Consider the following 225,285-nt stretch of genomic DNA (forward strand, 5'->3'; position numbering starts at 1 on the left):
GCTGCGGCTTGTCCTTCAGCTTGTCGAACAGGCGCTGGGCCGGCGCGGTGAAATCGGTGGCGTTCGCGGGCGCGTATTCCTCGTGCACCACGACAGCCTTGCTGCCGGTGGTCTTGAGTGCTTCCTTGCCGGCTTCGATGGCGTCGCGGCCGAACGCGTAGTCCTGGGTCAGGAAGCCGATGCTGCCGCTCTTGAAGGTGCTGGCGGCGGCCAGCGCGTCCTGCATCGAGCTGCGCGCGGTGCGGAAGACGTACTTGTTCCACTTTTCCTGGGTAATGGCATCGGCGACGGCCGGCTCGACGATCAGCACTTTCTTGTATTCCTTCGCCACCGGCAGCATGGCGATCGCCGAGCCGGAGGAGGTGGTGCCGACCGCGATATCGACCTTGTCGTCGCCGTAGGCTTCGGCCAGCAGGGTGCGGCCCAGGTCCGGCTTGGACTGGTCGTCCTTGACGATCACCTTGATCTTGCGGCCGTTGATCTGCATGGTGCCGCCAGTGAGGTATTCGAGGCCCATCATGAAGCCGGTCTCGGTTTCCTTGGCATAGGCCTCGAGCGGGCCGGTCTTGCCGGCGATGAGGGCGATCTTGATGTCTTTGCCCTGTGCGTACACGCCGGGCGCGGCGCTCGCTGCGAACGCCGCCATGATGGCAATGGACAGCGGTTTGATCAGGTAATTCATGTCGGTCTCCTTGTGATTCTCTTTACGGTAGCTTGGCCAGGAAGGCGCGGATCGCGCCAAGCGCCTCCGGCTCGGTGAGCATGGGCGCGTGGCCGACGTTCGGTACTTCCGCGTACTGCAGTTCCGGCGCCGCCTTGCGCATCCAGCTGGCCTGTTCGGGTTCGACCAGGTCGGACAGCGCGCCGCGCACCAGCAGGGTGGGACGGCGCCGCGCCAGCCGGCGGAAGGCCATGCGCGCGGCCAGCGAGGTCGGACGCAGTTTGCCGGTCTGGATCGCGGTCGCGATATTCGGATCGTAACGCAGCGCCAGCTGGCCGTCATCCTTCTGTTCAAACGCGCGGCGCGCCCACTTGCCCCATTCCTCGTCCGAGTTGTCGGGGAAGGCGCAGGCGTTGATGTCGCGCAGGTAGGCGGCGGCGTCGTCCCAGTTCGCGAGTTCGTTGCAGCGGCCCGCATAGCCGGCGATGCGCTGCAGACCGCGCACCGACAGCACCGGGCCGACGTCGTTCAGGACGGCGGCGGCGATCAGGTCGAGACGGCGCGCCGCCAGGGTCATGGTGATCAGGCCGCCCATCGAAGTGCCGACGAACACGGCGCGGGCCAGGCCCAGCGCCTCCATCAGCCTGATGATGTCGCCGGCATAGACCATCGGGTTGTAGTTGGCGGGGTTGGGATCGCGCGCCGAGTGGCCGCGGCCGCGCACGTCGACCGCGATCACGCGCCGGCCCATGGCGGCGACGAGCGGCGCCAGTTCGTCAAAGTCGGCAGAATTGCGCGTCAGGCCGTGGATGCAGATGACGGGCAGCCTGGCCGTCACCTTCGCATCTGCGCCGGCATCGACGGTCGCGGGATAGTCGCGTGCATACAGCGCCAGCCCATCGCTGCTCGTGTAGCGGATTGCAGTAAAAGTGGACACGCTGGCTGTCATCCTGTGAGTCGTTCTGGTCGGCCGGAGCCGTGTCAATAGGCTGCACCCGTCCCGGCCGGCGCATCGGGGGCGCCGGCCAGGCGGTACTGCCAGGGTACCCGTTACGGGCTTAGAAGCGGTACTCGAGCGTTGCCGAGATCTGGCGCGGATTGCCGTAGAACGCGGTCAGGGTACCTTCGTTGCCCAGGGTCGGGAACAGGTAGCCACCGGTGCGGTAATGCTTGTCGCTCAGGTTCTTGCCATGCAGCCCGGCGCGGACCTTGCCATCGAGGCGGGTCCAGACGATGCTCGCGTCATACAGCTTGTACGATTCCTGGTCCAGCGCGGACGCCGTCTCGAACTGGGCGGTCGCGCCCTTGTACGAGGCGCTGCCGATCAGCGACCACTTGCCGGAGTAGCCGGCGATCGCCATCGGAATGTCGTAGTTGAAGCGCAGGTTGGCCGAGTTGCGCGGGGTATTCTGGAAGGTGCGCTGGGCGGCCACGTTGACGCCGCCCGCGAAGTATTCCTTGTACTCTGCGTCGATATAGCTGTACATGCCCGCGATCATGAAGTTCGGGGTGATGTTGGCGATGGCTTCCAGCTCCGCACCCTTGATCTTGGCCTTGCCGGCGTTGGTGGTCACGCCGGCGAAGCTGTCGTCGCGGCCGTCGCCGTTGGTGTCGATCGCCACCGAACCCGGGATTTGAACGTCCTGGTAGTCGCTGAAGAAGACCGCGGCGTTGGTGGTGATGCGGCCGCCGTTGAAGGCCGACTTCAGGCCCAGCTCATAGGTCTCGATCGTCTCGGGGGCATAGCCGGCGCGCGCCACCGACAGCGGGATGCGGGTGCCGACGACGTTCAGGCGCGGATCGAAGCCGCCGCCCTTGAAGCCTTCGGAGTAGGACGCGTACACGTTGTGGTCGGGGTTGATCTTGTAGTTCAGGGCGATGCGCGGGGTGAACTTCTTGTCCTCGCGCTTGAGCTGGCCGCCACGCAGGTCGGTGTCGGTGCGGAACAGTACGGCGCCTGCATTGCCCAGGCCGGGGCTGCCGTTGGCGCCCAGGTAGATCTGGCGCAGCACTTCGGCTTCGCGCTTGTCGACAGTATAGCGGCCGCCCAGCGACACGCTGAACGCATCGGTGACGTTGTAGCTGCCGTCGGCGTAGATGGCCCAGGCCTTGGTGTCGACGTCGCCCATCGTATAGGTCGACGTCGGCACGGCGCCGCCGAGGATGGTGTCGAACTTGTTGAAGGCGTTGGCATCGATGTAGTAGACGCCGGCCACGCCCTGGAGACGGTCCCCGGTATAGGTCAGGTTGAATTCCTGGCTGAACTGCTTGTTGGTGTACAGGGCTGGCACTTCCATGTCGACCACTGCGAGCGAGTCGAAGTCGATCGGTGCGTACGATTTGTCCTTGCGCGAAGCCGTGATCGACTTGAAGGACCAGTCGCTGTTCATCTGGTATTCGACCGTCGCCGAGACACCGTGCGCCTTCACTTGCTGGTCGTGGTTCAGGGCGCGCATCAGGTTGGCGCGGGTGTCGAAGACGTTGCTCAGGATCGGGGCGCCGCTGGTGCGTCCGACGGTCAGGCGGTGACCGTTCCTCGGGCTGGAATCGTCCTGGGTGTAGTCGCCGGCGATGCGGATGAACAGGTCCGGGGTCGGGGTGAATTCGGCCGACAGGCGCGCTGCGCTGACGTCCTTGTCGTAGTTGTCGCCGCCAGTGGTCAGGTTCTTGCCGAAGCCGTCGCGATTGAAGCGGGCGATGGTGCCGCCGATGCGTGCCGTTTCCGACACCGGAGTGCTGGCGGTGGCAACGACCTCGGCCTGGCCGTATTCGCCGACAGTGGCACGGATGCGCGCATCAGGTTGCGGCGCCAGCTTGCGGGTCACGTACTTGACGGCGCCGCCGATGGTGTTGCGGCCGTACAGCGTGCCCTGGGGGCCGCGCAGCACTTCGATGCGTTCGACGTCGTAGATGTCGGCGACGGCGGCCTGTGGGCGCGCCAGGTAGATGTCGTCGATGTAGATGCCGACGCCGGACTCGAAGCCGGCCAGCGGGTCGGCCTGGCCGACGCCGCGGATGAAGGCGGTCAGGGTCGAGTTGGTGGCGCGCGAGGACTTCAGGGTGGTATTTGGCAGGGCCAGTGCGAGTGCCGTAATGTCCGGCGTCGCGGTCTTCGACAGCTGGTCGGCGCTGAACGCGGTGACCGAGACCGGAACGTCCTGCAGGGTTTCTTCGCGCCGGCGGGCGGTCACCACCACCTTGTTGACGCCTTCTTCGGCGCTCGCCACCGGTGGGGCGCCGGTCGCCTCCTGGGCATGGACCACGTTGCCGCCCGAAAGGACGAGCAGGGCCACCGCAGACTGGATGGCGGGGTTCAGCAGCTTCAGTTTGTTCCTGGTCAGACGCATTCTTGTCTCCTAATTTTTGTAAGCGGCATGCGTTCAGTTTTTCGCACGCTCGAAGTGTGCCTCGGTTGGGTTTGGTTAGATAGTCAACAATCGCTCACCCCGTTGTGCAAAAATGCACAGCTCGCTGCACATGCATAGTGCGTGTCCTGGCGAGGGTGAACGATCGCGGCGCACCGTTTGTGCGCTGCCGCATGGAAAACCGTCCAAATGATTGCAGGGGGAATGTGCACTAGTGCACAACTCAGTGCACAATATGAGAATGTTGATCTCAAACAAGCTCCCATGAATACGCTGCCCGAGTGGACCGACCTGCGTTTCTTCCTCGAGCTGGCCCGCGCCGGCACCCTGTCGGGCGCCTCGCGCCGGCTGGAAGTGGAGCACACGACCGTGGCGCGCCGCATCGACCGCCTCGAAGCGCAGCTCGGTTCGACCCTGTTCGATCGGTCGCGCGAGGGCTACGAGCTGACCGAGGTGGGGCAGGCGCTGCTGCCGCATGCCGAAGCGATGGAAGGCGCGGCGCTGGCCGCGGCCGAGCAGATCGGCGGGGCGGAAGTAGCGGCCCACGGCGTGGTGCGGCTTGGGGTGCCGGAAGTATTCGGGGTGAGGGTGGTGGCTCCGCTGCTGGCCGACCTGCTGGCCCAGCACCCGGACCTGTCGATCGACCTATTGAACCTGCCGCGCTTTGCCAACCTGGCCAACCGCGAGGCCGATCTGGGCGTCATGCTCGACCCGCCCACCACTGGCCGCTACATGGTCACGCGCCTGGCTTCCTTTCACTTCTACCTGTACGCCTCGCCGATCTACCTGGCGCGCCATCCGCCGATCCGCACCCAGGCCGACCTGGTGCGTCACGACTTCGTCGACTACGTGCAGGACCGCCTGGCCAGCCGCGAGCTCTCCTACCTCAACGAACTCGGATTCACGCCGCGACGCCGTATCTGCTGCTCGGGCATGACGGGACAGCTGGAAGCGGCCTCGCTCGGCATGGGCCTGATGATGGCGCCGCCGTACGCGGTGCCGGATGACGGGCGCCTGGTGCGGGTGCTGCCGGGCTTCCAGGCCGAGCGCTCTTTCTGGCTGGCCGCGCCGACCGACCTGTACCGCCTGCGGCGGGTAAAGGTGGTGTGGAACCTGCTGCGCGAATGCGCGGAGAGCCATCCGGACCTGTTCGTGGCCGGGTAGGGACACTGGGCCACGACAGGCGGCGTTGCCGTGCGCGCGTTCAGCGGGTGCCGGAACAGTGCCTGCGGTGTTTCCTGCATTATTTGGAAGCGTGGTCGGCATAGCCGACCACGCTACGGTATGCTCCTCATATCTTGACTGAGCATGACTTGAACCATCCACGTCGGGAGGGTAGCGAACAAGGGCCGGGTTTGCATGATGCGGCCCGGCCTTTTGCTTTTTCAGCCTCGCGGGCCTGGCAAGCTATCGCCGGCCGGGCGCTGCCTCATCCGGGCTGCTTGCTCCCGCTGCTCGAGCAGCGCACCCGTGCCGGTAACCGGGTCGATCGCCTTGATGAGCGCGTTGATGCGCTCGGTTGGAACGCTGGGACCCAAGCAGCCGGTATAGATTTCGACGCTCTTGTTGCGGTATCCCCGGCCCCGGCTCAGGCTCACAAGGATGGTCGACATGTCGGTGGCGAGTAACTCGCAGCCGTCGGCCGCTTCACTATAGCGGTCGCGCATCTCGTCGAGGCGCGCGTCGCGCAGCGCTTTCGCGATCTGCGCCAGGCCTTGATCATCGATGCGGGATTCGTGAGCGCCACCCGTGTGCTCGAAGCTTGGGCCGGAATGGCGCACCCGGCCATCGGAAAAAATCTTGACTTCGAAGACGGGGCAGTTGAACAGACAGGCCGTTTGCTCCACCGTGAGCGCATCGAAGTCCGTGAGCGGCCGCGCTGCCCTGCGCCCGCGAGGGCCGGCATCCGAGCAGGCGCACAGCAGTAAGGCTGCTGCAACAACGATCGATGTGCGGGATGATCTCATCGTTTTCTACCCATGCCGAGCGGCGGACAAGTCGCCGAACCTGGCAAGGATATGCCAGACCTTTTTCAGCTGCTGCGGATCGTCGCGCCCCTTGATACCCGCGTGCCCCAGACAAGCAGGATCGAGCCACCCATCGCGCACCAGCCGCATACCGAGATTGACGATCTCCTGTCCACGGTAATTGGTATGCTGCCGCAAGGCGTCCAGGGACAGGCGAAATCCCGGATGCCATTCGAGTGCGCAGGGCAGGCGCCGGGCCAGTTGCTCGACCTGCGTGCCGCGGTAGCAGGGATCGAGCACCAGTGCCTCCACATCGTCCGCCAGCCGCAGCGGACCGTGTATGTGGGCTTCGACGTAGTCGTCGAGCCGGTCCCTGTCGTCGCCGAGAGCGTGGGCCACCAGGTCACAGCGCTCGTGCACACCGAAGTGGACCGGCTCGAACACGCTGTCCGGATAGCAGAAGCTGGCGCGCTCCGCGAGCTCGGGCCGGAGCCGGAAATGGGCCGAACCGAAACGCGGCGAAGCCCCTGTGGCCCGTCCCAGGTGATTCAGCGCGCCGTACTTCGGCCGCCGGTCTGGCAGGGCCTCGTCGTAGGCGCTGCTAAACATCCGGCTCTCCCAGCGCCAGCGATCGCCCCCCACGTGCGCCGTCAAGCCGCCATTGCTGGTGCCCGTTTCGAACTGCGAGCGGTACAGGCCTTCGGTCGCCAGGACCTGCAGGATCGGGATACCGCCGTGCAGGCGGTCCGGATGGAAGTTCAGCGTGATGCGCAGGCTGCGATCGAGCGGCCCGCCGGCGCTCGCGCCGCGCACGAAGGCGAGGGCGCGGGCCTCGCAAGAATCGGGAACAGGAGTCCAGGAAGACATCGGGTCGTGAGCTCGGTGCTGAAGCTGGGGATGATTCACACTATACTGCTTGTTCAGCTGAGACCGAACAGGAGAGCCTCGCCCATGCATCCAGTCCTGCGCCCCTTTAGCCACGGTGATTGCGACGGCGTCAACCATGTGGCACAGGCGGCCTTTGCCCAGTATCAGAATCTCTATCAGGACTGGCCTTCGTTCAATGAAGGAATCGGTCGCATGGCGGCCCTGGCGGACAGCGCAGAGCTGCTGGTGTGCGAGGTCGATGGCAAGATCGCAGGCGCGGTGGTGCATGTCGGCCCGGGCCGGCCGCGCAGCACGATCTTTCCCGAAGACTGGTCAGTCATCCGCATGCTGGTGGTGGCGCCGGCATATCGCGGCCACGGCATCGGACGGCGGCTGGTGGCCGCCTGCCTGCGCGCAGCCCAGCGTGACGGCGCCCCAATGGTGGGCCTGCACACCAGTCCCATCATGGCGTCGGCGCTGCGCATGTACCTTGGCCTCGGATTTACGCGCGACCGCGACCTCGACCCGATCCGCGGGGTGGCCTACGGCCGCTACGTGCTGCCGGCGGCAAAACTGGAGGCGGCGCTGGGCAAGCTCTCCGGCGAGACTTAATCGGCCTTCCAGGTCTGCACTTCCGAGATCAGCTGCTTGCTCAAGACCTCGTTGTCGCCCCCGAAGCGGTCGCCGTTATGCAGGGTGACCGCGACGATGCCTGAATCGACATCCATCTCGAGCTGGCTGTAGAAGTTGAAGACGTAGCCGCCATGTCCCACCAGGCGCTTGCCGTTGACCGTGCGCAGCCAGGTGCCGAATCCATAATCGGTGGCTTTCCCGTTCGGCAGGACGTAGCTGGTGTTCATCCGCTTCACACCGGCCGGTGACACCAGCTTCCCCGGCTGCAGCGCCAGCATGAAGGCCGCCAAATCGTCGACGGTGCTTACCAGGCCGCCGGCAGCATAGAAGTTGCTTGACGCGAGGGGCCAGGCAGCCGCAGGGCCGCTGCGGTAGCCCGTCACCAGGCCCGCGATCACCTGGCTGTCGCTGCCTTCGCGCGTGTGCAGGAGTTCCAGCGGCCTGAAGATGCGGCGTTCCAGGAAAGCGTAGTAGCCTTCGCCGGATACCTTTTCGATGACCAGGCCGAGCAGGTTGTAGCCCGTATTGTTGTAAGCGAAGCTGGTCCCCGGCACGTTCTCGAGGGGGCGGGTGCGCACCGGGTCGACCAGCTCCGCGGGCGTATGTTCGAGCCGCGCGGTGGTGCGCCAGTAGCCCGAGTCCATCGACAGGTTCGGGATGCCGCTGGTATGGGTCAGCAGGTGTTCGATCGTGACCTTGTCCCACTGGGGCGGGGCGTCCGGCAAGTAGCGCTTGACCGGCGCATCCAGGACGACCTTGCCGTCGTCGACCAGCAGCATGATGGCAGTCGCGGTGAACAGCTTGGTGGTCGAGCCGATGCGAAACACATGCTCGGGACGCGCCACGACGCCCAGTTCGAGGTTCGCCATGCCGTAGGCCTTGCGCAGGATGGGACGGCCGTCCTTGACGACCAGCGCCGCCACGCCCGGCAGCTCCGGCTTGAAGCGCGCAGCGATGATGCGGTCGAGCGATTGTACGAGTGCGGCCGGTTCGTCCGGCGCCGCCGGCGCGGCAAGGGAAAAACACAGCAGCAGTGCGAGCAGAAAATGAGGGCGCTTCATGCGGGGTCACGCTTGTCGGGGAACCGGCACGATAGCACGCCGGCGCGAGCCAAAATGCGTGGATTTCCACCGCTGGCGGATCAGGCGCCGGCGTGGCCGCCCAGTCCCTGGCGTGTCAGGATACGGGCCAGGTCGCCCTGGAAGGCGCTGAAATCGATACTTTTCTCGACGAAGCCGGAGGCGCCCAGCATGCGTGTCCGCACCTGGTCCGATCCGCTGCGCGATCCGGACAGCACGATGATCGGAATATCGGACAGGAAGGGCTTGGACGAGAGCTCCTTGAGCACTTCGAAGCCATCGACCTTGGGCAGCGCCAGGTCGAGCAGGATGAGGTCGAAGTCATGGTCGCAATGCAGCGCCTGCAGGGCCTGTTCGCCATCCGACACGACCACCACCTCGACATTGCAGTCGCACAGGCGAAGGGCCTGCTGCGTCAGTTCCGCATCGAGGAAATGGTCATCGACGACCAATGCTTTTGTTTTCATGTGGCGCATGTTACGTGAATTGCAGGATTGTGTCGCCACTTCACACTTGCGGCCATCTCCGTCGGGCTAAGGCGCCTCCTTGAACGGACTGCGCTCGTTCAGTTCGTCCAGGTAGTCGTCGATGCCGCCTTTCTCGCGCCCCAGGAAGCGCTCGATCGCATCGGCGAAGGAGGGGTGCGCCAGCCAGTGCGCCGACCAGGTACGGGTCGGCAGGAAGCCGCGCGCCATCTTGTGCTCGCCCTGGGCCCCGCCTTCGAAGGTCTTGATGCCCTGTTCGATGCAGAATTCCAGCGGCTGGTAGTAGGAGGCCTCGAAGTGCAGGCAGGGCACGTGTTCCAGCTCTCCCCAGTAGCGACCGAACAGCGTGCGCTCGTTGTGGATCACCAGCGAGGCGGCGATGTCGCGCCCCGCGCGCGAGGCGATGACGAGCAGGATGTTGTCCGGCATGGTGCTGCCTATGCGCCGGAAGAAGTCGAGGTTCAGGTAGGGCGTCGAATAATGCGCCTTGTAGGTGTGGCGATAGCAGCGGTTGAACAGGACCCAGTCGGCATCGAGCGCATCGCGTCCGCGCACCCGGCGCAAGGTCACACCGGCCTCGCGCACCTTTCTCCGTTCGGCGCGGATGTTCTTGCGTTTTTTCTGCTCCAGGGTTGCAAGGAAGTCTTCGAACGTGGCGTATCCCCCGTTCAGCCAGTGGAACTGCACGCCGCTGCGCAGCATGAAGCCCGCCTCCTGCAGCTGCTGCGCCTGTTCTTCGGGCGGGAACAGCACGTGGGTGGACGAGACTTCGGTCGCGCCCTGGGTCGCGACCAGCACGTCGACCAGGGCGCTTCTCGCCTGCGCATCGCGCGCAAGAAGGCGCGGGCCGGCGACTGGCGTGAACGGAATCGCCGACAGCAGCTTCGGGTAGTACTCGAGGCCGTGCCGGTGGTAGGCATCGGCCCAGGCCCAGTCGAACACGTACTCGCCGTAGGAATGACCCTTGACGTAGAGGGGCAGGGCAGCCGCCAGGAGCTCGCCGTCGAACAGCGCGATGAACTGCGGCTGCCAGCCCGATTCCGGCGCCGCGCTGCCCGACTCGTGCAGCGCATCCAGGAAAGCATAGGACAGGAAGGGATTGGGGTCGTCCTGTGCATTGACCAGCGCGTCCCACTGCGTCTGGCCAATCTCGGACAGGGAGGAAACGATATGCGTGCGATAATTCAAAATGACATCCCTAACGAATTGATGAGCGACGACGCTGCGAAAGTCTCACCAATGAACAAGCAATTCTTCAATCTCTACACGCACCACTTCGCCCGCGTCGCGGTGGCCATCCCGCGCGTGCGCATCGCCGACCCGGCCTTCAACGTCGACCAGACGCTTAGCCTGGCGCGCCAGGCAGCCGATGAGGGCGCCGTGCTGGTGGCCTTCCCCGAGCTGGGCATCTCGGCCTACAGCTGCGAAGACCTGTTCCACCAGCGTGCGCTGCTCGACGGCTGCCTGGCCGGCCTGGCGAGGATCATCGAGGCCTCGAAGGCGCTGCCGCTGGCGCTGGTCGTCGGGCTGCCGCTCAAGGTGAACCACCAGCTCTTCAATTGCGCCGCCGTGGTGGCGAATGGCCGCGTGCTGGGCGTGGTGCCCAAGAGCTTCCTGCCTAATTATGGCGAGTTTTACGAATCCCGGCAGTTCAGTGCGGCCGATTGCGCGGCAGTCGAGCAAATCGAGCTGTTCGGCGCCACCGTGCCTTTTGGCCCGGCGCTGCTGTTCGAGGTCGAGAACCTGCCGTTGTTCCGCTTCCACGTCGAGATCTGCGAAGACGTCTGGGTGCCGATCCCGCCGTCCTCGTTTGCCGCCATGGCCGGCGCCACGGTGCTGGTCAACCTGTCGGCCTCGAACGTCGTGGTGGGCAAGAGCGGCTACCGCCACCAGCTGGTGAGCCAGCAGTCGGCGCGCTGCCTGGCCGCGTATCTCTACACCTCGGCCGGCTTCGGCGAATCGACCAACGACATGGCCTGGGACGGCCAGTCGCTGATCTACGAGAAGGGCGAGCTGCTGGCCGAGTCGGCGCGCTTCAGCGACGATTCGCACGTGATCTTCGCCGACGTCGACCTCGACCGCCTGTCCAACGAACGCATGCACGCGACCACCTTCGCGCAATCGGTGCGCCGCCACGCGGACGAGGTGGCGAAGTTCCGGCTGGTGCAGTTCAGCCTCGACCTGCCTTTGGCGCGCGACATGCCGCTCGCCCGCACGGTCGAGCGCTTCCCCTACGTGCCGTCCGATCAGGCGCGCCGGGACGAGCGCTGCCTCGAGGTCTACAACATCCAGGTGCAGGCCCTGATCCAGCGCCTCTCTAGCACCAACATCAAGAAGGTGGTGATCGGGGTGTCGGGCGGCTTGGACTCGACCCATGCGCTGCTGGTCTGCGCCAAGGCCATGGACCGCCTTGGCCTGCCGCGCACGAATATCCTCGCCTATACCATGCCGGGCTTCGCCACCAGCGAACGCACGCTGCAGCAGGCGAACGACCTGATGCGCGTGGTCGGCTGCAGCGCCCAGCTGATCGACATCCGCCCGAGCTGCATCCAGATGCTCAAGGACCTGGGCCACCCCTACGTGGAAGGCAAGGCGGAATACGACATCACCTTCGAGAACGTGCAGGCGGGCGAGCGCACCAACCACCTGTTCCGGCTGGCGAACTTCCATAACGGGATCGTGATCGGCACCGGCGACCTGTCCGAACTGGCGCTGGGCTGGTGCACCTACGGCGTGGGCGACCACATGTCGCACTACAACGTGAATGCCAGCGTGCCCAAGACCCTGATCTCCTACCTGGTGCGCTGGGTGGCCGAGACCGGCGCGGTGGTGGAGAATGGCGCCGACGTGCTGCTCAAGATCCTCGACACCGAGATCAGCCCCGAGCTGGTGCCGGGCGGGGACAAGGACGGCAAGCCGGCCCAGATCACCGAAAACACCATCGGCCCGTACGAGCTGCAGGACTTCAACCTGTACTACACGCTTCGCTACGGCTTCAAGCCGAGCAAGGTCGCCTTCCTGTCGTACTCGGCCTGGCATGACCGCGAGCAGGGCCGGTGGCCGAACGCGGCCGGCGTGCGCAACCAATACGAGCTGGCAGCGATCAAAAAGAACCTGGGCATCTTCCTGTGGCGCTTCTTCAAGACCAGCCAGTTCAAGCGCACCTGCGTGCCGAACGGGCCCAAGGTCGGCAACGGCGGCTCGCTGTCCCCGCGCGGCGACTGGCGCGCACCGTCGGATTCCGAAGCCACCGTGTGGATGGATGACCTGAACAATATTCCTGATTGACTGACTGTTTGAGAGAGAAAACAACATGAAACAGATTACCTGCGTGATCAAACCCTTCAAGCTCGACGAAGTGCGCGAGGCGCTGGCCGATGTCAACGTCACCGGCCTGACCGTGACGGAGGTAAAAGGCTTCGGCCGCCAGAAGGGGCACACCGAGCTGTATCGCGGCGCCGAGTACGTGGTCGACTTCCTGCCGAAGGTGAAGATCGAAGTGGTGGTGGACGACGGCATGGCCGACCGGGTGGTCGACGCCATCATCAAGGCGGCCCGTACCGGCAAGATCGGCGACGGCAAGATCTTCGTGCAGAACGTGGAGCAGGTGATCCGCATCCGTACCGGAGAAACCGGAGCCGACGCCGTCTAAAGCCGTTTCCACGGTCGCACCCGGGCCACGCACGGGCCCGGGGCGCATTCCTTGTAGGCCTATTCTTGCTTGAAGACTAGCCGGCGTCCCAAATCGGGCGACTGCTGAGTCGGGTTACTATGTATTTGGCAATATCAAAATGATATCAAATGCGTAGTAGCTCTTACGAAAGCAGGAAATGAGCGACCTGGAAAAAATCCATACCGGCATCCCCGAACTCGACCTTGTCCTGCGCGGCGGCCTGCCGAAGCAGCGTATCCACCTGATCGAAGGCCGTCCCGGCTCCGGCAAGACCACGCTCGGCCTGCGCTTCCTCATCGATGGCGCCGAAAAGGGCGAGAAATGCCTGTACGTCTCGCTGTCCGAAACCATCGAGGAATTGCGCGCCACGGCATTCAGCCACCATTGGGCCTTGGACGGCATCGTGCTGCGCGAAGTCGTGCCGTCCGAAGTCGAGCCGGGACGCCAGCAAAGCGTCCTGTTTCCCTCGGAAGTGGAACTCGGCCAGACCATCGCCGCGATTACCGATGCAGTGCGGGAGGCCGCACCCGCACGCGTCGTGATCGACTCGATGTCCGAACTGCGCATGGTGGCCGACGACCCGATGCGCTACCGGCGCCAGATCGTCGCCCTCAAGCGCTTCCTGCTCCAGCAGCCGAACTGCACGACGCTGCTGATGGACGACCTGACCGACGACCCGCGCCAGTACGACCTGCAGGGCACGGTGCATGGGGTGATCACGCTGGAACAGCGCGAACGCGAATTCGGCGCCGCACGCCGGCGCATGCGGGTAGTCAAGATGCGTGGCGCCGAATTCCAGAGCGGCTGGCACGATTTCGCCATCACCGAGCGCGAAGTCTTCGTGTTTCCCAGCCTGATCGCCGACGAACACAAGGGCGAGCGCCCGCGCGACACCATCACCAGCAATATCCCGGCGCTCGACAGCATGCTCGGCGGCGGACTGGCGCGCGGCACTTCGGTGATGATCCTGGGACCGACCGGTGTCGGCAAGTCCTCGCTGGCGCTGCAGTACGCGAACGTGGCGGCCGAACGCAAGGAGCATGTCGCCTACTTCGCCTTCGACGAAACGAAGGAAACCCTGCTCGATCGCGCCAACGGCCTGTCGATGCGCGCGGCGGACGCCATCACGGAAGGCACCATTTTCTGGGAACGCATCAATCCCTCGCGCATCTCGCCGGGTGAATTCATCTGGAAGGTGCGGCGCCAGGTCGAGGACCAGGGGGCGGCCGTGGTCATCATCGACAGCCTGAACTCCTACCTCGAGACCATGCACGAGGAAAAGGCCTTGATGCTCCAGATGCACGAGCTATTGAGCTATCTGTCGAACCAGGGCGTGCTGTCGATCCTGATCGTCGGGCAGAGCGGACTGCTGCAGGACGTGGGCGATCCCCTCGACGTCGCCTTCATCAGCGATACCGTGATCCTGATGCGCTACTTCGAAGCCGAAGGCGACGTACGCAAGGCGATCTCGATCGTCAAGAAGCGGCCGGGCCGCCACGAGACAAGCATCCGCGAGTTTTCCCTGACCAGCACCGGCGTGGCCGTCGGGCCGCAACTGGAAGGCTTCGAGGGCGTGCTGACCGGGGTGCCGCGCCTGACGCCGGAAGGCCCTGAGACGACGGCCGGACCATGACCGATCCGCGCAAACCCGATGCCGCGGTGGTCGTCGCGGTCTGTGCGCCATTCGGCTACGACGAGACAGCCTTGTCGGAACTGCTGAACGAGTGGGGCGCACAGGCGCGGCCTTGCACGGACGGCGCCCAGCTGGCTGCCGCCGTGGCCGACCCTGGCGTGTGGCTGCTGCTGCTGACCGACGATGCGCTGGAGACGCACGCCACGCCCCTGGCTGCCGCGCTGCAGGCCCAGCCGGCATGGTCGGACATGCCGCTGATCGTGCTCAGCGCGCAGGCGAACAGCGGAGGCTCGCACCAGCAGTGGGCTTTCCTGCGACAGTTCGCGAACATCACGGTGCTGGGCCGTCCGGGCTCCGCCTACGTATTGCGTTCGGCGTTCGACGCCGCCTGCAGGGCGCGCGCCTGGCAGTTCACGGTGCGCGAGCAGATGCATACCCTGAAGGCGGCAGCCGGGCTGCTGGAAGAGCGGGTATTGGAGCGCACCGCCGAACTGTATGCCGAAGTGGAAACCCGCAAGCGCGTTGAAAGCGCGTTGAACGAATCGCGCAAGCTGGAAGCGATCGGACGCCTGACGGGCGGCGTGGCCCACGACTTCAACAACCTGCTGCAGGTGATCCAGGGCTCGACGACACTGCTGCCGCTGGTCGAGCCGGGCAGCGAGCGCTACCAGCGCGCCCTGCATGCGATCCAGCGCGCCGCCTCGCGCGGCGCAAAGCTGACGCACCAGCTGCTCGCGTTCGGACGGCGCCAGGCCCTGGCCGGCGGCGCGATCGATGTCGCCCGCCAGCTGGAAGAGATGCAGGATTTGCTGCAGCAGTCGGTGCGCGAGCGGATCCCGCTGACGCTGCAGGTCGAGCCGGGGCTGTGGCTGGCCGAGGCCGACCCGACCCAGCTCGAAGTGGCGCTGCTCAATCTTGCGGTGAATGCCAGGGACGCGATGCCGCAGGGCGGGACGCTGCACATCGGGGCGCGCAACCTGGTCCTGCCGTCGGCCGACGCGCCGGGGGTGGAGCTCAGCGGCGACTTCATCTGGGTGACGGTGGCCGACAGCGGCAGCGGCATGCCGCCCGAGGTGGTGCGCCAGGCCTTCGATCCCTTCTTCACGACCAAGCCGGTAGGCTCCGGGACCGGCCTGGGCCTGAGCCAGGTGTATGGCTTCGCGCGCCAGTCCGGCGGCACGGCCTGGATCGACAGCTCGCCCGCGGGCACGACGGTGTCGATCCTGCTGCCGCGCAGCACGGCCGGCGTGGTGACGGAGCGCGACGATACGACATCCGCGGCGCCGCTGGTCGCGGGCATGCGCGTGCTGTACGTCGAGGACGACCCCGAGGTGGCGGATGCCACCATCGAACTGCTCGGGAACCTCGGTTGCGAGCCGACCCTGGCGCGCGATGCGGCGCAGGCCTTGCAGCACACCCTGAGCGATTTCGACCTGGTGTTTTCCGACGTGGTCATGCCCGGACCGATGGACGGCATCGGCCTGGCGCGCCAGATTCGCTCACTGTACCCGGACATGCCGGTGCTGCTGGCAAGCGGCTACGTGGTGGCGCCGGAGCGCCTGCAGGGCATGCACATCAGCGTGCTGGCCAAGCCCTATACGCAGGAAGAGCTGCGCCGTGCGCTGACGCGCCTGCTGGCGCAGCGGTCCTAGCGGCCCATCCGCAAGTCGAACTTCCAGGTGATCAGGCGCAGCCCGCTGATGAACAGCGCGCTCGACCACAGCGCGAAGTCGTGCGCCACGCCGTATTTGCCCATCAGGAGGAACAGCCAGTTCCCGAGGAAGGCGCAGATCGCATAGGGCTTCCCGTCGCGGAACACCATCGGCACCTCGTTGCAGACGATGTCGCGCAGCACGCCGCCGAAGATCCCGGTGATCACGCCCATCATCGAGGCAATGAAGATTGGCATGTTGGCGTCCAGCGCGGCCGAGGTGCCGGCGATCGAGAACAGGCCCAGGCCGACCGCATCGGCGATCACGATCAGGCGCTCGGAAACGATTTGGCGCAGGGTGCGGATCAGGGGTGAGGCAACCAGGGCCAGCACGAAGATCAGGATCGCGTATTCCTGGTGAATGACCCAGAACAGCGGCCGGCGGTCGAGCAGGATGTCGCGCAGGGTACCGCCGCCGAAGGCCGCGATGAACGCGACCGTAAAGACGCCCACCAGGTCCATGCGCTTGCGCCGCGCTTCGATGAAGCCGGAGAAGGCGCCGACCAGGATCGCCATGATTTCAATGAACTTGATGAGGGTCATGCGGTAACGGAGAGCGGAGGTGTTGCTAGACTACCATGCCGCTCGGCATTTACGGAATGTCCCGTTGACACGTAGGGTGGGCGGGTTTTCCCGCCCACGGGGCGAGCGTCGGCGGCAAGATCATCGCGCACGAGATCGGAGCCGATCACCGCGTGGGCGGAGATCCGCCCACCCTACAAGAGCGGAAGCCGCACCGAGAAGACGACCTCGTTCCCATCATGGCTGTACGCGATCTCGCCATGATGCTCGCGCACGATCTGCTGCGCGATGTACAGGCCCAGCCCCATCCCCGTGCGGTTGCGCGGGTTGTGCAGCGAGGCGCGCTTGAAGGGATTGAACAGGGTGGCTGCGATGTCGGGCGGAATCGGCGCGCCAGCATTGCTGACCTCGACCACCGCCTGCCTGCCTTCCGTGCGTACGCATACGCGCACCGGTTTGCCGACTTCGCCGTGGTGGCGCGCATTGCTCAGCAGGTTGGACAGCACCTGAGCCAGGCGGCCGCTGTCGGCATTCACCCGGGCCGGATCGTCGCACGTAAGCTGGAAGGGGATGGTCGGGTAGGCCATGCGCGCTTCGTCCATCAGGTCTTCCACCAGCGCGGTCAGGTCGACCGGCTCGAGCGTCACGCCCAGGCCCAGGCCGCCGTCGATGCGGCTCATGTCCAGTACCTGGGTAATCATGCGCTGCATGCGGCTGGTCGAGGACTGGATGCGCTTGCCGAGGGTCGGCTGGGCGCTGCCTTTTTCCAGCACCATGCCGGCCATGTTGATCGAGTGGAGCGGATCGCGCAGGTCGTGGCCGAGCATGGCCAGCAGCTGGGCGCGGGTGGCTTCCGTCTGCGCGCGGCGCGCGGTCATCACGCGCACCAGCTCGGCGAGCGTCAGGCGCGAGTTGGCGAGGATGGTCGCCTCCCACGGATGCGCATGGCCGCGCACGGTCTCGTACCAGGCGTCGAAGGAGCCGCGCGGCGTCAGGCGCTCGCCCAGCGGACCGAAGACAGTGGTCTTCTCGGGACGGCCGCCCCAGGCGACCTGCTCGATCTGCTCGACGCGCAACAGCACGTTCCAGCCGTTGGCCGGCGGGTCGAAGGGCAGGGCCATCAGGCCGACCCATTTGCCGAGTCTGTCGCGGATCGCTTCGGGCCAGTCGTCCAGTTTTTCGCGCACCACCAGGTCATGCGTTCCTTCGGGCAGCGAGGCGATGATGGCCTCCGCCAGTTCGGGCGCAACGTCGCCGCGCACCTGCACCTTGTGGAAGTAGCTGGTGAGCTGGGCCTGGGCCTGGGTAGCGGCCAGGATCGCGTCGGAGAAACGGTCGAAGGTCTCGAGCGGGTCGTCTTCCAGCAGCAGGTCTTCGACCAGCTTGGTGCGGGTCGCGGCGGCGCGCTCGATCACCACGGTTTCCTGGCGCGACTCGATGCTGTGGATGGTCGAAGCCATCACCTGGGCCAGCACGTCCGCCGCCATGCGGATCGAATAGGGCACCAGCCTGCGCGACATGTGGTGGCAGGCGATCAGGCCCCACAGGCGGCCGTTGATGACGATCGACACGCTCATCGAGGCGCCCACGCCCATGTTCTTCAGGTATTCGATGTGGACCGGCGAGACGCTGCGCAGCACCCCGTGGCTCATGTCGAGCGGCAGCGCATCCGGTGCGCCCAGCAGGGGCACCATGGTGTCGTTGACGTCGATGATCGAACGCAGGGTATTCAGGACGTACAGGCGGCGCGCCTGGGCCGGGATATCCGAGGCCGGGTAGCGCTGGCCCAGGTAGGGGACGATGTCCTCGCGCCGGCTCTCCGCCACCACGTCGCCGCTGTCGTCGGGGCGGAAACGGTAGGCCATGACGCGGTCGAAACCGGTGAATTCGCGGATCTGGCCGACGGCGATCGACAACAGGTCTTCAATGGTCTTCTGGCGGCGCAGACGGTCGATCGATGCATGGGCCTTCACGGCGAAGCGCGCCACCTCGTCGGCGCTGACGTCGCGCTGTTCGAATTCAGCCACGATGCGTCCGAAGGCGGCATGCACGATGCAGTCGTAGTCGGCGTCATTCACGCAGACCGGCACCATCGACGGCGTCACTTCGGCGTCGCCGGGGCCGACATAATCGAGCAGGAGTTCGAGCGCGGCAGGAGGCAGGTCGAGCGAGGCATACGGCGCGCCGAGTTCGAGCGCCAGGCCCAGCATCGCAGGCGCGTTCGCGCTCCAGCCTTCGAGCAGACCGTCGGCGGTAAAGAAGAGGAGGGCGCCGTGCGGCTGGACCGAACCCGGGATGTGGATCGGCTCATCGGCGCAATTGAGCAGGTCGACCTGGCGGCCGTGCTCCATGGGCATCACGGAAGTACCCTTCAATTCGCCACCATTCCCTTCTCATCAATTCCGGCAAATACCGGAGAGCGCATTTTACAGATATTACGTCAATGGACACATCTTATTGTTGCGTCCATGTTGCACTCCGTACGCGCGCTCACTCAAGAAGAGCAGAACGCAACAGCACGATGAGGGCGCCGTGGCCACCATCTTTCTTGCCTGCTACGCAGAAAGCGACGACTTCGTTCATCTGCACCAGCCAGCTGTGCACGATTCCGCGCAGCACTGGTTCGCCTTTCGGCGAGCCATAGCCGATGCCGTGCACGATGCGCACGCAGCGCACGCCGCGGCGGTTGGCGCGGTGGAGAAAATCGGTGACGGCGTCGCGCGCCTGGTCGCGGTTCATGCCGTGCAGGTCGAGTTCATCCTGTACCGGCCAGTGGCGCTTGCGCAGCTTCTTGACCACGTCCGGGCCGACGCCCGGTTGGGCATAGCTCAGGGAAGGGTCTTCGTCGAGCAGGCCGTCGACGTCGAACAGGTCGGACAGCGACTCGCGCAGCACCGCCTGGATTTCCTCTTCCTCGGTCAGGGGCGTGCCCGGCTTGCGGTCCTGGAAGCTGCGTTCGGACGCCACGTAGACCGGACGATAGACGTAGCGGTCCGATTCAGGCAGCTTCTTCACCCCCTGCATCGCGCCGCGAAATTCCACGGCGCGTTCCTTGGCGATCCGCTCGCGCTTTTCGCGCTCGGCCTGTTCGATGGCGCGCTGGCGCTCGTCTTCCTTGAGCTTGTCGCGCAAGCCCTTCAGTTCAGAGAAATCCTTCATGCCCACCATCGTACAGCTGCTCCTTATTTCGGGTCGTCTTCCAGCGCTTCCAGATAGCGCTGCGCATCGAGCGCGGCCATGCAGCCAGTGCCCGAGCTGGTGATGGCCTGGCGGTAGATGTGGTCCTGCACGTCGCCGGCCGCGAACACGCCCGGCACGTTGGTGGCGGTGGCCATGCCCTCGGTGCCGGAGCGGGTCAGGATGTAGCCGTTCTTCATCTCGAGCTGGCCTTCGAAGATGCCGGTGTTCGGCTTGTGGCCGATCGCCACGAACAGGCCGTGCACGCTCAGGTCCCTGGTTTCGCCGGTGCCGGTCGACTTGATGCGCAGGCCGGTCACGCCGCCGTCGTCGCCCAGCACCTCGTCCAGGGTGTGGTTCAGTTCCAACACAATCTTGCCTTCGCTAACCTTGTGCATCAGGCGGTCGACCAGGATCGGCTCGGCGCGGAACTTGTCGCGGCGATGGATCACGGTCACCTTGGAGGCGATGCCGGCCAGGTACAGGGCTTCCTCGACCGCGGTGTTGCCGCCGCCGATGACCGCCACTTCCTGGTTGCGGTAGAAGAAACCGTCGCAGGTGGCACAGGCCGACACGCCCTTGCCCATGAAGGCCTGTTCCGACGGCAGGCCGAGGTACTGGGCCGAGGCGCCGGTGGCGATGATCAGGGCGTCGCAGGTGTACTCGTTGCTGTCGCCGACCAGGCGGATCGGCTTTTCGTTCAGGTAGGTCGTGTGGATGTGGTCGAACACGATATCAGTGTTGAAACGCTCCGCATGCTGCAGCAGGCGCTGCATCAGTTCCGGACCCTGCACGCCCAGCGGGTCGCCCGGCCAGTTCTCGACGTCGGTCGTGGTCATCAGCTGGCCGCCCTGTTCGACGCCGGTCACCAGCATCGGCTTCAGGTTGGCGCGCGCGGCATAGACGGCGGCGCTGTAGCCGGCAGGACCGGAACCGAGAATGAGGACTTTGGCGTGTTTGGTAGTAGTCATGAAAGGCTTCAAGAAAGATGGAACGTCGGATGAACAGACGGAAACTGGGGACGGGTCTAACAGGAATCAAGGCCCGGTTTGCAACACTGGATTATAGACGATGATGCATACGAGCATGAATCGCAGGCCAGCCCAGCCGTATATGGCTTAGAATGGGGGGATTGTTGATAGCGAACACTTCTGTTTCGCTTTCCGTGGTCACTTAAGTAATAAATTCGGCAGCACCGAGCAATGAGCAAGAATAGCCAAGCCAGTACGTCAGGATACACCCGCACTGCGCAATCCACCCGCGTCGCCCGCCAGCCTCTGCCCGGGCGGCTTTCGCGCCTCCTCATGGAAGCGCGCTGGATCGCCATGGCCGTCGCCTTCCTGTATTTCGTGCTTATTTTATTAAGCTACAACAAGGGCGATCCGGGTTGGTCGCATGCCAACGCGGTGCCGAAGATCGCCAACCTGGGCGGCAAGGCGGGCGCCTGGATGTCCGACCTGCTGCTGTTCATCTTCGGCTTTTCCGCCTGGTGGTGGGGTGTGATCTTCCTGCGCGGCGTCTGGAAGGGCTGGCGCCGCCTGACCGACCGGCTCGGCCCGGCGGACGAGGAAGCGCCTCACGCCGGCGAGATGTACGTGCGCTGGACCGGCTTCGCGATCATGTTCGCCGGCAGCCTGGGCCTGGAATACCTGCGCATGTGGTCCTGGAACGTCGAGCTGCCGCGCGCCGCCGGCGGCGTGCTGGGCCAGGTGATCGGCCATTCGGCCCACGTCGCCTTCGGCTTCACCGGCGCGACCCTGCTGCTCCTGCTGCTGTTCGGCCTGGGCTTTTCGCTGTTCTTCCAGGTGTCCTGGCTGGCCGTGGCCGAGCGCATCGGCGAGTCGGTCGAGAACACCATCGACTGGTTCCGCCTGCGCATGGAAGACATCGAGGACCGCAGGCAGGGCGAAGCCGCCGCCGTCAAGCGCGACGAGCTGGTGGTGACCGAGCGCCAGAAGTACACCGAAAAGCACCCGGCCCCGCCGCCGATCGTGAAGGCCGAGCCGATGCTGGAAACGCGCGCGGAATCGCGTCCTGAGCCGCGTCCTGAACCGGTCATCCTGCCGCCGTCCACGCCGGAGTCGCTGGCCATGCCGCTGGTCCAGGCCGCGAGCGCGCCATCGATCAAGATCGAGCCGCAGATGACCAGCGTGCCCAAGTCCGAGCGCGCCCAGAAGGAAATGCAGACCCCGCTGTTCCAGGAACTGGCGGGCGAGGGCGGCCTGCCGCCGCTGGCCCTGCTCGACGAAGCGCCGCCGGCGCAGGAGATGGTGTCGGTCGAGACCCTGGAATTCACCAGCCGCCTGATCGAGAAGAAGCTGTCCGACTTCGGCGTCGAAGCCAAGGTCGTCGCCGCCTATCCGGGCCCGGTCGTGACCCGTTACGAGATCGAGCCCGCCACCGGCGTGAAGGGCAGCCAGATCGTCAACCTGGCGCGCGACCTGGCGCGTTCGCTGTCCCTGACCTCGATCCGCGTGGTCGAGACCATCCCGGGCAAGAACTACATGGCGCTCGAGCTGCCGAATCCGAAGCGCCAGATCGTGCGCCTGTCGGAAATCGTCGGCTCCAAGGTGTATGGCGACAGTGCTTCCGCACTGACGGTCGCGCTGGGCAAGGACATCGCCGGCAAGCCGGTCTGCGCCGACCTGGCCAAGATGCCGCACCTGCTGGTGGCGGGTACCACCGGCTCGGGTAAATCGGTGGGCATCAACGCGACCATCCTGTCGCTGCTCTACAAGTCCGATCCGGCCGATGTGCGCCTGATCCTGATCGACCCGAAGATGCTGGAGATGTCGGTCTACGAGGGCATCCCGCACCTGCTGGCGCCGGTCGTGACCGACATGCGCCAGGCCGGCCACGCGCTGAACTGGGCGGTGAACGAGATGGAGCGCCGCTACAAGCTGATGTCGAAGCTGGGCGTGCGTAACCTGGCCGGCTACAACGGCAAGATCTCCGACGCGGCCAAGCGCGAAGAACACATCCCGAACCCGTTCTCGATCATGCCGGACAATCCCGAGCCGCTCGAGAAGCTGCCGACCATCGTCATCATCATCGACGAGCTGGCCGACCTGATGATGGTCGTCGGTAAGAAGGTGGAAGAGCTGATCGCCCGTATCGCCCAGAAGGCGCGCGCGGCCGGCATCCACCTGATCCTGGCGACCCAGCGTCCGTCGGTGGACGTGATCACGGGCCTGATCAAGGCAAACATCCCGACCCGTATCGCGTTCCAGGTCTCGTCCAAGATCGACTCGCGCACCATTCTCGACCAGATGGGCGCCGAAACCCTGCTCGGCATGGGCGACATGCTCTACATGCCGCCGGGGACCGGCCTGCCGATCCGCGTGCACGGCGCCTTCGTGTCGGACGACGAAGTGCATCGAGTTGTAAAACATCTCCAGTCGCTCGGTGAACCGAACTATATTGAAGGCATTCTCGAAGGCGGTACGCTGGAAGAGGGCAATGCCGAAGGCATCCCGGCGGGCGAGGGCGGCGGCGAATCCGATGCGCTCTACGACCAGGCCGTGGCCGTGGTGCTCAAGAACCGCAAGGCCTCGATCTCGCTGGTCCAGCGCCACCTGCGCATCGGCTACAACCGCGCGGCCCGCCTGATCGAGCAGATGGAGCAGAGCGGTCTGGTGTCGCCGATGCAGTCGAACGGCAACCGCGACATCCTCGTTCCCGCCACCACCGCCGAATAACCACGCTCATCGCTGTTCGTAGGGTGGGCGGGTCTCCCGCCCACGCGTTCAGCGTACGGTGAGGGACTCAAATAAGAGGAATGACAATGAAATTCACGACCCAAGTTATCGCAGCACTGTTCGCCACCGCAGCCATCTCGAGCGCCGCCCACGCCGGCGCCCTCGACCAGTTCAAATCCTTCGTTGCCGGCACCAAGTCCGCCAAGGGCGAATTCACCCAGCAGCAGCTCACCAAGTCCAAGAGCGGCAAGGTGGCCCCGGTCTCGAGCGGCAGCTTCGTGTTCGCCCGCCCTGGCAAATTCATCTGGACCTACCAGAAGCCGTACCAACAGCTGCTGCAGGCCGATGGCGACACCCTCTACATCTACGACAAGGACCTGAACCAGGTCAGCACCCGCAAACTCGGCAACGCGCTGGGTTCCTCTCCGGCCGCTATCCTGTTCGGCAGCAACGACCTGGAAAAGAACTTCACGCTGAGCGAAGCCGGCGAGCGCGACGGCGCCGAATGGCTGACCGCGGTCCCGAAGACCAAGGACACCACCTTCGAGCAGATCGGCATCGGCCTGAAGGGCGGGGTGCCGGTGGCGATGGAACTGAAGGACCAGTTTGGCCAGGTGTCGCTGCTGAAGTTCACCAGCTTCCAGCGCAACCCGGCCCTCGGCGCCCAGCAGTTCAAGTTCGAGGTGCCGAAGGGCGCCGACGTCGTCAGCCAGTAAGAAACAGAACAAGGGGACCCTTTGACGCCTCGCTTTTCCCTGGGCGCCGTGCTGGCGCTCGTCCTTGCCGCGCCGCTGGCCGCCGCGGCTGCCCAGCCTCCCGTGTGCGCCAAGCCCGAGTGGCCCCAGGAGGCGCGCCGCTACGAACTCGAAGGCGTCACCACGCTGAAGTTCAGGATCGATCCGCAAGGCCGTCCTATCGAGTCCACGGTGGCGCGATCGAGCAACTGGGAGCTACTCGACCAGGCCTCCATCCAGGCCTTGTCTACCTGCGTGTTCCCGGCCGAGACGGTGCAGAGGGTGCAGGGCAAGACGGTGCCGCTGCAGTTCGTCTGGAAGCTGGAGGGCAGCAGCCGCGTGCCGCCGCTCTTCACGGAAGGCAGCTGCGCACCGTCCGAGCGTTTCTCCCGCTTTGCCCCGCTCCAACGCGGCGCGCCTGGCGAGGGTGGCGTGCTGGTGCGGCTGCTGGTGCGGGGTGACGGTGTGCCTTACGGCGTCAAGGCCGAAGCGGGCGGCGCCGATCCGGAACTGGCGCAGGCGGCGATTGCGTACGCGCAGAGCTGCCGGTTCGCCTATCCCAAAACCGGCGGCGCGCCTGGAAGCCCGGTCACCGGCCGGGTCCTGCTCAAGCAATAGAAGGCCGCGCCCCGCACTCCTCGAGCCTGGGCGCGCGAGGCCTTGGTCCACCTGGACCAGACATCCTGGATCATCAGGACGGGTGCGGCGTTCTTCATGAGGCGGCTCCGGCATGGAAACGCCCGATGATATGACCGGGTTGCGCGGCTGGCCTGCCTTGTCGCGCCTGCCGCCATACGGCGCATCGGCTACACTACGCGCATGCACAAGCATTCACACCTTTTCGCCTTTGCCTTGACCGTCCCGGGAGCGCGTCATGGATGACCTGTTCAAGACCGAGCCATCGCCACCGCTGGCCGAGGCGCTGCGTCCGCGCACCATCGACGAGGTGATCGGCCAGAGCCACCTGCTCGGTCCCGGCAAGCCGCTCAATCTCGTGTTCAAGTCCGGCAAGCCGCACTCGATGATCCTGTGGGGCCCGCCCGGCGTCGGCAAGACCACGCTGGCGCGCCTGACGGCCTACGCCTTCGATTGCGAATTCATCGCGCTGTCGGCCGTCCTGTCGGGCGTGAAGGACATCCGCGCCGCCGTCGAACAGGCGGAGCAGTACCTGGCGCGCGGCAAGCACACCATCCTGTTCATCGACGAGATCCACCGCTTCAATAAATCGCAGCAGGATGCGCTGCTGCCCTTCGTCGAGTCGGGCCTCGTGACCCTGATCGGCGCCACCACCGAGAATCCTTCGTTCGAGGTCAACTCTGCATTGCTGTCGCGCTCCCAGGTCTACGTGCTCAAGGCCTTGACCGACGACGAGATGCGCCAGTTGCTCAAGCGCGCCCAGGACCGCGTGCTGCAGCACCTGACGTTCGAGGAGCTGGCGGTCGACACCCTGATCGGCTATGCCGATGGCGACGCGCGCCGTTTCCTCAACCTGCTCGAACAGACCAAGACCTCGGCCGATACCTCGGGCGTCACCACCATCACCCGGGACTTCGTCGAGAACGCCCTGACGCTCAATGCGCGCCGCTTCGACAAGGGCGGCGACAACTTCTACGACCAGATCTCAGCCCTGCACAAGTCGGTGCGCGGCTCGCATCCGGACGCGGCCCTGTACTGGCTGTGCCGCATGCTCGACGGCGGCGCAGACGCCAAGTACCTGTCGCGCCGCATCGTGCGCATGGCCTGGGAAGACATCGGCCTGGCCGACCCGCGCGCGCTCCAGATCGCCAATGACGCTGCGACCACCTACGAACGCCTCGGTTCGCCGGAAGGCGAGCTGGCGCTGGGCCAGGCCGTCATCTATCTCGCGATCGCGGCCAAGAGCAATGCCGGCTACAACGCCTTCAATGCCGCCATGGCCTTTGTGCGCAAGGACAAGTCGCGCGAGGTCCCGGTCCATCTGCGCAATGCACCGACCAAGCTGATGAAGGAACTCGGCTACGGCCACGAGTACCGCTACGCGCATGACGAACCGCACGCGTATGCGGCCGGTGAAACCTACCTTCCCGAAGGGATGCGTGAACCCGGCTGGTACCAGCCGGTGCCGCGCGGCGTCGAGTCGAAAGTGGCCGAGAAACTGGCCTTCCTGCGCAGCCTCGACGAGGACGCGCGCAAGGACGGGAACGGCTGAATCCCTCTGCAGTGTGCGGCCGGGGCGCGGTTTTCGACGCTTCGTCGCGCATTGCGCACGCTTCCTCCTGCTTTTCTGCGGCCAGTCCGCGCTTTGCGCATTCCAGCCCCTGTTTTTGGCGCTTCATCGCATGTCGATGGCGATGCTCCCGGTCGATTGGTAAAGTTCAACCATACCGAATCACTTTTGACCCCAAGGAGCACACCATGAACATCCGCAAAAACTTCGAAGCCGTCTTCATCACTGCCGCCGCCCTGGGCCTGGTCGCCAGCTACGCCACCGCCGCCGCCCGTCCTGTCGAAGTGGTGCAGCCTGCCACTGCGACCCTGGTCGATTCGACCGTGCACGTGGTCGTCGTCAAGGCGCCGCGCCTGTCCGTCGCAGAGAAAGCCGGCCTGAAGTAATGCAGCGCAGGGCTGCGCGAGGCCCGGGACGAGGGTAGATCAAACCCTTGGCCAATCTCGCGAGGAGAATTAGCAGAAAACTGCGGTCGGCTTGGTACAATTGTGTTTTCGACATACGCAAGCGTCCCCGACATGATTGACATCCAACTTCTCCGCAAAGACATCGACAACGTCGCCGCGCGCCTGGCGACCCGCAAGTTCCAGCTCGACGTGGCTGCCTTCAACGCCCTCGAAGCCGAACGCAAAGCGATCCAGACGCGCACCGAAGAACTGCAGGGCAAGCGCAACTCGCTGTCCAAGCAGATCGGCATGATGAAGGGCAAGGGCGAGGACACCAGCGCCGTGATGGCGGAAGTGGCCGGCCTGGGCGACGAGCTGAAGGCCAACGAAGTCAAGCTGGCCGAAGTGCAGGACAAGATGGCGCGCTTCATGGAAGCGGTGCCGAACCTGCCGCACGAAAGCACCCCGCAGGGCACGGACGAGTCGGGCAACGTCGAAGTGCGCAAGGTGGGTACGCCGCGCAGCTTCGATTTCGAGGTCAGGGACCACGTCGACATCGGCGAAAAGCTGGGCCTGGACTTCGACACCGCCACCAAGCTGACCGGCTCGCGCTTCTCGATGATGAAGGGCGGCATGGCGCGCCTGCACCGCGCGCTGGCGCAGTACATGCTCGACACCCATACCGGCAAGCATGGCTACACCGAGTGCTACACCCCATATATGGTCAACGCCGATTCGCTGCACGGCACCGGCCAGCTGCCCAAGTTCGAAGCCGACCTGTTCTCGGTGAAGAAGGGCGGCGCGGAAGGCGAGGGCGAGAACTTCTACCTGATCCCGACTTCGGAAGTGTCGCTGACCAACGTGGTGCGCGGCGAGATCGTGGCGCTCGACCAGCTGCCCCTGAAGATGACCGCGCACACCCCGTGCTTCCGCTCGGAAGCCGGCAGCTACGGCCGCGACACCCGCGGCATGATTCGCCAGCACCAGTTCGACAAGGTCGAGCTCGTGCAGGTCGTGCATCCGGAAACGTCGTACGCAGCGCTGGAAGAGATGGTCGGCCAGGCCGAGTTCATCCTGACCTCGCTGGGCCTGCCGTACCGCGTGATGCAGCTGTGCACCGGCGACATGGGCTTCTCGGCCGCCAAGACCTACGACCTGGAAGTCTGGCTGCCGGCGCAGAACACCTACCGCGAGATCTCGTCGCTGTCGAACTGCGAAGCCTTCCAGGCACGCCGCATGCAGGCCCGTTTCCGCAATGCGGCCGGCAAGCCGGAGCTGCTGCACACTCTGAACGGTTCCGGCTTGGCAGTCGGCCGCACGCTGGTGGCGGTGCTGGAGAACTACCAGCAGGCGGATGGCAGTGTGATCATTCCGGAAGTGCTGCGTCCGTACATGGGCGGGCTGGAGCGTCTGGCGCCAGCTGCCTGAAGAGCAGTTTTTTAAATTACTCTTCCGTTTTCGCAAGAGCATCGCTATAATGCGTGCTCTCGCAGACAAGCGACCGCAGCACCGATTTAGGAGAGGTGGCAGAGTGGTCGAATGTACCTGACTCGAAATCAGGCGTACGGGTGACCGTACCGTGGGTTCGAATCCCACCCTCTCCGCCAAGAAAATGAAAAGGGCCCCATCGGGGCCCTTTTTATTTTTGTGGCGGAGAGGAGTAAGGCCCCTGCGGGCCTTGCGCGTGGGATTCGAAGCCGTGCGCATACTTGCGCACGGGCGGCCCGCGGAACGTGGGCGAATCCATGCTTGCTCAGCCAGCTGGGCCAACCGGAGTCGAAATTGCGTTGCTCTTATGTGAAATATTATTTCGCGCCAATTCTCTCTTCCCGAAATGCCACACAGCCGCTATAATGCGGCCTCGCTTACGGCGACCACGCAGCACCGATTCAGGAGAGGTGGCAGAGTGGTCGAATGTACCTGACTCGAAATCAGGCGTACGGGTGACCGTACCGTGGGTTCGAATCCCACCCTCTCCGCCAGCAGTACTGAAAAGGCCCTCGCACTGAGGGCCTTTTCTTTTTCTGAGTGCATTCAACGACCTCCCGTTCGGCATTGCGTTCCCGCCATACGGTTGAGCACGGTCAGACCCGCTCCGTTTAGCCCCGAATTCCTTTCCAACCGAACTCATCTGTCAGCCATTCGTCAGTTGTCCAGCCGAGGATCGATCTGTCATCCACGCACCATCTTGGTGCAATTTGGCAATCCATCCAGGAGGAAAACATGGCTACCCGCAGCTCCCTGCGCAGTTCCCGCCTTCCTTGCCGCAGCGCGCTCGCGCTCGCGGTCGGCGCCGCCTTGCTGTCCGCATGCCACTGGCCGGGTGGCGGACGCGTCGATGAACTCAACAACCTGCGCGGCCCGACGCAGGACCTGACGATCGAGCTGCGCGAAGGGACCAACATGGCGGCCGCGCCGTCGCCCGACGGCCGCCAGATCGTGTTCTCGGCGCAGGGCGCCCTGTGGATCATCCCGGCCAGCGGCGGCGAGGCCAGGCGCATTACCGACTGGCGCGTCGAGCCGACCGCGCCGGTGTGGTCGCCCGACGGCAGGCGCATCGCCTTCCAGAACTACACACCGGAAGGGAACTTCCACATCTGGACCATCTCGCCGGACGGCCGCAACATCCGCGAGCACACCACCGGCCCTTACGATGACCGCGAGCCGGCCTGGCTGCCCGACGGCAGCGGCCTGGTGTTCTCGTCCGACCGCAGCGGCGACGGCCAGTACAAGATCTGGCGCGTGGGCGTGAACGGCGGGGCGCCGGTGCAAATCACGACCGGACCGGGCGCCGAGAGCAACCCAGTGGTCTCGCCCGACGGCACGCGCCTGGCTTATGTCGACGGCGCCAACGTCGTCACCGCGCCGATCGGCGGCGGCGCGCCGACCGTGGTTGCCCCCGGCACCGCCCCGGCATGGACTCCGAGCGGCAGCGCGCTGGTCTACCAGGACGCGGCGCGCCAGCTGGTGGTGGGCGGCGCGGTGGTCACGAACAACGAGGACATCTTCCCGTTCCCGGTGCGCTTCCTCCCTGATGGTCGCTTCCTGTACACGGCCGATGGCCGTATCCGCATCCGCGACGCGGCCGGCGCCAACCCGAGCGACGTCAACTTCCGCGCCCAACTCAGGCTGCGCCGGCCGGTGCTGGGCGTGCAGGGCAAGGACCGCGGCTTCGACAACTTCAACCTGCGCCATGCGAAGGGCATCAGTGCCCCCGTTCTGTCGCCGGACGGCCGCAGCATCGCTTTCGTCGCCCTGAACGACGTCTGGACCATGCGCATCGGCGCAGACCCGGTGCGACTGACCAATGACCCGGATCGCGACCTGAACCCGCAGTGGACCGCCGACGGCCGCGCGGTCTACTTCTCGTCCGAGCGCAACAACGCCGGCCAGCTGGCGGTCGACCAGGTCGAGGTCGCAACCGGCGCCCGCACGCGGCTGGCGGCCATCCCGGGCCGCTCGATGGCCACGCCCAAGATCTCGCCGGACGGCGGCCGCATCGCCTACACCACGCTCTCGGGCCAGCTCGAGATCTGGAACCGCGCCACCGGCACGCCGGAGGTGATCCTGGCATCAAGCAGCACCCAGGTCAGCACGCCGCAGTGGACCCCGGACGGGCAGCGCATCCTCCTGGTCGACAACGAGCGCATCAACAATCGCTTCCGCGAGGGCTACAACAAGCTGCGCGTGATCGACCTGGCCAGCCGCACCGGCACCTTCTACCAGGTCGCGCCGGCGCCGCGCCAGATCGCCGAGCGCGACGAGGGCGCCGCCGTGCTCGCGCCGGACGGCACCCGGGTCGCCTTCATCATGGACTCGCGCCTGTACGTGATCCCGGTCGACGCCAGCGGCGCCCCGACCGGGCCGGCGCGCCGCGTCACCGAGGACATCGCCGACCTGCCGTCCTGGGGCGGCGACTCGCGCACCATCCTGTACAAGTCGGCCGAACGGGTACGCACCGTGCGCGTGGACGGCAGCGGCACGCGCGAGATCCCGGTCAAGCTGGAGTGGCGCCAGGCCGTGCCCGCGGGCCGCACCCTGATCCATGCCGGCCGCCTGTGGGACGGCGTCGGGACCAGCCTGCGCCACGACGTCGACATCGTGGTCGAGGGCAACCGCATCGTGTCGGTTGCCCCGCATACCGACCACCCGGCGAACCTCACGGTGGTCGATGCCGGCGGCCTGACCGTGATGCCGGGCCTGATCGAGACCCACCTGCACCCGCTGACCTTGTACCAGGGCGGCCAGTTCGGCCAGATCGCCCAGCTGATGCTGTCCTACGGGATCACCACGGCGCAGTCGGTGGCCGGGCCGCTGCACCAGAGCGTCGAGCTGCGCGAGGCGCTGGAAGCCGGCAACCTGCTCGGGCCGCGCCTGTTCGTCTCGCCGCCGCTGTGGGAGGGCAACCGCCTGTTCTACAGCTTCGCGCGCACCCTGCGCACGCCCGGCATCGCCGAACTGGAAATCTACAAGGCCAAGCGTTTCGACGCCGACTTCCTGAAGAGCTACGTGCGCGCGCCGATCCCGATCATGGAGCGCATCGCGCAAGGGGCGCTCGACCTGCGCGTGCCGAGCGGCACCCACATGGTGCAGCCGGGGGCAGCCACGGGACTGGCCGGCACCACCCACCTGTCGGCCACCCAGCGCATGGGCTATGGCTGGTCGAAATCCTTCGCGCGCGCCATCACCTACCAGGATGCGGCCGACATCTACGGCAAGGGCGACTTCCGCCTGATCGACACGCTGTTTTCGAGCAGCGCGCTGGCCGGCCTCGACCCGGGCATCGCGCTCGATCCGCGCTTCATCCTGGTGCCGCCCAACTTCGTGCCCGGCCTGCAGAACGCGCAGCCGCCCACCGCGGCGCAACTGGCGACCATCATCAACGACGCCACCCAGCAAGCCAAGGTGCGCGCGGCCGGCGCGCTGGTGGCCAACGGCACCGATTCGCCGCTGGTGGTGCCGGGCATTTCGCTGCACCTGAACATGCGCGGGGCCGCGCTGGTGGAGGGTAACCTGCAGGCGCTGTATTCGGTGACGCGCGACGCCGCCCGCATCGCCCTGGTGGGCGAGGACCTGGGCACGGTGGAGGGGGGCAAGCTGGCCGACCTGATCGCCGTGGGCGGCGACCCGCTGCAGGACCTGCGCGCCGCCGCCGACGTGCGCTTCGTGGTCAAGAACGGCCGGGTGATTCCGCTGGCCGAGATCCTGGCCCCGGCGCGCACGCCGCAGCAGCTGCAGGCGCGCGAGCAGGCGCTGGCGGCGCACAAGAAGCTGTGCCGCGAGCAGCCGCAGCAGTGCGAAGCGGAAGGAGGGCACGCGCACTGAACTGACCTGATCGACGCATGACATGGGGCCGGTTGTGCCGCAACTGGCCCCATTACAATTTGTTTCCAAATTGCATAAACCGAGCGGGGATGTTTGCTATTCTGTACAAGCTGCTTTCGCAACCAATAGTCACCATCCGACACCATGCGCCTGCTGATCCTGCTCTGTCTTCTGCTGTCGCCACTGGCCCAGTCTGCAACCCGGGCCATCTACGAACAGGATGGGGATCCCGGCCGGCTCGTGTTCGAGATCGCCGACAACGGCGACTTCCGCGCCGGCGCGCCGGACGGCCGCCAGTACCGGCTCGTGCTGGCCGGTGAAAGTTACCAGGTGGCGGAACTTGGTGGCAGGCCGGTCGTCGCGCGGCTGGCGGACATCGAAGCGGCCTTGCGGGCGAATGCCAACGATGCCGGCAGCGGCATCATGCGTGCCCTCAGCGCCATACCCGCATTCACCCCACAGCGCATCGTGCACAAGGGCCCGATCGAGATCAATGGCTGGAGCGGCGAGGTCTACAACATCCGCGGCGCGGAATGGGAATTCGACCGCTACGGCTCCGTGCGGGATCCGGAGGGCGCGCCATATTATGTCGTCAGCCGCGACCCGACCCTGCGCCAGGTCGGCCCGGCCCTGCTGGCCTTCACCGCCGGCGAACTCGCCTTCGGGCGCCATCTGCTGGCCGAGAACGCGAGCCGGCTGCTGCTCGATACGCTGCAGCAGCTGGCCGCGCGCGGCACGCTGATCGAAAGCAGCGAGAACGGACTGCAGTTGATGCAGGCCGAGCAGGCCGCCATCGATCCGGCGCGCCTGGCCCTGCCGGCGCCGCCGCTGTCGCGGGAGGCCGTGGCGGCGCTGGTGCGTGAACGGCGCAGCCCGTTCCGGGCCATCGTCGCGCCCTAGGCACGCGATTTAGCGTTGCGCCACCCGTGAGGTGAGCGCCACCCGCTGCGCGATGCGCGGATCAGGAACATAGGTCATCAGCATGTCGTCGCCGTCGCGGCCGCGGTTGAAGTCCATCGTCACGTTGCCGTCGCCGGACGCGAAACCATAGGTCGACACCCGGACCAGGCGCATCGGTCCCTGCTTGTCGATGGTGGCGTCGATGTGGCGCGCGCCTGTGCGCACGCGCAGGTACCAGCCGTTCGACATCTCATAATTGCCGGTGATTTTTTCCGCCTGGCGCTGCTTGATGCGCTCGGGGGTGGCGCGCGCGCTCACCTGCACCGTGGAGCCTGGCGCGGTATCGGGCGGCGGGTAGGGCATGCTGTTCTGAGCGGCTGCGCCGGCGGCGAGCGCGAGCAGCGATGCGGGAAGCAGGAAGGACAGGGGACGCATGATCGTTCCTCCATAGAGCGGCTGATCGAGTGATCCAGTCTAGGGCGGCGACGCTGTCCCGCAAGGGTTCACGCGCCGCCCATCACTAAACTGTCTCAGTCCGCAGGAACCCAGATCGGCAGGAAATGATTCAAAACGCCGTGGCCACTGCCAGGCCTTGAATCGCGTTTGCGCCCGTTCCAGCCTACCTGGCGGGGTCGAGCAGGCCGCGCGCCTTCAGCCACTCTTCCGCGCGGCGCGGCCACTGCGAGGCCGTACCAAGCCCGTCCCGCATCCCCATCCCATGCGCGCCGTGCTCGAACAGGTACATCTCCGCCGGTACCTTGTTACGCGTGAGCGCCTGGTAGAACAGGATACTGTTCTCGACCGGCACCGAGGCGTCTTCCTGGGTATGGACCAGCAGGGTAGGCGGGGTCTGCGGCGTCACCTGGCGTTCCATCGACATCAACTGCACCTCTGCCGCCTTCGGCGCCGCGCCCAGCAGCGCCTTGCGCGAACCGGCATGCACAGCCGGGCCGTCCATTGCGATCACCGGATACATCAGCATCAGGAAGTCGGGCCGGGCGCTGACAGCATCCAGCTGCGCACCCGTGCGCCCCAGTGGATGGTCGAACAGGGTGCCCGCACTGGCCGCCAGGTGGCCGCCGGCCGAACTGCCCATCACGCCGATGCGATCGGGACGGACATTGAAGCGCGCCGCCTGCGAGCGCACCAGCCGGACGGCGCGCAGCACATCCTGCAGCGGCGCGGGGTGGCTGAATTCCTGCTGGCGGTAGGTGAGCACGAAGCTGGTTACGCCCAGGGTCCCGAGCCAGTGCGCGTATTGCTCGCCCTCGCGCCGGGTCGACTGGCGCACGTAGCCGCCACCCGGGCAGATGATGACCGCCGTGCCGTTGGCGCGGTCCACTGCAGCCGGATAGACCGTCAGGGTCGGCTCGGTGATATTGGTGGTGCGGCCATCTTCGTCGACGCGGTTGGGACCAAGTTCGGGCTTGGCACCGGGCACTCCTTCGGGCCACAATGGCAGCATCTGCGGGCCTGCGGTGGCTGCGGCTGTGGAAATCGGGCCGGCAGCGGCCAATGCGAGTGCGGCAGCCAGCTGGGTCATCGTGCGTCTCCTGTGTTCATTCATCGACTGTCCTCATATGGTAAAGCGTTCTAGTCCCGGCCTTATTCTCGCATCCGCAGCGCTGCTGGTGGGCTGCGCCACGCCTGGCGTGCAACCGTTCGACCGCGCGAACGCGCTGGACGCTGTCACGACGCCGGCGGCCGACGCCGCGGCGCTCTGGTCGCGGGATGCTGCCGGGGTAATCCACCTTGCCGGCAAGCCTTCCGGCTTCATCGCGACCCGCGCCAGCTACGCCAACTACCGCATGCATCTCGAATGGCGCTGGCCGGGCAAGCCAGGCAACGCGGGCGTGCTGCTGCATGTGGCGTCCGGCCCCAGAGATGGCGTGTGGCCGCTCAGCATACAGGTGCAGACCAAGCACGGTTTCGCCGGCGACGTGCTGCCGATGGCAGGGGCCAGCTTCGCCGAAACGCTCACCAGCGCACCCGGCGCCTACCCGGCGATCAAGGGACGGCTCGGTGCCAACAGCGAGCGGCCGGCGGGCGAATGGAACAGCGCCGATATCCTCAGCCGCGATGGCGTGATCGAGGTCACGGTGAATGGCGTGCCACAGAACCGGGTGACTGCGGCCGATCCACGCGCGGGACGCATCGGCTTCCAGCTCGAAGGCGCCCCCTATGAACTGCGCAATATCAGGATCACGCCGCTGCCATGATCATCTCCTCCGCCACCGACTTTCGCGAAGCGGCGCGCCGGCGCCTGCCGCCTTTTCTCTTTCACTACCTGGACGGCGGCGCCGGCGCCGAGCAGACCCTGCGCGCCAACGTCGACGACCTGCAGAAGGTCAGGCTGCGCCAGCGTGTCCTGCGCGGTTCCGAGCAACTGGACCTGGGCGTGCAGTGGTTCGGCCAGGACTATGCGCTGCCGATCGCACTGGCGCCGATCGGCCTGGCCGGCATGTATGCGCGGCGCGGCGAGGTGCAGGCGGTGCGCGCGGCCTGCCGCAGCAGGATCCCCTTCATCCAGTCCACGGTCTCGGTGTGCCCCCTGTCCGAAGTGGCGGCGCAGGCGGATCGTCCGATCTGGTTCCAGCTTTATGTGCTGAAGGACCGCGGCTTCATGCGCGACGTGATGCGGCGCGCCTGGGAGCTGGGCGCGACCACGCTGGTGTTTACGGTCGACATGCCGGTGCCGGGGGCGCGCTACCGCGACGCCCATAGCGGCATGAGCGGCCCGAACGGACCGCTGCGGCGCGTGCTGCAGGCAATGATGCATCCGCGCTGGGCCTGGGACGTGGGCGTGCTCGGACGCCCGCACGACCTCGGGAACATCTCGGCCTACCGCGGCAGCGCGACCGGGCTGGCCGACTACATCGGCTGGCTGGGCGCGAACTTCGATCCGGGCATCGCCTGGGCCGATTTGCAGTGGATCCGCGACGAGTGGAAGGGCAAATTGATCCTCAAGGGCATCCTCGACCCGGAGGACGCACGCGACGCACTGGCCTTCGGCGCCGACGGCATCGTGGTGTCGAACCACGGCGGACGCCAGCTCGATGGTGCGCCGTCCACCGCGCAGGCGCTGCCCGCCATCGCGGCCGAGGTGAAGGGCAGGATGGCGATCTTCGCCGACGGCGGCGTGCGCACCGGTACCGACGTCTTCCGCATGCTGGCGCTGGGCGCCGACGGCGTCCTGATCGGCCGCGCTTTCATCTACGCGCTGGCCACGCAGGGCCAGCTCGGGGTCGAGCGTCTGCTGGCGATCATGGAGAAGGACCTGCGCACCAACATGGTCCTTACCGGCGTGCAGAAGGTAGGCGACATCGGCCCGCATCTGTTGGCGCCCTAGAGCGCCTGACAAAACCCAAAAGTTGCGCTGGAGGCAACAGCTGCGTACACTGAGCCGTTCAAAAGTTTGCTATCGGCCAGAAGCGGAAGTTACGGAGCCAGGAGCCATGATGACCAATGAATCACCCAAACGCTGCGGGATATGCAGGCGTGTTCTCGATATCCCTGCAGATCCGCTTTCAGTCGACTGTGGCGGTGACTGCTGGGGGTGTGTCGGAGAATTTGAGGCAGAGGCAGACGGTTGGCCTGAGTCACTTGCACAGGTGCGCAAGGAATATGAAGCAGGTCTGCGTCCTGATTGGATCGATCCGGCTAAACGTTGATGTTGCAGTCATCCTAAGGTCCGCTTCGGGTCGGAAGCGGACGCAGCTTAACGTCTGCAACCGGCCAGAAGCGGACGTTCCATGTGTGCAGCAATGCTGATTTTTAATCGACATTAAAATTCCAATACCCGATCGAAATTCATGCACATCCAAATTGATTATCGTCTCACTGGGAGTGGCTGGGCGGAATGCATGTTGTCGTCAGATGGACAGACCTGCCTGCTAACAGCGTCATATTTGTCTGACGCGCTAAGAAATCTTGTTTTGGCGGCCAACGGTGTGTTGGCAGGTTTTTCAGCGTTGACGTTCAGCTTTGACGAAGAGCCAGGCGAATTTCGATGGGTAATTACCACGGTAAGGCCAAACGAGATTCAGGTTGAAGTCTTGCAGTTTCCTGAACTCTGGGGCGGGCGGCCCAATGCAGAGGGCAGTTTGCTGTACCTGTCGTCTTGCCGTCCGGCCGTGTTCGCCAAAGCTGTTGCAGATGCCGCTCAGCGCGTCCTGGACACGTACGGTGAAAGCGGATATCTCGAAAAATGGCACGAGCATCCGTTCCCGATGACTCAATACACTGACCTGATGAGTGCAATCGCGCAGTCGGGTGGGGATTAGCGCATATGTCCGCTTCGGGTCGATACCAAAAGTACTCGACTACATCCTGATCGGGCGTCCGTCACTGCAAAGTCAGGCGCCCTTAGGCGCCGTCCTTGCGCCCGCGGGCGTCAAGGCCCGCCAGCACGTCGATCGGCAGCGGAAACACGATGGTGGACGACTTGTCGCCGGCAATCGCCCCCAGCGTCTGGAGGTAGCGCAGCTGCATCGCGCCCGGCTGGCGCGACAGCACCAGCGCGGCCTGCTGCAGCTTTTCGGAAGCCTGCAGCTCGCCTTCCGCATGGATCACCTTGGCCCGCCGTTCGCGCTCGGCCTCGGCCTGGCGCGCGATGGCGCGCACCATCGATTCGTCCAGGTCGACGTGCTTGATCTCGACATTGGCCACCTTGATGCCCCAAGCGTCGGTCTGGGCGTCCAGCACCTGCTGGATGTCGATGTTGAGGCGCTCGCGTTCGGCCAGCATCTCGTCCAGCTCGTGCTTGCCCAGCACCGCGCGCAGCGTGGTCTGGGCCAGCTGGCTGGTCGCTTCCATGAAGTTGGCGACCTGGATGATGGCGCGCTCCGGATCGACCACGCGGAAGTACAGCACCGCGTTGACCTTGACCGAGACGTTGTCGCGCGAGATCACGTCCTGGGTCGGCACGTCGAGCACGATGGTGCGCAGGTCGACCCGCACCATCTGCTGCAGCACCGGGATGATGATCACCAGGCCGGGTCCCTTGACGCCCCAGAAGCGCCCCAGCTGGAACACCACGGCGCGTTCGTACTCGCGCAGGATGCGGATCGCCGACACCAGCAGCGCCAGCACCAGGAACAGGATGGCGCCCAGGCCGATGCCGAATCCCGTCATGATGGCGCCACCTTGCCGCCGTCCGCCGGCACGACTTCCAGCGTCAGGCCGTCCCTGCCGATGATGCGCACCTGTTGTTGCGCCGCCAGGGGCGTGCTGCTGACGGCCCGCCACAGCTCGCCCTCCACGCGGACCCAGGCATCGTTCGCGCGGCGCGGTCCGGTCTGCTCGACCGTGCACAGCATGCCGATCAGGCCCGCCGCGCCGCTCGTCACCGGACGGCGCCGGGTCTTCACAGCCAGGCGCACCGTGCCGAACAGGAGCAGGGCGCTGGCGGTGGCCAGGGTGCCGACCAGGCCGGGCGGGATGCCGTAGCCGGGCAGCTCGGTATCGATCAGCATCAGCGCGCCGGCGACAAAGGCCGCGATGCCGCCCAGTCCAAGGATGCCGAAGCTGGGCAGGAAGGCTTCGGCGCCCATGAAGGCCAGGCCCAGCACGATCAGGGCCAGGCCCGCGTAGTTCACCGGCAGCAGCTGCAGGGCGTACAGGCCCAGCAACAGGCAGATCGCCCCGATCACGCCCGGCGCCACCGCGCCCGGATTCATGAACTCGAACACCAGCCCATACAGGCCGACCGTCATCAGGAGCAGGGCGACGCTGGGATTGGCGATCGCCCCCAGCGCATTGGTGCGCCAGTCGGGCGTGAAGGACACCGTCGCCGCGCCGCTGGTGTGCAGGACCCGTGGCTGGCCCAGCACCTTGAGGCTACGGCCCTCGAGGCTGGCGAGCAGGGTCGGGAGGTCGGGGGCGAGCACGTCGATTACCTGCAGCTTGAGGGCGTCGTCGGCGCTGAGGCTGACCGATTCGCGCACGGCGCGCTCGGCCCAGTCGGCATTGCGACCGCGCAGCTGGGCCAGGCTGCGCAGGTAGGCGGCGGCGTCGTTGGTCGCCTTGGCCGCTGAGGGCGAGGGCTGTTTCGGGGCGTCCTTGCCGGCGTCGCCCGGCGGTGCCAGCCCGACCTCGACCGGCGTCGCGGCGCCGACGTTGGTGCCCGGCGCCATGGCCGCGACGTGGCTCGCGTACAGGATGTAGGTGCCGGCGCTCGCGGCGCGCGCCCCGCTGGGCGCAACCCAGGTGGCGACCGGCACGGGCGAAGCCAGGATGGCCTTGATCACGGTGCGCATCGAGGTGTCGAGGCCGCCGGGGGTATCCATGCGCAGGATCAGCAGGCCGTGCCCCAGCGCGGCCGAGCGTTCGATGCTGCGCACCACATGGTCGGCACTGGCGGGACCGATGGCGCCGTCGATGTCGAGCAGGCCGACCGCCGGCGGGGCGGCGGCGGCGGGCAGCAGTGCGACGATCAAGAGAATGATCGCGGCCCCGGCCGATGCGAGGGTGTGGCGCAAGATGGTCTCCTCCCGTTCATGTGCTTGGACAGCACATCCGGGCCGGGTGTTCCGGAAGCGGCCATGGCGCCCCATGCTAAGATGCAAGGTCACGCAATGCCGCATCGGATCAACGCAGTGAAACACAGCTTATTCCTGTTCGACCTGGACGACACCCTGCTCGATTTCCGGGCCTCCGAACAGCTCTCCTTCGACCGCACCATGGAGGCACTGGGCCTGGCGGGCGAAGTCGAGGGCCTGTTCCAGCAATACCAGGCGATCAACCTGGCCCTGTGGCGCGCCTTCGAGGCGGGCAGCGTGTCGAAGGAGGTGCTGAAAGTGGAGCGCTTCCGCCGCACTTTCGCCGACAACGGCCTGGACCTGGACCCGGAGGCGGCCAGCCGGCTGTACCTCGAATCGCTGTCCGAGACCGTGGTGCTGGTCGACGGCGCCCAGCGCCTGTGCGCGGAACTGAGCGCCATCGGCGAGATCGGCATCATCACCAACGGCGTGCACCACATCCAGCACCGGCGCATCGCCAGCTCCGGGCTGGGCGAGCACATTGCCTTCGTCGCGACCTCGGAAGCCTGCGGCCACGCCAAGCCGGACAGCCGCTTCTTCGAATACACCACCGGCATGGCGCGCCGCTTCGCCAGGCACGAGACCATCATCGTCGGCGACCGCCTGGATGCCGACATCCTCGGCGCCAACCGCTTCGGCATCGACAGCTGCTGGTTCAATCCGGGGCGCCTGGCCAACGACACGCAGGCGCTGCCCAGCGTCGAGGTGGCCAGCCTGCACGAGGTCGTACCCGCCCTGCGCGCGCTGGCGGCCGACTAGGGGGCGTGCCTGCGTAGCAGGGCGGTGCTATGCTCGGGCAAACAACCCGGGAGACGACCATGCAGAGCGCACCTGCCGCAAGAAACCACGACGACCTCGGCAAACTGATCCTGCGCGTCGTTCTCGCGCTCCTGCTGCTGTTCCATGGTCTGTCGAAGATCGGCGGCGGCGTCGGCTTCATCGAAGGCATGCTGCAAAAAGCCGGCTTGCCGGCCATCTTCGCCTATGGCGTGTACGTCGGCGAAGTGCTGGCGCCGCTGCTGCTCCTGGTCGGCCTGTTCACCCGCGCGGCGGCGGCTGTGGTCGCGGTCAACATGGTGGTGGCGCTGCTGCTGGTGCATACCGGCGAATTCTTCTCGCTCTCGGACACCGGCGGCTGGGCCCTGGAACTGCAGGGCATGTACCTGGGCAGCGCGATCGCCCTGGTCTTCCTCGGCGCGGGCCGCTTCAGCCTTGGCGGCCTCAAAGGGCGCTGGAATTAGGTAAACGCTTAACTCATCTTTTGACACCCGAGAATTGGCAATGTTATATTGCTCGGAATGATGTGGTAACGTTTCCAACCGGGAGAGCAGATGAAGACGAGACGACAGGCCATCCAGATGCTGTGTGCCGCCACCCTGGCGCCTGCGCTGATGGGACACGGGGCGCAGGCCGCAACAGCCAACACATGGCAGGTGGTGACCACGGCCAAGGACAGCGGCAAGCGCTTCGATGCGCAGGCGCTGCCTGAAGCGACAGCCTCGGGCCAGCCGCTGGAAACCGAAGTCGCCGTGTTCGTCGACAGCAGCAAGCGCTTCCAACAGGTGTTCGGCTTCGGCGGCGCCGTCACCGACGCGGTGGCCGAGGTGTACGCCAAACTGACGCCGGGCGCGCAGAAGGACTTCCTCACCGCCTATTTCGATCCGCGCCAGGGCCTGGGCTACAACGTGGTCCGCACCACCATCCACAGCTCGGACTTCAGCAGCGGCAGCTACACCTATGTGAAGGAGGGCGACCGCTCGCTCGCTTCCTTCAGCATCGAACACGACATGCAGCACCGGGTGCCGCTGCTGCGCCAGGCGCTGGCGGCGACCAAGGCGCACGGCAGCCAGCTGCGGGTGTTCGCCAGCCCGTGGAGCGCCCCGGCCTGGATGAAGACCAACAACAACATGCTGCGCGGCGGCAGCCTGAACCCGGGCGACCGCGCGCTGTGGGCCCAGTACTATGTGAAGTTCGTGCAGGCCTATGAAAAGGCGGGCATCCCGATCTGGGGCCTGTCGGTGCAGAACGAGCCGATGGCGACCCAGCGCTGGGAATCGATGATCTACACCGCCGAGGAAGAAACCCGCTTCCTGGGCGACCACCTGGGGCCGGCCTTGACGAAGGCGGGCCTGGGCGACAAGAAGATCGTGGTCTGGGACCACAACCGCGACCTGCTGCCGCAGCGCGCCGCCCACATCCTGTCCGATCCGAAAGCGCGGCCCTATGTCTGGGGCGTGGGCTTCCACTGGTACGAGACCTGGACCAAGGGCGAGCCGATGCACGCCAACGTGGCGGCCGTGCACGAAGCTTACCCGGAGATCAACCTGCTGCTGACCGAAGCGACGGTGGAGAAGTTCGATCCAGCCAAACTGCAGCACTGGGCCAACGGCGAGCGCTACGGCAGCGAGATCATCGCCGACCTGAACGCCGGCGCAGTGGGCTGGATCGACTGGAACATGCTGCTCGACAGCCGCGGCGGCCCCAACCACGTGGGCAACTTCTGCTTCGCGCCCCTGCATGCCAGCGACGACGGCCAGCTGGTATACACCCCGAGTTATGCCTACCTGGGCCACTTCACCCGCTACATCAAGCCGGGCGCCCGTCGCGTGAGCGCAGCCAGCAGCCGCAGCGTGCTGGCTACCACCGCCTTCCGCAACACGGACGGGAGCCTCGCGATCGTGGTGATGAACAAGACGGACCAGGCCCAGAAATACCGGCTGATCGTGGATCGCAAGGAAGTGACCGTGGACATTCCCGCCCACGCGATCCAGACGGTTCTGCGTTAGCGCATAGCGACTGTTTTACGTCCGTTAGCAGTAAAACCGTCGCACCGGCGAAGGCCGGTGCCCAAGTTCGTCGGGTACTAGTACGCATGCAAAACTGGCCGGAACAATGCCAGTGGCATTGTTCCGGCCTTCGCCGGAAGTCGTAGGCGCCAGTGGCGCGTACGACGTTTTTGGGCCGCGGGCCGGGGAACTCAACGCTTGATGGCGTGCAGCCACACCGCCGCGATCCGCTCCACTTCTTCGTAACCCGGTTCGCCCAGCTGGCCGCTGAAGATGTCCGGGTCCAGTTCCTCGTAGCTCCAGTGGTCGCACTGTGCCTCCAGGTCCGGACGGATGGCTTCCAGAAAGTCGTCGACCGGCCCCGCAATCGCCACTCCCGTGTACAGCATCAGGTTGCCGCCGCGGCGCAGGTGGGCCAGGCTCTCACGCACGATGCGCACCGACAGCTCGGCGCCGCGCATGCCGCCGCCATGGCGGTAGGGGAGCTCGCTCGGGTCCAGCACATAGGGCGGGTTCGACACTACCAGGTCGAACTCGCCATCCAGTCCGGCGAACAGGTCGCTGTGGCGCGCCTCCAGGTTATCCAGCCCGGCCAGGCGCGCATTCACCACCGTCAGCGCCAGCGCCCGGGTATTGATGTCGGCCCCGATCACCTCGGCATGCGGGAACTGGCGCGCGATCGCCAGCGCGCCGGCGCCGCCGCCGCAGCCGATATCCACGGCCCGGGTCGGTCCCGCGGCCAGCCAGGGAAAGGCGCGCCCCATGGTGCCGACAAAACGGTAGGTGTCCGGTCCGAAGAACACAGAATCGTCGTCGTCGGTCGGGTAGGCCGAGTGAAACACCAGCATCTCGCCCAGGGTTGACGCGCGCAGCGTCGAGCGCAGCAGGGCGCCATCGGGCTCCACGATCCGCGCCTCCCGCATCAGGCCCAGCAGTTCGGGATCGACATCGGCGGGCGCGAACGGCCGGCTCCAGCCGAAGATGCCGCGCAGGTCGATCGCGCGTTCGTTGCCGGGGCGGCGGTTGATGCGGCGGTGGGTGGACGGGGTGACCGTGATAAAACGGTAGTCGTGCGCGCGCAGGTAGCGTCCGACGGCGAGCAGGGCGTTGGCGTGTGGGCTAGTCATGCCGTGCAGCGTCGCATGCCGGGGGCTGCGGCGCTGTGCGTCACCGCACGTAGAGAACAGCTTGGCTCTAGGAAATTTCCTCCGCTATGTGAGCATGCGAACAGTTTGAATCCCGGCCGCCCCACATACTCGATCGCACAATGGGCTTCCGGGAGAGGGAACATGGCGAGCAGGGACGGTATCGAAGCAGGTGGCGGACGCGTCGAACGTGAGATTGCGCGCGAGCGCCACGAACGGGCATTGCATGACGAGGCGCGCGCCGGCTTGAGCGCGCTGGAAGAAGAATTCCGCATCAAGGATGCGCGCGAGCGCGCCGACACGGGCATGCTGAAGCGGCACCCCGGGCGCTAACGAGGAGATCGAGGATGAAATGGGAAGGCGAACGCCAGAGCGATAACGTGGAAGACCGCCGCGGCGGCGGCGGGGGCTTCGGGGGTATCGGCGCCGGCAAGGTCGGCATCGGCACCCTGGTCATTGCCCTGGTCGGCGGCGCCATCTTCGGCGTCGATCCCGGCACCATCCTGGCGCTGCTGAGCGGCGGTGGCGGCCCGGTCCCGGTGCAGCAGGCGCCGCGCGCCGAGCCCGCCAACGATCCCGAAACCCGCTTCGTGCGCGCCACCCTGGGCTCGACCGAGGATGCCTGGGCCGCCCTGTTTTCAAGCCAGGGCGCGCAATACCAGCCGGCGCGCCTGGTGCTGTTCGAGAACGCTACCGGCACCGCCTGCGGCACCGGCCGCAGCGCCACCGGTCCCTTCTATTGCCCGGCCGACCGCCAGGTCTACATCGACCTGAGCTTCTTCCGCCTGATGGAGCAGCGCTTCAAGGTGGAGGGCGAATTCGCCCAGGCCTACGTGATCGCCCACGAGGTCGGCCACCACGTGCAGAACCTGCTGGGCATTTCCGACCAGGTCCACAACGCCCAGCGCAGCATGTCCGAAACCGAGGGCAACCGCCTGTCGGTGCGCCTCGAGCTGCAGGCCGACTGCTTCGCCGGCATCTGGGCCAACCAGCGCCGCCAGATCATCGAGCCGGGCGACGTCGAGGCCGCGCTGGCGGCCGCCACCGCGATCGGCGACGACGCCCTGCAACGCCAGTCGCAGGGCACGGTGGTGCCGGATTCGTTTACCCACGGCAGTTCGGCGCAGCGCGTGCGCTGGTTCCGGCGCGGACTGGAAAGCGGCAGCGTGGAGCAGTGCAATACCTTCGAGGCGCGCCAACTGTAAGGCGCCTTTGTAGGAGAAGTTCCCGTTGAGCGGCGGGGTCGACCCAAAGTCAGCAAAAATGCCCCGTTCGTTTCCGTGCGCGTATCGCAATCCTTGAAGTTTTGACATAACGTGAATGCACATATGCCTGCCGAGCCGGCAGGCGCCGTGAATCCGTTCTGAACATTATCGAGGAGGAGTTATGCTGGCAATGAACTACCGCGGGCCCTATCGCGTCCGTGCCGATCACAAGCCCGACCCCGTCATCGAGCACCCGGGCGACGCCATCGTGCGCGTCACCCGGTCCTGCATCTGCGGCTCGGACCTGCACCTGTACCATGGCCTGGTGCCCGACACCCGCGTCGGCCACACCTTCGGCCACGAGTTCATCGGCGTGGTGGAAGAGGTGGGCCCCGGTGTCCAGAACCTGAAAGTCGGCCAAAAGGTGCTGGTGCCGTTCAACCTGTTCTGCGGTTCCTGCTTCTTCTGCGACCGCGAACTGTACGGCAATTGCCACAATACGAATCCACAAGCCACCGCCGTCGGCGGGATCTACGGCTACTCGCACACGGCCGGCGGCTACGACGGCGGCCAGGCCGAGCTGGTGCGCGTGCCGATGGCCGACGTCGGCCCGATGGTGATCCCCGACGACATCCACGACGACGATGCGGTGCTGCTCACCGACGCGGTGCCGACTGGCTACCAGGCGGCGGAAATGGGCGACATCAAGGAAGGCGACACGGTGGTCGTGTTCGGCGCCGGGCCGGTCGGCATCTTCGCCGCCAAGTCGGCCTGGCTGATGGGAGCAGGGCGCGTGATCGTGGTCGACCACATCGAATACCGCCTCGAGTTCGTCAAGCGCTACGCCCAGTGCGAAGTGATCAACTTCAAGGAAGTGCAGGACATGGCCCTGCACATCAAGAAGATGACCGACTGGATGGGTGCCGACGTCTGCATCGACGCGGTCGGCTGCGAAGCATCGGGCAGCGCCATGCAGACCATCACTGGCCGCTACACCATGATGCAGGCCGGCGCCGCCACCGTGCTGCACTGGTGCATCAACTCGGTGCGCAAGGGCGGCAACGTGTCGATCGTCGGCGTCTATGGTCCGACCTTCAATGCGGTCCCGATCGGCAATGCCCTGAACAAGGGCCTGACCCTGCGCATGAACCAGGCCAGCGTCAAGCGCCACCTGCCGCGCCTGATCGAGCACATCCGCGAAGGACGCCTGAACCCGAAGGAAATCATCACGCACCGCGTGCCACTGGAAGAGGTGTCGGATGCCTATCACATCTTCTCGGGCAAGCTCGACAACTGCATCAAGACCATCCTGATCCCGCCGAACGCGAACCAGGTAAAAGCGGTCTCGGCCAGCGCACTGCATTAAGGAGCGAACATGGAACCACGCAGCGATATCCAGGAACACCACCATCACGGACACGACCACGATCACGACCACGGCCACCTGCAGCATCACCCGAGCCAGGGCCACATCGCGCCGCGTCGTCCCTCGCGCCAGGAACTGCAGCACATCAACGGCTGGGGCGCCGACCTCGACCGCAAGAACCGCCCCGCCGTGCCGATGGAGCGCACTCCGCCGCGCTACACTCCCCAGCTGGAGGGCGACCCGGTACAGCAGCAGGAAAAAGTGGAAGTGCTGGTCTCGCCTGAGCGTCCGGGCATCACCCAGATCTTCGGCACCGTGCAGCCGCCTTCGGGACTGTCGGGCATGATCCGGCGCCTGGCTTTCAAGTCCACCGAGAACGATCTTCGCCACTGGCTGCTCCTGCTGCTGGCGGATCGCGTCAACGTGGTCGAAGGCGTGGCCGAGGACCTGGCGCGCGGGCACATCCCGAACGTGCTGGGCGAGATGGGCATCAAGGCCGAGCTGAAGCACAACCCGGCCGGGTTGGCCAAGAAGGCCCTGATCACCACCGCCGTGGTCGGCGCCGCCTGGTACCTGCTAAAGGGCCGTGACCGTCACGAAAGCCGCTATGACGGCGACCGTTACGACGGCGACCGTTACTACCGTTAAGCAGCTTCCCTGGAAGGCAAAGGACGCCGCGCCGCTTCTGCGGCCGGCGTCTTGCGCTTTGCCGGCTTGCGGCGGAACTTCAGCCACACCACCAGGCCGGTGACGAAGAACAGCAGCGGCGTCAAGCCCACCACGCTGATCAGGATACGCCCGGCCAGGCCGAAGGCTTCGCCGGTGTGCAGCGGGTAGAGCAGGCTAACGAACCAGTCGCCGCCCCTTGCCGCCAGCGGATCGATGGTGCGCAGCACCGCGCCGCTGCCGGCGTCGACACTCACCCGGGTGGCGCCGGCGCCGTGGCGCAATTCTCCCGGCTGGCGCACCCTGATTTCATACGGCTGTTCAGGCTTCCCGGGAAGGCCGATGCGCGAGACCCGCCCTTGCGGATAACGCGCTTGCGCCGCCGCCATCGCCACGCCCGCATCGATGCGCGGCGCATCCTTGCTACTTGCGTTCGTGAGCTTCCCGCTTTTTGTCAGCGGCGCCACCGCGCGGATCGCCGGCGTGACCCAGTCCGGCATGTTGAAGTACACCCCCGAGAAGGCCAGCACCAGCAATACCGGCGCCACGTAGAAACCGGCCGCGCGGTGCAGCTGGAAGCTGAATTTCGGCCAGTTGCCACCCCGCCGCACGGAGATCGCGTGCCAGAACGCGGACAGGGTCATTTTCGGCCACCACACCACGATGCCGGTCAGCGTCAGCAGCAGCAAGGCCACGCCCTGCACCGCGATGATTAGCTTGCCCGCGTCGCCAACCATCAGGTAGCGGTGCAGGTGAAACAGCGTCGGCATCAGGAGCGGGCGCGAGAATCCTGCTTCGCCCCAGTTGCGTTCTCCCAGCACCGCGAGATTCGCCGGGTCGACCATCACCTGGCGCGTCACGCCCTGGCTCCAGCTGGAGTCCGGCTTCTCCGGCCGGTACCAGGCCACGTAGACGTCCCCGTGCACCTCCGGCAGGAACAGGGTGTCCGGCCTTCCGTAGGCCGGGTCGCCCGCCAGCCGCGCCGCCACCGCCGCCACGTGGGCGGGCGAGGGCCGCGCCTCGGCGCCAGGCACCATGCCGGGTGGCGGCGCCACCTGCAGCAATCCCGGATTGAGCCAGGCGTCGAGCTCGTGGCGCCAGCCGATCACGGTGCCGGTCAGGCCCTGCAGGACGAGAATGGTGCCGAAGACCAGGCCGGCCCACAGGTGAATGGTGCGGATGAGTGCTTTCATGTACGCGATGATAACCGAAATGAGAATGATTCCTATTGTGTCTTTAGGTGAGAATCGTTATCATTTGCGAGTCTTTACAACAAGAAAAACTTATTTGCCCATGATGCACAAGATGAAACCGCTTGCCGGCGCCGTGGCGGCTGCCTGCCTCCTGATGACGGCGCCGCAGGCAGCGGCCTGGCAGGAACAGCCCAGGGAAAACGAAGGGGAGCTGGCCTCGGTGGTGGTCACCGCCACCCGCACCGCCAAGGCCGTGGACCGGATCCCGGGCGCGGTCTCGGTGATCACCCAGCAGGAACTCGCCACCCAGTACCTGATCGCGGACGACCCCTCGCAGGCGCTGGCGACCTATGTGCCCGGCTATGCGCCGAGCCGCCAGAAGATGACCTCGACCGGCGAATCGCTGCGCGGCCGCCAACCGCTGATCCTGTTCGACGGCATTCCGCAATCGAACCCGCTGCGCGCCGGCATGCGCGAGGGCTATTTCGCCGACAGCGCCATCATCGAACGCATCGAGGTCATCAACGGCGCCTCGGCCATGCAGGGCATGGGCGCCACCGGCGGCATCATCAACTACATCACCAAGACCCCGCGCACCGAAGGCACGACCTACACCGTCAACACCCGCCTGGCCAGCCAGTTCGAATCGGATAGCCTGGACTGGAAGACCGGCCTGACCGTCAGCCACAAGTCGGGCGACGTCGACGTGCTGGCCTTTGCCAGCGTGCAGCGCCGCGGCATGGGCTACGACGGCAGCGGACGCCCCCTGGGCATCGATGCGGTGCAGGGCGACACCATGGATTCGCACGGCAACGACCTGTTCCTGAAGATCGGCAGGAACTTCGGCAACCAGCGCCTGCAGCTGACGCTGAACCGCTTCGACCTGGCCGGCGACGGCGACTACCGCAGCGTGCCAGGCAACCTGGCCGAGGGCATCCCGACCAGTTCCGCGCCCGGCACGCCGATCGGCATGCCGCCACGTAACAAGGTGCGCAGCGCCAGCCTCGACTACCGTCACCATGAGCTGGCCGGCGGCAGCCTGGCCGTGCAGCTGTTCGGCCATGAATTCTCGGCGCTGTACGGCGCCACCAATACGTCCACCTTCCAGGACCGCGCGCTCGCCCCGATCGGCACCCTGTGGGACCAGTCCCAGGTGGTGACCGACAAGCGCGGCGCCCGCATCACCTGGGCCCGCCCGGACCTGTTGGTCCAGGGCCTGGAACTGACGGCCGGCCTCGACTGGCTGAAGGACAATCCGCAGCAGCGCCTGGCCGGGACCGGCCGCACCTGGGTGCCCGAACTAAAGTTCCGTTCGCTCGCGCCCTTCGCCCAGCTCGAATACGAGTTCGGCCCGGTGACCGTGCGCGGCGGCGTGCGCTTCGAGGACGCCAAGCTCGACGTCGACACCTACACCACCCTGGCCGCCTATGGCAGCCGGCGGGTGGAGGGCGGCTCCGCCGAGTTCTCGAAATCGGTGAAGAACATCGGCGCGGTGTGGCGCTTCGCTCCGGGATGGTCGGTGTTCGCCGGCAGCTCGGAAGGCTTCGGCCTGCCGGACGCCGGCCTGGTGCTGCGCGGTGTGGCGGTGCCGAACCAGTCGGTCTCCAGCCTGATCAGCCTGCAGCCCATCGTCACCCGCAACAACGAAGTCGGCATCAACTGGCGCGGTCATCAAGGCCAGCTCGGCCTGTCGCGCTACGATTCGCGCTCCAAGCTCGGCAGCGTAATCCGGATCACCTCGGCCGGCATCGGCCTGGTCGAGCGCGTGCCGACCACGGTCAAGGGCTGGGAAGCGAATGCCGAATGGCGTCCGAACAAGGACTGGAGCGTGTTCGGCACCTGGGCCACCCTGGATGGCAAGACCGCCGCCAGCCAGGGCGCGCCGATGGACCTCGACCTGGGCGCGCGCTCGCAGGGCCCGGACAAGTCGGTGCTGGGCGCCAACTGGCGCTTCAGGCCACAGGCCCAGCTGCGCCTGCAGGCCACCCACCTGCGCGACCGCGACATCAACATCGGCCGCCGCGTCGGTACCAGCAACCTCGAAGAGCATTTCAAGGGCTACACCCTGGTCGATGCCGCTGCCACCTGGGACACGCAGTACGGCCGCTTCGGCCTGAGCGTCGAGAACCTGTTCGACAAGCAGTACGTCGGCTACTACTCGCAGTCCGCATCCGCGGTGGACGTGAACGCCACCTATGCCGGGCGCGGGCGCACCCTGGCGCTGAGCTGGAGCCGCAGCTTCTGATCAGCCCGCATAAGGGTTGCGTTCAAGCAAATCCTTTCTGCTGAGCTCGTCCAAACTGTCCGAGGCGCGGTCCATGTCTGGACCGCGTCCTCACGGACGGAGACGAGATGAACCCGCACACCACTTTTCCGGCAGCGCTGCTCGGCGCCGCCTTGCTGTTTGCGCAGCCGCTGGCCGCTGCGCCCATGATGAGCCCGCCCACGACGCTGAGCGCCAGCGCGAAATCCTCCGTGCTGGCCCAGCTGACGGCGGCCCGCCAGGCCAAGGGGCTCGACGCCGACCACCACTACCGCATCACCTCCCAGCATCCGGGCGCGAACGGCACCCAGATCCTGCGCGCCGCCCACACCTGGAAAGGCGTGCGCGTGTTCGGTTCCGATTCGGTGATCGTGCTCGACAGCTCCGCCAAGGTGCTGTCCGAGTCCGCCTCCGAGCGCCGCCAGCACCTGGGCACGGGCACCGCCAATCGCCTGGGTGCGCTGACCGCCAGCTTCAGCGTGCAGCCCCAGATCAACAGCAAGGCGGCGATTTCCAGCGCGCTCGGTTCGCTGGCGACGAGCGTCGGCCAGAATGCGGTGCACGTGGTCAAGCCGACGGCCGAACTGGTGATCTATCCGGTGATGCGCCTGCAGCGCGTGGTCGGCGCCGGCGCCAAGGAAGAGGCGGAACTGAACGCCCTGGACGTGCAGGACGTGGTCGAGCGCTACGAGCTGGCCTACCTGGTGCGCACCCGCATGCGCCTGGGGGAGCAGCCGATCTACTTCGACACCATCGTCAGCGCCCGCGACGGCGCCGTGCTCGACCAGTGGAGCATGCTGCAGACCGTGGTGGGCGTGGGTAAAAGCCAGTACAACGGCGAAGTCCCGATCAGCACCAGCCTGGTGAACGGCAGCTACCAGATGCTCGACCCCGAGCGCGGCAAGGGCGGCACCTTCGGCGCGATGGCGATCACCAACGCCAACAACAGCAGCAGCGCCGGCAAGGTCTACACCAATGCCACCAACGTCTGGGGCGACGGCAAGCAGTTCGTCGAGGGCGGCAGCACCACGGGCCCGAACGGCCAGACCGCGGCGGTGAACGCGATGTGGGGCCTGATGAACACCTACGACGCGCACAAGAACGTGCTGGGCTGGCTGGCGCTGGACGGCAAGAACACGTCCACCTACATCGCCGCCCACGTCAACCGCGGCTACGACAACGCCTACTACAGCGACACCTGCCGCTGCATGTTCATCGGCGACGGCACCTATTTCACCAGCCTGGGCGCGATCGACGTGGTCGGCCACGAAATGGGGCACGGCATCACGGCCGCCACCTCGGACCTGATCTATTCGGGCGAGTCGGGCGGCCTGAACGAATCGAGCTCGGACATCTCTGGCGAGGTGGTGGAAGCCTATGCGCGCGCCGGCGGCAAGGGGGATAAGTTCCCGGAGGAGGGCAACGACTGGCAGCTCGGCACGGAGATCAGCAAGAACGCCACACCGCTGCGCTGGATGTACCGTCCAAGCAAGGACGGCAGCAGCCCGGACGCCTGGAGCACCTCGCTACGCCGCCTCGACGTGCACTACAGCAGCGGTCCAAACAACCGGATGTTCTATTTCCTGGCGCGCGGTTCAAAGGCCGACAGCGCCGGCGACCACTACAGCAAGTACCTGGTGAAGCAGCCCGCGGCGATGAGCGGCATCGGCACGGACAAGGCCTTCCGTATCTGGTTCCATGCGAACACGACCAAGTTCAACTCGTCCACCAACTACGCCGATGCACGCGCCAAGATGATCCTGGCGGCCGAGGAGCTATACGGCAAGGACAGCCGCGAGGTGGTCGCCGTGCAGCGCGCCTATGCCGCTATCAACGTCGGCCCGGACATCGACGAGCCGGGCGCGATCGCGACGCCCCGTTAGGGACCGGCGTCGCTCAGCAGCGGGAAGGGGTTGAGCGGCGTTCCTTTCCACCACTGCTTTTCGGGCGTCAGCTCGAACACGGCAAAGTGCAGGTGCGGCGCGTTCGGGTCGGAGTTGCCGGTCACGCCGACATAACCGAGTACGTCGCCGCGCTTGATGTCCATGCCCTCCTTGATGCCGTCGGCGTAGCGGTCCAGGTGCGCGTAGTAATACGCGTACTTCTCGCTCGGATCGAACTGGTACAGCGTCGTGCCGCCCGGCTTGCTGGTGAACAGCTTGGCGACCTTGCCGTCGGCCGCCGCCAGCACCGGCGTGCCTTTCGGCGCCATGATGTCGAGGGCTTCGTGCTGGCGCTGGTTGCCGCGCGGCTGGTCGTAGGTGTCGCTGAGGCTGGCGAGCTTGATGCCTTGCACCGGCACTGCCAGCTTGCCGTGGACGGCGGTGGCGGCGGCATCGGCCGGCGCCTGCGGCGACCCCGACGGGACTGATGACATGGCCGGACGTAGCGGCAGGTCGACGTCGCTCAGGTCGGCCTGCACCACCGGCGGTCCCGGCAGCTGCGGTTCGATCTGCGAGGCAGGAATCCCCGCCGGCGGCGCCGTGCTGGCCGCCACCGGGGCCGGCTCGTCAGGCACGGCGCGCAGAATCACGAACAGACCACCGGCGCCGACCAGCACGCCGAGCACGAAGCTCATCAGCCATTTCATCTCATCCTCCGTCGGGTTTAGGTCAGGTTCAGCTCTCCAGCACGACCTCGAGGCCGGCGCTGACCGCGCCCGCCACTTCGGCGGCGCTCCAGTTGGTCAGGCGGATGCAGCCGTGCGATTCGGTCTTGCCCACGTGGGCCGGCACCGGGGTGCCGTGGATGCCGTAGTGTTCCTTGGACAGGTCGATCCAGACCACGCCCACTGGATTGTTCGGTCCGGCGGCGATCTTCGCCTTCTTGTCGCCCGGCTCGGCATCCCAGAACAGCTTCGGGTTGTAGTTGTAGGTCGGGTTGGCGTGCACGCTGTTGATCTTCCAGGTGCCGATCGGCAGCGGGTCGTTGGAGCTGCCGGTCGAGACCGGATACTGGGCGAGCAGGGCGCCGCCGGCGTCGTACAGCTGCAGCACCTTCGGGCCTTCCTTGACCACTACCTTGGCCGCCTTTGCCAGCGGCTGCTTGCCGTGCACGTTCGGCACCACGATCTGTTCGCCGGCGCGGCCCAGGTTCTTGCCCGGATTGAGGCGTTCGATGAGGGCCGGGCTCGCGTGGAACTTCTCGCCCAGACCCTCGGTCACACTCGCATAACCGAGTTCAGGCAGCTTGGCCTTGTCCATCATGTCTTCCGGGATCGGGCGGAAGGGGCCGGCCACGTCGGCTTCCGCCAGCGTGTAGGTGACCAGGTGCGGGGTGTTGTCGCCGTTCAGGGCGTTCCAGGTTGCCTCGTCCAGCTTGCCGGTAACGGGCAGCTTGCGGGTCGCCTGGAAGCTGCTCAGCGCCTGGCGCATGTTCGAGCCGTAGGCGCCGTCGATCTCGCCTGGCGAAAAGTAGGCGCGGTCGAGCAGGACCTGGGCGCGCAGGTTGCGTTCGAATTCGGCCTGCTTGGCAGCGGCCGGGTTGACTGGGGCGCCGGCTTGCGCGGGAAGCTGTCCCGGCTGCTGGACGGCGGGCGCCTGCTGTTGTTGGGCCGGAGCCGGCGCGGCCTGCTGTGCCTGGGCCAGGGGGAGGGCGCCCAGCAGGGCGACGACGAGGGGAAGCGCGTGCGATTTGTTCATTTTGGTTTCCTGCAATGCTTACGTTTGGAAACCTCAGATTAGTTCTGCGCCAGGTGTGGGTCTGTGCGTGAACGAACTCAAGGGAGCGGGGCCAAGGGCGCTACAATCGCGGCCATGACCAGCCACACCATCCTGCTGCATCCGGCCGAACTCGGCTTCGAGGCGGACGCGGAGACCAGCATCCTGCACGCTGCGGAAAGCGCCGGCATCGAACTGCCCAGTTCCTGCCGCAACGGCACCTGCCGCACCTGCATCTGCCGGGTTCGCAGCGGCCAGGCGCGCCACCTGATCGAGTGGCCGGGCCTCTCCTTTGATGAAAAACGCGAAGGCTGGATCCTGCCCTGCGTGGCGGTGGCCACAAGCGATCTCGAGCTCGAGACGCCGCTGGCGCGCCGCCTCGTGTTCGACTAGCGCGGCGTGCGGCCCAGCGCCGCCTCGATGACCTCCAGTACCTGCGGCCAGGCGGGCGAGGTGGCGGCTACTTCGTCGTAATGGCTGGCGCCGGGCAGGATCACCACGGTGGCGGCATCGCCCGCCTTGCGCGCCCGCGCCGCGTAGTCGTGCGCCACGCGCGGCGGCGAGATCGTGTCGAGTTCGCCCGTAACGAGCCAGGTGCGGCTGCCGTTGGGCATCAGTTCGGCGGCATTGGTGTCGACGAAGACGTCGGGCCGGGTCGGGCTTGGGGTGCCGGCCAGCTCGGCGGTGTCGCGGCCGCAGCTGGACTTGATCAGGGCCGCTTCGTTGCGCAGGTCGGCCAGGCCGCCGAGGCTGACCACGCTCGGTACCGGCAGGGGATTCGCGCGGTACAAGGGGCTGCTTGCCGGAATCCGGCTACGGCCCGCCATCCACTGCACCAGCTGCCCGCCCGCCGAGTGGCCGACGGCCACCATCCGCTTCAGGTCGAGCGGATGCTGCTTCGCCTGCGCGGCCAGCAGCTCGAGGGCCGCGTGCATGTCCTGGTAGGTGCCCGGATAGCCGCCGCCCGGTTCGTCGCTGCGGCGGTATTCGACATTCCAGACCGCAATGCCGCGCTCTTGCAGTGCGCCCGCCATGTTGCGGAGCTGGGTGATGCCGCCGAACTTGCTGGTCCAGCAGCCGCCGTGCACCAGCACCGCCACCGGGAATGGACCTTTGCCGGTCGGCAGGAACAGTTCGGCGTATTGCGAGGGCGCCTCGCCATAGGGAAGGCGCGCGGTTGGCGCAGGGCCGCTCAGGGCCAGGTAGTCGTCAAGTTTCATCGGGGTGGCAGCAAGGGCACTGTGAATGCTGCCCGCGCACAGGGCGGCCAGCAGCAGGGGACGGAGATTCATGGTTGCCGGAAAAGTAGTCGAGGGCTCACTATAGCCGAGGAAAGCGGCTCCCGCACGATTGAAAACCCGGCAAGCACATTCATGCTAGCCTGCACGCAAAGCAACCACGTTGACAAGGAGGAGTGCAATGAGCCAATCGAAATCAGGCGCTAGCCAGACCAACAAGCAGTCGGACAACATGTCCGAGGAAGACCTGGCCAAGCAGCGCGCAGGCAAGAGCGACAAGAGCAGCCACGACCACATGTCGCGCGTGAAAGCCGGCAAAGGCGAGGGCGCAGGCGGCGGCGCCAAGCAGAAGGCGCGCCGCTGAGCGAGTCCCATGCGCCGCCACGCGGCGGCGCTTACCCCACACCGAGAGGTTGACCATGACCATGCTTGCGCAAAACAGGCTGCACGGCTCATCCCCCGTGCAGGCCCACAGTACCCCGGAGCCGGACATGCCGGACCAGAAACCGACGCCCGACCCGCGCCCGCCGGTGCCGGACGACGTACCCGATCCCGTCAACGCGCCCGTCGAGGAGCCGCGTTATCCCGAGCCGCCGATTCGCGCGGACTGAGTCTTGTGAAATTCGTAGGGTGGGCGGCTTGTGAATCGTGCCACTGGCACGATTCACCCCACGCGGTGATTGCTGCCTGATGCTCCGTCGCGGCTGTGCTGGCGCCTCTTGACCGCGTGGGCGGGAAGACCCGCCCACCCTACGGGTATGGAATTGGAGTAGTGGAATTCAGCTGCGGGGAGTGTCTTGCGTACCAGCAGGCTGCTGGCCGGCCTGCCCACCCGATGGCGGCAGCGGCGGGATCTCGCGGATCATTTCTTCAGTTTCCAGTTCGCCGGGCGATTTTTCACCGCTGCCGATGTCTGCTTCGTGGTACACGTTGGGGCCCTTGGCCGCGGGATCGGGCTTGAGCGTGGGGTCGTTCATGGTAATGCTCCGGTTGATGATCAGTGTCGCAAGATCGTAACAGGAGCATGCCGGCGTTGGCGCGCGGCAGGGCTTCCGATCCATGTCATATCCCTGACAACATCGCCTGCCTATAATTGTCGGACGCTTAAGCAGCACCCACGCCGGAGGACATCATGGGCCATACCTTGTACAACACGATCTACCTGGGCCGCAGCCCGCTGTTCTACTCGCGCCGCGCGCAGCTGGTGCTGGCGCTCGGCGTGGCTGCGGGGGCCGGCCTCGGCTGGCTGGCACTGCGCGCGCTGCGCTAAGCACCTATAACTTGCCCTCGGCCTGCGCCGCAGGTACCATGGCGCCCCCTGGCCGAGAAGCGAGCAAATGAAGAACGAACAATTAACGACGGACGAATACGACGCCCTGGAACTGGTACGCCGCGGCGTGAAGCGCGACAACCCGGGCGCCTGCGTGGGCCGCAACCTCAAGCGCCTGTCGGGCATCAAGCTGATGGAGACCACCCGCGACGGGCGTATCGTGTTGACGGAGAAGGGGCAGCAGATGCTGTTCCTGCGCCGCTGCGTGAAATCGCTGACGGCGCTGGCGGACGATCCGCAAGCAGTGCTGGATGCGGACGTGGCGCGCTTCCTGAGCCTCAAGTCGCATATCGCGCCGCGCGAGGAAGGCGGCTATGTCCTGACCGACAAGGGCCGCGAAACGCTCGACGACATCAAGCGCCAGCAGCAAGAGCGCCGCTGAACGCGATCGGGGTTTGGTAGGGTGGTCGGGTTTCCCGACCGCGCGTTCAACAGACGGCGGCTCAGCCGTGACGCTTGCTTAGGCGAACGCGCGGTCGGCCAAGCGTGATCTAGTCCACTGGACTAGATCACCCCTACAAACCATATGAATATCAGTTTGCGCGGCGGCGGTTCGGATACACCAGCACCCGCACCGCCACTTCCGCCGGCACATTCATCGTCGCCAGGAACTCGGCTGCGCGCTGCAGGCCAAGCGTCGGGATCGAGGCCACCGCCTGGTTGATCAGGTCGCGGGTGCGGATGTCGGTGCGCTGCCGGCGGACGTTGCCCGATTCGGCCGCCACGCCGGAGACCGAGGCCAGTTCGCCAGTGTCATTCATGATCATAAAATATCCGTATGTCCGGGGTTGCTAAAGAGACACGGCTATTTTAAAGCCATCAATATTGAAAAGGCCACAACTAAATGGCCTAAAAACTATTTTTCTACGGAAATTTGCGGCAAATCATGCCGGAACCATATCCGGTGTTGCGTCCGGGGCAGTCTGGGGAGCTTCCAGGCGTGCTGGCGGCAGCGCGCGGCGCTGGAGCAGCAGCTGTTCGAACTCCTCGGCCGCCAGCGGCTTGCTGAAGAAATAGCCCTGCATTTCGTCGCAACCATGGCTGCGCAGGTAGTCGAGCTGCTCCGCCGTTTCCACGCCTTCCGCGATCACCGCCAGCTTCAGGTTGTGGGCCAGCGCGATGATCGAGGTGACAATGGCGGCGTCGTTGGCGTCGTGGGTGATGTCGGCAACGAAGGAGCGGTCGATCTTCAGCACGTCGATCGGGAAGCGCGACAGGTAGGACAGGCTCGAGTAGCCGGTGCCGAAGTCGTCGATCGACAGGTTCACTCCCAGCGACTTCATGCGGTGCAGCAGTTCCACCGCAGGCGTCACGTCGCTCATGAACAGGCTTTCCGTCAGTTCGATCTCGAGGCACTCGGGGTCGAGCATGGTGTCTTGCAGCACCGCTTCCAGGCCGGCGATCAGGTCGGCGGCGCCGAACTGGCGCGCCGACAGGTTGACCGCCACCCGCAGGCGGCCCAGGCCGGCATCCTGCCAGGCCTTGTTCTGGGCACAGGCGGTGCGCAGCACCCAGGCGCCAATCTGCACGATCAGGCCGGTTTCCTCGGCGATGGCGATGAAGCGGCCAGGCGGGACCATGCCCAGTTCCGGATGGCGCCAGCGGATCAGCGCTTCCATGCCCACGATCTGGCCGCTCTTCAGATCCACCTGCGGCTGGTAGTGCAGCACGAATTCGTTGCGGTCGAGGGCGTTGCGCAGCGCGCTTTCGATGCGCACGCGTTCCATCGACTCTTCGTTCATCGCGGGCGTGTAGAACTGGAAGTTATTGCGCCCCATCTTCTTGGCGCTGTACATCGCAATGTCGGCATGCTCGATCAGACTCTCGGCCGGCGTGCCTTCGCTCGGGTAGACGGCCACGCCGATCGAGCAGGTGACGAAGAATTCCTTGGTGCCGAGCATCACCGGCTGGGCCACCGAATCCATCACGCGCTGCACGATCTCGGGTGCGAGCGGCTCGTCGTGGTGCTCGGACAGGATCACGACGAATTCGTCGCCCGACAGGCGCGCCACGGTATCGGTGTCGCGCAGCGAGCCGGTCAGGCGCGCCGCCACCGTCATCAGGAGCACGTCGCCGGCCTTGTGGCCCATCGAGTCGTTGACGAACTTGAAGCGGTCGAGGTCGATCAGCATCACCCACATCGGGCGTCCGCTGCGGTTGGCATAGGCAATCGCCTGGCTGAGGCGGTCCTGCAGCAGCGAGCGGTTGGGCAGGCCGGTCAGCACGTCGTGCTGGGCCACGTGGTGCACGCGCTGCTCGGTCAGCTTGCGTTCGGTGATGTCGCTGCCGGTGCCGCGGTAGCCGATCAAGGCGCCGGAGTCGTCGAACACTGGCTGGCCGTTAACGCAGAACCAGCGGGTGTCGCCGTGTTCGTCGACGACCTGGTATTCGAGGTTGGCGAAGGGCTCGTGCGCCTTGACCTGGGCGATGTGGGCGCGCCCGGCTTCGCTGTCCAGCAATGCGGGCACGTATTCCCAGCGCGTCTTGCCCAGCACCGTTTCGATGGCGACGCCGGCCTTTTCGGTAAAGCCCCCGGTGACCATGGTAAAGCGCAGCTCGCGGTCCTGTTCCCAGTACCAGTCGGACGACATCGACACCAGCTGGCGGAAGCGCTGCTCGCTTTGCTGCAGGGCGCGCTCGGCGCGCTCGCGCGCGGCCATGTCCTCGACCAGGCGGCGGTTGGTACGGCGCAAGTCCGCGGTGCGCTGGCGCACCAGTTGCTGCACCTTGCGTGCGCGCCGGCCGGAAGCCTGTACGAAGGCCGTGCCGAGCAAGGTCATCAGGATGCCGCCGACCAGCAGGGCGGTGGACGCCATGTGGTCCTGCAGGAAGGGACGCGGGGCGCTGGCCACCTCGATGCGCCAGGGCTTGCCGGCGATGTGCAGCAGCTTGCTGCCGTGGCCGTTATGGCCGGGCGACATGAAACCGGCCAGCCAGCCCGTCTCGCGCTTACGGGTGTCGCCGGTCGAGAACATCAGCTTTTCCGGCGCCGGGAACTCGCCGGCATAGACCGACACGAAGATGTCGCTCGCCGTTTCGCGCGGATCGAGCAGGCCGGTATTGGCGAGCGAGGCGCGCACCAGTTCGGGGCCGCGGATCACGACCGCGGTATCGCCTGCCAGCATGCCCTGGCGGTCCAGCACCGGCATGACCAGCTCGAAGGCCGGCTGCTGGCGCTCGTCCTGCGCCAGCTGGAACAGATCGGTGGCCGCGGCGCGGCCTTCGCCACGCGCGACCGCGAGCGCACTCATGACCTGCACGTTCTCGGTGATGTTCAGGCCGAAGGCGCGTTCGTTGCCGGCCATCGGCTCGATGTAGTCGACGATGTGATAGCGGGCGCGCAGCGGCGCCGGCACCAGTGTGCTGTCCTGCAGTTCAGTGAACACCGTGCCCGGCAGGATGCGCTGCAGCTCGCTTTCGACGGCTGCGCGCTGCTCTCCCGGGACGGAGCGGTGGAAATTGAAGGCCTGGATATAGCGGTGGCGCTGCAGCAGGGCGGCCGTGAAATCGCGAAACTGCTCGCGGCTCACCGGTTCGCCGCGCGCGAACAGCTGGTTGGTGACGGTCAGTACCTCGACCGCCTGGTCGATCCCCTGGCGCACCGCCGCCACGCGCTCGTCGGCGCGCTGGGCGAAGGCGAGCGCCATGTTGTCGTACTCGAGATGGCCGACTCCCAGGAACAGGGCGCCGGACGCGGCCAGGCCGCCCCCGAGCGTGAGGGCTGCCGCAAGAGTCAGCGACAGGGGGAGGCGGCGCGGCATGGATGGGTCCAGAATTCCATAAAGAAGGCTTGCCAGCAGGCATCAATACGCGAAGTGTGTCACATCCCCATGCTGTTGGGCAAACAAAAAATGGGAGAGGCCCGTCAAACGACGGTGTTCACGGCGCCCTCTGCGCCAGCCAGGCGACCACCAGGCGGGCCAGCAGACGGTTGAGCAGGGAGAGTCCGAGTCCGCGGTTGTACAGGCTGTCGCGCAGGACCTGCAGGGGGCGGCTCGGGGCGGCGCCGGGCGCCGCCGGGCGCTGCCCGAACACGATCTGGTTGTTGCCGGCCATGCCGGCCAGCCAGCACGCATGACCGTCAAAGGCGGCGCGCAAACGTTGCACCGCAGTCACATAGTCAGGATCATAAGTAAAGATGTTGATGGCCAGTACGCCGCCGGGGCGCAGCAGCCGCCGGCAATCGGCATAGAAGGCGGCGCTCGACAGGCCAGGGGGCAGGCCGCTCGCGTCGAAGCCGTCCACCAGCAGCACGTCGGCGCCGGCGGCCGGCGCCTGCGCCAGCCAGGCCGCCGCATCGCAGTGCAGCACCCGCAGGCGCGCGTCGTCCGGCGGCACCAGGAACTGCTCGCGCAGCGCGATCACGTCGGCGCGCACTTCCAGCACCGTGATGCGGGTGTGCGGGAAATGGCGGTAGCAGAACTTGACGAGCGAACCGCCGCCCAGTCCCACCATGACGATGTGACGCGGGTGCGGCACCAGGAGCGCGAAGCACATCATGGCGCGCGCATACGACAGCACCAGGGCGTCCGGGCGCGACAGCCGCATCTCGCTCTGGATGTCGCCTGGCGTGAATTCGAGCGTGCGGCGGTCGCCTCGGGTCGAGACGATCGGCGGCGGCAGCTCGGAGGGTAGAGACATGGCCTCCAGTATAGTGGAGCCATGGCAGCTTGTTGTACGGCATGGCTTTCTGATAAGCTGACCGCTCGACAAAGGAAACCCGCATGTTCCTGGACCATCCTTCCATCACCGCCACCAATGCCCAGACCGAGCCCGATCGTCTGGAGCGCCTGCAGCGCGTGTACGGGTATGCGATGGCCCTGGCCGACAGCGCCGGCAACACCGGCTTCGTCGACAAACTGACCCAGCTGCACGACCACAAGGGCACCTTGATCGTGTTCTGGCACGCGCCGCCCACCAGCGAGGAGCAGGCGTATTTCAGCCGGGCCTGGGCCAGCAAGATCGGCGACGGCACTGCCCTGGTCGAACACGAGTACTGATTGCGATTGACGAAATGACGAACCTGGACGCAAGCACGATGGTGCTGGTACTGGCCCTGGGCAACCTGGCCCTGTGCGCAGTGCTGACCTTTTTCGACCACGGACCGGTGCGTCCGCCAGCCCTTGCCGCCTGGGCGCTGTCGAAGCAGGTGCAGGCCGGCGCCTGGACCCTGCTGGTGCTGGGCGGCCTGGGCGTAGTGCCGGAATCGCTGGCGCTGCCGGGCGGCTACGCGCTGCTGTTCGCTGGCGTCGCCATCGAGGCCGGGGCGGCATGGGAAGAGGCGGGCCGCCATGGCTGGCGCCGTCCTACGCTGCTGGCCGGCGGGCTCGCGATCCTGGCCTTCTTCATCTGCTACCTGATCGACGAGCAGGGCCTGCGCAGCCTGGCCGCTTCGCTGCTGCTCGGCGTGCTCTACCTGAACGTCGCCGCAGCGCTCGGTTCCGGCTGGCGCCAGGCCAGCCTGCTGCAGCGCTTCCTGGCTCTCCTGACCGCCGCGCTGGCGCTGGTGGTCGCGGCGCGCGGCCTGTCGGTGCTGCTGCTGCCGGGCGGCTGGCGCTGGCTCTCCAGCGAACTGCTGCGCCAGCTCTCCAGCGCCGCGCTGTATGGCCTCATGCTGGTCAACGGCTTCGGCATGCTGCTGCTGGGGCGCGAACGCATCGGGCGCGAACTGGCGCGGCTGGAGGTAGTCGACCCGCTCACCAATGTGCCGAACCGCCGTGGTTTCTTCAATGCGCTGGGCCCGTGGATGGCGCTGGCGCGCCGTCCCGGCCTGCCCACCGCCTTGGTGGTGCTGGACCTCGACCAGTTCAAGCGCGTCAACGACGGCTACGGCCACCCGGCCGGCGACGCCGTGCTGCGCCACGTGGTGGAGCTGTGCAAGCGCCAGCTGCGCGATTCCGACCTGGTCGGGCGCCTGGTGGGCGTCGAGTTCGCGATCCTGCTGCCGCGTACCAACCTGGACGAGGCGACCCTGGTGGCGGAGCGCATCCGCGCGGCGATCGCCAGTTCGCCGGTCAAGAGCGAGCGCGCCATGATCGCCATGACGGCCAGCTTTGGCGTGACCGTGATCCGCCCCGAGGACAGCACGGTAACCCTGTTCCAGCGCGCCGACGATGCGCTGCGCGCGGCCAAGGGGGCGGGGCGCAACCGCGTCAGCCAAGCGGTGGCGGCGCCGGTCGAGGCCTGAGCCTCCCGCTCCCGGACGCCGGCCTGCGTGACAATCCGCGTATTTCCCGGCTGTTCGTTCTGGTAACTTCGAGCAAGGTCAATCAGGGTCAGGTCTGACAATCGGACACGACCTCAACATACGTCCTGAATTAATGCAGAGATCGTGTCCTGATGTCAGACCTGACCCTGGGTAGACCGGTAAATGGCAAGCCGGGAATAGGCACTAAACATCCAAGAAGGGCTGTCTTGATATGGGCGTTCGCATCATTTTCAGGAGCAGTGTGCTGGCTTTGCTCCTGCTGGCATCCGCCGCCAGTGCGGAGCCGGTGAAATACTCGCCGCCTGACCAGGCCTTCGAAGTGGTCTTCCCCGCCAAGCCGGAGTGCAGCGCACGAAATGTAGAAGTTATGGGCAGAACAGTCGTCATGCATGTCTGCTCGTATGCGAACGTTGAAGCACAACTCTTCTATAGCGTGGACTTTTACGATGGGCTGCTGGTGCCGAAGCACGTGCGCTCCGTCGACTTACTGAAGGGGGCGATGATTGGTGCCGCAGCGAGCACGAACTCCACGATTGTAGAAAGTCACAGCGTGGAAATCGGAGGATTTCCCGCTCTCGAGAGCGTGATGCGTGATCGGAGCGGCTTGATCTCGCTGTCGCAGTTTGTATTAGCGGACCAGCGCCTGTTTTCCATCCATTTTGCCGGATGGCCGAACCGTGTTCCGAAAGAGGCCGTCCGGGTCTTTATGGAGTCGTTCAAGATCAACGCCCGGCCATGAATAAAACATGTCATTGCCCCACCCATGGCCAGCAAGGTATTGGACTCGTGTGTACCCATGTCGCTCACGCAATCGACGCGGGTGAGCGGGGCGGATTCTTCTGGGGAGACCAGACCGACCTCGCGCGGCCGGATGCCTGGTGCAAGGCCTGCGAGGACAGGCTCGTCGCTCTTGCCGGCAGCAATGCCGACGCATGGTTCAAGGAAGCGGGCTTCAAGATTTTCTGCTGCCTCTGCTGGGATGAGGCGAAGCAGGTCTGCGGTGGGTTTTCCGTATAGCTCGGCGCGTTCACGATAAGGATTGCATGTTTAACTTCCTCCATCCCAGGCCCGTCGTCGACGGACGCGCGGTCGCCGTCAAGATCGTGCAGCAGAAGGGCGCAGACCGGCACGATACGCGCACGCTGATCGTGGCTACGCCAGGCGCCGATCCAATCAATCCTCCTCCAGCGGACGGGCACTCCGAGAAAGTGGTCGGTGTGAACGGGGCAACCGTGGTCAAGTCCGGCGTTTGAGCATCGCCCATCATCAGGCTGGCACGGCCGCCCACGCACGGATCAAGCGCCCATGATGCACAGTCCTCATTCCGACCATACAGCAGCGCACAAGCGCCGCCCCAGGTGCGCGCTGCTCGTGCTCCTTTTCCTGATAGCGGGGATATTCCTGCTGATGTACTTCGAGGGCCGTTTTATCTTCCGCTACGCCGAGGCCTACACCAGGTTTCTATTCGTGTCGTGGCTCCTGATCACACCGTATGTGCTCTATCGCATGACGGCTGCTTCCGTTTTTGCGACCAGGCTCGCAGACCAATATCCGACCAGATGGTTGCGAAAGTGGGTTGCCATGCTACTCTCGGCATCATTGGCAGTTGTCTTCGTGTGCTTGGCCCCGCTCGGGTGGATCTTCGCAATGGCGGCGTGGTCGGCTGCGGACGTACACCAGACAAGTGCCACCGCGATCAAGGTTGGAGAGTACTCCCGGCGAAAGGGCTGCGATCAGGTGGCGACCTTGAGGTTCAGGTCAGTCGACAAGGAGACCTGCCTGGACGCCCTTTATCCTCCATCCGCGATGCGCCCGGGCCAGCTTCTGGATGTCGGTATTGCTCCCTCGCCGGTCGGGTTTCTGATCGTTTCGATCAAGGCTGCCGGCCTCGATTCGTGACACGACCCGATCGGCTGCGTCACATTCCCGTCATATCGCCGACGTATCCTGCCGCAATTCGCAGCAGGACAGCCATGATTCCTCACTTTACCGATTCCCCTCGCTACGCCGCCGTCGAACTCGGCTCCGACAGTTTCCGCCTGCACGTCGGACGCATCGAGCACGATGAACTGGTGCTGGAAGCGACTTTGAACGAGCGCGTCGCGCTGGCTGCGTCCTTCGAAGACGACGGCAGCCTGTGCGAAGCGGCGATGCGGCGCGCGCTGGGCTGCCTGCGCGAGTTCGCCGATACGCTGGACGCGTGGCGCCCGCAGGCGGTGAGGGTGGTTGCCACCGCCGCGCTGCGGATGGCGCGCAATGCCCCGGTGTTCCTGCCGGCTGCCGAGCAGGCGCTGCGCCGTCCGATCGAACTGGTCGCAGGTGGCGAGACCGGCCGCCTGGTCTACCTGGGCGTGGCCAGCACGCTGGATGCCGCCGACGCACCTGGCGGCGCGGCGCGCCTGGTGATCGACATCGGCGCCGCCTCGACCGAACTGGTGCTGGGCCGCGGATCCCATATCGAGCGCGTCGAATCCTTCCCGATCGGCGCGGTGCGCCAGAGCCTGAGCTTCTTCGCCGATGGCCACATCGACGCCGCCGGTTTCGACGCCGCGGTGCGCTCGGCGCGCAGCCGCTTCGCGGACTCGGTGCTGTCCGGGCGCGGCTGGGCGCTGGCCTATGGCGCCTGCGGCACCGTGCGCGCGCTGAGCGAGATCGCGCGCGAGGACGGGATCGACGGCGGCTGCCTGAGCGCCGCCTGCCTGGGCATCCTGCGCGAACGCTTCCTGCAGGCCGGCCACGTGGCGCGGGTACGCCTGGCCTGGCCGGCGGCCGCACGCGTCCCCCATCTGGCCGGGGGCCTGGCCCTGCTGACTGCCCTGGTAGAAGAGTGCGGCCTGCTGGAAGTGGAACCGGTCCATGCCGGCCTGCGGGTCGGCGCGCTGTGGGACCTGCACCGGCGCGCGACTCCTGACGCGGCGCCTTCACCCCCAGCATGGGGGCGGCCAGGGGCGGATTGTCGTTTTCAGGGTTAAAGCCCCGTTTTTACTGTTGTTTGGAAACATCTAATGGCATACTTCCATTGTTCGTTCAACCACGTTTGCCATTGCTTTCCATGCGCCGCTTTCTCTTGTTCGCGTTGGCCGCCTGTAGCGCGGCGGCCCAGGCCGCGCCCGGCGAGCGCATCACCCTGTGCTTCGAGCGCCAGGAAGTGCGCCCGTGGCGCACGCTCGATGGCGGGGGATTGAATTTCGAGCTCTTGAGCGAAGCTGCCAGGCGCACCGGGGTCAGCTTCGACTTCCAGAGCATGCCCTGGAAGCGCTGCCTCGAGCAGCTCAAGGCGAACCAGGTGGGTGGGGCGTTCGCCGTCAGCTTCAGCCGCGACCGGATGTCGCTCGGCGCCTATCCCGGCGTGAGCGGCAACGAAGCCGAGCCGCAGGCCGACGCCTCCAAGCGCATGCATACCGATACCTATGTGCTGGCGCGTCTGCGCGGCAGCCGCGTCGAGTGGGACGGCAAGACCTTCCGCAACCTCGACGGGCGCATCGGCTTCCAGCTCGGCTACTCGGTGGGCGACTTCCTGCGCGCCCAGGGTGTGCAGACCGACGACGGCAGCCAGCGTTCCGATGAACTGGTGCAGAAGCTGATCGCGGGCCGGCTGGCCGGCGCCGCGCTGGGCGGGAACGATGCCGCGCGCCTGATGCGCGGGCCCTACGGCAAGCGGCTCGAACTGCTGCCGGTACCGCTGGTCGAAAAGCCGTATTTCCTGGTGCTGTCGAGCGCCCTGGCGTCGAGCCGGCCACAATTGGTCGCGCGCCTGTGGGAAGCGATCGAAGCGGTGCGCAACAGCCCGGCCTACCGCAAGCGCGAGCAGCAGGCCACCAGCATGCGTCCGGGGGCGGCCTATTAGCCGCCGCAGGGCCCGGGTGCGCGTGGTGCCGCGCCGCCTGGTCGAGAACTGGCGCCAGAACATCGTGTTCCGGCTCGGCGCCGGGATCGTGCTCGCGGTCGCGCTGTCGACCGGCGTCTTCACCACTTACACCCTGCATACCCTGCGCCTGGACGCCGACGCCCGCCTGCAGGAGCGCATCGAGCGCCAGGCCAAGGTGCTGGAGCAGGCGCTGGCCCGGCCCCTGTTCGACATCAACAGCGCCGCCGTCAACTCGGTGGTGGACGCGCTCGGCGCGACCCCCGAGGTGCAGACCCTGCGCGTGCTGGCGCCGGACGGCAGCCTGATCGCGGCGCTCGGCAACCGCGACGACGCCGAGGCCGACCTGCGCCTGCGCCGCCGCATCACCTACAACGACGGCACCCGCACCTATTCGGTCGGGGCGATCGAGCTGGCCTTCTCGCGCGAGCAGATCGACCAGGACCTGCGCAGCCAGATCGTGCACACGGCCGCCGCCAACATCCTGCTCACGCTGGCCATCGTCGGCTGCGTGTTCCTGGTGGGGCGCCGCATGTCGCAGCCCTTCGCCGACATCCAGGACGCGCTCGAGAAGCTGGCGCGTGGCGAGACCGACATCCGCCTGTCCGGCATCGGCCGGCGCGACCAGGTCGGGCGCCTGTCGTCCGCGGTGCGCAGTTTCCGCGACACCCTGAACCGGCTGCGCCAGGCCGAGCAGGTGACCAACGGCCTGCTGCGCGAAAAAAGCCGCATCGAGCAGCAGCTGCGCGAACTGAACGAAGACCTGGAACAGAAGATCGCCGCCCGCACCGAGGAACTGACGCAGTCGAACCTGCGCGCGGAAGCGGCCAACGTCGCCAAGTCCGAATTCCTGGCCAACATGAGCCACGAGATCCGCACGCCGATGAGCGCGATCATCGGCATGGCCTATCTGGCGCTGCGCACCGACCTCAATCCGAAGCAGCAGGACTACGTCGGCAAGATTCACCGCGCGGCGCTGTCGCTGCTGGGGATCATCAACGACATCCTCGACTTTTCCAAGATCGAGGCCGGCAAGCTCGACGTCGAGCAGGTGCCGTTCTGCCTCGACGAGGTGCTCGGCAACGTGGCCAGCGTGACCAGCCAGCGCGCCGCCGACAAGCGCCTCGAATACCTGTTCCACGTGCCGCATGCGGTGCCGCGCAAGCTCGTGGGCGACCCGCTGCGCCTGGGCCAGGTCTTGATCAACCTGGTCAACAACGCCGTCAAGTTCACGCCGGCCGGCGAGCTGCAGCTGTCCTGCATTCCGCTCAAGGGGGCGGAGCCGGGGCGCGTCAAGCTGCGCTTCGCGGTACGCGACACCGGCATCGGCATCGCCGACGAACAGCAGGCCAAGCTGTTCCGCGCCTTCAGCCAGGCCAACGGCTCGACCACGCGGGAATACGGCGGCACCGGCCTCGGCCTGTCGATCTCGCAGCAGCTGGTGGGCCTGATGGGCGGACGGATCGCGGTCGACAGCGCGCCCGGCGCCGGTTCGACCTTCCACTTCGACCTCGATTTTGCCCTGTCCGGCGAGCCGGAATCGACGCTGGTCGCACCGTCAGAACTGACCGGCGCGCGGGTGCTGGTGGTGGACGACAGCGCGCTGGCGCGCGCCATCCTGCGCGAAGCGCTGGCGGCGCTGCCGCTGCGGGTGGAGTGCGCCTCGGACGCGCGCCACGCGGAAGGTGCGATCATTGCCGCCGACGCCGCCGGCATGCCGTACCGCCTGGTGCTGACCGACTGCACCATGCCGCGCATGGATGGCATCGAGCTGGTGCGCCGCATCACCTCGAACAAGGACCTGTGCGCGCCGCCGCTGACCGTCTTGGTAACGGCCTTCGGGCGCGAAGACGTGCAGGCCAGTGCGGAAGAGGCAGGCGTCAACGGCTTCCTGTTCAAGCCCTTCGTGCAGTCGGCATTGTCGAATACCCTGGCTGGCCTGTTCAGCAACGCGCCCGCCGGCGCGGCCGGCGCCGGTGTGGTGCGCGCCCAGCAGCACGGGGCGCGCGTGCTGGTGGTGGAAGACAACCTGGTCAACCAGCAGATCGCGCGCGAACTGCTCGAGGCCCAGGGCGTGGACGTGGACGTCGCCTCGACCGGCCACCAGGCCCTGGAAAAGCTGGCGGCGGCGGGCCCGGGCGGCTACCGCCTGGTCCTGATGGACCTCGAGATGCCGCAGCTGGACGGCCACGAAGCCACCGTCGAACTGCGCAAGGATCCACGCTTCGATGACCTGCCGATCGTCGCGATGACGGCCCACGCGCTGTCCGAGATCCGGGAGCGCTGCCTGAACGAGGGCATGCAGGACTACATCACCAAGCCGGTCGATCCGGAAAAGCTGTATGCGACGCTGGCGCGCTGGATGGGCAAGGCGATGCCGGCGCGGGCGGCGCTGCCGGCGCCCGACCTGGCGCCGCTGCCCGGCCTGGTCGGCATCGATTCGGCCTTCGGCCTGAGGAACGTGGGCGGCAACAGCGCCCTGTATGTGGAGCTGCTGGACCGCTTCCGCGCTTCCCAGCGCGACGCCGGCTGCAGCATCCGCAGCGACCTCGATGGCGGCCGCCTGCGCGAGGTCGCCAGCCGCGCCCATGCGCTGCGTGGCGTGGCCGGCAACATCGGCGCGCGCGACGTGATGTCGCTGGCCCAGGAGATCGAAGAGCAGGCGGTACGCAGCGCGCCGCACGACCCCTCGCTCGACCGCAGCGTCGGCGCGCTGGAACGCGCGCTCGCCGACCTGATGGATTCGCTCGACACGTATTTCGCCAACGCCCCCGAAGTACCGGCCGCCGCGCCGGCATCCGGCGGCCAGGACAACACGCTTGACGCCGCCCAGGCCGTGGCCCAGCTGGAAAGCCTGCTGGCCGAGTTCTCGGGCGAAGCCACCGACTATTTCGACACCGTGCGCGCTCCGCTGGGCCGCCTGCTCGGCCCGGGTGCGCTGGCGCGCCTCGAGGCGCACCTGTCGCGTTACGAATTCGAAGAAGCGCGCCAGGTGCTGGCCCAGGCCAACGGCGCTTCTTCCTCCATTGCGGAACACATATGAGCGCAGCCCTGAAGGACAAGCAGGCATACCGGCCGACGATCCTGATCGTCGACGACACGCCGGACAACATCATGCTGCTGTCGCGCCTGCTGAAGGACAAGTACAACACCAAGGTGGCCACCAACGGCAGCACCGCGCTGCAGGTCGCCGCGGCCACGCCCGACCTCGACCTGATCCTGCTGGACGTGATGATGCCCGGGATGGACGGCTACGAGACCTGCCGCCAGCTGAAGGCCAACCCGGCCACCACCGACATCCCGGTGATCTTCCTGACCGCCAAGAACCAGATCGAGGACGAAGCCATGGGCCTGTCGGTGGGCGCGGTGGACTACCTCGGCAAACCGATCAGCCCGCCGATCCTGTTCGCGCGCGTGTCGACCCACCTGACCCTGCGCGCGGCGCGCAAGCTCCTGCAGGAGCACAACCAGAACCTCGAACGCATGGTCGAGCAGCGCACCGCCCAGCTGCTGCTGATGCAGGAAGCCCTGATCCTGGCGATGGCCTCGATGGCGGAAATGCGCGATGGGAAGGTCTACGCCAAGAGCGCCAACCACATCCGCCGCACCCAGAATTACATGCGCGCGCTGGCGATGAAGCTGCGCAGCCACCCGCGTTTCGCCGCCAGCCTGACCGACGAGAACATCGAGCTGATGTACAAGACGGCGCCGCTGCACGATATCGGCAAGGTCGCGATCCCCGACCACATCCTGCAGAAGCAGGGCAAGCTCGACCCCGAGGAATTCGAGGTCATGAAGCTGCACGCGGCCTATGGGCGCGATACCATCATGCTGGCCGAGAAGCACCTGGGCGGCACCAACAGCTTCCTGATGTTCGCACGCGAGATTGCGCACTCGCACCAGGAGAAGTGGGACGGCAGCGGCTATCCGGAAAACCTGAGCGGCGAGGAGATCCCGCTCGCGGCGCGCCTGATGGCCGTGGCCGACGTCTACGACGCGCTGATCTCGCGCCGCGTGTACAAGCCGCCGTTCTCGCACGAGCAGTCGCTCGAGATCATGCGCCAGGGCCGCGGCAGCCATTTCGATCCGGACGTACTCGACGCCTTCTTCACGCTCGAGACCGAATTCGCCCGCATCGCGCAGGAATTCGCGGACGAGGAAGAGGCCGGCGAGTAGGGTGGGCGGGTTTCCCGCCCACGCGGTGATTGCTAGCGGCTTCGCTCTCGCGCCGGATAATCTTGCAGCAACCTATCACTGCGTAGGCGGCATAGCGTGAACTGGTCCACCGGACCAGTTCACCCCTACGTTCGTTTGAGCTGCGCCTTGGCATGCGCGGGGCATATCGACTATATTGTTTAGTTCGTTGAACAATGGAGTCCGTAATGCCCAGGAAGTCAGCTGCCGTTCCGGCGGCAGCAAAGGGAGCCGCGCGCGCAAAAGCCGCGCCGGCAAAGGCCGCGAAGCCCGCGGCGAAACCGGCGGTCAAACCCGCAAAAGCAGCCAAACCCAGCGTCAAGAGCGCCGTCAAGGCGGCCGCGAAAACGCTGGCTGCACCCGCGCCCAAGCGCGCCGCGCGCAAGGCGGCGTCAAGCCCGGTGCGCGAGCCAACACCGAGCAGCACGCGTCCGGTGCTGGTACGCGACAGCTTCACCATGCCCGAGCAGGAATACGCCGTGCTTGCCGACGTCAAGCAGGCCTGCCTGCGCGCCGGCATCGACGTCAAGAAGAGCGAACTGCTGCGCATCGGCGTGGCCCTGCTGGGCCAGGTCGATATCGCTACCCTCAAGTCGGTGCTGGCGGCGCTGCCCCAGCTCAAGACCGGCCGGCCTCCAGCCGCGTCCTAGCGCGTCCTGCGCCACGACGCGGCCGTGGACCGGTGGCGCTAGTGGATCGAGGCGCTGGTCAGTTCCTTCAGTTCGCGGATCGGGATGTTCGATTTCTCGTGCATGCGCAGCAGGATGGTCGCGCCGACGTTCAGCTTGCGATGGCGGATCTTGCTGATGATCGGCGGCTGCACCTCGAGGACCCGGCACAGCTCGGCGTCATTCTTGAGTTGCATGCGCTCGATCAGGGTGTCGAGCAGTTTGTTGGGCACGAAGCTCGACGGCTCCAGGGCACGAGCCCGGTGCATCGCGGCGAGCATTTCCTGTTTTTTCTGTCGTACGCTCATGTTGCTTCTCCGAATATGTAAACATGGATTCGGGACAGATCGACTTGTTCTGGAAATACACCCCGGCCTCTTGTGAGAAGGTTTTGGTGGCGGGTCGTTGTGATATTACTACGATTGCGCTCCACACGATTTACGAATTGAGCGTAACAAACCGTAAGTTCGTTCTTTCCGCGAGGAATTTACGCTAATTTCAATCCGGAACGGGTCAGGAGCAGCACCTGGTCGGCCATGGCCGCTGCGGCGTGCGAATGGGTGACCATGATGGCGCCGGCGCCGCTGGCGCGCGTTTCGCGCCGCAGCAGCGACAGGATGCCCTCGGCCGTTTCGGGATCGAGGTTGCCGGTCGGTTCGTCGGCCAGCAGCAGGGCGGGGCGGTGCACCAGCGCGCGCGCAATGGCCACGCGCTGCAGCTCGCCGCCGGATAGCTGGCGCGGGAAATCGGCGCCGCGGCCCTGCAGGCCGACGGCGTCCAGCATCTCGTCCGCACGCGCATCGGGCGCGCGGTTCAGCAGCAGCGGCAGCGCCACGTTCTGGCGCAGCGTCAGGTGCGGCAGCACGTGGAAGGCCTGGAAGATGAAACCCATGCGGGTGCGGCGCAGGCGCGTCGCGGCGTCGTCGTCGAGGGCCGACATGGGCGTGCCGTCCACGATCACCTGGCCGCCATCCGGCGCGTCCAGCCCCGCGATGATGTTCAGCAGGGTCGACTTGCCGACGCCCGACTCGCCCATGATGGCCACGAACTCGCCGGCGCGAAAGCTGTGCGACAGCTGCGACAGCACGGTGCGCCCGCCGTAGGACTTGCTTAAGTTGTCGAGTACGAGCATGGTGGTCCTTCTCTAGCGTGTGAGGGCGCGGCGCAGGGCGAAGCTGGCGCCATCCACGGCTGCGACCAGCAGCAGCATGGCGACGATCACGGTGGCCGCGCTCTGCATCTGGAACAGCGACAGGTGGTACTTCAGCATCTGTCCCAGGCCGCCGGCGCCGACCACGCCCAGCACGGCGGCGGCGCGGATGTTGTTCTCCCAGCGGTACAGGGTGTAGGACAGCATCTGCGGCAGGGCCTGCGGCAGGGTAGCGTACAGGAAGGCGGCGAGCGGCGCGGCGCCATTGGTGCGCAGGCTGCTTTCCGGCAGCGGCTCGACGTTCTCGAGGGCGTCGGCAAACAGGCGTCCCAGCACGCCGCTGGTGTGGGCGGCCAGCGCCAGCGTGCCGGCAAACGGCCCCAGGCCGGCCGCGACCAGCAGCAGCGCGGCCCACACCAGTTCGGGAATCGAGCGCAGGATGTTGAGCAGCACCCGGGTCGCGCCGCGCGAGGCGCGGCCCAGGCGGCCAGCGGCCGGCAGCGCCAGCAGCAGGCCACCGATCACGGCCAGCAGGGTCCCCACCAGCGACATGGCCAGGGTTTCCCACAGCGCCCCCAGGGTCTTGCTGAGAAATGCCGGGCTGGTCTCGGGCGGCGTGAAGCCGGCCAGGAATTCGCTGGCCGAGCCGAGCGCTTCCGGGGTGAAGAAGGCCGACCACTCTAGCTGCAAGGAGGCGAAGCTGGCCACCACCAGGGCAAGCAGGGCGGCCAGCAGCAGCGGGGTGCCGATGTTGCGCGGCGGCGGAGGCTGCAGCTTCGGCTTCATCCCAGCCTCCGGCGCAGCAGCTTCGAGACCAGGTCGGCCAGGGCGACCAGCAGCACGAACACGATCAGCATGGTCGACACTTCGCCGCCCGCCATCATCTTGGTCGATTCTTCCATGCGCTGGCCCAGGCCGCCGGCGCCGACGAAGCCCATCACCGCCGAACCGCGGATCGCGCACTCCCAGCGGTAGACGGTATAGGACACCAGTTCGGCCGCCGATTCGGGCAGCGCGCCATACAGCAGCGCCGGCAGACGCCCGCTGCCGTTGGCCAGCAGACTCTCCAGCGCGTGCGCGTCCGAGGATTCGAGGATCTCGGCATAGACCTTGGCCAGCATGCCGCAATAGGTCAGGGCGATGGCGAGCACGCCGGCGGTCGGCCCGAGGCCGACGATACGCACGAACAGCAGCGCCCATACCAGTTCCGGCACGCTCCTGAGCAGCACCAGCACCCAGCGCGCCAGCTGGCGCACCAGCATGGCGAGCGGACGCATGCGCCCGGTGCCGAGGCGCGAAATCGACAGGCGCTCGGTAATCAGCATGGTGGCGGGAATTGCGCCCAACAGGGCCAGCGTCAAGCCGGCGGTGGCAATCGCCACCGTCTGCCAGGTCTCGCGCAGCACCAGCATGAGGAATTCAGCCTCCGTCGCCGGATGCAGGAAGTCGGACAGGAAGCCCCAGGCAGCCGCCAGGCTTTGCGGGTCGAACAGCAGCCAGGGCTTGAACTCGCTCGCCGTGAGCATCGGCCACAGCAGCAGCAGGCACACGACGGTGGCCGTGACGCGGCCGCGCCAGGCCGGGTCCGGATGCGCAGCCCCCTTCAGTGCCGCCATCAGAAACAGGCGCCCACGGCGATGCGGTCGGGCGATTCGTGCGGGTGCTCAGGGTGCGGCTGCACGTTCTCGTTGTCGTAGAGCGCGGCGATCATGGCGTCGCTCACCTGTTCGCGCGGCGCGTCGAACACAATGCGGCCGTCGCGCAGGCCGACCAGGCGCGGGAAGTGGGCGCGCGCCATCTCGACCTGGTGCAGGCTGCATACCAGCGAGGCATTGCGCGCCGCCGCTTCCTGCTGCAGCGTGGTCAAGGTGTGCTGGGCCAGGGCCGGGTCGAGCGCGGAGATCGGCTCGTCCACCAGCAGGGCTTCGGCGTTGGAGAGCAGCAGGCGCGCCAGGCCGCAGCGCTGGCGCTCGCCGCCCGACAGGCGGTCGACGCGCGCATACAGCTTGTCGCCCAGGCCGAAGCGCGACAGGGCGGCATGCGCCGCGTCCGGGTCGCTCGGGCGCACCAGCGAAGCAAAAGCCTGCCACAGGCTCATGTGCGGCAGGCGGGCCGCCAGCACCGCCGTGACGACGCGCTGGCGCGGCGGCAGCGGCGGGGTCTGCGGCGCCAGGAACAGGCGCGCGCGCAGGCGGTGGCGCTCGGCCTGGCTCAAGGTCCACGGGTCCTGCTCGAAGGCGGTGAAACTGCCCTCGGCCGGCTGGTGGGCGCAGGCGAGGGTGGCGAGCAGGGTGGTCTTGCCGGCCCCCGAAGGGCCGATCAGGGCCAGCTGCTCGCCGGGTGCGACGACCAGGTCGAGGTCGACCAGGGCGGGGGCCGCATGCCGGGCGGCCGCCAAATGCCGTACCGTGAGTTTCTCGAGCCGGAAGCTCATCGACTACCTTTGCTTACTTCAGCAGGCCGGCGTTGCGCGCCGCCGCTTCGATCGCGCCGTAGTTGGCGGTCTTGGTCGGAATGAACTTGGTGGCGCGCTGCAGTTCCAGGATCTGCTTGCCTTCCGGAGTCGATTCGTCGAGCGCCAGGAAAGCGTCCGTGATCTTCTTCTGCAGGGCCGGGTTCATGTCGCTGCGCACGGTCCAGTTGTAGTCGTAGTAGCCCGGGGTGGTGTAGAACACGCGCACCACCTTCGGATCGACCTTCTTGGCTTCGACCAGCTTTTCCCACACCGAGATGTTGAGGGCGCCGGCATCGACCTTGCCGCCCGCGACCGCGGCCACGGTGGCGTCATGCGCGCCCGAGAAGGCGATGCGCTTGAGGTCGGTGTCTGGGTTGATCTTCGCGCCCAGCAGGAAGGAACGCGGCATCAGGTGGCCCGAGGTCGAGGATTCCGAACCGAAGGACAGGGTCTTGCCCTTCAGGTCCGCCAGGCCGTTGATGGCGGGATTGGTGGTGATGAAGACCGAGCGGAACTTCTCGTCCTCGGCACGCTGCACCAGCGGCGTGACTTGTCCCTTGCTGCGCACATTGGCCTGTACGAAGGTGAAGCCGCCGAACCAGACCATGTCGATTTTGCCGTTGATCAGGCCTTCGACCGAAGCGGCGTAGTCGGTGACCGGGGTGAATTCGACCTTCAGGCCGGTTGCCTTGGCCAGGTAGTCGCCCAGCGGCTTGAACTTGCGCTGCAGTTCGGTCGGCGCCTCGTCGGGGATGGCGGAAACGCGCAGCACGCCCGGGGTATTCTGGGCATAGGCGCCGCCGGCGGCGGCAAACATCAGGCCGGCAGTGGCGGTTGCAGCGAACAGGTTTTTCAGGACACGCGAAGGCGAGAACAGGGTCATGGCGGCTTTCTTCTTGATTATTGGCTGAGTGATTGAACTTTGGAAATAGGTGAACCGGAGTAGTAACGCCTGTACGGCAGGCGGAAACGGCACATGACTGAATTCCGCTATCATGGCAAAAACTGCAACTCGAGTTCCAGGTCCAAGGTCTGACATCCTATGCCCTGGCGCATGGTGCGCCGTGGCGGCACGAATGATAACGCTTATGTACATCTCCTGCACGCAAGACCGGCCTCGCGCCGCCAATGCCCACGTGGCCGACGAGCTGCAGGCCGGCCTGGAAGCGATCGACCCCTGGATTTCGCCCAAATTCCTGTACGATGCCCTCGGTTCGAAACTCTTCGAAGCGATCTGCGAATTGCCCGAGTACTACCCGACCCGCACCGAGGCCGCCATTTTCGCGCGCCATGGCGCCGAGATCGCCCGGGTGGCGGGCAGCGGGGCGACGCTGATCGACCTGGGCGCCGGCAACTGTGCCAAGGCGGCTTCGCTGTTCCCCTTGCTTGCCCCAAGCCAGTACGTGGCGGTCGACATCTCGGCCGAGTTCCTGTGCGACTCCCTGGAACGCCTGCGCCAGCGCTTTCCGCATATCGCCATGGAAGGGCTGGGCATGGACTTTTCCAACAGATTCGAATTGCCCGAGCAGGTCGGCAGCGAGCGGCGCCTGTTCTTTTATCCGGGCTCTTCGATCGGCAACTTCACCCCGGAAGAAGCGCAAGGCTTCCTGCGCCGCCTGCGCGCCCAATGCGGCCCCGATGGCGGCGTGCTCCTGGGCGTGGACCTGGCCAAGGACAAGGATGTGCTCGACGCTGCCTACGACGACGCGCTCGGGGTGACCGGCGCCTTCAACCTGAATGTCCTGCGCCATGTGAACCGCCTGATCGATGCCGACTTCGATATCCGTGCCTGGCGCCACCACGGCTTCTACAACCCCGCACGCGGACGCGTCGAGATGCATCTGGAGGCGGTGCACCGTCAGGAAGTGCACTGGAAGGGCGGTGCGCGCGTGTTCGAGGCCGGCGATACCATCCACACCGAGAACAGCTACAAGTACCAGCAGGCCGATGCGATCGCGCTGCTGGAGCGTTCCGGGTTCGAGGCCACCCGCGTGTGGACCGACCCGCAGCGCTGGTTCGCGGTGATCCACGCACAGGCAATCGGCTGATGGGCATCGGGCAGCGCGAAGACCTCCTGCACGCTTTTCAACGGGTGCGCCGGCGCTCGCTCGAGATCGCCGCGCCGCTGTCTGCCGAGGATTGCTGCGCGCAATCGATGCCGGACGCCAGCCCGATCAAGTGGCATCTGGCGCACACCACCTGGTTTTTCGAGACCTTCATCCTGGAAGCGCATGAAGCGGGGTTCGCGCCTTTCCACCCGGCCTTCCGGGTGCTGTTCAACTCCTACTACAACGGCATCGGCGCCAAGCACCCGCGGCCGCAGCGCGGCCTGCTCACGCGGCCCTCGCTGGACGAGGTGCGCGCCTACCGCGCCGACGTGGACGGACGCATCGCGCGCCTGCTGGCCATCGGTGCACCGATACAGGGCCTGGTCGAACTCGGCCTGCAGCACGAGCAGCAGCACCAGGAGCTGATGCTCACCGACCTCAAGCACCTGCTGGGCTGCAATCCCCTGTACCCTGCCTATACCGTGCAGGCGATGGAGAGGGGCGCACCGCCGCCAGAGCTGTCGTGGATTGCTTTCGAGGGCGGCCTGGCCGAAATCGGTTATGGCGGCAGTGGCTTCTGCTTCGACAACGAGCTGCCGCGCCACCGCACCTATCTCGCACCCTTCGAGCTGGCGTCGCGCCTGGTGACGAACGGCGAGTACCGCGAGTTCGTCGAAGCCGGGGGCTACCGCGACCCGGCACTGTGGCTAGCCGAGGGCTGGGACCGCGTGTGCGCGGGCGAGATCACGCATCCGCTGTACCGGGTCGCAGGCGAGGAGGGCTGGCAGGAATTCACCCTGCACGGACTACAGCTGCTCGATCCGGCACGCCCTGTCACGCATGTGTCGCTGTACGAGGCCGACGCCTATGCGCGCTGGCGCGGCGCGCGCCTGCCGACGGAAAGCGAGTGGGAATTCGCCGCGCGCCAGGCGCAACTGGGCGCTGGCGCCCTGCATCCGGAAGCGGCCGACGGCGAAGGCCTGCTGCAGATGTTCGGGGCCTGCTGGCAGTGGACCGCCAGCAGCTATGCGCCTTATCCCGGCTATGCGCCGGCCGCCGGCGCCATCGGCGAGTACAACGGCAAGTTCATGGTCAACCAGTACGTGCTGCGCGGCTCGTCCTGCGCCACGCCCGAGGGCCATGCAAGACCCAGCTATCGCAACTTCTTCCCGGCCGGAGCGCGCTGGCAGTTCACCGGGATCAGGCTGGCCCGATGAGCCGGCGCCGTAGCTGGCGCGAGCGCCTGATGGACCAGCGCGCGAACGCCTGGATCCTGGCCCACCCGCTGGCCTTTGCCCTCCAGGTCGTGCGCGGCTTTCGCGCCAACCAGGGCCTGCTGCTGGCCGGCGCCGTCGCCTATTACGCGCTGCTCTCGATCGTGCCCTTCCTGATGCTGGTCGTGGTGGCGCTGTCGCACTTCATCGACCAGGCCGAGCTGCTGGAGACCCTGCAGCGCTACCTGGGCCTGCTGGTGCCGGGGCAGGTGGGGCCGCTGGTGGAGGAAGTCGCGCATTTCCTCGAGAACCGCGACCTGATCACCTGGCTGCTGGGCGCCACCATGCTGTTTTTCAGTTCGCTCGCCTTTACCGTGCTGGAAAACGCGATGAGCGTGATCTTCATCCACCGGGTAGCGGTGCGGCGCCGCCACTTCCTGGTGTCGGCCGTGCTCCCGTATTGCTACATCCTGGCGCTCGGCTTCGGGGTCATGATCGTCACCCTGGTGGCCGGCACGCTGGAAGTGATGGGCGAGGAGAGCGTCTGGCTGTTCGGCTACCAGTGGTCGCTCGGCGGCGTATCCGGGGTGCTGCTCTACCTGCTGGGACTGTTCGGCGAAATCCTGGTGCTGACCTCGATCTACCTGGTGATGCCGGTCGGACGCCTGTCGATCTGGCATGCGACCGTGGGCGGGGTCAGCGCGGCCCTGTTGTGGGAACTCGCGCGCCACGTGCTGGTCTGGTACTTCTCGACCCTGTCGCAGGTGAACGTGGTGTACGGCTCGATGACCACGGCGATCGTCGTCATGTTCAGCCTCGAGATTGCTGCCACCCTGCTGCTGCTGGGCGCCCAGGTGATCGCCGAGTACGAACGCGTCGGGCACGGCCAGGCCGACCGGCCGCCCCAGCCCATGGTCATGGAGCCGCCTGCCTGAGCACCGCGTAGGAGTGTGCTTGCGCTGGGTCAATTACTCTACGTGAAGGAGTGGCACAGTATGGCCTTGCGCGGCCGACTTGGCCTGGCTCAATCGGACGCGCGGTCAACCTCATCGGGAGATGCCATGAGCGAGCTAGTTGCCATTGTCCTGCCCCTGCCGATCGCCATTGCGCTGGTCTTTGTCCTGATCGTGATGCTGGCGCTGAGCGCGGTCGCGCTGTCCTTCCGCAGGCCGGCGCCGGTGCGCGCGCCCAGCCTTGATGCCGGCGAAACGTCCCGGCCGGCCGCGCCGCACGGCGAAGCCTGACCCGCGGCGTTCCGGCGCGGCGCCGGGACTGGACGGTCGCGCCGGCGCATCGGCTACACTGCCCGGCATGGCTCACTTCTACCTTTGCTGGGAACTCGGCGGCGGCCTCGGACACGCCGGCCGCCTCAAGTCGATCGCGCTGCCGCTGCGCGCACGCGGCCACACGGTTAGCCTGGTCCTGCGCGACCTGGTGCTCACGCGGCGTCAGCTAGCGGGCCTGGACATGCCCATGTTCCAGGCGCCCGTCTGGCTGCACCGCACCGCCGGCCTGCCGCCGGACCAGGCCAGCCTGGCCGAGATCCTGCTCGCCTGCGGCTACCTGGACGCGGACGCGCTGGCCGGCCTGTGCGAGGGCTGGCGTGGACTGTTCATGCAGGGGCGGCCCGGCCTCGTGATCGCCGATTACGCGCCTACCGCCATCCTGGCGGCGCGCAGCCTCGGCCTGGCCAGCGCGGCGCTCGGCCCTGGCTTCTACATGCCGCCGGCGGGAGAAGCCTTGCCGCCGCTGCGCGGCTGGGAAGCGCCGCCGGCAGCGCGCCTGCGCGCAACCGAAACGCGCCTCCTGGACAGCGCCAACCGCGTGCTGGCGGGGCACGGCGCGGCGCCGTTCGGCCACGGGGCCGACCTGCTGCTGGGCGAACATCCATTCCTGTGCACCTGGCCGGAACTCGACCACTACGGCCGCAGCGGCGGCGGGCCCTGGCTGGGTCCGAACCTGCCGCCGCCGGCAAGCGGCCGTGCCGCGTTCCCGGCAGGCGAAGGTCCGCGCGTGTTCGCCTATCTGCGCCGCGCCATTCCCGAGTCTGGCGAGGTGCTGGCGGCGCTGGTGCGCCAGGGCTGCCGGGTGCTGTGTTACATGCCGGACGTGGCGGCCGGCGCGCCGGCGCCGGTGGACAGTCCCCTGGTGACGTATGCGCCGACGCCGGTGGCGCTGCCGGAGGCGCTGGCGCAGTGCGCCTTGGTGGTGAGCCATGCGGGCGAAGCGCTGGTGGCGCAGTCCTTGCTGGCGGGGCGGCCGCTCCTGCTGCTGCCGCATGCGGCGGAAAGCTTCCTGATGGCGCGCCGCGTGGCGCAGCTGGGCGCGGGTATCAATGCGATGGCGGCGCCGCGCCCGCGCGACTGGGATGGGATGGTGGCGCGCCTGCTGGGCGAACCGGCCTGGCGCGATGCCGCGGCCGGCTTTGCGCGGCGCTATGCCGGCTACGATCCGCAGCAGCAGGCGGCGGCGCTGGCGGACTGTTTCGAAGCGCTGGCGGCGCGGGCGTGAAAGCCGCGCCTGGAGCGATTTACGCGACCGTGACGCGCGGCGCGCCCGCTTCCATGCGGCCAATGACGGCTGCATCGCCGAAGCCTTCGCGTGCGAACAGGGCCAGCACCTCGTCGACGCTGGCGGGATCGCAGGAGGCCAGCAGGCCGCCCGAGGTTTGTGGGTCGGTCAGCAGGGCGCGCTGGGATGGCGTGATGGCGGCACCGAGGTCCACGTCCTTGCCGTAGGCGTCCCAGTTGCGGCCGGATGCGCCGGTGAAGAAACCATCCTGGGCCAGCTGCAGCACGCCGGGCAGCAGCGGCACCTTGTCCATGTCGAGCGTCGCCGAGAGCTGCGCCCCGCGCGCCAGTTCCAGCAGGTGGCCCAGCAGGCCAAAGCCGGTGACGTCGGTCAGCGCGTGCACGCCCGGCATGTCGGCCAGCAGTCGGCCCGGCTTGTTCAATTTGGTGGTATTGGCGATCATGGCTGCGTAGCCTTCCGCGCCCAGCGCATCCTTTTTCAGTGCGGCCGACAGCACGCCCACGCCGAGCGGCTTGCCCAGTACCAGCACGTCGCCGGCGCGCGCGTCCGCATTGCGCTTGACCTTGGACGGATGCACCAGGCCCATCACCACCAGGCCGTAGATCGGCTCGACCGAATCGATGGTGTGGCCGCCCGCGATCGGAATGCCGGCATCGGCGCACACGGATTCGCCGCCGCGGATGATCTGGCCGATGGTCTCCAGCGGCAGCTTATTCACCGGCATGCCGACCAGGGCCAGCGCCATGATCGGGGTGCCGCCCATCGCGTACACGTCGGAGATCGCATTGGTGGCGGCGATGCGGCCGAAGTCGAAGGGGTCGTCGACGATCGGCATGAAGAAGTCGGTGGTGGCGATCAGGGCCTGCTCGTCGTTGAGCTTGTACACGGCGGCGTCGTCGGCGGTCTCGATGCCGACCATCAGCTCTTTCGGTACCGGGAAACCGGCCGATTTGCTCAGGATTTCGGACAGCACGCCCGGCGCGATCTTGCAGCCGCAGCCGCCGCCGTGCGAGAACGAAGTCAGTTTGATGGGTTGTTCTGGCATGGTGCTCATCGAGGTCTTCCGTATGTGTCAGGTTGAAGGAGCAGATTATCCACCAAGTCACGCAGCGCCGCTTGCTCGACGCTCGGGGCGAACAGGGCGGCGCGCGCGGCGCACTGCCGGCGTAGCAGGGCGTCGAACCCCGCATCCTCAATGATCCGGTCGATCAGCCGTGCCAGCGCGGCCGCGTCGCCCGGCGCGAAATAACCTCCGTAGTCCTCGCCCAGCATGCCGCGGTTGCCGTTGATATCGGATGCGAGCACGGGGACGCCGCTGGTGACGGCTTCGATGATCACATTGGCGCCGCCTTCCATGCTGGACGTGATCGCCATCGCCCGGCAGCGCTTGAGGCGCTGGCGCGCGGCCGCGTGGGGCAGGGCGCCCAGCCAGCGGTAGCGCGAGTTGGCGGCTTGCGCCGCGCGCGCAGCCTCGCCCAGCGCCGGGTCGAGCGCGCCGCCGATGTGCAGCAGGCGTGCCGCAGGATGCGTCACCAGTTCGGCGGCGCGAATGAAGGTCAGCGGATCTTTTTCCGCGCGCAGGTGGCCGACCATCGCAATGGCGAAGCAGCGTGGAATGGCGGCGCGCGGGTAGGGGCGCAGGCTGGGCGCCGACTGGTAGATCACGCGCGCCTTGGTACGTGATGCATGCGGCAGTAGCGCAAGTCCGGCCGGCTGCAGCAGCACCAGGGCATGGGCGCGCGCCAGCGAGGCCTGGGCGTCCGGGTCGACGGCGATGTCGCGATACAGGTCGGTACCGGTCAATACCAGCACCGAAGCCTTGTCGGGGTGGGCGTCGCTGAAGGCGGCAAGCGCGGCGGCCGAGCGGCGCGCATGCAGGGCGATCAACAGGTCGGGCGCCGGCTGTTCCGGCGTCCAGCCGCCTGCCAGCGTTACCCCATGCGAGCCGCGCAAGAAGCGCGCCCAGCGGCTGGCAGTCTGCCAGTTACCGTTGTTGTCGCGTTCACTGGCGGGGCTGACGATGAGGATGTGCTTGCGCACTGCCGGGTTCTCCAGAAATGGAGCGCGATTATACCGGCTGCGCGTCTCAAACGCGGGACGCGGGGAGATCGCAGATCCGACCGGACCGCGCAGCACCTGCTGGCGAATTGTTTTTCCTGAAGGAACGATCTATTCTCTGCTAGTGTGAAGGCTAATCCCAAGGAGGATGGCAATGGTCGACGCTGGTCTGCTCCTGATCTTTAGCGCATGCGCATGGTTGGTTCTCTATGGTAACTGCTTTGGGCTATTCAACTACTCGAAAAAAGTTCAGGCCAAATTCGACAGTCTGCTGGCGAAACAAAAAAACGGGGAGAACCTGAGTTCGGTGGAGCGGGGCGAGCTGCAATATTACAAGTTGAACGAGTTCCTCGACAAATCGAGCTACTGCCTTTTAGTCGCCGGGCTGGCGTGCCTACTCATGTCTTTAATTTTTCAATAGCACAAGTGCTCAGATGACTTTGCGGAGGCCTGCATGAAACTGCGTGACGCATTCGGTCTGCTGTGCATTGCGGCCAGCCTCTCGCTCGGGGTGGCGGCGTGGACCGTCAACGCGCACGCCTGGGCTTTCGTGGCCGTGGTGCTGTTTGTGGCGGGAATACTGCTGTTGTGGCGGCGCGAGCGCGAGGATGCCATCCATGACGCGACTGCGGACCTGCATACCGAGGGGCTCGGGTCGCGGATTGGTAGCCGCCGCGCCCAGCGCGGGGATGACGGGGACGGGATCGATATCGGCGACAGCGGCGATTGAGGAGTTTGCGCCGCACGCAAAAAAAAATGGCTGCTCGCAGGCAGCCATTTTCATTGAGATTTCAGCGATCAGTAATCGCCGAAGGTGCGGCGGGCGCCGTCGGCCGAGCGCGGATGCGCCGACTTGCTGTAGCCGCCTTCACGCTTTTCGCCATAGCGCGCGCCTTCCGGGCGATTGCCGCGGTAGCCGCCTTCACGCGGAGCGCCGGTCGGCGCTGCGTCACGGCGGTAGCCGCCTTCACGCTGCGGACGGTCGCCGTAGCCACCTTCGCGCGGGGCGCTGTAAGCTTCGCGCGGACCGCGGTCGGCGTAACGGCTTTCCGCCGGACGTGCGTAACCGGCTTCACGCGGCGCACGGTCGCCGTAGCCACCTTCGCGCTGCGGACGATCGCCGTAGCCGCCTTCACGCGGCGCACGGTCGCCGTAACCCGGCTTGGCGAAGCTGCGCTGGCCCGGCTTGTGCGCGTTGCGGCCGTCGCCCGGCTTCCAGCCCGGACGGCTGGCCGAACGGGTTGGGGCGGCGCGCTTCGGCTCGAAGCCTTCCACCACGTCGACCGGGATCGACTGCTTGGTGAAGCGCTCGATGCGGCGCACGTTCATGTTCTCGGCGTGGTTCACCAGCGAGATCGCGATGCCGTTGCGGCCTGCGCGGCCGGTACGGCCGATGCGGTGCACGTAGTCCTCCGGGAACTTCGGCAGGTCGTAGTTCACCACGTGGGTGATGTTCGGCACGTCGATGCCGCGGGCGGCGACGTCGGTCGCCACCAGCACGCGCACCTGGCCGCGGCGCAGGCTGTCCAGGGTGCGGTTGCGCGCGCCCTGGTGCATGTCGCCGTGCAGGGCGGCGGCCGCGAAGCCGGCGATGTTCAGGCGGTCGGCGATCATGTCGGCGTCGCGCTTGGTCGCGGTGAACACCACGGCTTGGTCCAGGCTCTCGTCACGCAGCAGGTGGTCGAGCAGGCGGTTCTTGTGCGACAGGTCGTCGACAAAGTGCACCTTCTGCACGATGTTCTCGTGGCGGTTGGTGGCGCTGGCGATCTGGATCACCAGCGGATCCTTGGTGATGCGGCGCGCCATGTTGCCCACCACGCCGTCCAACGTGGCCGAGAACAGCATGGTCTGGCGGCTGTCCGGGGTCGCTTCGACGATCTTCTCGATGTCTTCGATGAAGCCCATGTCCAGCATGCGGTCGGCTTCGTCCAGGACCAGGATCTCGAGCTGCGAGAAGTTGATCTTGCCCGACTCCATGTGGTCGATCAGGCGGCCCGGGGTCGCCACCAGGATTTCCGGATTCTTCGACAGCAGCTGCATCTGCTTCGGGTAGGGCATGCCGCCCAGGATCGACACAGCGCGGATGCGGCGCATGTCGGAGGTGTATTGTTCGGTCGCGGTGGTCACCTGCAGGGCCAGTTCGCGGGTAGGGGTCAGGACCAGCATCTTCGGCTGGGCCGGGGTAAAGCGGACGCGTTCGCCACGGGCGCGCGCCGACTGCGCATTCTGCGCAGGGGTGCGGGCGGCTTGCGGAGCGGGCTCCATGTTGGCCAGCTTGTTCAGGGCCGGCAGCATGAATGCCGCGGTCTTGCCCGAGCCGGTCTGCGAGGACACCAGCAGGTCACGGCCGGCGATGCCGGCAGGGATCGCCTGCTCCTGCACCGGGGTCGGCTTGGTGTAGCCGGCGGCGGCAACTGCCTTGACGAGCGACGCGTGTAAACCTAGTGCTTCAAAACTCATGTGTACTTTTACTTTCGGAATAAATCATGATCGCGCGGTCGATATGACGAGCGCAAAATAGCAACGCGAACCAACACTACGAAATGACTCAGAACTGAAAAGAAATTTCGGCACAAAAGCTTTGCGCCGGGACGGTGTCTGGATGCTGACACGCAGGGCGGGAGGGCTTTTTTGAAAGGGCGATCACTGTCGCCAAGGCTTGCGATGCTGCTAGTGGTACTGCTTCGGTGAACTGCTGCGTCCTGTCTGTTCGGACTGCTTATTGCAGCGCACAAACGACATCATACATCAGAAAAGAAAAGTCTGCACGCGGCCACATCGATGTGCGGCCGGCGCAGGAGGCAGATTAAGCCCGCTCTAAGGCGAGCTTGACTGTTTGATCAGCGCTGCTTGCGCTTGGACGAGGTGTTGCGTGCGATGCGGTTCTTCGAGGAGGTCGCGGCCTTGGCCTTGTAGCGCGAGGTCGAGGCCTTCACGCGCGGGCTGCGTTCCGCTTCGAATGCCACCACGGCGTTGTCGATGATGTTTTCGGCGATGTCGCCGGCGTTCGAGGCCGACACCTTCGGCACCAGGATGGTCGAACCGGCAGTGACGGTCGACTTGGCCGGGATGTTGTTGGCCTGGCGGATAACTTCCGGGGTGGTGCCGAACTTCGATGCCAGGGCGGCAATGCTGGTACGGGCGCTGGTGATCTTGTGCGTGGTCCAGCTCGACAGTTCGCGGCCCCACTGGGCCAGGTTCAGCTGGAACTTCTCGGCATTCGCCTTCGGCAGCAGGATCTTGGTCTTTTCGCCGCCGGTGATGACCGGCTTCTTGAATTGCGGGTTGAGTGCCTTGAATTCGTCGAGCGACATTTCCGCCAGCTGGGCGGCGACGGCGACGTCGATGTCGCTGGTCTTGTCGATGGCGGTGAAGTAGGGCTGGTTGTCGATCGCCGGCAGGGCCACGTTGTACTGGGCCGGGTTGGCGATGATGTTCTTGACCGCCTGCAGCTTTGGTACGTAGTTGCGGGTCTCGGCAGGCATCAGCTCGGCCAGGCTCTCGAAGTCGGTCGGCTTGCCGAGCGCCTGGTTCTTCTTGACGATGCGCTGGATATTGCCTTCGCCCCAGTTATAGGCCGCCAGGGCCAGCTGCCAGTCGCCGAACATGGTGTACAGGCGCTGCAGGTAGCTCAGGGCTGCATCGGTCGAGGCCAGCACGCCGCGGCGCTCGTCCTTGAACATGTTCTGCTTCAGGTCGTAGTCCTTGCCGGTGCCCGGCACGAACTGCCACAGGCCGGCCGCGTCCGCGGTCGACAGGGCTTGCGGATTGAATGCGGACTCGATCACCGGCAGCAGGGCCAGTTCGGTCGGCATGCCGCGTTTTTCGAGTTCCTGCACGATGTGATACAGGTAGGGCGAGGCACGGCCCGAGATGCGCTTGAGGCTGTCCGGACGGGCGCTGTAGGCCTGGGTATGGCGCTGCACCAGGCTGTTGTCGATGTCGGGAATGGCGTAGCCGCTTCGGATACGGCCCCAGACGTCGGTTTCCTTGTACTCGTCGGCCTTCAGCAGGCTCGGCGCCAGCGGGGCGGTCGAGCGGGCGTTGAGGGCGCTTGGGGACGCGGATGGCGCATTATCCATCGCGTGGGTGAGCGGGGAGGTGGCCAGGAGTGCCAGCGCGGCAGTCGCTACGGTCTTGCGGATCATGTCGTGCATCGCTTTCCAATGTTGCGTTCGAGAACGAACGTACTGGTCAAGAGGGCAGTGTACGTAGTCATGCATGAGTCAGTCAAGGCACCGTTACAAATTTCTTTCCGGCGTTCATATATGTAAATTGCCATCATGAAAACGGAAATTGCCGGGAAATGCGCGCTTGTTGGCAGGAGATTGCGGCAGAGGTCAGTCAGCGCGCAGGACCCGGTATGCTCATCCGTTTTCCCGTAGCCTAGCGCTAGAGGGGTGTCAATCTATGAGGGCACGCAAAGTGTGCGTACAATCCGGCTTCCGCCCCTGGCGTTTTGATATGAAGCTGTCATCCATGAGTAATGCAAACCCGCATGCCGACGACGATGCGATCGTCGCCGCCACCCGCCGCTGGCTGGAAAAGGCCGTCATCGGCCTGAACCTGTGCCCCTTCGCCAAGTCCGTCTACGTGAAGGAGCAGGTGCGCTACGTCGTCTCGAACGCGACCACGCCCGAAGCCCTGCTCGAGCAGCTCATGGAAGAGCTGCAGTACCTGTCCGACACCCCGGCCGAGCAGGTCGACACGACCCTCCTGATCCATCCCTTCGTCCTCGGAGACTTCGAGGACTACAACGAATTCCTGGACGTGGCCGATGCGGCGGTGGAAGACATGCAGCTGGATGGCGAGCTGCAGGTGGCAAGCTTCCACCCGCGCTACCAGTTCGCGGACACCGACGTGAACGACATCTCGAACTACACCAACCGCGCACCGTATCCGATCCTGCACCTGCTGCGCGAGGACAGCATCGACCGCGCGGTCGAGGCCTTCCCTGAGGCGGCCGAGATCTTCGAGAAGAATATCGACACCATGGAAAAGCTCGGCCTTGACGGCTGGGACAAGCTCGATGTCGGCCCCGCGCGCTGAGGGCGGCGGGCCGGCTCGTCCGGACACGCCCTGCGTGGCGGTGTGCTCGACCACCTTCGACGAGATCTGCCGCGGCTGCGGCAGGACCGTGGCCGAGGTGGCGCAGTGGGTGTCGATGAGCGCCGAGGAGAAGGAAAGGGTGTGGGTACGGATCCTGGCGCAGGGCTACCCGCGCCGGAATACGTGACCGGCTATCACAGACCCAGGTAATCCCGCTTCCCGACCGGCACCCCGTTGTGGCGCAGGATCGCGTACGCGGTCGTCACGTGGAAGAAGAAGTTCGGCAGCACGAAGCTGGTGAGATAGTCGTCGCCGCGCTCGAAGTGGCGCGCGCGTTCGCCGGCGCCGTGGGTAATGGCACGTTCGCTGGCCGCATCGAAGGCCTCGCGCGGCAGCGACTCGATGAAGCCGAGGGTCTTGGTGATGCGTTGCTGCAGTTCGGCGAAGCTCTGTTCATTGTCCTCGTAGCGCGGCACTTCCTGGCCGGCCAGACGCGCGCTCGCGCCCTTGGCGAAATCGGTGGCGATCAGGACCTGGCCCACCAGCGGAAACATGTCAGGGTACAGGCGCGCCTGCAGCAGGGCGTTCGGGTCGATCTTGTGCTGCTGGGCGTGGGCCTCGGCTTTTTCCAGCACACCCGCCAGGGCGCGCAGCATCTTCTGGAACACCGGAATCGATGCGGAATACATGGACAGGCTCATAGTTTCTCCTTCGAAAGATTCAATCATAACAAGTCTTGTCGCGTCCTGCCGACACCCGTAAAGACGACGACCGGGTGCGGCATGCTATTTGCTGACTCTTGGTCATACGGGGTGCATAATCGGGTTATCAATTGCCATACGTAAATCCCTGCCGCTGGCAGGGTGCAGCCCGACTACCGATGTCCTTGCCCCGATTTTCACTTCGCCGCCTGCCCGCCAGGCTGCGCGAGCTATACGGCCGCTCGATCTACGGCGCGCTGCTGCTGGTGGTCTTCTTCGGGCTGGCGGTGCCGGCGCTGGTGGGCGGCTATGTGCTGCTCGGGGTCCACGAGCGCGAGTCGAGCGCCCGTACCCTCAACGACGCCCTGCAGCGCAACGCCGACTTGCTGGCGCTCGGCATCCAGGAATCATTATGGGACATGAACCTGGAAGCCGCACGCGCGCTGGCCGATTCCTTCATGCGCGATCCGGCCGTGGTGCACGTGGCGGTGCGCGACCTGGCGCAGAATGAGCTCATCAACCGGCGTGCATTGCTGTTGCCGGGTGCGCGCGCCTACCGCGCCGAGCGGACCATCGTGGTGCGCGGGCAAACCATCGGCCACGTGGCGATCGAGATGGGCGACTATTATTACCAGCAGGAGTTGCGCACCAAGCAGCGCAACTACGCGCTGGTGCTGGCGCTCCAGCTGGTGGTGTCGCTGCTCTTGATCGCCCTACTGTTCAAGCGCCGCCTGCTCTCGCCCCTGCGCACGCTCACCAGCTTCTCCGACCGGCTGGCGCGCGGCGACTTCGATACCCCGCTGGCGCTGCCGGCCCACGACGAGCTGGGGCGCCTGGGCACCCAGATGGAGGGAATGCGCACCGCGATCGGCCAGCTGTTCGCCGACATCGGCCGGCGCGAGGAGCAGTTCCGCACCATCGTCACCCAGGTGCCGGGGGCCGTGTTCCGCGCCCGGCCGGGCGGCCACATCGACTTCGTCAGCGACGCCATCGAGGAGATCTCGGGCTATGCCGCCGAGCGCTTCATGCTGGCCACCACCGACGACTGGGCCGACATCATCCATCCCGAAGACCGCCGCATGCACCGCCACGTAGTGCGCGATGCGCTGCAGGCGGGCAGTCCCTACGAGGTTGAATACCGCATCATCGACGCCGGCGGCATCGAGCGCTGGGTGCTCGAGAGCGGCCAGCCACTGGGCGAAGCCGGCAGCGCGGAATTCCGCGTCGACGGCATCATCTACGACATCAGCGAACGCAAGCACGACGAGATGCGCATCGAAGCCCTGCTGACCGAGCAGGGCGCGATCCTGGACAACGTCATGTTCGGGGTGCTGTTCGTGCGCGAGCGCCGCATCGTCTCGGCCAACCGGCGCAGCGAAGAACTGTTCGGCTACGGCGAAGGGGAAATGGTGGGCCGCTCGACCGAGATCCTGTTCCCGGGCCGCGCCGAGTACGAGCGCCTGTGGCTGGAAAAATATCCGAGGCTCGCCAGCGGCACCGACGCCGGCGAGGAGATCCAGTTCCGCCGCGGCGACGGCAGCGTGTTCTGGCTCCTGGTCAGCGGCTGCGCGCTGGACACGGCGCGCCCGAACGAAGGCAGTATCTGGGTGTTCGCCGACATCACCGAGCGCAAGCTGGCCGAGGAAAAGCTGCGCCTGTCCGCCACGGTGCTCGAGCACATCGCCGACGGCGTGATGGTGCTCGACCCGGCCGGGCGCATCGTCGCCACCAACCCGGCCTTCACCCAGATCACCGGCTACACCGAGCGCGAGGCCCTGGGCCAGCAATCGAGCCTGACGCGCGCCGGCCGCCATGACGAAGGCTTCTACCAGCAGCTGTGGGGCGACCTGGCCGACACCGGCTTCTGGCGCGGCGAAAGCTGGCAGACCCGCAAGAACGGCGAGGTCTACCTCGAATGGCTTACCGCCTCTGCCGTGCGCAACGACGCCGACGAGGTCACCCACTACGTCTGCGTGTTCAGCGACATCACCAAGGTCAAGGAATCGCAGGAAAAGCTCGATCACCTGGCCCATCACGACCCCCTGACCGGGCTGCCGAACCGGCTGCTGTTCCACGACCGCCTTCAGCACGCGATGGCACGCGCCGGGCGCGAGGGACAGGAGCTGGCGGTCTTGTTCATCGACCTGGACCGCTTCAAGAACGTCAACGACACCCTCGGCCACCACGTGGGCGACGAGCTGCTCAAGCAGGTCGCCGGGGCGCTGACGCGCTGCCTGCGCGAGGGCGACACGCTGGCGCGCCTGGGCGGCGACGAATTCATCGTGCTGCTGGAAGACATCGACGGCGCCTTCGGCGCGATCCAGGTGGCGGAAAAGCTCATGCACCTGTTCGGGCAGCCGCTCACCGTGGCCGGCCACGAGCTGTTCGTCACCGGCAGCGTGGGCATCAGCCTGTATCCGCAGGACGCCACCGACCTGAACATGCTGGTGCGGAACGCCGACGTCGCGATGTACCAGGCCAAGGCGCGCGGCCGCAACGGCTACCAGTTCTACGCGCCCTCGATGAGCGGCGAAGGCGTCGAGCGCCTGCGCCTGGAGACCCTGCTGCGCCGCGCGATCGAGAAGAACGAGATCTACCTGGCCTACCAGCCGCAGGTCGAGATCGAGAGCGGGCGCCTGGTCGGGGTCGAGGCCCTGGTGCGCTGGGCCAGCCCGGAACTGGGCAACGTGCCGCCGGTGCGCTTTGTCCCGGTGGCCGAGGACACCGGTTTCATCAACCAGCTGGGCCAGTGGGTGCTGGCCGAAGCCTGCCGCCAGATGCGGGCCTGGGACGATGCCGGGCTGCGGGTGCCGAAGATGGCGGTCAACCTGTCGGTGCGCCAGTTCGAGCGCGGCAGCATTGCGCCGACCGTGGCCGCGGTGCTGCAGGAGACCGGCCTGGCCGCCGACCGCCTGCAGCTTGAAGTGACCGAGTCGGTGATCATGAATACCGGCGACGCGCTGGAGCACATCAACGACCTGCGCGCGATCGGCGTGGGCCTGGCGATCGACGACTTCGGCACCGGCTATTCCTCGCTGGCCTACCTGAGCCAGCTGCCGGTGCAGACCCTCAAGATCGACCGCAGCTTCATTCAGGACATCTCGGTCGATGCCAACGACGAGGCGATCGCGGTGGCCATCATCCAGCTCGGCAAGAGCCTGGGCCTGGCGGTGGTGGCCGAAGGCGTCGAGAACGAAGAGCAGGCCGGCTTCCTGCTGCGCCACGGCTGCCGCCTGGCCCAGGGCTATCTCTACAGCCGCCCGGCGGCCCCAGGCGATATACTGGCGCATTGGAGACTGGTAGAGGAACAGCGACACGATGAATCGAACGATGCCGGCGCAGCCGAAGCAAGCCAGGCCTGAGGAAGCGGTGAAGGGGCGCGGCCTGACGCGCCGCCGCTTCCTGCTGGGCGGCGTGCTCGCCGGCGGCGCGCTGCTGGTCGGCTGGGGCGTCCAGCCGCCGCGCCAGCGCCTGCATACGGCGCATCCGCTGGCGGTCGGAGACGATGCCGTGGCGCTGAATGGCTGGATCGCGATCGGGCCCGACGGCACGGTCTCGGTGGTGGTGCCGCGCAGCGAGATGGGGCAGGGCGTGCATACCGCGCTGCCGATGCTGGTGGCCGAGGAGCTCGACCTTCCGCTCGACCGCGTGCGTATCGTGCAGGCGCCGATCGACAAGATCTTCGCCAACCTCACGGTGCTGCGCGAAAACCTGCCCTTCCATCCCGACGATACCGGCAGCACGCGCCAGGGTGCGCAGTGGCTGATGGCCAAGCTGGGACGCGAACTGGGCATCATGTTCACCGGCGGCTCCACCAGCGTGAAGGATGCCTGGATCCCGATGCGTGAAGCGGGCGCGGTGGCGCGCGCCATGCTGGTCAAGGCCGCGGCCGAGCAGTGGCGGGTGCCGGTGGCGCGCCTGCGCACCGAGGACGGCTTCGTTCTGGATGCGAGTGGGCGGCGCCTGGGCTACGGCGCGCTTGCCGCAGAAGCGGCGCGCGTGGGCGCAGGCATCGGGGCCGGCGACGTGCGCCTGAAGGAGCCGCGCGATTTCCGCCTGATCGGCAAACCCCTGGCGCGCCTGGACAGCCGCGCCAAGGTCGACGGCAGCGCGCGCTTCGGCATCGATGCGCGCGTGCCCGGCATGCTCTACGCGGCCGTGAAGACGGCGCCCATGGTCGGCGTCGTCCTGACCGATTACGAACGCACCGCGGCCTCGATGCCGGGCGTGCTGAAACTGGTGCAGACGCCGGGCCTGGGCGACGAAAACAGCGGCATCGGCGCCGGCGTCGCCGTACTCGCCACCAGCTGGTGGCAGGCCAGACAGGCGCTGGAAGCCTTGCGGGTCACCTGGGTAGGCGTCGACACCGAGAGGCTCTCCAGCGAGACCGTGTTCGAGGGTTTCGCGCGCGCGCTCGACGGGGAAAGCGGCTATGTGTACCACGAAAGCGGCACCCAGGACGTGGCTGGCGTGGCGCTGACGGTGTCCGCTGAATACCGCGCTCCTTTTCTCGCGCATGCGGCGATGGAACCTATTAACTGCACCGCCCAGGTCGTCGATGGCAAGGTGCGCCTGTGGGCCTCGACCCAGGTGCCGAGCGTTGCGGTGGACGTGGCGGCGCGCACTGCCGGCGTCGACCGCGACGACGTGGCGATCGAGGTGATGCTGCTGGGCGGCGGCTTCGGGCGCCGGCTGGAGGTCGACATGGTGGCGCAGGCGGTCGCGGTGGCGATGGCGGCGGACGGCAAGCCGGTGCAGCTGATCTGGACCCGCGAACAGGACATCCAGAACGACGTTTACCGCCCGGCCGCGCTGGCGCGCTTTCGCGCCCACCTCGACGCAGCCGGGAACATCCTGGCCTGGGACAACAAGTCTGCCAGCGGCGCCATCGGCCACCAGTACTTCCCGCGCAACCTCGGGCTCCCCGGCGTGGGGCCGGACAAGACCACGGCCGAGGGCGAATACGACATGCAGTATGCGATCGCCAACCAGCGCATCGCCCACGTGATCGTGGACAGCAAGGTGGCGCTGGGCTACTGGCGCTCTGTGGGACACTCGCACAATGCCTTCTTCAAGGAGGGCTTCCTCGACGAGGTCGCGCACGCGGCCAAACGCGACGGCGTGGAATTCCGGCGCGCCCTGCTCAAGGAACACCCGCGTGCGCTGGCGGTGCTGAACGCGGCGGTGGCGCGCGCCGGCCAGCCGCAAGCGGGGCGCGCCCACGGCGTGGCGCTGCACCGCTCATTCGGAAGTACGGTGGCCCAGGTGGCCGAAGTGTCGGTGGAAGGCACGACGATCCGCGTGCACCGCGTGGTGTGCGCGATCGATTGCGGACTGGTGGTGAATCCGAATATCGTGGCCCAGCAGGTGGAATCCGGCGTGCTGTTCGGCCTGTCCGCCGCGCTGCATGGCGAGATCACGATCAAGGAGGGGCGGGTAGAGCAGTCGAACTTCGGCGACTACCCGGTGCTGCGCATGAACGAGGCGCCGCATGTCGAAACCATCATCATGCCGAGTGCAGAGCATCCGGAAGGCGTCGGCGAACCGGCAGTGCCGCCGATTGCGCCGGCCGTGGCGTCGGCAGTGTTCAAGCTTACGGGGCAGCGCCTGCGCAGCCTGCCGCTGCGCTTGGCGTAGGGTGGGCGGGGTGTTTCAGGCCAGTGGCCTGAAACACGAACGCCCACGCGGTCGGCTGACACTAGATCTGACGACGCGACTGCTCAATCGAGAACCATCACCGCGTGGGCGGAGAATCCGCCCACCCTACGCAGCGAGCAGCACGCGCAGGTTGCAGTCGCGCTGCCAGCCGCGCCGCTCTTCGCTGGACGCGGCCAGGCGCGCGAGCTCGTCGAGCGTGGCGGCGGCCTGCGCCTGCACCAGGCGATCGGCCACGGCGCCGTCGGGCAGCATGGTGCCGAAGAAGGCGACCGTATCGCCGCGCTGCACCAGCAGGGTAGGGAAATTTTCCACGTCCAGGTCGCCGACCACGTCGGCCTGGTCTTCGATGTCGATCCAGACGAAGGTCTTGTCCGGGTGGCGCGTGGCCAGTTCCTCGAAGGTGGCGCGGTAGGACGAGCAGGTGCCGCACCAGGCGGCGCACAGGCAGGCGACCATCAAGCTGTCGCCGTCGATGGCGGCGGCAATGGCGGCGCGGTTGTCGGAATCCAGGGTCAGGCTTTGCATGTGCCGGATTGTACCGTGTGTTGTGGCCGCGCGCCGTGGCAGCGACGTGGCCGAGGCTCGGCCGAGCAGGTAAAATAACGCCATGCCCAAGATTCTCGCCATCGAAACCTCGTCCGAGCTCGCGTCCTGCGCGCTGCTCGACGGGGACCACGTCATCGCCCGTTCCACTTCCGGCGTGCGCACCCATTCGCAATCGGTCCTGCCCATGGTGCAGGAACTGCTGGGCGAAGCCGGCATCCAGCTGGCCGACTGCGACGCGGTCGCGTTTGGCGCCGGTCCCGGCTCCTTCACGGGCGTGCGCACCGCCTGCGGCGTGGCCCAGGGCCTGGCCTTCGGCGCCAGTCTGCCGGTGCTGCCGCTGGTGACACTCGAGGCGATGGCGGAAAGCTGCCGCGCACGTACCGGGGCAACCGAGGTGCTGGCCGTGCTGGATGCGCGCATGGGTGAGGTCTACTGGGCCCAGTATGCGTTCGATCCCGCACGCGGCGCCTGGCGCGAAGTCGCCGCGCCCGCACTATGCGCGCCGCAGGACGTCGCACCTCTGCCGGCCGCCGGCCTGGCCGCCTGCGGCAACGGTTTTTCCGCCTATCCGGACGCGTTTGCCGGCAAGCCCTTCGCCGAAGGCGCACTCAGCGACATTCTGCCGCACGCGCGCGAACTGGCGCTGCTGGGCGCCCCGGCGCTGGCCGCCGGGCTGGCCGTGCCGCCGGCCCAGGCCCAGCCGATCTACCTGCGCAACAAGGTCGCCTACACCAGCGCCGAGCGCCAGGCGATCAATGCTGCAAAGGCCGGGGCATGACGGTGCTGACTGAGCTCACCCGCTTGAACTTCGCGCCGATGGCAGCAAGCGACGTGGACGAGGTCCACGCGCTCGAATGCAGCGTGTTCCCCTACCCCTGGAGCCGCGCCAACTTCACCGAGTCGCTCGCCAGCGGCTACGACGCCTGGACTGCGCGCGACGAATCGGGCGCCCTGGCGGGTTACTATTTGTTGATGTACGCGGTGGACGAAGCCCACCTGCTGGACGTGGCAGTCGCCGCCGGGCGCCAGCGCCAGGGTCTGGGCCGCCACCTGCTGGACCGGATCGGCGCGCGGGCGCGCGAGCAGGGCATGGCCTCGGTGCTGCTGGAAGTGCGCCCGTCCAACGAGCGCGCGCTGGCCGTCTACCGCCGCTACGGCTACCGCGAGATCGGCCGCCGCAAGGGCTATTATCCGGCCCATGGTGGCCAGCGCGAGGACGCCATCGTGATGAGGATCGACTTGTGAATCGTATCAGCGACCGCGACGCGGCCTTCCTGGCCGAGATGGGCATCGGCCCGCTGTGGAGCCCGCGCGCCGCGCCGCAGCCCGAGCCGGCTGCCGCCCCGGAACCCGCGCCCGAGACTGTGGCCGTGATCGAGGCGGTCGCGCCGCAGGCGCCGCAGCCGCTGGCCCCACCCCCGATGCCGCGCCAGGTCGCCGAAGCGCCTGTCCGTCCCGCGTGGACGCCGCCGCCCGTCGAGGACAGTGCCTGGGGCGACGTGGCCGAGTCCGAACGCGCCGATGTCTCCACCATGGACTGGGCCGCGCTGCGCCAGGCCATTGCCAGCTGCAAGCACTGCAGCGCCTGCAGCGAAGGGCGCAAGCCGGTGCTCGGCAGCGGCGCGCGCCAGGCCCGCTGGCTGGTCGCCGCCGGCACCGCCAGCGCCCTGGACGAAAAAGCGGGCTCGCCGATGACGGGCGAGCCGGGCAAGCTGCTCGACAACATGCTGGCGGCCGTCGGCATGTCGAGGGAAAGCGATGTGTACGTGACCGCCCTGGTGAAATGCCGTCCTGCGAACGCCACTGGCGGCGACCGCGCTCCCACCCTTGAGGAAGCGGCGGCCTGCCGTCCCTTCCTGGAGCGCGAGCGCGAACTAACGGGCGCCGGCCTGGTGCTGACCCTGGGTCAGGTGGCCGCCAACGGCCTGCTCGGCAAACCGCTGGCGGAGCCGCTCGCGGGCAGCCGCGGCGCGGTGCATGCGCTGGGAGCGGTGCCGCTGGTGGCGACCCTGCATCCGGGCGAACTGCTGCGCCGGGGCCCTGATAAGGCGCTGGCCTGGGCCGACCTGTGCCGCGCGCGATCCGAACATGGACGCGCCGGCTGAGAGCTACCAGCAAGGCTTTCACCGCCGCTGGGGCCACCTGCGGCGCGCCCGGGTGCGGGCGCTGGCCTGGCTGCTCGACGCGCCGGACCTGCTCGATGCCGACGACCCCCAATGGGCCGGCCGCATCGCCACCATCGGTCCGATAGGCCTTGACGTCGCCGACTGGCTCGCGCGCCTCGACTTCGATCCGGCGCCGCTCGACGCGGCGCTGGGCGGCAAGATCTACACGCGCCTCGGCCTGTATGCCGAAAAGCTGATGGCCTTCTATTACCAAGAGCAGGGCCGCCTGGTGGCGCACGGCCTGCAGGTACGCGCCAGTCCCAATGACACCATCGGCGAATTCGACTTTCTGCTGGAAGACGGTGCCGAGGCGCTCGAGCACATCGAGTTCGCCACCAAGTTTTACCTGTTGGACGGGGAGGGCGGCCAACAATTCGACGCCCTGGTCGGCCCCAACCTAGCCGACAGCCTCGGGATCAAAATGCGCAAGGTGTTCGAGCGCCAGCTCAGCCTGGGCGCGCATCCGGCCGCCCAGGCCCTGCTGCCGCGTCCCGTGTCCAAGGCCCGGGCATTGGTGAAGGGCTGGCTGTTCTACCCCGCCGGCTCCTGGCCCGACATGCGCGGCATCGCCGCCGGCCATTGCCGCGGTTTCTGGTGCTCACTGGACGAGATCGACAGCCTGGTCGGGGAAGAATTCCTGATGCTGCCTCGCCTGCAGTGGCTGGCGCCGTTCAAGGCCGCGTCGGCCACCTGGATGCTGAGCCGCGCCCAGCTGCACGCCGAGCTGTCGGCCCAGTTCGAGACCTCGTCGACGCCGGTGCTGGTATCCAGCGTGCGCTACACGCCGGGGACGATCGAGGAGATCGAACGCGGCTTCATCGTGCCGAACGACTGGCGCGAGCGCGCCGCTGCACGACGGATGGTCAAGGCCGTGTGATACGTATTACAGGTGCTTTGCGCCTCTGTAATACGTGGAATGAATCAGTGTTTTTCTTCCCCAATCAGCGCCAGCGAATCGTGCTCGCGCTGGTTCGCCGCATGGCGGCGCCCGATGAAGAACATAAGGGCGGCCAGCGAGGTGCCGAACAGGACGATGATGATGTCCAGGTCCAGGTTCAGGGTGATCATGATCGCGTACAGCGCCAGCATGGTCAGGATCGACAGGTTCTCGTTGAAATTCTGTACCGCGATCGAGTGGCCGGCGCTCATCAGGACGTGGCCGCGGTGCTGCAGCAGGGCGTTCATCGGCACCACGAAGAAGCCTGCCAGGAAGCCGATCAGGGCCAGCAGCGGGAAGGCCAGGGTCACCGAGGTCACGAAAATCATGATGCAGACCACCAGGCCCATGATGATACCGAGCGGGATCACGGTCAGCGACTTGCGCAGCGGGATCATGCGCGCCGCCATCGCCGCGCCCAGGGCCACGCCGATCGCGAACACGCCGATCAGGTTGCTGGCCTTGTCGAGCGGCATGTGCAGCGAGCGCTCGGCCCATTCCAGCACGATGAACTGCAGGGTTGCGCCGGCGCCCCAGAACAGGGTGGTCACGGCCAGCGAGATCTGGCCCAGCTTGTCGCGCCACAGGGTGGCGGAGCAGTTGGCGAAATCGGCGATCAGCTTGGCCGGGTTGCGCTCCTGGTGCTCGTAGCGCGCGCCGGTATCCGGGATGCGCAGGTTGAACAGGGCGGCCAGCACGTAGATCACGACCACCACGCTCATCGCGGCATGGGCGCCGGTGTCGAGGCCCGGCACACCCAGGCTGAGGAGGAAAGCGGAGCCGCGTTCGCCCGCCAGGGTCCCGCCCAGCACGGTGCCGAGGATGATCGACATCACGGTCAGGCCTTCGATCCAGCCATTGGCAGGGACCAGCTTCTCGGGCGGCAGCAGTTCGGTCAGGATGCCGTACTTGGCGGGCGAATAGACGGCCGCGCCGAAGCCGACGACGGCATAGGCCAGCAGCGGGTGCACGCCGAAGAACATCAGCGCGCAGCCGGAAATCTTGATCAGGTTCGCGATGAACATCACGCGGCCCTTGGGCAGCGAATCGGCGAACGCGCCGACGAAGGCGGCCAGCAGTACGTAGAAGAGTACGAATGACAGCTTCAGCAGGGGAGTCAGTGAAGCCGGGGCGTTCATCGACGTCAGCAGACTGATCGCAACAAAGAGGAGCGCATTGTCTGCCAGCGACGAGAAGAACTGCGCCGCCATGATGGTATAAAAACCACGGTTCATTCGAAAAGAGTAAAAACTGGTCCGAGTTGCTTTATACCATGAATGCCCCCTGCGCCAAAAGAAAACCCGCCATGTCAAAAGCGTAGTCGGGCCCGGTCCGGTAAAATAGACCCCTTATTCCCCCCACACCGCTCGAAGCCGGTTTTTGCCATGCCCCGACCGCTTTCCGCCACCATCCACCTCGACTCGATGCAGCACAACCTGTCCCGGGTGCGCACTGAGGCGCCGCTCGCGAAGATCTGGGCCGTGGTCAAGGCCAACGCCTATGGTCACGGGCTGGAACGCGGCATGCGCGGCTTTGCCCAGGCCGACGGCCTGGCCCTGGTGGAAACCGAAAACGCGCTGCGCCTGCGCGAAGCGGGCTGGATCAAGCCGATCCTGCTGCTGGAGGGGATGTTCGATGCCTCGGACGTGCCGCTGCTGGCCGAACACAATATCAATAGTACGGTCCACAATATCGAGCAGGTCAAGATGCTGGAATATACCCAGCTGTACCGCCCGATCGATGTGCACCTGAAGATGAATACGGGAATGAACCGCCTGGGCTTTACGCCGGACGAGTACGCGGCCGCGTACAAGCGCCTGCGCGCCATCCCGGGCATCCGCAACATCACGCACATGACCCACTTCGCCAATGCGGACGAGCTGGAGCACCCGCGCCTGACCATCGCCGAACAGGTGCGCCGCTTCCAGTATGGCGCGGGTGACTTGCCGGGCGAGCGCAGCCTGTCGAATTCCGGCGGCGTGCTGCACGGCGCCGAGCTGGCCGGCATGCTCTCGAACGACTGGGTCCGCCCCGGCATCATGCTGTACGGCGGCACCCCGGGCGGACGGGCGGCGGCGGACTATGGCCTGCGTCCGACCATGACCCTGCGCTCGGAGATCATCGGGATCCAGCAGCTGGAGGCGGGCGATACGGTCGGCTACGGCAGCCGTTTCGAAGCGCCGGGGCCGATGACGGTGGGGGTGGTGGCCTGCGGCTATGCCGACGGCTACCCGCGCCACGCGCCGCACGGCACTCCGGTGATCGTCGACGGCAGGCGAACCACCCTGGTGGGCCGGGTGTCGATGGATATGATGACGGTGGATCTCACCCCGGTGCCCAATGCCCGGGTCGGCAGCAAGGTGCTGCTGTGGGGCGACGGCCTGCCGATCGACGAGGTGGCCCAGGCCGCCGGCACGATCGGCTATGAACTGATGTGCGCACTCGCCCCGCGGGTGCGCGTACTTGAAGGAAGAATGGGAAGCGATGGCTAAGGCACGTACCTCTTTTGTCTGCAGCGAGTGTGGCGGCGTCGCCAGCCGCTGGTCCGGCCAGTGCCCGGATTGCAAGGCCTGGAACACGATGGTGGAAACCGTGGTCGACGCCCCCGGCGTCAACCGCATGTCCCAGGCGGCCCACAAGGCCCTGGCGCAGACCGCGCCGGTGCTGTCCCTGAAGGACATCGAAGCCCTCGACGTGCCGCGCTTCGGGACCGGCATCGAGGAATTCGACCGCGTGCTGGGCGGCGGCCTGGTGGCGGGCGGCGTGGTGCTGATCGGCGGCGACCCCGGCATCGGCAAGTCGACCCTGCTGCTGCAGGCCCTGGCCAACCTGGCCGCCACCCGCAACACGCTATATGTCAGCGGCGAAGAATCCGGCGCCCAGATCGCGCTGCGCGCGCGCCGCCTGTCGGTGGATTCGGCCGAACTCAAGCTCCAGGCCGAGATCCAGTTAGAAAAAATCCTCGGCACCCTGGCCGACCTGAAGCCCGAAGTGGCGGTGATCGACTCGATCCAGACCCTGTATTCCGACGCGCTCACGTCGGCGCCGGGCTCGGTGGCTCAGGTGCGCGAATGCGCGGCCCAGCTCACCCGCGTCGCCAAGCAGACCGGAGTCACCATCATCCTGGTCGGCCACGTGACGAAAGAGGGCGCGCTGGCCGGTCCGCGCGTGCTCGAGCACATCGTCGACACCGTGCTGTATTTCGAAGGCGATACCCAGTCGAGCTTCCGCCTGGTGCGGGCGATCAAGAACCGCTTCGGCGCCGTCAACGAGCTGGGCGTGTTCGCGATGACGGAAAAGGGCCTGAAGGGCGTGTCGAACCCGTCCGCCCTGTTCCTGTCGCAGCACGACAGCCAGGTGCCGGGTTCCTGCGTGATGGTGACCCAGGAAGGCACGCGTCCCTTGCTGGTCGAGATCCAGGCCCTGGTCGACGCCAGCCATTTACCCAATGCGCGGCGGCTGTCTGTCGGCCTGGAACAGAACCGCCTGGCCATGCTGCTGGCGGTGCTGCACCGCCATGCCGGCATCGCCGCCTTCGACCAGGACGTGTTCATCAACGCCGTGGGCGGGGTGAAGATCACCGAACCGGCGGCCGACCTGGCCGTCCTCCTGGCGATCAACTCGTCGATGCGCAACAAGCCGCTGCCGCGTGGGCTGGTGGTGTTCGGCGAAGTCGGCCTGGCCGGCGAAATCCGTCCGGCGCCGCGCGGCCAGGAGCGCCTGCGCGAGGCGGCCAAGCTCGGTTTTTCGGTCGCCGTGATCCCGAAAGCGAACGTGCCGAAGCAGAAGATCGAGGGCATGACCATCGTGGCGGTGGAGCGTATCGACGAGGCGTTTACCAAGCTGCGCGAACTGGACTAAATGCGCGGCCGAGCTTTTATAATAGCGCCTGGCTCAACCGTATTCTCAATGGCTTAACGTGTTTACAGAACAAAGAAAATCCGAACGCAAGGTGCTGCGCGTGCGGGCGCGCGTCGCGATGGAAGGCGCGGCGCCTGTCAGCGGCCGCACCAGCGACCTGGGCGCCAACGGCGTCAGCATCAACCTGCCGGACCCGCTGCTGGTCGGACAGACCGGGCAGGTCAGCTTCGACCTGCTGGTCGACGGCAAGCAGGTCCCGATCAGCGCGCGCGCCAAGGCGCTGTATTGCATCTTCAGCAATGGCGAATTCAAGGTCGGCTTCCAGTTCCTGAACCTGGAACTGGCGGCGATGACGGCGGTGGCGCGCTTCCTGCGCTGACACCGATCCGCTTCACAAGCAAAACGGCGAGTGCCCTCTGGGCCTCGCCGTTTTGTCGCTTTATGACATGGTCCGGAGAATCGGACCGGCACTATTCGTGATAGTGATCGTACAAGCCATCCCGGCTACCCTGCACTTCCTGCCAGATCTCGAAAGCCACGAGACCCACCAGGCCGCTGAGTATGCCAAACACCATAACACTCAACATACATACGAACGCTTTTCAGCATCCCCTCCCTGTAAAGATACGCTTTCAGCTTAGCAGACCGCTTCGTATTTACAAGGTCGCCAGGCTGCCGCTTGCGTGAATATTTTTACATCGGATCGGCCTGCTTCGGAGGCGTCGGGAGCTGTCACAATCGCGTTGGCGCGCCCCCGCCAACCCGGCCGCATGACGCACGGCTTTCCCTCTGTGTGACGCCGATTATTACATCTGTCATCAACTTGTCATATTCGGCCAGTAGACTTCGCAGCGTCAATGAAACGGGACCGAATCCCGGACCTCTCGAAAGGATCCATCATGCGCATGAAGCACCTGTTCGCCTCCATCGCTATCGCAGCCGCCAGCTTCGCCGCCAACGTGCAGGCAGCCACCATCACCGGCGCCGGCGCCACGTTCCCGTATCCGGTCTACGCCAAGTGGGCCGAGCTTTACCAGAAAGCCTCTGGCACCGGCCTGAATTACCAGTCGGTCGGTTCGGGCGCGGGCATCAAGCAGATCAAGGCCAAGACCGTGGACTTCGGCGCCTCCGACATGCCGCTGCCGGCCGCCGAGCTCACCAGCGCCGGCCTGTTCCAGTTCCCGGCCATCATGGGCGGCGTGGTCCCGGTCGTGAACGTGCCGGGCACCGCCCCGGGCCAGATCAAGCTGACCGGTCCGGTGCTGGCCGATATCTACCTGGGCAAGATCACCAAATGGAACGCCCAGCCGATCGCCGCGCTGAACCCGGGCGTCAAGCTCCCGGCCGACGACATCACCGTCGTGCGCCGTGCGGACAGCTCGGGCACCTCCTTTCTGTTCACCGACTACCTGTCGCAGATGAGCCCTGAATTCAAGGCCAAGATCGGCGCCGGCACCACCGTCAAGTGGGCCGTGGGCGTGGGCGGCAAGGGCAACGAAGGCGTGGCCGCCAACGTGCAGCGCATCAAGGGCGCGATTGGCTACGTCGAGTGGGCCTACGCCAAGCGCAACAAGATGCAGCATACCCAGCTGCAGAACAAGGACGGCGCCTTCCTGCAGCCGGACGACGAAGCCTTCAAGGCCGCGGCCGCCGGCGCCAACTGGACCGGGACCCCGGGCTTCGCTGTGGTGCTGACCAACCAGCCGGGCAAGGCCAGCTGGCCGATCACCGGTGTCTCCTACATCCTGGTGCACAAGAGCCAGGCTGACGGTAACCGCGGCAAGGAAGTCCTGAAGTTCTTCGACTGGGCCTACAAGAACGGCGACGCTTCCGCCGTCGAGCTGGACTACGTGCCGATGCCGGACAGCGTCACCAAGCTGGTGCAGGACGCCTGGCGCGCCAACGTGAAAGACGCATCGGGCAAGGCGATCTGGTAATTATTGAAACCGCGCAGGGGAGGGCCGGCCAGTACGGCCCTTCCGTTTGCCAAGAAGATTGACAAAAGAGCCATGAGCGTACAACCCTCCGTCGCGCTGGACGAGCTGACCGGCCAGGCCTTATCCGAGACCGAAGCCCGCCAGGCCGCCGCCCTGCGCAATACCATGCGCAAGCAGCGCATCCAGGACTTCCTCTTCCATAAACTCACCTTGCTGTTCGCGGCCACCGTGCTCCTGGTGCTGGTCGGGATCATCGTCTCCCTGTTCCTCGGCGCGGCGCCGGCGCTGAAGGAATTCGGCCCCGCCTTCATCACCCGGGTCGAGTGGGATCCGGTGGGCGACCAGTTCGGCGCCATGATCGCGATCTGGGGTACGCTCGCCACCTCGATCATCGCGCTGGCGGTGGCGTTTCCGATCAGCTTCGGCATCGCCCTGTTCCTCACCGAAATCTGCCCGGCCTGGCTGCGCCGCCCCCTGGGCACCGCGGTCGAGCTGCTCGCGGGCGTCCCGTCGATCATCTACGGCATGTGGGGCTTCTTCGTGTTCGCCCCGCTGTTCGCCGACCACGTGCAGCCGCTGCTGAAGAACACCATCGGCCAGCTGCCGGTGATCGGCCAGCTGTTCCAGGGTCCGACCATGGGCATCGGCATCCTGACCGCCGGCCTGATCCTGGCGATCATGATCATCCCCTTCATCGCCTCCGTGATGCGCGACGTGTTCGAGGTCGTGCCGACCGTGCTGAAGGAATCGGCGTATGGCCTCGGCTGCACCAAGTGGGAAGTGGTGCGCAAGGTGGTGCTGCCTTACACCCGCACCGGCGTGGTGGGCGGCGTGATGCTGGGCCTGGGCCGCGCCCTGGGCGAGACCATGGCCGTCACCTTCGTGATCGGCAACGCGCACGACCTGTCCTGGTCGCTGTTCTCGGCCGGTAATTCGATCTCCTCGACCCTGGCCAACGAGTTCAACGAAGCCACCTCGGCGATGCACCAGTCTTCGCTGTTCGCCCTGGGCCTGATCCTGTTCGCCATCACCTTCATCGTGCTGTCGGCCGCGAAGCTGATGTTGATCGGTATGTCCCGCAAAGAAGGAACCAAATAATGCACGGCGCCGTGAAAAACCCTGTCTACCGCAAGCGCCTGCTGGCGCACCGCGTCGGCATCTTCCTGTCGATCGTCGCCATGGGCCTCGGCCTGGCGGTGCTGCTCTGGATCCTGGCCACCCTGGTCAAGGAAGGCTTCGGCGGCCTGTCGACCGCCCTGTTCACGATGGATACGCCGGCCCCGGGCAGCCCGGGCGGCCTGCGCAACGCCATCGTCGGCAGCCTGATGATGGTCGGCCTGTCGACCCTGGTCAGCACCCCGATCGGCATCCTGGCAGGCATCTACCTGGCGGAATACGGCGAGAACAACAAGTTCGCGCAAGTGACGCGCTTCGTCACCGACATCATGCTGTCGGCGCCCTCGATCGTGATCGGCGTGTTCGTCTACGCCCTGTATGTCTCGAAGGTCGGCAACTTCGCCGGCTATGCCGGCTCGATCGCCCTGTCCCTGATCGCGATTCCGGTGGTGGTGCGCACCACCGACAACATGCTGCGCCTGGTGCCCAACAGCCTGCTGGAAGCGGCCTACGCCCTCGGCGCACCGCACTGGAAGGTGGCGATGACGGTGCGCCTGCGCGCCGTGAAGGCCGGCGTGATCACCGGCGTGCTGCTGGCCGTGGCCCGCGTCTCGGGCGAAACCGCGCCGCTGCTGTTCACCGCCCTGAACAACCAGTTCTTCAGCACCGACATGACCCAGCCGATGGCCAACCTGCCGGTGGTGATCTACACCTACGCGATGAGTCCCTACGACGACTGGCGCTCGCTGGCCTGGGGTGGCGCGCTGCTGGTGACCTTCACCGTGCTGGCCCTGAACATCGTGTCGCGCACCCTGTTCACCCAGAAGACCCCGCGCTGACCGACAACGAACCTATTTGGAATGACCAACGTGATGACCCAAGCCATGACCAAGACGGCACCTAGCGCCGCCAAAGCCAAGACGATCGAGATCGAGGGCCTGAATTTCTTCTACGGGAAGACCCAGAGCCTGAAGAACGTATCGCTCGACATCCACGACAAGCAGGTGACCGCCTTTATCGGTCCTTCGGGCTGCGGCAAGTCGACCCTGCTGCGCACCCTGAACCGCATGTACGACCTGTACCCGGGCCAGCGCGCCGAAGGTTCGATCCTCTACCGCGGCCGCAACATCCTGGAGCCGGGCGTGGACGTCAACATGCTGCGCGCGAAAGTCGGCATGGTGTTCCAGAAGCCGACCCCGTTCCCGATGTCGATCTACGACAACATCGCCTTCGGCGTGCGCCTGTACGAGAACCTGTCCAAGGGCGAGATGGACGAGCGCGTCGAGTGGGCCCTGAAAAAGGCGGCCCTGTGGGAAGAAGCCAAGGACAAGCTGAATAAGAGCGGCCTGTCGCTGTCCGGCGGCCAGCAGCAGCGCCTGTGCATCGCGCGCGGCGTGGCGGTGAAGCCGGACGTCCTGCTGCTGGACGAGCCGACTTCCGCCCTGGACCCGATTTCGACCGCCAAGATCGAAGAACTGATCAGCGAGCTGAAACAGGATTACACGATCACCATCGTGACCCACAACATGCAGCAGGCGGCCCGCTGTTCCGATTACACTGCCTATATGTACCTGGGCGAGCTGGTGGAATTCGGCGAGACCGACCAGATCTTCATGAATCCGGCCCGCAAAGAGACGCAAGACTACATCACCGGCCGCTTCGGCTGATCACAAGAATAGAATACGATTACGAGATTGGAGAGCAGTTATGACGGGCGAGCATTCATCCAAACAGTATGATCAGGAACTGGAAGCGATTCGATCCAAGGTCCTGCTGATGGGCGGCATGGTGGAAACCGCGTTCGACGAAGCGATCGAATGCTTCCGCGTGGGCGATTCGGCGCGCGCCGACCGCGTGATCGCCGACGACCAGGCCGTCAACCAGCTCGAAGTGCAGCTCGACGACGCCTGCAGCCACCTGATCGTGCGCCGCCAGCCGACCGCGAACGACCTGCGCACCGTGATGGCCACCATCAAGGTCATCACCGACCTGGAACGTATCGGCGACGAAGCCTCGAAGATCGCGCGCACCGCCAAGGGCCTGCACGAGCGCGGCGGCACCCCGTTCGCGCACTACGACATGGTGCGCACCATCGCGCGCGCCACCACCGACCTGCTGCACAATGCGCTCGACGCCTTTGCCCGCCTGGACGGCAAGCAGGCGCTGGAAATGATCGCGGCCGACGAAGTGATCGACCACGAATTCCGCACCATCCTGCGCAACCTGATCACCTTCATGATGGAAGACCCGCGCACCATCTCGTCGGCGCTGGATACCCTGTGGGTGGCCAAGGCCATCGAGCGCATCGGCGACCACGCCAAGAACATCGCCGAATACGTGATCTACGTGGTCGAAGGCCGCGACATCCGCCACAGCAAGCCGGTGGTCACCGAGCAGGCGGGCTACTAGGCATGGCGGACAACACGAGCGTCCTGCTGGTCGAAGACGAACCCGCGATCGTCGAACTGGTGAAGTATTCGCTGCGTGAAGCCGGCTGGGACATCCGCACCGCCGACACGGTGGGCGGCGCCTGGGACAGCATCACGCGCGGCAAGCCCGACCTGGTGCTGCTGGACTGGATGCTGCCCGACCAGAGCGGCCTGCGCCTGCTCTCGCGCCTGCGCGGCGACCGCGACTTCCAGGAGATCCCGGTGATCATGCTGACCGCGAAGAGCATGGAGGAGGACAAGATCGCCGGCCTGAATACGGGCGCCGACGACTACGTCACCAAGCCGTTCTCGCCGCGCGAGCTGCTGGCGCGCTCGCGGGCGCTGCTGCGCCGCAAGAGCCCGCACCTGGCCGAGGCCCCGCTGCGCGCCGGCACCGTGGTGCTCGACCCGAACAGCTGCACGGTCTCGGTCGAGAACCAGCAGATCGACATCGGCAACGCCGAATACAAGCTGCTGAAGTTCCTGATGGCCCACCGCGAGCGCGTGTTCTCGCGCGCCCAGCTGCTCGACAAGGTGTGGGGCGACCACGCCGTGATCGAGGAGCGCACGGTCGACGTGCACGTGCTTCGCCTGCGCAAGGCGCTGAAAACCGCCGATGGCCTGATCCGCACGGTGCGCAGCGTCGGCTACATGCTGTCCGAGAAGTGAGCGGCGCGTGGCTGACGAAACGGTGAGTTCGATCAATCCGAAGCTGCTGTTCTGGGTGCCGGCCGTCCTGCGCCTGGGGCTCGTGTTCGCGGCCGCCGGCATCGTATGGTGGATGTCCGACCTGGTGTCCGCGCTCGTGTTCGCGCTGGCCGCCGTGGTGATCGCGCTGTTCGTCCAGCTGCGCTACCTGCACGAACTGGGCGAATGGCTGAACGACCCGCACTCGAGCCGCCTGCCGGACGGGTGGGGCGCCTGGACCGATGTCTTTGCGCGCCTGTACCGCCTGCGGCGCGAGGACGAGCGCCACCAGGCCGAGATGGCCGAATGGCTGGCGCGCTTCCGCCAGGCGATGCAGCTGCTGCCGGAAGGCGTGGCGATCATGGACGACGTGCTGTTCCTCGAATGGTGCAACGAGGCGGCCGAGCGCCACCTCGGGCTCACCATGGCGCGCGACAAGGGCCTGCGCGTGACGAACCTGGTGCGCCATCCCGAGTTCATCGACTACGTGATCCTGGGCCGCTACGAGCAGCCGCTGACCCTGTCCTTCCGCGGCCGCAAGCTCGAATGCCGCATCATCCCCTTCGAGAACCGGCGCCAGATCCTGGTGACGCACGACGCCACCGATACCGAGCGCATCGAAGCGATGCGGCGCGACTTCATCGCCAACGCTTCGCACGAACTGCGCACGCCGCTGACCGTGATCGTTGGCTTCCTCGAGATCGCGATGTCCGACCCGGGGCTGGACGTGGCCACCCGCACCGCCCACCTGGAACTGATGACCGAACAGGCGCACCGCATGCAGCGCCTGATCGGCGACATGCTGACCCTGTCGCGCCTGGAATCGGACGAATTCCCGCTCAAGCGCGAGCGGGTGGACATGCGCGCGATGGTCGATTCGGTCGCCGCGGAAGCCCGCGCCCTGTCCGGCGGGCGCCACCAGGTAGACATCGAGATCGATGGCCCCGACGTGATGGGCAGCCTGGAAGAGCTGCGCAGCGCCTTTGCCAACCTGGCCTCGAATGCGGTGCGCTATTCGCCGAACGGCGGCACCATCCGCCTGTCGTGGACCCGCGGCCCCGACGACCTGCGCTTCTCGGTCACCGACTGCGGCATCGGCATCGAACCGATCCACATCTCGCGCCTGACCGAACGCTTTTATCGGGTGGACAAGAGCCGCTCGCGCGAGACCCAGGGCACCGGCCTGGGGCTGGCGATCGTCAAGCACGTCCTGCTGCGCCACGGCGGCCGACTGCAGATCAGTTCGGTGCCGGGGAAGGGCAGTATTTTTACGGCGGTGTTGCCGAATACTTCGCTGCCCGGCTGAAGCGTCATTCAAGAGCAGGCCGTGCGGGTGGCAGGCTGGACGAGGTACAATCTCGGCTCGTCCTTTTTCGCCCCGCATATGTATTCTCGTCGTCGCTCCTTGATCGCCTGCGCCGCGCTGCTTCTGAGCGCCTGCGGCAGCACCCCGACCCCGCCGCCCGCCACACCGGTCGCCCAGCAGGTGACCCCGCCCGCGCCGCCGCGCAAGGTGAAAATCGGCCTTGCCCTCGGTGGCGGCGCCGCCCGCGGCTTCGCCCACATCGGTGTCATCAAGGCGCTCGAAGCTCAGGGCATCGTGCCCGAGATCGTGGTCGGCACCAGCGCCGGCTCGGTGGTCGGCTCCCTGTACGCTTCCGGCATGAATGGCTTCACCCTGCAGAAGACGGCGCTGGCGATGGACGAAGCGACCATCTCCGACTGGGCGCTGCCGCTGTTCGGCAAGTCCACCGGCGTGCTGAAAGGGGAGGCGCTGCAGAGTTACGTCAACAAGGCGATCGGCAACGTGCCGATGGAGCGCCTGAAGATCCGCTTCGGCGCCGTGGCCACCGACCTCAAGACCGGCAAGCCGATTCTTTTTAACAAGGGCAATACCGGCATGGCCGTGCGCGCCTCGTCCGCCGTGCCGAGCGTGTTCCAGCCGGTCAAGATCGGTGCGAATACCTATGTCGACGGCGGCCTGGTGGCGCCGGTGCCAGTCAAGTTCACCAAGGACATGGGTGCTGATTTCATTATCGCCGTGAACATCTCGAGCGCGACCGAAGGGGCGGCCACCGCCAGTTCGCTCGACGTCCTGATGCAGACCTTCAGCATCATGGGCCAACGCCTCAACCATTTCGAGCTGAAGGAAGCGGACGTGGTCATCACGCCGAATCTCGGTAACATGGGCAGCGCCGATTTCAGTAACCGGAACCTGGCGATCCTCGCCGGCGAGCAGGCGGCCGCAGCCGTGATGCCGCAGATCAAGGCCAAGCTCAAGGCCAAGCAACAAGCGCCACAATAAACAGGAAGCCCTATGCAAACCAAGCCTTACCTCACCCTGGAAGACGTCAAGAAGATCGCTGCGGGCGCCGAAGCCGAAGCGCTGCGCAACAACTGGGCCGTGTCCTTCGCCATCGTCGACGACGGCGGCCATCTGCTGTGGTTCCAGCGCCTGGACGGCGCCGCGGCGACCTCGTCCTACATCGCCCCGGCCAAGGCCAAGACCGCCGCGCTCGGCCGCCGCGAATCGAAGGTCTATGAGGACGTGATCAACAACGGCCGCATGTCCTTCCTGTCGGCGCCCGAGCTGGAAGGCATGCTCGAAGGCGGCGTGCCGGTGATCGTCGACGGCCATGTCATCGGTGCGGTCGGCGTGTCGGGCGTGAAGTCGAATGAAGATGCGCAGGTCGCCAAGGCCGGCATCGCCGCCTTGACCGCGGTATAAGCCCCATCCTGTTACCTGGTTGTTCCGGAAAGGCGCCTGCGGGCGCTTTTCTTTTATTTCGTGAAAGCAGTTGTAGGGTGGGCGGGTCCCCCGCCCACGCGGTGTAGTTGCAATATGAACAGCCGTACGAGCTGCGGTACTGTAATTTGACCGCGTGGGCGGGAGACCCGCCCACCCTACGGATGAGCCGCGGCTTTCAAGTGACCGGCATTAGCCTGCGGGCGCTTTTCTTTTATTTCGTGAAAGCAGCAAACAGCGCTTCGCGCGCCGCTTTTGCGCACATCTGGGCAAAATCTAGGCCCTTTTCTAAAATTGCTGCATTGCCGAATAAGGGCAATCTGCGCTATAATTTGGAAGTTTAACCATTCACACATTTGCCGTAGCGACTACCCACCATCCCTCATTCAACTAGATGTCCAGCTACCGGCAGATGCTCTTCCGCCCGGGTTTGTTGGATGTCGGTCTGACGTGGCGCAGCTACGGTAACTTTATTGGGAGTTACCCTTGCCGCCATTTTTTTCTGGCCCAGCCGTCCCGGCCATCCTGGCCCTCGCAGACGGAACGATTTTCAAAGGCTATTCCATTGGTGCCACCGGCCACACGACCGGTGAAGTGGTCTTCAATACCGCGATCACGGGCTACCAGGAAATCCTCACCGACCCCAGCTATTCGCGTCAGATCGTTACCCTGACGTACCCCCACATCGGCAACTACGGCGTGAATGCCGCCGACGTCGAGGCCTCCAAGGTTCACGCCGCCGGCCTGATCATCCGTGACCTGCCGCTGCTGGCATCGAATTTCCGTTCTACCCAGTCGCTGTCGGACTACCTGAAGCAGGAAAACGTGGTCGCCATCGCCGGCATCGACACCCGCAAGCTGACCCGCATCCTGCGCGAGAAGGGCGCGCAGGCCGGCGCCATCCTGACCGGCATCCAGGGCAAGGAGCCGCTGGAAGCGCAGGCGCTGGAACTGGCGCGTTCCTTCCCGGGCCTGGCCGGCATGGACCTGGCCAAGGTGGTGTCGGTGAAAGAACCCTACGTGTTCACCGAAACCGAGTGGAAGCTCGGCGAAGGCTTCGGCAAGCAGGACAATCCGCAATACCACGTGGTCGCCTTCGACTACGGCGTCAAGCGCAACATCCTGCGCATGCTGGCCGAGCGCGGCTGCAAGGTGACCGTGCTGCCGGCCCAGGCGACCGCCGCCGACGCGCTGGCGCTGAATCCGGACGGCATCTTCCTGGCCAACGGCCCGGGCGACCCGGAACCCTGCGACTACGCCATCAAGGCCAGCAGCGAGCTGATCGAGAAGGGCATCCCGACCTTCGGCATCTGCCTCGGCCACCAGATCATGGCGCTGGCTTCCGGCGCCAAGACCATGAAGATGAAGTTCGGCCACCACGGCGCCAACCACCCGGTGCAGGACCTCGATTCGAAGAAGGTCCTGATCACCTCGCAGAACCACGGTTTCGCGGTCGACCCGGAGACCTTGCCCGCCAACTGCCGCGTCACCCACGTGTCGCTGTTCGACGGCTCGCTGCAGGGCTTCGAGCGTACCGACAAGCCGGCCTTCTGCTTCCAGGGTCACCCGGAAGCCTCGCCCGGCCCGACCGACGTCGCCTACCTGTTTGACCGCTTCATCAACATGATGCAAGCCGCGGAGAAGAAATAAATGCCAAAACGTAGTGATATCAAAAGCATCCTGATCATCGGCGCGGGCCCGATCGTCATCGGCCAGGCCGTCGAATTCGACTATTCCGGCGCCCAGGCCTGCAAGGCCCTGCGCGAAGAAGGCTACAAGGTCATCCTGGTCAATTCGAACCCGGCGACCATCATGACCGACCCGGAAACCGCGGACGTCACCTACATCGAACCGATCACCTGGAAGGTCGTCGAGCGCATCATCGACAAGGAACGCCCGGACGCGATCCTGCCGACCATGGGCGGCCAGACCGCGCTCAACTGTGCGCTCGACCTTCACCACAACGGCGTGCTGGAAAAGTACAAGGTCGAGCTGATCGGCGCGACGCCGGAAGCGATCGACAAGGCCGAGGACCGTTCCAAGTTCAAGGACGCGATGACCAAGATCGGCCTCGGTTCGGCACGCTCGGGCGTGGCGCATTCGATGGACGAGGCGCGTGAAGTGCAGCGCGAGCTGGGCTTCCCGACCATCATCCGTCCGTCGTTCACGATGGGCGGCAGCGGCGGCGGCATCGCCTATAACGAAGAGGAATTCGAAGCGATCTGCAAGCGCGGCCTGGAAGCCTCGCCCACCAGCGAGCTGCTGATCGAAGAATCGCTGCTCGGCTGGAAAGAGTACGAGATGGAAGTCGTCCGCGACAAGAAGGACAACTGCATCATCATCTGCTCGATCGAGAACCTGGATCCGATGGGCGTGCACACCGGCGACTCGATCACCGTCGCGCCGGCGCAGACGCTGACCGACAAGGAATACCAGATCATGCGCAACGCGTCGATCAACGTGCTGCGCGAGATCGGCGTCGACACCGGCGGGTCGAACGTGCAGTTCGCGATCAATCCGAAGGACGGCCGCATGATCGTCATCGAGATGAACCCGCGCGTGTCGCGTTCCTCGGCGCTGGCCTCGAAGGCCACCGGCTTCCCCATTGCTAAAGTTGCGGCGAAACTGGCGGTCGGCTTCACGCTGGACGAGCTGCGCAACGAGATCACCGGCGGCGCCACCCCGGCCTCGTTCGAGCCCTCGATCGACTACGTGGTCACCAAGATCCCGCGCTTCACCTTCGAAAAATTCCCGACCGCGGACAAGCACCTGACCACCCAGATGAAATCGGTGGGCGAGGTGATGGCCATGGGCCGCACCTTCCAGGAATCCTTCCAGAAGGCCCTGCGCGGCCTGGAAGTGGGCGTCGATGGCCTGAACGAGAAGACCCGCGACCGCGAGAAGATCGAAGAGGAGCTGGGCGAGCCGGGTCCGGAGCGCATCTGGTACGTGGGCGACGCATTCGCCCAGGGCTTCACGCTGGAAGAGGTGCACAACCTCACCAAGATCGATCCGTGGTTCCTGGTGCAGATCAAGGAGATCGTCGACATCGAACTGTGGCTGGATCACCAGAAGCTGGAAAGCCTGGACAAGCCGCTGCTCTACAAGCTCAAGCAGAAGGGCTTCTCGGACCGCCGCCTGGCCTTCCTGATGCAGACCACGCCACAGGCCGTGCGCGAGCGCCGCCATGCGCTGGGCATCCGTCCGGTGTACAAGCGCGTCGATACCTGCGCCGCCGAGTTCGCGACGAATACCGCCTACATGTACTCGACCTATGACGAGGAGTGCGAGTCCAACCCGACCGACAAGAAGAAGATCATGGTGCTGGGCGGTGGCCCGAACCGTATCGGCCAGGGCATCGAGTTCGACTACTGCTGCGTACACGCGGCCCTCGCCATGCGCGACGACGGCTACGAGACCATCATGGTCAACTGCAACCCGGAGACCGTGTCGACCGACTATGACACCTCGGACCGCCTGTACTTCGAATCGCTGACGCTGGAAGACGTGCTGGAAATCGTCGACCTGGAAAAGCCGGTAGGCGTGATCGTGCAGTACGGCGGCCAGACCCCGCTGAAGCTCGCGCTGGACCTGGAAGCCAACGGCGTGCCGATCATCGGCACCTCGCCGGACATGATCGACGCCGCCGAAGACCGCGAGCGCTTCCAGCAGCTGCTGCAGAAGCTCGGCCTGCGCCAGCCGCCGAACCGCACTGCGCGCACCGAAGCCGACGCGCTGGCGCTGGCCGACGAAATCGGCTACCCGCTGGTGGTGCGCCCGTCCTACGTGCTGGGCGGCCGCGCGATGGAGATCGTCCACGAGCAGCGCGACCTCGAGCGCTACATGCGCGAAGCGGTCAAGGTGTCGAACGATTCGCCGGTGCTGCTGGACCGTTTCCTGAACGACGCCATCGAAGTCGACGTCGACTGCATCTCGGACGGCGAAGCCACCTTCATCGGCGGCGTGATGGAGCACATCGAACAGGCTGGCGTGCACTCGGGCGACTCGGCCTGCTCGCTGCCGCCGTACTCGCTGTCGCCGGAGACCATCGATGAGCTCAAGCACCAGACCTCGCTGATGGCCAAGGCCCTGAACGTGGTCGGCCTGATGAACGTGCAGTTCGCGATCCAGCAGTCGGAAGTGGACGGCAAGACTGTCGATACCGTCTACGTTCTGGAAGTGAACCCGCGCGCCTCGCGTACCGTGCCTTTCGTCTCGAAGGCAACCGGCCTGCAACTGGCCAAGATCGCAGCGCGCTGCATGGTCGGCCAGACCCTGGCCAGCCAGGGCATCACGAAGGAAGTGACGCCGCCGTTCTACAGCGTCAAGGAAGTCGTGTTCCCGTTCGTGAAGTTCCCGGGCGTCGACACCATCCTGGGACCGGAGATGAAATCGACCGGCGAGGTGATGGGCGTGGGCGAAACCTTCGGCGAAGCCTTCGTGAAGTCGCAGCTGGCGGCCGGCATCATCCTGCCGACCAAGGGCACGGTGTTCCTGTCGGTGAAGGGCACGGACAAGCCGCGCGCCGTCGCCGTGGCGCGCGAACTGGTGGCGCTGGGCTTCTCGCTGGTGGCCACCAAGGGCACCGCCGCCGTCATCGAAGCGGCCGGCCTGCCGGTGCGCCAGGTGAACAAGGTGCTGGAAGGCCGTCCGCACGTGGTCGACATGATCAAGAACCGCGAGATCGTCATGGTGATCAACACCGTGGAAGAGAAGCGTTCGGCGATCACCGACTCGCGCACCATCCGTACCTCGGCCCTGCAGTCGCGCGTGGTGACCTACACCACCATCGCCGGCGCCGAAGCCGCGATCGAAGGCATGCGCCATCTGGACGAGCTGCGCGTCTATGATTTACAAGGTCTCCATAAAACCTTAAACTAAGCAGCAAGTAGTACCAAGAACCACAGAGCTCGCGCGGCTAGCGTCGCGCGCCTCTGTGGTTTTCACTTGGTACCTCCAATCACGAACAGCATAGAGCGACATGAACACTACCGTACCACTGACCAAATACGGCGCCGAACTCCTGAAGGAAGAGCTGCACCAGCTCAAGACTAAGGAGCGCCGTGTCGTCATCGACGCCATCGCCGAGGCGCGTTCGCACGGCGACCTGTCCGAGAATGCCGAGTACGATGCCGCAAAAGAGCGCCAGGCCTTCGTCGAAGGGCGCATCGCCGAGCTGGAAAGCAAGCTGAGCGCTGCCCAGATCATCGACCCGGCCACGCTGGATGCGGAAGGCCGCGTCGTCTTCGCCTCGACCGTCGACCTGGAAGACCTGGAAAGCGGCCAGAAGGTGAGCTACCAGATCGTCGGCATCGACGAAGCCGACCTGAAGCTGAACAAGGTGTCGGTGACCTCGCCGATCGCCCGCGCCCTGATCGGCAAGTACGCCGGCGACGTGGTGGAAGTGCAGGCTCCGTCGGGTCCGCGCGAATACGAAATCCTCGAAGTCCGCTACGTCTGATGGCGGACAGCTCCTCGCGCTCGGCATCGCGCCTGGCGGCCGCAAGGCTGCTGGTGGCGGTGCTGTGGGCGGGAACGCTGTGGGTGCTCGGCTATATCGCGGCGCCCGCGGTGTTCGCGGCGGTGCCGAGCCTTGTTGCCGGCGACGTCGTGGCGGTGCTGCTGCATCGCCTTGGGTGGGTATCGATCGCCAGCGCTGCCATCATGCTGGCGCTGGTGCGTTTCTCGCCCGATCTCGACGCGGGGCGGCGCCGTTCCCTGAACCTGCTGGTGCTGGCCATGCTGGCCTGTGCGCTGGTGATGTGGATCGGCCTGCAGCCGGCCATGGCGCAGATGCGCGAAGTGGCCGGGCCGGGCGGGGTGAGGGCGTCGCCATACTGGACGCAGTTCGCCGTCATGCATGGGGTTTCGCAGCTGTTCCACGTGGTGGAAAGTATTCTGGCCGCGATCCTCGTTCTGAAAAGCCGTTAAGCGGAGAGCCTCAGCTTAGAAGGCTGATGCTCGATCTGGCAGGCGAAAAAAAACCGGGTTTCCCCGGTTTTCGCTCGGCGCGTGCCATCACTTGTTCAGCGAATTCTTCTTGGTCGAAGTCTGGCGCGGCTTGGCGCGCTTGATGTTGCCGCCCGCGGTGACGCGTTCGTTCCCCTTCAGCATGACCTTGGTGACGCTCGGCTTCTTGGTGCCGCTGGCGCTGGCCTTGACGATGGTGACTTCACGCATGCCCTTGCCGCTCTTGCTGCTGCGTTCCTTGACGGCTTCCTTCTTCGGACGGTAGAGCACCAGCAGCTTGCCGATGTGCTGGACCGGCGCCGCGTCCAGTTGCTCGCAGATCTGTTCATACATCTCGATGCGGGCTTCGCGGTCGTCGCCGAACACGCGTACCTTGATCAGGCCGTGCGCGTCCAGGCTCGAAGCGATTTCCTTCATGACCGATTCGGTCAGGCCGGATTCGCCGATCATGACGACTGGGTTGAGTCCGTGGGCCTCGGCGCGCAGAGCGCTGCGCTCGGCCGGAGTGAGTTTAAGCATAATAATTTTTTGGGATTACCTTTAAAAGCAGTATTCTACGCGAATGGCCAAGAACAAATTAAACAAAAACTGGTTGCACGACCATATTAACGACCCCTACGTCAAACTGGCCCAGAAAGAGGGCTTTCGCGCACGCGCCGCCTACAAGCTCAAGGAAATCGACGAGGGCGAGAAACTGATCAAGCCGGGCCAGGTCATCGTCGACCTCGGCTGCACCCCCGGCAGCTGGGCCCAGTACACCCGGCGCAAGCTGGCCGGCGCCGATGGCGGCGGCATCAACGGCACCATCATCGGCCTCGACATGCTGCCGATGGAGCCGATTGCCGACGTCCAGTACATCCAGGGCGATTTTCGCGAAGAGGAAGTCCTGGGGCAGCTCGACGAGCTGCTGCAGGGCCGCAAGGCGGACCTGGTCCTGTCCGACATGGCGCCCAACCTGTCCGGTATTCCAACCGCCGATGCGGCGCGAATGGAACACCTGATCGACCTGGCCATTGAGTTTTCTCAAATGCACATGAAACCGGGTGGCGCATTGCTGGTGAAGTGCTTTAAAGATATGGGATTTACTCAGATACTGGAGAAATTCCGGGATGAATTCAAGACGGTCAAACAGGTCAAACCAAAGGCAAGCCGGGACAAATCGTCTGAAATTTTCCTGCTTGGGCGCGGTCTGAAGAATCCAGCAGCGTGAAATCCGCATTCGGAATGCGTTTTGCCCTTGATATTCGGCGCGGCAACCGCACATCAGCCGCGTGAGGCTGGCTGCGCAAACGGTTGCGAGCCCGGCAGTACGTAGAAAAATGGCATTTTGGCACTATTGCTTACGTTGCGTGGCGGCGTCGGCTTATTGCGGTTAAAATCGTCATACTGAAATCGGTAGAGATGCGATCGCATCGGAGGAGTTTTCGTGAATAATATGTTTTCCAAATCCGCCATCTGGGTGGTCGTTGCGCTGCTGTTGTTCATGCTGTTCAAGCAGTTCGACAACCACAGCGTCGCCGGCGGCAGCAAGACCATCGCATATTCCGAGCTTCTCGACGAAGTCAAGGCACGTCGCATCAAGGACGTCGTGATCGAGGGCTCGAACATTACCGCGACCCGCCAGGACGACAGCAAGGTCCGCGCCACCGCGACCATCCTCGACCGCGGCCTGATCGGCGACCTGCGCGAGAACGGCGTGCGCTTCGACGTGAAGCCGCCCGAGGAACCTTCGTTCCTGCAACAGGTCTTCATCTCCTGGTTCCCGATGCTGCTCCTGATCGGCGTGTGGGTGTTCTTCATGCGCCAGATGCAGGGCGGCGGCAAGGGCGGCGCTTTCTCCTTCGGCAAGTCGAAGGCGCGCATGCTCGATGAAACCAACAACACCGTCACCTTCGCCGACGTCGCCGGTTGCGACGAAGCGAAGGAAGAAGTCTCGGAAATCGTCGACTTCCTGAAAGACCCGACCAAGTTCCAGAAGCTGGGCGGCCGTATCCCGCGCGGCGTGCTGATGGTCGGTCCTCCGGGTACCGGTAAGACCCTGCTGGCGCGCGCCATTGCCGGCGAAGCGAAAGTACCGTTCTTCTCGATCTCGGGTTCCGACTTCGTCGAGATGTTCGTCGGCGTGGGTGCATCGCGTGTTCGCGACATGTTCGAGAACGCCAAGAAGCACTCGCCCTGCATCATCTTCATCGACGAGATCGACGCGGTCGGCCGCCATCGCGGCGCCGGCATGGGCGGCGGTAACGACGAGCGCGAACAGACCCTGAACCAGCTGCTGGTCGAGATGGACGGCTTCGAGGCGCAGTCGGGCGTGATCGTCATCGCCGCCACCAACCGTGCCGATGTGCTGGACAAGGCGCTGCTGCGTCCGGGCCGTTTCGACCGCCAGGTGATGGTGGGCCTGCCGGACATCCGCGGCCGCGAACAGATCCTGAACGTGCACATGCGCAAGGTGCCAATCGGTACCGACGTCAAGGCCGACATCCTGGCGCGCGGCACCCCGGGCTTCTCGGGCGCCGACCTGGCCAACCTGGTCAACGAGGCAGCGCTGTTCGCGGCGCGCCGCAGCAAGCGCCTGGTCGAGATGATCGACTTCGAAGACGCCAAGGACAAGATCTACATGGGCCCGGAGCGCAAGTCGATGGTCATGCGTGAGGAAGAGCGTCGCAACACGGCCTACCACGAGTCGGGCCACGCGGTGGTCGCCAAGCTGCTGCCGAAGGCGGACCCGGTGCACAAGGTCACGATCATGCCGCGCGGCTATGCCCTCGGCCTGACCTGGCAGCTGCCGGAGCACGACAACCTGTCGGGCTACAAGGACAAGATGCTGGAAGAGATCTCGATCCTGTTCGGTGGCCGCATCGCCGAAGAGATCTTCGTCGGCCAGATGTCGACCGGCGCCTCGAACGACTTCTCCCGTGCCACCAAGCTGGCCCGTTCGATGGTGACCCGCTTCGGCATGTCCGAGAGCATGGGCGTGATGGTCTACGAAGACAGCGAGAACGAAGGCTTCTTCGGCGGCGCCACCAAGACCATCTCGGAAGCGACGCAGCAGAAGGTCGACGCCGAGATCCGCAACATCCTCGACACGCAGTACGCCCTGGCGCGCCGCCTGCTCGAAGAAAACCGCGACAAGGTCGAGATGATGACCAAGGCGCTGCTCGACTGGGAAACCATCGACTCCGAGCAGATCAACGACATCATGGCCGGCCGCGAGCCGCGCCAGCCGAAAACCGGCCTGCTGACCAAGCGTAACCCGCCGGGCGACAGCGGCGGCGGCGTGGCGCCGAACGCGACCGCACCGGCGTGATCTGCGGCTTGATTCGCTGATCCACCCAAGCAAAAGGCATCCCTAGGATGCCTTTTGCTCGTTTACGTAACCCGTTCGCTACCCCGTTTTCCCCATGCCCAAGCAACTGCAATGCGGCCAGTACAGCTTCGCGCTGGACGGCCCAGCCTCCACCCATCCCATCGTGATGGGCATCCTGAACGTCACCCCCGATTCCTTCTCCGACGGCGGGCGCTACCAGGGCCTCGAGTTCGCCCTGTCGCACGCCGAGGAAATGATCCGCGACGGCGCCACCATGATCGACATCGGCGGCGAATCGACCCGCCCCGGCTCGCCCAGCGTGCCGGTGGCCGAAGAGCTGGCGCGCGTGATGCCGACCCTGTACGCGCTGCGCACGCTCGATTGCGCGCTGTCGGTCGACACCTGCAAGCCGGAAGTCATGGTTGAGGCGATCATCGCCGGCGCCGACATGATCAACGACATCAACGGCTTCCGCGCGCCGGGCGCGATCGAGGCGGTGCGTGACAGCGATTGCGGCCTGTGCCTGATGCACATGCAGGCCACGCCCCAGACCATGCAGCAGGCCCCGAGCTACGTCGACGTGGTGGGCGAGGTGATCGACTTCCTGAACGAGCGGGTGGACACCCTGGTGCGCGCGGGCATCGCACGCGAGCGCATCTGCATCGACCCGGGCTTCGGTTTCGGCAAGACGGTCGAGCACAACTACGCGCTGCTGCGCGCGCTCGGCCGGATCCGCGATACGGTCGGCCTGCCGGTGCTGGCCGGCCTGTCGCGCAAGTCGATGATCGGTGCTGTCACCGGGCGTCCGGTGGAGCAACGTATTGCAGGCAGTATTGCTGGCGCATTGGCTGCGGTAGCGCATGGCGCTAGAATTGTACGGGTGCACGATGTCGCAGAGACCGTGGACGCGCTGAAGGTATGGCATGCCGCGCATGAATGAATCGTGATGACGTGAAATAATTACTACAGATAAAATACGCCCGGCGTTTAATTACGGAAAGAAAGAGAAGAAAATGGCACGCAAATATTTCGGTACGGATGGTGTTCGCGGTCTGGTAGGGGAGGCGCCGATTACTCCGGAATTCGTCATGCGCCTCGGCTACGCAGCCGGCAGGGTACTGGCCAAGGGCGCCAAGTCGAGCAGCGGCCGTCCGGTCGTCCTGATCGGCAAGGACACCCGTATCTCGGGCTACATGCTGGAAGCCGCGCTGGAAGCGGGCTTCTCGGCCGCCGGCGTGGACTCGATGCTGGCTGGCCCGATGCCGACCCCCGCCATCGCTTACCTGACCCGCGCGTTGCGCCTGCAGGCCGGCGTGGTGATCTCGGCCTCGCACAATCCTTTCCAGGACAACGGCATCAAGTTCTTCTCGCAACACGGCACCAAGCTGCCGGACGCCGTCGAGCTCGAAATCGAAGAAGCCATCGACCAGCCGATGGGCTGCGTCCCGTCCGACAAGCTGGGCCGCGCGACCCGCCTGCGCGACGCCCAGGGCCGCTACATCGAATTCTGCAAGAGCACCTTCCCGAACGAACTGGACCTGCGCGGCCTGAAGATCGTGGTCGACAGCGCCCACGGCGCCGCCTACAACATCGCCCCGCACGTGTTCCACGAACTCGGCGCCGAAGTCGTGTCGATCGGCGCTTCGCCGGACGGCTTCAACATCAACGCCGGCGTCGGCGCCACCGCACCGAAGGCGCTGTCGGAAGCGGTGGTTGCCAACAAGGCCGACCTCGGTATCGCGCTGGACGGCGACGCCGACCGCCTGATCATGGTCGATGCAGCAGGGCGCGTTTACAACGGCGACGAGCTGCTGTACCTGATGGTGCGCGACCGCCTGTCGACCGGCCCGGTGGCCGGCGCGGTGGGCACCCTGATGACCAATATGGCGCTGGAAGTCGCCTTCAAGCAGATGGGCGTGGGCTTTGCGCGCGCGAAGGTCGGCGACCGCTACGTGCTGGAAGTGATGCAGGAGCGCGGCTGGCTGTTCGGCGGCGAAAGCTCGGGCCACCTGCTGGCGCTGGACAAGCACACCACCGGCGACGGCATTGTCTCGGCGCTGCAGGTGCTGTCGGCGCTCAAGCGCACCGGCAAGTCGTTGTCCGAATGCTGCAGCGAACTGAAGCTGTATCCGCAGACCCTGATCAACAAGCGCGTCAATCCAGGCTTCGACTGGACCAAGGACGGCGCCCTGGTGGCCGAGAAAGAAGCGGTCGAGCGCGAGCTGGGCGAGTCCGGCCGCGTGCTGATCCGCGCCTCCGGCACCGAACCCTTGATCCGTGTCATGGTCGAGGCCAAGGAAGCCGACATCGCCGAGAGCATGGCGCGCCGCATCGCGGACAAGCTGGCTGCGTGATTTGACGCGCACCGGTTGCGGGAGTATCATCGGCCCCAGATCGGAGTGTAGCGCAGCCCGGTAGCGCACCTGGTTTGGGACCAGGGGGTCCAAGGTTCGAATCCTTGTACTCCGACCAAAGCTTCCTCCGCGGGCTGTCGTTCGACAGCCCGTTTCATTTCCGGCGCGCACCCACACGGCGCGCCGTCCGATCTGCCCATAGCTCAGTTGGATAGAGCATCAGCCTTCTAAGCTGAGGGTCGCTGGTTCGAACCCAGCTGGGCAGGCCACCACGCGATTGACCATTCTTGAACGAGACTCTAGGACTGCATGCTTTTCCTGACTGTTCCCTATGCCGAAAAGGATGAGGCGAAGGCGCTCGGCGCCCGCTGGAATCCCACCAAACGCCGCTGGTATGTGCCGGACGGTGTCGCCACCGAGGCTTTCGCGAAGTGGGCTGCTCAAGGGATCGATGGTGCGGCTTCCGCGCCCGCGGCATCGAAGGGGCGCGTCGACAGCTACACGGGAAAACTGGTGACCGGCGCCAACTACATCGCGCTCGAACACGACTGCAATCCCTTCGAACCCTGTCCGCAATGCACGGCGCTTCTCAGCGGCACCGAATGGCAAAAGGCGCGCCAGCAACTGGCCGCCATGGTCGGCAAACGCTGATTCGATCCCTCAGGCAAGCGGACGCCGCCCGCTGCGCTACCGTGTTAACGTTCTGGCATCGCTCACCGCACCCGGTGCGCACGATCCCGGAGACACCCATGCCCTTAGCACGACTGTTCCAGCCCTGCCTCTGCATCCTGATGGCGCTGTCCTGCGCAATGGTCCCCGCGGCGCGCGCCGCCGATGCTCCGGCCACGCCGGCACAGGGCGAGACCTTCACCCTGCAACTGGCAGGGGCAGAAGCCCCGGCGCAGGACGCGAACACGGGCACGGTCCAGTTCATCGGCACGGCGACCGTGATCATCCGCTACCAGGGCTTCACCATCCTGACCGACCCGAATTTCCTGCACAAGGGTGACCACGTGCACCTCGGCTATGGCCTGACTTCGGAACGGAAGACGAACCCCGCCATCAAGTTCGAGCAACTGCCGCCGATCGACCTGGTCGTGCTGTCGCACTTCCACGGCGACCACTTCGACCAGCTGGTGGAGAAGAAGCTCAATCGCGCCACGCCGATCGTCACCACCAAGGAAGGCAGCGAGCGGCTCAAGCGCCTCGGCTTTACCCGCACCTTTGGCCTGAGCAGCTGGGACAAGCTGCAGGTCAGCAAGGGCGCATCAAACCTGCGCATCACGGCCACGCCGGGACGCCACGGTCCGGCCGGCGTGGCCGTGCTGCTGCCCAAGGTGATGGGATCGATCCTCGATTTCGGGCCTGATGCCGCGGCCCCCGACTACCGCATGTACATCAGCGGCGACACCCTGGTCTACGACGACATCCGCGCCATTCCGCAGCGGTTCCCGAACATCGACCTGGCCCTGCTGCACCTGGGCGGCACCCGCATCCTCGGCGTGCTGAAGGTGACGATGGATGGCAAGGATGGCGTACGCATGATGCAGGTCGTGCGGCCGAAGAAGACCGTGCCGATCCACTATAACGACTACGACGTGTTCAAGTCGCCGCTCGAGGACTTCGCGCGCGAAGTCAAGGCGGCGGGCCTCGAGAAGGACGTGGTCTACCTGGCGCACGGCGAAACGTATTCGTTCACCCGGGTCCAACGCTAGCGGGGAGGGCACGCCGGCTTCAATCGTGCGCGCCTCGCCATACTGCTGAGTAAACGTTATGATGCCAGCCTGACAATATTCGCATCAGCCACGGCATGCCCCGAGCGCACGATCCTAGTCCGAACGATTCCCTGGCCCAGCGCGACCGGCGGCTCGTTGCGGGCATCGCGGTGTCGGCGCTGCTGCACGCCCTGCTGCTGTCGCTGCAGTTCGGGATTCCCGGATTCGACGCCGGTCCCGGCGGACCGATCGAGGTCAGGCTGGCGCCGCCGCCGGCCCCTGCGCCGCAGCCGCTTCCTCCGCTTCCTCCGACGCCGACGCCGCCCCTGGCTGCAACGCCTCCGCCTCCGCTTCCGGTGTCGCCTGTGGCGCCGGCCACGGGCTTGCGCCTGGTCGATCCGCGTCCGCCCGAGCCACCGAAACTGGCGCAGGCCACGCCGGCGCCGAAGCGCGCCGCGAGACCCACGCGCCGCAAGCTACGCATGCCGGTGGCGCCGCCCCTGATCGCGTCGATCGACTCCGATGCCGCGTTTGCGGTGGCGCCGCCGCTACCCGAGTTCGAACCAGGCGCCACCCCGAGTACCGTCAGCGGCGAACCGGAGGAGAAGGCGCAGCCTGAGGACATGGCGATCGCGGCCCGCGCCGAGGAGGCGGAGCGCAGCTCCGCCGCCCAACGCCTTGAGCAGGAAGAAGCGGCGCGCCTGGCCGCCGCCGAGGAAGCGCGTAGCAAGGAGGAGAATGCGCGCCAGCTGCGCGAGGAGCAGGAACGGCTCACGGCCCAGCGTGAAGCGGACGCGCAACGCGAACGTCAAGCTGTGGCGCAGCAGCAGGCGGCGCAGGCGGAAGCGCAGCGCATGGCGCAACAGCAGGAAGTCGAGCAGGCACGGCAGCTGGCCGAGCAGCGCCAGGCCGAACAGCGCCAGGCTGAACAGCTCATCGCCCAGAAGCAGCTGGAAGAGCGGCGCCGCGCCGAGGCCGAACAGCAGCGCCTGGCGCAGCTGCGCGAACGCGAGGAAGCCCTGGCGCGCCAGGCGCAGCAGCAGCGCGAGCTGGAACGGGTGGCCGCTGAGCGGCTGGCGCTCGAGGAAGCCGAGCGCCGCCAGGCCCAGGCGCGCGAACGCCAGCGCGCCGAAGAGCAGCTCCAGCGCCAGGCGCAGGAGGAAGCGCGCCGCCTGGCCGAGGAGCGCGCCCAGTCCGAACGGCAGGCGCGCGAGCGCGCCGAAGAGGCGGGACGGCGCGCAGCCGCCGAACGCCTGGCGGCGCAGTCCCGACCGGGACCCGGCAATGGCAATCCGGGCCCCGGCGGACCGGGCGCGGGAAGCGGCGCGGGCGACCGTCCGGGCGGCGCGATCCCGGGCGGCGCCATGGCGAGCCGGGCGCGCGAGCTGCTTCGCGGCCTGACCATTCCGAACGTGGCGCCGCCGCCCACGCGGCCGGAAGACAGCGCCAGTAACGCGCGCCGGGTGCTGGCCGATGGCGGCGAGCGCGACGTGCCGCTGCGCCTGTACGTCGACAGCGTGCGCCAGAAACTGGAGCGCACCGCGATCCTGGGCGGCGCCCGCTTCTCGCTGCAAGACGTGCGGATCGACCCGCTGGTCAGCCTGTCCCTGCGCAGCGACGGCAGCGTCGACGACGTGACCATCGTGCGTTCCAGCGGCCGCGCCGACATGGATGACGCCGTGCGCCGCTTCGTGCAGCTCAATGCCCGCTATTCCGCCTTCCCGCCGAATGTCGCGGCGCGCTTCGACGTGATCGAGATCCGGCGCGTCTGGCGCTTCGCCGATGGCCTGAAATTACTCGAGGAAATCCGCTGATCTGCCGCGCATCCGCTATTTGATCAGCTGCAAAGCCAAGCCTGATGGACGCCGTACGCTGGACTGAACCGTTCCAGAACTGCGTCTATTTTTGATAGGCAACAATCATGGCTTCCTTTTGTTCAGTTGCAATAGTCGTTTGGCGGCGGCTCGCTGTTAATCTGGTCTGCAGCCTGGGCCTCTGCGCTGCGCTCGGGGCCTGCACCACCGGCATCCAGTTTGCGGGTGGCGGCAAGGACGGCGTGGGCGAAGCCCCGCCTACCGAGAAGATCACCGAACAGCTCATCGAGAGCGAGCGGCGCGCGCTGGCCGAGCAGACCCGGCAAGACCTCACGCCCCTGATCAATCCCAATCCCGCTCCCTACACGATCGGCCAGGGCGACGTGCTGTCGATCGTCGTCTGGGATCACCCCGAGCTGGCCGGCAGCGGCATGACGGCCGCCACGGCCGCCTTCGACAGCGGCACGCTGCCGCCGACTGCCGTGTCGCCCGGCTTCGCGGTCGACCACCAGGGCCGCATCCAGTTCCCGCTGATCGGCCTGCTGCAGGTCGAGGGGCTGACCGAGGAGCAGGCCAGGGCCATGATCACCAAGAAGCTGGCGCGCTACATCGCCCATCCCAGCCTCACGCTGCGCGTGCAGTCCTACCGCAGCAAGCGGGTCTACATCGACGGCGAGGTCAAGGCGCCCGGCCTGCAGGCCATCAACGACATTCCGATGACCCTGGTCGAAGCGCTGAACCGCGCCGGCGGCATGCTGCCCAGCGCCGACCAGAGCCGGATCATGATCGAGCGCGGTCCCGGCCGCTACCTGATCAACCTGCGCGACCTGGTGCAGAAAGGCGTCAACCCGGGCACCGTGCTGCTGGCGCCGGGCGACGTGGTGCGCGTCCACTCGCGCGACGAAAGCAAGGTGTTCGTGTCCGGCGAGGTGGTCACCCCGCGCGCCCTCACGATGCACAACGGCCGCCTGACCCTGAACGAGGCGCTCGGCGAGAGCGGCGGCGTGAGTCCCCTGAGCGGCGACGCGCGCCAGATCTACGTGGTGCGCAAGACGCCCGCGCGGACCCGCGTGTTCCAGCTCGACGCCCGCGTCAGCGGCGCGCTGGCGATGGCGGAATCCTTCGAGCTGCGGCCAAAGGACGTCGTCTACGTAGCCGCCTCGCCGCTGGCCAACTGGAACCGGCAGCTGAGCCTGCTGTTCCCGGGCGCGCTGACTTCCGCCGTCGGCGTCACCACCCGTCCCTGAGCACCGCTTTCGCCCACCGTCTCTGCGAGGTCTGCCACCATGAGCAATCCTGCCGACGCCCACCCGCTGACCCACATCGCGCACAGTCCGCCGGTGCTGTCGGTGCCCTTCGATCCACGGCCGCCGGAGCCCCTGCCGGAGGAACCCACGGTCGACCTGAAAGGCTATTTCAACACGCTGTACGACAGCCGCTGGCTGATCGGCAGCATCACGGCCTTCATTACCGTGGTGGCGGTGCTGTACGCGCTGGTGGCCAAGCCGGTGTACGAGGCCAACCTCATGATCCACGTCGAGGAAGAAAGCCCGAACGCGTCCAAGAACATCCTGAGCGAGGCCTCGTCCCTGTTCGAAACCAAGAAGGCGGCCATCGCCGAGATGGAGCTGCTGCGCTCGCGCATGGTCGTCTCGCGCGCGGTCGACAACCTGCAGCTCTACATCGAAGTCCAGCCCAAGTACTTCCCCGTGGCCGGCTTCTGGTTCGCCACCCAGAACGCGGGCAACCTGTCCAATCCGGGCCTGTTCGGCTATGGCGGCTACGTGTGGGGCGGCGAGAAGGCCGACGTGTCGGTGTTCGAGGTGCCCGAGTCCTGGCTCAACCGCGAATTCGTGCTCACCGCGCGCGCCGGCAACCGCTACCGCTTCTCGGGCGGCGGCCAGCGGCTGGCCTTCGACGGCACCGTCGGCCAGCGCTACCGGGTCCCGCTGCCGGACGGCCTGCTCGAAATCAAGGTCGACCGCCTGTATGCCAACCCGGGGGCACGCTTTCGCATCAAGCGCAAGTCGCGCCTGGGCACGATCCAGGCCATCCAGAGCTCGATGGTGATCACCGAGCAGGGCAAGCAGTCCGGCGTCATCGAAGTCAAGCTGCAGGGCGAGAGCTCGGCGCGCATCAACAGCCTGCTGAGCGAGATCGGACGCGAGTACATGCGCCAGAACCTGGCGCGCAAGACCGAGGAAGCCGAGAAGTCGCTGGCCTTCCTGAACCAGCAGCTGCCCATCCTCAAGCGCCAGCTGGAACAGTCCGAAGACCGCTATAACCAGTTCCGCAATGCGCACGGCACCGTCGACCTGCGCGAGGAAGCCCGCATGAGCCTGACCCAGGCCGCGGCGGCGCGCACGCGCCGCATGGAACTGATGCAGAAGAAGACCGAACTCCTGGCCCGCTTCACCGAAGACCATCCGGTGGTAGCAGCCGTCAACCGCCAGCGCAAGGAAGTCGACGCCGAGATCGAAGCCATCGCCGGCCGCATCCGCACCCTGCCGGTGATGGAGCAGGACGAGGCGCGCCTGACCCGCGACATCAAGGTCAACACCGACCTGTACACGGCGCTGTCGAACACGGCGCAGCAGCTGCGCCTGATTTCCGTCGGGCGGGTCAGCAATGTGCGCCTGGTGGATGCGCCGATCGCGCCGGAAAAACCGATCAAGCCGAACCGGCCCCTGATCGTCGCGATGGCGGTCGTCACCGGCCTGTTCCTTGGCACCCTGATCGCCTTTACCCGCAAGGCCATGCGCGGCGGGATCGACGACCCGCAGAAGATCGAGCGCATGCTGCGCGCGCGGGTCGTGTACGCCTCGATTCCGCACAGCGGCAACCAGGACAAGCTGATGCGCAAGTCGAAGCCCGGGGGCGTACTGCCGCTGCTGGCGCAGATTCTGCCCGAAGATCCGGCAGTCGAGAGCCTGCGCAGCTTCCGCGCCGCCTTGCAGTTCTCGATGCCACACTTCAAGAACAACGTGGTCATAATGGTCGGGCCGACGCGCGACCTCGGCAAGTCCTTCATTGCCGCAAACTTTGCAGCGGTGATGGCGGCCAGCGGCAAGCGGGTGCTCCTGATCGACGCCGACATGCGCAACGGCCACCTGCACCGCTACTTCGGCGTCGACCGGGGCAAGGGTCTGTCACGGGCAATCGCCGGCGGGGCTACCGTGGACGAAGTCATCCATCGCGATGTGCTCGAGCGCCTCGACTTCATCCCGACCGGCGAGCTGCCCTCCAACCGGGCCGAGTTCCTGCTGCACCTGAACTTCGGCAACCTGCTCGAGACCGTCAGCCCCATGTACGACCTGGTGCTGATCGATCCGCCGCCGCTGCTCGCCGTCGCCGACGCCCTGATCATCGGCGCCCATGCGGGAGCCGTCTTCCTGGTGACGCGCTCCGGGGTGACCACCGAGGGACAGATCAACGAATCGATCAAGCGCCTGAATCACGCGGGGATCTCGCCGCGCGGGGTGCTGTTCAACGACATGGCGCTCAGGCTGGGAGATTATCGGTCGCAATATGGCGGTGGGCCGCAGCTGGCCTATGTTGCTTGAACATGGCAGGTCCCGGGCGAAAAGAAGCCCCACGGACCGATCTTCTGCCGCAAGCTGGGAGATTTCAGCGCTAGCAATACGCAGCGGCAATCACCAGCACTCGCGGTATGAAACACCGGGAGACTGACGCTCGCGAAGCTCGAGCAGCTTGGCGCGGACTGCATCTTTGTCGCCGGTCGCCTATGCGGACTGCCGGGCCTTGACGGCGTCACGCACGGGCAGGCTATGGACCGGCACAGGGGAACGCAGCCTGTGTCGCGGGAATATCCGGGCTCGCTCTGGACGGTATTGAGAACGTCGTGATGGACGCGCCGAAATATAACGCGGACCTCGTCAAGGCGGCTCCTGCGCCATACCGGAGCGGACGCCGGCCTTGTCTCGCACCGCTTGGTGGTACTGCTGATCGACCTGGGACATCTAGCTTACCTAGTGCCGTGCGGAAGGGCGCTGCCCGACTGACGACAAAGCCGGCCGCCGCCGGACCGCCCCGTTCGCCACCTTGACGGACAGGCGGGGGACTTTGTTGCCCCTGGCTTGCGCTAGTTCGCTCCGCGCGGTCGTCGCGGCAGCTACATTCTGGAGAGAAAGTTTCCGGCGCCCAGCGCCCAATCGAGCCAGGAGGGGCGATGTTTCACCGAACGAGCACCCATACGCGGCGATGGCTGGCGTCCGGCGCGCTGCTGCTGGCGGCGACCCTGGCGGGTTGTCGTGGCAAGACGGGCCCCTGCCAGCAGCCCGGCGCCAGCGGTGCAGTGCAATACCAGGGCTGCCTGGCAAGCCACGAGACCATCCGCGAGGTCACCGAGCTCGCGCCCTTCACGGTCCTCGCGATCGACTACTACGAGCCGGGCCGGGGCGGATATTACTCGCCGGGGGTGAACAAGCAATATTTCCGCATCCTGCATGGCGGTCGCGTCGTCCTCGAGCAGGCCGAGCGGGTAGAGCGGTGGGAAGGCGTCGGGCGGAACGTCCTGCTGGCTACCGCATACGTGCCGGACGACGGCGGCCTGCACCTGCTGGATGCCATGCCCGGGGGACCGCTGGTGCACCATCTCGTCACCGGTCCGAACCACTGGGAGGGTGACGCCGTGTACGAACACGGCTACCCGTGGGGGCCACGACGGCGATATCTGCCGCGCCGCTACAACAGCAACGATGGCGGTTTCCTGCTCGGGATCGACCCGTTCCGCCTGCAGCTGTTGCCGGAGGGTTCAGATGGCGCGGCGGCGCCGTCGATCAATACGCTGGCGAGCGTCTCGCCCGACGGCCGCGTCTATGCCTACGCGGACAGCCGCGTGACACCGTCGGCTATCATGGTGGTCGCGGCTGACGGCGGCCGGCGCGACCCGGTCGCGCTGCCGCTTACAGCGCTGCCAACAGCGAACCTACCGGCCAACCCGTACGATGCGTTACGCGCCTGGTTCGGCGCTTCATACACATGGGAGGCCGACCATACCGGCGCCTGGGACATCGCGGCGCGCCGCCCGCCCGGCAAGACTCCCGACCTGGCGGACGCGCTGGAGGAGCTGTTTACCGACGCCGCCCTAGGCTACCGCAACTGTTTCGCTCCAGGTAACCCGCACTGCCTGCAGGGATGGGAGCGCGCCCAAGATGCCGAGGCATTGACCGGGGCGTGCTGCAATTCCCCGTTTACCTACGCGCCGGCGGCACCCGTCAAGGCCTTTGGCAGGCCGGCGGTGGCGCTTTCCCTGCGCAAGCTGAGCGAGGGAGGCTCCGGCTATACGCTGCTGGTGGAGGGCCAACCAGTTGACCTGGCGACGGCGCTCGAACAGCGCCTGCGACGGCGCAAGGTGCCGTTCGTGCGCGCCGACCACTGCCCCGGCCTGGCCGATAGCCATGTCGCCTGCGAGCGCAAGCTGCGCGACGCCATCAACTGGCAGCATCCTCCGAACGACACAGCGGTGCTGTGGCGGATCCTGCAAGAGGCCGAGGAGAACATCATCATCCTGACGCCGACGTTGGCGCTTGCACTCTACCCCGATGGCGGGGGGCGCACCTGGATGGTGACGCTCGCACGCTATGCGCTGCCGCCGCGGACCGGCAGTAAGGCAATGACGCCCTTGTTCCACCGCGGATGAGCCCCGTTGGATCCAGCCGGTGCTTTGCGATGGCGGATTTAAGGATAGCTCGAGCCAACGCTATTTGACCGACGGCCTTATATTTTCCGATACGCATCGGAAAACATCGAGCCGGCAGGACAGGACGTGAGCCCCGGCCGTATGGACCGGTAATAGGACTTGGACAAGCACTGGCCGGTCCGTTCCGCAGTACCTTGCACTCGTTTTTCAGTCCGGGGACAGCACCACGTGGACTGGCTTGGCCCGCGGCGTCAGCAGCCAGCCCTTGAGCGCATTCCGGATCCGGATGGTGTGCCGTTCGAACAGCAGATAGAACACATACGAGACCACCACGATCGTGCCGAGCACCGTGAAGTACCACAGGTAGTCGGTGGCGACGGCCGGGTCGAGGCGGTCGCGTCCGAGGAACTGGCGCCCGAGGTAGCGCATCAGTTCGATGACGGGGATGTGGAGCACGTAGAGCGAGAACGAGAACTCCGAGAAGAACACCGCCACCCGGTTGGCCCGGACGTAGGCTGGCGCCTTGACATCCACCCCTTGCTGGAGCGAAGCCAGCAGGAACAGGAAGGGAATGCTGCACATGATGTCTTGCACGAAGGAGCCGGGCACGAGGTCGTCGTTGTTGCCGCGCAGGCGGTAATACACGAACAGCGCCATGGTCAGCACCAGCAGCAGGCCGCGGCAGAGCATGCCGCAATCGATGCGGATGCGCGAGAACGCGGCGCCCAGGAGCCAGATGGCGAAGTACAGCGAAATCATGTCGCGAAGCGTCGCGAGCAGCAGGACCAGGGCCGCGACGGCGGCGGCGCGGCGCAGTACGCCGGTGCCGGCGATCGCGAGCAACAGCAGGGGGAACTGGATGTAGTACCAGGTTTCGTGCGCCAGGCTCCACAGCGGATAATTGCCGCCATAGTCGGGCACGGTGACTGTCTGCAGGCCGAACAGGTTGCCGGCAAAGGAGGCCGCCGAGAATTCGTTGGCGGGGTCGAAGTCGACCGGCCCGGGCGTGGCGGCGCCGATCAGCAGGCCGACGCCCAGGGTCAGCAGCAGGGTAGGGACCAGGACCGTCCACAGCCGCGTGAAGCGGTCGATCGCATAATGGGCCAGCGCCTGCGGCTTGCCGAAGCGGTTCATCAGGCTGCCGCCCACTAGCCAGCCGCTGATCAGGAAGAACACGACCACGGCCTGGTGCGCGAAGCCGGTAAAGAAGGCCAGGCCCAGGTAGGCCAGGGTCGGGTCTTCGAGCGTGCGTAGGCCGGGATAGATTTCGGCGCGCAGGTGCGACGCCGCCACCTGCAGGGCCGCCAGCCCCCGCAGCGCCGAAATCAGCAGGGACTGCACCGCGTTCTCGCCCAGTGGCGCCCGTGCCTGCCAATGTATCGAGGGGAAGGAAGTCATGAGTCTCTCCATTGGTAAATAAACGCTAGCATGTGTCCCAGGAAAATGGACGTGCATTGCCCGACAGCGCGAGCGCGAGCCTGATCATCCAGTAGCCGACATGCGCCGATTGCATCAACAGCGCCGCTACGAGAAAGAGTGCGACCGCGCAGGCAGGCGAGGCCGGCCCGGGCGCGACGCCGCGCGATTCAAGCTGGTACAGGGTGCCGAGGCTGGCGCCGGCGCCAAGCAGCCAGCCGGTGGCCGCTTCCGCCACCGCATGTTCGCCTTGCCCGACCAGCGCGACGGCAAGCACCAGGCCGAGGGCCAATCCGCCGCCCGCGGCGCCCAGCCCCCAGGCGCGCCCGATCGGCCGGCATAGCAGGTAGCCGAGCACCGGGTACACGGCCGTCACGCCGGCGGCATGGCCGCTGAAGGCCTTGAAATCGAGCGCGCCAATGTCCGTGCCCCAGCCAAGGTAGGCAACCTTGCTGCCGCCGACCAGGGCCATGGCGCCCGCGTACAGCAGGGCCCAGGCACCGGCCGCGCGCCAGGCGCGTGCGGCAAGCAGCCAGCCGCCGGCCGCCACGGCCAGTGGCAGGGTCAGCTCGAGGTCGCCCAGATGCAGGAGACGCATGGTGTAAGCCGCCGCTCAGCGCACGATTGCAGCGAGGGTGTGCGCCAGGATGCGGATGTCGCCCCAGAACGTACGCTCCCTGACGTAGCGCACGTAGTAGTCGAGCTTGACCGGCAGGACCGACTCCACGTAGGCACGCTCGGGATCGGCCGCGCGCGCCAGGACCGCGTTCTCGTCCTTGTAGCGGATCGCAGCCCAGTCGGTGATGCCGGGCACGACCGACAGCACCAGGCGCCGCTGCTCCAGCGGGTAGCAGTCGACGTAGCGCGGCACCTCCGGACGCGGACCGACCAGGCTCATGCTGCCTTCCACGACGTTCCACAGCTGGGGCAGTTCGTCCAGCTTGTAGTGGCGCAGGAAGCGTCCGGCACGGGTCACGCGCGGATCGGCGCCGACCGTCAGCTCGGGACCGTCGACCTGGCGCTGCGCCATGGTGCGGAACTTGTAGATCGTGAACAGCCGGCCGCCGCGCCCGACGCGCTGCTGGCGGTACAGCACCGGGCCGCGCGAATCGAGCCTGATCCAGAGCGCGATCAGGATCAGCAGCGGCGCCAGCAGCACCAGTCCCAGCGTCGCGCCCAGCAGGTCGAAGGCGCGCTTGCTCATGACAGCAGCTCGTGCAGGGCCGCGACCACGCGGTCCAGGTCGGAGTCGCGCATGCGCGTGTACAGGGGCAGGGTCAGCATCGCCTCGAAGCTGGCCTCGGCCACCGGAAAGGCTTCGGGATTCAGGCCGCAGCTGTCGCGCCAGTAGGGCTGGCGGTGCAGTGGAATGAAGTGCACGCTGGTGCCGATGCCGCGCTCGGCCAGGGCATTGATCAGCTCGTCGCGCCCGATCGTCGCACCTTCGGTCAGGCGCACCACGTACAGGTGCCAGGCGTGGGTGCTGCCCAGTTCCGGATGGACCGGCAACTGCAGCGGCAGCCCGGCCAGGCCTTCGTCGTAGCGCTGCGCCAGCCAGCTGCGACGCTGCTGGAAGCGGTCGATCTTGCGCAGCTGCTCGATCCCGATCGCCGCGGCGATGTCGGTCAGGTTGTACTTGAAGCCGGCCGCGATCACCTCGTAGTACCAGGCCGGCACGCGCGAGGTGTAGCGGTCGAAGGCGTCGCGGCTGATGCCGTGCAGGCGCATGCAGCGCATGCGAGCGGCCAGTTCCGGGTCGCGCGTGACGATCATGCCACCTTCGCCGGTGGTCATGGTCTTGTTGGCGTAGAAGCTGAAGACGGTGATGTCGCTGCCCAGGGTGCCCACCAGCTTGCCGTCCAGGCGGGTGGGGAAGGCGTGGGCGGCGTCGTCGATCACGCGCAGGCCGTGGCGCGCGGCCAGCGCCAAAATCGCGTCCATGTCGCAGGCGAGGCCCGCGTAGTGCACCGGCATGATGGCGCGGGTGCGCGGCGTGATCGCCGCCGCCACCGCCGCCGGCGAAATGTTGAGCGTTGCGGGATCAATGTCCACGAACACCGGCCGCGCACCCAGGTAGCGTACCACCTCGGCGGTAGCGGTGAAGGTCATGGTCGGCACGATGACTTCGTCGCCCGGGGCGATGCCCACGCTTTCCAGCGCCAGGTGCAGGCCGGCGGTGGCGGAGTTGACCGCGATCGCCTCGACGTCGCCGCCCAGGTAGGCGCGGAAATCCTGCTCGAAGCGGCGCGTGGTCGGGCCGGTGGTCACCCAGCCGGACCGCAGGCAGGTTTCGACAGCGCGGATTTCCTCGTCGCCGATGTCGGGCAGCGCGAAGGGCAGGAAGCGCGAAGGAAGATCGTCGAGCGGATCGGCGCTCGGCGCTGTTTGTGTTTTTGCCTGAGCCTGAGCCTGTGCCTGTTCAGCCATGGGGAACCTCGTGTGCGAAAGTGGTCAGGAAACGTCGTCCGAGGACGGGGTAGGTGAGGTTGGCAAGGGCGTGGGCGCGCCCGCGCTCGCCGAGCGCGCGGCGCTCGGCGCGGCTCATGGCCAGCAGCGCCGCCAGGCCGCGGGCGACGGCGGTCGGGTCTTCCGGCGCTACGGTGATGCCGCAGCTGGCTTCGCGCACCGGATCGTTGCCGGCTTCCACCGCGTGCAGCACCGGGCAGCCGCCCATCATGTAGTCGAGCAGCTTGTTGGGCGCGATGCCGAAGCGGTACAGCGGCTGGCGCTGCCAGCCGAGGTAGGCGATGTCCAGGCGCGCCATCAGGGCCGGGATCTGGACCTTGGCCACCGGCGCCACGAAGTGCACGCGCGCCAGGCCCAGCTCGCGCGCACGCCGCTCCAGCCGCGGCTTTTCCGGGCCGTCGCCCACCAGCACGAAGGCGAGCGGCTGGTTCTTCATGAGACTGGCGGCTTCGAGCAGGGTGTCGAGGGCGTTGGCCAGGCCGTGGCTGCCGGCGTAGCCGACCACCGCCAGGCCCTGGGCGCGCAGGCCGGACAGCAGGGCGTCGAGCGCCTCGGGCAGGGCCGGCGGCGCGGCCAGCCACTCGGCCGGATCGAGGCCGTTCGGGATCAGGTGCAGCTTGTGCGGCGCCATGCCGCGCGCTTCGAGGTGTTCGCGTACCTTGGGCAGGATCGAGACGATCGTGTCGGCGTGGCGGCAGGCGTAATCCTCGGCCGCCTGCAACAGGCGGATGAAGGGGTGGTGGCGCGAGAAGCCGCCCAGTTCCATTGGCGACAGCGGCCACAGGTCGTGCACCTCGTGCAGCAGGCGCGCTCCGGCCAGGCGCGCAACGCGGTGTGCCGGCCAGATGTCGAGCGGATAGGTGCTCGAGGCGATCACGACATCCGGGGCAAACTCGCGCGTCAGGCGGCGCGCTTCGACCCACAGGCGCAGGACAAAGGCACCCATGTTGCGCACCCGCGCCAGGCCATTGCCGCGATAGGGGGGAGCGGCGAACCAGGTGTAGTCGATGCCGTCGATGTTTTCGTCGCGCCGGTTGCGTCCGGCCAGCGCGGGTTGGCGGGTACGCACGTGCGCGTGGCTGGCGGCGACGATGCGCACCCGGTGTCCGAGCCGCACCCACTCGCGCGCGAGGTAGTAGGGCCGGTACTCCATGCCGTGGTGGACCGATCCGGCGTAGTGGTTGATCAGGAGGATGTTCATGATTGTGCGGACTGTGCGCGGCGGCGCTATGCGCGCCAGGCCACTTCTTCGACCAGGCGGCGCACGTTGCAGCGCGTGCTCTCGACCCAGTTGGTTTCCCACTGCACGGGGTGGGTAAGCAGGCAGATGTGCCGGTACTCTCCCAGTGCGTCGAACGGGGACAGCGGGTAGTAATAGACCGGATATTTGCGGTCGCTGATGTAGATGTCGAAGCAGCGCAGCAGCTCGGCGTCATAGGATTCGCATTCGATCCCGCAGCGCCGCCGCAGCGCATCGTCGCGCAGCAGCTCGTGGTTGATCACCTTCAGGCGGCGGTTGGCAAAGTCGCCGTGGCTGGCGACCGTGGTGAGCGGCATACCGAGGCCGTCGACGATACGGGCGACGTTGCGGGCGAACTGTTCGCGGATCTCGGGGAAGCGCGCGCGCACCGCGTCGGCGCTGCGCAGGCGATGGCGTTTGGCGAAATCGGCCACTTCTTCGTAGTGGTAGCTGGCTTCGCTGCCGGCCGCTTCGATCTCGCGCATGAAGCCGAAATCGAGCGTGCTGAGGCGGAAGTAGTAGCTGGCACGGACGCCGTGGCGCGTTTCGATCTCGAACATCTTCCTGGCAGTGCGCAGGTCGCTGTCGATGTCGTGGCGGTGCACGAAGCTGCGCCCCAGCGGTCCACCGGGCGCGCAGCCGCTGCGCCGGACCTGGCGGAAGAAGTCGCGCACCGACAGTTGGGTATAGCCGGCGGCCGCCACCTTGCGTACCAGGGCCTCGTATTCGCCGAGGCGGCTCGGCATCAGGTAATCGGCATAGACACGGTTGAGCATGGCGTTTATTGCAGCGTATAGCTGGCGCGGTAGGGGCGAAAGCCCAGGATGGTCTTGAAGTGGCGCAGGCCAGGCTGGGCCCCGAAGAAGGTGTCGTACATGATGTAGCGCACCTGGCCGGCGTCGATCAGCTGGCATACCGCTTCGCTGAGCAGCAGATGCATGATGCCGTCGTTATTCCGGATTCCCATCATTTGGGAAAAGGAAGCGAAATTCCCGTAAATGCCGAGGGTGGCATAAGCGACGAGTTTTCCCTGCGCATTCAATACGCCCCAATAGCGGAAATGACCTTGATTCTCGAAGCGTTCCTGTTTTTCAAAATATTTCCGGTCCAGGGGCCGACCCTGGCGCGTGTCGAGGCTGGTGTTGATATCGTGGATATCGTCGACATAGGCATTGCGATCGATGTCGCGCACGACATAACCGCGGCTGCGCGCGCGCTTGGCGTGGTAGCCGCCGTGGTTCTTTCCCTTGATATGTTCCAGGTAGGCTTCGCGGTGGGGAAATTGGGCGAGATCGATCAGCGCAGCGCCAATGGTTTTATGGCGGATGATCTTGAAACGCGGATGCGGTTTCGTGTAATTGCGGTAAGCGGCCTGGATATCGTCCGGATCGATACGCTGCGAGAAATTGAGCCGGGCACGCGGCAATTTCATTACCTCAAGAAACGTATTGTAATGTTGCAGGAACATAGTCGATCTCAACATTCTTTAATAACTAGACAATACGGCGGATGGCCCCAATTCCTTTTGAACTAACGTAAAGCCGGACCAGCACTTTCAATCGGTCGATCCCATCGAACGCGCCGGGAAAGCGCCTTTTCCCGAAAAGCGGCGGCGCGTCGGCCGCGGCGCCAGCAAGTCGGCATAGAAGGCGATCAGCTTGTCCGCTTCGCATTCCCAGTTGTAGTGTTCCAGGACGGCGCGGCGGCCGTTGGCGCCCATCTCTCGCGCCAGGCCGGGGTGGCTTGCCAGATGGTCGATGGCGGCGGCAATCGCGGCCGGGTCGTGCGGATCCACGCACAGGCCGCAGCGGCTGCCCTCAACGATCTCGCGCCACAGGGGAAAGTCCGAGGCGATCACGGGAATGCCGGCCGCCATGTACTCGAACATCTTGACCGGCAGGGCTTCCCGGTAGCTGGCGGTCGGCAGCAGCGTGACCAGGCCGGCGAAGGCCCGTTCCATCACTCCGGCCACGCCGCTGCGGTCGAGGTGGCCCAGGGCGTCGACGCGGTTCCAGCCCGGAAGACGCCGGACCTGGGTTTCCAGCTCCGTTTCGGCGAAGCCGCCGGCCAGCGCCAGCCGGGCCGGCGTGCGCAGCAGGGCGCATGCCGCGACCAGTTCGCGCACGCCGCGGATGGCCGAGATGCTGCCGACGTAGCAGAAGCTGTTGCGCACGCCGGCGTCGGCTGCCTTATCCGGTGCCTGCGTGAACTCCTCGGCGCGCGGGAAATTGTTGATGTCCACGGTCAACGGGTTGAAGGCGGCCAGGCGCTCGCGGATCAGGGGCGTGGCGGCCAGCACCCCATCGAAGCGGCGCAGGGCCAGCCGTTCGAGCGCCGCATAGGCACGCGATACCACGCGCGCGCTGCGCGGCGACAGGTAGGGCTTATCGAGCAGCTGGGAAGGAACGTCTTCGTGGGCGTCGAACACCACCCGGCGGCCGGCCAGGGCCAGGCGCAGGCCGACCGGGATCAGTTCGGGGTCGTGCAGCTGGTAGACGTCGGCGTCCAGCGCCAGCGCCGCGCGGCACACGCGGCCGGTGGTGCGCAGCATGCGCTCGCGCCGGCCGGACGGGCGGCCGACGTCGACAATGCGGATGCCGTCGCAGCGCGCCTCGCCCAGGCCGTCGGCCACCACCAGGGCCACCTCATGCCCGTGGCTGGCGAGGCTGCGGCACTGCTTCACGAAAATCCGTGTATCGAAGCGCGGATGTGCCGAGCTGAGGTGCGCGATGCGGGCCATGTTTCCTCTCGTAGGAATAGCGTGCGCAGGCGCCGAGGGTGGCGCTGAGCAGCATGTCGGTGAAGTAATGGGATGTCAGCAGCAGCAGGACGGTGACGCAGGCAAAGGCAAACGCGCACATGAACAGGCCGCGTTCGCGGGCGGCGAAGTATTCGTGGATGAACATCGGGGTGATCGGGAGCACCGCCAGCGCCGCCAGGTAGATCATGCCGAACAGCCCGAGGTCGACCCAGGCCGACAGCACGTTGTGCGAGTAATAGCCCGGCTTGTAGCTGGCGTAGTCGCCGAACAGCGGGTGGGCGGCGACGGTCTGCCAGGCGTGCACCGTGAGCTGGTGGCGCTTGTTGGCCGAGGTCGAGTGCGACAGGTCGAGCAGTTCGAGGATACGGTTGGCGGGCAAGGCCGCCAGGATCTGGTCGAAATACATGGACACCAGGACCGCCAGCATGGCGGCCGCCAGCAGGAAGTACAGTTTGTGGCGCGAGTAATAGAACTCGATCACAGGGATGGCGAACAGCAGGGCCACGAATTCGCTGCGGGCCGTGTTGACGAAGAGCGTGGCCGCGCCCAGCGCATGCAGCACCAGGCGCAGCGGCAGCGTGCGGGTGAAACTGACGATCGCCAAGTAGGTGAACAGGTAGGAGCGCGAAAAACCCTGGTAGGTGGCGAGTGCGTCGGCATCCTTGGCCATGCCGAGCGAGCCCAGGTAGAACACCCCGTCGACCGAGTTGGCGAAGGCGATGGTGGACATTGCCGCGAGGCTGAGCAGGCCGACGACGCGGAAGCGCCGGCTGTCGAAGTCGATGAAGCTGAACTGGATGTAGACCAGCACCATGAACAGCACGGCCAGGATGTGGTTGGTCACGATGGTGCGGTTGGCGCCGACGGCGCCGTTGACCGCCACCACGGTGAGGAAATAGGCGAAGAACAGGCCGTAATGCAGGTCGACCATGGTCAGCCGGCGCGGGTCGCGCCGCATGCGGGCCAGGTAGACCAGGCCTACGGGCAGGGCGAAGGCCACCGCCACCGGGGCGAAATAGCCTCCCAGGAAGGCGCCGGTGGTGCCCGTGCCGAGCAGGCTGTGGTAGAAGAAAAAGCCGGGAAACAGCATGAAGAAGCAGGCGACCAGCACCAGCTGGTCACGCCCTTCGCGGCCGCGCAGCTGGACTTCAGGCTGGTGCCGGGTTGTCATGCGGCCGCCAGGACGTTGCGCGAACACTGCCAGGACATGTGCAGGTAGACCAGGTAGAGGATGCAGTACCCGATCGTGTAGCACAGCACGTTCTGGGCCACGCTGCCTGGGAGCAGGAAGGCGCCGAGGGTCATGGCGAACAGGCTCACCTGCCACCACAGGTCGGCCTGCTGGCGCCCGGCCACGAAAAACACGTAGCTGAGCGGGCTGGCGATGAAGTTCAACAGGAACAGCGGGGCCATCAATTGGGCCAGTTCGCCGGAAGCGCGCCAGTTGGCGCCGAACACCCAGGCAAACAGGTAGGGCGCGAACAGCAGCAGCACCAGCGAGGGACCGGCGCCAAGCAGAGCCAGCGCCTTGAAGGTGTGGCGGTAGGCGCGCGCGCAGTTGCCGTGCTCTTCGAATTCGCGCACCGATTCGCGCTTGAAGACTTCCAGGATCGAAGAGGCAACCAGTGAGACCGGCGCCGCCAGCACGCGCTGGGTGAGGGCGTACAGTCCGGCGGCCAGCGCGCCGTGGCGCATGCCGATCAGGAACAGCGGCAGCTGGCTGACCGCGCCGTTGAGCAGGTTCGAGGGCAGCGAGTAGCGCCAGAACTTCCGGTGCCGCGCCAGGTGGGCGCGCTGCTGGGCGTCGAGGCGCCAGCCGATCGGCGCCTTCGGCGGACGCAGCAGCAGGCGCGCGGTGGCGAAGCCCGCGGCGGTGCCGAGCAAGTGGCCGAGCACCAGGCCGACGCCGCCCAGGCCGGCCTGCAGCAGGGCCAGCTGGGAGGCAACGATGACGGCGGCGGTGGCGACCTTAGCGCGCGCCGCCTTGCCGAAGGCATTGTGTGAGGTGGCAAAAGCGAGCGTGGTCTGCATGCAGCCGGTGAGCCAGGTGCCGGCCCCCAGGGTGAGCAGGGCGGTCCAGGACAGGCGTCCCGCGGCTTCCACGCCGGCCAGGCGCGCGCCCACCGCCAGCCCGGTGAGCAGGAGGGCGGTGACGGTGGTGCTGTAGAACACGACCCGGAAGCAGGCGCGCTGGCGCTCCGGCTCATGGTCGAGGATCATCGCCGCTTCCATGCGCAGCGTGGCGCCGATCGCAGCGATGGCGACGATGCCGAGCCAGACGCTGTAGGCGCCGAGCTCGCCCGGGGTGCACATGCGCGTGAGCAGCGGCGCGGCCAGCAGCGGCAGCGCCTGCGCGCCGACGGCGCCGCCCAGCACCGTGGCCACATTGCGCCAGAAGGACGCGCTGTGCCCGAGGCGCTGGGCGATCCGCCTGCGCAGTCGTTTGTCCAGCCGCTGCATCATGGATATCCGCTCAGGCGGCCTTTTCGCCGGACTGTACCTGCAGCTGCGCCAGTCCCTGGCCCAGGGCCTGGACCACGCGGTGTGCGCTGGCGCGGTCTAGGTAGGGACCCATGGGCAGGCTCAGCACTTCCTGGGCGAGGCGCGCGGCGACCGGACAGCCGCCGGGGGCGGCCCAGTGCGCGTAGGCGGGCTGGCGGTCGATCGGGACCGGATAGTGGACGGCGGTCGGGATCCCGGCCGCATGCAGGACTTCCTGCAGCTGCTCGCGCTGGGGCGGCCGCACCCGCAGCGTGTACTGGGCGTAGACGCTGGTCCGGTCCGGGCGGCAGCCGACCGGCGCGAGTGCCTCCCCGAGCGTGCCCAGCAGGTCGTCATAGCAGGCGGCGGCGCGCTGGCGCTGCTCGATCTCCCACTCGAAGCGCTCGAGCTTGGCCAGCACGATGGCGCATTGCAGCGTGTCCATGCGTCCGCCGACCCCGATACGGGTATGCACATAGCGGCGCGATTGCCCGTGCACGCGGATTTCGCGCATGGCCGCCGCTAGGGCATCGTCATTGGTGAACAGGGCGCCGCCGTCGCCGTAGCAGCCGAGCGGCTTGCTCGGGAAGAAACTGGTACAGCCGATGGTCGACAGGTTGCAGCTCTTGCGCCCGCGGTAGCTGGCGCCGAAGCTCTGGGCGGCGTCTTCGATCACGGCCAGGCCGTGGCGTTCGGCGATGACGTTGATCTCGTCCATGTCGGCCGGCTGGCCGTACAGCGAAACGGGAATAATGGCGCGCGTGCGCGGCGTGATGCGCTGTTCCAGCAGGTGGTGGTCGAGGTTGCAGGTATCGGGCTGCACGTCGACGAATACCGGTGTGGCGCCCAGCAGCACGATCGCCTCGGCGGTGGCGATGAAGGAAAACGGCGTGGTGATGACTTCGTCGCCCGGCTTGACGCCCAGCGCCATCAGGGCGATCACCAGCGCCTCGGTGCCGGAGGACACGGTGATGCAGTGGCGCGCGCCGCTGAAGGCGGCCAGGCGGCCCTCCAGCTCGGCCACTTCCGGTCCCATGATGTACTGCCCGTGGTCGAGGACGGCCTGGATGCGGGCGTTGATCAGTTCGCGCGAAGCGAGGTATTGCAGTCTGAGATCGGTGAAATCCATGGGGGCCTCGTCAGGGTTGGACGGCGGCGCGCTCGAGGCGGCAGACGCCTTCATGCAGCAGGTACAGGTCGCCGGTGTGCGGGCAGCGCGCCTCGGCCGTGTGCGTGCCGCCCGGCAGCGGCAGGTCCAGGCGCTCGCCGAAGCGGCTGATCCAGCCGATCTGGCGCGCCGGCACCCCGGCCACCAGGGCGAAAGCGGGCACGTCGCGGTTGACCACGGCGCCGGCGGCGACGAAGGCGTATTCACCCACGGTGACCCCGCACACGATGGTGGCGTTGGCGCCGATGGTGGCGCCGCGCCGCACCAGCGTGCGCCGGTATTCGTGCTTGCGGGTCACGGCCGCGCGCGGGTTGTAGACGTTGGTGAACACCATGCTGGGACCGCAGAAGACGTCGTCCTCCAGGGTGACGGCGTCATAGATGGAGACATTGTTCTGGACCTTGACCCCGGTGCCGAGCACGACGTCGTTGCCGACGAAGACGTTCTGGCCCAGCGAACAGTCGCTGCCGATGCGCGCGCCAGCGCAGACGTGGGCGAAGTGCCAGACCCGGGTGCCGTCGCCGAGCTCGGCGCCGTGGTCGACAATGGCGCTGGAATGGATGACGATCGCCATGTCAGTACTCCAGCGGCAGGGCGATGCGCTTGCCGTCGCGGGCCGAGCGGTAGGCCGCCACCAGCACTTCGAGCGACTTCAAGCCTTCGCGACCGTCGGTTTCGGGCTCGGCCTCGCCGCGCAGCACCTTGATCACGTTGTCGTAGTAGAGCGGGTGGCCGAAGCCGTACACCGAGGTGGTCTGGTAGCTGGCGTCGCGGATGCGCTCGTCGTCCGGGTCGGGTGCGGCGAATTCCCACTGCTGTACTTCGTTGACGGCCACCCCGCCGATGCGCGCGGTGCCGTGCTCGCCGAGGATGGTGATCGAGCCTTCCATGTTGCGCGGGTAGGTCAGCATCGTCACGTTCATCGAGCCGAGCGCGCCGTTGCGCCAGCGCAGGCTGATCACGCCGGTGTCCTCGACCTCGATGTCGCGCGCCAGCGTCGCCGTATAGGCTTGCAGGCTTTCCACCGGCCCGACGATCCAGTCGATCAGGTCGACATAGTGGCTGGCCTGGTTCATGAAGGCGCCGCCATCGAACTCCCAGGTGCCGCGCCATGTGGCGCTGTTGTAGTACTCGTCGGGCCGGGTCCAGAACACGTTCAGGTTGACCATGTAGATGCGCCCGAAGCGCTTCTTCTCGACCGCGCTCTTGAGCAGCTGCAAAGTGCCGTTGCGGCGGTTCTGCTTGACCACGAACAGGCGCACCCCGGCCGCGTCGGCGGCGGCGACCATGGCCTTGCCGTCTTCCCAGCGCGTGGCCATCGGCTTTTCGGTGACGACGTGGCGGCCGGCGCGCGCTACCTGGATCGCCTGCTGGGGATGCAGCCCGGATGGGGTACACAGCACGAAGGCGTCGGCCTCGCATTCTTCCAGCATGCGGTCAAGGCTGCGCCAGGCGCGGGCGCCGGTGGCGCCGGCGGCGGCTTCGAGGGCGCGCGGGTCGACATCGCAGACACCCACCAGCTCGCAGCGATCGTGGTGCTCGCGCATGGCGTTCATGTGGTTCTTGGCAATGCGGCCGCAGCCGACCAGGGCAAAGCGGATCTTGCGGTCGAGAATGGCAGGGGGGTAGGAATGCATCGTGTTCTCCGGCGTGGTTCGGGTGCTCATGCGGCGCTTCTCGTGGTTCAGGCCTTGACGACGTTCGGCAGGCGCTCCGTGTAGACCCCGCGGGTGTCGACGATCAGGTTGGCGTACTGGCGCACCAGCTCGTAGTCGAAGGCGCTGTGGGCAGTGGCCACCAGCACCACGTCATAGGACGCGATCGCGTTCGGGCTCAAGGGCACGCTGGAGAGTTCGAAGCGGTGTTCGCGCATGCGCGGGAACACCGGCACGTGGGGATCCGAGTAGTCGACGGTGGCGCCCTTGCGGCGCAGGATCTCCATCAGGGCCACCGAGGGCGATTCGCGCATGTCCTCGACGTCTTTCTTGTAGGCGATGCCCAGCACCAGCACGCGGCTGCCCATGATCGAGCGGCCGCGCTCGTTGAGGGCGTCGGCGACCTTGCCGATCACCCAGTGCGGCATGTCGCTGTTGATCTCGCCGGCCAGCTCGATGAAGCGGGTGTGCACGCCGTATTCGCGCGCCTTCCAGGTGAGGTAGAAGGGATCGATCGGGATGCAGTGGCCGCCCAGGCCGGGGCCCGGGTAGTAGGGCGTGAAGCCGAAGGGCTTGGTGGCGGCGGCGCGGATGACCTCGTGGATGTCGATGCCTATGCGGTCGGCAATGATCTTCATTTCGTTGACCAGGCCGATGTTGACCGCGCGATGGATGTTTTCCAGCAGCTTGGTGAGCTCGGCGGCGCGGGTCGAGCTGACCGGCACCACGCGGTCCACCGCGGCCCGGTACAGGGCCAGCCCCGCTTCCAGGCAATTGGGCGTGGTGCCGCCGCATACTTTGGGAATGGTGCGGGTCTGGAAATCGGGGTTGCCCGGGTCTTCGCGCTCGGGCGAGAACACCAGGAACAAATCGCGCCCGACCGTAAAGCCGCGCGACTCCAGGCGCGGGCGCAATTCTTCCTCGGTGGTGCCGGGGTAGGTGGTGCTTTCCAGCGAGACCACCTGGCCTTCGCGCACATAGGGCAGCAGGGCGCTGACGGTGCCCAGCACATAGGACAGGTCGGGTTCGCGGAAGGCGTTCAAGGGGGTCGGCACGCAGATGATCAGGGCATCCGGCTCTCCGGCGCGAGTGAAGTCCGCCGTGGCCTCGAAGCCGAGTTCGCGCGCCGCGCCGATCGCGCGGGCGTCGATGTGCTTGATATAGCTTTCCCCGCGGTTCAAGCGCTCGACCTTGTCGGTATCGATGTCGATCCCGAGCACCTTGAAACCCTGCGCGGCGTAGCAGAGGGTCAGCGGCAGGCCGACGTAGCCCAGGCCCACGATGCCGATCACGGCGGTGCGGTCGCGCAGCTTGGCCAGCAGCTGCTCCAGGTGTGGGGAGGTGTTCTCGTCGCGCATGTGTTTCCTCGTCGGTCAGTGGCGGTAAAGGGAAATGTCAGATACGGAAAGGCACGAATTTCTTGATCAGGCTGGGGGACTGGGTGTCGGCCACGAGAGGCGGCGCGACATCGGGGGTGGCGGGCACGTATTCGGCGACGATGGCCTTGACCATCGATTCGATGGTGCCGCGCTCATGGGTCTCGCAGGCCATCATCAGGCAGGTGATGCAGGTTTCCAGCACGCTGGGACGCAGCGCGCTTTCCTTCATGCGCATGATGCGGGGGTGCTCGCTGGGGAAGACGGTGCCCTCGGTCAGCAGTTCCTCGTGCAGTTTTTCGCCCGGGAACAGGCCGACGAACTGGATCTCGATGTCGCCGCGCGGGTTTTGCGGGGTGCGCTCGGTCAGGCCGGACATGGCGATCATGGTGCGCGCCAGGTCGACGATCTTGACCGGCTCGCCCATGTCGAGCACGAACACGTCGCCGCCCTTGGCCATGGCGCCGGCCTGGATCACCAGCTGGGCCGCCTCGGCGATCAGCATGAAGTAGCGCGACACCTCGGGGTGGGTGATGGTCATCGGCCCGCCGCGCGCGATCTGGCGCTGGAACAGCGGGATCACCGAGCCGGACGAGCCCAGCACGTTGCCGAAGCGGACCATGCAGAAGGTGGTGTGGGCGCCGTGGCGCACGGCGGCCGCCTGGAAGATCAGCTCGGCGATGCGCTTGCTGGCGCCCATGATGTTGGTCGGACGCACCGCCTTGTCGCTGGAGATCAGCACGCAGGTCTCGACCCGGTGGCGGGCCGCGGCGCTGGCCACCACCTGGGCACCGATCACGTTGTTGCGCAGGCCCTCGACGATGTTGGCCTCGACCAGGGGCACGTGCTTGTAGGCGGCGGCGTGGTAGATGGTGTCGACCTTGCCGTCGCGCAGGATGCGCTCGACCAGTTCGTGGTTGCAGACCGAGCCGAGGTGGGCGTGGATGGCCAGCCCCGGGAAGCGCGCGGTCAGCTCCTGGCGAATGGTATACAGGGCGTATTCGGAGTGATCGAGCAGGTGCAGCTCGTGCGGCGTGAGGGTGACGATCTGGCGGCACAGTTCGCTGCCGATGGAACCGCCGGCGCCGGTGACGAGCACGTTCTTGCCGCGCACGCAGCGGGCGAACAGGTCGAGCCGCGGCGGCACCGGTGGACGGCCCAGCAGGTCCTCGAACTTGAGTTCGCGGATCGAGCCGCGCGCCGGCGGCCGGTCGTCGGCCAGGTCGACCAGGCGGCTCAGGATCTTGACCGGGACCCCGGCCTGGCCCAGGCGCTGCATGATGTCGCGCAGGCGCTCCGGCGACACCGAGGGCAGGGCGATAACAATGGTGCGGATGCCCTGGGACGCGACCAGTTCGGCCAGGCGTGTAGTGTTGAACACGCGCAGCCCGGCGATGGTGCGCTCGTTCAGGGCGCGCTTGTCGTCGAAGAAGCAGACCGGACGGTATTCGTCGCTGTGGCGCATCGCCTGCACCAGGCGCGCCCCGGCCTCGCCAGCGCCATAGACGGCGACCGCGTCGGAGGTGGACGAGCGCCGCCCGCCATGGGCGCGCAACAGGTTGCGCAGGCCGATGCGCGAAATGACGACATAGGAAAACACCACGAACCAGTAAATGGCGAGCGCACTGCGCGGGAAACGCGGCTCGTTCATGATGATTAATACGACATACACGCACAAGATGGCAAAGGCGAGTGCGGCGCCGGTGAAACTCAATAATCGCTGGTCGATAAAACGGATAACCGCGCGGTATAAATCGGATACCGAAAAAGCGGCGATCGTCACCACGGCCACCAGCGCATACGAGGCCGGTCCGAAATTCTTCGCGAGCTGCAAATCGCCGCCACGCAATATCATCGCAATCAGAAAGCAGACCGGTAATGCCAGCAAATCGGCCGTGACCATCATGGCGATCTTGCTGGTGCGGCTCATCGACACCATTCGTACGCAAAGCTGTCTGAAAAGATCGGCGCTGTAATTGGACATGGCAATCCGCTGCTGGTTAGGATGGGTGAAATGCCGTGATAGCGAATGCAAACGCATTCCTGTAATGGGAGTTATCCGGATCTTTATTCGGAAAATAAGTAAGGTAGTTTTGTAAATTTATTATCTGGCGTCCACTCCTAATGGAGTTTGACCTGACTCAACGGCAGCAAGTGAATTAATTTGAAATGCCGGAAAAATAATGCTAGGAAATGAAATTTGGAAATAAATCGATTATTTAATTTCCATCGATTATTTAATTGATGAGCTGACCGGAATCGCGCCGCGCCGGAGGCGGGGAAGAAAAGGGAGGGGGAATAAAAAACGCGCCGTCGATGCGGCGCGTGTGGAGGGGCGGATACCGGCCTGGCCGGCGCCGGGATTCAGGCTGCAGGCCGTCCCGGGCGCGGCTGCGGCGCCATCGGCGGCACCGTGATCTGTTCGTTCAGGCGCAGGAACTTGAAGCCGGCCAGCACCTGGCCCGGCTTGCCTTCGCGAGCGTTGCGCGCTTCGCGCTCCGCGGCGCGCGCGATGAAGGACGCAAACGTCTCTTCGCGCACCTGCGGCGCCTGCGAATGCAGCAGGCGGCGTTCGCCATTGGGGCCCAGTACCACCAGGCCGACGTGCGAGGCCCAGTATTCGCCGTTGCGGGTCGAGATCACGTTCACGAAATCGCCTTCCTGCAGCTGGCCGGCGATCGCCGCCACCGCGTCCTTGGCCACATAGGCCTGGCGGCTGTTCTCGACCGGGATGTCGCGCACGGTATGGTGGCGGGTGCGCAGGAAGCGGGCGCGGTCTACCGTCATGGCATACGACGGTCCGTTCGGCCCGGCCAGTTCGGCGCTGACGTCGGTGACCAGCCAGCGGTTGGCCACGTTCCAGTCCATCTCGGTGTAGTGGTTGCGGGTAGCCACGCCGATCACGCCGTCGCGGTAGCGGATGCGCTGCAGCATCCAGAAGAATTCCTCCCAGGACTGCGACAGCGCCATCGCATAGGTGTGTTCCGCAAACACCACGCAGTCGCTTTCCTTCAGGCTGAACAGCGGCAGGTTGTCGTGCACTTCATACGGGAATTCACCCAGCAGGTGCAGGGAATAGGGCTGGCCAAGGTTCTTGCGCCCGATCGCAGCGATGCGCTTGCGCAGGTCTGGTTCGCTCGTTTGCATGTGGGCGATGTAGCGGCCCGCTTCCTGCGGCGTCATCTGGTACAGCGGCTTGTTCAGCACGGTGGCGAGCGGGATGTCGGCCGGCTGCGTAACGGGGGCGGGAGGCTGTGGGGCGGTGGTGGCGCAGCCGGCAAGGGCGGCGCCGGCCAGCAGCAGGCTGACGAGACGGAGGGGGCTAGGCACGGCGGTAGGCATGGTCGGAATGGCACTCGTGACGGTGGAAGATAGCCCTCACGCTACTGCCGCGTGCGCGCGATAGGCCAATGAAATTATGTTTATTCCGTATAACTTTTGCAATAGCTGCATATGTACATTCCTGGAAGTTATATAGGCGCGAACACAAGTGATTATTCAGCAAGCCTGCATTTAATCAATACTCCGAGAATGGCAGCGATGGCGCCTGCCATCCCCAAGCTGCACATTAAAAGCTATAAAACACCAGGAGAGACTCTATGTTCAAGCAGAAGCCGCTCGCAGCGGCCGTTTCAATGGCGGTGTGGAGCCTCGCGGCCATGCCTGCGATGGCGCAGGATGCACCGTCCGGCCAGGTCCAGACCGTCGAAGTGACTGGTATCCGCGCCTCGATGGCGAAATCGCTGGCCGTCAAGCGCGACTCGTCCGCCAACGTTGAGGTGATCACCGCCGAAGACGTGGGCAAGATGCCGGACAAGAACCTGGCCGATTCGCTGCAGCGCCTCGCCGGCGTGGCCGTGCGTACCGACTACGACGAAGCCGAAAAAGTCGCCATGCGCGGCACCAACCCGGACCACACCCTGATTCTGTTCAACGGACACACCGTTTCCGGCGGCGACTGGTACGTCGCCGACCAGCTGTCGAGCAGCCGTTCGACCAGCCTGTCGCTGATGCCGTCCTCCGTCCTGAATCAGGCCGTGGTTTACAAGACCTCGCAGGCCAACATCGTCGACGGCGGCATGGCCGGCACCATCAACGTCAGCACCCGCAAGCCGCTGGCCCAGAAAGAGCGCCTCACCGGCGTCGTCAACATCGGCGGCGTGTACTCGGAACTGCCTGGCAAGGCGGCGCACGACACCAATGCCTCGATGAACTGGAAGAACGAATCGAACACCTTCGGTTTCATCCTGCAGGGCTTCGCCGAAAAGCGCCACGTTCGCCGCGACTCGGCCTCGCGCTTCGCCTACGCGGGCGGTAGCGGCTGGGACGTGATCAACACCTCCACCATGCTGGGCATCACCGACGCGTCGCTGGCCGGCACCGGCTACAAGGCCTCGGATCTGAACGGCGTGCGCATTCCGGGTTCGATGAGCACGGAATTCGTTGAAGGCGTGCGTGACCGCAAGGGCGGTATGTTCTCGGCCCAGTTCAAGCCGAATGCCGATCTCGACATGACCCTGACGGGCTTCCATTCGGAGATGAAGGCGAATAACTTCGGCCGTCTGAATGCCGGCGCCATGTTCAGCATGCTTCGGGGCCAGGGCGGCGTGCAGGGCGCCGCCACGCCGACCGATTCGAACGGCCAGCGCGTCTATGCCCAGATCAAGAATCCGGTGATCGTGACCGAGCGCACCCTGTACGGCCACGAGCTGAAGGTGCTGAAGGCGGCTGACATCGTCTATCCGACGGGCACCACCCCACAGTACATCGGCGAGACCGAGGGCGCCTACCGCGACGGCGCCAAGGCTACCTCCGCCTTCCTCGACCTCGACGTCAAGTACCGCGTGAGCCAGGACCTGACCGTCAAGGGCCTGCTGTCGAGCACCAAGGGCGTCGGCCAGACCGCGCTCGACCAGGGCTTGACCTACACCCGCTATGGTACCGGTGTGCGCTACGCCCTGGGCGGCCTGCACGATGCGCCTTTCGTCCAGTATCTGGGCACCGGCCCCAACGTCCCGGGCCGTAACGCCGACGGCAGCGGCTTCGTGCTGACCGGTCGCGCCGCGTCGGGCGTGAAGACCACCGACAAGGAAAACAGCATCAACATCGATGCCGAGTACCGCCTCGATAACGCCTTGGTCAGGTCGCTCGAATTCGGTGCACGCCATGCCGATCACCGCCGCGACAGTGCGCGCCGCTTCCCGCAACTGCGCACCGCTAATCTGAACGACAATGCGCCGACTTCGGCGTCGAGCTTCATTCCCTATCCGTCGGACTTTGGCGCGGACCTGGACGGCCCGGCGGGCTGGGACAACACCAGCTGGACCCTGACGCCGGAAGCGATGAAGGCCTACTTCGCGGCCAACTACAAGCCGACGAACGCCGACTGGGAACGTCGCGTGTCGACCGAGCTCGATATGCGCGAGCGGCAGAGCGCCGCCTACATCATGGGTAACCTGGAAGGCGAACGCTGGTCCGGTAACCTCGGCCTGCGCTACGTGCGCACCAAGGTCAACGCTGCGGTGCCGTCGCCGATCCCGGTGGGCCTGTGCCCGCGTACCGAACCGGGCAAGCCAGCCACCACCTGCGCAGCGGTGCCGGGCGCGATCACCACCACCAGCGATGGCGTGCAGTACTACGACGGCGTGCCCTTCAACCCGCTGGCCGGCGTGATGTACTACAAGGAAGCGAAGGAAAGCACCTACGGCAATCTGCTGCCGAGCCTGAACATCCGCTACGAACTGGACAAGGACCAGATCCTGCGCTTCGGCGCCAGCAAGACCCTGTCGCGCCAGAACTACAACCTGCTCGGCGCCGGCTACGGCTCGCCGACCTGCACCGACGGTTTCTGCCAGGTCACAGGCCCGAATCCGAACCTGGATGCGCTGGTGTCGAAGAACCTGGACCTGTCCTACGCCTGGTACTTCGCACGCCGCTCGATGGTGGGCGTGAACCTGTTCGCGTCGAACATCGAAGGCTACGCCAAGACGGGTATCGCCGGCCAGGACGTGGTGCAGCTGCTCGACCCGCGCGACAACACCATCAAGAACTTCGCGGTCAACTCGGCCTCGACGCAGGATGCCCGCATCCGCGGCATCGAGCTGATCTACGAACAACCGTTCGGCAGCAGCCCGTTCGGCTTCACCTCGAACTTCAGCAAGTCGAAGACCAAAGTCGCGGATGGCCGTCCGATGGTGGGCGCGTCGGAATACGCTGCTAACCTGGGCGTGTACTTCGAGAACGACAAGCTGTCGGCACGCGTGGTCGCCAATTACCGCAGCGAGTACATCAACACCTCGACCGCGCCGGCGCCGAACGCGAACAGCCAGGGCCTGTCGACCATCAACGGCATCCTGATGCCGGTCGCACCGACCATGGCCGCACCGGTGACCACGCTGGCGTTCAACATGAGCTACAACCTCATGCCGAACCTGGTGCTGTCCTTTGATGCGACCAACCTGACCAACGTGAAGCGCGCCTACTATCGCTACAGCGAAGAAGAGCAGCAGAAGCTGGACGTCACCGGCCGCATCTTCTACCTGAACCTGAAGTACCGCTTCTGATTCCCGTGTAGATCCGTGTAAGGGGAGCTTCGGCTCCCCTTTTTCATGTTTGCTCGAGGCTGTTTTCCATGAGCGCCCGTTCCCTTGTAGGAGACGGCCTATCGAAAAATGTGCGGCACCTAACGGTGGCTGATGCAGCCCAGCCTTACCATGGAGTCGTCCGAGTGAGGCACCTGTGCGATAAACGCACGGCGCCAACAGCTCGACAGGTTAGCCGGTCGCCTCGAGGACCGGCACCAATTCCGGGCCGCTGCTCCGTGCAGAGGCCCCCAACGGTAGCGGAGGCCGCCATGTCCGAGATCAAGCATCCCCCCAAGCACCTGGTACGCGAATACCTCGAGCGCCGCGCGCGCGACAGTGCGCCGCCACCGACGCCGGAGGAAATCCGCCGCCAGCTCGGCTGGGGCATGCTGATGCCGTCCGATCTCAAGATGGGCAGCAACCGCTCCTAATCCCTCCGCGCCAGGACGGCGCGGCCACCACACAGGAGACGTTCATGACCAAGAGCATCGGCAACAAACACGAAGCACAACACCGCGGCAAGAAAGAGCGACTCGAGATCCGCCGCACCAACATCGCGCGCGAAGCCGTGAAGATGGCCGAGGCCCGCGCCAAATACCGCAACCAGGTCAAGGGCCGTCCGCAGATGGACCTGTCGGCATCGGCCTGATACGCGACCGCAGTCTGCCCAGCTGGCCCGCCTCCATGGCGGGCTTTTTTTTGCGCCGTCCGCCGAATTCTTCTCCATTCGCCGCTTCCCCGCCGCCATTCACCGAAAGGCGCTTTCCCCGCAGCTTGCCCATCCGCTATCGTGTGTCCATACCAACCACACACGAGGAGTCACGCAATGCATACCGAAGACGCATACAGCGGGCGCAAACAGGCAGTCTGGGGCATCCTGATGATCGCCTTCGGCACGTTCTTCCTGCTCGACCGCATGGATTTTCTTGACGCCGAGACCTACTGGCATTACTGGCCGCTGGCGCTGGTCATCGTCGGCCTCACCCAGCTTGCCGGTTTTCCGAAGCCGCGCGACATCGGCAACGGCCTGTGGTCGATCTTCATCGGCCTGTGGCTGTACGCCTGCCTCGGACACGTGTACGGCCTGACTTTCCGCAACAGCTGGCCGCTGTTCATCCTGGCCTGGGGCGTCAAGCTGGTGTGCCAGCCTTTCATCGAACGCCGCCTGGCAGCCAATACCCCGGAGAGCAAGCAATGAGCAAGGAATTCCAGACCAAGGACGCTTATCCGTCCAAGCCACCGGTACCAAAAAAACCGGTCAGCAGCCAGGTCGTGCTCGGCCTGCTGGTGATCCTGGCCGGCGTCCTGTTCCTGCTCGATAACCTGCACATCCTCGACCTGCACCGTGCGGTGTCGTTCTGGCCGGTGGTGTTCATCATCGTGGGCACGGTCAAGCTGCTGGACACCCAGACCCGCGGCGGCCAGATCCTGGGCGGCGTCTTCATCGCCGTGGGCGCCCTGATGATCCTGGACCGCCTGGACATCATCGACTTCAACGTGCACACCCTGTGGCCGCTGTTCTTCATCGGCTTCGGCCTCTACACGCTGTACAAGGCGCGCACCGGGCAGCGCCTGATCCAGATCGACGGCGTCAAGGACGAGAAGGACCTGGGCGGCAGCGGCGTGATGAACGTCAACGCGATCCTGGGCGGCATCGAGCGGCGCGTGTTCACCCCGGATTTTCGCGGCGGCGAAGTCAGCGCGGTGATGGGCGGCTGCGACCTCGACCTGCGCAACTCCTCGATCCAGGGCGAAGCCGTGGTCACCGTGTTCGCCTTCTGGGGCGGCGTCACGCTGAAGGTGCCGCCCGACTGGACGGTGGTCCTGAACGGCACGCCGATCATGGGCGGCTTCGAGGAAAAGACCGCCATTCCGCCGGACGACAGCAAGCGCCTGATCGTGCGCGGCTACGCGATCATGGGTGGCGTCGAGGTTCGCAACTGATGGGGGGCGCACGGTGAGCGGCGGGTTCTGGGCGCGGCGCAGCGTCGCGCTTTACCTGCTGGCCTGGCTGATGCTGGGCGTGCTGCTGGCGGGGCTGATCGTCGCCACCAGCGAGGCGTCCACCGCCGCCAGCCTGCTGTTCGCGCTGCCGCTCGCCCTGTTCTACGCCTGTGCCTGCGGCTTTTCAGCCTACTACCTGTGCCGTGCCTACCCGCTGGCGCAGCGCAGGTTGCGTGCGGTCCTGACCGTGTTCCTGTTCAGCGGCTTGAGCGCAGCGCTGCTGTGGTGCGCGGCGGGCAGCGCCTGGGCCGCACTGTGCCGGCTGCTGCTGGGACAGGAGGGCGCGGTCATCTTCAACCGTCCGTTCGCGGCGGTGATGCTCGGGATCGGGGTGCTGCTGTACTGGATGACCGCGGTGGCGCACTACCTGGCGCTCGAATTCGAACGGGCGCGCCGCGCCGAGACCCGCGCGCTGGAATCGCGCCTGCTGGCCCAGGACGCCGAACTGCGCATGCTGCGCACCCAGATCGATCCGCACTTCCTGTTCAACAGCCTGAATTCGATCAGCGCCCTGACCGCGATCGACGCCGGCCGGGCCCGCGACATGACCTTGCAGCTGGCCGGTTTCTTTCGCCAGACCCTGGGTCTGGAAGCGCACCGCAAGGTGAGCCTGGGCGAGGAGCTCGCCCTGGTCGAATGCTTCCTGGCGATCGAACAGGTGCGCTTCGGGCCGCGCCTGGCCTTCGCCCACGAGGTGGGCGAGGACGCCAGGGAGTGCCTGCTGCCGCCGATGATCCTGCAGCCGCTGGTGGAGAACGCGGTCAAGCACGGGATCGGCCAGCTGCTCGATGGCGGTATGATTCGTATTGACGCCGAGCGTGCCGGTTCGCTGCTGCGCATCCGGGTCGGGAACGACGCCGATCCGGACGGCGCGGGCGCGCAGGGCGAAGGCCGGGGCATCGGCCTGGTCAACGTACGCCAGCGCCTGGCGGCGGCCTATGGCAGGGAAGCCAGCGTGCACTGGGCACGCGAGAACAACACATTCCGGGTGCAGCTGGTGCTGCCCGCGGAGACGGAAAGAGACCTGAGATGCGAGTACTGATCGTCGACGACGAACACCTGGCGCGCGCGCTGCTGCGCGAATACCTGGCCGCCCATGCCGACATCGAGATCGTGGGCGAATGCGCCAACGGCTTCGAGGCGGTCAAGGCGATCGGCGAACTCGATCCCGAGCTGGTCTTCCTCGACATCCAGATGCCCAAGCTCGACGGCTTCGAGGTGGTCGAACTGGCGGGCGCCAAGCCGCACTATGTCTTTGCCACCGCCTACGACCAGTACGCCCTCAAGGCCTTCGAGGTGCATGCGATCGACTATCTGCTCAAGCCCTTCAGCCGCGAACGGCTGGCCCAGGCGCTCGATCATGCCAGGGCCCGCCGGCCGCAGGAAGGGCAGGTGGAAGCACTGGTGAGCGAGGCGGCGCAGCGGCGTGGCTACCTCGAACGCGTCCTGATCAAGGATGGCGCGCGTGTGCACGTGGTGCCGGCATCGACCATCGATTACATCGAGGCGCAGGACGACTACGTGCAGGTGACGGCGGCGGGCAAGGCGCATCTGAAGCACCAGCGCATGGCGGAACTGGAAAGCCAGCTCGACCCGCAGGTGTTCATCCGCATCCACCGTTCCTACATCGTCAACGTGGGCGCGATCGCCCGCATCGAGCCAAGCAGCAAGGACAACTACTGCGCCGTGCTGAAGGACGGAACCAAACTGCCGATCAGCCGCAGCGGCTACCAGAAGGTGCGCGAGCTGATGCGCTAGGCCGTGGCTGCGTCCACCTTCCACCAGGCCGGCAACAGGGCCCGCACGTCCGGGCGGCCGAAGCGGTCATCGATCAGCCACACCACGCCACGGTCGGTTTCGGTGCGGATCACGCGGCCGGCCGCCTGCACCACCTTCTGCATGCCGGGATACAGGTAGGTGTAGTCGTAGCCGGCCCCGAACATGGCTCCCATGCGCTCGCGCAGCTGCTCGTTGACCGGGTTCACCTGCGGCAGTCCGAGCGTGGCGACGAAAGCGCCGATCAGGCGCTCGCCCGGCAGGTCGATGCCTTCGCCGAAAGAGCCGCCCAGCACCGCGAAGCCCACACCCTGGCCCCCTGGCGTGAAGCGATCGAGGAAGGCGGTGCGCTCCGCCTCGCTCATGCGTCGTTCCTGGCGCCAGGCCGGCACGTCCGGGTGACGCGCCTCCAGCTGGGCCAGCACCTGTTCCATGTAGTCGAAGCTGCTGAAGAAGGCCAGGTAGTTGCCGGGACGCTCGCGGTACTGGGTCGCTACCAGGTCGGCGATCGGCGCCAGCGAAGCGGTGCGGTGCTGGTAGCGGGTCGAGATGCCGCCGGCGATGTGCACTTCCAGCTGGCTGGCGCTGAAGGGCGAGGCGACGTCCGCCCAGGCGGTATCCGCCGGCATGCCGATCAGGTCGCAGAAATAGTGCCAGGGGCTGAGCGTGGCCGAGAACAGGGTGACGGAGCGCGCCAGCGCGAAGCGCGGCGCTAGGTAAGGCGCCGGCACGACATTGCGGATGCTGATCACGGAATCCCTCACCCCGGCGCGCGTGAGGTCGCACAGCGAATGCTCGCCAAAGGATTCGGCCAGGCGCAGGAAGGCCAGGGCATCGAAGTGAAAGCGCTGCAGTTCGGGGTCGAGCGGTCCCGGGAATTCGGCCAGGAAGTCGTTGACGGTGCTGGTGGCGTTCTGCAGCGCGTCGAGCAGCTTGCCCGGCACCTCAGGCAGCACCTGGTAGGGCGCGGGCGCTTCCTTGTCGACGCCGGTCCAGGCGCGCCCGACCCGCTCCAGCGCCTTCTTCACGATTTCCGGCGCCTCGGCGCGCGCGGCGCGAAGAAGCGTGCGGTCCAGCTCCACGCTGTACATCGAGCGGGCGCGCGAGACCATGTTGTGGGCTTCGTCGACCAGCACGCTGGCGCGCCAGCCGTTGGCCAGCGCCAGCGCGTACAGCATGGCGCCGCCGTCGAAATAATAGTTGTAGTCGCCAACCACCACATCGGCCCAGCGCGCCATCTCGCTGCCCAGGTAATAGGGGCAGACATCGTGGGCCAGTCCGACTTCGCGCAGGGCTTCGCGGTCGAGCAGCGCCACCTGCGCCGCGGCGGCGCGTGCTGCGGGGAGGCGGTCGTAGAAGCCTTTCGCGAGCGGGCAGGCGTCGCCCTGGCAGGCCTTGTCGGGATGTTCGCAGGCCTTGTCGCGCGCGGTCAGTTCCAGCACGCGAATTGGGATCGTGGAGCCGGCGCCCAGGCTGGTGCAGGCGTCCAGCGCCAGGCGCCGGCCCGGCGTCTTCGCAGCCAGGAAGAAGACCTTGTCGAGCTGCGCCGAGGGCATGGCCTTCAGGACCGGGAACAGGCTGCCGACGGTCTTGCCGATGCCGGTCGGCGCCTGCGCCAGCAGGCAGCGCCCGCTGGTATTGGCGCGGTAGATGTTTTCCGCCAGCTGGCGCTGGCCGGGTCGGAACTCGGCATGCGGGAAGCGCAGGTTAGCGAGGGCGCCGTCGCGCGTCGCGCGGTGCGCTGCTTCCTGGGCGGCCCAGGCCGAGAAGCGCTCGCACAAGCCGACGAACAGCGCGGCCAGCGCTGCCGCATCCTGAGTCTCGCGCAGCACGGTTTCCTGGCCGCTGCCGATCTCGTAATAGACCAGGGCCAGGTTGACGCTTTCCAGCCCGAGCTGGCGGCACAGCAGGTGGCCGTAGACCCGCACCTGGGCCCAGTGCAGGTGGCGGTGGTTGTCGGGAATGGAGGTGAACTTGCCGCGGTAGGTCTTGATCTCTTCGATCAGGTTGTCGTCCGGATCGTAGCCGTCGGCGCGCCCGCGCACGTGCAAGTCTCCCCAGCTGCCTTCGAGCGCCACCTCGGCTCGGTAGTTCTCGCCGCGCCGCCCCTGCACGACGGCATGCCCGGCGATGCCTTCCTGGGCGGTGGGCGAGGGCGTGAAGCGCAGGTCGAGGTCGCCCTGCTTGGCAGTGAATTCGCACAGCGCGCGCACCGCGACGCTATAGGTCAAGCCGCCTGCTCCCACTGCAGGTAGCACACCGCCACCGGCATGCCGTGGGCGGCGCAGTAATCGATCCAGCGCAGCTGGTTGTCCTGCAGGCGGTCGCCCGGACCCTTCACCTCGATCATGGTGTAGCGGCCCTCGTTCGGCCAGAACTGGATCAGGTCCGGGAAGCCCGTGTGATTGGCTTTCACGTCAGCCAGGATACGCTCGCACCACTTGCGCAGGTGGGCGGCCGGGATGCAGGCCAGCGCCAGCTCCAGCAGTTCTTCCGTCAGGGCGCCCCAGTACACGAAGGGCGAGGAAATGCCGGCCTTTTCCTGGTAATTGCGGCGGATGGTGTCGCGGTAGCGGCCGTCGTCCAGCTCGGCCAGGCAGGCCGCGAATTCATTGGCGCGGCGCTGGTGGAAGTCCGGGCTGTTCAGGTCGGCCGGGCCGCGGTGGAAAGGGTGGAAGAACGCGCCCGGGATGGCCGCGAACACGGCGCGCCAGCACAGCAGGCCGAACAGGGAATTGGCCAGCGCATTCTCGACGTAGAACACAGGCGCGTCCTCGCGCGCCAGGTGCTCGCGCACCACGCCTTCGACCCACCAGTCGCCGCCCGGCATCGGCAGGCACAGGTCGAGGCGCTCGATGGCGGCGGCGCGCCTCGCCGGCAGCCGCGCGTGGCCCAGGCGGCGCGCCAGGCGCGGCCCGATGCGCGAGAGGTGCTGGCGCTCGGCCTCGCTCTCGGGCGCGGCCTGGGCCAGCTGGTACAGGGCGTAGGCGTCGTCGAAGCGCTCGTGCTTTTCCAGCACCCTGATCGCCCGTCCGCGCGCGCCGGGGAAGCGGCAGCCCGTGTACACGGCATGCGCATTGTCCCAGTCCTTCAGTTTTTCAAAACCCTGACCGATCTGGAACAGCAGCTTTTCGCGCCGGCTCACCAGCCAGTCGTTGTCGAAGACATGCGAGGGCAGGTCGCGCAGCACTTCGTCCAGCGCTTCGCCGGCGTAGAACCGTTCCTTGCAGTCGTGCAGGCGCAGGTAGTGTTCGACGTCGGCGCGCGAGCGGAAGCCGCGTGAAGCCTGGGAGAGTTCGACCTGCTCGAAGCGGAACATGCCGAGGTCGGACAGCACGAACTCGGTCCAGTCCTGGTGCAGGTTGCCAAAGAAGATCAGGCGCAGCCGGTCGCACAGCGGCTTGACCAGGATGCGCAAGGCGAGGTCGCCGCACTTGGGGTGCCACTGCGAGAAGGGCTGGCCGTCAAGGCACGCGGGGCGCAGGGCTTCCAGCTGGTCGCCCTTGCGCGCGTTCTTCTGCTGCAGCGTAGCCAGCTGTGGACCGAAGGCGTCGGCGATCTCGGGCTTGGAGAGCAGCTCAAACAGTTCGTCGAGCGAAACCACGGGATCGGCCTCGACCCAGCCGGTGCCCAGCAGGTGGCTGGAGGCCTCGACCGGGCAGCCGATTTCCGCATAAATGAGTTTGCTGGCCCGGAACAGGTGCCCCTTGCGCATGACCATCCGGACGAACAGCGCGCGTGCATTCTGCGGCAGCGCGGGAAAGGCCGCGATGAAAGCGAGCTCCTCGTCGACCAGCAGGTCGCGGTAACGCTCGCCGATCCAGTCGAGGACGCGCTGGAAGTTATCCAGATAATAAAACTCGTTTTCCAGTACCCTGATCATGTCGTGACGCTACCTGTGCTTATGTACAGTATAGCGCCACCGAGCATTTGCAACCCAGCAGTATCGCGATTTTTACGGGCCTTGCGGACTTTTCGCCACTACTGGCGTGGCGGACGAGCCTGGCAGTTGTCATTCGGGCACAGCAGCTCGGTCATCTGCGAGTTCTGCGGCGCATGCCCGTTGGCATGCACGATGACGGCCGAGATCAACGCGACGTCGGCATCCACCGCCGGCTCGCCGGGTTTGGCCGGGGGCGCGCTGCGCGGGGCTTTTGGCGCCGCCGGCTTCGGGGCGCTTTTGGCCGCCAGCACAGGCTTGGGTCGGGGCGCCGGCGCGGCCTTCGCTTCGACCGGGGCGACGACAGCCGGGCGAGGGGCGGGCGCGCTACGGGCCGCCCCTTGCGGCGATGTCGCGGCCGGGACGGGCACGCGCACCGGCGCGGTCTTGTCCTGTGCGGGCTTGAGCAGGCGCAGCGGCGGCACGGCGTCGGAAGCCGGCGCCTGGTCGACGATGACGGCCGCTTGTGGTGGTCGCACCTCGGGAGGGGCCATGGCGACCTGCAGCAGGGCTGGTGCGTTTGGCGCCGGCAGGTCGGATGACTTGACGGCCTCGGCCAGCACCGCGTCCTGCACGTCCGGCCGGCGGCCGTCGTTGTTGGCAGCCAACCACACCAGCGCCCCGGTCAGGCTGAGCGCCAGCAGGGCACTGGCGCCATACCACACCAGCCGCGGGCCGGATGATGTGCGGGCGCCACGCTTGCGCGCCGGTTCGCGTTCGAGCATCGCCAGGATGCTGTCCTCGCCGGACGTGCTGCGTCGCGGCGACATCAGGTTCGGACGCATGGACGGGGATTGATTTTCGTCTGTAGGCCGCACGGCATTACTCCTAAGATTGGTTCTCTCAATTCTGATTAGAAACAATCTTGGGGGAAGCGATGCTGATTTTTCTCGCCCTTCTGTACTTTTGTCTGGCGACTGCTGCAATCTGGCTGGCGCTGTTCCCGTCCGGCCGCGCCGTGCTGGCGCGCGCGCTGTTCCTGCTGCGCCAGCGCTTTGCCCAGCGCGCGCTCGGCTGGCAGATCGCCGGCACCCGCTACGCGGGCGCGATGCGCAGCGAGATCCCGCGCGACATCCGTGGCAGCATCCTGCGCTTCGTCGGGCGCCACCGCATCGCCTGTGCGATCGGCGTGCCGGCGATCCTGATTCCCTCGCTGCTCGCGCTGGCCCTCAGCAGCCCGGCCATGCTGCCCGTGTACGAGAGCGAAACGACGGTCCCGGACGCCCAGGTGGCGGCCCTGCTGCAGGGCGAGCGCCTGGTGCCGCCCGTAGCGTTGCCGCCGATGGCCTTTACCACAGCGGAAGTGGAACTGGTGCGGCCAATGCTGGTGAGTGCCAGCCGCAACTGGGGCCTGCTGCATCCGGACTTCAGCCAGCGCCTGCTGCTGGCCTTCAAGATCATGAAAGAAAAGCACGGCTACGAAATGGCGCTGCTGGAAGGCTACCGCAGCCCGGCGCGCCAGGACGAGCTGGCCAAGGCCGGCAGCCACGTCACCAATGCGCGCGCCTTCCAGAGCTGGCACCAGTATGGCCTGGCCGCCGACTGCGCGTTCTGGCGCGACGGCAAGCTGGTGATCTCGGAAAAGGACCCCTGGGCCATGCGCGGCTATCAGTTGTATGGCGAAGTGGCCGAATCGCTCGGCCTGACCTGGGGCGGGCGCTGGAAGATGATGGATTTTGGCCACACCGAGCTGCGGCTGCGCGGAGTCATGCAGCGCTGAGCACCGGACAAGCCTTGCGCCGTCGCAAGTATTGCCCGGCGGCCCCGTGCGAGCATTTCCTTTAGAACACTCCTATAAACCAACCTCCGCTCCCGCCATGGCACGAATCTGGCAGTTACTGACCGACAGCCGCGTGCTGGTCGCGATCGGCATCGCCGCGCTTGCGGCTTGCCTCTTCATCGGCGCCGACATCCTCGGCATCGACCTCATCTGGGCCCCTATCGCCGGCCTGCTCCTGCTTGCCTGTTGGGGCGTGTGGTGGGCGGTGCGGCGCCACATCCGCGGGCGCATGGCCAGGCAGCTGGGCGAGGCCATCATCCCTGGCGAAGACCAGACTGCGGGCGGCGAGATGGCGGTCCTGCGCAAGAACATGCTGGAGGCGGTCGCCACCATCAAGACGTCCAAGCTGGGCCTGACGCGGGGCGCGGCGGCGCTCTACGAACTGCCCTGGTACATGATCATCGGGAACCCGGCGGCGGGCAAGAGCAGCGCCATCGCGCGCTCCGGCCTGACCTTCCCGATCCCCGGCAACAAGGCGCTGCAGGGCGTGGGCGGCACCCGCAACTGCGACTGGTTCTTTACCACCGACGGCATCCTGCTCGATACGGCCGGCCGCTATTCGGTGCAGGACGACGACCGCGCCGAGTGGTTCAGCTTCCTCGACCTGCTGAAAAAACACCGGAGCAAGGCGCCCATCAACGGCATCCTGATCGCCGTCAGCGTGGCCGAACTGGTGGCCGGACCGACCAGCGCCTCGCACGAGCTGGCCAAGAGCCTGCGCACCCGGGTGCAGGAACTGACCGAACGCCTCGGCGTGCATGCGCCGGTCTACGTGGTCTTCACCAAGGCCGACCTGGTGGCCGGCTTCACCGACTTCTTCGCCGACACCGAGCGTACGGAGCGCGACCGCATCTGGGGCGCCACGCTGCGTTACAACCGCCGCAGCGCGCCACAGGACGTGCTGGGCTTCTTCGACGAGCATTTCGACGAACTGTACGACGGCCTGAAGGAGATGAGCCTGGCGAGCATGGGCGCCAACCGCAGCACCCACATGCGGCCGGGCGTGTTCACCTTCCCGCTGGAGTTTGCGGCCATCAAGACGCCGCTGCGCGCTTTTCTGTCGACCCTGTTCGAAGAAAACACCTACCAGTTCAAGCCCGTGTTCCGCGGCTTCTACTTCACCAGCGCGCTCCAGGAAGGCAGTGTGCAGGACCTGTCGAGCAAGCGCGTGGCGAGCCGTTTCGACCTGGCGCTGCGCGAGCAGAAGGGCGGCGAGGTGGCCGAGCAGTCCGGCTACTTCCTGCTCGACCTGTTCCGCAAGGTGATCTTCGCCGACAAGGAGCTGGTCAAGCGCTATACCAATCCGAGCACGGCGCGCTGGAAGGTGGCGGCCTTCTTCGGGGCCACCATCCTGTTAGGCGCCGCGCTGGGCGGCTGGAGCTGGTCCTACATGGGCAACCGCCAACTGGTGGCCAACGTGCAGACGGACCTGGACAAGGTGGCCAGGCTGCAGGCCGGACGCGGCGACCTGCAGTCGCGCCTGGAAGCGCTGGACATCCTGCAGGACCGCATCGAGCAGCTCGACAAGTACCACCAGCAGACGCCGTGGGCGCTGGGCTTCGGCCTGTACCAGGGCGAGGCGCTGGAGCGCAAGCTGCGCGACGAGTATTTTGCCGGCGTGCGTGCCGTGATGGTGGAACCGGTGACGGCCGCGCTGGAAACCATGCTGGCTGAAGTCAACGCCAACGCGGCCCAGCTCACGCCAGCGGGCGGGCCGATCTCCGCGCCCGATTCGGCCGCGGCGCAGGCAACTGCGCCTTCCCAGACGAGTGGCCAGTACCAGAGCGTCTCCGCCACCAGCGTGGCCGACGCCTACAACGCCCTCAAGACCTACCTCATGTTGGGCGACAAGACCCGCGCCGAGCCCGGCCACCTGAACGACCAGCTGACCCGCTACTGGCGCACCTGGCTGGAAGCGAACCGCGGCAACATGCCGCGCGAGCAGATGATCCGCAGCGCGGAGCGCCTCTTGACCTTCCACCTGTCGCAGGTACAGGACCCGGCCTGGCCCCAGATGACGCTCAAACTCAGCCTGCTGGACAGCACCCGTGAGCACCTGCGCCGCGTGGTGCGCGGCACCCCGGCGCGCGAACGCGTCTACAACGACATCAAGACCCGCGCCGCGACCCGCTTCCCGGCGGTGACGGTGGCGCGCATCGTGGGCGAAGGGGATAGTGGCCTGGTGGCGGGCAGCCATGCGGTTTCCGGCGCCTTCACCCGGCAGGCCTGGAAAGACTACGTGCTGGGCGCCATCCGCGACGCCTCCAGCAGCGAAACCCAGAGCGACGACTGGGTGCTGAAGACCGCGTCGAAGAATGACTTGACCCTGGAGGGCAGCCCGGAACAGATCCAGAAGGCGCTGATCGACCTGTACAAAGCCGAGTATGCGCGCGAGTGGCTAAAGTTCGTGCAGGGCGTGTCGATCGCCGACCTGAAGGGCTTCGACGGCAGCGTGCAGGCCATGAACCGCCTGGGCGACCCGCAATCCTCTCCGATCGCCAAGCTGCTGCGCACGATCCACGACGAGACCGTGTGGGACAACCCGGGCGCGGCCGGGGCAGGCCTGTCCAAGACCGAGCGGACCTTCGCCGAGTGGTTCAAGGAAGTCATCCTGCGCCGCGCGCCGTCGGATGCGCGCACGCTGGCCAATGCGGTCGATCCCGCGACCCTGCTCGGCGCCCAGGGGGCTGGCCCGATCGGGCGCGAGTTCGCCGGGGTGGCGCGCCTGGTCGGGATCAAGGAAAAGGACGCCTCCCTGATGACCGGCTACCTGGATGCGCTCTCCAGACTGCGCACCCGCCTGAACGCCCTGAAGAACCAGGGCGACCCGGGCCCCGGCGCCAAGCAGTTCATGCAGCAGACCCTGGAAGGCAACGGCTCCGAACTGGCCGACGCGCTGCGCTACGTGGACGAGCAGATGCTGACCGGGATGAGCGACAGCCAGAAGGCGGCTCTGCGCCCGTTGCTGGTGCGCCCCTTGACCCAGACCTTCGCGATGATCGTGCTGCCCTCGGAGGCCGAGATCAACAAGACCTGGCAGGTGCAGGTGGTCGAACCCTTCCAGCGCACCCTAGCTGGCAAGTACCCGTTCGCTGCCGCCAGCGTCGAAGCCACGCCTGGCGAGATCGGCCAGATCTTCGGGCCGGACGGCGAGGTCGCCAAGTTCGTCAATACCGCCATGGGCCCGCTGGTGGTGCGCCGTGGCGACGTGCTGTCGGCGCGCACATGGGCCGACATCGGCATCACGCTCGCGCCCCAGGCGGTGAGCGGCTTCCCGGGCTGGATCGCCCCGCTGTCGTCGAAAGGCGTGGCTTCCGGCAGCGGCCCGCAGACCGTGTTCCAGATCCTGCCGCAGGCCGCGCCCGGCACCCTCGAGTACACGCTCGACATCGACGGCCAGCAGCTGCGCTACAAGAACACGGCCGCCAGCTGGACCAACATGGTGCATCCGGGACCGCAGGGCATGGCGGGCGTGCGGATCAGCGCCGTCACCTTCGATGGCCGCAGCGTCGAACTGCTCAACGAACCGGGGCAGGCCGGCCTGAAACGCATGATCGATGCGGCCCAGAAGAAGAAAAAGGATGGCGGCGTATTCGAGCTGCGCTGGAGCGCCGGCAACGTCGCGGTGACGGTGGACCTGAAGATCGTCAGCAGCGCGTCGGCCAACGGCAGCGGCGAGCAGAGCCAGGGTTTCCGCGGCCTGCGCCTGCCGACCACCATCGTCGGCCGCGCCCCCGACAGTCCGCCCGGCCAGCCGGCCCTGGCCAGCGTGAACGGAGGCCAGTGATGCGTGGCCCCGCTTCGGAACGGATCGGCTACTTCGGCAAGGTCCCGGCGCGTGCAGACTTCGTCAAGCTGGCCGATGACCCGGCCGCCATCGCGATGCTCGACCGCTGGCTGGCCCAGGTCATGACCCAGCTGGCCGAGGACGCGCGATGGCGCATCAACTACGACGCCATGCCGCCGGTCAGCTTCGCCCTGGTCGGCCCGGCGCGCCGCCACGCGATCGCCGGCCACCTGCTGGCCAGCCACGACCAGTCCGGGCGGCGCTTCCCTTTTCTCGCCGCGCGTACCCATGCGGTGGCGGACCCGGTCGCGTTCGTGACGCGCTGCCCGCTCGCCTTTGCGCCGCTGTGGAGTTTTCTCGAGTCGCGCTGCCCGCGCGTGTTGTGCGAGGCCGATCCGACGCCGCACCTGGCGGCGATCGCCGACGCCACCGTGGCGCTGGGCGAAGCCGAGCCGACGCTGTCGCAGCTCCTGGCCAACGGCACCGTCGGTTCGCTCGGGACGCTGCTGGGAGAGCGCCAGTTCGCGCGCATGGTGCTGGCGCTCGGCCTGCTGCTGCAGCCGGTGATGCACTCCCAGCCGGCCGAACTGCATAAAAGCCTGGTGCTGCCGCTGCCGAACGACGCCGCCGCGCGCTACCCGGTGGCCGCGTTCTGGCTGCAGCTGGTCGCGCCCTTCCTGCGCCGCGCCAGCTTCGACCTGGCGATCTTCATCACACGCCAGGAGGGCCGCCCGGTACTGGTGGTGGGCTTCTGCGCGGCGCTGGCCGAGACCCTGCGCGCCCTGGTCGACCCCCTGGTCGGCGCCGAGCAACAGGTGCGCCTCACCGACACCGGCTGGATCGACGAGCAGCTCTACATCGACCTCGATGTGCGCTCGCTGGCCAGCTACCTGGCCCAGTCCGACCTGCCGCTCGGCCTGGCGCGCGACATGTTCATGAAGACCTTCATCGGAGCCCAGACGTGAAACCTTCCGCCTTCATCGCCCTGGTCCTGCTGGCAGGCGCCGCCCATGCCCAGCAGGAGCCGCCGGTCGTCGTCAGCGGCACCGTCGCCGACGAAGCCACCCGCGCTGCGCTGATTGAGCGCCTGCGCAGCGTCTACGGCGCCGGACGCGTGGTCGACCAGCTCGCGGTCGGCACCGTGGCGGCGCCGGCCAACTGGAACGACTACGTGGCCCGGCTCATCAACCCGAACCTGAAGCTCATCAAGGGCGGCCAGCTCAAGGTCGACGGCAACAACGTCAGCCTGCGTGGCGACGTCGCCAACGAAGAACAGCGCCAGAAAATCGCCGGCGACATCGCGGCCAGCCTGAATCCGACCTATACCGTCAACAACGGCCTGCGGGTGACCGTGTCGCAACAGGGCGTGCTCGATGCGGCGCTGGCCAACCGGATCATCGAGTTCGAGTCGGGCAAGGCGACCCTGACCGAGGCCGGCATGGCGGTGCTGGACCAGATGAGCGAGGCCATGCAGAAGATCAAGGGCGTGAAGGTCGAGGTGATCGGGCATACCGACAACGCGGGCTCGCGTGCGGGCAACCTGTCGCTGAGCCAGGCGCGTGCGGAAGCGGTGAAGGCCTATGTCGTCGGGAAGGGGATTGCCGCAGAGACGATCGCGGTGTCGGGTGAGGGGCCGGATCGGCCGGTGGCGGATAATCGGACGGCGGAGGGGAAGGCGAGGAATCGAAGGATTGAGTTCAAGGTGATTCAGTAGGTTTGCATGCGAACTTGGATCCCGGCCTGCGCCGGGATGACGGTCTTTAGGCCAGCGGCTTCAGCACGTCGTCCCGGCGCAGGCCGGGACCCAAGTTTACTCGACTACTAAGGAAGCGTAATCGTCACATGCGCCGCCTTCGGCGGCAGCTTCACCAGGTCGTTGTACGCGGCCAGCTGCGTCTCCGTCTCCTTGGCAAGCGCGGTCCGGAATCCCAGGTAAGCCCCCAGCCCCGCCACCATGAACACGGCGCCCAGCACCCACAACGACAAATCGCTCTGCAACCGGTTGACCACCTGGTCCGGGCGATCGGCGTGCGGGGCGAAGCCGCGGGTGCGGCCGCGCATGCGGGCAATCTCGTCGCCCAGGCGCGCTACCAGGTAATCGAGCTTGTCGCGGCCGTCGAGGGCGTAGCGGCCCTGGAAGCCGAGCAGCAGGCACATATGGAAGACTTCCAGCGCCTCCACGTGCATCTGGCCCTTGGCGCGCAGGTCTTCCAGCCGGTGGAAAAAATGCTCGCCCGCCAGCTGGTCGCCGAACACGCGCAGCTGCAGCGGGCGGGTCTCCCAGGCTTCGCGCACTTCAAACGCCGAACGCAGGATGATCTCGTCGACCGCCGAGCAGAACGCGTACTTGGCGGCCGTCACGTCCTCCGCGGAGATGCCGAGCGCCTTGGCGTTGCGGTCGACGTCGGCGAGGAAACCCGTCATGTTGTCGGAAAAGGCGACCTTGTCCTGCGGTCCGCAGCCATTCTTCAGCAGGAACAGCGCATAGAAGCCCTCGTACATGATGTCCACCAGGCGCTGCGGCGGACGTTCGACCTTCTGGCCGGGCTGGGGCGCGACGCGCCGTTCGACGAAGGCGCTCATGCGGCCACCGCAATCAGTTCGAGGCGCAGGTCGCGGATCCCGTTCGGGACGTAGATCGAGATCGCCTGTGATTTCAGCATCGTTTCGTACAGCATGCCACGGTTCTCCAGGATGAAGTAATAGGTATCGGGCCGCACCGGCACCGCCGCCGGCACCTGCGGGGCGTGCACCAGCTTCACGCCGGGCAGGGCCGACAGCACGAACTTGTCGACGTCTTCCGGCGCGCCCACCTTGAACTGCAGCGGCACCACGTCCACCAGCTGCAGCGCAGGCATGTCGGCCGACACCGCGAGGTAGAGCGTGGTCTGCAGGTTGATGCGGCCCGAGTCGAGCGCGCCCAGGTAGTAGGAGGGGCGCTCGCGGTTCAGGACGATCGTGAAGTAGCGCGACGAGATCACGGTGTCGAGCAGGTCGCGGATGATGCCGTCCAGGCGCGCGAACTGCGGGCCCGGATCGGCGTGCACGTAGGACGGCAGGTCTTCCAGCCGGTAGCTGCGCGAATAGGTCATCAGGCCGCCGGCCAGGGCCAGCAGCTCGCCGAACAGGCGCTCCGGATGCAGGTCGCGGTGGCCCAGGTAGTGCGACAGGGCGGCGTAGCCGGTGCTCGCCGTGTGCAGCAGCCAGAAGGCCGAGACGTCGCCGCCGCGGATTTCGATCACGTTCTTGCTCGGCTCGCGCATGTGGCCGTACAGGGCGTTGACCTTGGCCAGCAGCTTTTCCATCAGCCGCGCCAGGTTCAGGTGCAGGCCGGGCGCGGCGTCGATCGACAGGCTGGGAGGAACGAATGCGGGATCCGCCTCGAAGCCTCCGGTGGGTACGCGCCGCAGCCGCACCAGCGGGAAGCTGTCGTAGGCTTCCAGCGGCTCGGTGTCGGCCACCAGCCGCAGCGCCTTGCGCAGGTAGGTGATCGGGGCCTCGGCCGCGCGCGTGTACAGGTCCTGCGTCTCGCGCTCGTGACTGGAAAAGCGCGCGTCCGGCGGCGTGTCGCCTTCCGGCGCGTGGTTCTCGCCCCAGGCCTTCAGGGCGGGGAGGGCGGCGTGGAAGGTAACAGTTTGAAGGCCGGCCGGCAGTTCGCCCAGGCGCACCTGCAGCGGCAGCGGGTCGCCGTCCGGGGCGCGATAGACGTCGCCGTCCGGGAACAGCACCGACAGTTCCTCGATGCGCAGCACGTCGTGGCGCAGGGCGTCGAAGTCGACCACCAGCTTGCGCACGCCCCAGGCATAGGGGTGCAGCGCCAGGGCGGTCTGGTTCAGGCGCGCCTCGTGGTAGCGGTCCTGCTGCTGGAAATGCTGGGGTCGCAGGAACAGTCCCTCGCCCCACAATAGCTTCGCTGGCATGCTCATCGACTTGGCTCCGGCTCTCCAGAAATTCCTAGCTTGGCGGAAACAACGACGGGTTCATTGACAGCGCACAGAAGAAAGCATCGATGTCCCGGAACTGCCGCCCGCGGTGAGTGCACAGGCATGCAGGCCAATCGTCAGCCCGGCGCGTTCGGCATCCGACGCGTCCACCACCGTGCGCCAGCGCCCATCGGCAGGGCGCTGGAACAGCGCGACCAGGGCCAAGTGGCTGGCTTCGCGGCTGACCTTTTCCACCACTTCATAGCGCTGGCCCGGCACCAGCATGATCTCGCGCACCTCGACCAGGTCTGCGCCCAGGCTGTCGCGTTCTGCCTGCGGGTTCAGGAAGGCGGAGTAGGGCGCCTGTTCGAAGGCCTCGATGCGGCGCAGCTTGTACAGGCGCACCGCCAGCGCGACCGGCTGGCCGAGCCTGTCGAGGTTCAGCTTGGGCGAAGCGTGCAGGCGCAGGGCCACCGTGCGCGGCGGCTTCTGGGCGTCCGGCAGTTCGGGCGGCTTGCGCAGTCCGGTCGCTTCCAGGGCTTTGCCGGCGAGGCTGTTGCTGCCGCAGCCGGCTGCCAGACAGGCGGCGGCGAGTGTTGCCACGCACGAAATTGTTCTCATCCCCATTTCCTTTACTCATCGTTTGCCAGCCCAAGCACGGATTGAAACCCAGCGGCGTGCGCCTGCTGTGATCCCGCGCAAGCGCAAGGCGTCAACGTGGCAAAGAAAGCGAACTCGGCTTTGATTGACAGTGCGCAACTTCCGCAAAAGGCGCTTGCGAATAATGGTGGCTGGTTTAACTGTCGTGGAGAGCCACATGTACAAACGCTTGATGCCGTTGATCGTGGGAGTCGTCGCCCTGGCCGGGTGCGAGACCATCCCGAAGGCCGACGGAGGGAAGTCGGCCGCCGCCGTGGGCGAGCAAGTTTTTACCGAGGCCGATAAGGCGATCGCATCGAAACAGGGAGAGAAAGCCTACGCCATGCTCAAGGCCGCGGGCGAGGCGCACCCGGTCGACAAGCGGCCCTGGGTCAAGATGGCGCAAATCCGCTTCAACGCCGGCGTCTACGGCGAGGCGATCACCAACGCGCAGGAGGCGCTCGAACGTGACCCGGACGACGCAGTGGCCCACAGCATCGTCGCAGTCAGCGGCCTGCGCGTGGCCAGCAAGTCGCTGTCCGACCTGACCCGCAAGAACAACCTGAACGGCGACGTGAAGAACGAGGCACAGGACCTGGCCAAGCTGCTGCGTAGCAGCCTGGGCGAGCCTGTACTCGTTCCGAATCGAGATCCGAACAAGAACAAGACTGAGACGAGACGGCCACCGACAGCATCGGCGCAGCCGGCGCCTCCGACCAAAGCGGCCAGCAATGACAAGGATCCTTTCGCAGGCCTGAAATAAGCAAGCGGCCGGCGCGCCGGCTGTTCCCATCCCCCGCAACCTGGAGTCGACATGGCCAAGAGTGAAAGCGTGCAGAAACGCTTGCAAAAGGTGCGCGCGCCGCGCGTGCAGATGACGTACGACGTCGAGATCGGCGACGCCATCGAAAACAAGGAGCTGCCCTTCGTGGTCGGCGTGGTGGGCGACTTCGGGAACGACCCGTCGCAGGAAAAGAAGCGCCTGAAGGACAAGAAGTTCGTCAACGTCGACGCCGCCAACTTCGACGAGGTGCTGGGCGCGGTGGCGCCGACCGTCAACTTCCGGGTCGACAACCACCTGTCGCCGGAAGGCGGCCAGTTCGCGGTGCAGCTGCAGTTCAAGGAGATGGATGACTTCCGTCCCGAGTCGGTGGTGCGCCAGGTGGCGCCGCTGAGCGGCCTGCTGGAGGCACGCACCAAGCTGGCCGACCTGCGCAACAAGCTGGCCGGGAACGACAAGCTGGAAGACATCCTCAGCGAAGTGCTGGGCAATACCGAAAAGCTGGCGAGCCTGAAGAAGCAGGACAAACCGGAAGGGGAGGCATGAGATGGCGGCAGTCCTCGATACCGCAAGCAAGGCCGCACCGGCAGTCGAACTCGATGCTTCGCTGCTCGACCAGATCGTCGAGCAGAGCCGCGTCGCCAAGTCCACCAGCGAACACGAACGCGCACGCGACATCATCTCGGAACTCGTGACCCAGGTGATGCAGGGCACGATGGTCATGTCGAACAACCTCTCAGCCATGATCGATGCGCGCCTGGCGGAGCTGGACAGGATGATTTCGGACCAGCTGTCTGCCGTGATGCATGCCCCCGAATTCCAGAAGCTCGAGCGCAGCTGGACCGGCCTGAATTACCTGGTCAAGAACAGCGCGACGAGCGCCAACCTGCAGATCCGCATGCTCAACGCCAGCAAGCGCGAGCTGGTGAAGGACTTCCAGTCGGCCCTGGAATTCGACCAGAGCAGCATGTTCAAGAAGGTCTACGAAGAAGAATTCGGCACCTTCGGCGGCGCCCCCTACGGCACCCTGATCGGCGACTTCGAGATCTCGCGCCAGCCCGAAGACATCTATTTTCTGGAGCAGATGTCGCACGTGGCCGCCGCCAGCCACGCCCCCTTCATCACCTCGGCCGGCCCGGAACTGTTCGGCATCGAGAGCTTCGGCGACCTGGGCAAGCCGCGCGACCTGGCCAAGGTCTTCGACACCGTCGAATACGCCAAGTGGAAAGCCTTCCGCGAATCCGAAGACGCGCGCTACGTCGGCCTGACCCTGCCGCGCTTCCTCGGCCGCCTGCCCTACCACCCGGCCGACGGCATGAGCACCGAGGGCTTCAATTTTGTCGAGGACGTGGACGGCAGCGACCACCAGAAGTACCTGTGGTGCAACGCCGCCTATGCCTTTGGCTCCAAGCTGACCAAGGCCTTCGAGGACTATGGCTGGTGTGCGGCGATCCGCGGCGTCGAGGGCGGCGGCCTGGTGGAGAACCTGCCGGCCCACACCTTCAAGACCGACGAGGGCGAGGTGGCGCTCAAGTGCCCGACCGAGCTGGCCATCACCGACCGCCGCGAGAAGGAATTGTCGGACCTCGGCTTCATCTCCTTGGTGCACTGCAAGAACACCTCGTACGCGGCGTTCTTCGGCGCCCAGTCGGCCCAGAAGGCCAAGAAGTACGCGAACGAGGCGGCCAACGCCAATGCCGTGCTGTCCTCGCAGCTGCAGTACATCTTCGCGGTGTCGCGCATCGCCCATTACATGAAGGCCATGATGCGCGACAAGATCGGCAGCTTCGCGGCGGCGTCCAATGTGGAGGACTACCTGAACCGCTGGCTGACCCAGTACGTGCTCCTCGACGACAACGCGAGCCAGGACCAGAAGGCCCAGTTCCCGCTGCGCGAGGCCAGCGTGCAGGTGTCCGAAGTGCCGGGCCGTCCGGGCGTGTACCGCGCGGTGTCCTTCCTGCGTCCGCATTTCCAGCTCGACGAGCTGTCCGTTTCGCTCCGACTGGTCGCGGAGCTGCCGCAGTCGACCAATGGCTAATCAGCTTTCTCAACCTGAATGGAGTAGAACATGGCAATTGACGTTTACCTGCAGATCGACGGGATCAAGGGCGAATCGATGGACGACAAGCACAAGGACTGGATCGAGTGCGTCTCCGTGGAGTGGGGCGTGAAGCAGCCGCGTTCCGCCACCGCCTCGACCAGCGGCGGCCACACCGCCGAGCGTTGCGAGCACGAAGAGATCAAGCTCAAGAAGCTGGCCGACCTGTCCTCGCCGATCCTGCTGCAGACCTGCTCGGCCGGCAAGACGATCCCGAAGGCCAAGCTGGAATTTATGCGCGCCGACGGCCAGGGCGATCGGGTGAAGTACTTCGAGATCGAACTGGAGAACGTCCTGATCGGCGCCGTCGAGCCGAGCGTGAAGGAAGGCAGCATCATCCAGGAAGAAGTGGGCCTGAAGTTTTCGAAGATCAAGTGGAAGTACACCCAGCAGAAGATCGGCGGCGGCACGGGTGGCAACACCTCGGGCGGCTGGGACCTGGCCGCCAACAAGATCGTCTGAACATCGCCTGACAGACAGCTTGCGCCTTCGCGCGGCGCACGCGGCCATGCCGCGGCGTCGCGCGTTTTTTCTTCCTTTCCCTGCAACCGGCGGAGGCAACATGAAGGGCATCAAGCCCGGCCTGCTGGACCGTCTGATGGACGAACGCCCGGACGCCGCTGCCGGCAGTCCCTGCACCAGCGAGCAGCTCAAGGACAGCGTGGCGCGCGACCTGGAAGCGTTGCTCAACACGCGCCTGGCCTTCGATCCGGCCATCCTGAACGGCTACCCGGAAGCGCGCGGCTCGCTCCTGCACTATGGCCTGGCGGACTTCGCCGGCTACTGCCTCACCAGCAGCATCGACCGCGCCGCCGTCTGCGCCAGCATCCAGGACGCGATCGAAGCCCACGAACCGCGCCTGCGCGAGGTCAACGCCACGCTCGACCTCCTGTCTGGCAGCGTCAACCGCCTCAGTTTCATCATCCACGCCCGGCTGGCCCTGCCTGACTGCGCCGAGCCGGTCCACTTCAACGCGGTGCTGCAGCCTTCGTCGCTGCACTACGCCGTCAAGCGCAATGTCCGCCAGCGCAGCTAGCCGCCGGCGGCCGACCCTCTTCTTCAAGGATGCGACACGATGGACATCAATCTCAAGACCCTGATCGGCAAACTGAACGACACCACCCGTGCCGCCGCCACCCGGGCGGCCTCGATCTGCGTCGGGCTGGGACAGTACGAGGTCGAGATCGAACACCTGTTCCTGGGCCTGATCGAGCAACCGGGCAGCGACCTGTGCGTGATCGCCCAGCACTGCGACATCAGCCTGACGGGCCTCGAGACCGATTTGCGCAACGAGATCGCACGTTTTGCCAGCGGCAGCGCGCGTACGCCCGTGTTCTCGCGCCACCTGCCGGTGCTGTTCGAGCATGCGTGGCTGATCGCATCCCTCGCTGCGCCAACTGCGGGGCAGCCGAACCAGATCCGCAGCGGGCACCTGCTGCTGGCGCTGCTCGCCGAACCCTCGCTGTCGCAGCTGGCCGTGCGCGCCTCGTCCCTGTTCCGCAAGTTCCCGATCGACCGCCTGAAGCACGACTTCCAGAAAATCACGCGCGGCTCGCAGGAAGCGCAGCCGATGGCCGCCGAGCAGCTCGACATGCCGGGCGACGCCGCCGAGGAGATCGCGGCCGGCCCGGCGCGAAGCACGCCGGCGCTGGACCAGTACACCACCTGCCTGACCCAGCGTGCGCGCGACGGCAAGGTCGACCCGGTGATCGGGCGCGACCCCGAGATCCGCCAGGCGATCGACATCCTGATGCGCCGGCGCCAGAACAACCCGATCCTGACCGGCGAGGCCGGCGTCGGCAAGACCGCCGTGGTCGAGGGCCTGGCACTGCGCATCGCCCAAGGCGACGTGCCCGACGTGTTGAAGGGCGTCGAGATCCACACCCTCGACATGGGCCTGCTGCAGGCGGGGGCCAGCGTGAAGGGCGAGTTCGAGAACCGCCTCAAGAACGTGATCGACGAAGTGAAAAAGAGCCCGCACGCGATCATCCTGTTCATCGACGAGGCCCACACCATGATCGGCGCCGGCGGCACGGCCGGCCAGAACGACGCGGCCAACCTGCTGAAGCCTGCCCTAGCAAGGGGCGAACTGCGCACCATCGCCGCGACCACCTGGAGCGAGTACAAGAAGTATTTCGAGAAGGACGCGGCGCTGGCGCGGCGCTTCCAGGTGATCAAGGTCGAGGAGCCGGACGAGCCGACCGCCTGCGCCATGCTGCGCGCCATGGCGCCGCTGATGGAAAGCCACTTCAAGGTGCGCATCTACGACGACGCCATCGTGGAGGCGGTGCGCCTGTCGCACCGCTACATCAGCGGGCGCCAGCTGCCGGACAAGGCGATCAGCGTGCTCGATACCGCCTGCGCCAAGGTGGCCCTGGGCCAGAGCGCCACCCCGGCGGCGCTGGAAGACTGCAGCCGCCGGATCGAGCGCATCGATGCGCAAATGGCATCGCTCCAGCGCGAAGCCAGCGCCGGCGCCAGCCACGAGGAGAAGTTGGCAGAGCTGCGCCAGCAGCGCGGCGCGCTGGATGACGAACGCATTGGCCTGCAGCAGCGCTGGGACGAGGAACAGAAGATCGCCGCCGAAATCGGCGAGATGCGCACCGCGCTCGAGGAGGGCCGGACGCAGGACGCCAGCGCCCTGCGCGCCCGTACCGACAAGCTGCGCAGCCTGCAGGGCGAGTCGCCGCTGGTGCCGGTGCAGGTGGATGGTCACACGGTAGCGGAAATCGTCGCCAGCTGGACCGGCATTCCGCTCGGCCGCATGGTCAAGGACGAACTGCGCACGGTGGTGAAGCTGCAGTCGCTACTGGACGAGCGCATCCTCGGCCAGTCGCACGCCAGCCAGGCCGTGGCCCAGCGCGTGCGCACCGCGCGCGCCAACCTGGACGATCCGAACAAACCGAAGGGCGTGTTCCTGTTCGTCGGCACCTCGGGAGTAGGCAAGACCGAGACCGCGCTGGCGCTGGCCGACATCCTGTATGGCGGCGAAAAGAAGCTCGTCACCATCAACATGAGCGAATACCAGGAAGCGCACAGCGTCTCCGGCCTGAAAGGCTCGCCGCCGGGCTATGTCGGCTATGGCGAGGGCGGGGTGCTGACCGAAGCGGTGCGGCGCAATCCCTACAGTGTGGTGCTGCTGGATGAAGTCGAGAAGGCGCACGCCGACGTGCTCGAGCTGTTCTTCCAGGTCTTCGACAAGGGTGTGCTGGACGATGCCGAGGGGCGCCAGATCGATTTTCGCAACACCATCATCATCCTGACCTCGAACGTCGGGTCGAGCCAGATGATGGGGGCCTGCCTGAACAAGCCGGCCAACGAGGTGCCGGCCCCGGACCAGCTGGCGGAACTGATCCGTCCCGCATTGATGAAGCACTTCAAGCCCGCCTTCCTGGGGCGCCTGACCGTGGTGCCGTTCTACCCGATCCGCGACGAGGTTTTGAGTAACATCATTCGCCTGAAGCTGGACCGCATCAAGGCGCGCGTGATGGACAACCACCGGGCCCGCTTCGAGTACGACGACGCGCTGGTGGCGGCGGTCTTGAACCGCTGTACCGAAGTCGATTCCGGCGCGCGCAATGTCGACAATATCCTGAACGGCACGCTGCTGCCCGAGATCGCCGACAGCGTGCTGGCGCGGATGGCCGAAGGCGGAACGATCGGCCGCGTGAAGATCGGCGCCACCAAGGCCGGCAAGTTCAAGTACGCGATCGAATAAGGCGCCACCATGTTCAATCTCGATAAAGTCCTGGTTCCGCTCACAGCAAGCCAGCCCTGCGGCGAAGACCTCGCGTTCTCGCCCGAATTCGACGCCATCAACCGTGCGCGCGAGGCCGACGATCCGTCGATCGAGCAGGGCGCCTGGGTGACGACGCTGAAGGAAGCCGACTGGAAGTTCGTGTCGAGGCGCTGCATCGAACTGCTGGAAACGCGTAGCAAGGACCTGCAGCTGGCCGTCTGGCTGGCCGAAGCGGCCACGAAAACCGACCGCCTGGGCGGCATGGCCGCCAGCCTGCGCCTCTTGGGTGCGCTGTGCGAACGCTACTGGGAGCACGTACATCCGCTGCCCGACGAAGACGGCTATGAGCGCCGCATTGGCAACCTGGCCTGGATCGCAGCGCGCATTGCCCCGCTGGTGAAGGAAGTGCCGGTGGCCGAGGGTGTGAGCATGATGGCCTGGGAAGCGGCGCGCACGCGTGGGCCGGACGCGGTGGCCGAGCTGGAGGCAGCGCGCGCCAAAGCGCCGGCGTCCGCGCGTCAGGCTCTGGCAACGGGCGCGCAGGACTGCCTGGAGGCGCTGGCCGAGCTGGAACGCGTGGTGGACGAGCGCCTCGGCGCCGATGGCCCCAGCTTCGGCGCGGCGCGTGCGGCCCTGCGCGATTTTGCCGACATGGCGGCGCCGGCGACTGCGGCGTCGGCAACCGTGGCGGAGGTGGCGCGGACGCCGATCCCGGTAGTGGTGACGCCAGGCGCGGCAATGTGCGTGGTGGAGGGACCGCTGCAAAGCCGCGAGCAGGCACTGGCCCAGCTGCGCAGCGTCGCCGAGTTCTTCCGTCGCACCGAGCCGCACAGCCCGGTCGCCTACCTGGCCGAGAAGGCGGCGCGCTGGGGCGAGCAGCCGCTGCACGCGTGGCTGCGCTCAGTCATCAAGGACGATGCCTCGCTGGCGCGGTTGGAAGATTTGCTGGGAATCGAGGCGGAAGGGGGGTGAAAGAAAATTTCACCTAGGGCCCAGGATGAAATTTTCTTTCATGGTGAACCGGCCGTTTATTCGGCCGGTTTTTCGGACGGTTTCTGCATGCCCGGCTGCACCATCGAGCTGGCCTTGGCGATCTGCTCCTCGACCGTCTGCACTGCCTGGCGCGTGGCCTGGGTCACCTGTTCATAGCCCTTGAAGGCGTTGTCGATCGCGGTCTTGATGATCTCGACCGCGTTCTCTGACCCCGGCTTGACGTTCTGCGTCACGTCGTAGATCAGCGCCGACAGCGTGCTCTTGGCTTCGGCCACGTGGGTGTCGGCAGCCTGGCGGAATTCCTGGTGCATCTCGTCGATGATGGCCTTGAGGTTCTCGCGGTATTCCGCGGCGCCGGCAGCGCCCGGCTGCATGCGCGCATGCAGGGCGGCGATTGCAGCCTTGGGGTCGCCGGAAGCGGCAAACCCCGCGGCCATCTGTTGGCTGGCGGCGATCGAACCTTCCATCGAGTTCTTCGCTGCATTCATGTTCAGGGCCACCACTTGCTCCACGCCCTTCACCGTCTTGTCGGCGAGGGTATTGAAAGTCTGCATCTGCAGGTCGAACAGGGTCTTGGTTGCGTTGGCGAACTGCTCCGGACTCGTGAACATCGGTGTCTCCTCAGTATTGGAATAAATCGGATGAGCCTTGCTATCCCATTATTTAGCAACAATGAGTTTTTCGCAACGCGCGTCCCGGTACGGGCCGGCGAATTTTTCCCAGCCCGCGCCCAGGGGTGTCTGCGAGCAGGCCAAGGCGCCGTTGAGCTTGCTGCGCCATTGGTAATAGGGCGCGGGAGCGGCCGATGCGAATTGAACAAGGAGGCCGAGGGCGAGCAGGAGTGTGAGGCGTTTCATGTCCTGTCGAGCTTAGCGCGGCGCCGCGCCAAGTCAAGCGTTCCCTTGACCTTCCTATCGTGGGAAGGTGTATTCTGCCCCTGGATACAACAGGAGATGACAATGGAACAAGCCGCAACGCAGCTCAACATCGGAGACGCCGCCAAGGCTTCCGGCGTGTCGGCCAAGATGATCCGCCATTACGAATCGATCGGGCTGGTCAGGGAGCCCAGGCGCACCGGGGCCGGCTACCGCGTGTATTCCGGGGAGGACGTGCGGGTGCTGCAGTTCGTGCACCGCGCCCGCGCGCTTGGCTTTTCGCTCGAGCAGATTCGCAGATTATTGAGCCTGTGGCAGGACCAGGGCCGCGCCAGCGCCGACGTGCGCGCCCTCGCACGCGCCCACATCGACGAATTGAATAAGAAGATCGCCGAGATGGAGGCGATGCGCCGCACCCTGGAAGCGCTGGCCGCCTCCTGCCATGGCGATGCGCGGTCAAACTGCCCGATCCTCGACGACCTGGCCGCGCACTAATCTCTGGGCAGGGCCAGCGGGCGCACCCGCGCCAGGTCGGGGAAGGCGGTGACGCGGTAGCGCTCCGGATACGCGTCCGGCACCGGCACCATCAGTTCCGCGCAGGCTGCGTGCAGCGCATCCCAGGGCAGCATCAAGAGCTCCTGCATCTCATCGCCCTCGTACACCACCAGTGCCACGCGCTCGGTGCGCGGCAGCAGGCTGTCGACACCGTTGGTCCAGCTGCACAGGCTGTATTCGATGCCCTGCGTCTCGTCGCGCATCACCTTGTAGCTGGCTACAAAAATATCGGTGCCGCTCTTCTCGTGCAGTTCGTCCAGCGTCTCCTTTTGCGCCGCGTAGTCGCCGAACAGGTACTGGCGCTTCAGGTTTTCCAGCGCGCTGCGCGCCACTTCGTCTTCCGGCACATAGTCGACCGGTCGGCCATCCTGGTAGCGATACATCAGCGCGGACACCGGCCGGGGCTCGCTGTCGGCGATGCGCTGGGATAGCGCCACCATCGCGCGCACACCCTCGACATTGTTGCCGGATGCGAGCAAGAGCGTGCCGCGCGCCGGCGCCATCGCGACCGGATTGGCGCCGGCGATGCGGTGCGCCAGGTCGGCCAGCAGCAGGCGCGAGGAGTCGTAGGCATCGCCCCAGTCGCCGGCAAACAGGCCAGGCTCGATCTGCACGAAGCGGTCGACGCTGGCGTCGCGCAGCGTGTCCATGGCGGCGGCCAGTGCCTGGTCCGCCGTCACACCCCATTGCTCCAGCTGCGCCGCACCAAACGACTGCATCATGTGCTCGCCATCGTGCACCAGCATCAGGGCGGTATCGCTGCTGAAGGGGAAGGCCAGGCTGCCGGAGGACGCGGACGGTTCCTTGCCGAGTTCCATCAGCCGCAGGTATTCCATCATGCCGCGGCCGCGCAGCACCGGCATCAGGTGCGTGCGCGCTTCCGCGAAGGTGGCGGGCAGGCCGGGCGGGCGCATGATCGCGATCGCGCGCTCCAGCTGCAGCACACGTTCGTGTTTGTCGGCGGCGCAGTATTCCGGATACAGGTTGTGCAGGTTGATGACCTGGCTGCCATCGCTGCCGACCAGCAGACGAAAACCGGCTTCGTCGAAGCGCACCGGTTCGTCCGGATGGTGGATGGCCAGCTTTTTCATCAACAGCTGGGCGTACTTGTGTGGCGTCGGTGGCCGGCGGAAGAAATCGAAGAGTGACATGGGCGCAGTCTAAGCAGAATGCAGGCGCCTGTCCAAGTCGGAGGCATAAATGGAGCAAATAAACGCAAAACGCCGTAAGCCTTTTTCAAAGCTTACGGCGTTTTGCGGGACGTCTGTCCTAGGTAGAGTTTGGTGCCCACGGAGGGACTCGAACCCCCACACCTCGCGGCACATGGACCTGAACCATGCGCGTCTACCAATTCCGCCACGTGGGCACTGAACCTGCTACTTCAAAACTTTACTTCTTGCGGATTTACATCCGGTAGTTGGTGCCCACGGAGGGACTCGAACCCCCACACCTCGCGGCACATGGACCTGAACCATGCGCGTCTACCAATTCCGCCACGTGGGCATATTTGCTTCGACTACTGCTACTACTGTGCTGCCTTCCGCGTGGGCGGAAATCCGCCCACCCTACGATACTGCATACTGCTGCGGAGTACTACCGGTAGCTGGTGCCCACGGAGGGACTCGAACCCCCACACCTCGCGGCACATGGACCTGAACCATGCGCGTCTACCAATTCCGCCACGTGGGCACTGAACTGCTAACTCTGCTACAATATCAGGCTTTGTCATTTTTCGCTAGATCAACTTTCGTCGGTCATTGCGCTGAACGCTCTTCCTGCTACTGCATTCTCTCCTGCTGCAGCTTGCTGCGTTGCTGAAGAGACCGAGATTATAGCGGAAGGATTTCAAAAGTCAAAGTCCCCGCGCTGGGGTTTGCAAGCAAGTTTCCCGAGCACGCTTCGCTGCATACGTTAGGCGAATCGCACGCCTCTCCGTTACACTACGCCTGTCAAGGTGTCAATGAATCCAGGCCCTGCATTGGCAGTGTCCATCCATTAAGAGAAATAAGAAAACGATTTGAAGCAACCTACTCATACCATTCCTAGCCGCGAGGAAATCCTCGCCGTCTTCCGCAGTGCCAAGGGCCCGCTCGGCGCGAGCGACCTGGCGCGCGTCCTCAAGGTCAAGCCCACCGCGCAGGAAGTGCTCGGCCGCCGGCTGAACGCGATGGAACGCGACGGCCAGATCCGCGCCGATGTCAGCGGCACCTATATGCTTGCAGACCAGTCCGGCTTCATCACCGGCAAGGTCAGCGCGCACCGCGACGGCTACGGCTTCGTCATTCCGGACGAGGGCGGCGACGACCTGTTCCTGAACGATAAGGAAATGAACAAGGTGCTCAACGGCGACCGCGTGCGCGCACGCGTCACCGGCACCGATCGCCGTGGCCGTCCGGAAGGCACCATCGTCGAGGTGGTCGAACGCGCCAACACCCACATCATCGGTCGCCTCATGAATGAAGGCGGCGTCTGGATCGTCTCGCCGGAAGACAACCGCATCAGCCAGGACGTGCTGGTGGCGGGCGGGCCGGGCAAGGCCAAGGCCGGGCAGGTGGTCAGCGTCGAGCTGATCGAACAGCCTTCGCGCTTCCAGCAGCCGACCGGCCGCATCGCCGAAGTGCTCGGCGAACTGGACGACCCGGGCATGGAAATCGAAATCGCGGTGCGCAAGTTCGGCGTGCCGCACGTATTCTCGCCGGCCGCGCTGAAGCAGGCCAACCGCCTGCCGAACGAAGTGGTGGATGCCGACCTGGCAAACCGCGTCGACCTGCGCGACGTGCCCCTGGTGACGATCGACGGCGAAGACGCACGCGACTTCGACGACGCGGTCTATTGCGAGCCGGTGAAGATCGGCCGTACCAAGGGCTACCGCCTCCTGGTCGCGATCGCCGACGTCAGCCACTACGTCAAGCCGAACGATGCGCTGGACGCGGATGCGATCGAGCGCAGCACCTCGGTGTACTTCCCGCGCCGCGTGATCCCGATGCTGCCCGAGAAGCTGTCCAACGGCCTGTGTTCGCTGAACCCGGCGGTGGACCGCTGCACCCTGGTGTGCGACATGGTCGTGACAACGGATGGCGAAGTCACGGCCTACCAGTTCTACCCGGCCGTGATGCACTCGGCCGCGCGCCTGACCTATAACGAAGTGGCCGAGATCCTCGGCAACACGAATGGTCCGGAAGCCCAGCGCCGCCCGGGCATCGTGCCGCACCTGCTGAACCTGAACGAAGTGTTCCGCGCGCTGCTCAAGGCGCGCCAGGAGCGCGGTGCGATCGACTTCGAGACCACCGAGACCTACATCGTCTGCAATGCCGTCGGCAAGATCGAAAAGATCATCCCGCGCACCCGCAACGATGCGCACCGCCTGATCGAAGAGTGCATGCTGGCGGCGAACGTGTGCGCGGCGGATCTCCTGATCCGTCACAAGCATCCGGGCACCTTCCGCATCCACGCGGTGCCGACCGAAGAAAAGCTGAACCAGCTGCGCACCTTCCTGAAACTCGTCGGCCTGAACCTGGGCGGCGGCACCAAGCCGACCGCGCGCGACTACGCCGAGGTGATGCAGAAGATCAAGGAGCGCCCGGACGCAGCGCTGCTGCAGACCATGCTGCTGCGTTCGATGCAGCAGGCCGTCTACAGCCCGGACAACGTCGGCCACTTCGGCCTGGCGTATGAAGCCTACGCCCACTTCACCAGCCCGATCCGCCGCTATCCGGACCTGCTGACCCACCGCGCGATCAAGGCGATCCTGCAAGGGAAGAAGTACGAGCCGAAGGGCATCGAGCTGGGCAAGCTGAATACGACCCTGTCGAATTCCGCGCGCAAGCAGGCGGCCAAGGACAAGGCCGCGGGCACCCAAAAGAACGAGAAGGACCTGACGATCTGGGACGCGCTGGGCGTGCACTGCTCGGCCAACGAGCGCCGCGCCGACGAAGCCTCGCGCGACGTCGAGAACTGGCTGAAGTGCTACTTCATGCAGGACAAGCTGGGCGAGGACTTCACCGGCACCGTGTCCGGCGTGACCCCGTTCGGCATCTTCGTCACCCTGGACCAGCTGTATGTCGAGGGCCTGGTGCACATCAGCGGCCTGGGCACCGACTACTTCCAGTACGACGAAGCGCGCCACGAATTGCGCGGCGAACGCGGCGGCGCGACCTACCGCCTGACCGACAAGGTCAACGTCAAGGTGGCGCGCGTGGACCTCGAGTCGCGCAAGATCGACCTGGTGCTCGCTGAAGCCTCGGAACCCATCCCGGCGCCGATGGAACGCGCACGCCAGGCCGCCATCGAGGCGCTGGAGCCGAAGCCGCCGCGCAAGCGCAAGGCCAAGGGCGAAGCTGCGCCCGTCGAGCCGTCGCGCTATGCCAGTGCCGCAGACGAGGAAGACGAGGACGAAGACGTTGTCTTCGTGCCGCCGCCGCGCGTGCCGCGCAGCGCGCGCAAGCCGGCCGCCAAGGCCGCAGGCAAGACCACGGCGTCGAAGACGCCAACCAAGCGTGCAGCCAGCAAGAGCGCACCGAAAACCAAGGCGGAGGCCAAGACCCCCGCTGCCAAAACTAGCAGGAAGAAGAAGTAATACATGAAAAACAAAATGCTTTTCGGTTTCCACGCGGTGACCTCGCGGCTGCGCCACGAGGCCCAATCGGTGGAAGAGATCTTCGTCGACGCCGAGCGCAACGACGCCCGCATGAAGGCCCTGATCGCCAGCGCGAAAGAGGCCGGCGTGCGCGTCATGCCGGTCGAAGCCGCGCGCCTCGACAAGATCACCGGCACCCGCCGCCACCAGGGCGTGATCGCCTTCGCCAGCCAGCTGGCGCTGGCGCGTAACCTGGACGAGCTGCTCGATGCGATCGAAGGCCCGCCGCTGCTGCTCATCCTCGACGGCATCACCGACCCGCACAACCTGGGCGCCTGCCTGCGCGTGGCCGACGGCGCCGGCGCACATGCAGTCATCGTGCCGAAGGACCGTGCGGTCGGCCTGAACGCCACCGCCGCCAAGGTCGCCAGCGGCGCCGCCGAGAGCGTCCCCTACATCACCGTCACCAACCTGGCGCGCACCATGCGCGACCTGAAGGACCGCGGCATCTGGCTGATCGGCACCTCCGACGACGCCGACAAGGGCCTGTACGAAGCCGATTTCTCCGGCCCTGCCGCACTGGTGATGGGTTCGGAAGGCGAGGGCATGCGCCGCCTGACGCGCGAAACCTGCGACCTCCTGGTCAGCATTCCGATGTTCGGTTCGGTCGAGAGCCTGAACGTGTCGGTGGCCTCGGGCGTCTGCCTGTACGAGGCGCGCCGGCAGCGGATCGGGCGCGAAGGCTAATTTAGTTCACCTGAACTTGGGTCCCGGCCTGCGCCGGGACGACGTGCTACTGCTGATGGTTCATCTCATGCGTTAGCGTCACGCTTACGCAAAAAATACCTCATACCTAAAGACCGTCATCCCGGCGAAGGCCGGGATCCAATTCCGCTCCGCAGCCTCCAGCTTTACCATCTCCGCATCACCCCAAGCAAACCCAGTAAACATACGCTAACATCACCGTTGGTTTGCGATCATCCTTATTATGTTTTCCAACTTACGCGACGATATCCATAGCATCATCCAGCGCGACCCTGCCGCCCGCAATGGCTGGGAAGTCCTGACCTGCTACCCCGGCCTGCATGCCCTGATCATGCACCGCTGGGCGCATGCCTGCTGGAAGCTCAACCTGAAGTGGATCGGCCGCTTCATTTCCTACGTCGCCCGCATCATCACCGGCATCGAGATCCACCCGGGCGCCACCATCGGCCGCCGGGTCTTCATCGACCACGGCTTCGGCGTGGTCATCGGCGAGACGGCCGTCGTCGGCGACGACTGCACCATCTACCAGGGCGTCACCCTTGGCGGCACCACGCTGGTGGCCGGCACCAAGCGCCACCCGACGCTGGAGCGTGGCGTGATCGTCGGCGCCGGCGCCCAGGTGCTGGGCGCGTTTACCGTGGGCGAGTACGCCAAGATCGGTTCCAATGCGGTCGTCATCAAGCCGGTCCCGAGCGGCGCCACCGCGGTCGGCAATCCGGCCCACATCATTCGCAAGGAAGACCAGTCGCGCAGCGCCCACCTGTTCGCCGCCTACGGCGTCACGCCCAATGGCGACGACCCGCTGTCGAAAGCCCTGCGCGGCCTGATCGACCACGTGGCGCGCCAGGACGAGCAGATCGAACGCCTCACCAACACCATGCGTGAAGCCGGCCTGTGCTGCCCGAAGGTGACCGAGGGTGATAAACTCGATTCCGAACAACTGAACCGACTGGTCGACTGAGGAATCGCATGACGAATGAAGTGACGGGCACTGCCGAGCTGGATCCGATGGAAATCCGCGTACTCGCGGTGCTGGCCGAAAAAGAGGCGCTGACGCCCGATAACTACCCGATGTCGGTGAACGCGATCGTCAACGGCTGCAACCAGCTGTCGAGCCGCGACCCGATCATGCAGCTGACCGACGAGGTGGTGCAGGATACCCTGCAGCGCCTGATCGAGAAGAAGCTGGTCGGCACCATTTCGCAGGCCGGGGCGCGCGTCGTGAAATACGAGCACCGCATGCGCATCAAGTGGACGCTCGAGCAGGACAAGGTGGCGGTCCTTAGTATCCTGATGCTGCGCGGCCTGCAGACCGCCGGCGAGATCCGCACCCGCACCGGGCGCCTGTTCGAGTTCAAGAGCGTGCCGGATGTGGAAAGCGTGCTGCAGTTCCTGATCGATAAATACCCGCCGCTGGTGGCGCGCCTGGACCGCGCCCCGGGCACCAAGGAGGCCCGTTATGGCCACCTGCTGGGCGGCGAACTCGCCGCCTACGAGCCGCCTGCGGCGGGCGCCGGCCTGGGTGGCGGTGGCGCCAGCCGTGTCGGCCAGCTCGAGCAGGAAGTCGCCGCCCTGCGCGGCGAACTCGAGGAACTCAAGGCGCAGTTCGAGGCGTTTCGCCAGCAGTTCCAGTAGGCGCGTCCGCCGCGGCGGCATAGGTCAGTTCGACCACCGCATCGTCGCTCCAGGTAGCGTTCCCGATCGGGACCTGGAACGATTCCTCCTTGACCTCCAGCTGGGCCGAGCGATTGCCCTCGACCAGGATTGCCCCGGCGAGCTTGCGTTCGGCGCGGAAGGGGAAATTCGCCTTCCTGCTCGTCCCCTCCCAGCGGAAATCGTCCTGGTCGCCGAAGAAGCCGCACCAGTCGGTCCGCAGCAGGAGGGTGTTGACGGTCATGACCCAGAAGGTGGGAATCTCTTCCTTGGCCATGGCGATCGTCACCTTGCACTCCAGCCGCAGGTCGCCCAGGCGCCGCTGGTTCACCGGCAGGCCCGGCGTGCGGATCTCGGGCTCGGTGCGGTACAGGCGGCGCTTGCGGTTCAGTTCCAGCTCGCTCTTCGCATCCGCGGCCGCCTCGCTGCGCGGCACCTCGAAACGTCCGCTGGCGTCGATCGCGATCGGCAGCTTGAAGCCGTCATCCCCGACCAGGCGCGCCGCCAGCGGATCGGGCGACTCGTCCTTCTTGCCGGTGCTCAGGCGGAAGCGCAGGCGATCGGCCGCAGGGGCCAAGGCGTGGTGGCGCTCAAAAGCATCCATGCCAGCCAGGATTACCTTGTACTTGCGCACGTCCGGGTTGCGCATGGCATTCACATGCACGGGATCGAGCTCGCGCACCGGCTTGTCCTCTGCGGCGCGGGTGATATCAACCGCGCCGCAGAGGAACAGCGCGCCGAGCGCCAGGGCGGGGAGGGCGCGCATCCGGATCAGCCCTCGTCGCGCCAGCGGCGCATGCGCATCGCAGCGTAGAGCATCCCGACGCCAACCAGGGCGGCGACCCAGACGCCTGGGGTGGCCAGGGTGCCGTAGGACATGCCCAGCAGGCCGGCCGGGTCGATGCCTTCCTGCTGGTTCATGACGGCGATGTGGTCCTGCGAGAACCAGATGCCCGGCACCAGGCCGGCCAGGCCGCGCGCTACCACTTCGCTCCAGAACCAGTCGACGTTGATCACGTTGTTCGACACGTGGCCGACCAGCACGTTGAACCACTTCAGCAGCAGGGCGACGACCAGCGGCGTGCCCACGGCCCACAGGAACACCTTGGAGCGGGCCCAGCTCGACACCAGCAGCAGCCAGCCGACGGTCGGCAGCGCCCACAGGATGTACACCGGCAGGAAGGCCAGCAGGTACAGGGGGCTCAGGTACAGGTTCGGCTCCATCAGCACCGGGGCGAACAGGTTCATGCCCTTGCTGGCGGTGCCGACCAGGCCGAGCAGCAGCATGACGAGGGCGGCGGCGGTACCGATCGCGATGGTAATCAGGGGCACCACGCAGACGGCCGTGATCACTTTCGAGAGGACGGTATCGCGGTCCGACAGCGGGAGCGATTTCCAGAACAGGATGCTGCGGTCCTTGCGGTCATCGTGCAGGGCCGACAGGCAGTAGAAGAACGCGACCACGGCCAGCACCATGAACACCGGCGCCGCCAGGCCCATGTAGCCCGAGGCCGCGATATGCGCCACCTTGTAGCGCAGCGCCGGCGGCACGCCGTTGATCTGCACGACATTGTGGCCGTTGAACTGGATGTTCTCGGGGGCGCTGATTGTCATGGCGTACAGGAAGCCGCCGCCCACCAGCAGGATCATGGCGGCCGCAACCGCGACCGGCGTCCACAGGAAGGCGCCCTTGTGCTCCCAGAACTCGCGCCGGAGCAGCCATTTCATCGTTTTCATGCGTAGGTTCCTTTCATCGTTGCCACGAACAGGTCGGCAACGCTGGGGTTGCGGGTCTCGCCGAGCTGGGCGAGCTGGGCGCGCGAGACGCCGTCGAACAGCATCACGGCCTTGCCGAACACGTTGCGCTGGTCGATCGGCGCCAGGGCGTTGGCGGCGCCGACCTTGTCGGCCGGGACCATCACCTCGGTATAGCGCTCCCCGATTTCTTCCATCGTCGCGGCCAGCACGATCTTGCCGTCGCGGATGAACATCAGGTCGGTCAGGATGTGCTCGACTTCTTCCACCTGGTGGGTGGTGATGACGATGGTCTTCTGCTCGTCGAAGTAGTCTTCCAGCAGGTTCTGGTAGAACTGCTTGCGGTACATGATGTCCAGGCCCAGGGTGGGTTCATCGAGCACCAGCAGCTTGGCGTCGATGGCCATCACCAGCGCCAGGTGCAGCTGGACGATCATGCCCTTCGACATCTCCTTGACCTTCATGTTCGGCTTGAGCTTGGTGTTGGCGATGTACTTCTCTGCACGGGCGCGGTTGAAGCGCGGGTGCACGCCTTCCACGAAGTCGACCGCATCCTTCACGCGCAGCCAGCGCGGCAGGATGGCGACGTCGGCGATGAAGCAGACGTCCTTCATCAGGTCGTCGCGCTGGGTGCGCGGGTCGTAGCCCATCACCGACAGCTGGCCGTCGAAGTCGATCAGGCCGAGCGCCGCCTTCAGGGTGGTGGTCTTGCCCGAGCCGTTGGGGCCGATCAGGCCGACGATGCGGCCGGCGGGCACTTCGAAGTCGATGCCGTCGACGGCGGTACGCTTGCCGTAACGCTTGGTCAGGCCGCGTGCGGAAAGCACGGCGCTCATGCTGAACCTCCCGGTGCGTGGTTGCCGGAAGCGTTCAGCAGGGTTTCCACGTTCAGGCCGAGGCGGCGGATGCGTTCGACCATGGCGGGCCATTCCTCGCGGATGAAGCGCTCGCGTTCGGTGGCCAAGAGTTTTTCGCTTGCTCCTTCAGTGACGTACATGCCAATCCCCCTTCGTTTTTCTACTAAGTGCTCGTCGACCAGTTCCTGGTATGCCTTCGATACCGTGATCGGGTTGAGTTGGTATTCGGCCGCGATCTGGCGGACCGAGGGCAGGGCGTCTCCGGCTTTCAGAATACCGTCGAGCATCATGCCCACCACCCGCTCCTTGAGCTGGCGGTAAATGGGTGCGTTGTCATTCCAGCCGACTGTCATGTCCAGTCCTCCCTTGTGGTGGCGCTGCATTGTTCATGTTGTCTCCCCTTGGTGTCGCATTGAAGTGGTGTTGTAGTGAAGTATAACAGTGGCTTGGTAAATGTAAACATACATATTGAACAAATTTTTGCGGGCGCGGCCTCGAGGCAGGCTTTGGTAGGATGGAGGACGACGAGACAGGAGGAAGCGATGTTGAAGTGCCCGAATTGCGGCGAATCGCCGCTGGCCCATGCGATCAGAGAGATGCACTACACCTACAAGGGGCAGAGCACGACGATTCCCGAAGTCGCAGTCGAGCATTGCGCCGGGTGCAAGGAGGTCATGTTCGCGCGAGGCGAGCATGACCACTACGGCGAACTGGTGGCGGCCTTTCGCAAGCAGGTCGATGCCGAGGAGCTCAAGACGATCCGGGCGATGCGCAAGGCGCTGGGCCTGACCCGGCAGAAGGCGGACGAATTGTTCGGGGATGGGGCGGGGGACTTTGCGCGCTTCGAGTCGGGGGAGGCGCATGCGCCGGTGGCGCTGGTGAAGCTGTTGCGGCTGCTGGGGAAGCACCCAGAGTTACTGGACGAATTTCTGTAGGGTGGGTGGCTGTGCCGCCCACGCGGTCAACTCGCGTTTGAGTACATGCACCGAATGTTCATGTATTTGCTGACCGCGTGGGCGGGGGACCCGCCCACCCTACAGATCGTAGCGGGTCAATGTGCCATCATGGGCAAGTTCAATCCAGCCACCACGCTTCGGCTCGACATCCAGCTCCCAGTCCGGCAGTACATAGCGCAGCCTGCCGCCCGTGTCATGCACGGCCGGCCGATGCGTATGCCCATGAATGATGACGGACGCATCCGTTGCGTCGAACAGCGCCTCCACACTTGATGCGGCCACATCCATGATCTCGTAGGACTTGCCCGCCTGCGCCTCGCGGCTGCCTTCACGCAGGCCGGCGATGATGGCCTTGCGCTGCGCCAGCGGCATGCCGAGGAACTGCTGCTGCCACTCGCGGTCGCGCACCTGGGCACGGAAGGCCATGTACTTGAGGTCGGCGGTACATTGGGCGTCGCCATGAACAAGGACGATGCGCTTGCCGCCCGCCGTGATCACATGCGGCTCGTCCAGCAGACTCAGTCCCGCCGCTTCCGCAAAGCCTGGCCCCACAAGGAAATCGCGGTTGCCGGCGAGCCAGTACACAGACGTGCCCGCGGTGCTGACGGCGCGGATCGCCCCGATGACTTGCTGGTGAAAAGGCTCGGCGAGATCGTCGTCGCCGGCCCAGTATTCGAAGATGTCGCCGAGCAGGTAGAGCCGCTCGGCGTGGGTCGCGCGCTCGGCCAGGAAACCATAGAAGGCTTCGGCCGTGCGCGGATGTGCGGCCTGCAGGTGCAGGTCCGAGATGAAGAGCGCATACGTGCGCTGGGGCGTCGTCATTGAACAGATGGGTACTTCAGACCCCGGCGCACTGCGAACATCAGATGACTTCGACCTTTTCGATGACGACCGGGTCGACCGGCACGTCCGAGTGCATGCCGCTGCGGGTGGTCTTCACGGTATTGATCTGGTCGACGATGTCCTGGCCTTCGGTGACCTTGCCGAACACCGCGTAGCCCCAGCCGTCCTGGCCCGGGTAGTTCAGGAATGCGTTGTCCTTGGTGTTGATGAAGAACTGGGCCGATGCCGAGTGCGGCGCCGAGGTACGGGCCATGGCGATGGTGTACTTGTCGTTCTTCAGGCCGTTCTTGGCTTCGTTCTCGACGGTCGTGTCGGTGGCTTTCTGCTTCATGCCCGGCTCGAAGCCGCCGCCCTGGATCATGAAGTCCTTGATCACGCGGTGGAAGATGGTGTTGGTGAAATGACCCTTGTTGACGTAGTCAATGAAGTTGGCAACGGTCTTCGGCGCCTTGTCGGCGTCCAGTTCGACGGTGATGTTGCCCATGTTGGTGGTCATGCGAACGCTGGTCATGTGCTGTCCTGTGTAAGTTGGTATTGTTGATGATGCGACAATCGCAGCCGCTATTTTACAAGCTTGTCGCCCTTGAGCACGGTCACGGACTTAATGAAGATCGGTACTACCGGCACATTCTGCATGCCGCGCACGTCGTCCACGACCACGCCCTTGATCTTGTCCACCACGTCCTGGCCCTTCACGACCTTGCCGAACACGGTGTAACCGGAACCCTTGTAGTTCGGATAGTCGATGCCGGAATTGTCGGCCACGTTGATGAAGAACTGGGAGGTGGCCGAATCCGGATGGTCTTCGCGCGCCATCGCCACGGTGTACGGCTGGTTCGACAGGCCGTTATTGGATTCGTTCTTGACCGGCTTGTTGGTCTTGCGGCCCTCGAACTTTTCGTTCATGCCGCCGGCCTGGATCATGAAGCCGTCGATCACGCGGTGGAAGATCGTGCCCTTGTAAAAATCTTGCTTCACGTACTGCATGAAGTTGGCGACCGTCTTCGGTGCTTTCTCTTCGTCCAGCTGCAGGACGATCTCGCCCTTGGTGGTCTTGAGCGAAACCTGCGGACCTTTCACGACTGGCGCAGCCGAGGCTTCGGCAGGGGGCTCGGTCTGGGGCTCGGCTTGCTGCGCCAGGGCGGAGCCGGACAGAAGCAGGGCGCCGGCGCCCAGGGCGATGCCCTGAAGCAGCGAGCGGCGGAAGGCAGTGGTCATTGTCTTGGCTCTCCTCTGTGGACACCGCGCAAAACGGTGTCAAGTCTTTTCCCGAAAAATAAAGCTGAACCATATTGCGGCCAGCCGGGATTTTAACAATGCTATACTTTGCGCAGAACGTCCCATTCTATCAAAGAAGAATAACACCCGAGGGTTCAGACGATCTCGACGCAATCCAGGCCGCGCTGTATTCCATATCGTGCACCGCGATTGTTGCTCCGATCCTCCCCCTCACCAGACCACACCCATGAGCCAACTGAAGATTTACAACACGCTCGCGCGTGACAAGCAGGTATTTGTCCCGATGGAAGCCGGCAAGGTCGGCATGTATGTGTGCGGCATGACCGTCTACGACTTCTGCCACATCGGGCACGCGCGGATGATGATGGCTTTCGACGTGATTTATCGCTGGCTCATGGCCTCGGGCTATGAAGTCAAATACGTCCGCAACATCACCGACATCGACGACAAGATCATCCGCCGCGCCGTCGAAAACGGCGAGACCATCGGTCAGCTGGTCGCACGCAACCTGAAGTACCAGGATGAAGACATCTCCGCGCTCAAGATCCTGCCGCCGACCGTCGAGCCGCGCGCCACGGAGTACGTGCCGCAGATGCTGTCGATCATCGAGCAGCTGGAAGCCAAGGGCCTGGCCTACCGCGGCGAGGATGGCGACGTCAATTACGCCGTGCGCGGCTTTGAAGGCTATGGCAAGCTGTCCGGCAAGTCGCTCGACGACCTGCGCGCCGGTGAGCGCGTCGACGTCAACAGCGGCAAGCGCGACCCGCTCGACTTCGTGCTGTGGAAGGCCGCCAAGGAATCCGAGCCAAGCGAGGCCAAGTGGGACTCGAAATGGGGCAAGGGCCGTCCGGGCTGGCACATCGAATGCTCGGCCATGTCCTGCGCAACGCTGGGCGAGCACTTCGACATCCACGGCGGCGGCGCCGACTTGCAGTTCCCGCACCACGAGAACGAGATCGCCCAGTCCGAGGGCGCGTTCGGCGGCAACATGGTCAACTACTGGATCCACAATGGTTTCGTACGCGTGGACAACGAGAAGATGTCCAAGTCGCTGGGCAACTTCTTCACCGTCCGCGACGTGCTCAAGAAGTACGACGCCGAAGTCATCCGCTTCTTCATCCTGCGCGCCCACTACCGCAGCCCGCTGAACTATTCGGACGCGCACATCGACGACGCCAAGGGCGCGCTGAACCGCCTGTACACCGCGCTGTCGACCGTCAATATCGACGCCGAAACGCCAGCCGTGGACTGGAACGAGGAACACGCCGTGCGCTTCCGCGAAGCGATGGACGACGATTTCAACACGCCGCTGGCGGTGGCCGAGCTGTTCGACCTGGCCGGCGAAGTCAACCGCAGCAAGTCCCTGGCAGCCGCGCGCCAGCTGAAAGCCCTGGCTGGCGTGCTGGGCCTGCTCGAGCGCGCGCCGCAGGCTTACCTGCAGGGCGGCACGGGTGCAGGCGGCGACGTCGGCATCGATGACGCGATTGCCCGCCGCGCCGCCGCCAAGAAAGCCCGCAACTTTGCCGAAGCGGATGCGATCCGCGCCGAACTGACTGCCGCCGGGATCATCCTGGAAGACAAGCCGGACGGAACGACGACCTGGCGCCGCGCATAATGGCCGCCGAACAGGACAAGCCGGGCGTGGACGCCGGGCCGCAGGGAGAGCTGTCGGGAGAAGCGCAGGAGAGCCTGCAGGTACCCGTGTACTGGGCCGAGGCCAAGGCCGCGCTGATGCAGCGCGACCGCATCATGGCCAAGCTCATCCCGCAGATCGGCGACCTGCACCTGCGCGGCCATCCCGACCCGTTCACCACGCTGGCGCGCTCGATCGTGGGCCAGCAGGTGACGCCCAGGGCGGCCGACGCGGCCTGGGGCAAGTTGCTGGCGATCTGCCCCAAGCTGTCCCCGAGCCAGGTGATCAAGGCCGGCGCCGTCGCGCTGGCCGGCTGTGGTTTGTCCAAGCGCAAGACCGAATACATTCTCGACCTGGCCGACCATTTCAAAGCCAAGCGCGTCCACGCCGACCTGTGGTCGCAGATGGACGACGAGGCCGTCATCGCCGAACTGGTCCAGATCCGCGGCATCAGCCGCTGGACAGCGGAGATGTTTTTGATATTTAATCTGCTCCGGCCGAACGTGCTGCCGCTCGACGACCCCGGCCTGATTCAGGGCATCAGCCAGAATTACTTCTCCGGCGAACCGGTATCGCGCAGCGATGCGCGCGAGGTGGCAGCGAACTGGGAACCCTGGCGTACGGTAGCAACCTGGTATCTGTGGCGCAGCCTCGACCCCTTGCCCTGACCGATATCCGCTGCGGGTACGGTAGAATAGCGCCCAAACAGGGCCTGAGCGGTCGCGCAAGACGCCATAAGCGTTGCGGCCAAGAAACAATTCGGAGGTACAATGACTAAAACAACTTTCCTCAATTTTGAGCAGCCGATCGCCGAGCTGGATTCCAAGATTGAAGAGCTGCGCTTCGTGCAGGACGACTCCGCCGTCGACATCTCCGAAGAGATCGACCGCCTCGCCAAGAAAAGCCAGCAGCTCACCAAGGACATCTACGCCAAGCTGACCCCGTGGCAGGTCTCGCAGATCGCGCGCCACCCGCAGCGTCCGTACACGATGGACTACGTGAACGCGATCTTCACCGACTTCCACGAACTGCACGGCGACCGCAGCTTCGCCGACGACCAGTCGATCATCGGCGGCCTGGCCCGCTTCAACGGCCAGGCCTGCATGGTCATCGGCCACCAGAAGGGCCGCGACACCAAGGAGCGCGCGATGCGCAACTTCGGCATGCCGCGTCCGGAAGGCTATCGCAAGGCCATGCGCCTGATGAAGCTGGCGGAAAAATTCGGCCTGCCGATCTTCACCTTCGTGGACACCCCGGGCGCCTTCCCGGGCATCGACGCCGAAGAGCGCGGCCAGTCGGAAGCGATCGGCCACAACCTGTACGTCATGGCCGAACTGAAAGTGCCGCTGATCGCCACCATCATCGGTGAAGGCGGTTCGGGCGGCGCGCTGGCGATCGCCGTCGGCGACGCGGTGCTGATGCTGCAATACTCGACCTATTCGGTGATCTCGCCGGAAGGCTGCGCCTCGATCCTGTGGAAGACCTCGGAACGGGCAAGCGACGCCGCCGACGCGCTGGGCCTGACCGCGCACCGCCTGAAGGCCATCGGCCTGATCGACAAGATCGTCAACGAGCCGCTCGGCGGCGCCCACCGCGACCCGAAACAGATGGCGCAGCTGCTCAAGCGCGCACTGGCCGACACCCTGCGCCAGTTCCAGGGCATGAAGACCAAGGACCTGCTGGAAGCCCGTCACGCCAAGCTGATGGCCTACGGTAAGTTCAAGGAAACGCTGCCGCGCGAAGAGTGAGTTTCAGCAAAGCCGGATCCGTTCCGGCAGTCTTTGCGCAGGCATTGAAGGGCCTGCGCGAGTCGTATTCCCCCACCGCCCTGGCGATCGCCTGCAGCGGCGGCCTCGATTCGATGGCCTTGCTGCGGCTCGCGCACGCCTGGGCGCGCGAGAACGGCATCCTTCTGCACGCCTTCCACGTGCACCACGGACTGAGCCCGAACGCCGACGCCTGGCTGGCGCATTGCGCGCAGGCCTGCGCCGAACTCGGCATCGCCTTCGATCATCGCCGCGTCGAGGTCCTCAAGGGCAAGGACGGTACGGAAGCTGCCGCGCGCAAGCTGCGCTACCGCGCGCTGGGCGACATGTGTGTCCAGCACGGCGTGCCGCTGCTGCTCACCGCCCACCACCTCGACGACCAGGCAGAAACGGTGCTGCTGCAACTGCTGCGCGGCTCCGGCCCGGCCGGCCTGTCTGGCATGGATGCGGCCAACCGGGCACCCGCTCTGCTGGGTGACCCCGACCTGGTGATGGCGCGTCCCTTATTGCAGGTGGCGCGCCAGCAGCTGGAAGACTATGCGCGCGACACAAGCCTGACCTGGGTCGAGGACGAATCGAACAGCGACCCGCGCTATGCGCGCAACGCCTTGCGCCATGGCGTGATGCCGGCGCTGGCCACGCACTTCCCGGGCTACCAGCAGCGCCTCGCGCGCGGCGCCGCCCACGTGCAGGCGGCCCAGCGCATCCTGGACGAAGTCGCCGCGCAAGACCTTGCAGCCTGCCTCGACGGCGATACGGTCGACCTGGCGCGCCTGCAGGGGCTCAGCCGCGATCGCGCCGACAATATGCTGCGCCACCTGTTCGCCGTGCGCGGCCTGGCGATGCCCTCGACCGCCTGGCTGGGCGAAATGGTGTCCCAGCTGTATTCGGCGCGCGAAGACGCCCAGCTCAAGCTGACGCACCCGGCCTGCCACATCCGCCGCCATCGCGGCAAGCTCCACATCACCCCGAAGCTGCCCGACCTGGCGGGCATGCGCGATCCGGACGACGAGGGCGTGCTGATCAAGGAAGGCGAAAGCTTCCATTGGCGCGGCGAGGCGCAGCTAGCCTTCCCGGCCTATGGCGGCGTGCTGCATTTCGAGCGGGCGGAGCGGGGCTTCGATCCGGCCTGGCTGCGCAGCCAGCCGCTTACCATCGATTTCCGCAAGGGCGGCGAGCGCCTGAAGCCGGCCGCCAACCGACCGACCCGCAGCCTGAAGGCGCATTACCAGGCGCTGGGCGTGCCGGCCTGGGAGCGCGAGCGCGCACCCGTGGTGTGGGCCGACCGCGAGCTCCTGTACGCCGCCGCCATCGGCATGGATTGCCGCCACGTGCGCGACGGGCAGGGCGAGCGCATCGCACTGCGCTGGGAAGCAAGCTTGTCATAGTTTCTATACGAAAACGGTATTACTTTATTTTCTTTTCGTATAGCTTTTTCTCCCGCCAGTCTTGTGATACTGCGCTGCAGCATGGTATCGTAAGGGTCATCTTTTGATCTTTCAACAAGCTGGAACCCTCCTGATATGGCTTTAATTGTCCACAAATATGGCGGGACGTCGATGGGCTCGACGGACCGTATCAAGAATGTCGCGGCCCGTGTGGCGAAGTGGCATGATGCCGGCCACCAGATCGTGGTGGTGCCGTCCGCAATGTCGGGCGAAACCAACCGCCTGATCGGATTGGCCAAGGAAATCATGCCGCAGCCGGACCCGCGCGAACTGGACATGATTGCCTCCACCGGCGAGCAGGTCTCGGTCGGCCTGCTGGCGATGGCGCTGCTGGCGATCGGCAAGGACGCCGTCTCGTACACGGGCTGGCAGGCGGGTATCCGTACCGACTCCTCGTTCACCAAGGCGCGCATCCAGTCGATCGACGACACCCGCGTGCGTAACGATCTGAACCAGGGCAAGATCGTGATCATTACGGGCTTCCAGGGCATGGACGAAGATGGCAACATCTCGACGCTGGGCCGCGGCGGTTCGGATACCTCGGCAGTGGCGATCGCCGCCGCGCTGAAGGCCGACGAATGCCTGATCTACACCGACGTCGATGGGGTCTACACGACCGACCCGCGCGTGGTGCACGAGGCGCGCCGCCTGACCAAGATCACGTTCGAGGAAATGCTGGAACTCGCGTCGCTGGGCTCGAAGGTCCTGCAGACGCGTTCGGTCGAATTCGCAGGTAACTACCAGGTCCCGACGCGCGTGCTGTCGTCGCTGACCGATCCCCTGATGCCGCTGGACGAAGAAGCGAAGTCCGGCACCCTGATTTCGTTTGAGGAAGAAAGCAACATGGAACAAGCCGTCATCTCCGGTATCGCCTTTCATCGCGATGAAGCCAAGATCACCGTCCTGGGCGTGCCGGACAAACCCGGCGTCGCCTTCCACATTCTGGGCCCGATCGCCGAAGCCAACGTCGAAGTCGACATGATCATCCAGAACCAGTCGGTCGACGGCAAGACCGATTTCACCTTCACCGTCTCGCGCAACGACTACGTGAAGGCGATGAGCGTGCTGGAAGCGCAGCGCGAGTCGCTGGGCGCGGCCAAAATCATCGGGGACGCCAAAGTGTCGAAGGTGTCGGCGGTCGGCGTCGGCATGCGCAGCCACGTCGGCGTGGCCTCGCAGATGTTCCGCACCCTGTCGGAAGAGGGCATCAACATCATGATGATTTCGACTTCGGAGATCAAGATTTCTGTCCTGATCGACGAGAAATACATGGAGCTCGCGGTCCGTGCCTTGCACAAAGCTTTTAACCTCGAGCAAGCTTAACAATTTTCAAAATTTTTGGGCGTGCGTCCTTGACGCAACGAACACCAGCCCTTAAGATGCGTGCACTCAGCGCTGACTGACAAGTTAGTTGGCACTGATTGGAGACGTGGCCGAGTGGCCGAAGGCACTTCCCTGCTAAGGAAGCATACGGCTTATACCCGTATCGTGGGTTCGAATCCCACCGTCTCCGCCAAGTTTCAAAAGTGAAAGCCACCGCAAGGTGGCTTTTTCTTTTGTAACTTGGCGGAGACGAGGAAAGCCCCTGCGGGCTTTCCGTGTGGGATTCGAAGGGTTGCGCGTACTCGCGCAACCGCGGCCGGCGGAACGTCGGCGAATCCCCACTTTGCGCCCGCCCCGCGGGCGCCCCGCGAGCACAGCTCGCGCCTCTCCGCCACTTATGCAGTGAAGTGTCACGGACACGGACACGGCACCCCCCCCGGCACATACCCCAAGGACTCCGCCGTCACAATGGTCGTCGCCCGATGCAAGGGAATCCGCAAATCAATCAAGGGAATCAGCATCTGCGAGGTCGGCGCCTCGCAATCGCCCTCGACCTCCGGCCGGCACACCTGCGCCTGGACAAACCGGATGCAATTGGCCGCATACGGATTGGTCATGCAGATTTCCCGGTTGAGCAGCGCGCTGGCCGGCCGCGATCCGCTCGGAATCGCATTCAAATCATAGTTCAGGTAGCTGAGCCGGATATGGGCGTCGGTCACGGGAGGCGCCAGGATCAGCCCCCCAGGCGAATCCCGGAACACCGCGTACTGCCTGACGCGGGCAAGACCGTCGGCATCGTCCGGATACACGTGCGCCGCAGCTTCGGCCGCCCGGCGCGTAACTTCCTGCAAGGTGTTAAAGACGTACATCAGGCGCGCAAGCTCGATCACGCCGAAGACCAGGGTGAAGAAGACCGCGGCCAGCAGCGCGAACTCGATCGCGGACGTGCCGCCCTGGCGCCGCTTGCGCCGTGCCGGATCAGCTGCCCACATAATTCACCGTCACAGACGCGTTGATCGAAATCGGACCAAACAGTTCGATATTGAAGATCGGGTCCGCCATATAGAACCCGAACTCGACCGTCACCCGGGTCGGGAGCGAGCCGATCGGGATCATGCGGCCGCAGGTCGCGCCATTGCAATAGGCCGACGGCGAAATCATTTCGCCGCCGGGTGCGAGTTCGGCGATTTCCCTGGTGGCGATTTCCACCGCCCGGTTCGCGGCCGCCGCGCCCAGGGTCGTCGACAGCATCTCGGCCTTCGGCACCGAGGCCAGGTAGCGCGCCGCATCCTGCGCCGCCTTCTGGGCCACGGTGTAGTGCCACATGCAGCGTGCGTAGAAAAGCGGCAGGCTCAGGAACACGATCAGGATCGGCAGCAGCAGCGCCGCTTCGACGGCCGCCACGCCAAGCTGGCGCGTGGGCGAGGAACGCAGGGGGACGGGAATCTTCATGGATACAGCCTCACTTCGCCGGACAGCGACTGTTCCAACACCAGTCCGCTGAATTCGGCAATCAATGTGTCCTGGGTCGCAGGAACGGTCATGAAAAACTTCCCGATCGCAGCGACGCGTGCGCTCGCATTGGCGCCGGCCGGGTTGTCGGGCGAACACGACAGCAGCGGGATGTGCAGCACGCGCCGGTGGCGGGTTGCGACGGTTCCCGCCGGCACCGCCGGTGCCGCGAAAAAGCCGTTGGTGGCGGTGGTCGCCTGGTAGGGCGTCGATGTCGAGCCCGGATACGTGCCGAGCGTGGCCGGTCCACTCTTGTACAGGGTTGCCCACGAGGCCGTATCGAAAGAGGAATAGCCGCCGCTGGGTTCGGCGGTCACTGGCGTCGGCGCCCTGGCTGCCCTGGCATAGGACCAGAGCGGGCCGTAGTCGCCTCTCGAGCTCGGCAGGCTCGCGTGATCGTCGGGCAGGTCGGCGACCGTTTCCAGCTTGTTGCGTGCCGTCGTCGTCAGGGCCGCCGGCTTGCCCAGGGCAGGATCCATCCACTTCACGCCGTCCACCTGGTCGTAGGCGTACTTCTTGATGTTGGCGTCGGGCGGCGACACGTTGGACTGGCAGCTGCTCCCGCCATACTCGTTGAAGCGGGAGTTGAGCGCGGCATGCAGATCCACGAGCGGCGACGACGGCAGCGGCGAGACGCGGATGTCGTCGCCCGAGAGGCGCGGCACCCACATCGTTCCATTGCACAGGAAAGGCGCGAGCCGCGATATGGTAAACGCAGAGCCTGCCGCTCCCGGCGCCACGGTCGGGTTCACGGCATACCTGGCCGGGCTGGTACCGTTCGGGTTGAGCTGCATCAGGTCGTAGCTGACACCGCGCCGAAAGCCGTATTGCACCAGTTCGGACAGCGCGGTCCCGCCGCCACCGGGCGTCGCGTTGCGGGCTTCGGCCCTTTCCGTGGACATGGCGCAGACGGCGATCGGCATGACATTGATGGATGCCCGGCCCGCCACTGCACTGTCCTGGACGTGGATATTGGCCAGGCTGCTGTAGAGGATCCTCATGAAGATGGTGTCGACGGTGCTGATATCGGCGTCGAGGCCGTCGCTGTCCACTTTGGCGAAGTAGATCCGGGACGCATCGGCGGTCGAGCCGGCGCCGAAGTCCGAGGCCGGGGTCCAGGTCCCGGAGCGGGACGGGGAGGTGCCGAAGCTGAGCGCCGCTTCGCTCCAGGTGACGGGAATGCCGCTGCCGTAGTACGAATATCGCAGGCGCTCGGCCGTTTCGCGGGCTTTCAGCTTCGCCTGCTGGATGCCCTCGGGTGTCCCGTTGAGTTCGCGCGCGGCGGCCAGCGCCACGGCTTTCGACAGGCCGCTCAGGTCCACCTTCCGGTTGTACAGCCGGCCCATGTCCAGCGCCAGGCCGCAAAAGCCGATGATGACGATCAGGAGCGGAACGAACATGACCGCGAAGGCCCCGCGTTCCCGCGAGCGTATCTTGCGCCTGGATGCCATCGCTTTACCCATGGTTCGTGAACCCCAGCGTTGTCCCGCATGAGAGATGTCCGGCGCGCCGCAGACGCAGCGTCCGGTTCAGCAGCGTCAGGGATGCGCAGGCCCAGCAGATCCAGCCGGCGAGCGGCAGGAACATGGGATCCCTCGTGTCCAGTCCGAACACGGCCAGCGCCATGCCGGCCCAGGTCCAGACGCCTGCAGGCAGCGGGCGCCGGCGGCACAGGGCCATGCGCGACCAGGGCAGGACATACAGGGCGCAGAGCACGGCCAGCAGGAGCAGGCTTGCTGCTCGCATCGCCACCATGCCGAGCAGGCCGCCGATCGCCAGGAGCCACAGGGCGCACCAGAAGTCGGTGCGCGAAATACGCTGGCGCCCGCCGGATGGGTGCTGCCCGATCGGGGCCAGGCGCTTGGCCGAGAAATAGGCGAAGCCCAGGCCCGCCGCGCTCGCCAGCAGATGCGCGCGCAGCCCCGCGTGCACCGCCAGCAGCCAGGCCTCGACCAGCGTCCAGCCTGCAAGCGACAGCAGCAGTGCAAGAAAGGAAGCGTTCAGGACGGCATCGGGAAGTTCAATGGGATGCTTGCTCATGCACTTCTCTCCCCCGGTCGTTGACGACGCGCCGCGCAGCTCGATACTGCGGGGCGGTGATGGAGAGAGTGTGGGTTATCGTGCAAGCTGCGGCAATTCATCTCTCAAGAGAAATTGATTCGGATCACAGGCAACGCCGTGCATCGGCCGCTTCCGGGGCCGGGAGGCTCAGTGCGCCATCAGCACCGGCAGCGGGGCGCGGTCGAGCAGCACCCGGGTGACGCCGCCCAGCACGATCTCGCGGTAGCGGCTGTGGCCGAAGGCGCCGGTGACCAGCAGGTCGGCGCCGCTGTCCCGGGCGATGGCGATCAGGGCGTCGCCGACGCTGGCCTGGGCGCGCTCGCGCACTACCTCCACCCGCACGCCGTGGCGGGCCAGGTAGAGCGCCATGTCGGCGCCCGGCTCGTCGCCGTGCAGGCCGGATTCGAGGTCCGCGTTGACCAGCGCCAGGCGTACGCTGCGGGCGCGCGTCAGCACCGGCATGGCGCCGGCGATGGCGCGGATCGCCTGGGCGCTGCCGTCCCAGCCGACCACCACGCTGTCGGCGATCGGCGCGCCCTCGTAGCTGGGCGGCACCACCAGCACCGGGCGTACGCCGTGCATGGCCAGGTATTGCGGCAGGCCGCGCACGGTGGCGGCGTCGCCCGCGTCCTGGCCGGTGACCACCAGGTCGGCATAGCGCGCCTGCAGCAGCAGGGCGTCGCGGTTCTCGTCTTCGACCATACGCTGTTCCAGCGATTCCACGCCCAGCCGGCGGGCGCGCTCCATGAAGCGTTCCAGGCAAGCGCGCGCCGTGCTGCGCAGAACCTCGAATTCGTTGACAGGAGTGACCGCCATCGAGCCGGTCAGCATCGCATAGGCGGGCCAGGACATGCCGGTGGCGGCGCAGCCCACCAGGTGGGATTCGTGGGTGGCGGCGAGTCCGGCAGCGGCGCGCACCCTGGCCTCGGTGAGCGGGCTCTCGTCGACATGGACAATGATGGTCTTGTACATGGCAGCTCCTTCTGGACGATGCGCCGGGCCGTACGGAAAGAAGGCGCCCGGCAGCGAAGACTCTACGCCCAGTGAAGGTGTGCGTCACATGTGCGGATGATGCAGATCAAACACCGTGCAAATTTTTAAGCTCAGGGCGTGCGATGGCGGATCGCCTCGATCACCAGGGCCAAGGGGCGCGAGGAATGGCGCCGGCTGGGATAAAAGGCGTGCAGGCCGGGAAAGCGCGGACACCAGTCGTCCATCACGCTGACCAGGCGTCCGCTGCGGAGGTGCTCGGCGACCAGCTCGTCGGGCAGGAAGGCCAGGCCGGCGCCGGCCAGGGCCGCCGCCAGCTGATGCGCGGCCTCGTTGAAGACCAGCTGCCCGCGCACCCGTGCGTCGATCGCTTCGCCCTCGTGCTGCAGTTCCCAGGCGTAGATGCCGCCGCTGCTGGACAGGCGCAGGGCGATGCAGTTGTGCTTCATGAGTTCGGGCAGCGACGTCGGCTTCGGCCGCCGTTCGAAATAGGCGGGTGCGCCGACGATGTGCATGCGCACGTCCGGGGTGAGGCGCACCGCGACCATGTCCTTGTCGACCTGGTCGCCATGGCGCACGCCGATGTCGAAGCGCTCGGCGGCGATGTCGACGATGCGGTAGTCGGCGCTGAATTCCACGTGCAGGTCCGGGTATTGCGGCAGCAGCGGCGCGATGCGCGGCCACAGGATGCGTTCGATCACGTGGTCGATCGCGGTGATGCGCACCGTGCCCACCGGCTTGTCGCCCAGGTCGCTGATGTCGGCGATCTCGGCCTCGATCTCTTCCAGCTTCGGCGCGACGTTCTGGATCAGGCGTTCGCCCGCCTCGGTGGGCGAGACGCTGCGCGTGGTGCGGGTGAGCAGGCGCACGCCCAGGCGCTGTTCGAGCGAACGGACGATGTGGCTGAGCGCGGATTGGGTCATGCCGAGCCGGGCGGCGGCGCGGGTGAAGCTGCGCTCGCGCGCGACGGCGAGGAAGACCAGGATGTCGTTGATGTTGTCGCGGGCCATGGGAGCTTTCAGGAGATTATGCAAATTCTCGCACGAATGGACCGTCTTATTCATGACGCGCATTCATAAGCCCATGCAAATCCGGCGCCGTTTTGGCAAGCATCCAGCCGCTACCATGCAGCCTTTGCAGAACATGGAAGGAAGCAGCATGACTGTCCACGCCTATGGCGCCCACGCGGGCGACCAGCCACTCGAATTACTCAGCATCACGCGCCGCGATCCCGGCGCGCACGACGTCCAGATCGACATCGCCTTCTGCGGCGTCTGCCATTCGGACCTGCACCAGGTACGCGGCGAATGGGCCGGCACCCTGTATCCCTGCGTGCCGGGGCACGAGATCGTCGGCCGCGTGTCCGCCGTCGGCGCGCACGTGACGCGTCACCAGGTGGGCGACCTGGTCGGCGTCGGCTGCATGGTCGACAGCTGCCGGCACTGCGCCGATTGCGAGGCGGGCCTGGAAAACTACTGCGACGGCATGGTCGGCACCTACAACGGGCCAACGCCGGACGCGCCCGGCCACACGCTGGGCGGCTACTCGCAGAGCATCGTGGTCCACGAACGCTTCGTCCTGCGCGTCGGTCACGACGCCTCGCAGCTGGCTGCGGTGGCGCCGCTGCTGTGCGCCGGGATCACGACCTGGTCGCCGCTGCGCCACTGGAACGCCGGCCCCGGCAAGCGGGTCGGCATCGTCGGCATCGGCGGGCTGGGACACATGGGCATCAAGCTGGCGCGCGCGCTCGGTGCCCACGTGGTCGCGTTCACCACCTCCGAATCGAAGCGTGCCGATGCCGAGGCCCTCGGCGCGCATGAGGTGGTGGTCTCGCGCGATCCAAGCGCCATGGCGGCCCAGGCGCAAAGCCTGGACCTGATCGTCAACACGGTGGCGGCGCCGCACGACCTCGACGCCTATCTCACACTCTTGAAGCGCGACGGCACCATGGTGCTGGTCGGCGCACCCTCGACGCCGCATCCGTCGCCGCAGGTATTCAACCTGATCATGAAGCGCCGTGCACTGGCCGGCTCGATGATCGGCGGGATCCCGGAAACCCAGGAAATGCTGGACTTCTGCGCCGAACACGGCATCGTCGCCGACATCGAGCTGATTCGCGCTGATGAGATCAACGCCGCTTACGAGCGCATGCTGGCGGGCGAGGTCAAGTACCGCTTCGTGATCGACAGCGCGACGCTGGGGGCGTAAGCATGGGCAGCATGCATCCCGAGCTCGCCGCCGCGGAGCTGGCGCGGCAAGAGCACCCGGCGGCCTGGGGCGCCGTGTGCGCGCTGGCCCTGGGCGCCTTTGCGCTGATCGCCTCCGAATTCATGCCGGTCAGCCTGCTGACGCCGATCGCGACCGATCTCGGCATCAGCGAAGGGCAGGCGGGGCAGGCCATCGCGATTTCCGGCGCCTTTGCGCTGGTCACCAGCCTGCTGTTCCCGAGGCTGGCCGGCAGCATCGACCGCAAGCGCCTGCTGCTCGGGCTGACGCTCCTGATGATCGCGTCCGGCACCCTGGTGGCGCTGGCGCCGAACTATGGCGTGTTCATGGCGGGCCGGGCCCTGATCGGCGTGGCCATCGGCGGCTTCTGGTCGATGTCGGCCGCGATCGCGATGCGCCTCGTGCCCGCGCCTGATGTGCCGCGCGCGCTCGCCATCCTCAATGGCGGCAATGCGCTCGCCACGGTGGTGGCGGCGCCCGCGGGCAGCTACCTTGGCGCGCTGGTCGGTTGGCGCGGCGCCTTCTTTTGCGTGGTGCCGGTGGCGGCGCTGGCCCTGGTATGGAAGCTCGCCAGCCTGCCGCGGCTGGCGGCGCAGAACGGGGGCAAGCCTGCGCAGCTGCTGCAGCTGGGCCGGCAGCCCGCGGTCGCCGTCGGCATGGCGGCTGTGGGGGTGTTCTTCATGGGGCAGTTTGCACTGTTTACATATCTGCGGCCCTTCCTCGAGCGCGTGACCCAGGTCGACGTGTCGACGCTGTCCTTCATGCTGCTGCTGGTCGGCGTGGCCGGCTTCGTCGGCACCAGCGTGATCGGCGGCTTTCTCAAGCGCGGCCTGTACCGCGTGCTGGTCGGGATCCCGCTGCTGATGGCCGCGCTCGCGGCGAGCCTGATCGCCTTTGGCAGCTCGCAACCCGCCACCGCGGTCCTGCTGGCCGCCTGGGGCCTGGTCGCCACCGCCGCGCCGGTCGGCTGGTGGATGTGGCTCTCGACCACGCTGCCGAAGGATGCTGAAGCCGGCGGCGGCTTGATGGTGGCCGTGATCCAGCTGGCGATCATGCTCGGCGCCACGGTGGGCGGCCTGCTGTTCGACCTGAGCGGATACCGTGCGACCTTCGCGGCCAGCGCCGCGCTGCTGGTGGTGGCCAGCCTGCTCGCCGTGCAGGCGGCGCGACTGGCCCGTTCATCGATTCACGAGGAGACGACATGAAGCACTTATGCATTGCGATTCTGGGCCTGGGCCTGGGCGCATCGGCCCTGGCGCAGGACATGGTGATCACGCGCGCCGGCAGCCAGGCTTCCAGCAAGGGACCGGCCGAGAACTTCAGCGGCAGCGTGCGCGTGGATCCGCTGTTCGCGCCGACAGGGCCATCGCCGACCTCGGGCGCTTACGTGAGCTTCGAGCCGGGAGCGCGCTCGGCCTGGCACACGCACCCGGCCGGCCAGGTGCTGGTCGTCACCGCGGGCGTGGGGCGCATCCAGCAATGGGGCGGCCAGGTGGAAACCATCCGCGCCGGCGACGTGGTCTGGACGCCGCCGGGCGTCAAGCACTGGCACGGCGCCCAGCCGGGCACCGCGCTGACCCACATCGCGATCCAGAACGCGGTCGAGGGCAGGAACGTGGTGTGGATGGAGAAGGTCACGGACGCGCAGTACGGCAGGTAAGGGGAGGGCGGCGCGCCGCATGGCGCATCCGTGGCAGACTGCGGTTTTTGCGCACCCCGGACACCGCATGAACGAGCACATCCAACCCGTACCGCTGGAGAAGGCTTACCGCCTGCTCAACCACGGCCCGACCGTGCTGGTCTCGGCGCGCCATGAGGGCGTCGAGAACGTCATGGCCGCGGCCTGGGCCTGCGCCCTCGATTTCGCGCCGCCGAAACTGACCGTGGTCCTCGACAAGTCGACCCGCACGCGCGCCCTGGTCGAGGGCAGCGGCAGCTTCGTGATCCAGTTGCCGACCGTCGGCCAGCTGCGCCTGACGCACGAAGTCGGCAACCGCAGCCTGAACGCCGAGCCGGACAAGCTGGCGCGCGCGGGCGTGACCCTGATGCGCATGGATGGCGTGGAAGCGCCGCTGGTGCAAGGCTGCTCGGCCTGGCTGGCCTGCCGGCTGGTGCCGGAACCGCACAACCAGCAGGCCTACGACCTGTTCATCGGCGAAGTGACCGCCGCCTGGGCCGACGATCGCGTGTTCCGCGACGGCCACTGGCATTTCGAGAGCGCCGACCCGGTATTCCGCAGCATCCACCACATCGCCGGCGGCCAGTTCTACGCCATCGGCGAAGCGATGCGCGCCGTGGACTAGACGCTTCGCTTCCGCGGCGCCCTGGATTGCTCTGTCATTGCAGCGCGCGCGGATCCCCGCCGGCCGAATAGCTGGCGGCGGGCCTGATCTCGGTGCCCTGGTGCAGGCTCATGCGCCAGCCCTCCGGCTGGCGGATCCAGACCCGCACGTAACGCCCGCGCAGCGGCTGGCCGCCGAGGTCGGCACGGGTGGCGCGGTAGGTGCCGGTGACGACCGCCACCCCGCCATCCTCGAGCAGCTCGATATCCATGTCCTCGACTTCGTAGTTGCGGATGCGGTATTCGTCGCGCGCCAGCGCCTGCAGGAATTCGGTCTTGGTGCGCAGCCTGCCATTGGTTTCGACATGCCGGTAGTTGCCGCTGATGAGGCGGCGCAGGAGCTCGATGTCGCGTCCATTGAGGGCGACGGTGCGCTGGCGCTCGGCCTCGCGCACGCTGCCGGCGGCGACGCCGACCGGGGCGTCCGAAGCGGCGGCAGGAGCAGCCTGCCAGGACAGGGCTGCAAGACAAAAGGTCACGATGGAAAGAAGGCGCATGGTCGGGTTCGGAATCGGACTTACTTGATTATAAGCATCTTGCATGGCTTAAATGTCACGAAGTCTCGCGAACGCGACACATTGTTGGTACGCCTGACATGGTAATTTTGTGTCGGAAAGTCAATCTCTGGTAGAGTTCCGGCTGGACGGCAGCCAGGCCGTCACCCCACTCATACGGACGTGTATGCCAGCTGCCCCTTTGCCACCCGACGAACTTGACCGGCTGTCGATGCTCGACGCCCTTGATTTGCTCGATACTCCGCCGGAACCGGTCTTCGACCGCGTGACCCGCCTCGCCAGCCGCCTGCTCGATGTGCCGATGGCCCTGTTTTCGCTGGTCGATGCCGACCGCCAGTGGTTCAAGTCGCGGGTCGGGCTGGAACCCGAGCAGACGCCGCGCGAACACGCCTTCTGCGCCCATGCCATCGGCATGAGCGCGCCGCTGGTGGTGAACGACGCCCGCGAGGACGCGCGCTTCAGCGACAACCCGCTGGTCAACGGCCCGCCCGAGATCCGTTTCTATGCCGGGGTGCCGATCCGCACCACGGCCGGCCTGGCGATCGGCACCCTGTGCGCGCTCGACACCAAACCGCGCACCTTGAGCGAGGAAGAGGCGCAGGTGCTGGGCGACCTGGCGGCGATCCTGACCAAGGAGGTGCAGTACCGCGAACGGATGGCGGTGGCGCGCGAGCAGCTGGCCCGGTCGAGCGAAGTGCTGGGCGCGAGCGAAGCGCGGTTCCGCACCATCTTCGACATTGCCAGCGTGGGCATCGCGCTGGTGGCGCCGGACGGCGGCTGGATCAGCGTCAACCAGGCCTTGTGCGACATCGTCGGCTACAGCGAAGAAGAGCTGTGGCGCCTGACCTTCCAGCAGATCACCCATCCGGACGACATCACGGCCGACGTCGATCTGCTAAAGGCGATGGAGCGGGGCGAACTCGACCAGTACCAGCTCGAGAAGCGCTACCTGCGCAAGGACGGCAGCCCGGTGTGGGTGAACCTGAACGTCTCGCCGAAGCGCAACGAGGCCGGCGCAGTGGAATACTACGTTTCGGTGATCAAGGACATCGACGCCGAAAAGCACGCGCAGCAGCAGGTGGCGCAGCTCAATGCAGACCTCGAGCGCCGCGTCCAGGAACGCACCGCCGAGCTGCAGGATGCCAATGTCCGGCTCACCGAGGCGGTCGAGCGCCAACGGGCGACCGAAGCGGCGCTGCGGGCGCGCGAAGCGGAGATCCGCAGCGTGGTGGAAAACGCCAACGACGCCTACATCAGCCTGGACGAGACGGGCGCGATCACGGACTGGAACCGCCAGGCCGAGGAAACCTTCGGCTGGCCGCGCGAGGAAGCGCTGGGCCGCAAGCTCGAAGAGTTGATCATGCCGGAAGAACGGCGTGGCCGCAGCCAGGGCGAGCAGGGCTTCCTGTCGACCCGGCTCGCCGGCGCCATCGACCAGCGCCTGGAACTGCCGGCCTTGCGGCGCGACGGCGCCAGCCTGACCGTGGAGGTGCGCATCCGTGCGCTCGCCTTCGATGGGCGCACCATGTACAGCGCCTTCCTGCACGACATCAGCGCGCGCAAACACGACGAGGCCCAGCGCGAATACGAGAACCGGCACGACCTGCTGACCGGCCTGCTGAACCGGCGCGCGCTGCTCGAATCGATCCCGATGGCCCAGGCGCGGGCGCGTCGCAGCGGGAAGGCGGTCGGCATGCTGTTCATCGACCTGGACGGCTTCAAGGCGGTCAACGATTCGCAGGGCCACGAGGCCGGCGACCTGCTGCTGGGCGTGATCGCCGAGCGCCTGCGCGCCGGGGTGCGCAAGACCGACAGCGTGTACCGGCTGGCGGGCGACGAATTCACCGTGCTGCTGGAGGACATGGCCGATACCTTCGACGATGCCCACATGGTGGCCGAGAAGCTGATCAACAGCATCTCGGAACCGGTGGAGCTGCCCGGCCGCGCGGTGCGCGTGCGCGCCAGCATCGGCATCGCCCTCGACAGCGGCGGCATCGAGCGCTCCTCGGACGAGCTGCTGAAGGAGGCCGACCACTACATGTACCAGGCCAAAAAGGCCGGACGCGGTCGGGTGTGCTCGGCGCGCCGCCCGTACTAGCGGCCGGCGCGTCCGGCTAGCGCAGCTTCAGGTCGTTCCAGGCCAAGGGCTGGGCCATGAATACGGTGTCGCAGACATTGGTCGGGTAGGCGAAATCGAAGGCAATCTTGCCATGCGTGTCGACGCCGATCAGGCGGGCGCTGGTGCGCGCATTGGCAACCGAATAGGCCACCAGGTAGTTGCCTGGCGTGCCTTCGTAGACGCTCGAGCAGATGTCCGAATACAGGCGCGCGCGGCTGCGGTCGCCGTCGGCTTCCCAGGTCCAGACTTCACGCGCGCTGCCTGCCGTTTCGTCGATGGCGTAGCGCGAAGGCGTGCTGAAACTGCGGGTGGCGCCACGCGGCGCGCCCGGTGGCTGCGTCAGGCTGCCCAGGCCGTTATTGAAGAGCAGCAGCTGGCCGTCCGGCGTGACCGACAGCGAGTGCTGGCCGATCGGCGCCTTGCCTTCCACCAGCCTCAAGGCCAGCGCGCGCAGCGACGGAAAATTGACGTACCAGTGCTTGCTGGTGTCGCCGAACAGCCAGCGGATGGCGCCAGTGTCGTAGTCGAGCTTCACGACGAAATTTTCGCGGCTGGAAATCAGGAGCGAATTGTCGGGAGCATGGTAGATGGCCGAGTTCATGTGGAACCAGTCGGCGCCGTCGACCACGAAGCGGGACGGGTCGTCGCCCCTGGCGCGCATATGGGCGGCGAAGATCCCGCCCAGGTCCCACTCCTTGAGGACCTTGCCGCTGGCGTCGATCTCGGCCAGGATGGATTCGACGCGGTTCACGCCGCCCTCGACCGCATCGAGTTCGGCCAGCATGCCGGTCTTGCCGGGCGCCAGTTCGTGGTGGAAGTTGGTGTACTTGGGCACATCCAGCCGCACGCTGGTGAACGCACCGCCGACGTCCATCCGGTACAGCACCGGCTCGCTCTGGCTGCCGATCGTGAAGTTGCCGTCGCCGAACATCGACGAGAACGAGTCGGCCAGCGGCGCGCCGGTCCAGCGCATGTGGCCGTCGGTATCGATCACCACCGGCGAGCTCAGGCCGTTCCTGACCAGCACGAAGTCCAGGCCGGGCGCCCGTTCGGCACTGCGCGCGGTACGGATGTCGGGCCGGGTATATAGCTCGGCCGGGCCGGCGTAGGGCGCGGTGCTGACAGTGGCGCGGAAGTCGTGCTGCGAGCCGTCGCGGAAGCTGGCGCGCAGCTTCACCCCGTTCGCGTGGGCGGCGTAGAGGCCGAACACGGGCAGTTCCAGGCGCGCGCTGCCGGACTGGTAGGCGCCGCGCCGGTCGAGCCAGGACTTGTCGACGCTGACCGCCAGCGGCTTCGACCAGGTGCCGGCGCGCGGCTCGATGCTGTAGGCGATGGCGGTCAGGTCGCCGTAGTTGCGCAGGCTGAAGCTGAGGTTCGCAACGAACACCGTGGCGCCGGGCGCGGAGCGCAGCTCGCCGATTCCCGCCCGCTCGGCCTGTGAACGCCTGTCGGGCTTGTCCTCCTCGTCGCTCCCGCTGCAGGCGGCCAGCAGCGTGGCCAGCAGCGCAGCCGACAGCCAGGCCAGCATGGTTCTCCAAAAAACAGGCATCACGGTTCCCTCTTGGTCGTGTCCGGGTTCGACGGGCAACTCGTCCATTAGTTCGGCCGCCAGGCCCGTGCCACCGAAGAGCTCAATCGAAGCGCGGACGATCCGCACAAGATGCTTGACCTTCCCATCGTGGGAAGGAATATCCTTCGGGTATGGATAAAGGAAAGAACATGGATACGAGGACGGATTCCGGCAGCGGCGCCGTGCTGCGCGTCGCGGGGATGACCTGCGCCTCCTGCGTGGCGCGGGTCGAAAAGGCGCTGCAGAAAGTGCCGGGCGTGACGGGTGCGACCGTCAACCTGGCGACCGAGAAGGCCACAGTGCACGGCGCTGCCACGCTCGACGAGCTGGTCGCCGCCGTGCACGAGGCCGGTTACAAAGCGAGCGCCGCGGCGCCGGACGCGCCGGCAGGGGAGGCAGCGCCCGCGTCCGGCAGCCTGCCGGCCTGGTGGCCGGTGGCCGCCGCCGCACTGCTCAGCCTGCCACTGGTCGCGCCGATGCTGGCCCAGCCCTTCGGCATCGACTGGATGCTGCCGGGCTGGCTGCAACTGGCGCTGGCGACCCCGGTGCAGTTCTGGCTCGGCGCGCGCTTCTACCGGGCCGGCTGGAAGGCGGCGCGCGCCGGCAGCGGGAACATGGACCTGCTGGTCGCGCTCGGCACCAGCGCCGCCTACGGGCTCTCGCTCTGGCTGCTGCTGGCGCACCCTGGGGGCAGCCATGGCGCGCCGCACCTGTATTTCGAATCGGCGGCGGTGGTGATCACCCTGGTCCTGCTCGGCAAGTGGCTGGAAAGCCGCGCCAAGCGCCAGGCGCTGGGGGCGATCGGGGCGCTGGAAGCGCTGCGCAGCAACGAGGCCCTGGTGCGGCGCGACGGCGCGGACGTGCGCATCCCGCTTGGCGAGCTGCGCGTGGGCGAGCTGATGGTGGTGCGTCCCGGCGAGCGGGTGCCGGCCGACGGCCAGGTGGAAGAGGGGCGCAGCCATCTCGACGAATCGCTGCTGACCGGGGAAAGCCTGCCGGTGGCGAAAGGCCCGGGCGAGCGGGTGGCCGGCGGCGCCGTGAATGCCGACGGCCTGCTGCTGGTGCGCGCCACCGCGGTGGGCGCGGAAACCATGCTGTCGCGGATCATCCGCATGGTGGAGGATGCGCAGGCGGTCAAGGCGCCGATCCAGCGCCTGGTGGACCGGGTCAGCGCGGTGTTCGTGCCGGTGGTCTTGCTGATCTCGCTCGCAACCCTGCTGGGCTGGGGCCTGGCCACCGGGGACTGGCAGGCGGCGCTGCTCAATGCGGTGGCGGTGCAGGTGATCGCCTGCCCCTGCGCGCTGGGCCTGGCCACGCCGGTGTCGATCATGGTCGGCACCGGCGCGGCCGCGCGCCACGGCATCCTGATCAAGGACGCCGAGGCGCTGGAAACCGCCCATGCGCTGGACGTGGTGGTGTTCGACAAGACCGGCACCCTGACGGCGGGCCGGCCGCAACTGGTCGCGGTCGAGGGCGCGGACCCGGCGCGGGTGCTGCAGCTGGCCGCCAGCATGCAGCAGGCCAGCACCCATCCGCTGGCGCAGGCGGTGCTCGACGCGGCGGGTACGCGCGGCGCAGCGCCCTTGCCGGCGGCGCATGCCCGGGTCCTGCCCGGACGCGGCGTGCAGGCCGAAGTCGGCGGCGCCACCGTCTTGCTCGGCAATGCCCGGCTGATGCAGGAGCAGGGCGCCAGCCTGGGAGCGCTTGCCGCCCAGGGCGCCGTTCATGAAGCGCAGGGACGCACCGTGTCCTGGTTGGCGCTGCAGACTGCGGGGGGAGTCGAGGTGGCCGGCCTGCTGGCCTTTGGCGACACCCTGAAGCCAGGTGCGGCCGCCGCGGTGGCGCGCCTGCAGCGCATGGGCATCGAGGCGCTCATGCTGACCGGCGACAGCGAAGGCGCGGCGCGCGCCGTGGCGGCGCAGACCGGGATCGCGCGCTACCATGCCGGCGTGCTGCCGGGCGACAAGGCGCGCGTGGTCGGCGAACTGAAGAAAGGCGGGCGCCGCGTCGCGATGGTTGGCGACGGCATCAACGACGCCCCCGCGCTGGCCGCCGCCGACGTCGGCATCGCGATGGCCAGCGGCACCGACGTCGCCATGCAGACCGCCGGCATCACCCTGATGCGCGGCGACCCTGGCCTGGTGGCGGATGCGGTGACGATCTCGCAGCGCACCTATGCCAAGATCCGCCAGAACCTCGGCTGGGCCTTCGTCTACAACGTGGTCGGTATCCCGCTGGCGGCCTTCGGCCTGCTCAACCCCGTACTGGCGGGAGCGGCCATGGCCCTCAGTTCCGTGAGCGTGGTGGCCAACGCGCTGCTGCTGCGCGGCTGGCGGCCCCAGCCTCCACTACAAGAAACCTCATCCACCAACCGGGCCGATGCGCCCATTCAACAAGGAGCACCCCACATGTATGAACTGACTGTAGAAGACATGAGCTGCGGACATTGCGTCGGACGCGTGACCAAAGCGGTACAGGGTATCGATGCCGACGCCAAGGTCAGCATCGACCTGCCGACCAAGCGCGTGCGCATCGACAGCGATGCCGGACTGGACGAGATTGCCGCCGCGATCGACGCCGCCGGCTATCCGGTCAGCGCACGCTCTTGAGCACGGCAGCTATCGCGCAGCTCAACATAGACTTTTAAGCTATATTTTTATGTAACTTGAATAAAGGCAGGAAGCACGGCGCAACGAATCGGAACAGCATTCCACTGGGATGACCATGCGAAACGGTGTTTTAGCAGAACCGGCAGATCTGGCGAAACATCCTCCATCCGGGGCGCAGCTGCGCAGCGTCCTGGTCGTCCTCGGGGTGCTGGGCGTGCTGTTCGCGCTGCTGGCGCCGTTCGCCGCCACGCCCATGCCCGTGGCGCCGGAATTCGTGCCGATGGTGCAGTCGATCCTGATCGGCGCCAACCTGCTCACCGCCATCCTCCTGCTCGGCCACCTGCACACGGGCCGTTCCTGGTCGCTCGGCATCCTCACCCTGGGCTACCTGTTCACGGCGTTGATCGCGCTGGCCCACATGCTGACCTTTCCCGGCCTGTTCTCGGCCCACGGCGTGCTGGGCGGGAATAGCCAGACCACGCCCTGGCTGTTCATGATCTGGCACGCGCTGTTCCCGCTGTGCGTGATCGGCTATGCGCGCAGCTACCGGCGCCCGCTGCCCCCGCATTTCCTGCGCGTGGGTACGCTGCTGACGGCGCTGTTCGCGGCGGTGCTGGTGCTGATCTGCACCAGCGGCGCGCCCTTCCTGCCGCAGCTGATGGACGGGCACCGCTTCCTGCCGGCCTACCGCTGGCTCGGTGCAAGCCTGCTGGCGCTGTCCCTGTATGCATTGTGGCGCACTGCCAGCAAGCGTCCCCGCGCCGTGCTCGACGTCTGGCTGACGATCGCGATGGCGGCCTGGGTGTTCGAAGTGCTACTGTCGTGCCTGCTCAACGGCGGGCGCTTCGACCTTGGCTTCTATGCCGGGCGCCTGTACGGGCTGGCGGCGTCGCTGTTCGTGCTCGGGGCGGTCGCGATCGACAACATCGCCCTGCATGAACGGCTGCGCATTACCTTCGAAGAGATGATCGAGACGCGCGCCCGGGCCCAGTGGCAAAGCCTGCTGGGATCGGTGCTGCAACAGCTGCCGGACGGCGTCCTGATCGTCGACCGCGAGGGCCGCTGTGTGATGGCCAACGACCAGGCCGGGCAGATGGCGGCGCGCTTCGAGCATGCGGGGCAGGGTGCGGAGCCGGTGTCGGGGCCGGCCGCGATGCTGTCCCTGATCGGCGAGCCGGTGCGGCGCGCGATCCGCGGCGAAGCCTTCCGCGACGCCGTGCTCGAGAGCCAGAGCCCCGATGGCCGCCGTGTCTACACGGTCAGCGGGGCGCCGCTGCGCGACGGCGCGGCCGACCTGGCGGCCGCCGTGATCGTCCTCGACGACGTGACCGAACGCACCGAGGCCAGCGCCGCGCTGGCGCGCGCCCTCGACCAGACGCGCTATCTCATCGAAAATACGCCGCTGGCCGTGATCGAGTGGGACCGCGACTTCGTCATCCGGCTGTGGAACAGGCGCGCCGAAGAACTGTTCGGCTGGAGCGCCCGGGAAGCGGTAGGCCGGCGCATCGATGCGCTGCCCGTGATCCACGAGGAAGACGCACACAGGGTAGCCCTCGCGATGGGGCGACTGCTCGACTCGGCCACGCGCTACGTCAAGTCCAGCAACCGCAACCGCACGCGCGACGGCCGCACCCTGTCCTGCGAGTGGTACAACTCGGTGCTGCACGACGAGGAGGGGAACATCGACCGGGTGTTCTCGCTGGTGCTCGATGTCAGCGAGCGCGAGGAAGCGATGGAGGGCCTGAAGGAGGCCGACCGCCGCAAGGACGTCTACATCGCGACCCTGGCGCACGAGCTGCGCAATCCGCTGGCCCCGATCGCGAACGCCGCCTCGCTCCTGCGCGGCAAGCACCTGCCGCAGGACCGGATCGAATGGATTGCGGCCATGGTCGGGCGCCAGACCGCGCAGATGGCGCGCCTGCTCGACGACCTGCTCGACGTGACCCGCATCAGCCGCGGCAAGATCGAACTGCACCGCGCACCGGTGGAACTGGGGCGCCTGCTGCGCGACACCCTGCAGACCAGCATGCCGCTCATCGAGGCCGGACGCCACCAGGTGGCGCTCGAGCTGTGCGACGAGCCGGTCTGGGTCGAGGCCGACGCGCTGCGCCTGACCCAGGTGCTGGCCAACCTGATCAACAACGCCGCCAAGTACACCCCGCCCGGGGGACGCATCGGCATCCTGCTGAAAGAGGAGAAGGGGGAGGCCAGGGTGGAGGTGAGCGACAACGGCATCGGCATCGAGCCGGACATGCTGGGGCGGGTGTTCGACGCCTTTGTCCAGGTGTCGAGCGCCAGCCACCTGGCCCAGGGTGGGCTGGGGATCGGCCTGTCGCTGGCCAAGGGCCTGGTCGAGCTGCACGGCGGCCGGCTGGAAGCCTGGAGCGCCGGGCCGGGACACGGATCGTCGTTCACCGTGCTGCTGCCGGCGATCCATCCCGGACCGGACTGCGAAGCGGCGGTGCTGGAGGTCGCCGGCGGCGCGCGCATCCGCAGGCAGGTGCTGGTGGCCGACGACAACGTGGACGCGGCCGAATCGCTGGCCTGGCTGCTGCGCTCGGAAGGGGCATTGGTGTCGGTGGCGCACGACGGGGCGGCGGCGCTGCGCCTGTTCAACGAGCGGCCGGCGGAGATCGTGGTGCTGGACCTGGGCATGCCGGAGATGGACGGGCTGGAAGTGGCGGCGGTCCTGTCCACGCGCAGGCCGCGGCCCTTCCTCGTCGCGGTCACGGGACGCGGGCGGCAGGAAGACCGGGCGGCTTCGCTGGCGGCCGGGTTCGACGAACACCTGACCAAGCCGGTGGCGCCGCAGCAGCTGATTGCGCTGCTCTCGAGCCTGTAGGGAAGCGCTTGTCGCTTTTTACAACAGCGTCCACCCTAATATTGCAGAGCCGGCAAGCGACTGTTAGTATGCCTAGGGCATCGACTTGGAGGGGGCATGCACATGCTGTTTCGCCTGTTCGGCCCGCGCCGCAGGAAAAATCAGGAAGAGATTGCCAGCCGTGCAGCCGAGGTGATCGCACAGGTGCTGTTCGACGTCGGCCTCGACCGCTTCCTGGCCGGCACGGTGCTGCTCGACCGCCAGTTCCGCCTGCACTTCTACGCCGCCCCGCCGGTGTCAAGCCGCAGCGTGCTGGCCGCCATCGCCATGCACGAGCTGGACGAGGCGCGCGTGTTCCGCTCCCACGTGCTGGGCGCCGGGATCGACGCACCCACGCTGGCCTGCCATACCCGCATCATGGCCGACGGCATCATGCGCGAACTGCGCGCCCGTTCGCCCGCCCTGTGTGCGCTGCCGGCCACCCGGCGCGAACGCCGCCTCGGCGCCCGTCCCTTCAGCCGCCGCTCCTAGGGCTGTCGGGTATCCGGTGCGCGCTGCCTTGCGCAGCGTTGCTATCCTTTCCCTGATGGGCGCAGCGGCGCCCGCCCCATTCGCACGGAAAGGTCCAGGCATGAGCGTTCGCAACCTCGAGCACCTGTTCGCCCCAGGCTCGGTCGCGCTGGTCGGCGCCTCCGAAAGGCCGGGCAGCCTTGGAGCGACCTTGCTGCACAACCTGCTCGCCGGCGGTTTCAAGGGCGAGGTCTGGCCCGTCAATCCGAAGTACACCGAACTGTCCGGCCGGCGCTGCTATGCCAGCGTGGCGGAGCTGCCGCAGGCGCCCTCGCTGGCGGTGATCTGCACGCCGCCTGCCACGGTGCCCGCGATCGTGCGCCAGCTGGGCGAGCGCGGCACCCGCGCGGCGGTGGTCTTGAGCCAGGGCCTGGTCGATGCGCGCAGGGGCGGACGCAGCCTGCGCCAGGCCATGCTCGACGCCGCCCACCCCTATCTCCTGCGCCTGCTGGGACCGAACAGCGCCGGGCTGCTGACCCCTGGCCTCGGCCTGAACGCCAGCGTCGCCACCAGCGGCGCGCTGCCGGGACGGATTGCCTTCGTGTCGCAGTCGGGCGCCCTGATGGTCGGGGTGCTGGACTGGGCGCGCACGCGCGGCATCGGTTTTTCGCACTTCATCGCGCTGGGCGATGCGGCCGACGTCGACCTCGGCGACGTGCTCGACTACCTGGCCAGCGACGGCGCGACGGGCGCCATCCTGCTCTACCTGCAGGACCTGCGCTATGCGCGCAAGTTCATGTCGGCGGCGCGCGCGGCGGCGCGCAGCAAGCCGGTGCTGGTGCTGAAGGCTGGGCGCGAAGAAGACGACGCGCCGGCTGCGGCCAGCGAGAGCGGGGCGCTGGCGCACCACGACGACGTGTTCGACGCCGCGATCCGGCGCGCCGGCATGCTGCGCGTGTACACCACCGACCAGCTGTTCTCGGCCGCCGAGACCCTGGCCTACGCGCGCCCGCTGCATGGCGAGCGGCTCGCCATCGTCAGCAACGGCGCCGGTCCCGGCGTGCTGGCGCGCGACGCGCTGGCCTATGGTGGCGGGGTGGAAGCGCAGTTCGCAGGCAGCACCATCGACCGGCTGGACGCGCTGCTGGCGCCGCGCTGGCGGCGCGGGAACGTGGTCGACCTGCAGGGCGGCGCGCCGCCGGCACTGTACCGCGAGGCGCTCGAGATCCTGCTGCAGGACCCGCAAGTCGACGCGGTGCTGGCGATCCAGTCGCCCACCGCCACCGTGTCCAGCCGCGACGTCGCCGACGCCATCGCGCCGCTGGTGCGCAGCGCCTCCAAGACCCTGCTCTCGTGCTGGCTGGGCGGGGCCGCGGTCGCGGAGGCACGCGCGATTGCCTCCGGCGCGCGCCTGCCGGCCTTCCGTACGCCGGAAGACGCGGTGGCGGGCTTCCTGCAGCTGGTGCACTACCGGCGCAACCAGAACCTCCTGATGGAAGTGCCGCCCTCGATGGCCGGCACCGTGGCGCCGGACCGGGCGGCGGCGCGCGCCCTGGTGCGCGAAGCGATTGCGGCAGGGCGCTACCTGCTGTCCGATCCCGAGACCAAGGCCATCCTGCGCACCTACGGCATGGCGGTGGTCGAGACGCGCCAGGCCGCCACGGTCGATGAGGCGGTGCAGGCGGCCCAGAACATCGGTTACCCGGTGGCGGTCAAGATCCTCACGCCCGACGTGATGCACAAGTCGGACTTCGGCGGCGTGACCCTCGACATCGACAGCCCGGAAGGCGTGCGCGCGGCGGCGAAGCGCATGACGAAGCGCCTGGGCGAGCTGTTCCCGCAGGCGCGCTTCGAAGGCTATTCGGTGCAGGCCATGGCCCGCTCGACCAATGCGCATGAACTGATCGTGGGCGCCGCCCTTGACCCGGTGTTCGGGCCGGTGATCGTGTTCGGGCAGGGCGGGGTGACGGTGGAAGTGACGGACGACCATGCGGTCGGCCTCCCGCCCCTGAACCTGGTGCTGGCGCGCGACCTGGTCGACCGCACCCGCGTGGCCAGGCTGCTGGCCGGCTACCGCAACCGCCCGGCGGTGAACATGGACGCGGTACTGGCCTCGCTGGTGCAGGTCTCGCGCATGGTCGCGGACATTCCCGAGATCGTGGAGCTGGACCTGAACCCGCTGCTGGCCGATAGCCGCGGCACGACGGTGCTGGATGCGCGCATGCGCCTGGCGCTGGCCGACCGCTCCGGCAGCACGCTCGACCGGCTGGCGATCCGGCCCTATCCGCGCGAACTGGAAGAGACCATCGAGTGGAATGGCGGGACGCTGCTGCTGCGCCCGATCCGTCCGGAAGACGGCCCGGCGCACCTGGCCTTCTTTGATGCGCTCACCCCCGACGACGTGCGCTACCGGATGTTCGTGCGCATCCGCGAACTGCAGCCCTCGCAGCTGGCGCGCTTCACCCAGATCGACTACGACCGCGAGATGGCCTTCATCGCTACCCGCCCCAATGCGCAGGGCGTGGCCGAGACGCTGGCGGTGGGCCGGGTGGTGGCCGATCCGGACAACATCAGCGCCGAGTTCGCGGTGACGGTGCGCTCCGACCTGAAGGGCATGGGTCTGGGGAAGATCATGATGCAGAAGCTGATCGACTACTGCCGCTCGCGCGGCACACGCGAGATCGTGGGCGAGGCGCTGCCGCAGAATTCGCGCATCACGGGCCTGGCCAAGCGGATGGGCTTTACGGTGAAATCGTCCGGCCTCGAAGGCATGCGCGAAATGCGCCTGGTACTGTAACTACCGCCGCGTGGGTGGAGATCCGCCCACCCTACCGGTGTTGTAGGGTGGGCGGGTTTTCCCGCCCACGCGGCAATTGGCCGCCAGTCAGCGCCGGAAGCGCACGTCCTCCTGCACCACCTTGACCTCGCCCTTCGGCTTCTTGGGCTTCTTCGGCTTCTTCACGATCTGTCCGCCGGCCGTGGTCTCGGGCACCCGGTGATCCGGCTCGAACCCGCTTTCTTCCTCGCGCCGGATGGTCTGGCGCGTCAGGGCCTCGATCGCCGCCAGGTATTCCACCTCGTCGGCTGCCACCAGCGACACCGCTTCGCCCGAGGCGCCCGCGCGTCCGGTGCGCCCGGTGCGGTGCACGTAATCCTCGGCCACGATCGGCAGGTCGACATTGACCACCACCGGCAGGTCGTCGATGTCCAGGCCGCGCGCGGCGACGTCGGTTGCCACCAGCACCTTCACGTCGCCCGCCTTGAAACGCTCCAGCGCGCGCAGGCGCGCCGGCTGCGGCTTGTCGCCGTGGATGGCATCGGCCGGGATGCGCTTGGCGTCCAGCAGGCCGACCAGCTCGTCCACGCCCTTGCGGGTTTTGGCAAAGGCCAGCACCTGGGTCCAGCCGTGCTTCTTCAGCAGGTGCAGGAACAGCTCGGACTTGCGCTTCTTGTCGACCGGGACCAGCCACTGGGTGACCTTGGTCGCGGTGGTATTGCGCGGCGACGCCTCGATGCGCACCGGTTCGCGCAGCAGGCGGTTGGCCATGGCGCGGATCTGGTCGGAGAAGGTGGCCGAGAACAGCAGGGTCTGGCGCTTTTTCGGCAGGGCCGCGAACACCTGGTCGAGCTCTTTCGAGAAGCCGAGGTCGAGCATGCGGTCCGCTTCGTCCAGCACCAGGGTGATGACTTCGTTGAACTTCACCGCGTTCTGGCGGTACAAATCGAGCAGGCGGCCGGGGGTCGCCACCAGCACGTCCGCTCCCTTACGCAAATTCATCATCTGCGGATTGATGCTGACCCCGCCGTAGGCCACCATGGTGCGCAGGTTCAGCCCGGCGCCGTAGCTGCGGAAGCTTTCATGCACCTGCTCGGCCAGCTCGCGGGTCGGCACGAGGACCAGGGCGCGCACGGCATTGCTGCCGACCGGCTTGTCGCGCTTGAACAGGCGCTGCAGGATCGGCAGGGCAAAGCCGGCGGTCTTGCCGGTGCCGGTCTGGGCGGCAGCCATCACGTCCTTGCCGGACAGGACGGCAGGAATGGCCTGCTGCTGGACAGGGGTCGGGGTGGTGTAGTCGAGCGAAGCGAGGGTCTGGACGATCGGCTCGATCAGTCCAAGGGCGGCAAACGGCATGGGAACCTTACGGCGAATAAATAGACAGGCCGTAGTTTACCGTGCCCGGGGCAGTGCGGGCAAAAGCCTGTTCAGATGGAGACGACGACGTCCGACAGGTCGACGATGGGCTTGGCCGGTTCGCGCTGGTCTTTGCATCCGCCCATCAAGAGCGTGGCGACGATCAGCGCAAAGGGAAGGAAGCGGCGCGGTGGCATGATGGCTCCTTGATAAGAGTTTCCATCATACGCCTGTCCGCGCCGATGTACATATCTTCTTTTAGAAGTTGTACGAGATGCTGGCGCGCAGCACCGGGTAGACCTTGTAGTCCGAGGCTTCGTCCTGCAGGCGCAGTTCTTCCACCGCCACGTCGGTCGCCAGCTTGCCGCACACGGCGTTCGAGGTGGTGCAGCCGTAAGGAATCAGGTTGACCTTGGCCTTGCCCTGGTAAAAGGCGCCGATGTCGGCACCGAAGTTCCAGCGCTTGTTCGGGGTGAGGGCATTGCCCCAGCCGATGCCGATGTAGGGCGCGGCGCGGCGGAAGCTGACGTCGCCTTTCAGGGTGCCGATGTCGGTGGTCTTGTAGGTATTGCCGTTGAAGGTGAAGCTGCCGTTGGCGGCAGGGACGCCGGTCGCCTTGAAACGGGTGCCGTTGTAGACCAGGCCGCTGGTCAGGCGGAAGCTGCTGCCCTCGATCACGTACCAGTCGAACAGCACGTCGAAGGTGGCCAGCTTGCCGTCGAGCTTGTAGTCGACCAGGCCGGAGCGCTTGTCGAGGTCGTGCTTGAAGTAGTTGGCGCCGAAACGGCCGTTCAGGGTGCGCTCCATCGGCACCACGAGGTGCAGGCCGGCACCGGTGGTGCCGAGGTCGGCGGTGACGGCGGCGCCCAGCTGGGCGTGCGCGGAAGTGCCCAGCAGGAGGGCGGCGAATGCGAAGACGGTATGCTTGAATGCCATGCTGAAAAAAACCTTTCTTTGACGAACTGCGCAGCATTGTAAAGCAGTGTTCGCCAGGCAGCGAGAAAAGCCGGCTGCGGGTGAGGGCAATGCGCAACGGATTTTTTAGGGCGGGCAGGGCCGGTTTCGTCGCCGCTACCCCGTCTCCGTCGCATAATGTCACCGGGCAATGAAGACAAGGACTAATCTGGCGCTGTCCCACTACTGAAAGAACACCATGATCTCAAGCGCTTTTCACCTCGGACGACTGCTGGCGGCCTGGCTCGGCTGCTACCTCATCCTGTGCATCATCATCGTCGAGTCGATCCATGATTACTTCGAACGCGACATCGGCGGCTATTTCGCGCTGCTGGCCCTGTTCCTCGGCCTGTGGGTGCTGTCCGGCGTGTTCTCGCACATGCGCCGGGTGCGCCTGATCGCCGGCACCCTGAACAGCAGCACCCTGTCGAACCGCCAGCGGCGCCAGATCGAAATCCCGTTCGAAGCCGGCGAGGCCTTCGACCTGATCGATGCCGCGATCCGCGAGCTGCCCGGCGCGATCCTGGTGGAAAGCGCGCGCGACAGCCTGCAGGTGCGCGCCAAGGTGAAGCGCATCAACCCCTATGCCATGCACCACGATGGCCAGCCGCCGGCGGCCAGCTGGGCATTCATTCCGTTCGGCGAACGCCGCAACCAGATCCTGGCCACGGTTACCCCGAACGGCGACGCCGCTGGTAGCGTGACGCTGATCTGCGAACCGGAAGACCCGGCCTGGACCGACACCTTCCTGGTCGACCATGGCACCAACCTGGAGAACGCCGAAGCGATCGTGCGCGCCATCACGCGCCGCGTCGCCGAGCGCCGCCGCGGCGAGCAGGCCCAGGTCCGCCAGACCGCCACCGAAAAGGAACTCACGGTGGCCAAGCTGAATTTGCTGCACGCCCAGGTCGAGCCGCACTTCCTGTACAACACCCTGGCCAGTGCCCAGGTGCTGACCCGTACCGACCCGGCACGCGCCGACGAGATGCTCGGCAACCTGATCCAGTACCTGCGCCACTCGCTGCCGCGCACCGAGGACGCGCCTTCGACCATCGGCGAGGAACTGGAGCGTGCCCGTGCCTACCTCGACATCCTCAAGATCCGCATGGGCCCGCGCCTGCAGCTGCAGGTCGACGTGCCCGATGCCCTGCGCGGCGTGCTGTTCCCGACCATGATGCTGCAGACCCTGGTCGAAAACGCGATCAAGCACGGCCTCGAACCCAAGCCGGGCGGCGGCACGGTGTGGATTCTGGCGCGCCAGGTCGACAACAGCGTGGCGGTGACGGTGGCCGACGACGGCCGCGGTTTCACGGCCGAGGGCGGCGGCACCGGTGTCGGCCTGCGCAATGTGCGCGAGCGCCTGCGCCTGGCCTACGGCAATGCGGCCTCGTTCTCGATCGTGGCCAACTTCCCGAGCGGCGTGGCGGCCACCATCACGGTGCCGAACGCCGTCAACAGCACCGTGGGAGCAGGAGGGCTGCATCATGCTTGAGAAGCGGATCACCGGCGTGATCGCCGAAGACGAAACCCTGCTGCGCGAATCGCTGGTCCAGTTGCTGGGGCAGGTGTGGCCGGAACTGGACATCGTGGCCAGCTGCGAGGACGGCGGCAGCGCGCTGGAAGCGATTGCCGCCCATCGCCCCGACGTGGCTTTCCTCGACATCCGCATGCCGGGCCTGTCCGGCCTGGAAGTCGCCTCCAGCCTGGTGGATACCGGGATCAAGACCGAGCTTGTGTTCGTCACCGCCTACGACCAGTACGCGATCGACGCCTTCGAGCGCGGCGCGGTCGACTACCTGCTTAAACCCGTGGCGCGCGAACGCCTGGCCGGCACCGTGGCAAGGGTGCAGGCGCGCCTGCAGCGCGGCGGCCAGGACCTGGCGCAGCTGCAGGCCCTGCTGCTGCAGCTGTCGGCGGCGGCGCCGCCGCAACCCAAGGCGCCGCCGCTGGTGTGGCTGACCGCCAGCCGCGGCCAGGAGACGCGCCTGATCCTGGTCGACGACGTGGCCTACTTCCAGGCCGACAGCAAGTACACGGTCGTGATGACCCAGGATGGCGAAGCGTTGCTGCGCAAACCCATCCGTGACCTGCTCGAGGTGCTGGACCCGACCATGTTCAAGCAGGTCCATCGTTCGACCATTGTCAACCTGCGCGCGGTGGCCGGGGTCTCGCGCGACGAGAGCGGACGCGGCACGCTGCGGCTGAAGAATCGCCCGGAAACGCTGGCGGTGAGCCAGCCCTTCATGGCGCTGTTCCGGAACATGTAAGCGTGAACCTGTAACGAGATGTGAAAGGCTGCACAGAGTGTAAAAGTGTGAAGTGCCGCACCTTCGGTTCGACATTTCCGGTGGTAAAGTTCGGCCGTCAAACACTGAGAGGCAACTATGAAAGCCCTGATCCTCTGCGCAGCCCTGGCGAGCGCTACCTTCCCAGCCCTGGCCCAGACGAATGTCAGCATCAGCGTCGGCCAGCCCGGCTTCTACGGCCGCATCGATATCGGCGATGGCGGCTATTACGGCCCGCCGCCGGTCTACATGGCGCAACCGGTCATCGTCGAACGCCACCACCGCGTGCGCGCCGAGCCGGTCTACCTGCGCGTGCCGCCGGGCCACC

207 protein-coding genes and 8 tRNA genes (2 of these 215 only partly in view) are annotated in these 225,285 nt (G+C 66.3%); 130 read left to right on the forward strand and 85 right to left on the reverse strand.

Annotated elements, in window-relative coordinates; all coding sequences use genetic code 11:
- The 3 genes from LK539_RS10245 to LK539_RS10255 all read right to left on the reverse strand — a co-directional run.
- Positions 1-682, reverse strand: the 5' portion of a protein-coding gene (locus LK539_RS10245) for a substrate-binding domain-containing protein (RefSeq protein WP_227800812.1). The gene continues 521 nt to the left of window position 1, outside the view; the window shows 682 of its 1,203 coding nt (coding positions 1-682); it begins with the start codon at positions 680-682; the stop codon falls past the left edge of the window.
- Between the two features lie 22 nt (positions 683-704).
- Positions 705-1,598, reverse strand: a complete 894-nt coding sequence (locus LK539_RS10250) for an alpha/beta fold hydrolase (RefSeq protein ID WP_227800813.1) — start codon at positions 1,596-1,598, stop codon at positions 705-707.
- Between the two features lie 121 nt (positions 1,599-1,719).
- Complete coding sequence (locus tag LK539_RS10255; protein WP_227800814.1) at positions 1,720-4,008, reverse strand: TonB-dependent receptor; 2,289 nt, start codon at positions 4,006-4,008, stop codon at positions 1,720-1,722.
- A gap of 282 nt (positions 4,009-4,290) precedes the next feature.
- On the opposite strand from LK539_RS10255, the gene LK539_RS10260 reads away from it, so the two are divergent.
- Positions 4,291-5,190 carry a LysR family transcriptional regulator gene (locus LK539_RS10260; protein WP_227800815.1) on the forward strand — a complete coding sequence of 300 codons (900 nt, stop codon included), beginning with the start codon at positions 4,291-4,293 and terminating at the stop codon, positions 5,188-5,190.
- A gap of 221 nt (positions 5,191-5,411) precedes the next feature.
- On the opposite strand, the gene LK539_RS10265 is transcribed toward LK539_RS10260, so the two are convergent.
- Both LK539_RS10265 and LK539_RS10270 read right to left on the reverse strand, forming a co-directional pair.
- Positions 5,412-5,993, reverse strand: a complete 582-nt coding sequence (locus LK539_RS10265) for a DUF6438 domain-containing protein (protein ID WP_227800816.1) — start codon at positions 5,991-5,993, stop codon at positions 5,412-5,414.
- Between the two features lie 6 nt (positions 5,994-5,999).
- Positions 6,000-6,860, reverse strand: a complete 861-nt coding sequence (locus LK539_RS10270; RefSeq protein ID WP_227800817.1) for a DUF3626 domain-containing protein — start codon at positions 6,858-6,860, stop codon at positions 6,000-6,002.
- Between the two features lie 213 nt (positions 6,861-7,073).
- On the opposite strand from LK539_RS10270, the gene LK539_RS10275 reads away from it, so the two are divergent.
- The gene (locus LK539_RS10275; RefSeq protein ID WP_227800818.1) at positions 7,074-7,472 is read left to right on the forward strand and encodes a GNAT family N-acetyltransferase; all 399 of its coding nucleotides are present in this window, start codon (positions 7,074-7,076) and stop codon (positions 7,470-7,472) included.
- Here the strand turns inward: LK539_RS10275 and LK539_RS10280 are convergent.
- From LK539_RS10280 to LK539_RS10290, 3 genes are all read right to left on the reverse strand, one after another.
- A complete protein-coding gene (locus LK539_RS10280; protein WP_227800819.1) occupies positions 7,469-8,554 on the reverse strand; it encodes a serine hydrolase in 1,086 nt (361 codons plus the stop codon). The two genes, LK539_RS10275 and LK539_RS10280, sit on opposite strands and share 4 nt — an antisense overlap.
- An 80-nt stretch (positions 8,555-8,634) precedes the next feature.
- Positions 8,635-9,039: a response regulator gene (locus LK539_RS10285; RefSeq protein WP_227800820.1), complete on the reverse strand. Its 405-nt coding sequence runs from the start codon at positions 9,037-9,039 to the stop codon at positions 8,635-8,637.
- A gap of 66 nt (positions 9,040-9,105) precedes the next feature.
- Entirely contained in the window at positions 9,106-10,245 is a 1,140-nt protein-coding gene (locus LK539_RS10290) for a GNAT family N-acetyltransferase (protein ID WP_227800821.1), read from the reverse strand.
- 51 nt (positions 10,246-10,296) lie between these two features.
- On the opposite strand from LK539_RS10290, the gene LK539_RS10295 reads away from it, so the two are divergent.
- The 4 genes from LK539_RS10295 (at position 10,297) to LK539_RS10310 (ending at position 16,015) form a co-directional block, all read left to right on the forward strand.
- Positions 10,297-12,345, forward strand: coding sequence for an NAD(+) synthase (locus LK539_RS10295; RefSeq protein WP_227800822.1), 2,049 nt, complete (start codon positions 10,297-10,299; stop codon positions 12,343-12,345).
- Positions 12,346-12,370: 25 nt separating this feature from the next.
- Positions 12,371-12,709 carry a P-II family nitrogen regulator gene (locus LK539_RS10300; protein WP_227800823.1) on the forward strand — a complete coding sequence of 113 codons (339 nt, stop codon included), beginning with the start codon at positions 12,371-12,373 and terminating at the stop codon, positions 12,707-12,709.
- Positions 12,710-12,887: 178 nt separating this feature from the next.
- Complete coding sequence (locus tag LK539_RS10305) at positions 12,888-14,363, forward strand: ATPase domain-containing protein (RefSeq protein WP_227800824.1); 1,476 nt, start codon at positions 12,888-12,890, stop codon at positions 14,361-14,363.
- Positions 14,360-16,015, forward strand: a complete 1,656-nt coding sequence (locus LK539_RS10310; RefSeq protein ID WP_227800825.1) for an ATP-binding protein — start codon at positions 14,360-14,362, stop codon at positions 16,013-16,015. The genes LK539_RS10305 and LK539_RS10310 overlap by 4 nt, the downstream gene beginning before the upstream one ends.
- On the opposite strand, the gene LK539_RS10315 is transcribed toward LK539_RS10310, so the two are convergent.
- The 4 genes from LK539_RS10315 to trxB all read right to left on the reverse strand — a co-directional run bounded on the left by LK539_RS10315 (position 16,012) and on the right by trxB (position 20,744).
- Entirely contained in the window at positions 16,012-16,617 is a 606-nt protein-coding gene (locus LK539_RS10315; RefSeq protein WP_227800826.1) for a trimeric intracellular cation channel family protein, read from the reverse strand. The genes LK539_RS10310 and LK539_RS10315 overlap by 4 nt on opposite strands.
- Positions 16,618-16,790: 173 nt before the next feature.
- On the reverse strand, positions 16,791-18,947 hold the full coding sequence (locus tag LK539_RS10320; RefSeq protein ID WP_373889537.1) for an ATP-binding protein: 2,157 nt from the start codon (positions 18,945-18,947) through the stop codon (positions 16,791-16,793).
- Positions 18,948-19,086: 139 nt separating this feature from the next.
- Positions 19,087-19,764: a Smr/MutS family protein gene (locus LK539_RS10325; RefSeq protein ID WP_227800827.1), complete on the reverse strand. Its 678-nt coding sequence runs from the start codon at positions 19,762-19,764 to the stop codon at positions 19,087-19,089.
- A 14-nt stretch (positions 19,765-19,778) separates the two neighbouring features.
- Positions 19,779-20,744 (reverse strand): thioredoxin-disulfide reductase, encoded by a 966-nt coding sequence (gene trxB / locus LK539_RS10330; protein WP_227800828.1) that lies wholly within the window; start codon positions 20,742-20,744, stop codon positions 19,779-19,781.
- Positions 20,745-20,975: 231 nt separating this feature from the next.
- Here trxB and LK539_RS10335 point away from each other — a divergent pair, with 231 nt between their 5' ends.
- The 10 genes from LK539_RS10335 (at position 20,976) to LK539_RS10380 (ending at position 33,022) form a co-directional block, all read left to right on the forward strand.
- Positions 20,976-23,471 (forward strand): DNA translocase FtsK, encoded by a 2,496-nt coding sequence (locus LK539_RS10335; protein ID WP_227800829.1) that lies wholly within the window; start codon positions 20,976-20,978, stop codon positions 23,469-23,471.
- 86 nt (positions 23,472-23,557) lie between these two features.
- The gene (gene lolA, locus LK539_RS10340; protein ID WP_227800830.1) at positions 23,558-24,187 is read left to right on the forward strand and encodes an outer membrane lipoprotein chaperone LolA; all 630 of its coding nucleotides are present in this window, start codon (positions 23,558-23,560) and stop codon (positions 24,185-24,187) included.
- Positions 24,188-24,208: 21 nt separating this feature from the next.
- Positions 24,209-24,823, forward strand: coding sequence for an energy transducer TonB (locus LK539_RS10345; RefSeq protein ID WP_227800831.1), 615 nt, complete (start codon positions 24,209-24,211; stop codon positions 24,821-24,823).
- A gap of 256 nt (positions 24,824-25,079) precedes the next feature.
- Positions 25,080-26,393, forward strand: a complete 1,314-nt coding sequence (locus LK539_RS10350; RefSeq protein ID WP_227800832.1) for a replication-associated recombination protein A — start codon at positions 25,080-25,082, stop codon at positions 26,391-26,393.
- A gap of 206 nt (positions 26,394-26,599) precedes the next feature.
- The gene (locus tag LK539_RS10355; protein ID WP_227800833.1) at positions 26,600-26,797 is read left to right on the forward strand and encodes a hypothetical protein; all 198 of its coding nucleotides are present in this window, start codon (positions 26,600-26,602) and stop codon (positions 26,795-26,797) included.
- 132 nt (positions 26,798-26,929) lie between these two features.
- Entirely contained in the window at positions 26,930-28,225 is a 1,296-nt protein-coding gene (gene serS / locus LK539_RS10360; RefSeq protein ID WP_227800834.1) for a serine--tRNA ligase, read from the forward strand.
- A gap of 89 nt (positions 28,226-28,314) precedes the next feature.
- A tRNA-Ser gene (locus tag LK539_RS10365) sits at positions 28,315-28,404 on the forward strand.
- A 285-nt stretch (positions 28,405-28,689) separates the two neighbouring features.
- Positions 28,690-28,779: transfer RNA gene (locus LK539_RS10370), tRNA-Ser, on the forward strand.
- 241 nt (positions 28,780-29,020) lie between these two features.
- Entirely contained in the window at positions 29,021-32,122 is a 3,102-nt protein-coding gene (locus tag LK539_RS10375) for an amidohydrolase family protein (protein WP_227800835.1), read from the forward strand.
- Positions 32,123-32,362: 240 nt separating this feature from the next.
- A complete protein-coding gene (locus LK539_RS10380) occupies positions 32,363-33,022 on the forward strand; it encodes a hypothetical protein (RefSeq protein ID WP_227800836.1) in 660 nt (219 codons plus the stop codon).
- Between the two features lie 9 nt (positions 33,023-33,031).
- Here the strand turns inward: LK539_RS10380 and LK539_RS10385 are convergent, their stop codons facing one another.
- On the reverse strand, positions 33,032-33,457 hold the full coding sequence (locus tag LK539_RS10385) for a hypothetical protein (protein ID WP_227800837.1): 426 nt from the start codon (positions 33,455-33,457) through the stop codon (positions 33,032-33,034).
- A gap of 184 nt (positions 33,458-33,641) precedes the next feature.
- Entirely contained in the window at positions 33,642-34,565 is a 924-nt protein-coding gene (locus LK539_RS10390) for an alpha/beta hydrolase (protein WP_227800838.1), read from the reverse strand.
- 37 nt (positions 34,566-34,602) lie between these two features.
- Here LK539_RS10390 and LK539_RS10395 point away from each other — a divergent pair, with 37 nt between their 5' ends.
- From LK539_RS10395 to LK539_RS10405, 3 genes are all read left to right on the forward strand, one after another.
- Positions 34,603-35,241 (forward strand): DUF1080 domain-containing protein, encoded by a 639-nt coding sequence (locus tag LK539_RS10395; protein WP_227800839.1) that lies wholly within the window; start codon positions 34,603-34,605, stop codon positions 35,239-35,241.
- A complete protein-coding gene (gene lldD / locus LK539_RS10400) occupies positions 35,238-36,371 on the forward strand; it encodes an FMN-dependent L-lactate dehydrogenase LldD (protein WP_227800840.1) in 1,134 nt (377 codons plus the stop codon). The genes LK539_RS10395 and lldD overlap by 4 nt, the downstream gene beginning before the upstream one ends.
- 463 nt (positions 36,372-36,834) lie before the next feature.
- Positions 36,835-37,305 carry a hypothetical protein gene (locus tag LK539_RS10405; RefSeq protein WP_227800841.1) on the forward strand — a complete coding sequence of 157 codons (471 nt, stop codon included), beginning with the start codon at positions 36,835-36,837 and terminating at the stop codon, positions 37,303-37,305.
- Between the two features lie 82 nt (positions 37,306-37,387).
- On the opposite strand, the gene LK539_RS10410 is transcribed toward LK539_RS10405, so the two are convergent.
- Together LK539_RS10410 and LK539_RS10415 are read right to left on the reverse strand one after the other, a co-directional pair.
- Positions 37,388-38,155 (reverse strand): slipin family protein, encoded by a 768-nt coding sequence (locus LK539_RS10410; protein ID WP_227800842.1) that lies wholly within the window; start codon positions 38,153-38,155, stop codon positions 37,388-37,390.
- Positions 38,152-39,501: a nodulation protein NfeD gene (locus LK539_RS10415; protein WP_227800843.1), complete on the reverse strand. Its 1,350-nt coding sequence runs from the start codon at positions 39,499-39,501 to the stop codon at positions 38,152-38,154. The genes LK539_RS10410 and LK539_RS10415 overlap by 4 nt, the downstream gene beginning before the upstream one ends.
- Before the next feature lie 117 nt (positions 39,502-39,618).
- Between LK539_RS10415 and LK539_RS10420 the strand changes: the two genes are divergently transcribed.
- The 3 genes from LK539_RS10420 to LK539_RS10430 all read left to right on the forward strand — a co-directional run bounded on the left by LK539_RS10420 (position 39,619) and on the right by LK539_RS10430 (position 42,347).
- Complete coding sequence (locus tag LK539_RS10420) at positions 39,619-40,320, forward strand: YjjG family noncanonical pyrimidine nucleotidase (protein ID WP_227800844.1); 702 nt, start codon at positions 39,619-39,621, stop codon at positions 40,318-40,320.
- Between the two features lie 59 nt (positions 40,321-40,379).
- Complete coding sequence (locus tag LK539_RS10425; protein WP_227800845.1) at positions 40,380-40,802, forward strand: DoxX family protein; 423 nt, start codon at positions 40,380-40,382, stop codon at positions 40,800-40,802.
- Positions 40,803-40,892: 90 nt separating this feature from the next.
- Entirely contained in the window at positions 40,893-42,347 is a 1,455-nt protein-coding gene (locus LK539_RS10430; protein ID WP_227800846.1) for a glycoside hydrolase family 30 beta sandwich domain-containing protein, read from the forward strand.
- 191 nt (positions 42,348-42,538) lie between these two features.
- Here LK539_RS10430 and LK539_RS10435 read toward each other — a convergent pair whose 3' ends face one another.
- On the reverse strand, positions 42,539-43,474 hold the full coding sequence (locus LK539_RS10435; protein ID WP_227800847.1) for a class I SAM-dependent methyltransferase: 936 nt from the start codon (positions 43,472-43,474) through the stop codon (positions 42,539-42,541).
- 162 nt (positions 43,475-43,636) lie between these two features.
- Between LK539_RS10435 and LK539_RS10440 the strand changes: the two genes are divergently transcribed.
- The 4 genes from LK539_RS10440 (at position 43,637) to LK539_RS10455 (ending at position 46,711) form a co-directional block, all read left to right on the forward strand.
- Positions 43,637-43,825 carry a hypothetical protein gene (locus LK539_RS10440; protein ID WP_227800848.1) on the forward strand — a complete coding sequence of 63 codons (189 nt, stop codon included), beginning with the start codon at positions 43,637-43,639 and terminating at the stop codon, positions 43,823-43,825.
- A 14-nt stretch (positions 43,826-43,839) separates the two neighbouring features.
- Positions 43,840-44,697 carry a neutral zinc metallopeptidase gene (locus LK539_RS10445; RefSeq protein ID WP_227800849.1) on the forward strand — a complete coding sequence of 286 codons (858 nt, stop codon included), beginning with the start codon at positions 43,840-43,842 and terminating at the stop codon, positions 44,695-44,697.
- 181 nt (positions 44,698-44,878) lie between these two features.
- Positions 44,879-46,063 carry a zinc-dependent alcohol dehydrogenase gene (locus LK539_RS10450; protein ID WP_227800850.1) on the forward strand — a complete coding sequence of 395 codons (1,185 nt, stop codon included), beginning with the start codon at positions 44,879-44,881 and terminating at the stop codon, positions 46,061-46,063.
- Between the two features lie 9 nt (positions 46,064-46,072).
- The gene (locus tag LK539_RS10455) at positions 46,073-46,711 is read left to right on the forward strand and encodes a hypothetical protein (RefSeq protein ID WP_227800851.1); all 639 of its coding nucleotides are present in this window, start codon (positions 46,073-46,075) and stop codon (positions 46,709-46,711) included.
- Here the strand turns inward: LK539_RS10455 and LK539_RS10460 are convergent.
- A complete protein-coding gene (locus LK539_RS10460; RefSeq protein WP_227800852.1) occupies positions 46,708-47,922 on the reverse strand; it encodes a PepSY domain-containing protein in 1,215 nt (404 codons plus the stop codon). The two genes, LK539_RS10455 and LK539_RS10460, sit on opposite strands and share 4 nt — an antisense overlap.
- A gap of 112 nt (positions 47,923-48,034) precedes the next feature.
- Here LK539_RS10460 and LK539_RS10465 point away from each other — a divergent pair, with 112 nt between their 5' ends.
- Complete coding sequence (locus LK539_RS10465; protein WP_227800853.1) at positions 48,035-50,167, forward strand: TonB-dependent receptor; 2,133 nt, start codon at positions 48,035-48,037, stop codon at positions 50,165-50,167.
- Positions 50,168-50,274: 107 nt separating this feature from the next.
- Entirely contained in the window at positions 50,275-52,068 is a 1,794-nt protein-coding gene (locus LK539_RS10470) for a M4 family metallopeptidase (RefSeq protein ID WP_227800854.1), read from the forward strand.
- Here the strand turns inward: LK539_RS10470 and LK539_RS10475 are convergent.
- Positions 52,065-52,775, reverse strand: coding sequence for a M23 family metallopeptidase (locus tag LK539_RS10475; protein ID WP_227800855.1), 711 nt, complete (start codon positions 52,773-52,775; stop codon positions 52,065-52,067). The two genes, LK539_RS10470 and LK539_RS10475, sit on opposite strands and share 4 nt — an antisense overlap.
- A gap of 28 nt (positions 52,776-52,803) precedes the next feature.
- Complete coding sequence (locus LK539_RS10480) at positions 52,804-53,826, reverse strand: L,D-transpeptidase (RefSeq protein ID WP_227800856.1); 1,023 nt, start codon at positions 53,824-53,826, stop codon at positions 52,804-52,806.
- Positions 53,827-53,940: 114 nt separating this feature from the next.
- Between LK539_RS10480 and LK539_RS10485 the strand changes: the two genes are divergently transcribed.
- The gene (locus LK539_RS10485; RefSeq protein WP_227800857.1) at positions 53,941-54,237 is read left to right on the forward strand and encodes a 2Fe-2S iron-sulfur cluster binding domain-containing protein; all 297 of its coding nucleotides are present in this window, start codon (positions 53,941-53,943) and stop codon (positions 54,235-54,237) included.
- On the opposite strand, the gene LK539_RS10490 is transcribed toward LK539_RS10485, so the two are convergent.
- Entirely contained in the window at positions 54,234-55,136 is a 903-nt protein-coding gene (locus LK539_RS10490; protein ID WP_227800858.1) for an alpha/beta hydrolase, read from the reverse strand. The genes LK539_RS10485 and LK539_RS10490 overlap by 4 nt on opposite strands.
- 127 nt (positions 55,137-55,263) lie before the next feature.
- On the opposite strand from LK539_RS10490, the gene LK539_RS10495 reads away from it, so the two are divergent.
- Both LK539_RS10495 and LK539_RS10500 read left to right on the forward strand, forming a co-directional pair.
- On the forward strand, positions 55,264-55,446 hold the full coding sequence (locus LK539_RS10495) for a hypothetical protein (protein ID WP_227800859.1): 183 nt from the start codon (positions 55,264-55,266) through the stop codon (positions 55,444-55,446).
- Between the two features lie 97 nt (positions 55,447-55,543).
- Positions 55,544-55,693, forward strand: coding sequence for a hypothetical protein (locus tag LK539_RS10500; RefSeq protein ID WP_227800860.1), 150 nt, complete (start codon positions 55,544-55,546; stop codon positions 55,691-55,693).
- A 168-nt stretch (positions 55,694-55,861) separates the two neighbouring features.
- Here LK539_RS10500 and LK539_RS10505 read toward each other — a convergent pair whose 3' ends face one another.
- Complete coding sequence (locus LK539_RS10505; RefSeq protein ID WP_227800861.1) at positions 55,862-56,059, reverse strand: hypothetical protein; 198 nt, start codon at positions 56,057-56,059, stop codon at positions 55,862-55,864.
- Positions 56,060-56,214: 155 nt separating this feature from the next.
- On the opposite strand from LK539_RS10505, the gene LK539_RS10510 reads away from it, so the two are divergent.
- Positions 56,215-56,352 (forward strand): hypothetical protein, encoded by a 138-nt coding sequence (locus LK539_RS10510; RefSeq protein WP_227800862.1) that lies wholly within the window; start codon positions 56,215-56,217, stop codon positions 56,350-56,352.
- A 67-nt stretch (positions 56,353-56,419) separates the two neighbouring features.
- Entirely contained in the window at positions 56,420-56,794 is a 375-nt protein-coding gene (locus tag LK539_RS10515; protein WP_227800863.1) for a hypothetical protein, read from the forward strand.
- Positions 56,795-56,945: 151 nt separating this feature from the next.
- On the opposite strand, the gene LK539_RS10520 is transcribed toward LK539_RS10515, so the two are convergent.
- The 3 genes from LK539_RS10520 to LK539_RS10530 all read right to left on the reverse strand — a co-directional run bounded on the left by LK539_RS10520 (position 56,946) and on the right by LK539_RS10530 (position 61,053).
- Complete coding sequence (locus tag LK539_RS10520) at positions 56,946-57,179, reverse strand: hypothetical protein (RefSeq protein WP_227800864.1); 234 nt, start codon at positions 57,177-57,179, stop codon at positions 56,946-56,948.
- A 117-nt stretch (positions 57,180-57,296) separates the two neighbouring features.
- Positions 57,297-60,173, reverse strand: a complete 2,877-nt coding sequence (locus tag LK539_RS10525) for an EAL domain-containing protein (protein ID WP_227800865.1) — start codon at positions 60,171-60,173, stop codon at positions 57,297-57,299.
- A 118-nt stretch (positions 60,174-60,291) separates the two neighbouring features.
- Complete coding sequence (locus LK539_RS10530) at positions 60,292-61,053, reverse strand: fused MFS/spermidine synthase (protein ID WP_227800866.1); 762 nt, start codon at positions 61,051-61,053, stop codon at positions 60,292-60,294.
- 83 nt (positions 61,054-61,136) lie between these two features.
- Between LK539_RS10530 and LK539_RS10535 the strand changes: the two genes are divergently transcribed.
- The 11 genes from LK539_RS10535 to LK539_RS10585 all read left to right on the forward strand — a co-directional run bounded on the left by LK539_RS10535 (position 61,137) and on the right by LK539_RS10585 (position 71,329).
- Positions 61,137-61,412, forward strand: coding sequence for a hypothetical protein (locus LK539_RS10535; protein ID WP_227800867.1), 276 nt, complete (start codon positions 61,137-61,139; stop codon positions 61,410-61,412).
- A gap of 14 nt (positions 61,413-61,426) precedes the next feature.
- Positions 61,427-62,599, forward strand: a complete 1,173-nt coding sequence (locus LK539_RS10540) for a diguanylate cyclase (protein ID WP_227800868.1) — start codon at positions 61,427-61,429, stop codon at positions 62,597-62,599.
- A 232-nt stretch (positions 62,600-62,831) separates the two neighbouring features.
- Positions 62,832-63,359, forward strand: coding sequence for a hypothetical protein (locus tag LK539_RS10545; protein WP_227800869.1), 528 nt, complete (start codon positions 62,832-62,834; stop codon positions 63,357-63,359).
- Entirely contained in the window at positions 63,356-63,637 is a 282-nt protein-coding gene (locus LK539_RS10550; protein ID WP_227800870.1) for a hypothetical protein, read from the forward strand. Before LK539_RS10545 ends, LK539_RS10550 begins: the two co-directional genes overlap by 4 nt.
- 26 nt (positions 63,638-63,663) lie before the next feature.
- Positions 63,664-63,873 carry a hypothetical protein gene (locus tag LK539_RS10555; protein WP_227800871.1) on the forward strand — a complete coding sequence of 70 codons (210 nt, stop codon included), beginning with the start codon at positions 63,664-63,666 and terminating at the stop codon, positions 63,871-63,873.
- Positions 63,874-63,925: 52 nt separating this feature from the next.
- The gene (locus LK539_RS10560; protein WP_227800872.1) at positions 63,926-64,519 is read left to right on the forward strand and encodes a hypothetical protein; all 594 of its coding nucleotides are present in this window, start codon (positions 63,926-63,928) and stop codon (positions 64,517-64,519) included.
- Positions 64,520-64,593: 74 nt separating this feature from the next.
- On the forward strand, positions 64,594-65,592 hold the full coding sequence (locus tag LK539_RS10565) for a hypothetical protein (RefSeq protein ID WP_227800873.1): 999 nt from the start codon (positions 64,594-64,596) through the stop codon (positions 65,590-65,592).
- A gap of 80 nt (positions 65,593-65,672) precedes the next feature.
- Entirely contained in the window at positions 65,673-66,467 is a 795-nt protein-coding gene (locus LK539_RS10570) for an ABC transporter substrate-binding protein (RefSeq protein WP_227800874.1), read from the forward strand.
- A 16-nt stretch (positions 66,468-66,483) separates the two neighbouring features.
- Positions 66,484-69,528: a response regulator gene (locus LK539_RS10575; RefSeq protein ID WP_227800875.1), complete on the forward strand. Its 3,045-nt coding sequence runs from the start codon at positions 66,484-66,486 to the stop codon at positions 69,526-69,528.
- Positions 69,525-70,661: a two-component system response regulator gene (locus tag LK539_RS10580; protein WP_227800876.1), complete on the forward strand. Its 1,137-nt coding sequence runs from the start codon at positions 69,525-69,527 to the stop codon at positions 70,659-70,661. Before LK539_RS10575 ends, LK539_RS10580 begins: the two co-directional genes overlap by 4 nt.
- Positions 70,662-70,867: 206 nt before the next feature.
- Positions 70,868-71,329 (forward strand): hypothetical protein, encoded by a 462-nt coding sequence (locus LK539_RS10585; protein WP_227800877.1) that lies wholly within the window; start codon positions 70,868-70,870, stop codon positions 71,327-71,329.
- A gap of 38 nt (positions 71,330-71,367) precedes the next feature.
- On the opposite strand, the gene LK539_RS10590 is transcribed toward LK539_RS10585, so the two are convergent.
- The 6 genes from LK539_RS10590 to LK539_RS10615 form a co-directional block, all read right to left on the reverse strand.
- Entirely contained in the window at positions 71,368-71,655 is a 288-nt protein-coding gene (locus LK539_RS10590; RefSeq protein WP_036211798.1) for a hypothetical protein, read from the reverse strand.
- Between the two features lie 179 nt (positions 71,656-71,834).
- Positions 71,835-72,479: an ABC transporter ATP-binding protein gene (locus LK539_RS10595; RefSeq protein WP_227800878.1), complete on the reverse strand. Its 645-nt coding sequence runs from the start codon at positions 72,477-72,479 to the stop codon at positions 71,835-71,837.
- 12 nt (positions 72,480-72,491) lie between these two features.
- Positions 72,492-73,283 carry a phosphonate ABC transporter, permease protein PhnE gene (gene phnE / locus LK539_RS10600; RefSeq protein ID WP_227800879.1) on the reverse strand — a complete coding sequence of 264 codons (792 nt, stop codon included), beginning with the start codon at positions 73,281-73,283 and terminating at the stop codon, positions 72,492-72,494.
- On the reverse strand, positions 73,280-74,113 hold the full coding sequence (locus LK539_RS10605) for an ABC transporter permease (RefSeq protein ID WP_227800880.1): 834 nt from the start codon (positions 74,111-74,113) through the stop codon (positions 73,280-73,282). The genes phnE and LK539_RS10605 overlap by 4 nt, the downstream gene beginning before the upstream one ends.
- Complete coding sequence (locus LK539_RS10610; RefSeq protein WP_227800881.1) at positions 74,113-74,931, reverse strand: phosphonate ABC transporter ATP-binding protein; 819 nt, start codon at positions 74,929-74,931, stop codon at positions 74,113-74,115. Before LK539_RS10610 ends, LK539_RS10605 begins: the two co-directional genes overlap by 1 nt.
- 13 nt (positions 74,932-74,944) lie before the next feature.
- Positions 74,945-75,835 carry a putative selenate ABC transporter substrate-binding protein gene (locus LK539_RS10615; RefSeq protein ID WP_227800882.1) on the reverse strand — a complete coding sequence of 297 codons (891 nt, stop codon included), beginning with the start codon at positions 75,833-75,835 and terminating at the stop codon, positions 74,945-74,947.
- A gap of 205 nt (positions 75,836-76,040) precedes the next feature.
- On the opposite strand from LK539_RS10615, the gene egtD reads away from it, so the two are divergent.
- The 5 genes from egtD to LK539_RS10640 all read left to right on the forward strand — a co-directional run bounded on the left by egtD (position 76,041) and on the right by LK539_RS10640 (position 80,725).
- A complete protein-coding gene (egtD, locus tag LK539_RS10620) occupies positions 76,041-77,000 on the forward strand; it encodes an L-histidine N(alpha)-methyltransferase (protein ID WP_227800883.1) in 960 nt (319 codons plus the stop codon).
- Positions 77,000-78,217: an ergothioneine biosynthesis protein EgtB gene (egtB, locus tag LK539_RS10625; protein WP_227800884.1), complete on the forward strand. Its 1,218-nt coding sequence runs from the start codon at positions 77,000-77,002 to the stop codon at positions 78,215-78,217. The genes egtD and egtB overlap by 1 nt, the downstream gene beginning before the upstream one ends.
- A complete protein-coding gene (locus LK539_RS10630; protein WP_227800885.1) occupies positions 78,214-79,149 on the forward strand; it encodes a YihY/virulence factor BrkB family protein in 936 nt (311 codons plus the stop codon). The genes egtB and LK539_RS10630 overlap by 4 nt, the downstream gene beginning before the upstream one ends.
- A gap of 126 nt (positions 79,150-79,275) precedes the next feature.
- Positions 79,276-79,458, forward strand: a complete 183-nt coding sequence (locus LK539_RS10635; RefSeq protein ID WP_227800886.1) for a hypothetical protein — start codon at positions 79,276-79,278, stop codon at positions 79,456-79,458.
- A 67-nt stretch (positions 79,459-79,525) separates the two neighbouring features.
- Positions 79,526-80,725 carry a glycosyltransferase gene (locus LK539_RS10640; protein ID WP_227800887.1) on the forward strand — a complete coding sequence of 400 codons (1,200 nt, stop codon included), beginning with the start codon at positions 79,526-79,528 and terminating at the stop codon, positions 80,723-80,725.
- 19 nt (positions 80,726-80,744) lie between these two features.
- On the opposite strand, the gene selD is transcribed toward LK539_RS10640, so the two are convergent.
- Together selD and senB are read right to left on the reverse strand one after the other, a co-directional pair.
- Positions 80,745-81,791 carry a selenide, water dikinase SelD gene (gene selD, locus LK539_RS10645; protein ID WP_373889538.1) on the reverse strand — a complete coding sequence of 349 codons (1,047 nt, stop codon included), beginning with the start codon at positions 81,789-81,791 and terminating at the stop codon, positions 80,745-80,747.
- Between the two features lie 5 nt (positions 81,792-81,796).
- Entirely contained in the window at positions 81,797-82,786 is a 990-nt protein-coding gene (gene senB, locus LK539_RS10650; RefSeq protein ID WP_227800889.1) for a selenoneine biosynthesis selenosugar synthase SenB, read from the reverse strand.
- Positions 82,787-82,958: 172 nt separating this feature from the next.
- Between senB and LK539_RS10655 the strand changes: the two genes are divergently transcribed.
- Both LK539_RS10655 and LK539_RS10660 read left to right on the forward strand, forming a co-directional pair.
- Entirely contained in the window at positions 82,959-83,225 is a 267-nt protein-coding gene (locus LK539_RS10655; RefSeq protein ID WP_227800890.1) for a hypothetical protein, read from the forward strand.
- A gap of 33 nt (positions 83,226-83,258) precedes the next feature.
- On the forward strand, positions 83,259-83,534 hold the full coding sequence (locus LK539_RS10660; RefSeq protein ID WP_227800891.1) for a hypothetical protein: 276 nt from the start codon (positions 83,259-83,261) through the stop codon (positions 83,532-83,534).
- Positions 83,535-83,602: 68 nt separating this feature from the next.
- Here the strand turns inward: LK539_RS10660 and LK539_RS10665 are convergent, their stop codons facing one another.
- Positions 83,603-85,264, reverse strand: a complete 1,662-nt coding sequence (locus LK539_RS10665; protein ID WP_227800892.1) for a DEAD/DEAH box helicase — start codon at positions 85,262-85,264, stop codon at positions 83,603-83,605.
- Between the two features lie 380 nt (positions 85,265-85,644).
- A complete protein-coding gene (locus LK539_RS10670) occupies positions 85,645-86,961 on the reverse strand; it encodes a transglycosylase SLT domain-containing protein (RefSeq protein ID WP_373889529.1) in 1,317 nt (438 codons plus the stop codon).
- 322 nt (positions 86,962-87,283) lie between these two features.
- Here LK539_RS10670 and LK539_RS10675 point away from each other — a divergent pair, with 322 nt between their 5' ends.
- Entirely contained in the window at positions 87,284-87,853 is a 570-nt protein-coding gene (locus tag LK539_RS10675; protein ID WP_227800893.1) for a DUF1415 domain-containing protein, read from the forward strand.
- Entirely contained in the window at positions 87,834-88,040 is a 207-nt protein-coding gene (locus tag LK539_RS10680; protein ID WP_227800894.1) for a DUF1289 domain-containing protein, read from the forward strand. The genes LK539_RS10675 and LK539_RS10680 overlap by 20 nt, the downstream gene beginning before the upstream one ends.
- 7 nt (positions 88,041-88,047) lie before the next feature.
- Here LK539_RS10680 and LK539_RS10685 read toward each other — a convergent pair whose 3' ends face one another.
- A complete protein-coding gene (locus LK539_RS10685; RefSeq protein ID WP_227800895.1) occupies positions 88,048-88,554 on the reverse strand; it encodes a DUF1993 family protein in 507 nt (168 codons plus the stop codon).
- Between the two features lie 179 nt (positions 88,555-88,733).
- Between LK539_RS10685 and LK539_RS10690 the strand changes: the two genes are divergently transcribed.
- The gene (locus LK539_RS10690) at positions 88,734-91,916 is read left to right on the forward strand and encodes an EAL domain-containing protein (protein ID WP_227800896.1); all 3,183 of its coding nucleotides are present in this window, start codon (positions 88,734-88,736) and stop codon (positions 91,914-91,916) included.
- A complete protein-coding gene (locus LK539_RS10695; RefSeq protein ID WP_227801139.1) occupies positions 91,885-94,191 on the forward strand; it encodes a xanthine dehydrogenase family protein molybdopterin-binding subunit in 2,307 nt (768 codons plus the stop codon). The genes LK539_RS10690 and LK539_RS10695 overlap by 32 nt, the downstream gene beginning before the upstream one ends.
- A 126-nt stretch (positions 94,192-94,317) precedes the next feature.
- Here LK539_RS10695 and LK539_RS10700 read toward each other — a convergent pair whose 3' ends face one another.
- Positions 94,318-94,737 carry a thioredoxin family protein gene (locus LK539_RS10700; protein WP_227800897.1) on the reverse strand — a complete coding sequence of 140 codons (420 nt, stop codon included), beginning with the start codon at positions 94,735-94,737 and terminating at the stop codon, positions 94,318-94,320.
- Positions 94,738-94,819: 82 nt separating this feature from the next.
- On the opposite strand from LK539_RS10700, the gene tsaB reads away from it, so the two are divergent.
- Genes tsaB through LK539_RS10720 form a run of 4 tightly spaced genes read left to right on the forward strand, consistent with a single transcriptional unit; the run spans position 94,820 to position 97,800 of the window.
- Positions 94,820-95,536 carry a tRNA (adenosine(37)-N6)-threonylcarbamoyltransferase complex dimerization subunit type 1 TsaB gene (gene tsaB / locus LK539_RS10705; RefSeq protein WP_227800898.1) on the forward strand — a complete coding sequence of 239 codons (717 nt, stop codon included), beginning with the start codon at positions 94,820-94,822 and terminating at the stop codon, positions 95,534-95,536.
- Entirely contained in the window at positions 95,533-96,003 is a 471-nt protein-coding gene (gene rimI, locus LK539_RS10710; protein WP_227800899.1) for a ribosomal protein S18-alanine N-acetyltransferase, read from the forward strand. Before tsaB ends, rimI begins: the two co-directional genes overlap by 4 nt.
- Positions 96,000-96,863 carry a uracil-DNA glycosylase gene (locus LK539_RS10715; RefSeq protein ID WP_227800900.1) on the forward strand — a complete coding sequence of 288 codons (864 nt, stop codon included), beginning with the start codon at positions 96,000-96,002 and terminating at the stop codon, positions 96,861-96,863. Before rimI ends, LK539_RS10715 begins: the two co-directional genes overlap by 4 nt.
- Positions 96,847-97,800, forward strand: coding sequence for a DUF1853 family protein (locus LK539_RS10720; RefSeq protein ID WP_227800901.1), 954 nt, complete (start codon positions 96,847-96,849; stop codon positions 97,798-97,800). The genes LK539_RS10715 and LK539_RS10720 overlap by 17 nt, the downstream gene beginning before the upstream one ends.
- A 44-nt stretch (positions 97,801-97,844) precedes the next feature.
- Here LK539_RS10720 and lplT read toward each other — a convergent pair whose 3' ends face one another.
- The gene (gene lplT, locus LK539_RS10725; protein ID WP_227800902.1) at positions 97,845-99,095 is read right to left on the reverse strand and encodes a lysophospholipid transporter LplT; all 1,251 of its coding nucleotides are present in this window, start codon (positions 99,093-99,095) and stop codon (positions 97,845-97,847) included.
- A 150-nt stretch (positions 99,096-99,245) separates the two neighbouring features.
- Between lplT and alr the strand changes: the two genes are divergently transcribed.
- From alr to LK539_RS10805, 16 genes are all read left to right on the forward strand, one after another.
- The gene (gene alr / locus LK539_RS10730) at positions 99,246-100,352 is read left to right on the forward strand and encodes an alanine racemase (protein WP_227800903.1); all 1,107 of its coding nucleotides are present in this window, start codon (positions 99,246-99,248) and stop codon (positions 100,350-100,352) included.
- Positions 100,345-101,721, forward strand: coding sequence for a DNA repair protein RadA (gene radA, locus LK539_RS10735; RefSeq protein ID WP_227800904.1), 1,377 nt, complete (start codon positions 100,345-100,347; stop codon positions 101,719-101,721). Before alr ends, radA begins: the two co-directional genes overlap by 8 nt.
- Positions 101,722-101,779: 58 nt before the next feature.
- Positions 101,780-102,100, forward strand: coding sequence for a PilZ domain-containing protein (locus tag LK539_RS10740; RefSeq protein ID WP_227800905.1), 321 nt, complete (start codon positions 101,780-101,782; stop codon positions 102,098-102,100).
- A gap of 520 nt (positions 102,101-102,620) precedes the next feature.
- Positions 102,621-103,658 carry a phosphate ABC transporter substrate-binding protein PstS gene (gene pstS, locus LK539_RS10745; protein ID WP_227800906.1) on the forward strand — a complete coding sequence of 346 codons (1,038 nt, stop codon included), beginning with the start codon at positions 102,621-102,623 and terminating at the stop codon, positions 103,656-103,658.
- Between the two features lie 72 nt (positions 103,659-103,730).
- Positions 103,731-104,756, forward strand: coding sequence for a phosphate ABC transporter permease subunit PstC (gene pstC, locus LK539_RS10750; RefSeq protein WP_373889530.1), 1,026 nt, complete (start codon positions 103,731-103,733; stop codon positions 104,754-104,756).
- Complete coding sequence (pstA, locus tag LK539_RS10755) at positions 104,756-105,613, forward strand: phosphate ABC transporter permease PstA (RefSeq protein ID WP_227800907.1); 858 nt, start codon at positions 104,756-104,758, stop codon at positions 105,611-105,613. The genes pstC and pstA overlap by 1 nt, the downstream gene beginning before the upstream one ends.
- 33 nt (positions 105,614-105,646) lie before the next feature.
- A complete protein-coding gene (pstB, locus tag LK539_RS10760) occupies positions 105,647-106,441 on the forward strand; it encodes a phosphate ABC transporter ATP-binding protein PstB (protein WP_373889539.1) in 795 nt (264 codons plus the stop codon).
- A 40-nt stretch (positions 106,442-106,481) separates the two neighbouring features.
- A complete protein-coding gene (gene phoU, locus LK539_RS10765; RefSeq protein WP_227800908.1) occupies positions 106,482-107,183 on the forward strand; it encodes a phosphate signaling complex protein PhoU in 702 nt (233 codons plus the stop codon).
- Positions 107,184-107,185: 2 nt separating this feature from the next.
- A complete protein-coding gene (locus tag LK539_RS10770; RefSeq protein ID WP_227800909.1) occupies positions 107,186-107,872 on the forward strand; it encodes a response regulator in 687 nt (228 codons plus the stop codon).
- A gap of 31 nt (positions 107,873-107,903) precedes the next feature.
- A complete protein-coding gene (phoR, locus tag LK539_RS10775) occupies positions 107,904-109,196 on the forward strand; it encodes a phosphate regulon sensor histidine kinase PhoR (protein ID WP_227801142.1) in 1,293 nt (430 codons plus the stop codon).
- 78 nt (positions 109,197-109,274) lie between these two features.
- Positions 109,275-110,195: a patatin-like phospholipase family protein gene (locus tag LK539_RS10780; RefSeq protein ID WP_227800910.1), complete on the forward strand. Its 921-nt coding sequence runs from the start codon at positions 109,275-109,277 to the stop codon at positions 110,193-110,195.
- A gap of 12 nt (positions 110,196-110,207) precedes the next feature.
- Positions 110,208-110,618 carry a heme-binding protein gene (locus tag LK539_RS10785; RefSeq protein ID WP_227800911.1) on the forward strand — a complete coding sequence of 137 codons (411 nt, stop codon included), beginning with the start codon at positions 110,208-110,210 and terminating at the stop codon, positions 110,616-110,618.
- A 504-nt stretch (positions 110,619-111,122) separates the two neighbouring features.
- Complete coding sequence (gene carA / locus LK539_RS10790) at positions 111,123-112,286, forward strand: glutamine-hydrolyzing carbamoyl-phosphate synthase small subunit (protein ID WP_227800912.1); 1,164 nt, start codon at positions 111,123-111,125, stop codon at positions 112,284-112,286.
- A complete protein-coding gene (carB, locus tag LK539_RS10795; RefSeq protein ID WP_227800913.1) occupies positions 112,287-115,517 on the forward strand; it encodes a carbamoyl-phosphate synthase large subunit in 3,231 nt (1,076 codons plus the stop codon).
- Between the two features lie 100 nt (positions 115,518-115,617).
- Entirely contained in the window at positions 115,618-116,097 is a 480-nt protein-coding gene (gene greA / locus LK539_RS10800) for a transcription elongation factor GreA (RefSeq protein WP_227800914.1), read from the forward strand.
- A complete protein-coding gene (locus LK539_RS10805) occupies positions 116,097-116,567 on the forward strand; it encodes a DUF4149 domain-containing protein (protein WP_227800915.1) in 471 nt (156 codons plus the stop codon). Before greA ends, LK539_RS10805 begins: the two co-directional genes overlap by 1 nt.
- Positions 116,568-116,654: 87 nt before the next feature.
- Here LK539_RS10805 and yhbY read toward each other — a convergent pair whose 3' ends face one another.
- Positions 116,655-117,125 (reverse strand): ribosome assembly RNA-binding protein YhbY, encoded by a 471-nt coding sequence (gene yhbY / locus LK539_RS10810; protein WP_227800916.1) that lies wholly within the window; start codon positions 117,123-117,125, stop codon positions 116,655-116,657.
- 43 nt (positions 117,126-117,168) lie between these two features.
- Here yhbY and LK539_RS10815 point away from each other — a divergent pair, with 43 nt between their 5' ends.
- From LK539_RS10815 to LK539_RS10870, 12 genes are all read left to right on the forward strand, one after another.
- Positions 117,169-117,816 (forward strand): RlmE family RNA methyltransferase, encoded by a 648-nt coding sequence (locus LK539_RS10815; protein WP_227800917.1) that lies wholly within the window; start codon positions 117,169-117,171, stop codon positions 117,814-117,816.
- A gap of 216 nt (positions 117,817-118,032) precedes the next feature.
- Complete coding sequence (ftsH, locus tag LK539_RS10820) at positions 118,033-119,916, forward strand: ATP-dependent zinc metalloprotease FtsH (protein ID WP_227800918.1); 1,884 nt, start codon at positions 118,033-118,035, stop codon at positions 119,914-119,916.
- Between the two features lie 94 nt (positions 119,917-120,010).
- Positions 120,011-120,856, forward strand: a complete 846-nt coding sequence (gene folP / locus LK539_RS10825; protein ID WP_227800919.1) for a dihydropteroate synthase — start codon at positions 120,011-120,013, stop codon at positions 120,854-120,856.
- 73 nt (positions 120,857-120,929) lie between these two features.
- Positions 120,930-122,270 carry a phosphoglucosamine mutase gene (gene glmM, locus LK539_RS10830; protein ID WP_227800920.1) on the forward strand — a complete coding sequence of 447 codons (1,341 nt, stop codon included), beginning with the start codon at positions 120,930-120,932 and terminating at the stop codon, positions 122,268-122,270.
- Between the two features lie 41 nt (positions 122,271-122,311).
- A tRNA-Pro gene (locus tag LK539_RS10835) sits at positions 122,312-122,388 on the forward strand.
- Between the two features lie 74 nt (positions 122,389-122,462).
- A tRNA-Arg gene (locus LK539_RS10840) sits at positions 122,463-122,539 on the forward strand.
- A gap of 40 nt (positions 122,540-122,579) precedes the next feature.
- Entirely contained in the window at positions 122,580-122,921 is a 342-nt protein-coding gene (locus LK539_RS10845; RefSeq protein ID WP_227800921.1) for a DUF5710 domain-containing protein, read from the forward strand.
- Positions 122,922-123,019: 98 nt separating this feature from the next.
- Positions 123,020-123,985, forward strand: coding sequence for an MBL fold metallo-hydrolase (locus tag LK539_RS10850; protein ID WP_227800922.1), 966 nt, complete (start codon positions 123,020-123,022; stop codon positions 123,983-123,985).
- 95 nt (positions 123,986-124,080) lie between these two features.
- Entirely contained in the window at positions 124,081-125,799 is a 1,719-nt protein-coding gene (locus tag LK539_RS24420) for an energy transducer TonB (RefSeq protein ID WP_267877670.1), read from the forward strand.
- Positions 125,800-126,041: 242 nt separating this feature from the next.
- The gene (locus LK539_RS10860) at positions 126,042-127,046 is read left to right on the forward strand and encodes a polysaccharide biosynthesis/export family protein (RefSeq protein ID WP_227800924.1); all 1,005 of its coding nucleotides are present in this window, start codon (positions 126,042-126,044) and stop codon (positions 127,044-127,046) included.
- Between the two features lie 39 nt (positions 127,047-127,085).
- Positions 127,086-129,362, forward strand: coding sequence for a polysaccharide biosynthesis tyrosine autokinase (locus LK539_RS10865; RefSeq protein ID WP_227800925.1), 2,277 nt, complete (start codon positions 127,086-127,088; stop codon positions 129,360-129,362).
- Between the two features lie 626 nt (positions 129,363-129,988).
- Positions 129,989-131,461 (forward strand): hypothetical protein, encoded by a 1,473-nt coding sequence (locus LK539_RS10870; protein ID WP_227800926.1) that lies wholly within the window; start codon positions 129,989-129,991, stop codon positions 131,459-131,461.
- Between the two features lie 207 nt (positions 131,462-131,668).
- On the opposite strand, the gene LK539_RS10875 is transcribed toward LK539_RS10870, so the two are convergent.
- From LK539_RS10875 to LK539_RS10945, 15 genes are all read right to left on the reverse strand, one after another.
- Positions 131,669-132,859, reverse strand: a complete 1,191-nt coding sequence (locus LK539_RS10875) for an acyltransferase (protein WP_227800927.1) — start codon at positions 132,857-132,859, stop codon at positions 131,669-131,671.
- Positions 132,860-132,884: 25 nt separating this feature from the next.
- On the reverse strand, positions 132,885-133,475 hold the full coding sequence (locus LK539_RS10880; protein ID WP_227800928.1) for a hypothetical protein: 591 nt from the start codon (positions 133,473-133,475) through the stop codon (positions 132,885-132,887).
- A 15-nt stretch (positions 133,476-133,490) separates the two neighbouring features.
- On the reverse strand, positions 133,491-134,081 hold the full coding sequence (locus LK539_RS10885; RefSeq protein ID WP_227800929.1) for a sugar transferase: 591 nt from the start codon (positions 134,079-134,081) through the stop codon (positions 133,491-133,493).
- The gene (locus tag LK539_RS10890) at positions 134,078-135,304 is read right to left on the reverse strand and encodes a DegT/DnrJ/EryC1/StrS aminotransferase family protein (RefSeq protein ID WP_227800930.1); all 1,227 of its coding nucleotides are present in this window, start codon (positions 135,302-135,304) and stop codon (positions 134,078-134,080) included. The genes LK539_RS10885 and LK539_RS10890 overlap by 4 nt, the downstream gene beginning before the upstream one ends.
- Positions 135,297-136,544 (reverse strand): glycosyltransferase family 4 protein, encoded by a 1,248-nt coding sequence (locus LK539_RS10895; RefSeq protein WP_227800931.1) that lies wholly within the window; start codon positions 136,542-136,544, stop codon positions 135,297-135,299. Before LK539_RS10895 ends, LK539_RS10890 begins: the two co-directional genes overlap by 8 nt.
- Before the next feature lie 26 nt (positions 136,545-136,570).
- A complete protein-coding gene (locus tag LK539_RS10900) occupies positions 136,571-137,359 on the reverse strand; it encodes a hypothetical protein (RefSeq protein WP_227800932.1) in 789 nt (262 codons plus the stop codon).
- Between the two features lie 5 nt (positions 137,360-137,364).
- Complete coding sequence (locus LK539_RS10905) at positions 137,365-138,051, reverse strand: hypothetical protein (RefSeq protein ID WP_227800933.1); 687 nt, start codon at positions 138,049-138,051, stop codon at positions 137,365-137,367.
- 87 nt (positions 138,052-138,138) lie between these two features.
- The gene (locus tag LK539_RS10910; RefSeq protein ID WP_227800934.1) at positions 138,139-139,323 is read right to left on the reverse strand and encodes a glycosyltransferase; all 1,185 of its coding nucleotides are present in this window, start codon (positions 139,321-139,323) and stop codon (positions 138,139-138,141) included.
- A complete protein-coding gene (locus LK539_RS10915) occupies positions 139,229-140,515 on the reverse strand; it encodes a hypothetical protein (RefSeq protein WP_227800935.1) in 1,287 nt (428 codons plus the stop codon). The genes LK539_RS10910 and LK539_RS10915 overlap by 95 nt, the downstream gene beginning before the upstream one ends.
- Positions 140,512-141,807, reverse strand: coding sequence for a lipopolysaccharide biosynthesis protein (locus tag LK539_RS10920; RefSeq protein ID WP_227800936.1), 1,296 nt, complete (start codon positions 141,805-141,807; stop codon positions 140,512-140,514). The genes LK539_RS10915 and LK539_RS10920 overlap by 4 nt, the downstream gene beginning before the upstream one ends.
- A 10-nt stretch (positions 141,808-141,817) precedes the next feature.
- The gene (locus LK539_RS10925; protein ID WP_227800937.1) at positions 141,818-142,954 is read right to left on the reverse strand and encodes a DegT/DnrJ/EryC1/StrS aminotransferase family protein; all 1,137 of its coding nucleotides are present in this window, start codon (positions 142,952-142,954) and stop codon (positions 141,818-141,820) included.
- A 10-nt stretch (positions 142,955-142,964) separates the two neighbouring features.
- Positions 142,965-143,567: an acyltransferase gene (locus LK539_RS10930; protein ID WP_227800938.1), complete on the reverse strand. Its 603-nt coding sequence runs from the start codon at positions 143,565-143,567 to the stop codon at positions 142,965-142,967.
- Between the two features lies 1 nt (position 143,568).
- Positions 143,569-144,630: a Gfo/Idh/MocA family protein gene (locus LK539_RS10935; RefSeq protein WP_227801143.1), complete on the reverse strand. Its 1,062-nt coding sequence runs from the start codon at positions 144,628-144,630 to the stop codon at positions 143,569-143,571.
- 47 nt (positions 144,631-144,677) lie between these two features.
- Positions 144,678-146,006, reverse strand: a complete 1,329-nt coding sequence (locus tag LK539_RS10940) for a nucleotide sugar dehydrogenase (protein ID WP_227800939.1) — start codon at positions 146,004-146,006, stop codon at positions 144,678-144,680.
- Positions 146,007-146,043: 37 nt separating this feature from the next.
- Entirely contained in the window at positions 146,044-147,675 is a 1,632-nt protein-coding gene (locus tag LK539_RS10945; protein ID WP_373889531.1) for a polysaccharide biosynthesis protein, read from the reverse strand.
- Between LK539_RS10945 and LK539_RS24545 the strand changes: the two genes are divergently transcribed.
- Positions 147,638-148,000, forward strand: coding sequence for a hypothetical protein (locus LK539_RS24545; RefSeq protein WP_373889532.1), 363 nt, complete (start codon positions 147,638-147,640; stop codon positions 147,998-148,000). The genes LK539_RS10945 and LK539_RS24545 overlap by 38 nt on opposite strands.
- A gap of 388 nt (positions 148,001-148,388) precedes the next feature.
- On the opposite strand, the gene LK539_RS10950 is transcribed toward LK539_RS24545, so the two are convergent.
- The gene (locus LK539_RS10950; RefSeq protein ID WP_227800941.1) at positions 148,389-149,354 is read right to left on the reverse strand and encodes an N-acetylmuramoyl-L-alanine amidase-like domain-containing protein; all 966 of its coding nucleotides are present in this window, start codon (positions 149,352-149,354) and stop codon (positions 148,389-148,391) included.
- A gap of 269 nt (positions 149,355-149,623) precedes the next feature.
- On the opposite strand from LK539_RS10950, the gene LK539_RS10955 reads away from it, so the two are divergent.
- From LK539_RS10955 to LK539_RS10985, 7 genes are all read left to right on the forward strand, one after another.
- A complete protein-coding gene (locus tag LK539_RS10955; RefSeq protein WP_227800942.1) occupies positions 149,624-152,587 on the forward strand; it encodes a TonB-dependent receptor in 2,964 nt (987 codons plus the stop codon).
- Between the two features lie 290 nt (positions 152,588-152,877).
- Positions 152,878-153,039 (forward strand): hypothetical protein, encoded by a 162-nt coding sequence (locus LK539_RS10960; RefSeq protein WP_227800943.1) that lies wholly within the window; start codon positions 152,878-152,880, stop codon positions 153,037-153,039.
- Positions 153,040-153,083: 44 nt separating this feature from the next.
- Positions 153,084-153,257, forward strand: coding sequence for a hypothetical protein (locus tag LK539_RS10965; RefSeq protein WP_227800944.1), 174 nt, complete (start codon positions 153,084-153,086; stop codon positions 153,255-153,257).
- 177 nt (positions 153,258-153,434) lie between these two features.
- A complete protein-coding gene (locus LK539_RS10970) occupies positions 153,435-153,806 on the forward strand; it encodes a LiaI-LiaF-like domain-containing protein (RefSeq protein ID WP_227800945.1) in 372 nt (123 codons plus the stop codon).
- Positions 153,803-154,552: a LiaI-LiaF-like domain-containing protein gene (locus tag LK539_RS10975; protein ID WP_227800946.1), complete on the forward strand. Its 750-nt coding sequence runs from the start codon at positions 153,803-153,805 to the stop codon at positions 154,550-154,552. The genes LK539_RS10970 and LK539_RS10975 overlap by 4 nt, the downstream gene beginning before the upstream one ends.
- Positions 154,553-154,565: 13 nt before the next feature.
- Positions 154,566-155,654 carry a histidine kinase gene (locus LK539_RS10980; protein ID WP_227800947.1) on the forward strand — a complete coding sequence of 363 codons (1,089 nt, stop codon included), beginning with the start codon at positions 154,566-154,568 and terminating at the stop codon, positions 155,652-155,654.
- Complete coding sequence (locus tag LK539_RS10985) at positions 155,642-156,370, forward strand: LytTR family DNA-binding domain-containing protein (RefSeq protein WP_227800948.1); 729 nt, start codon at positions 155,642-155,644, stop codon at positions 156,368-156,370. Before LK539_RS10980 ends, LK539_RS10985 begins: the two co-directional genes overlap by 13 nt.
- Here the strand turns inward: LK539_RS10985 and LK539_RS10990 are convergent.
- The 3 genes from LK539_RS10990 to LK539_RS11000 form a co-directional block, all read right to left on the reverse strand.
- Positions 156,367-158,619, reverse strand: coding sequence for an ATP-dependent DNA helicase (locus LK539_RS10990; protein ID WP_227800949.1), 2,253 nt, complete (start codon positions 158,617-158,619; stop codon positions 156,367-156,369). The genes LK539_RS10985 and LK539_RS10990 overlap by 4 nt on opposite strands.
- Positions 158,616-160,271 carry a VRR-NUC domain-containing protein gene (locus LK539_RS10995; RefSeq protein WP_227800950.1) on the reverse strand — a complete coding sequence of 552 codons (1,656 nt, stop codon included), beginning with the start codon at positions 160,269-160,271 and terminating at the stop codon, positions 158,616-158,618. The genes LK539_RS10990 and LK539_RS10995 overlap by 4 nt, the downstream gene beginning before the upstream one ends.
- 98 nt (positions 160,272-160,369) lie before the next feature.
- The gene (locus LK539_RS11000; RefSeq protein ID WP_227800951.1) at positions 160,370-161,113 is read right to left on the reverse strand and encodes a hypothetical protein; all 744 of its coding nucleotides are present in this window, start codon (positions 161,111-161,113) and stop codon (positions 160,370-160,372) included.
- A 92-nt stretch (positions 161,114-161,205) separates the two neighbouring features.
- On the opposite strand from LK539_RS11000, the gene LK539_RS11005 reads away from it, so the two are divergent.
- The 4 genes from LK539_RS11005 to LK539_RS11020 all read left to right on the forward strand — a co-directional run bounded on the left by LK539_RS11005 (position 161,206) and on the right by LK539_RS11020 (position 167,609).
- Positions 161,206-162,048: a M15 family metallopeptidase gene (locus LK539_RS11005; RefSeq protein ID WP_227800952.1), complete on the forward strand. Its 843-nt coding sequence runs from the start codon at positions 161,206-161,208 to the stop codon at positions 162,046-162,048.
- Between the two features lie 97 nt (positions 162,049-162,145).
- Positions 162,146-165,895 (forward strand): type VI secretion system membrane subunit TssM, encoded by a 3,750-nt coding sequence (gene tssM / locus LK539_RS11010; RefSeq protein WP_227800953.1) that lies wholly within the window; start codon positions 162,146-162,148, stop codon positions 165,893-165,895.
- Positions 165,895-166,860, forward strand: coding sequence for a type VI secretion system-associated protein TagF (gene tagF, locus LK539_RS11015; RefSeq protein ID WP_227800954.1), 966 nt, complete (start codon positions 165,895-165,897; stop codon positions 166,858-166,860). Before tssM ends, tagF begins: the two co-directional genes overlap by 1 nt.
- Positions 166,857-167,609 (forward strand): OmpA family protein, encoded by a 753-nt coding sequence (locus LK539_RS11020; RefSeq protein WP_227800955.1) that lies wholly within the window; start codon positions 166,857-166,859, stop codon positions 167,607-167,609. Before tagF ends, LK539_RS11020 begins: the two co-directional genes overlap by 4 nt.
- A 107-nt stretch (positions 167,610-167,716) precedes the next feature.
- Here LK539_RS11020 and icmH read toward each other — a convergent pair whose 3' ends face one another.
- From icmH to tssJ, 3 genes are read right to left on the reverse strand one after another with little or no spacing between them, the layout of a single operon-like run.
- Positions 167,717-168,478 carry a type IVB secretion system protein IcmH/DotU gene (gene icmH, locus LK539_RS11025; protein WP_227800956.1) on the reverse strand — a complete coding sequence of 254 codons (762 nt, stop codon included), beginning with the start codon at positions 168,476-168,478 and terminating at the stop codon, positions 167,717-167,719.
- A complete protein-coding gene (gene tssK, locus LK539_RS11030; RefSeq protein ID WP_227800957.1) occupies positions 168,475-169,821 on the reverse strand; it encodes a type VI secretion system baseplate subunit TssK in 1,347 nt (448 codons plus the stop codon). The genes icmH and tssK overlap by 4 nt, the downstream gene beginning before the upstream one ends.
- A 54-nt stretch (positions 169,822-169,875) precedes the next feature.
- Positions 169,876-170,439: a type VI secretion system lipoprotein TssJ gene (gene tssJ, locus LK539_RS11035; RefSeq protein WP_227800958.1), complete on the reverse strand. Its 564-nt coding sequence runs from the start codon at positions 170,437-170,439 to the stop codon at positions 169,876-169,878.
- Positions 170,440-170,635: 196 nt separating this feature from the next.
- Between tssJ and LK539_RS11040 the strand changes: the two genes are divergently transcribed.
- The 7 genes from LK539_RS11040 to tssA all read left to right on the forward strand — a co-directional run bounded on the left by LK539_RS11040 (position 170,636) and on the right by tssA (position 178,047).
- The gene (locus LK539_RS11040) at positions 170,636-171,220 is read left to right on the forward strand and encodes a M48 family metallopeptidase (RefSeq protein ID WP_227800959.1); all 585 of its coding nucleotides are present in this window, start codon (positions 170,636-170,638) and stop codon (positions 171,218-171,220) included.
- 51 nt (positions 171,221-171,271) lie between these two features.
- The gene (gene tssB / locus LK539_RS11045) at positions 171,272-171,784 is read left to right on the forward strand and encodes a type VI secretion system contractile sheath small subunit (protein WP_227800960.1); all 513 of its coding nucleotides are present in this window, start codon (positions 171,272-171,274) and stop codon (positions 171,782-171,784) included.
- Between the two features lies 1 nt (position 171,785).
- Positions 171,786-173,276 carry a type VI secretion system contractile sheath large subunit gene (tssC, locus tag LK539_RS11050; RefSeq protein WP_227800961.1) on the forward strand — a complete coding sequence of 497 codons (1,491 nt, stop codon included), beginning with the start codon at positions 171,786-171,788 and terminating at the stop codon, positions 173,274-173,276.
- Positions 173,277-173,306: 30 nt separating this feature from the next.
- Complete coding sequence (locus tag LK539_RS11055; RefSeq protein WP_227800962.1) at positions 173,307-173,798, forward strand: type VI secretion system tube protein Hcp; 492 nt, start codon at positions 173,307-173,309, stop codon at positions 173,796-173,798.
- Between the two features lie 100 nt (positions 173,799-173,898).
- Positions 173,899-174,372: a type VI secretion system baseplate subunit TssE gene (tssE, locus tag LK539_RS11060; protein WP_227800963.1), complete on the forward strand. Its 474-nt coding sequence runs from the start codon at positions 173,899-173,901 to the stop codon at positions 174,370-174,372.
- Between the two features lie 39 nt (positions 174,373-174,411).
- The gene (gene tssH / locus LK539_RS11065) at positions 174,412-177,054 is read left to right on the forward strand and encodes a type VI secretion system ATPase TssH (RefSeq protein ID WP_227800964.1); all 2,643 of its coding nucleotides are present in this window, start codon (positions 174,412-174,414) and stop codon (positions 177,052-177,054) included.
- Between the two features lie 9 nt (positions 177,055-177,063).
- Positions 177,064-178,047 (forward strand): type VI secretion system protein TssA, encoded by a 984-nt coding sequence (tssA, locus tag LK539_RS11070; RefSeq protein WP_227800965.1) that lies wholly within the window; start codon positions 177,064-177,066, stop codon positions 178,045-178,047.
- Positions 178,048-178,103: 56 nt separating this feature from the next.
- Here the strand turns inward: tssA and phaP are convergent, their stop codons facing one another.
- Together phaP and LK539_RS11080 are read right to left on the reverse strand one after the other, a co-directional pair.
- Positions 178,104-178,679 carry a TIGR01841 family phasin gene (phaP, locus tag LK539_RS11075; protein ID WP_227800966.1) on the reverse strand — a complete coding sequence of 192 codons (576 nt, stop codon included), beginning with the start codon at positions 178,677-178,679 and terminating at the stop codon, positions 178,104-178,106.
- 48 nt (positions 178,680-178,727) lie between these two features.
- Positions 178,728-178,925, reverse strand: coding sequence for a hypothetical protein (locus tag LK539_RS11080; RefSeq protein ID WP_227800967.1), 198 nt, complete (start codon positions 178,923-178,925; stop codon positions 178,728-178,730).
- A 96-nt stretch (positions 178,926-179,021) separates the two neighbouring features.
- On the opposite strand from LK539_RS11080, the gene cueR reads away from it, so the two are divergent.
- Positions 179,022-179,438 (forward strand): Cu(I)-responsive transcriptional regulator, encoded by a 417-nt coding sequence (gene cueR, locus LK539_RS11085; RefSeq protein WP_373889533.1) that lies wholly within the window; start codon positions 179,022-179,024, stop codon positions 179,436-179,438.
- On the opposite strand, the gene LK539_RS11090 is transcribed toward cueR, so the two are convergent.
- The 4 genes from LK539_RS11090 to LK539_RS11105 form a co-directional block, all read right to left on the reverse strand.
- The gene (locus LK539_RS11090) at positions 179,435-180,649 is read right to left on the reverse strand and encodes a hypothetical protein (RefSeq protein ID WP_227800969.1); all 1,215 of its coding nucleotides are present in this window, start codon (positions 180,647-180,649) and stop codon (positions 179,435-179,437) included. The genes cueR and LK539_RS11090 overlap by 4 nt on opposite strands.
- 130 nt (positions 180,650-180,779) lie before the next feature.
- Positions 180,780-180,864 (reverse strand) — tRNA-Leu (locus LK539_RS11095).
- A gap of 52 nt (positions 180,865-180,916) precedes the next feature.
- A tRNA-Leu gene (locus LK539_RS11100) sits at positions 180,917-181,001 on the reverse strand.
- Positions 181,002-181,102: 101 nt separating this feature from the next.
- A tRNA-Leu gene (locus LK539_RS11105) sits at positions 181,103-181,187 on the reverse strand.
- 328 nt (positions 181,188-181,515) lie between these two features.
- Here LK539_RS11105 and rnr point away from each other — a divergent pair.
- The 4 genes from rnr to LK539_RS11125 all read left to right on the forward strand — a co-directional run bounded on the left by rnr (position 181,516) and on the right by LK539_RS11125 (position 186,474).
- A complete protein-coding gene (gene rnr, locus LK539_RS11110; protein ID WP_227800970.1) occupies positions 181,516-184,074 on the forward strand; it encodes a ribonuclease R in 2,559 nt (852 codons plus the stop codon).
- A gap of 3 nt (positions 184,075-184,077) precedes the next feature.
- A complete protein-coding gene (gene rlmB, locus LK539_RS11115) occupies positions 184,078-184,821 on the forward strand; it encodes a 23S rRNA (guanosine(2251)-2'-O)-methyltransferase RlmB (protein ID WP_227800971.1) in 744 nt (247 codons plus the stop codon).
- Between the two features lie 241 nt (positions 184,822-185,062).
- On the forward strand, positions 185,063-185,800 hold the full coding sequence (gene cysE, locus LK539_RS11120) for a serine O-acetyltransferase (protein WP_227800972.1): 738 nt from the start codon (positions 185,063-185,065) through the stop codon (positions 185,798-185,800).
- Between the two features lie 8 nt (positions 185,801-185,808).
- Positions 185,809-186,474 carry a YceH family protein gene (locus LK539_RS11125; protein ID WP_227800973.1) on the forward strand — a complete coding sequence of 222 codons (666 nt, stop codon included), beginning with the start codon at positions 185,809-185,811 and terminating at the stop codon, positions 186,472-186,474.
- On the opposite strand, the gene LK539_RS11130 is transcribed toward LK539_RS11125, so the two are convergent.
- Genes LK539_RS11130 through LK539_RS11145 form a run of 4 tightly spaced genes read right to left on the reverse strand, consistent with a single transcriptional unit; the run spans position 186,434 to position 189,457 of the window.
- Complete coding sequence (locus LK539_RS11130; protein WP_227800974.1) at positions 186,434-187,258, reverse strand: hypothetical protein; 825 nt, start codon at positions 187,256-187,258, stop codon at positions 186,434-186,436. The genes LK539_RS11125 and LK539_RS11130 overlap by 41 nt on opposite strands.
- A 5-nt stretch (positions 187,259-187,263) precedes the next feature.
- Positions 187,264-188,229: an ABC-2 transporter permease gene (locus LK539_RS11135; RefSeq protein WP_227800975.1), complete on the reverse strand. Its 966-nt coding sequence runs from the start codon at positions 188,227-188,229 to the stop codon at positions 187,264-187,266.
- Positions 188,226-189,083 (reverse strand): ABC transporter ATP-binding protein, encoded by an 858-nt coding sequence (locus LK539_RS11140; protein WP_227800976.1) that lies wholly within the window; start codon positions 189,081-189,083, stop codon positions 188,226-188,228. The genes LK539_RS11135 and LK539_RS11140 overlap by 4 nt, the downstream gene beginning before the upstream one ends.
- A complete protein-coding gene (locus tag LK539_RS11145) occupies positions 189,080-189,457 on the reverse strand; it encodes a GntR family transcriptional regulator (protein ID WP_227801144.1) in 378 nt (125 codons plus the stop codon). The genes LK539_RS11140 and LK539_RS11145 overlap by 4 nt, the downstream gene beginning before the upstream one ends.
- Before the next feature lie 189 nt (positions 189,458-189,646).
- Between LK539_RS11145 and LK539_RS11150 the strand changes: the two genes are divergently transcribed.
- Positions 189,647-190,039: a type II TA system antitoxin MqsA family protein gene (locus LK539_RS11150; RefSeq protein ID WP_227800977.1), complete on the forward strand. Its 393-nt coding sequence runs from the start codon at positions 189,647-189,649 to the stop codon at positions 190,037-190,039.
- Between the two features lie 99 nt (positions 190,040-190,138).
- Here LK539_RS11150 and LK539_RS11155 read toward each other — a convergent pair whose 3' ends face one another.
- From LK539_RS11155 to LK539_RS11165, 3 genes are read right to left on the reverse strand one after another with little or no spacing between them, the layout of a single operon-like run.
- On the reverse strand, positions 190,139-190,882 hold the full coding sequence (locus tag LK539_RS11155) for a UDP-2,3-diacylglucosamine diphosphatase (RefSeq protein ID WP_227800978.1): 744 nt from the start codon (positions 190,880-190,882) through the stop codon (positions 190,139-190,141).
- A gap of 40 nt (positions 190,883-190,922) precedes the next feature.
- Positions 190,923-191,414, reverse strand: coding sequence for a peptidylprolyl isomerase (locus LK539_RS11160; RefSeq protein ID WP_227800979.1), 492 nt, complete (start codon positions 191,412-191,414; stop codon positions 190,923-190,925).
- Between the two features lie 50 nt (positions 191,415-191,464).
- Positions 191,465-192,121 carry a peptidylprolyl isomerase gene (locus tag LK539_RS11165; protein WP_227800980.1) on the reverse strand — a complete coding sequence of 219 codons (657 nt, stop codon included), beginning with the start codon at positions 192,119-192,121 and terminating at the stop codon, positions 191,465-191,467.
- 247 nt (positions 192,122-192,368) lie between these two features.
- Here LK539_RS11165 and cysS point away from each other — a divergent pair, with 247 nt between their 5' ends.
- From cysS to LK539_RS11195, 6 genes are all read left to right on the forward strand, one after another.
- Positions 192,369-193,757: a cysteine--tRNA ligase gene (gene cysS, locus LK539_RS11170; protein WP_227800981.1), complete on the forward strand. Its 1,389-nt coding sequence runs from the start codon at positions 192,369-192,371 to the stop codon at positions 193,755-193,757.
- On the forward strand, positions 193,757-194,443 hold the full coding sequence (locus LK539_RS11175) for a DNA-3-methyladenine glycosylase (protein ID WP_227800982.1): 687 nt from the start codon (positions 193,757-193,759) through the stop codon (positions 194,441-194,443). Before cysS ends, LK539_RS11175 begins: the two co-directional genes overlap by 1 nt.
- 102 nt (positions 194,444-194,545) lie before the next feature.
- The gene (locus LK539_RS11180) at positions 194,546-195,523 is read left to right on the forward strand and encodes an acetyl-CoA carboxylase carboxyltransferase subunit alpha (RefSeq protein WP_227800983.1); all 978 of its coding nucleotides are present in this window, start codon (positions 194,546-194,548) and stop codon (positions 195,521-195,523) included.
- The gene (tilS, locus tag LK539_RS11185; protein WP_227800984.1) at positions 195,520-196,929 is read left to right on the forward strand and encodes a tRNA lysidine(34) synthetase TilS; all 1,410 of its coding nucleotides are present in this window, start codon (positions 195,520-195,522) and stop codon (positions 196,927-196,929) included. The genes LK539_RS11180 and tilS overlap by 4 nt, the downstream gene beginning before the upstream one ends.
- Positions 196,930-197,064: 135 nt before the next feature.
- Positions 197,065-198,312, forward strand: coding sequence for an aspartate kinase (locus tag LK539_RS11190; RefSeq protein WP_227800985.1), 1,248 nt, complete (start codon positions 197,065-197,067; stop codon positions 198,310-198,312).
- A gap of 100 nt (positions 198,313-198,412) precedes the next feature.
- Positions 198,413-198,505 (forward strand) — tRNA-Ser (locus LK539_RS11195).
- Positions 198,506-198,722: 217 nt separating this feature from the next.
- On the opposite strand, the gene LK539_RS11200 is transcribed toward LK539_RS11195, so the two are convergent.
- From LK539_RS11200 to LK539_RS11225, 6 genes are all read right to left on the reverse strand, one after another.
- Positions 198,723-199,304 carry a TadE/TadG family type IV pilus assembly protein gene (locus LK539_RS11200; RefSeq protein ID WP_227800986.1) on the reverse strand — a complete coding sequence of 194 codons (582 nt, stop codon included), beginning with the start codon at positions 199,302-199,304 and terminating at the stop codon, positions 198,723-198,725.
- Positions 199,291-199,764, reverse strand: a complete 474-nt coding sequence (locus LK539_RS11205; protein ID WP_227800987.1) for a TadE family protein — start codon at positions 199,762-199,764, stop codon at positions 199,291-199,293. The genes LK539_RS11200 and LK539_RS11205 overlap by 14 nt, the downstream gene beginning before the upstream one ends.
- Positions 199,761-201,287: a pilus assembly protein TadG-related protein gene (locus LK539_RS11210; protein ID WP_307729099.1), complete on the reverse strand. Its 1,527-nt coding sequence runs from the start codon at positions 201,285-201,287 to the stop codon at positions 199,761-199,763. The genes LK539_RS11205 and LK539_RS11210 overlap by 4 nt, the downstream gene beginning before the upstream one ends.
- Positions 201,280-201,864, reverse strand: coding sequence for a hypothetical protein (locus LK539_RS11215; protein ID WP_227800988.1), 585 nt, complete (start codon positions 201,862-201,864; stop codon positions 201,280-201,282). The genes LK539_RS11210 and LK539_RS11215 overlap by 8 nt, the downstream gene beginning before the upstream one ends.
- 168 nt (positions 201,865-202,032) lie before the next feature.
- The gene (locus tag LK539_RS11220) at positions 202,033-202,857 is read right to left on the reverse strand and encodes a universal stress protein (protein WP_227800989.1); all 825 of its coding nucleotides are present in this window, start codon (positions 202,855-202,857) and stop codon (positions 202,033-202,035) included.
- Positions 202,858-202,988: 131 nt separating this feature from the next.
- Entirely contained in the window at positions 202,989-203,885 is an 897-nt protein-coding gene (locus LK539_RS11225; protein ID WP_227800990.1) for a LysR family transcriptional regulator, read from the reverse strand.
- Positions 203,886-204,033: 148 nt separating this feature from the next.
- On the opposite strand from LK539_RS11225, the gene LK539_RS11230 reads away from it, so the two are divergent.
- From LK539_RS11230 to LK539_RS11245, 4 genes are all read left to right on the forward strand, one after another.
- Entirely contained in the window at positions 204,034-205,083 is a 1,050-nt protein-coding gene (locus LK539_RS11230) for an NAD(P)-dependent alcohol dehydrogenase (RefSeq protein ID WP_227800991.1), read from the forward strand.
- Between the two features lie 11 nt (positions 205,084-205,094).
- The gene (locus LK539_RS11235; protein WP_373889534.1) at positions 205,095-206,306 is read left to right on the forward strand and encodes an MFS transporter; all 1,212 of its coding nucleotides are present in this window, start codon (positions 205,095-205,097) and stop codon (positions 206,304-206,306) included.
- Positions 206,303-206,761 (forward strand): cupin domain-containing protein, encoded by a 459-nt coding sequence (locus tag LK539_RS11240; protein WP_227800993.1) that lies wholly within the window; start codon positions 206,303-206,305, stop codon positions 206,759-206,761. Before LK539_RS11235 ends, LK539_RS11240 begins: the two co-directional genes overlap by 4 nt.
- A gap of 67 nt (positions 206,762-206,828) precedes the next feature.
- Positions 206,829-207,404, forward strand: coding sequence for a flavin reductase family protein (locus LK539_RS11245; RefSeq protein ID WP_227800994.1), 576 nt, complete (start codon positions 206,829-206,831; stop codon positions 207,402-207,404).
- A 34-nt stretch (positions 207,405-207,438) separates the two neighbouring features.
- On the opposite strand, the gene LK539_RS11250 is transcribed toward LK539_RS11245, so the two are convergent.
- Positions 207,439-207,939 (reverse strand): nuclear transport factor 2 family protein, encoded by a 501-nt coding sequence (locus LK539_RS11250; RefSeq protein WP_227800995.1) that lies wholly within the window; start codon positions 207,937-207,939, stop codon positions 207,439-207,441.
- Between the two features lie 184 nt (positions 207,940-208,123).
- Between LK539_RS11250 and LK539_RS11255 the strand changes: the two genes are divergently transcribed.
- Positions 208,124-210,055, forward strand: a complete 1,932-nt coding sequence (locus tag LK539_RS11255) for a PAS domain S-box protein (RefSeq protein WP_227800996.1) — start codon at positions 208,124-208,126, stop codon at positions 210,053-210,055.
- A 16-nt stretch (positions 210,056-210,071) separates the two neighbouring features.
- On the opposite strand, the gene LK539_RS11260 is transcribed toward LK539_RS11255, so the two are convergent.
- The gene (locus LK539_RS11260) at positions 210,072-211,604 is read right to left on the reverse strand and encodes an aryl-sulfate sulfotransferase (RefSeq protein ID WP_227800997.1); all 1,533 of its coding nucleotides are present in this window, start codon (positions 211,602-211,604) and stop codon (positions 210,072-210,074) included.
- A 191-nt stretch (positions 211,605-211,795) separates the two neighbouring features.
- Between LK539_RS11260 and LK539_RS11265 the strand changes: the two genes are divergently transcribed.
- The 4 genes from LK539_RS11265 to LK539_RS11280 all read left to right on the forward strand — a co-directional run bounded on the left by LK539_RS11265 (position 211,796) and on the right by LK539_RS11280 (position 220,383).
- Positions 211,796-214,255, forward strand: coding sequence for a heavy metal translocating P-type ATPase (locus LK539_RS11265; protein ID WP_227800998.1), 2,460 nt, complete (start codon positions 211,796-211,798; stop codon positions 214,253-214,255).
- Between the two features lie 109 nt (positions 214,256-214,364).
- Complete coding sequence (locus LK539_RS11270) at positions 214,365-217,097, forward strand: ATP-binding protein (RefSeq protein ID WP_227800999.1); 2,733 nt, start codon at positions 214,365-214,367, stop codon at positions 217,095-217,097.
- A gap of 96 nt (positions 217,098-217,193) precedes the next feature.
- Complete coding sequence (locus LK539_RS11275) at positions 217,194-217,607, forward strand: hypothetical protein (protein ID WP_227801000.1); 414 nt, start codon at positions 217,194-217,196, stop codon at positions 217,605-217,607.
- 100 nt (positions 217,608-217,707) lie between these two features.
- Entirely contained in the window at positions 217,708-220,383 is a 2,676-nt protein-coding gene (locus LK539_RS11280; RefSeq protein ID WP_227801001.1) for a bifunctional acetate--CoA ligase family protein/GNAT family N-acetyltransferase, read from the forward strand.
- Positions 220,384-220,470: 87 nt separating this feature from the next.
- Here LK539_RS11280 and LK539_RS11285 read toward each other — a convergent pair whose 3' ends face one another.
- From LK539_RS11285 to LK539_RS11290, 3 genes are all read right to left on the reverse strand, one after another.
- On the reverse strand, positions 220,471-221,718 hold the full coding sequence (locus tag LK539_RS11285; RefSeq protein ID WP_227801002.1) for a DEAD/DEAH box helicase: 1,248 nt from the start codon (positions 221,716-221,718) through the stop codon (positions 220,471-220,473).
- A gap of 71 nt (positions 221,719-221,789) precedes the next feature.
- Positions 221,790-221,915, reverse strand: coding sequence for a hypothetical protein (locus tag LK539_RS24425; RefSeq protein WP_267877671.1), 126 nt, complete (start codon positions 221,913-221,915; stop codon positions 221,790-221,792).
- A gap of 61 nt (positions 221,916-221,976) precedes the next feature.
- Positions 221,977-222,654 (reverse strand): hypothetical protein, encoded by a 678-nt coding sequence (locus LK539_RS11290; RefSeq protein ID WP_227801003.1) that lies wholly within the window; start codon positions 222,652-222,654, stop codon positions 221,977-221,979.
- A gap of 217 nt (positions 222,655-222,871) precedes the next feature.
- On the opposite strand from LK539_RS11290, the gene LK539_RS11295 reads away from it, so the two are divergent.
- The 3 genes from LK539_RS11295 to LK539_RS11305 form a co-directional block, all read left to right on the forward strand.
- Complete coding sequence (locus LK539_RS11295) at positions 222,872-224,164, forward strand: sensor histidine kinase (RefSeq protein ID WP_227801004.1); 1,293 nt, start codon at positions 222,872-222,874, stop codon at positions 224,162-224,164.
- Entirely contained in the window at positions 224,157-224,939 is a 783-nt protein-coding gene (locus LK539_RS11300; RefSeq protein ID WP_227801005.1) for a LytTR family DNA-binding domain-containing protein, read from the forward strand. Before LK539_RS11295 ends, LK539_RS11300 begins: the two co-directional genes overlap by 8 nt.
- A 117-nt stretch (positions 224,940-225,056) precedes the next feature.
- Positions 225,057-225,285: the 5' portion of a hypothetical protein gene (locus LK539_RS11305; RefSeq protein ID WP_227801006.1), read on the forward strand. 242 nt of this gene lie beyond the right edge of the window; the window shows 229 of its 471 coding nt (coding positions 1-229); the start codon lies at positions 225,057-225,059; the stop codon falls past the right edge of the window.

Source organism: Massilia sp. IC2-476, from assembly GCF_020707295.1.
GTDB lineage: Bacteria > Pseudomonadota > Gammaproteobacteria > Burkholderiales > Burkholderiaceae_D > Telluria.

Excerpts from the sequence above, each read along its gene's own strand:
- radA (WP_227800904.1), top strand. The coding sequence starts at position 100,345 with ATGGCTAAGGCACGTACCTCTTTTGTCTGCAGCGAGTGTGGCGGCGTC.
- LK539_RS10325 (WP_227800827.1), bottom strand. The coding sequence starts at position 19,764 with ATGGTGGGCATGAAGGATTTCTCTGAACTGAAGGGCTTGCGCGACAAG.
- LK539_RS10280 (WP_227800819.1), bottom strand. The coding sequence starts at position 8,554 with ATGAAGCGCCCTCATTTTCTGCTCGCACTGCTGCTGTGTTTTTCCCTT.
- LK539_RS10925 (WP_227800937.1), bottom strand. The coding sequence starts at position 142,954 with ATGGATTTCACCGATCTCAGACTGCAATACCTCGCTTCGCGCGAACTG.
- LK539_RS10460 (WP_227800852.1), bottom strand. The coding sequence starts at position 47,922 with ATGAAAGCACTCATCCGCACCATTCACCTGTGGGCCGGCCTGGTCTTC.
- LK539_RS10480 (WP_227800856.1), bottom strand. The coding sequence starts at position 53,826 with ATGAACAAATCGCACGCGCTTCCCCTCGTCGTCGCCCTGCTGGGCGCC.
- LK539_RS10895 (WP_227800931.1), bottom strand. The coding sequence starts at position 136,544 with ATGAACATCCTCCTGATCAACCACTACGCCGGATCGGTCCACCACGGC.
- LK539_RS11040 (WP_227800959.1), top strand. The coding sequence starts at position 170,636 with ATGTACAAACGCTTGATGCCGTTGATCGTGGGAGTCGTCGCCCTGGCC.
- phaP (WP_227800966.1), bottom strand. The coding sequence starts at position 178,679 with ATGTTCACGAGTCCGGAGCAGTTCGCCAACGCAACCAAGACCCTGTTC.
- phoU (WP_227800908.1), top strand. The coding sequence starts at position 106,482 with ATGACGGGCGAGCATTCATCCAAACAGTATGATCAGGAACTGGAAGCG.
- LK539_RS10940 (WP_227800939.1), bottom strand. The coding sequence starts at position 146,006 with ATGCGCGACGAGAACACCTCCCCACACCTGGAGCAGCTGCTGGCCAAG.
- LK539_RS11155 (WP_227800978.1), bottom strand. The coding sequence starts at position 190,882 with ATGACGACGCCCCAGCGCACGTATGCGCTCTTCATCTCGGACCTGCAC.
- LK539_RS10465 (WP_227800853.1), top strand. The coding sequence starts at position 48,035 with ATGAAACCGCTTGCCGGCGCCGTGGCGGCTGCCTGCCTCCTGATGACG.
- LK539_RS11090 (WP_227800969.1), bottom strand. The coding sequence starts at position 180,649 with ATGTCACTCTTCGATTTCTTCCGCCGGCCACCGACGCCACACAAGTAC.
- LK539_RS10815 (WP_227800917.1), top strand. The coding sequence starts at position 117,169 with ATGGCCAAGAACAAATTAAACAAAAACTGGTTGCACGACCATATTAAC.
- LK539_RS10915 (WP_227800935.1), bottom strand. The coding sequence starts at position 140,515 with ATGACAACCCGGCACCAGCCTGAAGTCCAGCTGCGCGGCCGCGAAGGG.
- LK539_RS10975 (WP_227800946.1), top strand. The coding sequence starts at position 153,803 with ATGAGCAAGGAATTCCAGACCAAGGACGCTTATCCGTCCAAGCCACCG.
- LK539_RS10390 (WP_227800838.1), bottom strand. The coding sequence starts at position 34,565 with ATGACCCAGCTGGCTGCCGCACTCGCATTGGCCGCTGCCGGCCCGATT.
- tsaB (WP_227800898.1), top strand. The coding sequence starts at position 94,820 with ATGCCCAAGATTCTCGCCATCGAAACCTCGTCCGAGCTCGCGTCCTGC.
- LK539_RS11295 (WP_227801004.1), top strand. The coding sequence starts at position 222,872 with ATGATCTCAAGCGCTTTTCACCTCGGACGACTGCTGGCGGCCTGGCTC.
- LK539_RS10560 (WP_227800872.1), top strand. The coding sequence starts at position 63,926 with ATGATGCACAGTCCTCATTCCGACCATACAGCAGCGCACAAGCGCCGC.
- LK539_RS10845 (WP_227800921.1), top strand. The coding sequence starts at position 122,580 with ATGCTTTTCCTGACTGTTCCCTATGCCGAAAAGGATGAGGCGAAGGCG.
- LK539_RS11055 (WP_227800962.1), top strand. The coding sequence starts at position 173,307 with ATGGCAATTGACGTTTACCTGCAGATCGACGGGATCAAGGGCGAATCG.
- LK539_RS10580 (WP_227800876.1), top strand. The coding sequence starts at position 69,525 with ATGAGCGCAGCCCTGAAGGACAAGCAGGCATACCGGCCGACGATCCTG.
- LK539_RS11270 (WP_227800999.1), top strand. The coding sequence starts at position 214,365 with ATGACCATGCGAAACGGTGTTTTAGCAGAACCGGCAGATCTGGCGAAA.
- LK539_RS10440 (WP_227800848.1), top strand. The coding sequence starts at position 43,637 with ATGGCGAGCAGGGACGGTATCGAAGCAGGTGGCGGACGCGTCGAACGT.
- LK539_RS11210 (WP_307729099.1), bottom strand. The coding sequence starts at position 201,287 with ATGGGTAAAGCGATGGCATCCAGGCGCAAGATACGCTCGCGGGAACGC.
- LK539_RS10590 (WP_036211798.1), bottom strand. The coding sequence starts at position 71,655 with ATGAGCGTACGACAGAAAAAACAGGAAATGCTCGCCGCGATGCACCGG.
- rlmB (WP_227800971.1), top strand. The coding sequence starts at position 184,078 with ATGAAAAACAAAATGCTTTTCGGTTTCCACGCGGTGACCTCGCGGCTG.
- LK539_RS11290 (WP_227801003.1), bottom strand. The coding sequence starts at position 222,654 with ATGGCATTCAAGCATACCGTCTTCGCATTCGCCGCCCTCCTGCTGGGC.
- LK539_RS10935 (WP_227801143.1), bottom strand. The coding sequence starts at position 144,630 with ATGCATTCCTACCCCCCTGCCATTCTCGACCGCAAGATCCGCTTTGCC.
- LK539_RS11175 (WP_227800982.1), top strand. The coding sequence starts at position 193,757 with ATGGCCGCCGAACAGGACAAGCCGGGCGTGGACGCCGGGCCGCAGGGA.
- LK539_RS10900 (WP_227800932.1), bottom strand. The coding sequence starts at position 137,359 with ATGCTCAACCGTGTCTATGCCGATTACCTGATGCCGAGCCGCCTCGGC.
- LK539_RS10555 (WP_227800871.1), top strand. The coding sequence starts at position 63,664 with ATGTTTAACTTCCTCCATCCCAGGCCCGTCGTCGACGGACGCGCGGTC.
- LK539_RS10470 (WP_227800854.1), top strand. The coding sequence starts at position 50,275 with ATGAACCCGCACACCACTTTTCCGGCAGCGCTGCTCGGCGCCGCCTTG.
- LK539_RS10680 (WP_227800894.1), top strand. The coding sequence starts at position 87,834 with ATGTCGGCCCCGCGCGCTGAGGGCGGCGGGCCGGCTCGTCCGGACACG.
- LK539_RS10510 (WP_227800862.1), top strand. The coding sequence starts at position 56,215 with ATGGGCCATACCTTGTACAACACGATCTACCTGGGCCGCAGCCCGCTG.
- LK539_RS11230 (WP_227800991.1), top strand. The coding sequence starts at position 204,034 with ATGACTGTCCACGCCTATGGCGCCCACGCGGGCGACCAGCCACTCGAA.
- LK539_RS11285 (WP_227801002.1), bottom strand. The coding sequence starts at position 221,718 with ATGCCGTTTGCCGCCCTTGGACTGATCGAGCCGATCGTCCAGACCCTC.
- tssE (WP_227800963.1), top strand. The coding sequence starts at position 173,899 with ATGAAGGGCATCAAGCCCGGCCTGCTGGACCGTCTGATGGACGAACGC.
- LK539_RS11140 (WP_227800976.1), bottom strand. The coding sequence starts at position 189,083 with ATGAGCGCCGTGCTTTCCGCACGCGGCCTGACCAAGCGTTACGGCAAG.
- tssB (WP_227800960.1), top strand. The coding sequence starts at position 171,272 with ATGGCCAAGAGTGAAAGCGTGCAGAAACGCTTGCAAAAGGTGCGCGCG.
- LK539_RS10315 (WP_227800826.1), bottom strand. The coding sequence starts at position 16,617 with ATGACCCTCATCAAGTTCATTGAAATCATGGCGATCCTGGTCGGCGCC.
- LK539_RS10700 (WP_227800897.1), bottom strand. The coding sequence starts at position 94,737 with ATGCAAAGCCTGACCCTGGATTCCGACAACCGCGCCGCCATTGCCGCC.
- LK539_RS10495 (WP_227800859.1), top strand. The coding sequence starts at position 55,264 with ATGAGCCAATCGAAATCAGGCGCTAGCCAGACCAACAAGCAGTCGGAC.
- LK539_RS10695 (WP_227801139.1), top strand. The coding sequence starts at position 91,885 with ATGCCGGCGCAGCCGAAGCAAGCCAGGCCTGAGGAAGCGGTGAAGGGG.
- pstC (WP_373889530.1), top strand. The coding sequence starts at position 103,731 with ATGAGCGTACAACCCTCCGTCGCGCTGGACGAGCTGACCGGCCAGGCC.
- LK539_RS10890 (WP_227800930.1), bottom strand. The coding sequence starts at position 135,304 with ATGGCTGAACAGGCACAGGCTCAGGCTCAGGCAAAAACACAAACAGCG.
- icmH (WP_227800956.1), bottom strand. The coding sequence starts at position 168,478 with ATGAGCGCCTTCGTCGAACGGCGCGTCGCGCCCCAGCCCGGCCAGAAG.
- LK539_RS10285 (WP_227800820.1), bottom strand. The coding sequence starts at position 9,039 with ATGAAAACAAAAGCATTGGTCGTCGATGACCATTTCCTCGATGCGGAA.
- LK539_RS10260 (WP_227800815.1), top strand. The coding sequence starts at position 4,291 with ATGAATACGCTGCCCGAGTGGACCGACCTGCGTTTCTTCCTCGAGCTG.
- LK539_RS10445 (WP_227800849.1), top strand. The coding sequence starts at position 43,840 with ATGAAATGGGAAGGCGAACGCCAGAGCGATAACGTGGAAGACCGCCGC.
- LK539_RS11135 (WP_227800975.1), bottom strand. The coding sequence starts at position 188,229 with ATGAAAACGATGAAATGGCTGCTCCGGCGCGAGTTCTGGGAGCACAAG.
- LK539_RS10670 (WP_373889529.1), bottom strand. The coding sequence starts at position 86,961 with ATGCACGACATGATCCGCAAGACCGTAGCGACTGCCGCGCTGGCACTC.
- LK539_RS11200 (WP_227800986.1), bottom strand. The coding sequence starts at position 199,304 with ATGTGGGCAGCTGATCCGGCACGGCGCAAGCGGCGCCAGGGCGGCACG.
- phnE (WP_227800879.1), bottom strand. The coding sequence starts at position 73,283 with ATGAAGCCGAAGCTGCAGCCTCCGCCGCCGCGCAACATCGGCACCCCG.
- LK539_RS10635 (WP_227800886.1), top strand. The coding sequence starts at position 79,276 with ATGAGCGAGCTAGTTGCCATTGTCCTGCCCCTGCCGATCGCCATTGCG.
- egtB (WP_227800884.1), top strand. The coding sequence starts at position 77,000 with ATGGGCATCGGGCAGCGCGAAGACCTCCTGCACGCTTTTCAACGGGTG.
- LK539_RS10870 (WP_227800926.1), top strand. The coding sequence starts at position 129,989 with ATGTTTCACCGAACGAGCACCCATACGCGGCGATGGCTGGCGTCCGGC.
- LK539_RS10535 (WP_227800867.1), top strand. The coding sequence starts at position 61,137 with ATGTTCCTGGACCATCCTTCCATCACCGCCACCAATGCCCAGACCGAG.
- LK539_RS10565 (WP_227800873.1), top strand. The coding sequence starts at position 64,594 with ATGATTCCTCACTTTACCGATTCCCCTCGCTACGCCGCCGTCGAACTC.
- alr (WP_227800903.1), top strand. The coding sequence starts at position 99,246 with ATGCCCCGACCGCTTTCCGCCACCATCCACCTCGACTCGATGCAGCAC.
- LK539_RS10880 (WP_227800928.1), bottom strand. The coding sequence starts at position 133,475 with ATGCGTCTCCTGCATCTGGGCGACCTCGAGCTGACCCTGCCACTGGCC.
- LK539_RS10785 (WP_227800911.1), top strand. The coding sequence starts at position 110,208 with ATGCAAACCAAGCCTTACCTCACCCTGGAAGACGTCAAGAAGATCGCT.
- LK539_RS10300 (WP_227800823.1), top strand. The coding sequence starts at position 12,371 with ATGAAACAGATTACCTGCGTGATCAAACCCTTCAAGCTCGACGAAGTG.
- LK539_RS10430 (WP_227800846.1), top strand. The coding sequence starts at position 40,893 with ATGAAGACGAGACGACAGGCCATCCAGATGCTGTGTGCCGCCACCCTG.
- LK539_RS10930 (WP_227800938.1), bottom strand. The coding sequence starts at position 143,567 with ATGGCGATCGTCATCCATTCCAGCGCCATTGTCGACCACGGCGCCGAG.
- LK539_RS11080 (WP_227800967.1), bottom strand. The coding sequence starts at position 178,925 with ATGAAACGCCTCACACTCCTGCTCGCCCTCGGCCTCCTTGTTCAATTC.
- LK539_RS11250 (WP_227800995.1), bottom strand. The coding sequence starts at position 207,939 with ATGCGCCTTCTTTCCATCGTGACCTTTTGTCTTGCAGCCCTGTCCTGG.
- LK539_RS10965 (WP_227800944.1), top strand. The coding sequence starts at position 153,084 with ATGACCAAGAGCATCGGCAACAAACACGAAGCACAACACCGCGGCAAG.
- LK539_RS10295 (WP_227800822.1), top strand. The coding sequence starts at position 10,297 with ATGAACAAGCAATTCTTCAATCTCTACACGCACCACTTCGCCCGCGTC.
- LK539_RS10920 (WP_227800936.1), bottom strand. The coding sequence starts at position 141,807 with ATGATGCAGCGGCTGGACAAACGACTGCGCAGGCGGATCGCCCAGCGC.
- LK539_RS10450 (WP_227800850.1), top strand. The coding sequence starts at position 44,879 with ATGCTGGCAATGAACTACCGCGGGCCCTATCGCGTCCGTGCCGATCAC.
- LK539_RS10530 (WP_227800866.1), bottom strand. The coding sequence starts at position 61,053 with ATGTCTCTACCCTCCGAGCTGCCGCCGCCGATCGTCTCGACCCGAGGC.
- LK539_RS11180 (WP_227800983.1), top strand. The coding sequence starts at position 194,546 with ATGACTAAAACAACTTTCCTCAATTTTGAGCAGCCGATCGCCGAGCTG.
- LK539_RS11150 (WP_227800977.1), top strand. The coding sequence starts at position 189,647 with ATGTTGAAGTGCCCGAATTGCGGCGAATCGCCGCTGGCCCATGCGATC.
- LK539_RS10770 (WP_227800909.1), top strand. The coding sequence starts at position 107,186 with ATGGCGGACAACACGAGCGTCCTGCTGGTCGAAGACGAACCCGCGATC.
- LK539_RS10885 (WP_227800929.1), bottom strand. The coding sequence starts at position 134,081 with ATGAGCAAGCGCGCCTTCGACCTGCTGGGCGCGACGCTGGGACTGGTG.
- LK539_RS10275 (WP_227800818.1), top strand. The coding sequence starts at position 7,074 with ATGGCGGCCCTGGCGGACAGCGCAGAGCTGCTGGTGTGCGAGGTCGAT.
- tssC (WP_227800961.1), top strand. The coding sequence starts at position 171,786 with ATGGCGGCAGTCCTCGATACCGCAAGCAAGGCCGCACCGGCAGTCGAA.
- LK539_RS11300 (WP_227801005.1), top strand. The coding sequence starts at position 224,157 with ATGCTTGAGAAGCGGATCACCGGCGTGATCGCCGAAGACGAAACCCTG.
- LK539_RS10475 (WP_227800855.1), bottom strand. The coding sequence starts at position 52,775 with ATGAAATGGCTGATGAGCTTCGTGCTCGGCGTGCTGGTCGGCGCCGGT.
- tssH (WP_227800964.1), top strand. The coding sequence starts at position 174,412 with ATGGACATCAATCTCAAGACCCTGATCGGCAAACTGAACGACACCACC.
- lolA (WP_227800830.1), top strand. The coding sequence starts at position 23,558 with ATGAAATTCACGACCCAAGTTATCGCAGCACTGTTCGCCACCGCAGCC.
- tssJ (WP_227800958.1), bottom strand. The coding sequence starts at position 170,439 with ATGAGAACAATTTCGTGCGTGGCAACACTCGCCGCCGCCTGTCTGGCA.
- LK539_RS10270 (WP_227800817.1), bottom strand. The coding sequence starts at position 6,860 with ATGTCTTCCTGGACTCCTGTTCCCGATTCTTGCGAGGCCCGCGCCCTC.
- yhbY (WP_227800916.1), bottom strand. The coding sequence starts at position 117,125 with ATGCTTAAACTCACTCCGGCCGAGCGCAGCGCTCTGCGCGCCGAGGCC.
- pstA (WP_227800907.1), top strand. The coding sequence starts at position 104,756 with ATGCACGGCGCCGTGAAAAACCCTGTCTACCGCAAGCGCCTGCTGGCG.
- LK539_RS10610 (WP_227800881.1), bottom strand. The coding sequence starts at position 74,931 with ATGAGCTTCCGGCTCGAGAAACTCACGGTACGGCATTTGGCGGCCGCC.
- LK539_RS10585 (WP_227800877.1), top strand. The coding sequence starts at position 70,868 with ATGCCCAGGAAGTCAGCTGCCGTTCCGGCGGCAGCAAAGGGAGCCGCG.
- LK539_RS10955 (WP_227800942.1), top strand. The coding sequence starts at position 149,624 with ATGTTCAAGCAGAAGCCGCTCGCAGCGGCCGTTTCAATGGCGGTGTGG.
- LK539_RS10515 (WP_227800863.1), top strand. The coding sequence starts at position 56,420 with ATGAAGAACGAACAATTAACGACGGACGAATACGACGCCCTGGAACTG.
- LK539_RS10550 (WP_227800870.1), top strand. The coding sequence starts at position 63,356 with ATGAATAAAACATGTCATTGCCCCACCCATGGCCAGCAAGGTATTGGA.
- egtD (WP_227800883.1), top strand. The coding sequence starts at position 76,041 with ATGTACATCTCCTGCACGCAAGACCGGCCTCGCGCCGCCAATGCCCAC.
- trxB (WP_227800828.1), bottom strand. The coding sequence starts at position 20,744 with ATGACTACTACCAAACACGCCAAAGTCCTCATTCTCGGTTCCGGTCCT.
- LK539_RS10910 (WP_227800934.1), bottom strand. The coding sequence starts at position 139,323 with ATGGCCCGCATCGCGCACCTCAGCTCGGCACATCCGCGCTTCGATACA.
- LK539_RS11160 (WP_227800979.1), bottom strand. The coding sequence starts at position 191,414 with ATGACCAGCGTTCGCATGACCACCAACATGGGCAACATCACCGTCGAA.
- LK539_RS10355 (WP_227800833.1), top strand. The coding sequence starts at position 26,600 with ATGAACATCCGCAAAAACTTCGAAGCCGTCTTCATCACTGCCGCCGCC.
- LK539_RS10395 (WP_227800839.1), top strand. The coding sequence starts at position 34,603 with ATGGTAAAGCGTTCTAGTCCCGGCCTTATTCTCGCATCCGCAGCGCTG.
- tssA (WP_227800965.1), top strand. The coding sequence starts at position 177,064 with ATGTTCAATCTCGATAAAGTCCTGGTTCCGCTCACAGCAAGCCAGCCC.
- LK539_RS10720 (WP_227800901.1), top strand. The coding sequence starts at position 96,847 with ATGGACGCGCCGGCTGAGAGCTACCAGCAAGGCTTTCACCGCCGCTGG.
- rimI (WP_227800899.1), top strand. The coding sequence starts at position 95,533 with ATGACGGTGCTGACTGAGCTCACCCGCTTGAACTTCGCGCCGATGGCA.
- LK539_RS10255 (WP_227800814.1), bottom strand. The coding sequence starts at position 4,008 with ATGCGTCTGACCAGGAACAAACTGAAGCTGCTGAACCCCGCCATCCAG.
- cysS (WP_227800981.1), top strand. The coding sequence starts at position 192,369 with ATGAGCCAACTGAAGATTTACAACACGCTCGCGCGTGACAAGCAGGTA.
- LK539_RS10850 (WP_227800922.1), top strand. The coding sequence starts at position 123,020 with ATGCCCTTAGCACGACTGTTCCAGCCCTGCCTCTGCATCCTGATGGCG.
- LK539_RS10875 (WP_227800927.1), bottom strand. The coding sequence starts at position 132,859 with ATGACTTCCTTCCCCTCGATACATTGGCAGGCACGGGCGCCACTGGGC.
- LK539_RS11225 (WP_227800990.1), bottom strand. The coding sequence starts at position 203,885 with ATGGCCCGCGACAACATCAACGACATCCTGGTCTTCCTCGCCGTCGCG.
- LK539_RS10375 (WP_227800835.1), top strand. The coding sequence starts at position 29,021 with ATGGCTACCCGCAGCTCCCTGCGCAGTTCCCGCCTTCCTTGCCGCAGC.
- LK539_RS24425 (WP_267877671.1), bottom strand. The coding sequence starts at position 221,915 with ATGCCACCGCGCCGCTTCCTTCCCTTTGCGCTGATCGTCGCCACGCTC.
- LK539_RS10525 (WP_227800865.1), bottom strand. The coding sequence starts at position 60,173 with ATGCCGCGCCGCCTCCCCCTGTCGCTGACTCTTGCGGCAGCCCTCACG.
- LK539_RS10505 (WP_227800861.1), bottom strand. The coding sequence starts at position 56,059 with ATGAACGACCCCACGCTCAAGCCCGATCCCGCGGCCAAGGGCCCCAAC.
- LK539_RS10410 (WP_227800842.1), bottom strand. The coding sequence starts at position 38,155 with ATGACGGGATTCGGCATCGGCCTGGGCGCCATCCTGTTCCTGGTGCTG.
- LK539_RS11235 (WP_373889534.1), top strand. The coding sequence starts at position 205,095 with ATGCATCCCGAGCTCGCCGCCGCGGAGCTGGCGCGGCAAGAGCACCCG.
- LK539_RS11280 (WP_227801001.1), top strand. The coding sequence starts at position 217,708 with ATGAGCGTTCGCAACCTCGAGCACCTGTTCGCCCCAGGCTCGGTCGCG.
- cysE (WP_227800972.1), top strand. The coding sequence starts at position 185,063 with ATGTTTTCCAACTTACGCGACGATATCCATAGCATCATCCAGCGCGAC.
- LK539_RS10350 (WP_227800832.1), top strand. The coding sequence starts at position 25,080 with ATGGATGACCTGTTCAAGACCGAGCCATCGCCACCGCTGGCCGAGGCG.
- LK539_RS10805 (WP_227800915.1), top strand. The coding sequence starts at position 116,097 with ATGGCGGACAGCTCCTCGCGCTCGGCATCGCGCCTGGCGGCCGCAAGG.
- LK539_RS10540 (WP_227800868.1), top strand. The coding sequence starts at position 61,427 with ATGACGAACCTGGACGCAAGCACGATGGTGCTGGTACTGGCCCTGGGC.
- LK539_RS10655 (WP_227800890.1), top strand. The coding sequence starts at position 82,959 with ATGGTCGACGCTGGTCTGCTCCTGATCTTTAGCGCATGCGCATGGTTG.
- LK539_RS10310 (WP_227800825.1), top strand. The coding sequence starts at position 14,360 with ATGACCGATCCGCGCAAACCCGATGCCGCGGTGGTCGTCGCGGTCTGT.
- LK539_RS10960 (WP_227800943.1), top strand. The coding sequence starts at position 152,878 with ATGTCCGAGATCAAGCATCCCCCCAAGCACCTGGTACGCGAATACCTC.
- LK539_RS10995 (WP_227800950.1), bottom strand. The coding sequence starts at position 160,271 with ATGATCAGGGTACTGGAAAACGAGTTTTATTATCTGGATAACTTCCAG.
- serS (WP_227800834.1), top strand. The coding sequence starts at position 26,930 with ATGATTGACATCCAACTTCTCCGCAAAGACATCGACAACGTCGCCGCG.
- LK539_RS11000 (WP_227800951.1), bottom strand. The coding sequence starts at position 161,113 with ATGCGTCCGAACCTGATGTCGCCGCGACGCAGCACGTCCGGCGAGGAC.
- LK539_RS11130 (WP_227800974.1), bottom strand. The coding sequence starts at position 187,258 with ATGCGCGCCCTCCCCGCCCTGGCGCTCGGCGCGCTGTTCCTCTGCGGC.
- LK539_RS11190 (WP_227800985.1), top strand. The coding sequence starts at position 197,065 with ATGGCTTTAATTGTCCACAAATATGGCGGGACGTCGATGGGCTCGACG.
- LK539_RS11265 (WP_227800998.1), top strand. The coding sequence starts at position 211,796 with ATGGATACGAGGACGGATTCCGGCAGCGGCGCCGTGCTGCGCGTCGCG.
- LK539_RS10615 (WP_227800882.1), bottom strand. The coding sequence starts at position 75,835 with ATGACCCTGTTCTCGCCTTCGCGTGTCCTGAAAAACCTGTTCGCTGCA.
- LK539_RS10435 (WP_227800847.1), bottom strand. The coding sequence starts at position 43,474 with ATGACTAGCCCACACGCCAACGCCCTGCTCGCCGTCGGACGCTACCTG.
- LK539_RS10265 (WP_227800816.1), bottom strand. The coding sequence starts at position 5,993 with ATGAGATCATCCCGCACATCGATCGTTGTTGCAGCAGCCTTACTGCTG.
- LK539_RS10335 (WP_227800829.1), top strand. The coding sequence starts at position 20,976 with ATGAGCAAGAATAGCCAAGCCAGTACGTCAGGATACACCCGCACTGCG.
- folP (WP_227800919.1), top strand. The coding sequence starts at position 120,011 with ATGCCCAAGCAACTGCAATGCGGCCAGTACAGCTTCGCGCTGGACGGC.
- lldD (WP_227800840.1), top strand. The coding sequence starts at position 35,238 with ATGATCATCTCCTCCGCCACCGACTTTCGCGAAGCGGCGCGCCGGCGC.
- LK539_RS10985 (WP_227800948.1), top strand. The coding sequence starts at position 155,642 with ATGCGAGTACTGATCGTCGACGACGAACACCTGGCGCGCGCGCTGCTG.
- LK539_RS10455 (WP_227800851.1), top strand. The coding sequence starts at position 46,073 with ATGGAACCACGCAGCGATATCCAGGAACACCACCATCACGGACACGAC.
- LK539_RS24545 (WP_373889532.1), top strand. The coding sequence starts at position 147,638 with ATGGCGAGCGCACTGCGCGGGAAACGCGGCTCGTTCATGATGATTAAT.
- pstB (WP_373889539.1), top strand. The coding sequence starts at position 105,647 with ATGACCCAAGCCATGACCAAGACGGCACCTAGCGCCGCCAAAGCCAAG.
- LK539_RS10665 (WP_227800892.1), bottom strand. The coding sequence starts at position 85,264 with ATGAGTTTTGAAGCACTAGGTTTACACGCGTCGCTCGTCAAGGCAGTT.
- LK539_RS10605 (WP_227800880.1), bottom strand. The coding sequence starts at position 74,113 with ATGGCGGCACTGAAGGGGGCTGCGCATCCGGACCCGGCCTGGCGCGGC.
- pstS (WP_227800906.1), top strand. The coding sequence starts at position 102,621 with ATGCGCATGAAGCACCTGTTCGCCTCCATCGCTATCGCAGCCGCCAGC.
- LK539_RS11165 (WP_227800980.1), bottom strand. The coding sequence starts at position 192,121 with ATGACCACTGCCTTCCGCCGCTCGCTGCTTCAGGGCATCGCCCTGGGC.
- LK539_RS11220 (WP_227800989.1), bottom strand. The coding sequence starts at position 202,857 with ATGTACAAGACCATCATTGTCCATGTCGACGAGAGCCCGCTCACCGAG.
- LK539_RS11275 (WP_227801000.1), top strand. The coding sequence starts at position 217,194 with ATGCACATGCTGTTTCGCCTGTTCGGCCCGCGCCGCAGGAAAAATCAG.
- LK539_RS10685 (WP_227800895.1), bottom strand. The coding sequence starts at position 88,554 with ATGAGCCTGTCCATGTATTCCGCATCGATTCCGGTGTTCCAGAAGATG.
- LK539_RS10570 (WP_227800874.1), top strand. The coding sequence starts at position 65,673 with ATGCGCCGCTTTCTCTTGTTCGCGTTGGCCGCCTGTAGCGCGGCGGCC.
- tssK (WP_227800957.1), bottom strand. The coding sequence starts at position 169,821 with ATGAGCATGCCAGCGAAGCTATTGTGGGGCGAGGGACTGTTCCTGCGA.
- LK539_RS10905 (WP_227800933.1), bottom strand. The coding sequence starts at position 138,051 with ATGTTCCTGCAACATTACAATACGTTTCTTGAGGTAATGAAATTGCCG.
- LK539_RS10660 (WP_227800891.1), top strand. The coding sequence starts at position 83,259 with ATGAAACTGCGTGACGCATTCGGTCTGCTGTGCATTGCGGCCAGCCTC.
- LK539_RS10485 (WP_227800857.1), top strand. The coding sequence starts at position 53,941 with ATGACCAGCCACACCATCCTGCTGCATCCGGCCGAACTCGGCTTCGAG.
- LK539_RS11125 (WP_227800973.1), top strand. The coding sequence starts at position 185,809 with ATGACGAATGAAGTGACGGGCACTGCCGAGCTGGATCCGATGGAAATC.
- LK539_RS11255 (WP_227800996.1), top strand. The coding sequence starts at position 208,124 with ATGCCAGCTGCCCCTTTGCCACCCGACGAACTTGACCGGCTGTCGATG.
- LK539_RS10945 (WP_373889531.1), bottom strand. The coding sequence starts at position 147,675 with ATGAACGAGCCGCGTTTCCCGCGCAGTGCGCTCGCCATTTACTGGTTC.
- lplT (WP_227800902.1), bottom strand. The coding sequence starts at position 99,095 with ATGAACCGTGGTTTTTATACCATCATGGCGGCGCAGTTCTTCTCGTCG.
- LK539_RS10630 (WP_227800885.1), top strand. The coding sequence starts at position 78,214 with ATGAGCCGGCGCCGTAGCTGGCGCGAGCGCCTGATGGACCAGCGCGCG.
- LK539_RS10405 (WP_227800841.1), top strand. The coding sequence starts at position 36,835 with ATGCACATCCAAATTGATTATCGTCTCACTGGGAGTGGCTGGGCGGAA.
- LK539_RS11005 (WP_227800952.1), top strand. The coding sequence starts at position 161,206 with ATGCTGATTTTTCTCGCCCTTCTGTACTTTTGTCTGGCGACTGCTGCA.
- tssM (WP_227800953.1), top strand. The coding sequence starts at position 162,146 with ATGGCACGAATCTGGCAGTTACTGACCGACAGCCGCGTGCTGGTCGCG.
- selD (WP_373889538.1), bottom strand. The coding sequence starts at position 81,791 with ATGCCAGAACAACCCATCAAACTGACTTCGTTCTCGCACGGCGGCGGC.
- LK539_RS11260 (WP_227800997.1), bottom strand. The coding sequence starts at position 211,604 with ATGCTGGCCTGGCTGTCGGCTGCGCTGCTGGCCACGCTGCTGGCCGCC.
- LK539_RS10640 (WP_227800887.1), top strand. The coding sequence starts at position 79,526 with ATGGCTCACTTCTACCTTTGCTGGGAACTCGGCGGCGGCCTCGGACAC.
- LK539_RS10970 (WP_227800945.1), top strand. The coding sequence starts at position 153,435 with ATGCATACCGAAGACGCATACAGCGGGCGCAAACAGGCAGTCTGGGGC.
- greA (WP_227800914.1), top strand. The coding sequence starts at position 115,618 with ATGAACACTACCGTACCACTGACCAAATACGGCGCCGAACTCCTGAAG.
- LK539_RS11205 (WP_227800987.1), bottom strand. The coding sequence starts at position 199,764 with ATGAAGATTCCCGTCCCCCTGCGTTCCTCGCCCACGCGCCAGCTTGGC.
- LK539_RS24420 (WP_267877670.1), top strand. The coding sequence starts at position 124,081 with ATGCCCCGAGCGCACGATCCTAGTCCGAACGATTCCCTGGCCCAGCGC.
- LK539_RS10595 (WP_227800878.1), bottom strand. The coding sequence starts at position 72,479 with ATGCTCGTACTCGACAACTTAAGCAAGTCCTACGGCGGGCGCACCGTG.
- tagF (WP_227800954.1), top strand. The coding sequence starts at position 165,895 with ATGCGTGGCCCCGCTTCGGAACGGATCGGCTACTTCGGCAAGGTCCCG.
- LK539_RS10490 (WP_227800858.1), bottom strand. The coding sequence starts at position 55,136 with ATGAATCTCCGTCCCCTGCTGCTGGCCGCCCTGTGCGCGGGCAGCATT.
- LK539_RS10865 (WP_227800925.1), top strand. The coding sequence starts at position 127,086 with ATGAGCAATCCTGCCGACGCCCACCCGCTGACCCACATCGCGCACAGT.
- LK539_RS11245 (WP_227800994.1), top strand. The coding sequence starts at position 206,829 with ATGAACGAGCACATCCAACCCGTACCGCTGGAGAAGGCTTACCGCCTG.
- LK539_RS10320 (WP_373889537.1), bottom strand. The coding sequence starts at position 18,947 with ATGGAGCACGGCCGCCAGGTCGACCTGCTCAATTGCGCCGATGAGCCG.
- cueR (WP_373889533.1), top strand. The coding sequence starts at position 179,022 with ATGACAATGGAACAAGCCGCAACGCAGCTCAACATCGGAGACGCCGCC.
- LK539_RS10780 (WP_227800910.1), top strand. The coding sequence starts at position 109,275 with ATGTATTCTCGTCGTCGCTCCTTGATCGCCTGCGCCGCGCTGCTTCTG.
- carB (WP_227800913.1), top strand. The coding sequence starts at position 112,287 with ATGCCAAAACGTAGTGATATCAAAAGCATCCTGATCATCGGCGCGGGC.
- LK539_RS10305 (WP_227800824.1), top strand. The coding sequence starts at position 12,888 with ATGAGCGACCTGGAAAAAATCCATACCGGCATCCCCGAACTCGACCTT.
- glmM (WP_227800920.1), top strand. The coding sequence starts at position 120,930 with ATGGCACGCAAATATTTCGGTACGGATGGTGTTCGCGGTCTGGTAGGG.
- LK539_RS10675 (WP_227800893.1), top strand. The coding sequence starts at position 87,284 with ATGAGTAATGCAAACCCGCATGCCGACGACGATGCGATCGTCGCCGCC.
- LK539_RS10520 (WP_227800864.1), bottom strand. The coding sequence starts at position 57,179 with ATGATCATGAATGACACTGGCGAACTGGCCTCGGTCTCCGGCGTGGCG.
- LK539_RS10385 (WP_227800837.1), bottom strand. The coding sequence starts at position 33,457 with ATGCGTCCCCTGTCCTTCCTGCTTCCCGCATCGCTGCTCGCGCTCGCC.
- LK539_RS11145 (WP_227801144.1), bottom strand. The coding sequence starts at position 189,457 with ATGACAGTCGGCTGGAATGACAACGCACCCATTTACCGCCAGCTCAAG.
- LK539_RS10545 (WP_227800869.1), top strand. The coding sequence starts at position 62,832 with ATGGGCGTTCGCATCATTTTCAGGAGCAGTGTGCTGGCTTTGCTCCTG.
- LK539_RS10425 (WP_227800845.1), top strand. The coding sequence starts at position 40,380 with ATGCAGAGCGCACCTGCCGCAAGAAACCACGACGACCTCGGCAAACTG.
- LK539_RS10690 (WP_227800896.1), top strand. The coding sequence starts at position 88,734 with ATGTCCTTGCCCCGATTTTCACTTCGCCGCCTGCCCGCCAGGCTGCGC.
- LK539_RS11240 (WP_227800993.1), top strand. The coding sequence starts at position 206,303 with ATGAAGCACTTATGCATTGCGATTCTGGGCCTGGGCCTGGGCGCATCG.
- LK539_RS11215 (WP_227800988.1), bottom strand. The coding sequence starts at position 201,864 with ATGAGCAAGCATCCCATTGAACTTCCCGATGCCGTCCTGAACGCTTCC.